Source organism: Microlunatus speluncae, from assembly GCF_009299835.1.
In the GTDB taxonomy this organism is placed as follows: domain Bacteria; phylum Actinomycetota; class Actinomycetes; order Propionibacteriales; family Propionibacteriaceae; genus Microlunatus; species Microlunatus speluncae.
Genome location: NZ_VKCZ01000008.1, coordinates 56,457 through 285,158 on the forward strand (window position 1 = coordinate 56,457; position 228,702 = coordinate 285,158).

A 228,702-nucleotide genomic window follows, 5' to 3' on the forward strand; every position below is an offset into this window, starting at 1 on the left:
CAGCGACATCATCCAGGGCCGCAAACCGGTGTCGGCCTGGACGCAGGGAGTCGCGAAGTGGAAGAGCGCCGGCGGCGACAAGATCGCCGACGAGCTGTACGCCGCCTACTCGGCCGCCCGCTGACCGCTCGGACCGAAGGGAGTCGCCGTCCTGTGAGCCGGCCGAACATCATCTACCTCCACACCCACGACACCGGGCGCCACATCGAGCCCTACGGGGCGCCGATCCGCACCCCGCGGCTGCAGCAGTTCGCCGAAGAGTCGGTGGTGTTCCGCAACGCCCACTCGGTCGCGCCGACCTGCTCCCCGAGCCGGGCCGGGTTGCTGACCGGGCAGTGGGCCCACACCGCCGGCATGCTCGGCCTGGCCCACCGCGGCCACCGGCTGAGGGACTACGGCCGGCATCTGGTCCACACCCTGCACCGGCACGGCTACACCTCGGCGCTGGCCGGGGTCCAGCACGAAGCGACCGGTGCCGACGCGGCGACGAAGATCATCGGCTATCACGAGCGGTTGCCGGTTGATCAAGCTCTGGCGCCGGCCCGCCGCGACGCGGCCGTGAACTATCTGCGACGCGATCACGACCGGCCGTTCTTCCTCTCGATCGGCCTGCAGGAGACCCACACGATGCCGTCCACCGGGTGGCTCTTCGGTCATCCCGGCACCGACGACCGGTGGAACGCGCCGGCTCCGACGATGCCGGACACGATGATCACCCGGCGGGACATGGCGTCGTTCCAGGCGGCCGCGCTGCAGGTCGACCAGACCCTTGGCGCGGTCCTGGACACGCTGCAGGAGCAGGGTCTGGCGGAGAACACGATCGTCCTGGTGACCACCGATCACGGCCTGGCGATGCCCGGGATGAAGTGCACGCTCGGCGCCGCCGGCACCGGGGTGATGATGATGCTGCGTGGCCCCGGTCTGCCGGCCGGACTCGCCGTCGACTCCCTGGTCAGCCAGGTCGATGTGTTCCCCACCCTGTGTGCGCTGCTCGACCTCGAATCACCGTCGTGGCTCCAGGGTCGGTCCCTGCTGCCGGCGCTCGCCGGCCGGCCGGTCCGGGACGAGACGTTCGCCGAGATCACGTACCACGTCGCCTATCAGCCGCAGCGTGCCATCCGCACCGACCGGTGGCTCTACGTCCGGTCGTTCGACGACTGGGACCGGCCCCGGCTGCCCAATGTGGACGCGTCACCGAGCAAGAAGCTGTGGATCGACGCGGGCTGGGCGGAGCAGCAGACCCCGACGGTACGGCTGCACGACCTCACCCTCGATCCGCACGAACTGCGCAATCTGGCCGACTGTCCGACCGCGGCGGCGACCCGAGCCGACCTGGATCGACGGCTCGAGAGTTGGATGACCGAAACCGACGATCCGCTGCTGCGCGGCCCGGTCCCGCCGCCCGCCGGGTTTCCTCCCGAACCGCCCGGTGCCCGGTCGCTACGCTGAGCCGGTGGCCTCCCGCACTGACCTCATGGTGCGCCAGCGCAACGCGACCGCCTCGGCGATCATGCGGACCCTCGTCCGGGAGGGACCGATCGGGCGCAAGGAGCTCGCCGCGGCGACCGGGGTCAGCTTCACCACGATCACCAAGACCGTGGCGGAGTTGATCGAGCTCGGCGCGCTGACGGAAGCGGCGCCGGCGGCCCCACGCGGGGCCGGCCGACCGGCCGTGCCGCTCGACCTGCCGGGCCGGCAGCGGCTCGTGGTCGGCGCCCACCTGCACCCGGGGAGCACCACCTGCGGCGCCTTCACGCTGCGCGGCGAACGGGTGGCTTGGCGAGCGGCACCCGCCCACGGCCGGACCCAGCGGGAACGGATCGAGGAGGCGGCCCAGCTGGTCGACGAGGTGGTGACCGAGGCGGGGGTCGAGGCCGTCCTGGGCATCGGGATGGTGACCCCCTGGGCCGAGGTGCACCACGGCGCACCGCCGCCGCTGCTGTCCGACGTCGATCACGACGAGCTCCGCGCCGGGCTGCGGCGACGACTCCCGCACCCGGTGCGGCTCGAGCCCAACGTCCGCGCGATGGCGGTCGAGCACTACTGGTGGAACGACGGCGGCGACGACGTCCTGACCGTGCTCGTCGGGCGATCCGTCCGGGTGGCGCAGATGCGCGGCGGCGAACTGGTCTGGGACGGCCCGGGGGCGGGCGGGCTCGTCTCCCACCTCGTCGTCCCCGGCTCCGGCTTCGGCTGCGAATGTGGCCAGGTCGGCTGTGTCAAGGCGACCTGCACCGACGACGCGCTGGTCCGGCGGGCCGTAGCGGGCGGGCTACTACCGCCGGGCTCGGCACAGCACGACCTGTATCCCCGCACCGACCCGGAGCCGCTGCGTCAACTGCGCCGCGACCGGGCCGAGGAGCTGGGTCGGGTGATCCCGCTGATCATGAGTCTGGTCGCCCCGGCCCAGACCGTCGTGCGGGGCCGATTGGGCACCCCGGAGGAGATCTCGGCCTGCATCGACGCGATCCGCCACCGCTACCGCGCCCTGGTCGGACGCGACCCCGACGTCAAGTACTACGACGGCGGCCGCCCCGACCTCTGGGCCCGCGGCTCCGCCGCCCTCGCCCTCGACCGCTACCTCGCCTCGCCCCTCGAACACGAAACCTCCCGACTTGTCAGAACTGAGTAGCCCTATGGCACAACTCAGTTCTGACAACTCGGCGGGAGGTTGTGGATAACCCTCAGAGGGCGGCGGCGATGGCGCTGAGCAGGTTGACCGGGCTGGTCAGCCGGTCGACGTCGATCGCCTGGCCGGTCTCCCAGACGTTGACGAACTTGGCCAGCAGCGGGGCGTTGTAGTCGCCGCCGAGGGTCAGTTCCTTGGCCTCGATGCCGCCGGTGCCGACCAGGTACGCGTGGAACGGGACCCGGAAGCCGTCGCCGGGGACGACGAAGACGAACTCGACCTCGACGTCGCCGATCAGGGTGCGGGCGGTCGTGGTGTCGCCGCGGCGGACGACGTCGACCTGCTGGTCCTCGGCGATCACCGGGTTGCCGAGGATTTCCAGCGCGGCCTCGACGTGGTGGATGCCGTAGAAGAAGAGCCCGGAGTATTCGCTGTCCGGGTCGGCGGGGCCGGCGACGGTCAGCCGACGCAGCTCCCTCAGGCTCTCCCGGGCCGCCGCGAACTCGGCGATCTCCGGCACGAAACGCAGCGCCGAGGAGGAGTCGAGCGGGGTGCTGCTCGCCTGGGCCGCGGCGATGACCGCCTGGGCGTCGGCCGGCGTGGTGGCGAACGGCTTGTCCATCAGGACCGGCAGACCGGCCTTGAGCAGCGGCTCGGCCTGCTCGCGGTGCCGGGCGCCGTCCCGGGTGCAGATCACCGCGGCGTCGACCAGGCCGATCAGGTCCTCCGGTGTCTCCACGATCGTACTGATGTCGCCGGCCTCGGCGAGCGTCTTGTTCCGCTCCGATTCGCCGCCGACGAGGGCGGTGGCCCGGTAGCCGGGGTGACGCTCCTCCTTGTTCAGCAGCCGGATGAAGTGGTCGGTGTGCGAGTTCTCGGTCCCGATGAAGCCGATGCGTTTCACGCGAACTGGTCCTATCGATGAGTCGTGGGTTGGGTACGAAATCAGAGGAAGCCGGTCTGGTTGCGGGCCTCGGTGATGATGCTGATCTGGCGGCGGACGCTGGCCGGGGTGACGAACAGATCGGCGCCCTCGCGCAGCGTGGCGTAGATCGTCCGGTAGTAGTTCTGGGTCCGCTCCGCCGGCGGCTCGATCGGCAGCGTCTCCTCGGACCACTCGATGGTCTCGGACCGCCCGTAGGCCCGGCCCACGGCCGCGTCCGGGCTGGCCTCGAGGTCGGGCAGCGCGGCCGGATCGAACCAACGGACCTTGAGCTCGCTCATCGAGCCGACGATGCCGCCGGCCGTGCCGGCGATGAACCAGTGGTCCTGCGGGAAAGCGACCGCGGCGCTGGACTCGACCTCGACCAGCGGACCCTTCTCGGGCTTCAAGATCAGCTTGACGTGATCTTCGGCGTCGCCGGCGGAGACGGTCCGGCGCAGATCGGCGAACACCGAGACCGGGCTGTCCCCGACCAGCAGCAGCAGTTGATCAAGGAAGTGGGACACCGTGTTGGGCAGCTCGCCACCGCCGTGCGAGCGCAGCGTCTGCCAGTCGGCCCGTCGGGCGAACCGGTGGATGGCGCGGCGAACCAGCACCACCTCGCCGATCCGGCCGGAGTCGATGATCTCCCTGATCTTCAGGAACGACGGCTCGAACCGGTTGTTCTGGAAGCAGGTGACGATCTTGCCCGCCGCGTCGGCCACGGCGGTCAGCTGATCGACCTCCTCGACCGACTGGGCCAGCGGCTTCTCCACGATCACGTGTTTGCCGGCCTGCAGCGCCGCCACCCCGAGCGGGACGTGGGTGAACGACGGCGTCGCGACCACCACCAGCTCGACCTGGTCGTCGGCGATCAACTGCTCCGGCTCGGAGTAGGTGGTGGCACCGAAGTCCTTCGCCGCCTCCTGCTGCCGCTCGGCCAGCGGATCGGCGACCGCGACCACCCGGAACTGATCACCCAGCGCCCGCAGGCCGGCGGCATGGATGTTCCAGCCGCTGCGTCCGAGCCCGATGATGCCGACTCTCACCTGATCCGATGACAAGGAAATCTCCCCTTAGGTTTGGTTCGCTCCAGTTGGTCCCGGTGCGGTGCGATCAGCCCTTGACCGCGCCGATGATCACGCCCTTGGCGAAGTGCTTCTGCAGGAACGGGTAGACCATGCAGATCGGCACCAGGCTGACCACCAGGATGGCCATCTGCAACGACTGCTGCGGCGGGATGTAGTCGCCGGGCAGGTCGACGCCGATCGAGGAGTTGTCCACCACGTAGGTCCGCAGCACCAGCTGCAGCGGCCACTTCTCGGTCGAGTTGATGTACAACACCGCGTTGAAGAACGCGTTCCAGTACGAGACCGCGTTGAACAGCGCGATCACCGCCAGCGCCGCCTTGGACAGCGGCACCATGATCGTGGTCAGGATCCGGAACTCCCCCGCACCGTCGATCCGGGCCGCCTCGATGATCTCTTTCGGGACTTCCAGGAAGAACCCGCGCATCAAGATCACCTGGAACCCTGACACCATCGTCGGCAGGATCAGCGACCAGTACGAGTCGATCAGGCCGAGCTGCTTGACCAACAGGTAGTTCGGGATCATGCCGGCGGAGAACAGCATGGTGAACAGCACCATCAGCAGGATCGGCCGATGGGCGAAGGTGCCGGGCCGGGACAGCGCGTACGCCAGCATGGTCACCACGGTGACCGACAGCGCCGAGCCGACCAGGGTGATCAGGATCGAGACGATCGTGGCCCGGGTGACCACGCCACCGCGGAAGATCGCCTCGTAGGCGGCCAGCGTCGGCTTCTCCGGGAACAGCACGTAGCCGCCGGCCGCGTTGATCTGCGACTGATCGGCCAGGCTGGTCGAGATCACCGCGACGAACGGCATGATCACCAGCAGCGAGGCGATCAGCAGCACGATCCCCTTGAGGATCCGGATCGGGATGCTCGGCGGGTTCGCGCCGTTGATCGCGCGCAGTCGCGCGCTCTGACTCATCCCCGGGATGGTGACCGGCTTGCGCTTCTTGCGGGGCGGCGAAGTCATTGTGCTCATCGTGATCAGTCCTTCGTCGAGTAGACGCCGCGTTCACCGAAGATGTGGGCCACCTTGTTGGCGCCGAGCACGAGCGCGGTGCCGATCAGGCCCTTGACCAGTCCCACGGCCGCTGAGGCACCCCAGTTGCCGCCGACGATGCCGCGGTTGTAGACGTAGGTGTCCAGCACCTCCGACGCCTCGAGCCCGACCGGGCCCTGCTGCAGGAAGATCTGCTCGAAGCCGACGGTCAGCGCGTCACCGAGCCGCAGGATCAGCAGCAGGATGATCACGCCGCGGATCGCCGGCAGGGTCACGTGCCACAGCTGGCGCAGCCGACCGCCACCGTCCACCGCGACCGCCTCGTACAGATCGAGGTCGACCCGGGAGATCGCGGCCAGGAAGATGATCGTGCCCCAGCCCGCGTCCTTCCAGATGATCTGGGACGTGATCAACGGGATGAACAGCGACGGTTCGCCGATGATGTTCATGGTGAGGAAGTCGTTCTGCCGGGCCCAGGTGTTGTAGAGGCCCGCATTGCCCAGCATGTGCTGGAAGATCGCGACCACGATCACCCAGGACATGAAGTGCGGCAGGTACAAGATCGACTGCACGACCCGCTTGATCTTCTCGCCCAGCAGCGAGTTCAGCAGCAGCGCCAGGGCGATCGGCACCGGGAAGACGAACACGATCTGCACCAGCGAGATGATCAACGTGTTCTTCAACGCGTTGAGGAAGTAGGGATCACCGTTGAAGATGATCTCGAAGTTCTCCAGCCCCACCCACGGCGCTTCCCAGATCCCCAGATACGGCTGGTAGTCCTTGAAGGCGATCACGTTGCCGAGCAGCGGGACGTAGTGGAACACCAGCACCAGCAGGACGCCCGGTAGGGCCAGCAGCAGCAGCGGCTTGTCCCGCCAGAACCGCCCGAAGGCCGACAGCTTGCGATCCCCCGGCACCCTCGGTGACCCGCCGGCGCGAAGCTCGTCGTTCGTCGGCTCGACGTCCCCGGCGCCGATCGCGGTGTCGGTTCTCTGCGAACTCATGCCACCTCCCTCTTCCCTGAGCGACTTCCCCCGGTCGAGAACCGAAATGTCAACACAGCGATTTCACTGAATGAAACCGCCTCACGGTGCCTCGGCAAGCCTTTCCCGCACGCTATTGCAACCGATTGCAAATAGCAAGGGTGACCGGCGTAAATGATCTGTTACGGGGTGGTGCCGCTGGGCTCCTTGCCCTCGATCAGGTCCATGAACACGTCTTCCAGCCGACCGCCATGACGTTCGGTGAGCTCCGCCACCGGACCGGTCGTCAGCACCCGGCCCTGATGCATCATCACGACGTGGCTGCAGGTCAGCTCGACCTCGGCCAGCAGGTGGCTGGACAACAGGACCGTGCGACCCGATGCCGCGTACTCGGCGAGGACCGCCCGCATCGCCCTGATCTGTGGCGGATCGAGCCCGTTGACCGGTTCGTCCAAGATCAGCAACTGCGGCAGGCCGAGCATGGCCTGGGCGATGCCGAGCCGCTGCCGCATCCCCTGGCTGTAGCCACCCACCCTGCGCTTGACCGCCGACCCGAGATCGGCGATCCGCAGCGCCTCGTCGAGGTACGCCTCCTCGATCGGTCGCCCGGTCGCGGCCCAGTGCGCGCGGAGGTTGTCGAGGCCGGACAGGTGCGGCAGGAAGCCCGGTCCCTCGACCAGCGCGCCGACCGATCGCAGCACCGGAGCCCCCGGCCGGACCGGCCGGCCGAGCACGTACGCGGTGCCGGAGTCGGGCCGGATCAGCCCCATCATCATCCGGATCGTCGTCGTCTTGCCCGCGCCGTTGGGCCCGAGCAGCCCGACCACCTGGCCCGGCTCGGCCCGGAACGAGACCTGGTTGACGGCGCGGACCCGGGCGGCGCCGAAGCGGTCCCGGTAGCTCTTGGTCAGGCCGTCCACGGCCAGCGGGGTGTCCCGCAACTCCGGCCGCTCCTCGCCGTCGACGGCCAGCGCCGCGGCCCGCCGACGGCCGATCACGATCGCGCCGATCGCGGCCAGCAGCAACACCCCGACCACGATCGGCAGCCAGACCGTGATCGAGAAGCGGTTCACCGGCGCCACCTCGACGGGGATCGGGTCGAGACTGGGCAGGTCGAGCGATTCGTCGACCAACTCGAGTTGATAGGCCGCCGCCTGGTCGGGCAGGGCATAGGCCTGGTCGGTGCTGGAGATCACCAGTTGGACCCGGTGTCCGGGGCCGAACCGGTGGGCGATCGGCGCCAGGTTGAGCGTGACGTCCTTCGCCTTCCCCGGCTCCAGCCCCTCGATCCGGATCGGCGCCACCGCCAGCGCGGGCAGCACGGCACTGGTCGGATCGGATCCGCCGCCGGCCGAGTCCGGGCCGAGGTCCCACAGGGCGGCGAACAGGGTGGCTGAGCCGGTGGACGAGGTGAGCCGGACCCGCGCCCGCGGGCTGCCGACCAGGGTCAGCGGCTCCGCGACCGGCTCGCTGGTGAAGGCGACCGACTGCCCGGGCAGCACCCCGATCCGGTACGCCTCGGTGCCGGTCAGGGAGGCGAGTTGCCGGCCCAGCCCGGGCAGGTTGGTCAGCGCCGCCGGCACCCCGCCGGGTGGCGCGATCATCCGTTGCCGGTCGCCGCCCAGAGGCAGCGAACCCCGCCGCATCGGCGGCGCGTTGCGGCCCGGGTAGCTGGCGCTGGTCAGCTGGTCGACCGGGCGTTGGGCGCCGTCGGCCGACGGCCGATTCTCGGGGATGGCGACTTCGAACATCGGCCGCGGCTCGGCCGTCTCGGCCCGGAGATAGTGCCCGAACCAGGCCTCGAGCTCGCCGAACAGCGGATCGATCGCGATGTCGCCGTCGTGCCCGCCGGTCACCCAGGCCATCCGGGCCGGCGTCGTCGCCGGCAGCCCGCGGAAGTTGGCGTCGGCATGGTCCAGCGGAAAGAGCGAGTCGTTCTCGCCGGCAATGATCAAGGTCGGCGCCGAGATCCGGTCCAGGACATGGCTTGGGCTCGACCGGTCCAACAGGTCGACCAGCGCCGGATTGGGCCGGCCGGTCCGCGCGGTCTCCAGGTAGGCCCGGCACAGGTCGAGGGCGAACCGGCCGCAGAGGGACTGGTCCGGCTGCTGATCCGGGCTCTCGGGATTGCGGGTGTCGAGGAAGAACAGCGCGGCCCAGCGGGCCTTGAACACCCCGGCCGCCTCGACCGGATCGACCTCCCCCGGTGACTCCTGGGTCCCGCCGGTCGCGTACTGCGGGAACAGGGCCTGCGGCAGGCTGTTCCAGGTGAAGGCCGGCGCGATCGCGTCCACCCGCGGATCGGTGCCGCCGAACAGGGTGGACGCGCCGCCGTAGGAGACACCGGCCAGACCGATCACCGGGTCCGTGCCGTTCTTGATCACCTCGGGCAGGGTCGTCGCGAAGTCGATGATCTTGGTCAGATCGGCCACCTCGAAGTCCGGGTGATCGAGATGGATCAGCCCGCCGGAATCGCCGAAGCCGCGGGCGGTGTAGGTGATCACCGTGTAGCCGCCACCGGCCAGCCGGCGCGCGGACTCGGCGCTGTCGGCCTTGCTGCCGTTGAAGCCGTGGCTGAGCACGATCGCCGGCTGCGGCTCCCCCGGCTTGGCCGTGAACACCGATCCGTCCAGCTCGACCGGGCCCGAGCCCGGTTCCGGTGTGCCGGCGATCCGGACCGGCGTCTCGACCACCTCGTCGGCGCGGGCCGGCGTCGTGGGTACGGCCAGCAGTCCGACCAGGAGCAGCAGGGCCAACAGGATCCGGACCGGTGCGACGAACCGGTGGCGGCGCGGAGACTTCGACACAGATCAGCCGCCGACGAAGCGGTGAGTGCCGCCGGCGACGACGTGCCGCGGCCCGGTCAGCACGGACGGGTCGGTCCGCGGGTCGGCGGGATAGATCACCAGGTCGGCCCGGGCGCCCGGCTCCGGCCGGTCCGACCGGCCGAGCCAGCGCCGGGCCCGCCAGGAGCCGGCCGCCAGCGCACCCTCGGCGCCACAGAAGTCGGCCATCCGGGCGATCTCGGTGCCGATCAGCCCGTGTGGCTGGTAACCCCCGGCGTCGGTCCCGGCATAGATCGGCACGCCCGCGTCCCAGGCGGCGGCCATGGTGGAGCGGTGGCCGGCCTGGAGGGCCCGCATGTGCTTGGCGTACGCCGGGAACTTCTCCTCACCCTGGGCCGCGAACCGTTCGAACAGGCTGACCTGGATCATCGTCGGCACCAGCGAGATCTGCCGCTCGGCCATGATCGCGATCAACTCGTCGGTCAGGCCGGTCCCGTGCTCGATCCCGTCCACGCCGGCATTGATCAACTCCTCGGTGGCCTGCTCGCCGAAGACGTGGGCGGTGACCCGGACGCCGAGCTGGTGGGCGCGGTCGATCGCCGCGCGGGCCAGCTCGACCGGCCACAACGGGGCCAGGTCGCCGAGGCTGCGGTCGATCCAGTCGCCGACCAGCTTCACCCAGCCGTCACCGGCCGCGGCCTGGCGTTCGACCGCCGCGATCAACTCGGCCGGTTCGATCTCGTCGGCGAAGTTGCGCAGATAGCGCTTCGGCCGGGCGATGTGCCGACCGGCCCGGACGATCCGCGGCAGGTCGGGCCGGTCGTCGACCCAGCGGGTGTCCGAGGGCGAGCCGGCGTCCCGGATCAGCAGCACCCCGGCATCGCGGTCGGCCAGCGCCTGAGCCTCGGCCGTGGCCCGGTCCACCGCACCGCCGGCGTCCAGCCCGACGTGGCAGTGGGCGTCGACCAGTCCGGTCAGGATCCAACCGTCGCTGCCGATCGAGGTCGCGTCCGCCACCGGCCCTTCGCGGAGGAGTCCGTCGACGACCCAGAGGTCGACGGACTCCTCCGCGGGTAGCAGCGTGCCGGAAATGTGGAGCCGGTCGGGGTTCGGTCCGGGCGCCGGCGCCATGACCTACTTGCCCTGATTATTGATCATTTTGCCAAGGCCGGGCGGCAACTGGAAGTCCTTGATGGCCTGCTCCAGCTGTTCTGGTTCCATTCCGCCGCCGAACGCGGCCGCCGGATCGACGGTCTCCTCCGGCTGGCCCGACTTGGCCGCGGCCCGTTTGGCCGGGTTTCCGGACACCTTCTTGCCGCGCTTGTTCTTCTTGCCCTGCTTGGCCGCGGGCCGCTTCGCCGCTCCCGGCAGGCCCGGCATGCCGGGCATCCCCGGCATGCCCTTGCCCGTCGCGAGCTGGCTCATCATCTTGCGAGCCTCGAAGAACTTGTTCACCAGATTGTTGACCGCCGACACCTCGACCCCGGAGCCGCGGGCGATCCGGGCCCGCCGGGAGCCGTCGATGATCTTGGGATTGTCCCGTTCCGACGGCGTCATCGAGTGGATGATCGCCTCGATCCGGTCCACTTCCTTCTCGTCGATTCCGGCGATCTGGTCCTTCATGTCGCCCATCCCCGGCAGCATGCCGAAGATCTTGGACAGCGGACCCATCTTGCGCACCATCTGCATCTGCTGCAGGAAGTCGGAGAGGCCGAACTCGCCGCCGCCCTTGGTGGTCAGCTTGGCCGCGGCCTTGGCCGACTGCTCGGCGTCGAACGTCTTCTCCGCCTGCTCGATCAGCGTGAGCATGTCGCCCATGCCGAGGATCCGGCTCGCCATCCGGTCGGGATGGAACAGGTCGAAGTCGTCGACCTTCTCACCGTTGGAGGCGAACATGATCGGCCGGCCGGTGGCCTTGGCGATGGACAACGCGGCACCGCCGCGGGCGTCGCCGTCGAGCTGGGTGAGGACCACCCCGTCGAACCCGACGCCGTCGGCGAACGCGTTCGCGGTGTTGACCGCGTCCTGGCCGATCATCGCGTTGACCACGAACAGGACCTCGTCCGGGTTCACCGCATCCCGGATGTCGATCGCCTGCTGCATCATCTCGGCGTCCACGCCGAGCCGGCCGGCGGTGTCGACGATCACGATGTCGTACAGCTTGCGTTCGGCCTCCGCCATGGAAGCGCGGGCCACCGCCACCGGATCACCCGTACCGTTGCCCGGCTCCGGCGCGAAGACCTGGACCCCGGCCCGCTGACCGACCACCTGGAGCTGGTCGACCGCGTTCGGCCGCTGCAGGTCGGCCGCGACCAGCAGCGGCGAGTGACCCTGGCCCTTCAGCCAGTACGCCAGCTTGCCGGCCAGCGTCGTCTTGCCGGCACCCTGCAGGCCGGCCAGCAGGATCACCGTCGGCGGGTTCTTCGCGAACCGGATCACCCGGGTCTCGCCGCCGAGGATGTTGATCAGTTCCTCGTTGACGATCTTGATGATCTGCTGGCCGGGATTCAGCGCGCCGCTCAGCTCGGCCGACTGGGCCCGCTCCCGGATCGCGGCGATGAAGTCCTTGACCACGGCCAGTGCGACGTCGGCCTCGAGTAGCGCTCGGCGGATCTCCCGCGCGGTCGCGTCGATGTCGGCCTCGGTGATCCGGCCCTTGCCGCGCAGGCTCTTGAACGTCGCGGCCAGGCGGTCCTGCAGTGTGTCGAACACGAGCTTCCTCGAAGGTGCTTGATGGCAAGACCCGCGGCACGGGTCAGACGGCTGTCCTGGCCAGCCTAACGGGGCCGCCAATCCGGCGCGGCGCTCAGTCGACCAGCCGGGCCGGATTGACCACGACCTGGTACGGCCTCGTCAGCACCAGCTCCGTGTCGCCCTCGGCGCGGCCGGCCTCGACGTAGCGCCCGTCCACCAGCTCCCAGGCCGCGATGGAGGGGACGTCGGGATCCACTACCCAGTAGCTCGGGCAGCCCGCGTCCTCGTACCGGGAGTGCTTGAGTATCTGGTCGAACTGCCGGGTGTTCGCCGATACGACCTCGATGATCAGTTCCGGCATTCCGGCCAACTGCTCCTCGCCGAGCCGATCTCGCCGAACCACCAGGGCGTCGGGACGAAGCAGGCTGTCCTCGGCGAGGTCGACGTTCAGCGGTCCGATGAACACTTCCAGTTCCTCAGGGCAGTTCCGCTGGAGCAGAATCACCAGCTCGCGCAAGGCGCCCTGATGCTGCCACGTCGGCGTCGGGGTCACGATCAACACACCATCGATGAGTTCGTAACGACGCCCATCGTCGGGCAACTCCTCAAGATCCGCCTTCGTGAACGGCGCGCCGGGCACCGGCCAGGTAGCGACGACCTTTGCGCTCATCGCCGCTTTGCGATCAGCCGCGCTGGATTCACGACGACCGGATACGGCCGTTCCAATGACAATTCAGTCGACCCTTCGGCGCGGCCGGCCTCGACATACCGCCCGGCAACCAGATCCCAAGCGACAATCGACGGCAATTCGGGATCGACGACCCAGTAGCTCGCGCAACGGGCTTGCTCGAACCGGGAACGCTTGAGGACGAGGTCGAACCTCCTGGTGCTGGGCGACAACACCTCGACCGCCAGTTCCGGCACACCGGACAAATCCCCACCGTCGGCAAGCCGATCCTCACGGACCACCAGGATGTCCGGCTGCAACACCGTGTCTTCGGCGACATCGACATCGAGCGGCGCAAAGAACACCTCCAGCCAGCCCGGGCAGCTGGCATCAAGCAAGTCGAAGACTCCGGCTGCGGCACGCTGATGCAACCACGATGGCGACGGGCTCACGACCAGCACTCCGTCGATGAGTTCGTAGCGGCGCCCGTCCTTGGGCAACTCATCGAGGTCTGCCCGGGTCATCGGTCGCCCGGGCAGCGGCCAGGTAGCCGCCGCATGCGCCGTCATAGCTGTCATCGTAGTTCCTCCCCCGCGTCATCGGCAGAACGTAACGGGCGCCGCTGACAGCGACTGCGGACCGCATGCCGGGCCTCCGCGAATGGATCAGAAACCGTTTGTCCTAGATTCGTTCCAGCATGTCCTTCCTCCTCGATCTGACGCCGTTACGGACGTCGCCGTCGTTCCGGCGGCTGTGGTGGGGCCTCGGCATCTCCAACTTCGGCACCCAGCTGACCGTGGCCGCGGTCGGCCTGCAGGTGTACGCGATCACCGGCTCGACCTTGGCGGTCGGCGTGCTCGGCGTCTGCGCCCTGGTGCCCCTGATCGTGCTCGGTCTCTACGGCGGTGCGCTGGTCGACACCTACGACCGGCGGAAGGTGGCCCTGGCCTCGTCGTTCGGGCTCTGGCTGGTGGTGATCCTGCTCGCGGTCCAGGCCTGGCTGCACCTCAACTCCGTGCCGCTGCTGTACGGCCTGGTGGCGCTGCAGTCGGCCGGGTTCGCGATCAACAATCCGGCCCGCTCGGCGATCATCCCGCGGCTGGTCGACCCGTTGCTGCTGCCGGCGGCGAACGTGCTGCAGACCGTGCTCTGGAACGTCGCGCTCACCGTCGGCCCGCTGCTCGGCGCGTTCCTGGTGGCCACCTGGGACTTCGCCGAGGTGTACACGATCGACGCCGTGCTGTTCACCGCGGCGCTCTGGGCGCTCTGGCGGCTGCCCGACCTGCCGCCGGTCGACGGAGCCGCCGACCGGGCCGACGACCGGACCGCCAACGGGGCCGGGCCGAACGGGAGGCGGCGCGGGCGCGGCTTCTGGATGGTGCTGGACGGACTGCGTTATCTGGCCACCCGGCCGAACGTCCGGATGACGTTCCTGGTCGACCTGATCGCGATGATCTTGGCGATGCCGCGAGTGCTGTATCCGGCGGTCGGTGTGTTGATCATCGGCGGCGGCGCGATGACCACCGGGATCCTCGGCGCCGCCTTCGCGGTCGGCGCGGTGCTGGCCGGGCTGTTTTCCGGCACCCTGGTCCGGATCCGCCGCCAGGGCCGGGTGATCGCCGCCGCGATCCTGGCATTCGGTCTCGCCGTCACCGGCTTCGGCGTGGTGCTGGTGATCACCGGGCCGACCTCGCCGGGCAACGTGCTGATCGGCTCACTGCTGGCCGCGATGATCTTCCTCGCCCTGGCCGGCGCGGCCGACGCCGTCAGCTCGGTGTTCCGGCAGACCATCCTGCAGTCGGCCACCCCGGACTCGATGCGCGGCCGGTTACAGGGCGTGTTCATCGTCGTCGTCGCCGGCGGCCCACGCCTCGGCGAGCTGGTGATCGGCGCCGAGGCGAACTGGTTCGGCGAACACTGGGCCGCGGTGATCGGCGGCCTCAGCTGCGTCATCGTGCTGACCGTCGTGCTCGCCGTCCAACGCCGCTTCCTGGCTTACGACGCCCGCGACCCACAACCCTGACCTCACGGCGGGCGATTTGATCTTGGGATTTCACTTGTTCTGCTGCGATTGTGGGCTGCGATTGTGGGTGGTGACAGCTATAATAGAACACATGTTCGAGTCGTTGGAGTTGCGGGTTGCCGGATACGGCACCGACGACATCCTGAAGGGCGCCGGGGCCGCGGTGCGGGCGCGGTTGGCGGCCGAGAACGAGCTGTTGGCCTGGGTCGCGGCGTGGGCGGATGCGAATTCGGCGGAGTCGATCCATCCCGACGAGTTGCGGCTGCACGGCGGGCCGCGGGGAGTCCGGCCGGGTGGGGACGGGACTCCTGAGGTCAATGATCTGGCACTGGTTGAGCTCGCGGTGGCGATCAAGAAGGGTGAGTTCGCCGGGACTCGGTTCGTTGCTGAGGTGCTGGATGTCCGGCATCGGCTGCCGCTGCTGTGGGAGAAGGTCATGGCGTGCGAGGTGGAGGGGTGGCAGGCCCGCTCGATCGCCCGGATGACCCACCACCTGACCGTTGAGCAGGCCGGGCAGGTCGATGCCGACTTGGCCGGGTTCGCCGGGCTGGTCGGCTATTCCAAGCTGCAGAACCGGGCCGAAGCCGCGATCGCCCGCGTTGACGGCGAACGAGTCGAACGGGTCGCGGCGGAGCGGAAGACCGAGCTCGGGGTGTGGCTGGCGCAGACCTCTGATGAAGGACTGAAGTCACTCTTCGCCCGACTCGAGCCGGCCGCCGCGATCCGGCTGTACGCGAGAATTCAGGAGATCGCCGACGCCCTCCCGGCTGATGAGCGATCGGCCGACGAGCGGCGCGCTGAAGCCCTGGGCATGTTGGGCAACGAGTTGGAGGCGACCCGGATCCTTGCCGAGGCTCGCCAGCCTGATCTGTTCGCCGAGGAGTTCGCCACCGCTGTCCAGCCCGTTGCGGGAGAGGACCCCGACGAGGTGGTGGAGGAGGCGGAGGTGCATCCGTCGCTGCGTGATCAACCGGCCATGATCACCGATGCGGAGCTGGTCGTGTTCAGGGCGGCGATCGAGCGGATCGTGGCCGGACTTGATCCGGCCCGGCTGGTGCCGACCTCGACCCTGATCGTCCACGTCGCGGCCGAATCACTCGAGACCGGCAATGGGATCTGTCGGGTGCCGGGGATCGGGCCGACCACGCTGGGGGTGGTGAAGGACTGGCTCGGGCACGACCGGGTGGACGTGATCTCGGTGATCGATCTGAACGAGACGCCCGCTCCGGTTGATGCCTACGAGATCCCGGACCGGCACAAGCGCTATCTGCGGTTCGCCCGGCCGAGCAGCAGCTTTCCCTGGTCCACCGCGACCGAGCGGCTGGAACTTGATCACTCCGAGCCGTACCGATCCATGGACGAAGGCGGACCACCAGGCCAGACCGGCGTCGACGGACTAGCTCCGTTGGCGAAGCGCGAGCATCGCGCCGTGACTCATGGCGGGTGGCGGCGACGACAACCTGAGCCGGGCACGATGATCTTTCGATCACCGCACGGCGACACCCAGCTCACCAATTACTCGGGCACCTTCGACCTCGGCCGCGGGCCACTCGCGCACGCCATCTGGAACGCCGGCTCGCCGGCGCTCTGACCGCTCCGGCTCAGTCCTCTTCCGTCGGTCCGCCGCGCAGCTCGGGGTCGGTCGCGAACCACAGCGCCTGGGGCAGGTTGAAGGCGGTGAAGCAGTAGTTGCCCATCGGCAGCCAGTAGTCGAACTCCTCGGCCGTCGAGCCCTGGAACACGACCAGATACTGCCAGCGTTCGGCATACATCGCCCAGGCCCGGCGCTTCCGGGTCTGTCCGTCCTCGGTGAAGGTGAACGTCCGCTCCACCTTGACGATGTTGTTGTAGGTGTCGTCCCGGGCGGCCAGGACCTCGGCGTCGGCCAACTGACCGAGGCCGTCGTCGAAGCCCGACCGCAGGGTCGGCAGGTCGTCGGCCACGACCTCGACCTCCAACGGGGTCACGCTGACCGCGAAGTAGGTCGACTGATCATCGGCCTCGGGCCGGGCGATCACGCCGTCGAGCTCGTCCAGCTCATCCCGGATCCAACCGAACGGATGGCGGAACTCGAACCGTCCCTTTGGGTCGGTGTAGGTCGTGATGCCGGTGAACCTGGGCCGTCCGGTCCTGATCTTGGCCCCGCTGTCCGCTGCACCGGTCGTCATCCCACCTCGTCCTTTCCAGCCGCGTCCGTGGCTGCGGCCGACGGTACCAGGGCACCCTTGAGATCCAGTTCCTCGGCGAAGTGACAGGCCGCCTCGCGCGTCCCGCCGTCCGCGTCGGTGACATCGCGCAGCGGCGGCGTCTCGGTCGAACAGATCGGCTGCGCGTACGGGCAGCGGGTGTGGAAGTAGCAACCCGAGGGCGGGTTGGCCGGGCTCGGCACGTCGCCGGTGAGCGGGACGACCTCCATCCGGTTCCGCGGGTCCGGCTGCGGCAGCGCCGACAGCAGCGCCTCGGTGTAGGGATGCTTGGGCCGGTAGAACAGATCGCGCGTGGTCCCGGTCTCGACCACCCGGCCGACGTACATCACGGCCACCCGGTCGGAGATGTGCTCGACCACCGACAGGTCATGCGAGATGAACAGGTAGGTCAGCTTCATCCGCTCCTGCAGGTCCTCCAGCAGGTTGATCACCTGGGCCTGCACCGACACGTCCAGCGCCGAGACCGGTTCGTCACAGATGATCAGATCGGGCTCCAGGGCGATCGCCCGGGCGATCCCGATCCGCTGCCGCTGACCACCGGAGAAGGCGTGCGGGTAGCGGCTGGCATGCTCCGGCCGCAACCCGACCACCTTGAGCAGGTCGGCCACCCGGTCCCGCAGTGCCTGGCCCTTCAGCACCTTGTTGATCAACAGCGGCTCGGCGATCACCCGGCCGACGGTCATCCGGGAATCCAACGAGGCAAAGGGATCCTGGAAGATGATCTGCATCTTCGGCCGGATCTTCTCCATCGTGCGCCGGTCCGCGCTCTCCACGTTGACCGGCCCGAGCTCGGAGTCGTGGAAGATCACCTGGCCGTCGGTCGGCTGCTCCAGCCGCAGGATGCTGCGGCCGGTGGTGCTCTTGCCACAACCGGACTCGCCGACCACGGCCAGCGTCTCGCCCCGGTTGACGGTCAGGTTCACCCCGTCCACCGACTTGACCTCGCCGATCGTCCGGCGCAACAGGCCGCCCTTGATCGGGAAGTGCTTCTTCAGGTCGATGACCTCGAGCAGCTTCTCGTCGGTCGTCGATTCGGTCATCGCGCCCCTCCAGTGCTCGCCGGCTCGGCCGTGCTGGCCACCTCGTCGGAATAGAGGTGACAGCGCACGCCGTGCTGGGTCGGCCCGGCGAGCAGCGACTCCGCCGGGATCACGTCCTCACAGACCTTGCCGATGAAGCTCGGGCAGCGCGGGTGGAACGGGCAACCCGACACGGTCGAGTACGGGTCCGGGATCGAACCCTTGATCACCTCGAGCGGCGTGTGCTCGGCCGACCCGATCCGTGGGATCGACCGCAGCAGCGCCTTCGTGTAGGGATGCTTGGGGTTGTAGAAGATCTCGTCCACCGAGGCACGCTCGACGACCCGGCCGAGATACATCACCATCACCTCGTCGCACAGCTGGGCGACCACGCCCATGCTGTGGGTGATGAACATGATCGACATACCGATCTCGGACTTCAGCTTGCGCATCAGCTGCAGGATCTGCGCCTCGGTGGTCACATCGAGCGCGGTCGTCGGCTCATCCGCGATCAACAGGGACGGGTGACAGGACAGCGCCATCGCGATCATGGCCCGTTGCCGCATGCCGCCGGACAGTTCGTGCGGATACGACGTCGCGATCCGCTCCGGGTTCGGCATCCCGACCTGGCGCAGCATGTCGATCGCCTGCTCCTTGGCGACCTTCTTGTCCGGCGTCTGGTGCAGCAGGATCGCTTCCTCGATCTGCGAGCCGATCGTGTAGACCGGGTTGAGCGAGGTCATCGGCTCCTGGAAGATCATCGCGATCTCCGCACCCCGCAGCGCCCGCATCGCCGGGCTGCGCGGCTTCAGCTTGGTGATCTCGACTCCGCCGGAGGAGGTCTCCGCGTCGCCGAGATCCACCTCCTCACCGATCAGCAACTGCGAAACGCTTTCGCCGCCGGCACTGCTCCGGAAATGAATCGAGCCTTCGGTGATCCGGCCCGGCGGCTCGAGGATCTGCATGATCGCTCGCGCGGTCACGCTCTTGCCGCTGCCGCTCTCGCCGACGATGCCGATCACCTTGCCCCGCGGCACGTCGAAGCTGACCCCGTTGAGGGCGTTGACCACTCCGAGGGTGGTCGGGAACTGCACCTGAAGATCACGGACGGAGAGAATCGCGTCCCCGTCACCGTTCGTGGCTGTCACGTTGGCTCCTCCGTTCTGCTCTCGGTCAGCTGTACGGGTCGACGGCATCACGGACGCCGTCGCCGAGAAGTTGGAAACAGGTGATCACGATGATCACGGCCAGACCCGGCATCAACAGCCACGGGAACTGTTGCAGGACGTCGATCCGGGAGGCGTCCTTGAGCAGCACGCCCCAGCTGATCGCCGGCTCGAGCATCCCGATGCCGAGGAACGACAGCGACGTCTCGGCCAGGATCGTGGCCGGGATCTGCAGCATCGCCACTGCGACGATGTGGCTGGTCGCGTTGGGCATCAGGTGGGTGCCGACGATGCGCAGGCCCGACGATCCGGCCGACCGCGCCGCCGCGACGTAGTCGGCGTGGGAATACCCCATCACCTTGCCGCGCACCTGTCTGGCGAGACTGGTCCAGGTCACCAGCGACAGGATGATCGTCATCATGAAGAAGCGGTCCGTCACCGCTAGGTCGGGCGACAGCACCGCGGCCATCGTGGCCCACAACGGCAGCGTCGGGATCGACATGATGATCTCGATGATCCGCTGGATGATGTTGTCCGTCACTCCGCCGGCATAGCCGGAGATCGTGCCGATCACCGACCCCAGCACGGTGGCGATCGCGACCCCGAGCAGGCCGATCGTCATCGAGATCTGGGCGCCGTGGATGGTGCGACTGAAGACATCGCGGCCGTTGCCGTCGGCACCGAAGATCAACACGCGACCCTCGTCCGCCGTGAACAGATGCCGATCGGCCGGGATGAACCCGAACAACTTGTATTCGAAGCCCTGGCTGAAGAAGTTGAGCTTGATCGGGTCGTCACAGTTCGTGACGTAGGTGGTGGAGATGTTGACCGGATCGATCTCCTGGGTGATCCGGCACATCGCCGGGCCGCCGTCGAAGGTCCACGGACTCGGGGCCGCGTACTTGTAGTCCGGGCTGACCTCCTGCGGATCGTTCGGCGACAAGAAGGGCGCGAACGCCGCCACCAGATACATGAAGAGCAGGATGATCACACTGACGACGGCCAGCTTGCTGCGCCGGAACCGGCGCAGCATCAGCCGCCACTGCGGGATCTCACCGACCTTGCTGTCGGGCGTCTGAGAAGGACCGCCGGAGCCCTCGGTGCTGGATTCGGCCAGCTGAAGTGTCCCTGTCATGGCTTCCTCCTAGTCCGTGGCCTTGACCCGTGGGTCGATCAGCGTGAGCGCGATGTCCGAGATCACGTTTCCGATCACCAGCAGTGCCGACAGCAGCACCAGCAGAGTCGCCGCGACGTAGGTGTCCTTGACGATCAGTGACTGCAGCAAGGCCTGACCCGTGGTCGGCAGACCGAAGACGATCGAGACGATCGCCTCGCCGGAGATCAACGCCGAGAGCGTCGTTCCGAAGGTCATCACCAGCGGGTGCAGCGCGTTGCGCACCGCGTGCTTCCAGATCACCAACCGCTCGGAAACCCCTTTGGCACGGGCGGTCTGCACGTATTGCTGTCCCAGCACGTCAAACAGGTTGGCGCGCATCACGCGGGACAGCCAGGCGGTGCTGGCGACCGCGATCACGACCAGTGGCATCCAGATATGAGCCAACAGGTCCAGGAACTTCGCCCCGCTGAACGGGGCGTTCCGGAACTCGTTGGAGTTCAGACCCCCGACGTCCATGCCCGACGCGCTGGCCAGGGTCATCACCCCCAGGGCCAGCAGGAACTCCGGCACCGCGACGCCGACGAACTGGATCACGGTGATCACGTTGTCCGGCAGGTTGTACCGGTGGGTGGCCGAGTAGACGCCGACCGGGATGGCGATCGCCCAGGCGATGACGATGGCGCCCAGGGCGAGCGCCACCGACAACCCCAGCCGGCTCCAGATCAGTTCGCTCACCGGTTGCCGGTAGGCGAAGGACTGACCGAAGTCGCCGGTGAAGAACCCCTGGGCCCACTTCGCGTACTTGACGAAGAACGGGTCGTTCAACCCGTACTGCTCTTCCATCGCCGCGACCATCTGGTCGGAGACGTTGTTGCCCTGAGCGCGCAGCCGGGAGATCTCGTCGGTGATCGCCGACCCCGGTGCGAGCTCGATGATGAAGAAGGCGACTACCGACACCACGGCAAGCGTGAGTATCCCGTAAAGCAGCCGCCGGAGTACGAAGATGAACACTCCGATGCCCCCTCAGTCAGACTTGTCCGGTCATCATTTGGACCGCTTCGGTCAAGCGTGCTGAGTCGGATCCTCCCAATACCAGGTTTCTGTCTCGTAGACGGCCGGCGTCGGGTGGATCCACGGGTTGACCGCGCCGCCCTGGGCGAGATTCTCCCGCTTGGGCACGTTCCGGAGATCCTTCTTGACGATCATGACCTGCGGGTAGTTGGCCACCGACCCGATCATGAACGGGCCGTCGGAGATGTGGATCTTGATCATGTCCCAGACCAACTGGTGACGCTTCATCTCGTCCGGCTCGACCTTGCTCTGGTCGTACAGATCCCAGAGCTTCTTGATCGGCCCGTCGGCCTCCGGCTCCATCCGCGGCGGCGTCCGCTCCCACGGATCCTTATCCAGCTCGGTGCCGGCGGTCTTGGTGCCCAACTGCTGATACCACTGACCTTCCAGCGGGGCCCAGCGGGTGTATTCGAGCGGCACCAGCCACTGCGGGTAGACCAGGTGGTTCGGCCCGTCGCCGACCTCCCAGTTGCTGTGCCCCATCAGTTTGCCGGTCTTCCACTGGTCGTCGTACGTCTGCGGCGCGATCGGGTTGATCTTCATCTCGATCCCGATCGCCTTCAGGTCCGACACCAGCTGGTTGTCCTTGGTCCGGTGCTCCTGCGAGGAGTCGGCCGTGGTGTCCAGTCGGAGCGAGAGCTTCTTGCCGTTCGGCAGGTTGCGCAGACCGTCGCCGTCGGAGTCCTTGACGCCGATCTCCTCCAGCAACGACTTGGCCTTCTCCGGGTCGTACGCCACGTAGGCGTCCCGCCAATCGGTGTAGGCCTTCTTGCCGGTCTCGTTGACCGAATACTCAATCGCCTTCGGGCTGAGCGTGCCGGTGGTCGGCTCGCCGGTGTTGAAGTAGACCGACTTGCGGACGGCCTCGCGGTTGAACGCGTGCGAGATCGCCTGCCGGAACTTCGGCATCCGGATCACCTCGCGGAGATCCTTGTCGAAGTAGTCGTAGTTGAGGAAGAAGATCGAGCCGGTGCCCGAGCCGCTGTCCCACAAAATGATCTCGGTGTTGGACCGTTCGGCGGTGTCCCGGATGCCCTGGACATCGTTCAGCGCGATCTGGTTGTAGTTGCCGTTGCAGAAGTCCACGCTGCCCTGCTGGACCTGGAGCTTGCCGGCCTCGGGATCGGTCACGACGTTGATCTGGATCTCGTCGAGGTAGGGAAGTTGATCACCGTTGGGCATCACGGCCCAGTAGTACGGGTTGCGCTCCAGCACGACGCCCTTGGCGTTGTCGAACGACTTGCACTTGAAGCCGAGCATCGTCGGGCAGTCCGGGTTGTTGTGCCAGTCGCCCTTGGTCTCCATCAGACCGCCGACGGTGTCCCAGTTGTCCGGGATGTTCTTGCCGTACTTGGGGTGGAACTGCTTCAGGTAATGGCTCGGCATGATCCAGATCGGACCGTTCTTGCCGATGTTGCCGTTCACCCACATCGCCATCCGGTCGGCCGTCAGCGGCGCCGGTGCGTCGAAGGTCATGGTCAGCGTGGAGTCGTCGACCTTCGTGAACTTCGCGAGGGTGCCCTTGCCGGAGCGGGCCTCGTCGGGCGGGGTCTGGGCCATCTTCTGCTCGATGATGAACTCGTCCCACCAGAACAGGATGTCGTCGATGGTGAACGGCTCGCCGTCGGACCACTTCAGGCCCTTGCGGAAGTGGAAGGTCCACTCCGAGGCGTCGGCGTTCGACTCCCACTCCTCCACCAGGCCGGGGCCGACGTCCTTGCCGTCGTTGAGCCAGCGCAGCGGGGAGTGGCCATAGAAGAAGTTCCGGTCCGAGTTCGCCTTGAGCGCCCCGGTGGTGGTGAAGACCTGCATGTTGAGCGTGCCGCCGTACTTGCCCGGCTGGATCCACTTGTGCGGAACCACGTACGGCTCCTCGGGGAGCCGTTCGGCGACCGGTGGAAGGCTGCCGCCCTCCAGCTTCGGCGACTGCTGGAAAGCCGCCGGCTTCGGCAGCTTCTCGGTGAACGAGCCCACGGCATCAGAGCCGGGACCGCCCGTCGGATCGTTCCCGCCGGGCCCTTGTCCGCCCCCTCCGGGCGAGCAAGCGCTCAGCACCGCCGCACCGGCAACCAGAGCGGAGCCGTAGAGAAAGCCACGGCGGGAGAGCTGAGAAGAGTCCATCGTTGGTCCTCCATCGGGTTAGCCGACTACGTCGTAGGTACGCCGAAGGGCAGTCCCGCATAGGACTACCCCATGAGGCCCATTGTTACCCCCTTCAATCGATCCTGCATAAAATCGATTGACGAAGTGGGCAATTGTTACCAAGCCCGCCTCTCGGCCCGGACCGCCGTGTAGGGTCCGCGCATCGGGGGAGTTTCGCGGAGCCGCGCGAGACTCGGTGATCACGCGCCCTCGGCCAGTCTGGACTCACCGAGTTCGAGGTGCAGTTCGAAGGCCCGCGGAGTGCCCCAGCGCAGGCTCGAATAGAGCATGGTGAGCGTGTGATGGGCCCAGTAGCGACGTAGCAGCGGAGCCGGGATCTCCTTGCTGACCAGGCGATCCAGATGATCGAGAGCCGCGCCGGTCGGCGCGGCGTCGGCTCCGTCGGACCGGGCCGCGAAGGACAAGGTGTGCAACAACTTGACCAGCCCGTAGCGGCGATCACCGCGGGCGACGCCGTAGTTCCAGTCGACGACTCCGGTGATCATCCCGGCGTCGTCGAACAGCAGATTCGGCACCGTGAAATCCACGTGAACAAGATCACCTCGGGTGCTCATCGATCCGCCGGACCGACCGGCGTGTCGGATCAGGGCGACCATCCTGCGGGCCCGTTCGCTGTGCTCCTCGACCGCCTCGGCCGGCACCGGGTCGTCCGGGCGACCGAGGCTCAGGATCGGCCCGGGCACCTCGGGCCGATCGGCCAGCAGGCCGGCGAACCGCTCGTTGACGGCGACGGCGGCGTCCACCGTGGCGACGTCGGTCCGGGAGCGCGGCCGGCCAGGCAGCCGCTCCTGCACCACCGCGACCGTGCCGGGTGACACCTCGAGCAGGAACTCGTGCCGCGGCACCGGCAGCCCCTGAGCCCGTACGTCCTCGAGCACCTCGGCGGTCTGCTCCATCCGCGCGATCGTGGCGAACGCCGTCGTCACCACCGACTCCCGGCCGTCCGGCCAGCGGACGAACACCGCGCCCGACTGGCCCCGGTGGATCTCCTCCACCACCTCCAGGCCGCAGCCGGCCAGCGCATTGAGCTCGCGGACGAGCTCGATACTCATCTCTCCCGACTCCCCGATCCCCCGGCTCAGGCGGCAGCTGCGGGGGTCTCCAGCAGGGCGTCCACGAACGCCTCCGGCTCGAACGGAGCCAGGTCGTCGGCGCCCTCGCCGAGCCCGACCAGCTTGACCGGCACGCCGAGCTCGCGCTGCACCTGGATCACGATGCCGCCCTTGGCCGAGCCGTCCAGCTTGGTCAGCACGATGCCGGTCACGTCGACCACCTCGGCGAAGATCCGGGCCTGGGTCAGCCCGTTCTGGCCGGTCGTGGCGTCCAGCACCAGCAGCACCTCGGTCACCGGCGCCTGGCGCTCGATCACCCGCTTCACCTTGCCCAGCTCGTCCATCAGGCCGGCCTTGGTGTGCAGCCGGCCGGCGGTGTCGATCACCACGGTGTCGACCTCCTGCTCGATCCCGGCCTTCACCGCCTCGAACGCGACGCTGGCCGGGTCGGCCCCCTCGTCGCCGCGGACCGTCGGCACGCCGACCCGGTCGCCCCAGGTCTGCAGCTGGTCGGCCGCCGCGGCGCGGAACGTGTCCACGGCGCCGAGCAGCACATCGTTGTCCTCCGCCACCAGCACCCGGGCCAGCTTGCCGACGGTCGTGGTCTTGCCGGTGCCGTTGACACCGACCACCATCACCACGGCCGGGGTCTCGCCCCGCTGGGTGGCCAGCCCTCGATCCAGCGACGGGTCGACGAGCTTGATCAGCTCCTCGCGCAGGATGCCGCGGGCCTGGTGCGGATCGGCGATCCCGTCGACCCGGAACCGGGTCCGCAGGTTCTCGACCAGCTCGGTGGTCGGGCCGACCCCGAGGTCGGAGGTGAGCAGGGTGTCCTCGAAGTCCTCCCAGGTCTCCTCGTCGATCCGGTCCCGGGACAGCAGCGTCAGCAGGCCGCGGCTGAGCGCGTTGCCGGAGCCGGCGAGCCGCCGCCGCAGCCGGGCCAGCCGGCTCTGCCGCGGTTCCGGCCGCTCCACCTCGGGCTCGACGACCTCGGGCTCGACCGTCGCCGGCTCGGCCGTGTCGGTCGGCGGTGCTGCCGTACCCGGGCCGGGACGCTCGGCGACGTCGACGCTGGACTCGGTTGTCGCGGACCCGCTCGTGCTCTCGGACTCGAGCTCCGCCCGCCCCCGCCCCCGCAACGCCGACCGCCGGCCGACCGCCACGAACCCGACGACGATCACGGCCGCAAGCAGGATGCCGCCCACGATGTACCAGATGACTGTTGGATCCACCCGGTCAGCTTAGGGGGACGGTGCGGTGACCGAAATCCAGCATTCGTTGCCGATCAGGGACCCTGTCGAGCCGATTCCGCGAACGGTTGCCGGATTCCGGTCACAGCTGTTCGCCGACCTTGAAGCCGCGTTCCGCCTCGCCCTGCCGGGTGTAGGAGAAACCGTCGGCGCCGACGGTGACGGCCTCCTCGGCCGGGTCCGAGCGCTGCCGGACGGGGACCGGGTTGCCGTCCAGGTCGAGGACGACGGACGCCTCGGCATACCAGCTGGGGACGACCGGGTTGCCCCACCAGTCGCGGCGCTGGTTGTCGTGCACGTCCCAGGTGACGACCGGGTTGTCCGGGTCGCCGGTGTAGTAGTCCTGGGTGTAGAGCTCGACCCGGTGGCCGTCCGGATCACGCAGGTAGAGATAGAAGGCGTTCGAAACGCCGTGCCGGCCCGGGCCGCGCTCGATGCAGTCCGAGCGGCGGAGGGCGCCGAGCCGGTCGCAGATCGCCAGCACGTGGTGCTGCTCGGGGGCGGCGAAGGCGAGGTGGTGCAGCCGGGGGCCGTCGCCGCCGGTCAGGGCGACGTCGTGCACGGTCGGCTTGCGCCGCAGCCAGGCGGCGTAGGCGACTCCTTGATCATCCCGGATGTCCTCGGTGACCCGGAAGCCGATCCCTTCCAGATAAGCGATTCCCGGGCCCAGGTCCGGGGTGACCTGGTTGACGTGGTCCAGTCGCGCCAGGGCGCCGGTTCGGTGCAGGTCGTAGCGCCGGGTCAGCCGCTCCACGTGCTCGACCTCGTGGAAGAACTCGTACGGGAAGCCGAGCGGATCGAGCACCCGGACCGCGTCACCGATGCCGTCGACGAAGCCGTCCGGTGATCGCCGGGTCGGGCAGGCGAGCTCGCGGTAGTACGCCTCGGCGGCGTCGACGTCCTCCGGCCGGCGGACCCGGAACGCGATCGCGGCCGCGGCCGGCACCGGGCCCTGGCGCAGCACCAGGTTGTGGTGGATGAACTCCTCCAGGGTGCGCAGATACAGCGCGTCCGGCGTCTCCTTGGTGATCACCAGGCCGAGCAGGTCGACGTAGAACTCGCGGGCGGCGGCAAGATCGGAAACGACCAGCTCGACGTAGCCGCAGCGCAGGATGTCAGGTGGAAGCGAGGACCGGGCTTGCCCTTCGACAGGCTCAGGGAACGATGCGGTCATGATCTTGCTCCGAATCGAGGGGTGTGGACGGGTCCGAGACTGACGTGGACCGCCTGCTGGTGACTGTAGAAGTCGAGCGAACGGTAGCCGCCCTCCTGGCCGAGACCGGAGGCCTTGATCCCGCCGAACGGCGTCCGGAGATCGCGGACGTTGTGCGAATTGAGCCAGACCATGCCGGCCTCGACCCGGTGCGCGAAGGTGTGGCCCCGTTCAAGATCACGGGTCCACAGGTAGGCCGCGAGCCCGTACCGCACCGCGTTGGCCAGAGTCAGCGCCTCCTCCTCGGTGTCGAACGGGGTCAGCGTCACCACCGGGCCGAAGATCTCCTCGGTGAAGATCTTGGCCTCCGGTCCGACATCGGCGAAGACGGTCGGCGCGACGAAGTTGCCCTGCTCCAGGCCGGGTGGCCGGCCGCCGCCGGCGAGCAGGCGCCCCTCGGAGCGGCCCTGCTCGATGAAGCCGAGCACCTTGGCGCAGTGCTCGGGATGGACCAGGGTGCCGACCTCGGTGGCCGGGTCGGTCGGGTCGCCGACGATGATCTTGCCGGCCCGCTCGGCGTACCGGGTGCAGAACTCGTCGTAGACGGTGCGCTCGATCAGGATCCGGCTGCCGGCGGTGCAGCGCTCGCCGTTGAGCGAGAAGACGCCGAACAGCGTGGAGTCGATCGCCGCGTCGAGATCGGCGTCGGCGAAGACGACGGCGGGCGACTTCCCGCCGAGCTCCATCGACAGTCCCTTCAGTCGCGGCGCGGCCCGGGAGAAGATCGTCTGCCCGGTCGCCGACTCGCCGGTGAACGAGATCAGCGGCACGTCCGGGTGCGTGACCAGCGCGTCGCCGGCCTCCTCCCCCAGACCGTTGACCAGATTGAAGACGCCGTGCGGTACGCCCGCCTCGGTGAAGATCTCGGCCCACAGACCGGCCGACAGCGGGGTGAACTCGGCCGGTTTCAAGATCACCGTGCAGCCCGCCGCCAGCGCCGGCGCGAGCTTCCAGCTCTCCAGCATGAACGGCGTGTTCCAGGGCGTGATCAGGCCGGCGACGCCGACCGGCTTGCGGTGGACGTAGTTGAGCTGCCGGCCGGGCACCTGGAACGTGTCGTCGGACTGGGCGACGATCAGGTCGGCGAAGAAGCGGAAGTTCTCGGCGGCCCGTTGGGCCTGACCGAGGGCCTGGGTGATCGGCAGCCCGGTGTCGTACGTCTCCAGCTCGGCCAGCCGTTGATCCTGGGCCGCGACCAGGTCGGCGATCTTGGTCAGGATCGCGGCCCGCTGTCGCGGCACCATTCCCGGCCAGGGCCCGTCGGTGAAGGCGGCCCGGGCGGCGGCGACGGCGCGGTCGACGTCTTCGGCCCGGCCGGCCGCGGCGGTCAGATAGGGCTGGTTGGTGATCGGGTCCAGCACCTCGAAGGTGGCGCCGGACAGACTGTCGACCAGTTCACCTCCGATGTAGTGGCGCAGCCGGTCGGGCAGGCCGTCGGGGCGGCGACTTTCCATGATCAACTCCCGTTCGTCGGGCTGAGGAACTCGGCACCGGCGGCCAGCAGTTCGGCGATCTTGACCCGGCCCGGTTCGGTCGGCTCGATCAGCGGCGGTCGGACGTGGCCGGACCTGATCAGTCCGCGCTGCGACAGGACGTGCTTGGCCGCGGCCGGGTTGGTCTCGGTGAACAACAGGTCGACCAGCGGGTGCAGGCCGTAGTGGATCCGGCGGGCGGCGGCCAGATCGCCGTCGACCCAGTGTTGATACATCGCGGCGCAGGCGGCCGGCGCGAGGTTGGCCGTGGCGCTGATGTAGCCGGCGCCGCCGAGCGCCAGCAGCGGCAGGCAGAGCAGCTCGATGCCGGACCACACCAGCAGCTCCGGTCCGCAGCGGTGCAGCACCCGGGAGAAGTGCTCGAAGTCCTTGGTGGTCTCCTTGATCCCGACGAAGTTGTCCAGGTCGGTGAACAGCCGGGCCACCGTGTCGGGAGCCAGGTCGACCGCGGTCCGGCTCGGCACGTTGTACGCGATCACCGGCAGGTCCGGGAACTCCCCCGCCACCGTCGCATACCAGCGATACAAGGCCTCCTGGGTCGGCCGGGCGTAGTACGGGGTGATGATCAACACCGCGTCCGCACCGGCCTCCCGGGCGGCCGCGGTCAGCTCCAGGGTCTCGTCCAGCTTCGCGCTGCCGGTGCCGGGAACGAACGGCACCCGGTCGTCGACCGTGTCGGCGACAAGCCGGATCGCGTCCGCCCGTTCGGTGATCGTCTGGGCGCTCGGCTCACCGGTCGAGCCGCCGATCGAGATGCCGTGTGAGCCCTGCGTGAGCTGCCAGCGGACCAGCCCGGCGAGACTCTCCTGGTCGACCGCGCCGTCGTCGGTGAACGGCGTGATCACCGGGGCGATCGACCCCCGGATCTGCGCCGGATCGCTGCGGAACCTCATCGGCTGTTCCTTCCGTTGCGGTGGTCCAGGAAGGCCTGGAGGGTTGCTTCGCGATGCTTGCGGACCGCGGATTCGATCTTGCCGGCACTCGCGCCGGTCGTGATCAGGTTGATCAACTTCTCGTGTTCGGCGACCGACATCCGGGCTCGGCCGGGGACGAAGCTGAAGGTCGAGTCACGCAGCCCGGCCAGCCTGGTCCGGGTCCGCCGGACCAGGTCGAGCAGGTGCCGGTTGGGACACCGGCCGAACAACGTCTCGTGGAACTCGAGGTTGAGCCGGGTGAACTCCGTCGGGTCGAAGTCGTCCAGGGTCCGGGCCAGCGCCGCGTTCAGCTCCCGGGCGCGATCGAGATCAGCCTCGGTGATCAGCGGGACGGCCAGCCCGGTGGCCACTCCTTCGAGGGCGCCGAGCGTCTGCATCACCTCGACGTAGCTGGCCGGATCGGTCATCGCCACCTGCGCGCCGACGTTGCGTTCGTAGCTGACCAGCCCCTCGGCCTCGAGCAGCCGCAGCGCCTCGCGCACCGGGGCGACGCTGATCTCCAGCTCGGCGGCGATCGTGCCGAGCACCAGCCGGTAGCCCGGCGGATAGCCGCCGTCGGTGATCTTCGCGGCCAGCCAGGCGTAGGCCCGTTGCGCCTTCGAGCTCTCCGGGACCAACGAGTCGATCATGGTCGGGGCTGCCACAGCCGGTAGCGTTCCTTCCAGGCGTCGTTCATCGGATAGAGGCCGTCGACCGGCTCGCCGGCGGCGACCTGCTCGGCGATGAAGGTCTCCTGGCGCTCCTGCTCGATCGCGTCGGCGACCACCTCGGCGACCAGGCTCGGCGGGATCACCAGCACCCCGTCGGCGTCGCCGACGATGACGTCTCCCGGCTGCACCGTGGTCCCACCGCAGGCGATCGTCTGGTCGACGTCCCAGGGCACGTGCCGGCGGCCGAGCACCGCCGGGTGCGCGCCGGCGTGGTACACCGGCAGGCCGAGCTCCGCCACCGCGTCATGATCACGGATCCCGCCGTCGGTGATCACTCCGGCGGCCCCCCGCACCTGGGCCCGCAGGGCGAGGATGTCGCCGATCGTGCCGGTGCCCCGCTCGCCGCGGGCGTCGATCACCAGCACCTCCCCAGGCCCGAGGGTGTCGACGGCCCGCTTCTGCGCGTTGAACCCGCCGCCGTGGCTGTCGAACAGGTCTTCGCGCAACGGCACCAGCCGCAGCGTCCGCGCCGTGCCGATCAGCCGCTCGCCGGGGTGCAACGGAATCACTCCGTCGATCGAGACGTTGTTCAGCCCGCGGCGCCGCAGCTGAGAACTGAGCGTCGCCGTCCCGACCCGCCGCAGCGATTCGATCAACGCCGGCGACAGCGCCCCCTCCGTTCCCCGAGCCGCCCGCTCCGTTCCCCGATCGGCCTCCTCCGTTCCCTGAGCCGCCTCCTCCGTTCCCTGAGCCTGTCGAAGCGCCGTCCTGAGCCCGTCGAAGGGGGCGGGCCCGGCCGCGGCACTCCCCCACGCATCGGCCCGGGTCGCGTCGTCGACCTTCGGCCCGGCTCCGAACCCGGCCAGCGCGACCGTGCCCTCGGTGACCGTGGTGATCAGCCGGCCGCTGCTCGGGGCTCCGGCCGACTCGGGGGCGTCGACCTCGACCTCGACCCGGTCCCCGGGCTTGATCACCGACGCCCCGGCCGGGGTCCCGGTGAGGATCAGGTCGCCCACCTCCAACGTGATCAACTGGGACAGGTCGGCGACCAGCCGGGCGAAGTCGAAGATCAACTCCGCCGTGTTGTCCTGCTGCACCACGGTGCCGTTGACCCAGGTCCGCAGCCGCAGACCCGCCGGATCGATCCGCACCGCCGGGACCAGGACCGGACCGATCGGCGTGAACCCGTCGCCACCCTTGGACCGCAGATTCGACCCCTTGTCGGCGTACCGCAGGTCGTAGACGCCGAGATCGTTGGCCGCCGTCACGCCCGCGACCCGGCCCCACGCCTGCTCCGGCGCGATCCGGCGCGCTCGCTCACCGATCACCAGCGCGATCTCGCCCTCGAAGCCGAGCAACTCCGTCCCCGCCGGTCGCTCCACGCTGCCGGCGGACGACGCCAGCGAACTGACCGGCTTGAGGAAGTACGACGGCTGGTCCGGCGTCCGGCCCCGCTCGGCCGCGCGGGAGGTGAAGTTGAGATGCACCGCGATGATCTTGCTCGGGTACGGCAGCCCGAGCCCGCCGTCGTCGTACGGCAGCGCTCGATACGGCAGAGGCGTCATCGCGTCCGAGATCATAGCTCGGATCGTATACGATCTCTGCGATTCTTCCCAGGCCATTCGACTCGCCAAGCAGTTTTGATACCGTGTCTCATATGAGGCGGTCACACCGGGTCATCATCATCGCGGCGATCGGCCTGGTCGGGCTGTCCCTGGTCCTCGCCGGCGGCTATCAGCTGATGAACGCGCGCACCCTGCAGGTCGCCGGCCGGCTCGTCCATCGCGTCGAAACCCCGGACAAGCTCATCGCACTCACCTTCGACGACGGGCCGACCAGCTCCGACGAAGCCGCGGCCATCCTCGACACCCTGGCCGCGCGGTCGGTCCGGGCGACCTTCTTCGTCACCGGCCGGGAGGTCGACCGAGATCCGGAGGCGGCCTCGCGGATCGTCGCGGCGGGCCATGAGCTCGGCAACCACACCTGGAGCCATCCGCGGATGATCTTCCGCCCGCCGGCCGAGATCGCCGAGGAGATCGAGTCCACCGACCGGGTGATCAGGGCCGCCGGCTATCGCGGCGAGATCACCTTCCGCCCCCCGTACGGCAAGAAGTTGCTGGCCCTGCCGCTCTATCTCGCCGCCCACGACCGGACGACGATCATGTGGGACGTCGAGGCCGACAGCGACGGCGGCCCGGACCAGTCCGCGGCCGAGATCGCCGGCCGGACCCTCGCCCACAGCCGGCCCGGTTCGATCATCCTGCTGCACCCGTGGCACGGCCGCAGCGCGACCCAGCAGGCGATCGGCCCGATCATCGATTCCCTGCACCGGCAGGGTTATCGGTTCGTCACCGTCTCCGAGTTGATCAATGGCTAGGCCGGCCGCGATCACCCGGGACGCGCTGGACCACGTTGCCCTCGACCTCTTCCTCGCCCGCAGCTATCCGGCCGTCAGCGTGGCCGACCTGGTCGAGGCCGCCGGAATCTCCCGGCCCACCTTCTTCCGCTATGCCTCGCGGCGGGAGGACCTGGTCCTCGACCACATCGCCGCCTTCGGCACCGCGGTGGCCGATGCGGTGCACCGGCACCCGGCCCGGGGGTGGGCGGCACTCGCCGGCGCCATCTGCGACTCGCTCGAGTCGATCACGCCCGATTCGCTGACCGGCAAGGCTTTCCAGGTGCTCCGGCGCGACGAACGCCTCCGGTCTGCCGCCCTCGGACTGACCCGGCCCTGGCGGCGCAAGGTGACCGCGTCCCTACTCGACCGCGGCGACTACGGGGGTGACCCCGTCCGTTGCGAGTCGGCCGCCGCGATGGCGATCGGACTGGCCCAGATGATGTGGGCCCAAGACGATCCCCGCCCCGACCCGCGAGCCGTCTACGCCGACGCCCCCAACGCGGTTCGGCTCTGAGCCGTCAGGCTCAGAGGTCGCCGCGGGAGAAGTCGGCCAGCAGCTGAGGGGCCGCGCTGTCGACGCCGACGAGGTCGAGCATGCCGGAGTCACGCGGGTCGGCAATGCTGAAGCCGGTGGAGGTCATGCCCCAGACCACCAGTTTGGCCGGGATCCCGGTCTTGCGCCGATACTCGGCCAGGGCCTGATGTGGGTGGACCGAGCCGGCCCAGGTTTCGCTGTCGGTGATCACCAGGAAGGTGTCGACCTCGAGCCCGAGCTCCAGCGCCTTGATCATCGGCAGCGCGCAGTCGGTGCCGCCGAAGGGGAGCCCGGAGACGGTGTCGATCACGCCCTCCAGCCGTTGCCGCGGACCGATCGGCAGCTCCGTCAGCACCCGGTCCTGCCAACCGGCGGCCGCCGAGGTGAAGCCGTAGACGGCGGTCATCGGCTCGGTGGCCACGGTGATCATCGACATCGCCGCCGAGGCCTCCCGGGCGGTGAGCGGGCCGCCGGCGATGCGGGCCATCATCGAGCCGGACACATCCAAGCCGATCATGGTCCGCCGGTTCGCCGGCACGACGTTGCCGAACGACGCGTAGTACGCCGCGTCCAGGGCATCGAGCACCGGCCGGGCCGGGGTCCAGGTCGAGGATCCGCGAAAGGACCGGCCGGCGGCGTAGGTGCGCAGCGCGACGAGCACGTTGAACGGGTGGATCCGGGCCCGGCTCAGCCGCTCCGGGTCGGTCAGTTGCGCCACCACATCGTCGGTCCGATCACCGGCGCGCAGCGCGTTGCCGATCACCTCGAGCCGGGTCAGCCGGGGCAGCTGCCGGATCAGCGCGGTCATCGGCAGGCCGACCTCGATCAGCGCCTCCCAGACCTCTCGTTCGGTCAGGGCCGCGTCGGGCAACATCTCCCAGGAGAGCCGGTAGTCCTTGATCAACCGGACCCAGTCGGTGGCCGACTCGGCCGCCTGGGCGGCGACGAACCCGTGCACGAGCCGCGGCAGTTGATACGACAGATCGTCCTGGGTGATCCAGCGATAGAGGGCGTTGCGCAGTTGATCATCGGTCTTCGGGTGGATCAGCCGGAGCAGGTCACGCTGGCTGAAGCCTTCCCGGCTGCGATACTTCACCAGCTGGTACGCCAGCGCGTCGACCTCCTTGCCGTCGTACCAGCGCCGGGCCGCCCGCATCAGCCCCGAGCCCCAACCACGGAACTGCGTCACATACTTCGCGAACAGCATCAGGTGGGTCCCGGTGCGCAGCACGTCGGGCAGCGCGGCGAATGCCGCGGCCCGGCCCTCGGGCCGCTCCGAGGCGGCGGCGACGGCCAGCGCGAAGATCGTCGGTTGTTGCTTGGGGGCGCGGCCGGCGAGCGACACCTCGCGGATGATCTCGACCAGGCGAGCCGGATCGGTCGCGGCGAAGTCGATCACCGCGGACGCGTTCTCCCGGGTCAGCTCCGCCTCGCCCTGGTAGTAGGTCCCGCCGCTGGTGCCGATGATCAGAAATCGGCGCAGCCGCTGCTCGGGAGTGATCTCGAAGACGTGCCCGCCGGCGTGATTGGGCACCTGATCCGGGGTCGCCGGCACCGACTGCGGCGTGCGCCGGGTCGAGATCCGGGTCAACGGATCCGAGCTGTTCATGATCATCCCCTCCCGGAACGGCGACTCGAACGTGGTGCGGTGATCCTCAGACAAGTGATCGGCAACCCGATATTCCAATGCTCTAGCCACTGAGCTACGGCGGGACAGAAGTCACGCCGGCGGGAATCGAACCCGCGACCGTTGGATCAGAGTTAACGGACTGCCTTCGGTCTGAGGACCACCGATCGTCAAGGGTACGGCCCGCCGGGTCGGACCGCCAAGGAATTCCTGCGCATCGCCTACAGTGTTGCGAAATCAACGGTGATGCGGAGGATCCATGGACTCCCCTGACTCGACTGCGACGGACCGTGCGACGACCGCCAGAGAGCGACGCCGCGTCGCCCTGGCGACAACGATCGGCACGACGATCGAGTGGTACGACTTCTTCATCTACGCCAGCGCCGCGGGCCTGGTGTTCGCGCAGCTGTACTTCCGGCCGGCGGGCGACCAGATCGCGCTGCTGCTGTCGTTCGGTTCGGTCGGCGTCAGCTTCCTGTTCCGGCCGCTGGGCGCCTTCCTGGCCGGCCATCTCGGCGACCTGATCGGCCGCAAGGCCATGCTGGTGCTGACGCTGATCTTGATGGGCGCGGCGACCACCCTGATCGGCGTTCTGCCCACCTACGACTCGGCCGGGGTGCTGGCGCCGGTCTGCCTGCTGATCTTGCGGATCCTGCAGGGCCTGTCCGCCGGCGGCGAGTGGGGCGGGGCGATCCTGATGGCGGTGGAGCACGCACCTGAGGGCCGGCGCGGCCGGTTCGGCGCCTTCCCCCAGTTGGGGCCGCCGCTCGGCCTGCTGGCCGCCTCCGGCATGTTCGCCCTGATGGCCGTGATCGCCCCCGGCGAGGCGTTCGCGGCGTGGGGCTGGCGGGTGCCGTTCCTGTTCAGCGTGGTGCTGATCGCGGTCGGGCTGATCGTCCGGACCAGGGTCGCCGAGAGCCCGGTCTTCACCGAACTCGCGCAGCGCCGGCAACGAACCACGGTGCCGATCGCCCGCCTGTTCCGGTTCCACACCCCGATCGTGATCTTGGCCGCGCTCACCTTCGCCGGCAACAACGCGGCCGGCTACATGACCACCGGCGGCTACATCCAGAACTACGCGACGAATCCGGCCGGGCCGCTGGGGCTGGAGCGAGCACCGGTGCTGCTCGCGGTCACCGCCTCGGCCGTCGTCTGGGGCCTGAGCACCTGGATCGGCGGCACCCTGTCGGACCGGATCGGCCGGCGCACCACGTACCTGATCGGCTGGGGTTGCCAGCTGCTCACCGTGTTCCCGATGTTCTGGCTGGTCAACACCGGCGACCTGTGGTTGCTGGGGCTCGGGCTGGCCCTGTTCACGATCGGCAACGGCCTCACCTACGGTCCGCAGGCGGCGTTCTTCGCCGAGCTGTTCCCGGCCTCGATCCGCTACTCCGGCGTCGCGATCTCGTACGCCATCGGAGCGATCCTCGGCGGCGCCTTCGCGCCGACCATCGCGACCGCCCTGGTCCAGCAGTTCGGCAGCACCAACGCGGTCGCGGTCTATCTGGCCGTGCTGACGGTGATCGCGGCGGCGGCGACATTCCTGCTCCGCGACCGCACCGGCATCCCGCTCGGCCCGGAGCACGAGCAGGCCCAGTCCCGCGGCACGACCATCCTGTCGAGCTGATCTTGACTCCGGTGGGCCGTGTCCGTACCGTTACCGAAAACGATTTCATGGAACCCGAGGAAGTGAGCCATGCACCCGCAACCCATCTCTCGTCGTCGCATGCTCGGCACCGCCGCGGCAGCCGGTCTGGCCGGGGCCGGCCTGGCTGCCGCCCCGCAGTTCGCCCACGCCGCGCCGCGCGGGGTCCCCGATGACTCGGTCATCGTCGACGGCGTCAAGATCACCAAGGTCAAGAACCTCACCGGGCCGGACATCACCGGGAAGTTCGGGCTGCACTGGGTGGACCTGGGCGCCGTCGCCCGCTGCCCCGACGGCCGCGATCTCTACGTGTTCGGCGACAGCTTCGGCCCCTCCTGGGGCGAGAACTGGCGCTCCCCCACCGCACTCTGGTCGCGCACCCGCAACCTGTCCAAGGGCGTCGTGTTCAGCGGCACCCCGGGCGGCAACGGCAAGCAACTCATCCCGTACGAGCACGGCGAGGAGATCTCCACGATCATCCCGTCCGACGTGATCACCATCGGCCGCAAGATGTATCTGCACGCGGTGGTGAACCAGGGCTTCGGCAACGTGATCTGGAGCGGCATCTGGGTCTCGAAGGACAACGGCGAGAACTGGGAGGATTCGGGCGCCCGCTTCCCCGCCGCCGCGTACGGCAAGCGCTGGCAGCTGGCCAGCTGGGACATCGGCAACGACGGCTGGCTCTACGTCTACACCTCGGAGTTCCTCCGGGAGAGCTCGATGATCTTGCACCGGGTCCGGCCCTGGCACATCACCGAGCCGGAGAAGTACCAGCCGTGGGGCAAGAAGAACGGCCGCTGGGCCTGGGGTGTCGAGCCGACCCCGCTGTCGGACCGGATCATCGGTGAGAACTCGCTGCGCCGGTTCGGCAACAAGTGGCTGCACACCTGGTTCAACGGCCCGAACTACCGGATCGACGCGCAGGTGCTGAATCACCCGACCCAGGACCCGGCGACGGCCAAGACGTTCACGCTGCTGCACGGCACCAGCTGGGACAACCAGGACGTCAACCACCTGGCGCAGCTGTACGGCAGCTACGTCATCCCGGGCTCGCGACTCGGTGACGTGCACCTGACCGTCAGCCAGTGGAACACCGGCGACAACAGCGTCTACCACGTGATGCAGTACCGGTTCCAGGGGCTGGACAAGTACGACTGGCGGCCCTGAGCTTGATCACCTGGCGGCCTTGATCAACTGGCGGCCTTGACCGACGGTCGGAGCCCCGCCTGCGCCTGCACCTCTCGCATGTGCGGGGCCACCACCGTGGTCGAGATCCGGCAGTCGGCGACATAGAGCCCACTGCCGGAGCCGGCCAGCCAGGCCGTCAGGTCATCAAGATCATCGAGGGTACGGACGACGCGACCGGCGGCGCCGACGGCCCGGCCCAGGCCGGCGAAGTCGACGCCGCCGATCTGCATCGGCCCCGGGTCGAGACCGCGAACGCCGTACTGGTGCACCTCGGCGCCGTACACGCCGTCGTTGAAGATGATCATCACGGCCCGCCGGGCGGCGCGGGCCAGGCTCTCCAGGTCGGCCAGCGCCATCAGGGCACCGCCGTCGCCCGAGGCCAGCACGAGGGTCGACTCCGGCCGGGCCCGGGCCGCCCCGACCGCGCTGGACAGGCCGAGCCCGATCGTCTGATAGGCGGTGCCGACCATGATCAACCGATCCGGCGCGGCCACCCGCCAGTAGCGCGGACCCCATTCGAGGAAGTGGCCGCCGTCGGTGACCACCGTCCGGTCGGCCGGCAGGATCGGGTCCAGCCGCCGGGCCAACTGCCGCGGGTCGAGCCGCCCGTCCGGCATCAGCCCATCGGCACTGGGGCCGGGCTCGGACTCGCGGACGGTGGACAGGCCGGGATGATCGGCCGTCCACACCCGGCTCGTCCGCGCGGGCAACTGCCGGATCAGCTCGGCCGCGGCCAGCGCGACGTCGCCCCGCACCGCCAGGTCGACCCGCGGCTCGGTCGGCGCGGCAAGATCGATCTGGATCACCGTGGTCTGATCACCGAACAGCCGGCCGAACCGGGTGGTGAACTGATTCAGCCCGGCCCCGAACACGAGCACCAGGTCGGCGGCGGCGAAGGCGGCCGCACAGCGCTCCGTGCCGAAGCCGCCGGCCATCCCGAGATGATCATCGACCGGTCCGAACAGTGAGCGCGCGCACGCCGTGGTCGCCACCGGCGCCTTGATCGCGTTGGCCAACCGGGTCAGCACCGGACCGGCCTGGGCCAACCAGGCGCCGCGCCCGGCCAAGATCACCGGCCGGCGCGCGGACCGGATCAGGCCGGCCACCCGGGTCAAATCGCTCAGCGTCGGCACCACCGGAGGCGGCACCGGGATCGCCGCCAGGGCAGGGATCTCGCCGGCCTCGACGGTGGCGAGGTCGTACGGGATCGCGATCACGACCGGGGTTCGTTCGGCGAGCGCGTACTCGATCGCCCGCCGGGTCTCGGTCGCCGCCGAGCTCACGCCCACCTCGATGGTCGGGGCCCCGACCGCCGCCGCCAGCGCGGTCTGATCGACGTCCCACGGTCGCGGTCCGGAGGTCGGCGCGGCGCCGGTGATCAACACCAGCGGGATCCTGGCCCGGACCGCCTCGGCCAGCGGGGTGATCGCGTTGCTGAAGCCCGGCCCGTAGGTGGCGGTCGCTGCGGCCAGCCGGCCGGAGGCGCGATGGTAGGCGTCGGCGGCCGCGACCCCGCCGGCCTCGTGCCGGACGGCGGTGAACCGGGTGCCGGTGCCGGCGAGGGCGTCGAGGAAGTAGGCGTTGCCGTTGCCCATCACCCCGAAGATCTCGGTGACGTGATCGGCGACGACGGCGGCAACCTGCGCAGAAACGTTCGACATGAACGGGCCCTTTGCTCTGGAGCGAGTGTCAGATCCGTATATGTCTCACCGGTACTACGGCCGGGCTATTGCCCCTTTTTCGAGCAACGGCGCATGTCTTGCCGGACACCCCCACCATAACCCCGAGTTGTCAGAACCAGGGCACGTTCTGGCGTTCCCTAGTTCTGACAAGTCGGGGTTCAGGGGAGGTGGGTGGTGGCGGCGGTGAGGCGGGTGGCGATCGCCTGCGGGGTGCGTGGGTCGGTGGTGAGGTGGACGACGGCGAGGGCCGCGGGCGGGTGACCGGGACGCCGCAGCGGTACGGCGACCGAGGCCAGGCCCGGGACCACCTCGTTCCGGCTGGTCGCGTAGCCGCGTTCGGCCGCCTCGGCGGCCTCCGGCCGGCGGGGCGTGGCGCCGGCGCAGGCCGCCCACTCGGCGTCGGTCAGCGAGCCCTGGATCGCGATCCCGGGGGCGCCGATCATGATCGAATGCCGGGTGCCCGGGCGTTGCGCGATCGAGGCGGTGCCCGGCGGCGGTTCGACGCTGGCCAGGGTCACGCACTCGGCCTGATCGAGCACCACCAGGAACGTGGTCATCCCGAGCTCGCGAGCCACGGCGGTCAGTTCCGGCAGCGCCGCGGCCTGCAGATCGCGCTGCACGCCGCGGGCCAGGGCGGCCAGCCGCGGCCCGAGCAGCAGCAGTCCGCGGTCATCGCGGAGCACCAGCCGATGATCTTCGAGGGTGCGCAGGATCCGGTACGCGATCGATCGGTGCAGCCCCAATTCCGCGGCCAACTGCGCGATGGTCAGCGGCTCGGTGGCCTCGGCCAGGATCTCCAAGGCGCGGATGCCGCGGGACAGCGTCTGGGAATGCGGGGTCGCCACCTCTTGCCTCCGTACAGGGTCGACGCGTATCGTCCGATACTAGAACATGCTGTTCCATATGAGAACAGCAGTCTGCCAGTCGAGAAAGTCGCGCGGGATCGAGGAGAACAGTCATGGGAATCCGGACGGGGCAACAGTTCCTGGACAAGATCAACTCGATGCGGCCGCATCTGACGATCGACGGCAAGCTGGTCCGGGAGAACGCCGCCGAGCACCCCGCGTTCGCCGGAGTGGCGCGGACGTACGCGAAGCTCTACGACCTGCAGCACGACCCGGCGCACGCCGCGGCCCTCACCTATGCCTCGCCGAGCAGCGGCGACCCGGTCAGCGCGTCGTTCCTGATCCCCCGGACCCACGAGGACCTGGTGCATCGCCGGGAGGCGGCCCGCACCTGGGCGGAGTTCTCCAACGGCTTCCTCGGCCGCACCGCCGACTATCTGAACGCCGCGCTCACCGGCCTGGCCGCGGCCTCGGACTGGTTCGACAAGGCCGATCCGGAGTACGGCGACCGGGTGCGCGCCTACTACGAGTACGTCCGCGAAAATGATCTGCTGACCACGCACACCCTGATCCCGCCGCAGTCCAATCGGTCCGTCTCCGGCTCGGAGCAGATGAGCGGCAAGGTCGCCGCCCAGGTCGTCGAGGAGCGGTCGGACGGGATCGTGGTCCGTGGGGCCCGAATGCTGGCCACGGTCGCGCCGATCGCCGACGAGATCCTGGTCTTCCCGTCCACCCTGCTGCGCGGGACCGCCCGCGATGTGCCGTACAGCTTCGCCTTCGCGATCCCGAACGACATCCCCGGGCTGCGCTACCTCTGCCGGTCCTCGCTCTACAACGGCGGGTCGACCTTCGACGAGCCGCTGGCCTCGCGGTTCGAGGAGATGGATTCGTTCGTGATCTTCGACGACGTGTTCGTGCCCAAGGAACGGGTCTTCATGCTCGGCAATCCCGAGCTGTGCAACGCCTTCTACACCGAGACCGGCGCGACCGCGTTGATGACCCAGCAGGTGCTGACCCGGACGATCGCCAAGAGTGAGTTCTTCCTCGGCCTGGCCTCGGAGATCGCATCCTCGATCGCGATCGACGGCTATCAGCACATCCAGGAGGACCTGGCCGAGTTGATCATCGACGTGGAGATCGGCAAGGCGCTACTGCGGACGGCGGAGGCCGACGCGGCGCTGAACCAGTGGGGCATGATGACGCCGAAGTGGAGCGCGCTGAACGCCGCCCGGAACTGGTATCCGCGGGTCTCGCAGCGCTTCCCGCAGATCATCCGCAAGTTCTGTGCCTCCGGCCTGCTGGCGGCGCCGAGCGAGGCCGACCTCTACTCCGAGGCCCGCGACGACATCGATCGCTACCTGCAGGCGAAGACCCTCCCGGCCGAGGAACGCGCTCGCCTCTACCGGTTGGCGTTCGACGCCTCGATGTCGGGCTTCTCGTCCCGCCAGGCGCAGTACGAGTACTACTTCTTCGGCGATCCGGTGCGGATGGCCGGCGCCATGGTCAACAGCTACGATCGGGAGCCGGCCCGGGCCCGGGTCCGGGAACTATTGGCCCGAGCCGACTGATCACCGGGGCCGACTGATCACGAGGGGTGGCAGCGATGAGCCAGGACCAGTGGTTCCACCGGCGCGGAACGCTCGCCCGGGACGGCTGGCAGAGCAAGATCGACGCCACCCTGCCCGGCTGGGAACACACCGGCCTCGGAGTCGCCGAACTGGCCGCCGGCGACGAGCTCGCGCTCCCGGAATCGGACGAGGAGCGGATCGTCGTCCCGCTCGCCGGCTCGTTCACGGTGACCCACCTGACCAACGGCGGCACGACCGAGACCGTGCTGGCCGGACGGCCCTCGGTCTTCGCCGGGCCGACCGACGTGCTCTATCTGCCGTGCGGCACCGGCGGCGCGATCTCCGGCACCGGCCGGGTCGCCGTCGCGACGTCACCGACCACTGAGTCCAGGCCCGCCCGGCACGTGGCCGCGGCCGAGATCCCGATCGAGCTGCGCGGTGCCGGCGCCGCCAGCCGGCAGGTGCACAACTTCGGCACCCCGGACGCTCTGGACGCCGCCCGGTTGATCGTCTGCGAGGTGATCACGCCGGCCGGCAACTGGTCCTCCTATCCCGCGCACAAGCATGATCAACACGTCCCCGGCCATGAGTCCCGGCTGGAGGAGATCTACTACTTCGAAGCGGCGCCCGCAGTCGATCATGCTGAAGTTGATCACGAGGCGGCCTTCGGCCTGTTCAGCACCTACTCCTCGCCGGCCGGCGAGATCGACATCAACGCGATGGTGCGCACCGGCGACGTCGCGCTGGTTCCGTACGGATATCACGGTCCGGCCGTCGCGGCCCCGGGCTACGACCTCTACTACCTGAACGTGATGGCCGGGCCCGATCCGGAACGGGCCTGGTTGATCACCGACGACCCGGCCCACACCTGGGTCCGGGACACCTGGCCGGCCCAGCCGGTCGACGCCCGGTTGCCGTACCGCAACGACTGAGGCTGGGTTCGTTTGTGTTCGTTCCCTGAGCCCGTCGAAGGGCATGCCAGACCCGTGCGCATCTCCCGGGGGTTTCGGCCTGTCGGCCGGAAAGACGCGCCGAGGACGGGTGGGTTGGAGCGGTCGGCCGGAATCGCGGCCGGCCACCGGTCCGGCGCTGGGATTTAGGGGCGCTCATCGAGTGGTCACTTTGGGCGCGGATTCTCGTCTGGGAGCTGCCCAAACCGTCCACTCGACGCACACCGGCGGCGATCTCGGTTGCGGATCGGGGCCGGCTGCGCCGAGTGTGACCTTATCCACGCGGATTCGACGAACTCAGGTGGAAAAGTGCACTCTCGACGCAAGCTCGTCCATGCACATTGCCGACTCGACGTCCGCAGCGGAACGCGAGCGGGCGGACCGGAGCCGACCAGCGGTCGAACCCGCCCCCTCTTGGCGCCAAGAAAGTCTCCGAAGGCTCAACCGGCAGCGATGATCGTTCCCTGAGCCCGTCGAAGGGCAAACCCGGTGCCGATGCGCCTCACCTGGGGTTTCGGCCCGGCGGCCGGAAAGGACCCGCCATGGGAGGGCGGGTTAGGGCGTTCCTGGGAACCTCCGGCCGGGCGCCGGTTGTGCTGCGGCTGGAATCATCGACCGGCGACTTCTGACGCCCAACACCGACGCCCGGCCGCCTAACGCCACGAACCGCCGTGACCCGCCCGTCCTTGGCGCGTCTTTCCGGCCCTCAGGCCGAATATCGAAGGGAGCACCAGCTGGCCCGCCCTTCGACAGGCTCAGGGAACGAACACCCTCGCACCGACCGGCCCAGCCCGGCCGCCCAGCCGCCCAGCCCGCACAGGAGTCACAGCATCACGGATCCAAGATCATCGGCGGATCCAGGCTGCCGCAGGGAACGAGCCAAGCAGCACTCAGCCGGCCGGCGACCTGGTGATCGCGGCGAAGGAGGCGCGGAGTTCGGCGGCGTAGAGGTCGGGGACTTCGAGGGCGGCGAAGTGACCGCCGGTCGGCGGTTCGCCCCAGTAGCGGAGGTCGGCGAAGCGGCGCTCGGCCCAACGGCGCGACGGTGCCGGCACCTCGGCCGGGAAGATCGACGCGCCCGCCGGCACGGTGATCAGGTCGGTCGTCTGCTCGGTGAACCAGCCACTGACCTCGGCGATGCTTTCCCAATAGAGGCGGGCGCTCGAGGCTGCGGTGCCGGTCAGCCAATACAGGGTGACGGTGTCCAGCAGCCGGTCGATCGGTACGCCGGGGCCGGCCGGATCGGCCCAGGCGCGATATTTCTCGGCGATCCAGGCACAGAGCCCGACCGGCGAATCGGTCAGCGCGTAACCCAGGGTCTGCGGTTTGGTCGCGTGCAGCTCGCCGTACGCGGAGCCGGTGCGGCCACGCTCGGCCAGCCGGTCGACCGAGCGCTGCTCGGCCTCGGTGAACGGCCGGGACCGGTCCGGCGCGACCAGCGGCGGGATCAGGTGGATCCCGATCACTCGATCCGGCGCCCGGGCGCCGATCAGGGTGGACACGCTGGTCCCCCAGTCACTGCCGGCCGCGCCGAAGCGGCGATAGCCGAGGCGGTCCATCAGCTCGATCCAGGCCGCGGCGATCCGGTGGATGTCCCAGCCCGCGACCGACGGCCGGTCACTGAAGCCGTAGCCGGGCAGGGACGGGCAGACGACATGGAAGGCCTGATCGGCCGTGCCGCCGTACCGGGTCGGATCGGTCAGCGGGTCGAGCACGTCGAGGAACTCCAGGAACGACCCCGGCCAGCCGTGGCTGAGCACCAGCGGGGTGGCGTCGGGGTGCGGTGACCGGGCGTGCAGGAAGTGGAGGCCGAGGCCGTCGATCGTGGTCCGGAACTGCCGCCGCTCGGCCAGCTCCGCCTCGAGCCCGCGCCAGTCGTAACCGTCGGCCCAGTAGTCGGTCAGCCGGCGCAGCTCGGACCGCGGGATCCCCTGCTCCCAGCCCGGCGCGGTCGCCGGCTCGGGCCAGCGCGCCTGCCGGATCCGGTGCCGAAGATCATCGAGCTCCGCGGGCTCGACGTCGACGGTGAACGGCTCGACCATCGCCCCATCCTGCCCGAGCCCGCAGACAGGCCCACAGCTCGGTGCTAGAGTACGCCGACGGTATAACGTGAAACCTTGATCGTAGAGAGGTGTCTCCATGACCAATTCGACCGCCCGGGCCGTGATCGATCTCGATGTCACCGGGCCGGTGATCGACCGGCACCTGTACGGCCACTTCGCCGAGCACCTCGGGCGCTGCATCTACGGCGGCTTCTACGTCGGCGAGGACTCCCCGATCCCCAACGAGGGTGGGATCCGGCTCGACGTGGTGGCGGCGCTGCGGGCGCTGAACATCCCCAACCTGCGCTGGCCCGGCGGCTGCTTCGCCGACGAGTACCACTGGCGCGACGGGATCGGGCCGAAAGCCGACCGGCCGGTGATGGTCAACACCCACTGGGGCAATGTCGAGGAGAACAACCACTTCGGCACCCACGAGTTCATGGCGCTGTGCGAGCTGCTCGGCGCGGAGCCGTACGTCAACGGCAACGTCGGCTCCGGCACCGTGCAGGAGATGAGCGAGTGGGTGGAGTACCTGACCCGCGACGGCGATTCGCCGGCGGTACGCCAGCGCAAGGCCAATGGCCGGGACGAGGCGTGGCGGGTGCCCTTCTGGGGGATCGGCAACGAGGCCTGGGGCTGTGGCGGCAACATGCGGGCCGAGGCCTACGCCGACGAGGCGCGCCGGTTCGCGACGTTCTGTCGTGATCATGGTGACAACAAGCTGTACAAGATCGCCGCCGGCGCCTCCGACGACGACCTGGCCTGGACCGAGACCCTGATGAAGGCCGTCGCCTGCCTCGGCTGCAAGAAGGACCCGAAGAAGTTCTTCCAGGGCATCTCCTTCCACTACTACACCGTCCCCGGCACCTGGCAGCACAAGGGCAGCGCCACCGAGTTCGGCGCCGACGACTACTACCGGACCATGATCAAGGCGGCCGACATCGACCGCGTGATCAAGGGCCACAGCGCCGTCATGGACGCCTACGATCCCGGCCGGACGATCGGCCTGGTCTGCGACGAGTGGGGCACCTGGTGGGACGTCGAGCCCGGCACCAATCCCGGCTTCCTGTTCCAGCAGAACACCCAGCGCGACGCCCTGGTCGCCGGCCTGCACTTCGACATCTTCCACCGCCACGCCGCCCGGTTGAAGATGGCCAACATCGCCCAGACCGTCAACGTGCTGCAGGCGATGATCTTGACCGACGACGACGGGTCGCTGGTGTTGACCCCGACCTACCACGTGTTCGAGATGAACAAGGGCCACCAGGACGCCGCTTCACTGGCCGTCCATCTGATCGACACCCCGGCCGCCATCTCGGTCGACGACGCGGCCCTGACCCCGGTGTCGGCCTCGGCCAGCACCAAGGACGGCACCGTGCTGATCTCCGTGACCAATCTGTCGCTGGACTCGGCGACCAAGATCGACTTCGACCTACGCGGACTTGCTGTCCGGTCACCGCGAGGTCGTCTGCTGACCTCCGATCAGCCGCAAACGCACAACAGCCCGGCTTCTCCAGGCGCCGTGTCTCCGGTTGAGTTCGAGGTGCGCTTGACCGACGGGACCTTGACCGCCGAGCTTCCGCCGCATTCCTTCGCCACCATTGAAGTCGATCTTGATTCTGAGCCGCGGGGAAAGTGACTCCCGCCGCGGTCTGATCTTGCCCAACCGGGTGCCTTGGTCCGGTCACGAGAGGCAGGAACCCTTCGTTTCCTGAGGCTGTCGGTTGTTCGTTCCCTGAGCCTGTCGAAGGGCAAGCCAGCTGGCTGCCGGCTTCGGTTTCGGCCTCACGGCCGGAAAAGACGCGGCAGGTGACGGGCGGGTCACGGCGTTCCCCGGGAACGTCCGGCCGGCGCCGGTTTGCGCTGCGGCGGGATCATCGACTGTGACTTTTCCCGGCTCGATCGGCGTCGGAAGGCCGGGAAGTCACAGTCGATGCCCAGCCCGCGACCTCCGCCGCCCAACACCGGCGCCCCGGCCGCCTGACGCGACAACCGCCATGACCCGCCCGTCCTTGGCGCGTCTTTCCGGCCGTCAGGCCGAAACCGGAGGGCGCCAGCTGGCCTGCCCTTCGACAGGCTCAGGGAACGAACAACCGACAGGCTCAGGCAACGAACAGGCGCCGACAGGCTCAGGGAACGAACGGCCACAACCCCCTGATCACCAGGGGACGGGGCCGAGGCGGTCGCTGAAGGTGCCGGTGGGGCCGTCGGGGGCGATGGTGGCCAGCCGGATGATCACGTCGCTGCCCTCGGTCACGGTCAGCTGGCCGGTGTGGTGGTTCATGTCGGTGGCGGTGTACTTGTGGTTGGCGACCTCGCCGGGGGTGATCGCGTTGAACTTGATCTCCGGGAGGGCCTGGGCGTAGCGGACGGTGATCATGTTCAGGGCGGCCTTGGACGAGCTGTAGGCGAGCTCGTGGAGCTTCGAGACGGCCTGCTCCGGATCGGTCACCACCGAGAACGATCCGCCGCCGCTGGACACCATCACCACCCGTGGATGATCAGCGGCCCGGAGCAGCGGCAGGAACGCCTGGGTGACCCGGACCGGGCCGTACACGTTGGTGTCGTAGACGGCCTGGAGTTCCGCCGCCGTCGCCACCGCCGGGGCCAGCACCTGTCCCGGGGCGCCGGCGTTGTTGATCAACACGTCGAGCCGGTCGGTGTGCTGCCGGACGGTGTCGACGGCCGCCGCGACCGAGGCGTCCGAGGTCACGTCGAGCGTGATCAGCACGGCCCGGACGCCGTGCTCGGCCAACTGTTCGACCGCCGCGCGACCGCGACCCTCGTCGCGGGAGCCGAGGAAGACCGTCCAGCCCTGTTCGCCGAGCCGCCGCGCGGACTCGAGGCCGAGTCCCTTGTTGCCTCCGGTGATCAACACCGAGGTCTGATCAGAGTTCGTCATGCCGGTGAAGACCTGGTCCCACACCGGTTCGTGACGGAATGTGAGCGACCTCTCACCGTCCGGGGGCGGCCCGGCGTCCGCTCGGCAACGCGGTCTCGACGGCGGTCATCATGGCCTGCCGGACCGCGGCCGGGTCGTCGCCGCCGCGCAGGCTGGTCAGTGCGGCGAAGCTGACGGCGCCGACGGCGGAGCCGACCAGGGCGGCGGCGCGCACCTGGTCCAGCTCGTCGGGATAGGCCGCCCGCAAGGCGTCGATCAGCTCCTCGTACGCCGGCAACAGGCGTTGCAGCAGCCCGGCCTGCACCGCCGGCGAGGAAGTGGCCAACTCCGCCCGGAGCCCGGCCAGACCGACCGGAAGATCATGATCGGCGGAGTCGGCGATCATCGCCTCGATGGCCCGGGCCAGCAGCCGGGCCGGCCGGTCCCGGGACCCACGCTCGGCGATCACCCCGAGTCCGACCTCGATCCGGGACCGGCCACCGGCGAACAGAACGTCTTCCTTGGTGGGAAAGTGCAGGAAGAAGGTGCGGGTCGAGACGTCGGCCGCATCGGCGATCTCGGCGACGGTGGTCTGCTCGAAGCCGCGCTCCCGGAACAGCCGCACCGCGGCCCCGATCAGCGCCTCACGGGTCTGCTGCTTCTTGCGTTCCCGGCGCCCCGGCTGCTCCTCCTCCATGGTGCCGAGAATGCTACACCAAAGGCATTACTACATTGAGTGTATTGATACACTCAATGCATGAATAATGACCCCAGCAAGGACCTGACCGGCCGGGTGGCACTGATCACCGGCGCCGGCCGAGGGATCGGGCGCCGGGAGGCGCACTATCTCGCCGCCCGCGGAGCGCGCGTGGTGATCAACGATCCGGGCGGTGACAGCACCGGTACGGGAGCGGACGGCGAGGTCGCCGCGGCGGTGGTGCGGGAGATCATCGCCGTCGGCCGCGAGGCTGTCGGCAACACCGACAGCGTGACCGACTGGCAAGGTGCGCGGCGGCTGGTGGCGACGGCGGTCGAGGCCTTCGGCGACCTGCACATCGTGATCAACAACGCCGGCACCAACGCGCCGCAATCCCTGATGGAGCTGACCGAGGACGCGTTCGACGGTGTGCTGGCGGTCAAGCTGAAGGGTACCGTCGCGGTCAGCCACTGGGCCGCGCAGCACTGGCGGGATCGGCATGCCGCCGGATCCCGCGAGGACCGGGTGATCATCAACACCAGCTCCGGCTCGGGACTGCTGAACCCGCTGCCATTGGCCAGCGCCTACGCGGCGGCCAACGCCGGGGTCGGCGCGCTGACGATCGTGCACGCCCTGGAGCTCGCCCGGTACGGCATCCGGGTCAACGCGATCGCCCCGTCGATGGTGCGGACCCGGCTCACCGCCGACGTGCCCGGGATGGACGGGCCGGCGGCCGACGCGTACGACCCGCTCGACCCGGTGCACCAGGCAGTGGTCGCGGCCTACCTCGCCCGGGCCGATTGTCCGCTGACCGGCCAGGTGCTGACGGTCCGCGGCAGCACGGTGATCCCGAACCGGAACTGGTCAGCCGGCGAACCGGTGACGAAGCCGGGCGCCGGCTGGGAGCCGGCCGAGCTGGGCCGGGCGCTGGCGGCGGCGCCGCTGGATGATCAGTTCGCCAAGCTGCTGGCCGCGCTGGGCCCGGTCTACGGCGTCACCGACCGTGATCAACTCCAGGAACTGCTGAACACCGTGCTGGACAACGGCCGGCTGCCCGACGCAACCCCGGCTCGTTGATCAAGCGGGCTCAGTGCACGGGTTCGCGGCGCGCGTCGCCGACCCGGTGCGCCACCCAGGCCTGGTGCAGCCGGGCGTAGATGCCGTCGGGAAGATCGACCAGGTCCGCGTGCCGGCCGTGCTCAGCCACGTGCCCGTCGTCCAGCACCAGCACCAGATCGGCGCGCTCGGCGGTCGACAGCCGGTGCGCGATGGTGACCGTCGTCCGGCCCCGGACCAGACCCTCGAGGGCGGCCTGCAGCCGGACGTCCGAGGCCGGGTCGACGGCACTGGTCGCCTCGTCCAGCACGATCAGATCCGGGTCGGCGACGTAGGCCCGGGCCAGGGCGACGAGTTGCCGCTCCCCCGCGCTGAGCGCCTCGCCGCGCTGGTGCACCGGGGTGTCGAGGCCGAGCGGCATGGACTCGATCCAGTCCAGCAGCCCGAGGTCCTCCATCGCCGCGAGCATCTGCAGCTCGCTCGCGTCCGGCCGGCCGTAGCGCAGGTTGTCGGCGATGGTGCCGTCGAACAGGAAGCCCTCCTGCGGCACCATCACCACCCGGCCGCGCAGCGAGTCGAACGGGATCCGGTCGACCTCGACCCCGCCGATCCGGACGGTGCCGGAGGTCGGGTCCATCATCCGCGTCAGCAGCTTCGCCAGCGTCGTCTTGCCGCTGCCGGTCTCGCCGACGATCGCGACGTGCGTCCGCGCCGGGATCGCCACGTTCAGGCCGTGCAGCACCTCGGGTCCGCCCGGGTAGGCGTACCGGAGGTCGGCGATCTCGATCCCGAGCGGACCGGCGGGCAGCCGCTCGGCGTCGGGCCGCGCCGGGCCGCGCTGCCCGGTCGTCGGGTCGATGGCGCCACCGGGATCGGCGATGTCGGCCGGCGTGTCGATGACCCCGAGCACCCGCCGCCAGCCGGCCACCGCGTTCTGGGCCTCGTTCAGCATCTCGATGCCCATCCGGACCGGTTGGCTGAACAGGGACACCAGGAACACGAAGGCGATCAACTGCCCGACCGAGAGCAGATCCGTTGACGTGCCCAGCCAGATGCCGACCACGATCACCATGCCGGTGGTGAAGCCGTCGCTCATCTCCGACAGGGAGAACGACACCGCCTGCGGTCGCAGCACCCGCAGTTGCGCGCCGCGGACCTCGGTGACCGTGCCGTCCATCTCGTCGTTGGTGCGGCCGGTGACCCCGTACGCACGGATCGTCGCGGACCCGACCAGGGACTCCGAGACCGAGCCGAGCATCGAGCCGACCCGCGCCCGGACGATCTGATAGCGGGACCGGATCCGTTTCTGGATCTGGGTCATCGCCAGCAACACCGGCACGAAGCAGAGCCAGGTCAAGATCGCCAGCGGCCACGAGTAGATCGCCATCACCACCGTCGCGATGACCACCTGCAGGCTCATCACGATCAGCATGATGCCGCCGAAGGACATGAACTGGCTGACGGTGTCGACATCGCTGGTCACCCGGGAGACCAGGGCGCCGCGCTTCTCGGTGGACTGGGTGAGCAGCGACAGGTCGTGGATGTGCCGGAACGCCCGGGTCCGCAGCACCCGCAACGCGGTCTCCGAGGCCCGGAACAGCCGGCGGTTCATGAACACGTTGGAGGTCACCGTCACCGCGAGGACGAGCGCGGCCAGCCCCAGGCTGCTCGCGACGAAGCCCAGATCGATCCCGTCGGCGCCGACGATCGCTCCGTCGATGATTCGCTGCACCGTCACCGGGACGACGATCTTCCCGGCCGTCGTGATCACGGCCAGGACGAGCGTCAGCCACAGGCCCTTGGCGACCTGCGGAGTCAGCGCCAGCCCACGACGGATCGTCGTGATGGTGCCCTCTTCCGGGTGCTGATCGGTGGCCAGGCTGCTGCTCTCGGGCGCCGGCGAGCTCATCTCTCCTCCTTCAGGCGTTCCTCGTCCTCGCAGTCGGTCCGGTGCCGTTCCTCGGCCAGCTCGACCCACACCTCCGGGTCGTCCGGCGACGGCTCCCGGTCGTCATGCGCCCGATCGCTCTTCTTCTCCGGGATCCGCCGGTCGATGCGCTCGGCCTCGGCGGCGGACCGATCCAGCTCGAGCAGCTCGTGGGCGATGGCGGCCTCGTCGTAGGCGTCGACCAGGGCGCGGTACGAGGGAACCTCGTCGAGGAGCTCGGCGTGACGGCCGGTGGCGGTGATCCGGCCGTGCTCGAGGAACACCACCCGGCTGGCGATCGAGATCGTCGACTTGCGATAGGCGACGACCAGCAGCGTCGTTTCGGTGATCTCCCGGTGAATGCCTTCCAGGATCGCGGCCTCGATCGCCGGGTCGCAGGCACTGGTGGCGTCGTCCAGCACCAGCAGGCGGGGCCGGCGGACCAGGGCCCGGGCCAGCGCGATCCGCTGCCGCTGCCCGCCGGACAGCGAACCGCCGCGCTCACCGAGCACGGTGTCGAGGCCCTCGGGCAGGGCGTCGACGAAGGCCTCGGCCTGGGCGATGCGCAGCGCCCAGCGGACGTCGGCGTCCGAGAACGGCTCACCGAGGGTGACGTTGTCGCGGACGCTGGAGTCGAAGACGAAGGCCTGCTGCAGCACCAGGGCTACGGACGCGGCGAGCGAGTCGGCGGTGAGATCGCGCAGCTCCACTCCGTCGAGCAGGATCCGGCCGGCGGTGGGGTCCAGCAGCCGGGAGGCCAGCAGGGTCAGGGTCGACTTGCCGGAGCCGGTGGCGCCGACGATCGCGACCACCCGGCCGTCGGTCTCGGCATCGGCGGTGAGATCGACCTGGTGCAGTGCGACGGCATCCGGCCGGGTGCGACCGGTCGCGGAGTGCGAGTCGCGGTATTCGAGGGTGACACCCCGGAACTCCACCCGGGCCGGCCGGCCGGTGGCGGGGGCGGTCGCCGTACCGTAGCCGAGCTGGTCGCGGGCGGTGAGGATCCGCTTGGTCCGCCGCCAGCCGACGACCACCCGGGACAGATCGCCGAGCACCCAACCGAACGAGCGCAGCGGCAGCGCCATCAGCGTGAACAGGTACGCCACCTGGATCAGCTCGCCGGTGGTCAGCGCCCCCTGCCCGATCCGCCAGGTGCCGACCAGGGCGACCAACAAGATGGCCAGGTTGGGCAGGGCGTCGATCACCGGGTCGAACCAGCCGCGGACGTAGCCGAGGCGGATCCCGTTGCGGCGCAACCGGTCCGCCGCGTCGACGAACCGCTCCTCCTCGATGTCCTCCCGGCCCAGCGACTTCACCACGTTGGCCCCGTCGAACGACTCGTGGGCGATCTCGGACACCTGGGCCCGCAGCCGCTGCGACTCCAGCGCGATCGGCGCCGCCTTGGACTGGAAGACCATGTTCAGCACCAGCAGCATCGCCACCGTCACGACCATGATCAGCAGCAGCACCGGGTCGATGCCGGCGACCACGATGACCGCGTACGCCAGCATCGCGAGCGTCGCCAGGGCGAACGGGAACGGCGCGATGGCGAAGAACGTGGCCTCGATGTCGGAGTACATCGTCGACAGCAGCGCGCCGGTCGACTGCCGCCGGTGCCACAGCAGCGGCAGCTCGGACAGGCGCCGGGTCAACCGCAACCGGTAGTCGGCGATCAGGTGGAACTGGGTCACCGACGCCAGGGTGCGCCGGCCGACCACCGCCACCGCCCGCAGCACCGCGATGCCGAACACCAGCAGACCGGCCGTGGCGACGGCGCCCGGGACCGGGCTGCCGGACTCGAACGACGGCACGATGACGTTCTGCGTCACCTGCCCGATCAGCGAGGCGGTCAGCACCTGCAGCAGGGCGAACGCCACCCCGGCAAGGACCGACGGGATGAAGATCTTCCGGCGCTCCCAGCAGGCCGTGAACAGGCGTCCGAGACCCTCGCGGAAGACGGCAGTCGCCGACGGAGCCTTGCCGATGCCGTCGGCGACCGATTGGTCGGAGGATTTCGACGACGAGGACGGCGAGGCTGACGGTCGAGGCGGAGTTCCGGTCGAACCGGACGTGCGTAGGGTCATGAACTTCCAAGAAGGAGAGCGTGCCGATGGGAATGCCGGAATTTGGCGAATCCCACCGATCCTAACTTGCCGCCGATCCGACGAATCGGGTGGACTCGCGTTCGATGATCTTGGCCGCCGGCATGACCACCCGGGCCGGCACCGGGGTCGAGCTCTGGGCGATCCGCTCGACCAGCAGGGAGCAGATGGCGTCGGCCATGGCGTCGTTGTCGGGCTCCACCGAGGTCAGAGCCGGAGTGGTGAACCGGCTGCCGCTCAGGTTGTCGAAGCCGATGACCTGGACGTCGTCCGGGACCCGGCGGCCGGCCTCGGCCAGGGCCCGCAGGGCGCCGTAGGCCGTGGTGTCGGTGAGGGCGAAGACGGCGTCGAAGTCGATCTTGTCGGCGACCAGGGTCCGGACCGCCTCGTACGCGCCCTCGATCCGGTGCACCGAGGAGATGATCAACGCCGGATCGATCGGCACGCCGGCGTCCTCGTGGGCCTTGCGGTAGCCGCGGGTGCGCAACGCCGGCATGGTCTGCTGCCGCGACGTCTTCCCACCCAGCAAGGCGATCCGGCGGGCCCCGGCCCGCAGCAGCAGCGCGGTGGCGGCGTGGGCCCCACCGACGTTGTCCATCAGCACATGATCGAACCGGGCCGGCACCGCGCGCTCGCCGATCAGCACCACCGGGGTGTCGATCCGCAGCTGTTCAAGATCATCGCGGTCGCCGGCGACGACGCTGAGCACGAAGCCGTCGTAGCTGCTCAGCCGCGGGGCGGAGAGGGTGTCCAGCTCGGCCGAGCGGCTGGCGCCGGTGCGTTCCATCACCAGCCGCAGGTCGTGCTCGGCGAGCCGGTCGGCCAGCCGGTCGGCCAGCTCGGAGAAGTAGCCGAAGTCGAAGTCCGGCACGGCCAGGCCGACCAGGCCGGTGCGGCCCATCCGCAGCTGCCGGGCGGCGAGGTTGACCTGATAACCCAGCTCGGCGATGGTCGCCAGCACCCGTTGCTTGGTGGCCTCGCTGACCCGCTGCGACCGGCCGTTGATCACGTTGGACACGGTCATCGTCGACACGCCCGCGGCCTGAGCCACGTCGATCATCGTGACCCCGCGTCTCACCATGGCATCAGGCGACGGACTCCGCGTCCGTACGGAGGCGTTGGGAGATCACCGCGGACACACCGTCGCCCCGCATCGTGACGCCGTACAGGGCGTCGGCGACCTCCATCGTCCGCTTCTGGTGCGTGATCACCAGCAGCTGGCTGTTCTCCCGCAGCTCCTCGTAGATCTCCAGCAGCCGGCCCAGGTTGGTGTCGTCGAGCGCCGCCTCGACCTCGTCCAGGATGTAGAACGGGCTGGGCCGGGCGATGAACAGCGAGACCAGGAAGGCGACCGCGACGAGGGACCGCTCGCCGCCGGAGAGCAGCGACAGCCGCTTCACCTTCTTGCCCGGCGGCCGGGCCTCGACGTCGACGCCGGTGGTCAGCCAGTTGCCCGGCTCGGTCAGCACCAGCCGGCCCTCGCCGCCCGGGAACAGCCGGGTGAAGACCCGGTTGAACGCGTTCTCCACGTCGGCGTAGGCGTCGGCGAACACCTGCTCCACCCGGGCGTCGACCTCGGTGATGATGTCGATCAGGTCGGTCCGGGTCTTGCGCAGGTCCTCCAGCTGCTCGGAGAGGAACTGGTGCCGTTCCTCCATCGCGTCGAACTCCTCCAACGCGAGCGGGTTGATCCGGCCCAGCTGGCCCAGCGAACGCTCGGCCCGACGGAGCCGTTTCTGCTGCTCCTCGCGGACGTACGGCACCGGTTCCGGCCGCTCGTCCTCGTCGGTGATCAAGGAGCCGTCCTCGTGGGCGAGCACCGGCACCGGCAGCTCCGGTCCGTACTCGTCGGCCAGCACCTGCGGCTCCAGGCCCAGCTCGGTCATCGCCTTCTCGGACAGGGCCTCGATCCGCATCCGGTGCTCGGCCCGGGCCATCTCCTCCCGGTGCGCCGAGTCGACCAGCGACTCGAAGTCCGAGCCGAGGGCGCGGACCCGCTTCCGGACCTCGGTCAGCACCGCCTCGGCCTCGGCCCGGGTGGTCTCCGCCTCGGCCCGTTCGGTGGCGGCCAGAGCGACCGACCGTTCGACCTGGTCGGCCAGATAGCTGCCGGCCGCGTGCACCGCGGTGGCGATCTTCGCCTCGCGCAGCATCCGCTCCCGCCGGGCCACCGCCCGGGCGTGCGCCTGCCGTTCGTTCTCCGCGGCCTGCCGCAGCGCGTCGGCGCGGCCGGCCAGGGCCCGTACCCGCTCCTCCAGCGTGCGCAGCGCGAGCCGGGCATCCATCTCGGCCGCCCGGGCCAGCCGGGCCTCCTCGCCGAGCCGGTCCCGTTCCTCCGGGTCGGGCTCGTCGATCTCGGCCTCGTCGCTGGCCAACTCGAGCCGGTGCTCCAGGTCGGCCAGCCCGGACAGGTCGGCGTCCCGGGCCTGCTCGGCCCCCTGGATCGCGGCGGCGAGCCGGTCGGCCTCGCCGCGCGCGCCCTTGGCGGTCGACGACAGCTGGCCCAACTCCTCGGCGACGGCCGCCATCGCGGCGTCGGACTCGTGCAGCCGGGCCAGCGTCACCTCGACGTCCCGCTTGGTCTGAGCGTGCCGCTCGGTCAGCTCGGTCTGGGCGAACTTCAGCCGGTCGCAGGCGTGGTTGGCCGCGGCCAGCTTCTGCTCCGCCTCGTCGACCGCGGCCTGCACCTCGATCAGGCTCGGCTGCGCGGTCGAACCACCGGCGGCGAAGTGGGCGCTGAGCACGTCGCCGTCTCGGGTGACCGCGGTCAGGTCCGCGTACTGCCGGATCAGGTCCCGCGCCGCCGGCAGATCCTCGACGACCGCGACCTTGCGCAGCATCCGGTCGACCGCCGGCCGCAACTCCGGCGAGCACTCGACGGCGTCGACCGCGTACCGGACGCCGGCCGGCGGAGTCGGCCAGGCGGCCCGGTCCGACGCCGGTGCCCCGGCCAGCAGCAGCCCGGCCCGGCCAAGATCCTCGGTCTTGAGATGGGCGAACGCGTCGACGGCGGCGTCCAGGTCGGCCACCGCCACCGCGTCGGCGGCGTAGCCGAAGGCCGCGGCGACCGCGGTCTCGAAGCCGGCTTCGACGCCGACCAGGGCGGCAACCGAGCCGAGCAGCCCGGTCATCTGATCCGTCGCGGCCAGCAGGGCCGCTCCGGCGTCCTTGCGCCGCAGCCCGACCTGGAGCGCTTCGACCCGGGCGACCAGCGCGGCCCGCTCCTGCTGGGCCTGGGTCTCGGCCCGGCGCAGTTCGGCGAGCTCGGCGTCGACCCCGTCCAGGGCCTGTTGGGCGGATTCGTGCTCGGCGTCCAGACCTTCCTCGCCGTCGTCCAACCCGGCCACCCGCGACTCGAGCGAGGTGAACGCGCGCTCGGCGACGGCGGCCCGCTCGGCGGCCTCGGCCTGGGCGGCACTGAGCCGGCCGATCTCGGCGTCCGCCGCTTCGGCCCGGCTGCGCAACGAATTGACCTGCCCGGTCAGTCGGGCCAGACCCTCGCGCCGGTCGGCCGCGGCCCGGATCAGGCCTGCCAGCCGGGTCTCCTCGAGCCGGTGCGCCTCCTCCAGCTCGCCGCGGCGTTCGCTGGCCAGCTCCAGCGCCTCCGATTTCTCCTCCAGCTGCGCGGTCAGCTCGGCCTCCTGCTCGCCGACCGCCTCGGCCTCCCGCTCCAACTCCTCGGGATCCCGGCCGGGCCGCACCTCCCCCGGATCGGACTCGGCGTTGCGCATCCGCTCCCGAGCGATCGACAGGGTGCTGGCGACCCGCTCCTTCAGGGCGGCCAGGGAATACCAGGTCTCCTGGGCCGCTGTCAGCCGCGGCAGGCCCTCGCGAACCGACTCCTCGGCGGCGGTCTCGGTCTCCCGCGCCACCTCCAACGCCTCTTCCAACTCCCGCCGGCGATCCCGCATCGCCTTCTCGTCGGCCAGGTCGGACTGCATCGCCAGCGTCGCCTGGACCAGGTCGTCGGCGATCAACCGGGCCTTCGCGTCGCGCACCTCGGCCTGGATCACCGCGGCCTTGCGGGCCACCTCGGCCTGCCGGCCGAGCGGCTTCAGCTGGCGCCGGATCTCCGAGATCAGGTCGTTCAGCCGGTTGAGGTTGCCCTCGGTCGACTCCAGCTTCTTCAGCGCCTTTTCCTTGCGCTTCCGGTGCTTGAGCACACCGGCGGCCTCTTCGATGAAGCCGCGCCGGCCCTCCGGCGTCGCCTGCAGGATCGAGTCGAGCTGGCCCTGGCCGACGATGACGTGCATCTCCCGGCCGATGCCCGAGTCCGACAGCAGTTCCTGGATGTCGAGCAGCCGGGCGGTCTGGCCGTTGATCGCGTACTCCGAACCGCCGTTGCGGAACATGGTCCGGGACAGCGTGACCTCGGTGTACTCGATCGGCAGCGCGCCGTCGGTGTTGTCGATGGTGAGCGTGACCTCGGCCCGGCCGAGCGGCGCGCGGCCGGACGTACCGGCGAAGATGACGTCCTGCATCTTGCCGCCGCGCAGGGACTTGACCCCCTGCTCGCCCATCACCCAGCTCAGGGCGTCGACGACGTTGGACTTGCCCGACCCGTTCGGCCCGACCACGCAGGTGATCCCTGGTTCGAAATTCAGCGTCGTCGCCGAAGCGAAGGACTTGAATCCCTTCAGGGTCAGGCTCTTCAGGTACACGTGCGTTCCCTCAAATTGTCTCGTGCAGCAGCGATCCGGATCGTACGGAAGTCCGGTCGGTCAGGGCCGGGGAAGCAAATTACACCCTAACCGAGCAGCCCGGGCTAACCGTGGAGGTCAGCCCCGGCGCCGATTCCGCGTCAGCGGCGGGCCTCTTCCCGCGGCAGGGCCGGCTCCGGTTCCTCGTCGGGCCGTCGTTGCTCCTGGGCGATCTCGGCCTGGAGTTCGGACTCGAAACTGACGTGGCGGCCGCGGCGGACGGCCGAGAACGTCCACAGCTTGTTGAGCACGAACGAGATCGGCACGGTGAAGCCGATGGTGATCAACTGGGCCCAGTAGTACTTGGTCCGGAAGCCGTTGGAGTTGTCCAGCAGATCCGACGGCAGCGAGAAGATCGACCCTGGGTGCATCAGCAGGGTCAGGATGCCGAGGCCGATCAACTGCGCCACCAGGCCGACCGCGAGGAACGGCCCGAACTCCCGCCACCAGCCGCTGTGCTCGGCGCTGCGGAAGGTCCACTTGCGGTTCAGCTGGAAGTTCCACAGGTTGGCGACCAGGAACGCGATCATCGAGAAGACGTGATACCAGCGGACGTTGAAATCGGTCAGCGGCAGATCGATGGCGATGTCGTCGAAATGCGGCCCGGTCCGCTTCAACAGCACGACGGTGATCAGGTTGACCAGCACGCCGGACGCGCCGACCAGCCCGAACCGGATCAGCAGGAGCCAGTTGTGACGGTGGCGCACGAAGAGATAGTGCCGGAGTCGTTCCACGATTCTTCGAGCCTACCGCCCAACCCTGTGGAGTACGGAAATCGGCAGTTCACCCCGGGCGCTGGACGATGTCGCCGGACGACCGCGTGTGCCGCGGTCTCGGCAACGCAGTGATCAGCCGTAACCACTACTTGGTGTCGTTCGGGTGAGATGTGTGCACCCGCTCCAGATGAACCACTTGGCCCTCGACCCTGGTGTCCTTGGCCATAGGTCAGGGACGCGCTACGACTTCGCCGTCTTCGATCCACTCTGTGGGAGTTCGCCCGAGCCCAGCAGCGATGGCGGTAGCGGTTTCCCTCCACGCGGTGAGTTCGGCGATCGCCAGGTGGGATTGCCCGGTTGCGAACGACGCCCGGGCAGCAGTCAGGACCTTCACCGCGCACTCCTCGCGATCCTCGGGACGGAAGGCAAGCATCCAAGGAAAGCGATCACTCATACGGTCAACAAGGGTCCCTTCGGTGCTGGTCGAGACGGCGATCAACTGCGCTGCCAGTTCAAGAAGAGCGGTCCGTGCACGGTTCTCGCGCTCAGACATCAGGACCAGCGACTCACCATCACGCCGAGTGACCTCAACCGGGTGGTCGGTGGCAGCGGCGAAAACCTCAGCAGACGATCGGCTGAGGTCGGAAGACTGGAAGACGGTGCGGGATTCCGCGGCGATGACCATACCGTCACGATAGTTCAGAACACGTTCTGAATTCAAGATAGCCAGTGCGCCCGCTCAAGGAGCATCCCCAGGTGCGCGGAACACGGGTCGGCGGGGAAGCACCTCCCGGACCCGGTCGATGCCGCCGGCCGGAAAGCGGCTGACGAGAGCGCGTACCTCCGGGTCCCGGATCCGGGCCTGCAACGCTCCCGGGAAGTCGCCCCAGAGCACCCGGAACGGGCGGTCCCACAGCCGCACGATCTCGGTCGGTACGGGGTCGCTCACCCCGAGCGCGTTCTGCCGCGCCGCCAGTTGGCGATAGGTGGCGATCAACGCCTCCTCCCGGTCCGGCCACGACTCGGCCCGGAGCACAGCGCGAAACAGAGGCGCCAGCGTGTCGGCACCAGGCAACCGGGCGAAGGCGGTCCCGAACCATTTCGAGTACGGGGCGTAGCGGCGTTCCTGCAGGAAGCAGAGCCGGATCATGTCGCGGACCAGCTCGGCACCGATCAGGGCGGAGCCGAGCTCGTCGCCGACCTGACCGGCGCGGCCGACCAGATTCTGCTCCGGGTGCAGTCGCCACCACATCGCGGACAGGAAATAGAGCCACAGCTCGTGCGGATAGTAGGAGAACCGGTCGCGCTCGTGCCGCAGCCCGACCTGATCATGGAAGACCTCGCCTGCGGTGAACATCAGCAACCGCGGCTCCGAGAGGCCGAGCCAGTCCGACACGGTGGGCGGCCGGTGATCAGGAGTGACGCCGAGCTGATCTTGCAGATAGTTGTGCAGGGTGTTCACGGTGACGCCCGTCGGCGCGCCGCCGAAGCGATCCGGCAGCACCCGCCGAATCGTCGCCTCAACCGCTTCGCTCTCTGCGGCGGCACCGAGGAAGATCAACAGCCGTGCCTGTCGATCATGGTCGGCCGACTGCGGATCGTCGTAGCCAAGCACTTCCGAGCCGCGACCGAGCAGCGCCGCACTGTAGGCCAGATCCGGATGCTCCGCCGCCAGCACGGGTCCGACGAGCTCCTCGTACAACCGGCGACTGAGCTCGAGGCCCGGAACGTAACGCTCCATGATCAGACGAGGTTGGAGAGCGCGGCGGCGACGGCGAAGCCGATCACGGTGAGCAGGCCGGCCCGGTTGCCAGCCTTCTCCTTCGCCTCCGGGATCATCGAGTCGACCAGCATCACCAACAGCGCGCCCGCCGCGAAGCCGTCGATCGCGCCCTTCACCTCGGGGCCGGCGACGCTGGCGAGGGCGTAACCGCCGAGGGTCGCGAGGGCGCAGGCGACGGAGACGACGATCCACAGGCTGGTCACCGAGCGGACGGACTTGCCGGCCGCCCGCATGTCGCTGGCCGAGCCGATCCCCTCGGGCAGGTTGGAGATGAAGATCGCCACCAGCAGGGCGACACTGACCCCCTCGCCCGCGGCCAGGCCGATGCCGAGCACCGCTTGCTCCGGGATTCCGTCCAACAGCGAGCCGAGCGCGAGCGGCAGTCCCCCGGACCCACCGCCGGCCCGGCCGCCGATCCGGTCCACCGCGGCGTTCGCACCGAAGAAGGCCAACGCCCCGACGGCCAGCCCGATCGCCACCGGGACCGGGCCGCCGATGGCCAGGCCCTCCTGAGCCAGCTCGAAAGCGACGCTGGAGATCAGCGCGCCGGCGCCGAACGCCAGCACACCGCCGACCACCCCGGCGTGCCACTTCCTGATCATGCCCAGCACGGCCCCGATCACCAGCGAACTCGCCGCTACCGCGCCCCATCCCAACGCTGCCAGCACGGTGGTCACGCTACTGGGTCCGCCGTCGCCGATCGACTCCTGCGCCATCCGGGCCGGCGAGCGCGTACGCGGTGGCCCTCCTCGTCCACGACCAGCGGAGTTACGATGTTGCGTCCCTGGAGAGGCGCTGCAGCGGGCCCGCGACGTACGGGTGCCGCAACGCTCCGGCGGGACCTTGTTGATCAAGGGCGCCTGATGATCGAAAGGCGTGCGCGTGGACAACGCAGCGGACGGTGTGGCGGCGCGGCTCGCCCGGATCTGGCGCTATCCGGTGAAATCGATGGCCGGTGAATCACTCGAGTCGGCCGCCGTCTCCTGGCACGGCCTGGCCGGCGACCGGCGATGGGCGTTCGTTCGACCCGATCATGAATCCAACGGATTTCCCTGGCACACGATCCGCGAGGAACCTCGGATGTGGCTGTATTCGGCGCGACTCAGGGATCCGGGCCGGCCGGACGCCTCGACGGCCGAGGTGCTGACCCCGGCCGGCGAAACCCTCGAGGTCACCGATCCGGCGCTGGCCGAGCAACTCGGTGCCCGGTTGCGCCTGATGCGGTTGCATCGCGGCGCCTTCGACACGATGCCCGTCTCGTTGATCGGCAGCGCGACCGCGGCGGAGTTGTGCCGGACCGCCGGTCTCCCGGTCGACCCGCGCCGGTTCCGACCGAACCTGCTGGTCGAGACCGATGAGCCGTTCGTCGAGGACTCCTGGGTCGGCCGCACCCTGCGGATCGGCGACGCCGTGCTCCGGGTCGACCGATCCGACAAACGGTGCGTGGCGATCAACGTCGATCCGGAGACCGGCCAGGTGAGCCCGGAGCTACTCCGCCTGGTCGCCAAGACCCGCGGCTCAGCCGCCGGCGTCTATGCCACCGTCGTCGTTCCCGCCGAGGTTCGCGTCGCCGCCGACATCCTGTTCGTCTGATGCATGACTCGGCGAATCATCGCAGTCGTCGCAGCATCGCGTCGCCAGGTGATCGTTCCGGCTGGCGTGAGGACGCTCGGGTGTTCGTTCCCTGAGCGTGTCGAAGGGCAAAGGCCAGTTGTCTTGCAGCGTGATCACTGGTTCTGGACGTAGTCCGGGACGGTGATCTCGGCGCCGTCGGCCAGGGCGGAGGCGTGGGCGCAGATGCCGGGGGCGGTGAAGGTTGCGGCCTGCCGGGCGTTGATCTTGGCCGGCCGAGCTTCGACGATGCTGGAGACGAATTCGTGCACCAGATGGGGATGCGAGCCGCCATGGCCGCCGTCGGCGAAGGGGCGCAGGGGTTCCGGCAACAGCTCCGGTGCGCCGGCGGGATGGACGTCGGCGACCGACACCGGGCGGCCCCGCTGGCCGGATCGCGCCGGTTCCATCGCGAACTCCTTCATCGGCCCGCCCTCCAACTGCGGCCACTCCAGGGCACCCTCGTCGCCGTACACCGAGAATCCTTCGAGATAGGACCGGCCGAGCTGGAAGAACGACATGGTGATGTTGGCGACAAGATCATCGGCGGCCGGGTCGCCGGCCGGCGGTGCCAGCCGGAACAGACCCGCCTCGGTGCCGAAGCCCGGCCCGCCGACGCCGATCCGATCGGGCGCCAGCCGGGACGAGCCGAGGCAACGGACGGAGGCAACGCGGGTCCCGGCCAGCGCCAGGGCCGGCGACAGCGCGTGCGTCACGTAGTGCATCGGCGGAAACCCGAGCCAGTACGGCGGATAGCCGTCCAGGTTCTGCAGGTGCTCGCCGCGGAAGTAGCTGAGCCGGCCCAGGGCGCCCTGGTCGAGCAGCCGGCGGGCATGGAAGATCTCGCGGGAATACACCGCGGTCTCCATCATCATGTAATTCCGGCCGCTGCGCCGCTCCGCGGCGATCAGCCGATCACAGTCCTCCAGCGTCGTCGCCATCGGTACGGCGCTGGCGCAGTGCCGGCCCGAATCCAAGATCAACTCCACCTGATCGGCGTGCAGAGCCACCGGAGTGAGCAGATGCACCGCATCCCAGCCGTCGGCCGCCAGCGCCTGCTCCAGACTGTCGAAGCGGTCGGGCAGGCCGAGCTCGTCGCCGACCGCAGCCAACCGGTCCGGGTCGCTGTCGACGAGCGCGACCCGGCCGACCTCGGGGTGCGCGACGTAGATCGGCGCGAAGGCGGCGCCGAAGCCGAGGCCAACGACGATCACGTCGATCATGCGACCGGCACATCTTCCTCCGGGCCGAACAGCCGGACCGCACCGCCGGAGGCGAAGTTGGCCACGTCCGCCCAGGCCGCCTCACCCTCCTCGGAGGTGAGGATCGCTTCCAGGTCGGCACGGGTCTCGGCGTAGAGCTCGGCCGCGTAGTAGAACTCCGGCGGTGTGCCGTCCGGGGCCGGCTCGAACTTGGTCACGGTCCACCGGGTCAGGCCTCGCATCCCTTTGGCGATCGGGATGTGGGTCTCGTTGTAGTACCGGTCGAAGTCCGGCGGCGAATCGGGCGTCCGGTAGAGCACGACGAGCTTGTACATGATCGGCCTCTCTGTTCTGCGGTTGATCAACGATCTCAGGTCGCCCCCGAGGCCGGCTACGGAACCCCGATCAGGCGCAGCCCGGCCGCCACCGCGGCGGCGGCGGTCACGGTGATCACGAACGGTGCCCGGCGCCAGGCCAGCACCCCCGCGACGACGACCCCGATCGGCCGGGCGAAGCCGGCGAAGTGCTGCCCCTCCGCTACGGACGTGGTCGCCACCACGGCCAGCAACAGGACCACGGTCGAGGTGTCGATCAACTCCCGGATCCGTTCCGGTACGTCGATCCGATGGGCCAGCAACGGGCCGGCCAGCCGGAACGCGTAGGTGCCGACGGCGAGCGCCAAGGCGGCGATGATCAAGGTCAGCGAATTCACCTGCGCGCCTTCCGAACGGCGGGAATGATCATGGTGAGCAGACCGGTCAGGGCGACCAGGACCGGCAGGCCGGGCGGCAGGAACGGCGTGCCGACGAGTGCGATCAGACAGCCGACGCCCGCCGCTCGCCGTACCCCCGGCCGCTTCAGCGCCGGTACGGCCACGGCCAGCAGCACCGCTGGAAACATCGCGTCCAGGCCCAGTTGCTCCGGCGCGGCGACCAGGCCGCCGAGCAGCCCGCCGAGCACGGCACCGCCGGGCCAGCAGATCAGTACGCCCAACCCACAGAGCCAGAACACCGCGCGACGCCGCTCCGGGTCGGTCTGACCAAGAGCCAGCGCGACCGACTCGTCGTTCATCAGATGGCTGCCCAACAACCGGCGCCAGCCGATGCCGACGGTGTCGGCGACGGACAGGCCGAACGGCAGGTGTCGGGCATTGACCAGCAGGCCGGCCGCCACGGCCGCCACCGGACCACCACCGGCGGCGAGGATGCCGACGAACAGGAACTCGGCCGACCCCGCCAGCACGGTGACCGAGAGCAGGGCCGGCACCCAGAGGTCGAAGCCGGAGCCGACCGCGATCGCCCCGTACGACACCGCCACCAGCGCCACCGCGGCACAGACCACGGCGACATCGCGGACCATCCCTCGATCAGCCGTTCGCCATATCGAACGCATGTAGTCTACGGTGAACGCACCATGGTCGTTCGTCAAATCGAACGATCGTACGATGAGACGATCGGAGCTGCATGACCGAGGACCGGCCGGCCCGCACCCGGGCACCGCTGGACGTGATCGCCGCATCACTGCGGGCCGAGCGCCGGCGGACCGGCCTGTCGCTGGGCGAGGTCGCCCGCAAGGCCGGGATCGCCAAGTCCACGCTGTCGCAGCTCGAGTCCGGCTCCGGAAACCCGAGCGTGGAAACCCTGTGGGCCCTGAGCACCGCGCTCGATGTGCCGATCGCGCACCTGGTCCAACCACAGCGGGCGCCGATCCGGCTGATCCGGGCCGGCGAGGGGCCGGCGGTCGCCTCGGACCGGGCCGATTACGTCGCCACCCTGCTCGCCGCCAGCCCGCCGTCGGCCCGCCGCGACATCTTCCTGGTCACCGCTCAGCCCGGCTCCGCCCGCGACTCCGACCCGCACCTGCCGGGCGTGGTCGAGCACGTGATCATGAGCTCCGGGCGGGCCGAGGTCGGCCCGGCCGACGAACCGGTCGAGCTCGCGCCAGGCGACTATCTGTCCTATCCGGGCGATGTCGCCCACGTCTTCCGGGCGCTCGAACCGAACACCGCCGCCGTGCTGGTCTCGGAACACACCCGCGCCTGACCGTCAATTATGACCAGTTGTTCATGGACTTCTGGTTGACCGAATACCCGTCTCCGGGTTTGGATTCGCTATGCGAACCCAACCGGATCGACGACGATTCCTCGGCCTGGCCGGAGGCGGCGCCCTCGCGGTAGCCGTCAGCAGCCACCTCAGCGACCCCGGGCGCGCCTGGGCCGGCACGACCTTCCCCGACGACCCGTTCCGGCTCGGCGTCGCGTCGGGCGAACCGTTCTCCGACAGCGTCCTGATCTGGACCCGGCTCGCGCTGGACCCGGTCAGCCCGGACGGGACCGGCGGGATGCCCGACTCGGTCGTGCCGGTCGACTGGGAGGTCGCCGAGGACGAGCGGTTCGCCAAGATCGTGTCCCGCGGCACCGCCTCGGCCTCGCCGGCCCTCGGCCACTCGGTCCACGTCGAGGTGGCCGGCCTGCGCCCGGATCGCCGTTACTGGTACCGGTTCCGGGCCGGCGGTCAGCTCAGCCCGGTCGGCCGGACCCGGACCACGCCCGAGGCCTCGGCCGCGGTACGGGAGCTCAAGTTCGCCTTCGCCAGCTGCCAGAACTACCCCGAAGGTTTCTTCACCGCCTTCACCCACCTGGCCGCCGAGGATCTGGACTTCATGGTCCACCTCGGCGACTACATCTATGAGGGCGGCGGGACGAGCACCATCGGTCGCGGCCACCTGCCGACGACGGAGGTCTTCTCGCTCGCCGACTACCGGGTCCGGTTCGGTCAGTACAAGTCCGATCCCGAGCTGCAGTCGGCGCACGCGGCCTTTCCCTGGCTGGTCACCGTCGATGATCATGATGTGGAGAACAACTGGGCCAGCAGCCACTCCCAGCCGGACAGCGAGCCGGACCAGGATCCGGCGGTGTTCCTGAAGCGCCGGGCCGACGCCTTCCAGGCGTTCTACGAGAACCAGCCGTTGCGACTGACGGCCAAGCCGGACGGGCCGGACATGCAGTTGTTCCGGCGGCTCCCGTACGGCCGGCTGGCCACCCTGCACATGGTCGACACGCGGCAGTTCCGCGACGTCCAGCCGACCCTGCAGGAAGATCGCCACGACCCGGCCCGCACGATGCTCGGCACCGAGCAGGAGCGCTGGCTGCTGGACGGCTTCGGGCGATCCCGGAGTCGCTGGGACATCCTCGGCAATCAGGTGTTCATGTTTCAGGCCGACCACACCGAAGGGCCGGACACGCGCTACGGCCTCGACCCGTGGGACGGCTACACCGCGGCCCGGCAACGGCTGTTCAACGCCGTCCATGATCGCCAGGTGGACAACTTCGTCGTGCTCACCGGTGACGCGCACCGCAGCACCGCCGCCGATCTCAAGATCAACTTCGACGACCCGGGCTCGGCCACGGTCGGGGCGGAGTTCCTCGGCACCTCGATCAGCTCCGGCCGCGACGGCACCGCGATGGACAACCTGGGCCGGATCTGGCTGGCCGAGAACCCGCACCTGCGGTTCCACAACGCGCAGCGCGGCTACGCGACCTGCACCGTCACCCACCGGGAATGGCGGACCGATTACAAGATCGTGCCGTACGTGACCCGGCCGGACGCGCCGATCCAACTCGCCGCGAGCGTCTACGTCGAGGGCGGCGTGCCCGGCATCCGCAACGTCGAGCCGGGGCCGATCGATCAGGCCTGAGCAGCCGGAATGATCACCGGCACCCGGCTGAGCTCGGCCAGCAGGGTCCGGGCCACCGCGGCGTGCTCGACCGAACGATCACCGGCCCACCAACGGTCCCAGGCGAGGTGCCAGACCCCGAACGCGATCAACGCGGTCAGCGCCACCTCGGGCTCGGCCGGGTCCCGGCCCATCCGGTCGGCCAGCGCCGCGGCGAAGTCGTCGCGGCTGTGCGCCAGCAGGTCCCACAGCTTCGCCCGCGGTCCCGGTGTCCGGTCGACCAGTTCGCGCAGCCGGGCGAACCGGTCGAGATCGCCGAAGTCGGCGCCCGGGACCCCGATCACGACGGCGCCGAGCGACTCGGCCAGCGGCTCCTCCGCCGGCCGGCCACGCAGTGCCTCGCCCAGGGCCAGCCCGGCACGGAACGGTTCCAGCGCGATCAGATCCTTGCTCGGGAAGTAGCGATACAACGTGGTGGAGCCGACCTCGGCCCGCTCGGCGATCTGCTCCATCGTGGTCTCATCGAACCCCTGGGTCAGGAACAGGTCGAGCGCCACCTCGGCGATGCGGTGGCGGTTCCGCTCCGCCTTCAGCTCCCGAAGTCCCATGGCGAAATCCTAACGTCGGGCCCGATCGGGCTTGAAGCCTGACCGGGTACGACTTCATAATGGGCATCATTCCCGAAATTTCGGATCGCCGTCGATCACCGCGAGGGAGCACCCATGTCGACCCTGTCCGTGTCCAGCTACAGCCTCCGCGAGCACCTGGGACCGCTGTCCTTCGACTTCACCGACGGCGACGGCAACGAGGTGCACCTCGACCTGCCGAACGCCAAGGAGCTGGACCTGTCGGACTTCCCGGCGCGGGCTCGGAGCGAGTTCGGGGTGCAGGCGATCGAGACGGTCGCGTTCCAGTTCACCGGGCCCGACGACCCCGAACTGGACCGTTTTGCCGCCGCCCTGACCACCTCCGGCGTACGGCTGATCAACGCCGCGATCGACCAGGGCGATCTCGCCGTCGAGCCGTCGCGGCGGGCCGATCAGCTGGCCCTGATCACCCCATGGATCGACCGGTTCGCCGCGATGGGTTCGGCGTTCGTCCGGGTCAATCCCGGCTCCCCGTTCGGCCCGCATGCTGCCGGTGGGCCGTCCGCGCACCTGGTCGAGGCGTTGATCGAGCTCGGCGGCTACGCCCGGGATCGGGGCACCCGGCTGCTGGTGGAGAACCACGGCGGCCCGAGCAGCGACCCGGCCTGGCTGATCGCGCTGCTCGACGCCGTCGGCCGCGAGCAGCTCGGGCTGTTGCTCGACCTGGGCAACTTCGAGGTGCTCACCCAGCCGGTCATGGCGGCCCTGTTCGGCGGCGGCGAGGTCGACCTGCCGACGCTGCTGGACGGTCTCGACCTGACCTCGCTGTACGACGACCTCGAGGCCCTGGCCGGCCGGGCCGAGCTGGCCCACGTCAAGGTGCACGACGTCGCCGCGGACGGGACGCTCCGCGCTGTTGATCTTGACCGATCCCTCGGCATCCTCGCCGCCCACGACTACCGCGGCCCGCTGACGATCGAGTACGAGGGCAACGGCGGCGACCCGTGGTGGAAGACCGGCCAGGTGGTCGACGCCGTCCGGGCCTTCGCCGCGCGGCCGGCGCCGGCGGCGGAAGGAGCATGATCATGTCCGACTCGTACGACGTCGTGATCATCGGCTCCGGTCCGGCCGGGGCGACCTACGCCCGCACCATCGGTGATGCCGTGCCCGGCGCCCGGATCCTGATGGTGGAGGTCGGTCCGGCGATCCCCGGCGGCCGCGGCGAGCACACCCAGAACCTGACCGAGCCGGAACGGATCGCGGCCCAGTTGCTGACCCAGGGGCCCGAGGCCGGGATCGAGCGGGCGAAGGCGCTGGCCGGCATCGCCGACGGCTTCGACCCGAGCCTGGAGTTCCGGCAGACCATCCTGCCCGGCCTGTTCTTCCTCGATCCGCGGCCGCAGTTGGGGCCGGGTGAGGCCGGGCTGTCCGCCGCCAGCATGTCCAGCGGGGTCGGCGGCATGGGCATCCACTGGGGCACCTCCACGCCGCGCCCGCAGCAGTCGGAACGGATCCCGTTCCTGCCGGCCGCCGAGCTGGACACCGCCCTCACGCACGCCGAGCGGCTGCTCCGGGTCAGCACCTGGGCGACGCCGGGCGCCGGGCTGGGCGAGGCGATCCGGCGCGAACTGGTGGCCGAGTTCGACGGGCCCGGGCTGGCGCCGATCGGCTTCATGCCGCTCGCCATCCAGTGGCAGGACGGGCGGCCGCACTTCTCCGGCACCGGCACGATCCTCGGCGACCTGGAGCGGACCGCGCCCGGCTTCGAGTTGCGCGCGGAGACCTTGGCCCAGCGGGTGATCGTCGACGGCGGCCGGGCCACCGGGGTGGTGCTGCAGGACCGGCGCACCGAAGAGGTCACCGAGGTGCGGGCCGCGCACGTCGTGGTCTGCGCCGACGGGCTGCGGACTCCGCAGGTCCTGTTCGCCTCGGGCGTCCGGCCGACCGCGCTCGGCCACTATCTCAACGAACACTTCCAGGTCGGCGCGTTCGGATTCCTCAACGACGCCTTCGATCCGGCCCGGTTCGAGCCGACCCCGGGCCGGATCGGCTACGTGCACGTGCCGTTCTCCGACGAGCGGCCGATGCAGGGCGGCGTGATCCCGCTGGCCGGTTCGCCGTACCGGCTCGGCCTCGAGCTGGACGACGCGGCGGCGTCCCGGCTGGTGGCGATCCCCTGGTACGGCGCCAAGGAGATCCAGTTCTCCGACCGGGTGGAGTTCAGCGAGAGCGAGACCGACTCGTACGGCATGCCGAAGATGATCATCCGCTACTCGCACACCGAGCGGGACCGGGAGACGATCGAGCAGTTGAAGCAGAACGCCGCCCGCAGCGCGGCCCGGATCGGCGTGCTCGGCGAGCCGCCGGAGCTCGCCGCCGGCGGGTCGTCGCTGCACTACCAGGGCACGGTCCGGATGGGCGCGGTCAACGACGGCACCTCGGTCTGTGATCAGTATCTGCGGGTCTGGGACGTGCCCAACCTCTACGTCGGCGGCAACGGGGTGATCCCGACCGCGACGGCCGCCAATCCGACCCTCACCACCGTGGCCCTGGCCTGGCGCGCCGCCCGAACCCTCGCAGCGGAACTACGTCACGTGACGTAGCCGAGATCCGTCGTCGCGCGGATGTGCCGGGCCCGGGCGCCCGGCAAGGATGTCGGTGTTCGAAGATCACGAAAGGACACCGACCCATGACCGCCTCCCGCACCATGATCATCTCCCGCCGCGGCATGCTCGCCTCGGCCGCCGGGATCGCCGCGGCGGCCACCGCCGGGACCACCCTCGCCCGGGCCGACGAACGCACCGTCGAGCAGTGGATCGCCACGAAGTCCGACGCCCTGAAGACCGTACGACCGACCGCGCCGCTGGACGACCTGCGGGTGCTGCAGCGATCCCTGGCCGGCGCGACCCTGGTCGGGCTCGGCGAGCCGGGCCACAACCTCGCCGAGGTCACCACCCTCAAGCACCGGGTGCTGCGCCTGCTGGTCGAGCGGCTCGGCTTCCGCACCCTGATCTGGGAGGAGGACTGGTCGATCGGCCTGCTGGTCGACGAGTACGTCCGGACCGGCGTCGGTGATCTTGCCGCGCTGATCGCCGAGTTCAGCCCGGCCTGGCGCAACCAGGAGGTGATCGACACGATCACCTGGGTCCGCCACTACAACGCCCGGCACCGCCATGATCAGGTGCACTTCGTCGGCGCCGAACACTACGCCACCCGCGCCTTCGTCTACGAGCGGCTGTCGCGTTACGTCGCCGAGGTCGCCCCCGACCAGCACCCCGAGGTCGAGACCTTGATCACCGCCCTGCTGCCGAATCCGACCATGACCATCGGTGACTACGCCAAGTGGTATTTCCGTCCGGAGACCAACAAGGAGCCGTACCTCCGGAACTCCGCGCGGCTGCGCGCGATCGTCGACGGGATCCGCCGCCCGCCTGGTGATCGTCGGCATTCCGTCGCCCGGCAGATGGCCCGGCAGATCGAGGCGTTCTACCTCCACTACAGCAAGCCGTGGCCGGAGATCCCCTCCTATCGCGACCTCGGCTCGGCCCGCACGATCCGGTGGTGGCAGGAACACTCCCGGTCGCGGTCGGTCTACTGGGCGGCCACGGCGCACACCTCTCGGGCCGCCGAAGTCCGCTACTCCGCCCCGGAGGGCCCGATGGCCTTCACGCCGGCCGGCTCGCACCTGGCCGAATGGTTCGGCGACCGCTACCGCGTGGTCGCCCTCGCCTTCGACCACGGCACCTACCGGACCGAGCAGGGAGCGCTGATCGAGCTGCCCAGGCCGTTGCCGCAGTGGTACGAATCCACGTTCGCCGGTCTTGATCATGACCAATCGGCACTCGATCTCCGGCAGCGCGCGCCGGGCGCGGTCCGGGACTGGCTCGCTGCCCCGTTCCAGGCCCGCGGCTTCCCGGACCTGGGCGCAGATTCGACCGCCACCGGCGGCACCCTGGCCGACTGGTTCGACGTAATCATCCGTCGCCGCGAGGTGACGCCGGCCGATCCCTATCCGTGACGCAGTTGATCACCGCGGCCCGGGGTTGAGGCCCCGGGCCGGTTGGCAGTGCGGGCAGCGGAAGGAGGAGCGGTTCATGAACGGCTCGCGGCGGATCGGCCGGCCGCAGCGCAGGCAGGGCAGGCCTTCCCGGCCGTAGACGGCGAGGGCACGCTCGAAGTAGCCGCTGCTGCCGTTCACGTTGACGTACAGGGAATCGAAGGAGGTGCCGCCCTCCCCCAGCGCCGCCTGCATCACCGCGGTCGCCTCGGTGATCAATCCGGCGGCGGCCTTGCGGGTCAGCCGATCGGACGGCTTGGCGTAGTGCAGCTTGGCCCGCCAGAGCGCCTCGTCGGCGTAGATGTTTCCGATGCCGGAGATCAGTTGTTGATCAAGGAGCGCACGCTTGACCCCGGTCCGTTTCCGCCGCAGCCGGGCCACGGTCTGATCATGATCGAATTCGGGATCGAACGGATCCCGGGCGATGTGGGCGATCTCGGCAGGCAGTTCGGCGCCGCCGGGTGACAGGCTGAGGCCGCCGAACATCCGCTGGTCGACGAACCGCAACTCCGGTTCGCCGTCGGTGAAGACGAACCGGATCCGCGTGTTCGGCGGATCGACCAGAGTGCTCTCGTCAGAGCGGAACTGTCCGCTCATCCCGAGGTGGGCGAGCAGGGCGTCGCCGTCGTCGAACGGCAGCCACAGGTACTTGCCGCGACGCCGCGGCTCGATGAAGGTCCGCCCGGTCAGCTGGGCGGCGAAGTCGGCCGGGCCGGGGAGGTGCCGGCGCACCGGGCGATCATGCAGCACCTCGACCCGGGCGATGGTTCGGCCGGCGACCGCACCGGTCAGGCCACGGCGGACGACCTCGACCTCGGGGAGTTCGGGCATGCAAGGGGTTTCAGGTCAGTCGGCGGCGACGACTTCGTCGGCATCCACGCCGGCCGCCGGCGCCGTCGCGGTGGTGCCGTTCTCCGGCGGATCGACAGTGCCCGCCTGGGTCAGCTTCAGCCGCGCGGTGACCGCCTCGAAGGCGATGGAGGCCGCGTTCTGCTCGGCCTCCTTCTTGTTGCGACCGGCGCCCGGGCCGAACCGCTCCTCGCCCAGCACCACCCGAGCCTCGAACGACTTGGCATGGTCGGGCCCGGATTCGGTGATCTCGTAGCCGGGAACGCCGAGGCTGGACAGCGACGCGATCTCCTGCAGGCTGGTCTTCCAGTCCAGGCCGGCCCCGCGGGTCGCCGCCTCGGCCATCAGGTCGTCGAAGAGATGGTGCACGAAAACCCGCGCGGCCTCGACGCCGTGCGCCAGATAGACCGCGCCGATCACGGCCTCCATCGTGTCGGCCAGGATGGAGGACTTGTCCCGCCCGCCGGTCGACTCCTCGCCGCGGCCGAGATAGACGACCGCCCCGAGATCGAGCTCCCGGGCGACCTCGGCCAGCGTGGTCGCGCGGACGACCGCTGACCGCAGCTTGGCCAACTGCCCCTCGGACAGGTCGGGATGGGTCAGATAGAGGTGCTCGGTGACCACCAGGCTGAGCACGGAGTCGCCGAGGAACTCCATCCGCTCGTTCGTCGGCAACCCACCCTTCTCGTACGCATACGAGCGGTGGGTCAGGGCAAGATCCAGCAGCTCGGGAGGCACAGGCATCTCGAGCTGCTCAAGGATCTCCCGAACTGGGCGTTGGTCGGGAGCCACGTCCGACACGATCAGGACGCGAGCACCTGACGGCGGGCGGCGCGCGGACCGTACTGCCCACAGGACGGGCAGGCCACGTGCGGCAGGTGCTTCTCGCGGCAGGCCGGGTTCGCGCAGGTCACCAGGGTCGGCAGCTTGGCCTTCCACTGGGACCGGCGGTGCCGGGTGTTGCTGCGTGACATTCTCCGCTTGGGAACGGCCACGAATCTTCTCCTCGCGTCTCGGCCCGGATCGAGATCCTCGACCAGGGTCAGCTGTCGGTACTACGGTCCTGCTGGTCCCCGTCGCCGGCGAGATCTGCGAGGGCCGCCCACCGCGGGTCCACCGGCGCGTCGTGCCCGTGGTCCGGGTTGTCGTTCAGGTTCGCGCCACAGGTGGCGCACAACCCCTCACAGTCGTCTCGGCACAGCGGCCGGAACGGCAGGTCCAGCACCACCTGATCCCGAAGGATCGGCTCCAGATCGACCAGGTCGTTCTGCAACCGGCTGGCCTCGTCCTCTTCCGCCTCACTGCCCGGATAGACGTACAGTTCCTGCAGGTCGACGGTCAGTTCACGACTGACGTCACCGAGGCACAGCACACATTCTCCGCGCAGCTGGACGACCGCGGTTCCGGTGACCAGCACCCCTTCGACGACCGATTCCAGACGTACGTCCAGCTCGATCTCGGATTCGGGTGGCACTCCGATCACATCCAGGCCAAGACCCGTCGGAGCGGAGGCGGTGGTCTGCACGTGCCGACTGATTCCCGGCCGGCGCCCCAACTCGTGGGTGTCCAGCACAAGATCGGAACGCGGATCCAGCCCGTGATGCGCCGAACCCATGCAGCTCTTCCTTCCAACTCAGACGGCCCCAGGCGGAGCTGTGACCGACGAGCCACCTTACCTGCTCGGCCCGCGAATCGGGTAATCAACCAGAGTCGTGAATAGACGTAACAATGAACTATGCTCACTACATGGTGTCCGATTCCCCGACCGAGCTGCTCAACCGGCTGCTGGCCCTGTCCATGATGCTGTCGAAAGACATGGCGGTCCAACTCGGCCAGGCCGGGTTGACGCCGGCCCGCACCCACCTGTTGATGGAGTTGCACCAGCGCGGCCCGGTGACCCAGCAGACGCTGGCCGCCGCGCTGCAGGTCAGTCCGCGCAACGTCACGTCGCTGGTCGACGGGCTGGTGGAGAGCGGTCACGCCACCCGGGAGCGCCATCCGGACGACCGCCGGGCCTTCCTGGTCACCCTCACCGAACTCGGCGCCACCGCGGCGGCGGCCATGGACCGCGACCACGCCCAGCTGGCCCGCGACCTGTTCGGCTCGCTGCCGGCCGACGATCGCGCCGCGGCCGCCCGCACCCTGGCCCACGCCGAGGAGCGGCTGAACGAACTGTTCCAAGCCCACTACGGAAAGAGAGAACCGTCATGACCACGACGACCGACCACCCCGTCACCCTGCTGCGCGAATCCTTCGCCGACCTGAACGCGCGCAACATCGACCGGCTGCTGTCCAAGATGGCCGACGACTTCGTGATCAATCTCGCCGGGGCGCCCGGCCCGCGCTACGGCAAGGAAGCGTGGCGGGAGAACATCGACATCGTGTTCGGCGCCTTTCCTGATCTCCGCGCCGAGATCATGGACTGCTTCGGTGACGGCGACCGGGTCGCCGTCCGGTTGATCTTCCACGGCACCCACACCGGCGAGTTCCTCGGCATCCCGGCCACCGGCCGTACGGTCAGCTACGACAGCACCGAGCTGTATCGGGTCGTCGACGGCGTGATCATGGAGGAATGGATCTGCACCGACCTCGCCGGCCTGATGCGTCAGCTCACGTCGGAGTGACGGGCCGGGGCTCGCTCTGGCCGGTCGCCAACAGCTCGATCTGTCCGCGTTCGTACGTCACCGGGATGGCGAAATCCTTCCCCGGTGGTGAGACCTCCGCCGGCCGGCCGGCCAGGCTCCACACGTAGCCGACCGTCACGGCGATCACATCGCCTCGACTGCTGGTGACCTGAACGCCGTCCTGGGTGCGGAAGATCTCATCGGCTGCGGCGAACAGGTCGTCGCGGGAGAAGCGGCGCGGGATGATCTTGATCTCAATGCCCGTCTCCGCGGTGATCGCGGCGAACGCCGCCTCGGTGCCCGGATCGAGAACGCCGCCGACCCAGGCGACCTCGACGACCATCTCGATGACGTCGATCGCGATCTCCACCAGCCGGGCTTTCGCGTGCTCGCTGGACTCGACGTAGGCGTCGATCGCGTCAGCGGTCGGATGGAGAAGCAGCTGGGCAGCCTCATGCTGGCTCAGGTGACTGCCCGGCTCAGTCATCCCGTCAGGGAAGTCAGCCCGCGGACTGGATCCGCGGCATCTGGGTGGTGGCCTGGTGCTGCTCGGCATCCAGGTCACTGCGCTCGGCCAGCCGCAGGCGCGCGGTCTTCACCTGGCTGGTGGTCTTGTGCAGGACGGACTCGAAGGTGGCCATCCGGGAATCGATGAACTGGTCGGTCTCCCGGCGCAGCGCGTCGGCCTCGTTCTCGGCATCGGACCGGATCCGGTCGGCGGTCTCTTCGGCGACCCGCACGATCTCGCTGTGCTGAGCCAGCTCGAGCGCCTTCTCCCGTGCCTCGCGGATCATCCGGGCGGCTTCGGCCTCGCCCTGGGCGACCTTCGCGTTGGAGGCGTCGATGACGTGCTGGGCCTCTTCGATCTCGTCCGGCAGGTGGTCGATCACGTCGTCGATGGCGCCGAGCACCTCGCCCCGGTTGATCACGCAGGAAGCCGACATCGGCATCGCGCGCGCCTGCGCGACCATCTCCCGGAGGAGTGTGAGTTTCTCCTCCACCGTCTCGCGGTCCGCCATGATCCCCCTTGCTCGATCCCGATAAATGCTGCTCAGACGTGCAACGGGCTCAAGTCCCCCGACTCGCGCCCACAGTGATGGTACGCCGGAATCGGCCCGGTTGTGATATCAGGCCAAGCGCTCGGCCACCGGCTGAGGCACGAACGGGGTGACGTCACCGCCGTGCCCGGCGATCTCCCGGACCAGGCTGGAGGAGACGAAGGACCACTCCGGAGCCGACGGCACCAGGATCGTGTCGATGCCCTTCAGCCGCCGGTTCATCTGGGCCATCGGGAACTCGTAGGTGGAGTCGGCGGCGGTCCGGACCCCCTTGACGATCGTCCCGATCTCCCTGTCCACACACAGATCCACCAGCAGACCGGTGAACTCGATCGCCGCGACGTTGGGCAGTTCGCGACAGGATTCGGTGATCAACTGCACCCGCTCGGCGCCGGTGAACCGGCCCCGCTTGTCCGGGTTGATGCCGACCGCGACCAGCACCTCGTCGAACAGCCCGGCGGCCCGGGTGATCACGTCCAGATGGCCGAGCGTGATCGGATCGTAGGAACCCGGGCAGACCGCGCGCCGGACGGCTGGCTTCTGGACTTGATCCACGGGCTCACGCTACCGGCCGGCGCAGGTAGGCCAGCACCGTCTCCCCGTAGCGGCGCACGTCCACCTCGGTGAACGGCTCGGCACCGGCCGGGTCGGCCGACCGGCGAGACCGCTCGAGCACGATCAGCCCGTCGGCGGCGACCCAGCCGTGCCGGACCAGGTCGGCGACGACGGCGTCGAGGGCGGCCCCGTCGAGGTCGTACGGCGGGTCGGCGAAGACGAGGTCGTACGGCTGCGGGGCCGGCTGCCGTACCAACTGCTCGACCTTGGCTGCGCGGATGGTCGCGGTCGCACCGAGGGTGTCGATGTTGGCCCGGACGACCGTGCGCGCGGTCCGCTGGTCGGCCTCGACCAGCAGCACCGGCTCGGCCCCGCGGGACGCCGCCTCGAGGCCGACGGCGCCGGAGCCGGCGTAGAGATCGAGGAAGCTCAGCCCGGCCAGCGATACGTCGGCGCTGCCGCTGCCCCCGGCCCACGAGGCGAGAGACGCGAACAGGGCCTCCCGGACCCGGTCCGTGGTCGGCCGGGTCTGGTCGCCCGCCGGCAGCTTGAGCCTCCGGCCGCCGTACCGCCCCGCGACGATCCGGCTCACGTGCGCTCCAGCCAGTCGCCGGCGGCCCGGTGCTCGACCTGGGCGACGATGTCGGACAGGCCGGGGTTCGTCAGCTCGGGATCCTTGGCCAGCTCGCGTTCGGCCAGCTGCCGCGCCCGCTCGATCAGGCTCCCGTCGTCCAGCACCCGGAGCAGCCGCAGGCTCGACTTGGACCCGGACTGACTGGCGCCGAGCACGTCTCCCTCGCGGCGCTGCTCGAGGTCGGCCTGGGCCAGCTCGAAACCGTCCCGGGTCTCCGACACCACCTCCAGCCGGTCCCGGGCCAGCGAGTCCTCCGGAGTACGGGTCAGCAGCAGGCACACCCCGGGGTGTTCGCCCCGGCCGATCCGGCCGCGCAGCTGGTGCAGTTGGGAGATGCCGAACCGGTCGGCGTCGCAGATCACCATGACCGAGGCGTTCGGCACGTCCACGCCGACCTCGATCACCGTGGTCGACACCAGCACATCCAGATCACCGGCCGCGAAGTCGCGCATCGTGCCGTCCTTGACGTCGGCCGGCTGCTGGCCGTGCAGCAGCCCGACCCGCAGGTCGCGCAATGGGCCGGCGGTCAGCTCGGCGTACAGGTCCTCGGCGGCGATCGCCGGTTCGGCGTCCTCCGGGGTCGGCAGGTCCTCACCGGAGCGGACCGCGTCCTTCTTGGCCTTGCCCGAGCCGGGGGTCTCACCGTAGATCCGGGCGCAGACGATGAAGGCCTGCCGACCGACCTTGGCCTCCTCGACCACCCGTTGCCAGGCCCGGTCGACCCAGGCCGGGCGGGCCCGGGCGTCGACGACCACGGTGGATACGTCGGCCCGGCCGGCCGGCACCTCGGTCAGGGTGGAGACCTCGAGATCGCCGAAGACGGTCATCGCCACCGTGCGCGGGATCGGGGTGGCGGTGAGCACCAGGACGTGCGGTCGCAGCTCGGCCTTGGCGGTCAGCGCCGCCCGCTGCTCGACGCCGAACCGGTGCTGCTCGTCGATCACCACCAGCCCGAGGTCGGCGAACTGGATCCGTTCGCCGAGCAGGGCATGGGTGCCGATCACGATGCCGGCCTCCCCCGAGGCGGCGCGCAGCATCGCGTCCCGCTTCTGGGCCGCGGTCATCGAGCCGGTGATCAACGCGACGTCGGTGCCGCCGGACGCGCCGGCCAGCAGGCCGCCGCCGTGACCGAGGTCGCCGAGCAGCTTGGTGATCGTCTGATAGTGCTGCCCCGCCAGCACCTCGGTCGGAGCCAGCAGTGCCGCCTGGCCGCCGGCGTCGATCACCGCCAGCATCGCCCGCAGCGCGACCACCGTCTTGCCCGAGCCGACCTCGCCCTGCAGCAGCCGCTGCATCGGGTACGGCTGCGCCAGTTCGCCCATGATCACGTCCGAGACGTCGGTCTGGCCATGCGTCAGCTGGTACGGCAGCCGCTCGTCGAACGCGTCCAGGATGCCGCCGTCACGCCGCGGCCGTGGCGTGGCGCCGTGCGACCGGGCGTCGGCCCGCCGCCGGGCCATGGTCAGTTGCAGCGAGAACGCCTCGTCGAACCGGAGCCGGCGGAAGCCGATCGCGGCGTCGGCCTTGGTCTCCGGTCGGTGCACCGCGTGGAACGCCTCCAACAGGCCGATCACTCCGGCCTCCAGCCGCAGCTTCTTCGGCAGCGGATCCTCCAGGCCGGCGAGGAAGTCGAGCACGGTGCCGATCGTCGCGGCGATGGTCCAGGTGCGTAGCTTGCCGGCCTGCGGATAGAGGCCGACCAGCCGGGTCCCGGTCACCTTGGCCAGGTCCTCGTTGCGCCGGGCGCCGGCGATCACGGCGCCGGACTCGTCGATGATCACGAAGTCGGGATGGGCCAGCTGCAGCGACCGGTTGAATTCGCGCACCTTGCCGGCGAAGATCCCCCGCGCCCCCGGCTGCAGCACCTGCTGCCAGTGTTTGATCAAGTGCGGCTTGCCGAAGAAGGCGAGCTTGAGCCGGCCCTTGCGATCGGTGATCGTCGCCTCCAGCCGCGGCTTGCGCGCCGATCCGTAGCCGCCGCCGTCGTCGAGGTTGTACGCCTTGGTATCCAGGACCTCGGCGACCACCGCCACCTCCTCGCCCTCGGTCAGGGCACCGAGATCGCTCAGCTCGGTCCCGTCCATGTAGCGGCGCGGCAGGTGCATCATCAGATCGCCGACGGTGCTGATCTTGAGCGGCTCGAACGGCGTCGTCTTGCCGATCACCGTGGACAGTTTGGTTTCCAGCTGGGCGAAGGTCGTGGTCCGCCATTCAGTGATCATGATTCGACCCCGATCAGGAGAGTGCTTCCGGCGGCGCCGGAGGAGAGCAGTTCGAGCTCGGCCCGGGGGTGCGCGGCGGCGACCCGGCGACCGAGCTCGGCGGCGTCGTCGACGGCCGCCGGGCCGGTGATGATGGTGATCAACTCCGGCTCGGCACCGGCCAGCCGGTCGACCAGCCGCCACCCGTCGTCGACTCCTGCGGCGACCCCGGTCCGGACCCGGCCGGCGGCGGCCCGCATCGCGGTCGCCGCGACCGCGAGCTCGGCGGTCGGCTCGTGGACGGCGAGCGCGCACAGGGCCTGCACCGGGTCGTCGGCCGGCACCGGCTCCACCCGGCGGCCCGAGCCGGCGCAGGCCGCCGTCGCCGTCTCGGCGGCCGCCGCGGCCGAGGGCGGCAGGACCATGATCACGTCCGGACCGGACCGGGCCAGGGCGACCGCCAGCCGGGTCGTCAAGGAGCTGTCATCCGGGGGCGGCAGCGGCCGGCCGCCGTGGCCGCGGACCAGCTCCTCGTACCCGGGGTCGTCGATGATCACCAGCGGTTGCCGGGCGCCGGGGTCGGGTCCGGGGTCCGCGCCGAGCGGGGTGACCCGGAGCCCGCTCACCGTGCCGACGGCCAGCCCGGGGGCGAGCGCCAGCGTCGGCCGGGACAGGTGCGCATGAACCTGTGCCGTCGCCGTGCTGCTCGGCGTCCGGGCGGTCACCACGACAACGCTATCGGCCACGGCGGACAGTCGCTCCCGGAGCCGGTCCAGCGTGGTCAGGTCCGCGCCCTCGAGCAGGTACATCACCTCGTACTGAGGCTCCCCCGCCGGTTCCGGGGCGGCCGACGGAGTCGCCGGGCCGGTCACCCGGGAGGCCTGCACGGGCCGCGCCGAGGCGCCGCCGAGCACCTGGACCAGGGCCCGGAGCAGCAGCAGGTAGGCCAGGCCGCCCGCGTCGACCACCCCGGCGTCGCGCAACGGCCGCAGCTGTTCGGTGGTCCGTTCGAGGGCCTCGGCGGCGGCTCGCTCGGCCGCCACGGCGACCGCCAGCCCGTCGTCCGGGGTCAGCTCGGCGGCCGGGCCGGCGGCCTCGGCGGCCGCGTCGGCGACGGACAGCACCGTGCCCCGGACCGGATCGGCGACGGCCGCCGTGGCCGCCGCCGCCGCGGCCCGCAAGGTCGCGGCGAGCCAAGTGCCGCACGATTCGGTCGCGGTGACCGGCAGCCGGTCGATCGCGATCGCCACCATCTGGCCGATCACGGCACCGGAGTTTCCGTGCGCCGAGACCACCGCCGCCCGGCTCAGCCCGGGCCGGCCGCCGGCCGCGGCGTCGACGATCCCGGTCAGCGTCTGGGTGACGTTGGTGCCCGTATCGGCGTCCGGTGCCGGGAACACGTTGATCGCGTCGATGGCCGCCGCGGAGGCGGCCACCACGTCCCGGGCGCAGCGGAGCCAGCCGGTCAGCGCGGTGAGCGCCGGGTCCGGCAGACTGGGCCGCGACGGAAGGGACACGGCCAACACTGTATTGAGCCGATGCCCGCCGGACCGTGCCTCCACGCAGGCAGTTGGCCGATTCGCCCTCCCGCGAAGCCATCGGGTACGATTCACCGGTTGCCCCGAGCGGGCGCACCGTGACTTGTAACCCGTAAACCGTGTGTGGGAGAACTCCAGTGGCTGCCGTATGTGACATCTGCGCCAAGCGCCCCGGCTTCGGTAACAACGTGCCCTGGTCGAAGAAGAAGACCAAGCGGCGTTGGAACCCGAACATCCAGCGCGTGCGGGCGACCGGCCCCAGCGGCCCCAAGCGCGTCAACGTCTGCACCTCCTGCCTCAAGGCGGGCAAGGTCGGCCGCTGACGCCGTCGCTTCAGCGCACCAGCTCGAGGCCCGTCCCTCCGGACGGGCCTTTTGCATGCCCCGGCCCCCTGGGTCACAGCCGGAGCAGCAGCCAGCCGGCGGTGATCATCGCGGCGATCGCGATCACCGGGATCAGCCGGCCGGGCGGCAGCCGGTCCTGCCAGCGCGCGCCCAGCGGGACGCCGATCAGCTGAGCACCGGTGATCACGATCAGCACCACCGGGTCGAGCCGGACCGATCCCACCAGGGCCAGGGCGCCCAGGGCGACGCCGAAGACCGAGTTCAGCAGCGCAGCGCCGACCACCGGAGTCACCTCCAGCCCGATCGCGATCAGCGCCGGCACCGTGATCAGCGGCCCACCCACCCCGGCCAGCACGGTCGCCAGTCCGCCGAACAGGCCGGCCGAGGCGGCCGTCGGAATGATCACCGCGGGCCGGATCACCGGAGCCTGACCGGTCGGCCGTGGATCGGGCGGCCGGTGCCGGGTCCGCCACTGCTGGGCCAGCAGCGCGATCCCGGACCCCAGCACGAGCAATGCCAGGATCGCCTGCAGCACCGTCGGTGAGGCGGTCCGGCTGATCAGCCGGCCCAGCAACAGCCCGGGCACCGTGCCCAGACACAGCAGCCCGGCCACCTGCCAGGACGGCCGATCGTCCTTGCGCCAATACAGCCAGGTGCCGATCACGCCCGGGACCACGAAGCTGATCAAGCCGTGCGCGACGGCCGTGGTCGAATCCATTCCGAGCACCGCGACCAACAGCGCCGGCACCAGGAAGCCGCCGAGCCCGCTGATCCCGAGGCTGATCCCGATGCCGAGCACCAACACGGCGACCAAGATCAGCGGTGCGATCTCGGCCATCCGGTCGTTGTCGATCAAGCCGGAATGATCACCGGGACGATCATCGGCCGGCGGCGGTGGGTGTCGCTGACCCACTTGCCCATCTGCCGCCGCATCACCTGCTGCAACCGGTGCACGTCGTCGACGCCGTCCCGCAGGGCGTCCTCCAGCGAGTTCACGATCAGCGGCTTGACCTCCTCGAAGACGCTGTCGTCCTCGACGAATCCACGGGCATGGATGTCGGGGCCGGAGACGATCTTCTGGGCGTGCACGTTGACCACGGCGATCACCGAGATGAAGCCTTCCTCGCCGAGGATCCGCCGGTCGGTCAGCGCGTCCTCGCTGATGTCACCGACGGTCGAGCCGTCGACGAAGATGTAGCCCGCGTCGACCTTGCCGACCACCCGTGCGACGCCGCTCCGAAGATCGATCACCGCGCCGTCCTCGGCGATGATCGTCCGCTCGGCCGGCACGCCGGTCGCGATGGCCAGGTCGCTGTTGGCGATCAGGTGCCGGATCTCGCCGTGCACCGGCATCACGTTCTTGGGCGTGAGGATGTTGTAGCAGTAGAGCAGCTCGCCGGCCGAGGCGTGACCGGACACGTGCACCATCGCGTTGCCGCGGTGCACCACCTGGGCACCGAGCCGGCTGAGCCCGTTGATCACCCGATAGACCGCGTTCTCGTTGCCCGGCACCACCGAGCTGGCCAGCACCACCGTGTCGCCGGCCTTCAGGCTGATCACCGGATGCTCCTTGTTGGCAATCCGGGCCAGCGCGGACAGCGGCTCGCCCTGCGAGCCGGTGGAGATCATCACCACCTGGTCCGGCTGGTAGTTGTCGATGTCACGCAGCTCGATCAGGGTGTTGTCGGGCACCTTGAGATAGCCGAGGTCGCGGGCGACGCCCATGTTGCGCAGCATCGACCGGCCGACGTAGACGACCTTGCGGCCGTGCAGCACGGCCGCGTCCATCACCTGCTGCACCCGGTGCACGTGCGAGGCGAAGCAGGCGACGATGATCCGCTGCCGGCTGGTGCTGAACACCCGCTGCAGGGCGGGATTGATGTCCTTCTCCGGCGTGGTGAAGCCGGGCACCTCGGCGTTGGTGGAGTCGATCATGAGGAGGTCGACCCCCTCCTCACCGAGCCGGGCGAACGCCCGCAGGTCGGTCAGCCGGTTGTCCAGCGGCAACTGGTCCATCTTGAAGTCACCGGTGTGCAGCACCAGCCCGGCCGGAGTCCGTACGGCGACCGCGAGCGCGTCCGGGATGGAGTGGTTGACCGCGATGAACTCGAGCTCGAACGAGCCGAACTGCACCCGGTTGTGCTCGCTCACCTCGCGCGGCTGAGCGCCGCGGATCCGGTGCTCCCTGATCTTCTCCTGGACCAGCGCCAGGGTCAGCTTGGAACCGATCAACGGGATGTCGGCGCGCTGCTTCAGCAGGTACGGCACCGCGCCGATGTGATCTTCGTGGCCGTGGGTGAGCACCAGACCGACGATGTCGTCCAACCGGTTGGCGATCGCGTCCAGGCCGGGCAAGATCAGATCGACGCCGGGATGATCGTCTTCGGGGAACAGGACGCCGCAGTCGATCAGTAACAGCTCGCCCTGATATTCGAGCACGGCCATGTTTCGGCCGACGTCGCCCAGCCCGCCGAGCGGGACCACCCGCAACGTCCCGGGCTTCAGCTTGGGCGGTGTTTGCAAACTTGAGGCTGCCACAAGGACGAACGTTACAAGAGCTTGCTTTCCATTGCTCGTTGGGTCTCCGGCCCTAGCTCCGCAACCCGAGCCGCCTCGACCCCCGCAACCCACCCGCCATCCGCAACCACCAATCGCGGGGCCTGCGGGGCCTCGGGCCCCGCAACAGATACACGAGTCCCCGGGAAGCCGCGAAGCGGCGAACAGGGGGGATGAACGAGTCCGCGGTTACCTGCTCGGGGGTTCAGGTAACCGCGGACTCGAGAAGGATCCTGCCAGGTTTGATCACAGCGCGTCAAGTGGCGGATCCGGGCAATTCTCAGGTGCCGATCATCAGACTTTTCCGGTGCCCGATCGGGGTCATTCCGGGCCGATCTCGGTGTGCAACCGCACCTGCTTGATCCGGATCGAATCGTCCTCGGTGCCGATCTCCCGGTGTCCGCCGTCGGGCGCCCACCCAGCCTCGGTGAGGAACCGGCGGAAGTCGTCCTGGGTGGACATGATCCACAGCGTGGCCCGGGCGAAGCCGTCGGCTCGCAGGGTGTCGACGCAGGCGTTGAGCATCCGGGACCCGTGGCCCCGGCTGCGGCCGGCGGGGTCGATGCCGAACTCGTCGATCATGCCGTCGCGGGCCTCGTCGGCGTCGGGGTCGTCGCTCGGCCGGGTGGCGGCGAAGCCGGTCAGCCGATCCGACTCGACCGCGACCAGGACCCGGAAGCGAGCCTGCGGCGGTCGGATGATCGCCGTTTGCCAGGCCTCGGTGGCCTGGTCCTGAGTGATCGAACCCAGCATCGCCTCGGCCTGCTCGGGCCCGAGTTGATCAAGCCAGATCCGGCGCTGGATCTCGGCGATGGCCGGGGCTTCACCGGGCAGCGCCAGCCGTACCGAATCGGCGATCGGCTGGGTCGCGCCCGCCTCAGAATCGTTGCTCACGGAGGCCGATGCTACCCACGCCGGTGCGCCGCTACAGTGACGCGGTGACCGGAACCGCCGCGGACGAACTCGGCCGGAGCCCCTGGGAGATCCCGCTCGCCTACCAGGAGGCCGCGGCCGACGAGCCCGGCTCCGATCGGTGGCTGCCCGAGCTCCGACGGACCGCGGCGTGGTGCGCCGAACGCTGGGGGGTGGTGCCGGACGGGCCGGCCCGGCACGGCTGGACCTCGATGGCCTGGCCGGTGATCGACCGGGGCGGCGCACGGTTCGTGCTCAAGGTCTCCCCGCCGGTCCGCTATCTCGATGCCGAGGCGGCGGCGCTGCAGGCCTGGTCCGGCGACCGGCAGCCGGGCTCGAGCCGGCCGACCATGATCATCCCGGCCGCGGCCGAGCCGGAACGGCAGGCCATCCTGCTCCCCCGGCTCGATCCGGAACGATCACTGGAGGACCATCCCGACGCCGAGGAGGCGGTCGGGATCATCGCCGAGATCCTGGCGGCGATCACCCGGACGCCGCCGCTGCCCGGGGCGGTCACCCTGCTCGACGAGCTGGACCAGATCGAGACCCGGATCTCCGCCGACGGGCCGGTGCCGGCCGACCAGCTGGACCGCGCCCGGTCGCGGCTGACCGAGTTGCGCGCCCATCTCACCGACGCGGACCAGGGCCTGCTGCACAATGATCTTCACTTCTCCAACGTGCTGCACGCCCGGCCGGACGCCGATCCGGCCTGGTTCGGCATCGACCCGTTGCCGATCACCGGCATCGGCGAGTGGGAGCCGATCCCACTACTGCGGAACCGCTGGGCCGACGCCGCCGCGACCGGTGACCCGGACCGGGCGCTGCGCCGCCGGGTGGACCAGGTCTGCGCGGTGACCGGCTACGACCCGGAGCTGGTCCGAAGCTGTGCCCAGCTGGTCGCCGTGTTCAACCTGTACGGGCTGCTGCCACACCGCCGTGATCATCTGCACGCGCCGCCTTATCTGATGATCGCCGACTGGTGATCATCGGCTGGTGATCATCGGCTGGGCTCGGCGGTGAGCCGCGGCAGCAGGGCCAGGGCGTTGGTCCGCAGCAGGGCGGTGCGCAGGGCCGGATCGAGCTCGGTGCGGGCGAACTCGCCGTGCATCAGCGTCACCGCGGCCGGCGGCGCGAACGGGTAGTCGCTGCCGTAAACGATCTTGTCCGGATCGGCGACCTGGAGCAGGGCGGCCAGGGCCAGCACGAAGCGGATCCCGTCGCACTGCTTGAGCGTGCCACTGAGGATGAGGCTGAGCACGGTCCGGGTGGTGTCGAGCAGGAAGTCGGCGGCGAAGGTCGGGATGCCGGGCACCGGGTCGGCCGGCAGTTCGCCGGGGTGGACGAAGACCGTGGTCCGGCGGTCGTGCAACCAGCGCAGCAGCGGCCGGAACTCGGGATCGCCGAGGTAGCGGCCGTCGTGGTTGGCCAGCAGCACGACGCCGTCGGCGCCGAGCACGTCCAGCGCGTACGCCGCCTCCTCGATCGCTCCGGCCAGGTCGGGCAGGGTCAGCGTGGCGAAGAAGCCGAACCGCGCCGGCCGGTCGCGGACCACGTCGGCGGCGTACTCGTTGATCTCCCGGGCCCAGCGTCGGGCTTCGCCGGCGTCCCCGGCGTACACGCCGGGTGCCGACAGGGACAGGATGCCGGTCTCGATGTCGTGCCGGTCCATGAACCGGATCGCCCGGTCGGCCGACCACGAGGGCAGGTCGATGCCGCCCGGCCGGACGCCGCGACCTCGCAGCCAGCCGGCATAGCGGGGCGGGATCAGATGCTGGTGCAGATCGATGCGGCCGGTCACCGGTCGGCGCCCGCTTCGGCCCAGGACACGCCGCCGGGACCCCCAGCCGGATCGGGGCAATACCGCGGTTGATCAGGCCCGCTGAGCCGGCCGCGCTGATCGAACAGCGCGTCGGCCCGGCGCCGGACGGCGTGGGCGTCGCCGGGATCGACCGGGCCGGCGAGCAGTTGCTCCAGCGCCCGGCCGTAGTCGGTGTGATCATGACCCGGAGCGATGATCAACTCCGGCAGCGCCCGGAGCAGCGCGCGGATCCGAGCGATCGCGTCGAGCTGACGGTCCCGGCCGCGCCGGCCGAGCATGATCGGCCGGATCTGATCACTGGCCAGGTGCCGGACCGTGTAGAGGGTGTCGCCGGCACAGAGCAGCTGCCAGCCGGTGCCGCCGTCGACGAACACGCTGGTGTGGCCGACGGAGTGGCCCGGGGTGGGCAGCAGGACCACGCTGCCGTCGCCGAAGACGTCGCGGCTGGCGGCGAAGGAATGGAACGGGCCGGAGTCGAAGTCGATCAGCTCCGGGTCGGTCAGCACGTTCTTCAGCGACGGCGTGCGGCGGAACGGGAAGAGGCCGAGGTTCTTCGACGTCCAGTCGGCCCGGGAGACCAGGAACCGGGCGCCGAGCAGGTCCCGAACCCCACCGAGATGATCTTCGTGCAGATGGGTCAGGATCACCGTGCCGATGTCCCGCGGCCGCACCCCGATCCGCTCCAGTTGGGCGTCGAGCCGCTGCTCCGGCCGCAACAGGTATTCGCCCTCCTCGAAGGCGGCGCGCAGCAGCGGGCCCGAGTAGTAGTCACGGTGGGCGTGGGCCTGCTGCCAGTTCAGGCCGGTGTCGATCATGATCGGGCCGTGCCGGGGATGGTCGACCAGGAACGCGTAGACCGGGACCAGAATCGGGTGGCTGCGATCCCGCAGCACCTTGATCATGTCCCGGGCCGAATCACCGCCGCCGTAGAACTGACCGAACGGCACCCGGGTGTCACCCAGGTGCAGCGCGTACGCCTTCACCGGGCACTCCCGGTCTCGGTCGCACCGGCAACCCTGGCCGCGCGCGTCCAGCGGCGCAGGTCGGCCGTGGCGACGAACGCCAGCGTCCCCGGAGCCGCGCCGAGGGTCCGGTGCAGCGAGTCGACGTAGGCGGCGGTCTGGGCCTCGACCTGGCGGGCCGTGCCGCGACCGTCGGCAATGTCGATCAACATCCGCCCGATCCGGTCCGTGCACTCCTGCAGCAGTGACAACACCACCCGAGCGCTCGCCGCCGGGTCGGTCACGGTGAACGTCCCGTCGGCCCGGCCGGCGTCGATGATCATGATCAATCGGGGCAGCAGCCGGTCGGCCATCCCCTGGCGAGCGGCGGCGTAGACGATGGCGTTCTCCTCGGCGTAGACGCTGCGCAGCACCTCGATCAGGAACCCCCGATCGTCGGCCTTGGCCCCGGCCAGGGTGCGCAGGAAGTCACGCAGCCGTCGGTCGGCCGGACCTGTCGCCTCGGCGATCGGAGCGAGCCGGGCCTCCCAGCGGTCCAGCCGCCGGTCGAGCAGCGCGGCCAGAACGGCGCGCTTGGCCGAGAAGTAGTGATACAGCGCACCCTTGGAGATCCCCGCCTCCGCCATCAGGTCAGTGATCGCCAGACTCTCGTACCCCTTGGTCTGGACGAGCCGCTCGGCGATGTCGAGGATCGCGTCCCGCTTCCGCGCGTACGCCTCGTCGTTCCTGGTCCGTGGCATCTGGCCTCCATTAATAAACCGACCGTCGGTGTATTAATAGCAGAACGAGAGGCCCGGGGCAACCAGCATGATCACCCGCGAGACTCGCGCTGACGCAAGTCGCGCTCACCCTCGGCCAGCAGCACATTGCCGCGCGTCAGGAAGTCATGAATCGTCCGTAGCTCGCGAGCGCTATAGCTCGCCAGCTGAGCCCGCCCGGCCTCGGCGACGGAGGTGTAGACCCGAATGATCAACTCCTCCGCGCGCGGTGTCAGGGTGACCACGGTCTGCCGGCGATCCTCAGCACCCTGCTCCCGGCGGGCGTGGCCGGCGCGGACGATTCGCTCGATCGCGGTCGTGGTCGCGGCCGGGCTCAGCGACGAACCGGCGGCCAGCGCGCCGGCGGTCAGCGGGCCGCGCAGCGACAGCAGCCCGATCAGCCGCAGGTCGGTGCGATTGACGCCGAACAACTGCGCCGCCGCATCGTCGTAGGTGTCGCTCAGGTGCTGGAACTCGGCGACGGCGTACTGGATGGCCTCGATCAGCTCGGCCGTTGACCCGGTTTGTTTCGACACTCGAACTATCCTACGCTGGACAGATGCTTCGATCGTCGAAATAAATTGGAGTGATCATGACGTCGTCGAGTTATCAGGTGCCGCGCTACGTTCGCTGGGCCAATCCGTTGATCAAGGTGCTGAACCGACTGGGCCTGACGATCGGCACGATGCGGGTGATCGCCGTGCCCGGCCGCAAGTCCGGCCGACTGCGCTCCACCCCGGTCTCACCGGTGACCGTGCAGGGCCGGCGGTACGCGATCGCCGGGATCAGCGGCAGCGACTGGGCCAAGAACGCCCGGGCCGCGGGTTGGGGCACCCTGTCGACCGGTCGGCGCACCGAGCAGATTGCCCTGACCGAGGTGATCGACCCCGACGAGCAGCGGGCCGTGCTCCGCACCTTTCCCGTTCAGGTGCCGCACGGCGTGGACTTCTTCATCCAGGCCGGGGTCGTGACCGGACCGACGCCGGAGGAGTTCGAGCGCGGCGTGGGACGGTGTGTGATCTTCCGGATCACACCCCGCTCGGCGCCTCGAGCCCGGCCGGGAGATGGTGCTCACGCATCGTGAAGGCCTGCGGAGTAGGGCCGTTCTCGCGCAACAACCGCAACCGAGCCAGGGCCTCGTCGAGACTCGGCCGGTGGCCGGCCGGGATCCACCACATCACCATCATCGGGTCGCGCGGACGCTCGAACCAGTCGGTGCGCCGGCGCAGGAATTCCAGGTGGCCACTGCGATAGACGTAGTCGCGCAACGCCTCCCGATCGGCCCAGACCGACAGATTGATGATCACGTTGTCACCGAAGGGGCGCAGCGACGTGGCATCCAGACCGACCTCGTCGACCAGGCGCCAGACGTAGCCGGCCGAGCGCTCGGCGAGGGCGTTGATCGGCTTCAGGTTGTCCGTGAAGTCGATCATGCGCGGATCGTCGAGCGGGAATTTCAGGGTCGCCACGTTCAGCTCGGCGAGGTGATGACCGGTCATGACCTCACCCCACCACGCCGCATCCTTCTATGTCAATGATCATTATTTTTAGAGATGGCCACGCAACACAGCCCGGGCCGTGCGTCCATCCGCGCGGTGAGGCCGGAGTCGCCGAGCAGGCCCTCGACCAGGGCCAGGTTCATGCCACAGACCAACGGCGGAAAGGCCTCGGCCAGCGCGTGGAAGGGACAGTTCCGCAGCCGGAGCACGCCCTCGTCCTCGAACGGCTCGTACCCCCGGGTCGCCAGCAACTCGGCCGCGCCGACCGGATCACCCTTCCCGCGCAGCGCCTCGCCCCGCCGCCGGGCGGCCGCCTGCAGGTCGGCATCGAGCCGCGCCTCCTCGGCCACCTCGGCCAGCAGATCGGCGGCCGTCCGGTAGTCGCGCGACGGCAGCGAGACCTGATGCTCGGCGGACGCGCGGCGATAAAGCTTGGCCGGCCGACCGGCGCCCGGCCCGGACCGCCCGGTCAACCGCCGGCTCTCGGTGATCAACAGCCCGGCGTCGACCAGCTTGTCCAGATGATGCGCGGCCAGCGTCCGCTGGATGCCGACCGCTTCGGCCGCCGCGTTGCGACTCGCCGGCTCGCCCTGACCGGCGACGAATTCGTACAGCCGGCGCCGGACCGGGTCCTGCAGCACGCCGATGGCGTCGATGTCCTCCACCCGGCCAGTCTAAGAACAACCGCCGTCGACGATAGAAGTCAGCCGAACTCCGGTTCGTCGGCGACGAACTCACCGGTCTGGGCGAAGTGGTCGAGGCGCCCGGCGGGCTCGGTCAGGTCGAGACCCTGCGCCGCGACCCAACCGTCGTCGTAGTAGGTGCCCACGTACCGCTCGCCGCCGTCGCAGAGCAGGCTGACCACGCTCCCCGACCGGCCCTGCGCGCGCATCCGAGCGATCACGCCCAACGCGGCCCAGACGTTGGTGCCGGTTGAGCCGCCGACCTTGCGGCCCAGTTGATCAGAGGTCCAGCGCATGGCCGCGACCGACGCTGCGTCGGGCACCCGCACCATGGCGTCGATCACGCCGCCGACGAACGACGGCTCGACCCGCGGCCGGCCGATCCCTTCGATCCGGGACGGCATCCCGGTGGTGTAGTCGGAGGTGTCCAGCCGCCAGCCCTCGAAGAAGGCCGAGTTCTCCGGATCGGCGACCATGATCATCGTCGGGTGCCGGCGATAGCGTACGTACCGGCCGATGGTGGCCGACGTGCCGCCGGTGCCGGCACTGACCACCACCCAGGCCGGGATCGGATGCGGCTCCGCGGCGAGCTGGTCGAAGATCGACTCGGCGATGTTGTTGTTGCCGCGCCAGTCGGTCGCCCGTTCGGCGAACGTGAATTGATCAAGGTAGTGACCGCCGCATTCGGCGGCCAGCCGCGCGGCCTCGGCGTACATGTCGGGGGCACGGTCGACGAAGTGGCAGCGGCCGCCGTACCACTCGATCAGGGCGATCTTCTCCGCGCTGGTCCGGCGCGGCATCACCGCGACGAACGGCAGCCCGAGCAGCCGGGCGAAGTAGGCCTCGCTGACCGCGGTCGAACCGCTGGAGGCCTCGATCACCGTCGTGTCGCGGCCGATCCAGCCGTTGCAGAGCGCGTACAGGAAGAGGGAGCGGGCCAGTCGGTGCTTCAGGCTGCCGGTCGGATGGACCGATTCGTCCTTCAGGTAGAGCTGGATGTCGCCGACCTGCTCCGGCAGCGGAAACACGTGCAGATGGGTGTCGGCACTGCGATTCGCGTCCGCCTCGACCCGGCGCACGGCCTCGTCGATCCAGGCCCGATCGGTTCGGTCACAGCTCGCCACGGGCTCAGCGTATGCGCTATCGTCGTCGACGTGAGTCGTCGTTGGCAGGCGTATTTTGGGTTGGCTCTGGAGGAGCCCGCCGCTTAGTACGCACGCCGCGCAACCTCCGGAGCCAACAAGGCAGAGACATTCCGTCTCTGCCTTTCGTCATTCCTCGACGGGTTGGCAGCGGAGACTCACCGGCCCGTCGGAAACGAAGGGACTGTCATGATCAAGACCCACGATCTGCGGATCCGTGGATTCGAACCCCTCCCCACCCCGGCCGAGTTGCGCGGCCGGCTGCCGCTCGGCACCGAGGTCGAAGGACTGGTGACGACCAGTCGGCGCGAGGTCGAGGCCGTGCTGCGCGGGGACGACGATCGGCTGCTGGTCGTCGTCGGGCCGTGCTCGGTGCACGATCCGGAAGCCGCGCTGGAGTACGCCCGCCGGCTGGTCATCGAGGCCGAACGGCACGCCGACCGGCTGTTGATCGTGATGCGGGTCTACTTCGAGAAGCCGCGTACGGTCGCCGGCTGGAAGGGCTTGATCAACGACCCGCAGCTGGACGGCACCCATCGGGTCGCCGAAGGGTTGGAACTGGCTCGCGGGGTGTTGCGCGACATCACCACCCTCGGCCTCCCGGTCGGTTGCGAGTTCCTCGAGCCGATCAGCCCGCATTACATCGCCGACGCGATCAGCTGGGGCGCGATCGGCGCCCGGACCACGGAGAGCCAGGTGCACCGGCAGCTCGCCTCGGGGCTGTCGATGCCGATCGGGTTCAAGAACGGCACCGACGGCGAGGTGAGCGTGGCGGTCGACGGGGTCCGGTCCGCGGCGCAGCACCAGACCTTCTTCGGCATCGACGACGCCGGCCAGACCTGTGTCGTGTCCACCACCGGCAACGAGTACGGGCACGTGATCCTGCGCGGCGGCCGGTCCGGACCGAACTACGACTCCGCCTCGCTGGCCGCCGCCGCGGCCCGGCTGGCCGACGCCGGATTGCCGGCCCGGGTCGTCGTCGACGCGAGCCACGCCAACAGCGGCAAGGACCACGTCCGACAGGCCGAGGTGATCACCGAACTGGCCGGGCAGATCGCCGCCGGTGATCCGATCTCCGGGGTCATGATCGAGAGCTTCCTGGAGCCGGGCCGGCAGACCCTGACCGACGCCGGCCGGGCCGGCCTGGTCTTCGGCCAGAGCATCACCGACGCCTGCCTGGGCTGGGAGCAGACCGAGACGGCCCTCGACCTGCTCGCCTTCGCCTCCGCCCGGCGGAGCGCGCCCGCGACGGGAGCTGCGGTGGCGACCTGAGCGGGAACGCCCGCTCGGCTCAGACCCCTTCCGTTTCTTGCCGAGCCGTCACTTGTGCACCGACACGCCGCGAAAACCGGTGCACTAGTGACGGGTCGGCGGGGTTTTTAGGGCGGTGAGGGTGAAAGCTGCGGCGGCGGCTAGGAGGGTTAGTCGGGTGGTGGGGACGAAGGCGGGGGTGGTGGCGGGGCCGGCCAGGGTGCCGAAGCCGGCAACGCCGAGGGCGCCGCCGAGTTGGCGGGCGGTGTTGGACAGGCCGGCGGCGGTTCCGGGGCGGTCGGGCAGGGCGGCGACCGTGGCGGCGACGACGGCCGGGGTGAGCAGGCCGAGGCCGACGCCCCAGAGGACGAGGCCGAGGACTCCGGTCGGCGTCGCGACGGACGGGCTGGCCGCAATCGTCCCGAAGCCCAGGGCGCCGAGGGCGAGGCCGGCGGTCGCGGGCCGCCCGGGCCCGTACCGCTGGGTCAACCGGCCGGCGAACCGGCCGAGCAGCGGCAGCGGCAGGAAGGCGGGCAACAGCCACAGGCCGGTTGCCCAGGGCGATCGGTGATCGACGGTCTGCAGCCACTGGGTCAGCAGGAACAGGGAGCCGAGGGAGCAGAGGTTCATCACGCCGGCGGTGATCAGCGAGCTCGCGACGCCCGGCCGGCGCAGCAGCGGCAGCGGCAACAGCGGCGGGTCGAAGGTCCGTTCCCGGCGAACGAAGATCAACGCCAACGGCACCGCGACCATGATCGCGATCAGGGACGCCAACGGCCGCTCCCGCAGCTCGATCACGGCGAACGTGATCATGGCCAGCATCGCCACCGCCAGCACGGCACCGGCCAGATCGAGCCGTCCGGTCGGGGCGGGCGGCCGCCGCCCGGCCGGACCGTACCGGGCGATGATGATCATCGCGACGGCACCGATCGGGAGGTTGATCAGGAAGATCAACGGCCAGCCGGCCAGACTCACCAGCACGCCGCCGATCAACGGGCCGGCGGGCAGCGCGATCGCTCCGACGGCGGCCCAGGTCCCGATCGCGCGAGCCCGGCCCGGCTCCGGAGCGGCGTCGGTGATCATGGCCAGGGTGCCGGGCAGGGCGAGCGCCGCGGCGGCCCCCTGCACCGCGCGGGCCAGGGACAACAGCGGCAGCGAGGGACACAGCGCGCAGGCGAGCGAGGCCAGCCCGAAGCCGGCCAGGCCGAGCAGGACCAGCCGGCGGTGGCCGATCCGGTCGCCGACCCCTCCGGCGACCAGCAACAGCGAGGCCAGCGGCAGGGCGTACGCATCGACGACCCAGGCCAGCCCCGACGCTCCCGGCGCCAGGGCCGTGCCGATCGACGGCAGCGCGACATTGACCGCGGTCACGTCGAGCAGGATCAGGAAGTAGCCGGCGCAAAGCGCCGCGGTCAGCAGCATCGCCTGGAATCGTCGCAGGGACATCGATCCAGCCTGTCCCCGGAACGCTTCGATCCCGGTCGAAACGATTCGGGCCTAGCCTGGGCCGCATGGCTACGGAAGAGCTCGGCGAGCCCGATCTGGCCGGGGTGGCGGCGGCACTCGGCGACCCGCGCCGGATCAAGATCCTGTACGCCCTCGCCGACGGCGCCGCGTTGCCGGCGAGCCGGCTGGCGACCGAGGCCGGTGTCTCCGCGTCCACCGTGAGCACCCACCTGGCCGGCCTGCTGGCCAACGGTCTGGTCCGGGTCGAGCCGCAGGGCCGGTTCCGGTTCTACCGGCTGGCCGGCGACGACGTGGAGGGGATCCTCGAGGCGCTGGCCCGGGTGGCGCCGCGGAAGCCGGTCACTTCGCTGCGAGAGCACACCCGCAGCGCCGCGCTGCGCACCGGCCGGACCTGCTATCGGCATCTGGCCGGCCGGCTCGGCGTCGACCTCTTCGCCGGCCTGCTGCGGCTCGGCTGGATCGGCGGCGGCGACGGCCGGCACGATCCCACGATCGCCGGCGACCGGCTGTCGGCGCCCGGCCACGGTGACCAGTATCGGCTGACCGTCACCGGCACCGCAGGCTTGGCCGAGCTCGGTGTGGATCCCGATCCGGTCACCGACGCGGCACCGCTGCGCTATTGCGTGGACTGGACCGAGCAACGCCACCATCTCGCCGGCAGGCTCGGCGCCGCGATCGCCGACCGATTGCTGGAGCGGGACTGGGTCCGGCGCGGCACGGTCCCGCGCAGTGTCCGGCTGACCCAGGCGGGCGAGACCGGGCTCGATCGGGTCGGTCTGGTGTCGTCCGGTCAGCTCGCCGGCCGGAGCTCGTGATCGAGCCGTCACATCCGCTGCGACACGCCGCCAGCGCGGCCGCGGATGTGACGGGTCAGCGGGAGACGGCGATGTCCCGGCCGGCCAGGCCGAAGGTCATGCCGTCGTCGGAGGCGGTGATCGAGGTCAGCGTGAGGTCGAACGGCAGCGGCGGCAGCGCGAACGTCCGCAGCAGCGAGGGCAGCAGATTCTCGACCAGGGTCTGCGGCAGATCGACCCCGCCGACCCGGAGTTGCGGCTCGACCAGGCTCAGTTGCCCGTCGACCAGGACGGGCCGGCCGGTCAACGTACCGGACACCGTCTGGCCGCCGACCGGGGCGGTGAAGTCGATCGTGATCTTGCCGTCGGACACGTAACTGACGTCGGCCCCACCCAAGGTGCTCAGCGATGCGTAGTCGACGAAGGCGGTCCCGTCGACCGTGCCGGCGTTCAGTTGTTGATCACTGACCGTGACCTGGTGCAGCGCGATGTCCAGCCGATCCAGGTCGGCGGTGGCCGTCTTGGCCTTGACCGGGACCTGATCGGCCGCGATCCGTACCTCGCCGAACCGCTGGGCGAGGATCTGGGTCAGGAACGGGATCTGCGCGATCTCGACCGTCGGCTGCTCCGGCGTCCCCAGCTTCGCCTGCAGCCGCGAGCCGACCTGGTCCTCCGCGACCCGCTCGCCGATCCGGTCGGTCGCGACCAGCAGGCAGATCAGGACGATCACGATCGCGATCAGGACCGTCAGCGGTTTGACCCGCCGCCGCGGCCGGGGCGGCGGCGGCTGGATCGTCATCGGCGGGATGGTCACGATCCGATCCCGAGAATCGACTCGATCCCGACCGTCAGGCCGGGCCGGTCCGGCACCGCCCGGACGGCGGCCACGACCCCCGGCATGAAGGAGGCCCGGTCGAGCGAATCATGCCGAATGGTCAGCGTCTCGCCCTCGGCGCCGAACAGCACCTCCTGGTGGGCGACCAGGCCACGCAGCCGCACCCCGTGCACCCGGATCCCGTCGACCTCGGCACCGCGGGCCCCGGGCAGTTCCTGCACGGTCGCGTCCGGCGGCGCCGCCAGTCCGGCGTCGGCGCGGGCCGCCGCGATCACCCGCGCCGTGGCCGCGGCCGTACCGGACGGTGCGTCGGCCTTGCCCGGATGGTGCAACTCGATCACCTCGACGCTCTCGTAGAACGCCGCGGCCTGGCGGGAGAAGTGCATCATCAGGATCGCGCCGACCGAGAAGTTGGCGGCGACCACGATGCCCAGCCCGGGACGATCGGCGAGCCCGGCCCGCAGCGTCTCCAGCCGGTCGTCGGTGAACCCGGTCGTCCCGACCACCGCATGCACCTGGTGCTCCAGGCACCAGGCCAGGTTGTCCATCACGGCTTCCGGGTGGGTGAAGTCCACCACGACGTCGGCGTCCGCGGCGCCGGCCCGGTCGTCGCCCAGGTCCAGCGCGGCGATCAGCTCAAGATCATCGGCGGTCCGGACGGCACGGCACACCTCGGCGCCCATCCGCCCCTGGGCTCCGAACACCGCTACCTTGATCACCGTCGTACCCGTTCTGTCGCACCTGAAGTCCGGTTCAGCACGATATAGCGTTCGACCAAGCCGGCGCCGCCGGGCGCGCGGTCCCCGCTCCCCCTTGACGGCCTTACTCCACGAGTGGAATCCTCGAACCATTCAACTTGTGGACTACTCTCCGGACTCGGGGAAATCGGCGATGAAGCTCGAATACATCCTGCTCGGCACGTTGCTGGGGCGTCCCCGGACCGGTTATGACCTGAAGAAGTTCATGGACACCCACGGCCGGTTCCTCCGGTCCAACACCCAGATGAGCCAGGTCTACCGCTCCCTCACCGCGATGGCCGAGCGCGGCTGGGTCAGCTTCACGGTGCAGGGCCGGCCGGGCGCGCAGGACGCCAAGATCTACCGGGTCACGGCCGAGGGTGCCAGCGTGTTCCTGGACTGGCTGACCGGTCCGTACCATCCGCCGACGCGGTTCCAGGACCCCGACTTCGGCGTCCGGCTGCACTTCGCCGGCTTCCTCACCGTTGATCAACTTCTGGCCCTGCTGGACACCGAGCTCGAGGCCCGGCAGCGGCAGGTCGCGAAATACCGGTTCCGGGACCGCACCGAGCAGTACGAGGCGTCGGTGCCGTTCGACGTCGAGCTCGCGATCGCGATCAACGACCGGACCCACGTCCACGGCGCCGCGGCCATCGATGCGCACCTCCGGAACCTGATCGAACTCCGCTCCGACCTGCTCGACGGCCGGTTGCCGGAGCAGCCATCCCCCGAACCGACCCGGAAGGTCACCCGATGAGAGCGATCATGATCATGTTCGACAGCCTGAACCGGCACCTGTTGCCGCCGTACGGATCGGACGCGATCATCGCCCCCAACTTCCAACGCCTGGCCGGGCGGACGGTCACGTACGACCGCTGCTACGCCGGATCGCTGCCCTGCATGCCGGCCCGCCGGGAACTGCACACCGGCCGCTACAACTTCCTGCACCGCAGTTGGGGGCCGCTGGAGCCGTTCGACGACTCGATGCCGGAGCAGTTGCGCCGGGCCGGGATCCACACCCACCTGACCTCGGATCACCAGCACTACTGGGAGGACGGCGGCTCGACCTACCACACCCGCTACTCCACCTGGGAGTTCCACCGCGGCCAGGAGGGCGACCCGTGGAAGGCGGTCGTCTCGGAGCCGGCCGGCGACGGCCGCGGTGCCGCGATGTATCGGCAGGACCGGATCAACCGGCGGTATATGGCGACCGAAGCCGATCACCCCCAGACCCGGACCTTCGACGGCGGGCTGGAGTTCCTGGAGACCAACGCCGACGCCGACGACTGGTTCCTGCAGATCGAGACCTTCGACCCGCACGAGCCGTTCTTCACCCACAAGAACTACAAGGATCTCTATCCGCACGACTACGACGGGCCGGAGTTCGACTGGCCGCAGTATCGGCGGGTGACCGAGTCCGCGGACCAGGTCAACCACGCCCGGTTGGAGTATGCCGCGCTGGTGTCGATGTGTGACGCCTCGCTCGGCCGGGTGTTGGACTTCATGGACGAACACGCGATGTGGGACGACACGATGCTGATCGTCAACACCGATCACGGCTTCCTCCTCGGCGAGCACGGCTGGTGGGCCAAGGTGGTGCAGCCGTGGTTCGAGGAACTCGTCCATCTCCCCTTGTTCTGCTGGGATCCGCGGCGACGTGAGTCCGGCGTCCGCAGTGCGGACCTGGTGCAGACGATCGACATCCCGCCGACCTTGATCAACTACTTCGGACTCGAGGTGCCGGCCGACGTGCAGGGGCATGATCTGGCCGGTGATCAACGCCGGGACGCCGCGCTGTTCGGCATCCACGGCGGGCACGTCAACGTCACCGACGGCCGATTCGTCTATCTCCGCGGGCCGCGGAGCGCCGACAACGCGCCGCTGGAGCAGTACACCCTGATGCCGACCCACATGCGCGGCCGGTGGAGCGTCGAGGAGTTGGCGGACGCCGAGCTCGCCCCGCCGTTCGGTTTCACCAAGGGTTTGCGGACCCTGCGCACGATGAGATCGACGCTGCTCAACCCGTACGCCTTCGGCACCCTGATGTTCGACCTGGAGACCGACCCCGGGCAGCTGGATCCCATCGTCGACGACGAGCTCGAGCTGCGGCTGGCCGGGCTGCTGGTCGAGGCCATGCGCGCCGCAGAGGCGCCGGCCAGCCAGTTCGAACGGCTCGGGCTGCCGGCCGAGGGTCCCGTCGGCCCCGAACACCTGCTGGCCGCCGAGCAGGCCGGCCGGGCCGCCGACGCTGTCGTACCGCTGCCGCCGTTGAGCGACTTCGCGACCGGTCCGCTGGGTCTGCACACGCCGATCGCCGAACTGCTCGCCGTGCCGGCCGCGGCCGACGTGGTCGCCACCCATCTGCCCCAACTGCGGCAAACGGAGTTGATCACCGCTGTCGCCGGGACCTCGATCCACGGCCTCGCGGCGACCGTACCGATTCCGTTCGCGACCCTGGCCGCCGTCGCCGATGATCTTGCCTCACTGACGAGTGGGGCCTGACCTACAGTGAGCGCATGGATCTCGAGATCGTGCTGCCGGACGAATCCCCCGACCTCACCGGTGAGCTGCTGGTCGCCCTGGCGCGGCTGGCCGACGAGGCGGGGATCGGCACCCTCTGGCTACCCGATCATGTGCTGCCGCCCGGTGAGTACGGGACCGAGTCCGGCTTCGGCGGGGTCTACGAGGCGCTGATCACTCTCGGCCACCTGGCCGCGGTGACGTCGCGGATCCGGCTCGGCACCTCGGTGCTGGTGCTGCCGCTGCGCAACCCGTTCGTGGTCGCCAAGCAGGTCGCGACGATCGACCGTCTGTCCGGCGGCCGGGTCGTTCTCGGCGTCGGCGCCGGCTGGCAGGAGACCGAGTACGCCAACGTCGGCGTCCCGTTCGCCGAGCGCGGCGCCCGGCTGGACGAGGCCATCGACCTGCTGCGCACCCTGTGGCGGGGCGAGACGAGCTTCAGCGGTGATCGATTCGGATTCGATCATGGTGTCTTCGAGCCCAAGCCGGGCCGGGCCATCCCGATCATGGTCGGCGGCACCAGCAAGCGCGCCTTCCGGCGGGTGGCCGAACGGGCCGACGAGTGGCAAGGCATCGGCCACACCCCCGACACCTTCGCCCGCGACACCACCATGATCAGGGAGCTCACCGATCGCCCGCTCCGGCTGACCACCCGGATCCAGTGGGAGGAGCAGTCTTTGGACGAGATCACCGAACTCGCCCACGGCTTCGCCGCCGCCGGAGCCGACGCCCTGGCCATCTGGCTCGGGGATCAGGATCAGGCCCAGGATCGCCTGGCGGACCTCACGAGATCCACCGAACTACACCCCTACCTGGCCTCCTGACCTGACTCACCATCCCCCTCCACCGAGGCGGCCGCCACCCACCGAGTTGTCAGAACTCAGTTGTGCCATAGGGCCACTCATTTCTGACAACTCGGGGGTTGTGGTGGGTCAGCCGGCTTCCTCCGCCCGTTGTGCCGCTTCGACCTCGGCCTCGTCCGGCGTGTAGTCGGAAAGGTGTCGCTCGTCGGGCCCGTTGTAGGCCGACAGCGGCCTGATCAAGGTGTTGGCGGCCAACTGCTCCAGAACGTGGGCACTCCAGCCCGTGACGCGAGAGGCGATGAACAGAGGGGTGAAGATCTCGGTGTCGAAGCCCATCAGGTGGTAGGCCGGGCCCGACGGGTAGTCGAGGTTGGGATAGATGCCCTTGCGGACGAAGAACTCGGATTCCAGGGTCGAATAGAGCTCCAGGACGTCCGGTCGGTCGTAGTGGGCGGCCAGGGAGTCCAGGGCCTTCTTCATGGTCGGGACGCGTGAGTCGCCGCGCTTGTAGACCCGGTGGCCGAAGCCCATGATCTTGCGCTTCTCGGCCAGGGCGGCATCCAGCCAGGGCGCCACCCGGTCGGGCGTGGAGATCTCGTCCAGGACGTGCATCACGGCCTCGTTGGCGCCGCCGTGCAGCGGTCCCTTGAGTGCGCCGATCGCGGCGGTGACCGCGGAACCAAGATCAGAAAGGGTGGAGGCGACGACGCGGGCGGTGAAGGTCGAGGCGTTGAAGGAGTGCTCGGCGTACAAGATCATCGACACGTCGAAGGCCGCCACCACCGGCTCGGCAGGCACCTCACCGAATGTCATCTGCAGGAAGTTGGCCGAGTAGCCGAGATCGTCCCGCGGCGGGATCAGTTCCTGACCCCGGCGGCGGCGCTGCGCGTAGGCCACGATCGCCGGCAGCTGCGCGTAGAGGGTGACCGCCCGGCGCAGGTTCAGTTCCGGATCGATCCAGGTCTCCGCGGTGCCGAGGGTGGTGTCGCCGGCGGTGGCGAAGCTGACCGCGGTCCGCACCACATCCATCGGGTGGGTTCCGTCCGGCAGCGCGTCGATCACCGTGCGGACCCGATCGTCCAGGGCCCGTTGATCACGTTCCTGTCGCTGGAACTCCCGCAACTCATCGGCGGTCGGCAGTTCGCCGTGCCACAACAGCCAGGCAACCTCCTCGAAGGATCTGGTCGCGGCGAGTTCCTGGACCGGGTAGCCGCGGTAGAGCAACGAGTTGCTCTCCGGGTTCACCTTGGAGATCGCCGTGACGTCGGCGATCACTCCGGCCAGGCCCTTCTTGATCTCGGCACCTTCGCTCATGACTGGCTCCCTCGCTGCTCCAGGCTGAAGTTGTAGACGGACGTGTCGAACGCGTTGTAGGCCTCGTAATCGACGAGCTCGTACAGCCGGGCCCTGGTCTGCATCCCGGCCACCTCCGACCGCAGCGACCCGGTCCCACGCAGGGTCTCCAGGGCCCGCTCGGTGGCCCCCATCGCCACCCGCAACAAGGACACCGGGAAGATCACCAGGTTGATCCCGGCCGAGGCGAGCTGGTCGGTGGTGAACAGCTCGGACTTGCCGAACTCGGTCATGTTGGCCAGCACCGGCACCTCACCGAGGGCGGTCTTGACCGCCTCGAACTCGGCCAGATCGGCCATCGCCTCGGGGAAGATCGCGTCCGCGCCGGCATCGACCAGCCGCTTGGCCCGCTCGATCGTGGCGGCCAGTCCGGCGTTGCCGCGGATGTCGGTCCGGGCCATGATCACCAGGTTCGGATCGCGCCGGGCTCGCACGGCGGCGGAGATCCGTTGCACGGCCGTGCCGACGTCGACGACCTCCTTGCCGTCGAGATGGCCGCAGCGCTTCGGGTTCACCTGATCCTCGATGTGCAGTCCGGCGACGCCGGCATCCTCGAGGGCCTGGACGGTGCGGGCGACGTTCATCGCCTCGCCGAAGCCGGTGTCGGCATCGATCAGGGTCGGCAGGTCAGTCACCCGGGCGATCTGCGCTCCCCGGCCGGCGACCTCGGTCAGGGTGGTCAGGCCGACGTCGGGCAGGGCCAGGTCGGCGGCGATCACGGCACCGGAGATGTAGGCCCCGTCGAAGCCGCGGTCCTCGATCAGGCGGGCCGCCAGCGGGTTGAAGGCGCCCGGGAACTGCAGCAGCTCACCGCTGCGCAGCCGCTCCCGGAACCGGGCCCGCTTCTCGGCCGGCGTCGTCGTCGCGTACAGCATCAGAAGATCCCGGGCCGTGCGCTGCCACCGGCGGCCGGATCGGTCAGCGGGGTGACGGTGAGCCCGGACAGCTCGTCGGCGGTCAGCTCCGGCAGCCGCTCGGCCACGCCGAGGAACCGGTCGATCTCGGTGTCGGCCAGGACGCCGTCGGCGAGCTGCCGGAACTTGCGGACGTAGTCGGCCCGGGCGAACGGGCGGGCGCCGAGCGGATGGGCGTCGGCGACGGCGATCTCGTCGACCACCCGTCGGCCGTCGGTCAGCTCGATCTCGACCCGGCCGCCGAACGCCTTCTCCGCCGGGTCGGGTGAGTGATAGCGCCGGGTCCACTCGGGATCCTCGCGGGTGGTCACCTTCCGCCACAGCTCGACCGTGTCGGGCCGCCCGGCCCGGTCAGGCGTGTAGCTGCTCACGTGGTGCCAGGCGCCGTCCTGCAGTGCGACGGTGAAGATGTACGGCATCGAGTGGTCCAGCGTCTCCCGGCTGGCCGCGGGATCGTACTTCTGCGGATCGCCGCTGCCGGAGCCGATCACGAAATGCGTGTGGTGGCTGGTGTGCAGGACGATCGAGGCGACCTGCGAGGGGTCGCGCAGCTCGGGCTGCTCGGTGCCGAGCCGGCGGGCCAGGTCGATCCAGGCCTGCGCCTGATACTCGGCCGAGTGCTCCTTGGTGTAGGTGTCCAGGATCCCGCGCCGCGACTCGCCCGGCCCCGGCAGCCCGACCAGATAGCTCGCGTCCGGACCGTCCAGCAGCCAGGCGATCACGCCGTCCTCGCCCTCGTAGATCGGGCTCGGGCTGGTCTGGCCGCGCATCGCCCGGTCGACCGCCTCGACGGCGAGCTTGCCGGCGAACCCGGGAGCGTACGCCTTCCAGGTCGAGATCTCGCCCTTGCGGGACTGCCGGGTCGCGGTCGTCGTGTGCAGCGCCTGGCCGATCGCCTGATAGATCGTCTCGGTCGGCAGGCCGAGCAGCGTGCCGAGGCCGGCGGCGGCGCTCGGGCCGAGGTGGGCGACGTGGTCGATCTTGTGCTGGTGCAACGAGATCGCCTTGACCAGCGCGACCTGGATCTCGTAGCCGGTGACCAGGGCCCGGAGCAGGTCGGCGCCGCCCCGGCCGGTGTGCTGGGCGACGGCGAGGATCGGCGGGATGTTGTCGCCGGGGTGCGAATAGTCGGCGGCCAGGAAGGTGTCGTGGTAGTCGAGTTCGCGGACCGCGACGCCGTTGGCCCAGGCCGCCCACTCCGGGCTGCTGCGGTGGGCGCTGCCGAACACCGTGGCGCCGGCGCCGCCGGTCGAGACCGGGTGGGCCTCGGCCTGGGCCCGGGCGGCCAGGATCGGCGCCCGGCCGAGGGAGGCCGTCGCCACCGCCGCGTTGTCGATCACCCGGTTGATCACCATGTCGGTCACGTCGGCCGACGGATCCGGGGCGTCACTCGCGACCTCGGCGATCTTCCAGGCGAGCTGCTCGACCCGCGGCAGCGACTCTTCGCTGCGATAGACCCGGACCTTGTGTTCGATCATCGACACCCTTTCCTCGGCTGCGGTCAGGCTAACGCGCGAGGTCGGGACGGTTCAGCGGTGGTGCGTCGGCCGGTCGATTGACAGCCCGATCGCCGCCCTAAACAATTCTGTTTAGAGATTGCCGCAGGAGGAGGTACGGATGCCGGACGAGGTCGAGGAGCTCGAGGTCCAGCTGATCCAGGAGATGGGCCGTGCCATCCTCGGTCCGGTCGGCCGGGTGCTGGGCGCGGAGCACGCCGACGGGCTGGCCCGCGCGGTCAGGAGCCGCGCCGCCGAGCTCGCCCGTCAGCTCACCGATCCGGACCGGAGCCTGGCCACAGCGGCGGCCGAGGCGATCCAGGACCTGGTCCCCGATCGCCCGCGGGCCTGGTGGCAGACGCCGCTCGGCCAGGCCGTCGCCGCCCAGGTCGACCCGACCCGGACGGTCAGTCAGGCCGAGGCCGGCCGCATCCTGGGCCTCACCCGCGGCCGGATCACCCAACTCGTGCAAAGCGGTCAGCTCGCCACCGGTCCCGACGGCAAGCCGCTGCTCGCCTCCGTCCTCGCCCGCCTGGTCTGGACCCGGCAACGCTTCCAGAGCCTCCGTCCCTGGCCGGACCTGAAGCCCTGGCAGCGACACTGATCGTGGCCGATGCCCAACCGGGTCGACGGTGCACCGGTTGGCCGACGGCCGCCTTCGACGTCCTGCTGGAGCTGGACGGTGACCCACCGGCCGCGGTCCGCAAGCGGTGTCGCCGTGATCGCGAACAATTGGTCCGGCGACCGATGATCGCGCTGCTCCAAGATCTGGCCGAGGCCGACGCGGCGCACGAGGACTTCACCGTCGAAGGGTTCGTCTCCCCGCACTACGGCCGCTGGCAGCATCAGTTCGCCGCGATCCGGATCGCGCGCAATGTGACCATCGGCCTGGCCTTCGACCTGGACGGGCTTCGTCTGAGCGGCAACTGGTGGCCTGTCGACCCGGATCAGTTGCGGCGATACCGATCCGCGGTCGCCGCGGAATCCAGCGGCGTCGAGCTGGTCGACCTGCTCCGACGGCTGCCGGAGCCGAGCCGCTCGCTCATTGGCGGACCGATGAAACGACTCCCCCGCGACCATCCGGCCGATCATCCCCGCGCCGAACTGCTTCGGCACCGGTCCCTGACCTCCGAGGTCCCGCTCGGCTGCGAGGACTGGCTGCACACCGGCCAGGTCGTGGATCACGTCCTGGCCGGTGTGGCTGAGCTACGCCCCTTCACCACCTGGTTCACGACCCACGTCGTCGCCAAGGTGTGAAATCCGGCCGGTCGGTCGCGGCGGGAGCTCAGCGGAATCGCGATCACCGAGATCGCCCGCCGCCGGGCGTCGAGTGGACAGTTTGGTCAGCTCCCAGGCGAAGATCCGCGCCCAAAGTGACCACTCGACGAGCGCATCCGATCCCAGCGCCGAACCGGCGGCCGGCCCCGATTCCCGCCGACCACTCCAACCCGCCGCCCTTGGCACGTCCTTTCCGGCCGACGGGCCGACCCCCCCCAGGAGAGGAGAGACGCACCGGCCCGGCTTCCCCTTCGACAAGCTCAGGGAACGATCATCGCTGCCGGACGAGTCCTCGAGGACCTTCTCGGCGCCAAAGTGGGGGCAGGTTCGGGTGCCGGTCGGCTCCGGGTCCGCCCGCTCGCGTTCTGCTACGGGCGTCGAGTCGGCAAGGTCCGTGGCCGACCTTTGCGTCGAGAGTGACCTTCTCCACCTGAAAACGTCGAATCCGCGTGGATAAGGACACACTCGGCGGCTGCCGGACCAGCAGCCGCCAATAGGCAACCGAGATCGCCCTTCGCGGGGCGTCGAGTGGGCAGTTTGGTAGCTCCCAGCCGAAGATCCGCGCCCAAGTGACCACTCGACGAGCGCATCCAAACCCAGCACCAGACCCGGCGGCCGGCCGCGACTCCCGCCGACCGCACCAACCCCTCCGCCCTTTGGCGTGTCCTTTCCGGCCGACAGGCCGAAACCCCGGAAGAGCCGCACCGGCCCGGCTAGCCCTTTGACAAGCTCAGGGAACGATCATCGCTGCCGGTCGAGTCCCCGGGGACCTTCTCGGCACCAAGAAGGGTGCACCGTCACAAATCGGGGGTGCAACCCTGGCCCACCGGACGATTTCCGGCCCCGCGGGCCGTTGTGCCCCCGATTTGTGCCGGTGCGCCAGCTCGCCTCGCTGACCACAGCCGACCACGCCCGTCAGCAGGGTCAACGAACGATCAGCTGAACCCCGGCGGGCGTGACATCGCGGAATCCCGGCGCCGAGACCGACCTCGGCTGGATGCGCAACCCAACCGCAGCCCCGGGACACCGAACCCGAACCAAGATCACGAAAGATCGAGGCCAGTGCCCCAGGGCTAGGCGGTCAGGGCGCGGCGGAGTGGGCGGAGGGCGGTGGACGGGCCGACGACGGCGAGGACCTGGCGCTGGGCGAGCAGGTCGGCGGCGACGCGGCGGACGTCCTCGGCGGTGACCGCGTCATAGCCGGTCAGCAGATCGGCGACGGAACGCGGATCGCCGTGCAGTTCGGCGGTGCCGAGCCGGCTCATCCTGCTCTGCGGGCCCTCGAAGGAGAGCACGGTCTGGCCGGCCAGCTGGCCCTTGGCTCGCCGCAGCTCCTCGGCGGTGACGCCGTGCTCGGCCAGATCGGCCAGACACTGCCGGACCAGGGTCAGGATCTCCGCCACCCGGTCCGGGGCGCACTGCCAGTCGACACTCCACAGCCCGGCATCCGAATAGCTGGTCTCGCCGGCTTCGATGCCGTACGCGAGCCCGCGCCGCTCCCGCACCTCGACGAAGAGCCGGGACGCCATCCCGCCGCCGACGATGATCGACAACAGCCCGATCGGGAACCGGTCGTCGTCGAACAGGCCGGGGCCCGGGCCGGCCAGCACGGCGGTCGACTGCTCGAACCGGCGCGACCGGGTGAGCACCACGGGCTCGCCCGTCACCGGGCTCGGCGGTCGGCCGGCGGGCCGGGCCGAGCCGTTCGCGGCACCGTTCGACGCGCCCGTCGGTCGGACAGCGGCCAGCGCCTCGTAGTCGGACAGCTGGGCCACCAGTCGATCATGATCGACCTTGCCGGTGGCGCTGATCACCAGCCGCTCGGGACGGTAGCGACGCTTCCAGTAGCCGAGGATCTGGGTCCGGGTCAGTTCGCGAATGCTGCGCGGCGATCCGATCACCGGCTTGTCCAGGCCGCCGCCGAGCAGTTCGCCGGTGATCAACTCGTGCGCGGTCTCGCCCGGATCGTCGGAATGCATGGCGATCTCGTCCAAGATCACCGCCCGCTCCGACTCGATCTCCTTCGCCGGCATGGTCGAGGAGGTGATCATGTCGGCCAGCACGTCGACCGCGAGGTCGGCGTCGCGGGCCAGCACCCGAGTGTAGAAGCAGGTGTGCTCCTTGGCCGTGTAGGCGTTCAGCTCCCCGCCGACCGACTCGATCGCCGCCGAGATCTGCTCCGGCGTGCGCCGCCGGGTGCCCTTGAACAGCACGTGTTCCAGGAAGTGTGAGGCGCCGTGCAGGCGTGGCGTCTCCCAGCGCGACCCGACGGCCGCGAAGAACCCGAGGTTGAAGGTGTGGCTGCCGCGCATCCGCTCGGTGACGACGCGCAAACCGCTCGGCAGCACCGTGCGGCGGATCTCTCCACCGAGGTGCTGCCGAGCGGTCGCAGCAGTTTTGGCGCTGGTCAGGAGACCGTGACCTCTTCTGCCACCGAGCTGTCTTCCTCGGCCACCGGGCTGAGGGACAGCTTGCCGCGATCGTCGATCTCGGTGATCTCGACCTGGATCTTCTGGCCGACGCTGACCACGTCCTCGACCTTCTCCACCCGCTTGCCACCGGCGAGGGTGCGCAGCTTGGAGATGTGCAGCAGCCCGTCCTTGCCCGGCAGCAGGGACACGAACGCGCCGAACGCCGCGATCTTGACCACGGTGCCCAGGTAGCGCTCCCCCTTCTCCGGCATGGTCGGGTTGGCGATCGCGTTGATCATGGTCCGGGCAGCCTCGGCGGCCTCGCCACTCTCGGCGCCGACGTAGATCGTGCCGTCGTCCTCGATCGTGATCTGAGCGCCGGTGTCGTCCTGGATCTGGTTGATCACCTTCCCCTTGGGGCCGATCACCTCGCCGATCTTGTCCACCGGGATCCGGATCGTGATGATCCGCGGCGCGTACAGGCTCATCTCGTCCGGAGCGTCGATCGCCTCACCCATCACCTCGAGCAGGGTGTGCCGAGCGTCCTTGGCCTGGTTCAGCGCGGCGGCCAGCACCGAGGCCGGAATCCCGTCCAGCTTGGTGTCCAACTGCAGCGCGGTGATGAAGTCCTTCGTGCCGGCGACCTTGAAGTCCATGTCGCCGTACGCGTCCTCGGCACCCAGGATGTCGGTCAGCGCCACGTACTCGGTCTTGCCGTCGATCTCGTCGGAGACCAGGCCCATCGCGATGCCCGCGACCGGCGCGCGCAGCGGCACGCCGGCGTTGAGCAGCGCCAGGGTGGAGGCGCAGACCGAGCCCATCGAGGTCGAGCCGTTGGAGCCGAGCGCCTCGGACACCTGACGGATCGCGTACGGGAACTCCTCGCGGGTCGGCAGCACCGGCACCAGGGCCCGCTCGGCGAGCACGCCGTGACCGATCTCGCGCCGCTTCGGCGACCCGACCCGGCCGGTCTCACCGGTCGAGAAGGGCGGGAAGTTGTAATGGTGCATGTAGCGCTTGGTGGTGTCTTCGGCCAGGGTGAGGCCGATCCGCTGCTCCAGCCCGAGCATGTTCAGCGTGGTGATGCCCAGGATCTGGGTCTCGCCGCGCTGGAACAGCGCCGAGCCGTGCACCCGCGGCACCACGCCGACCTCGGCCGACAGGGTGCGGATGTCGGACAGCCCGCGGCCGTCGATCCGGACCTTCTCGGTGATGATCTTCTTCCGGACGAGCTTCTTGGTCAGCGACCGGTAGGCGCCCTTGATCTCCGCCTCGCGCTCCGGGAACCGCGGCGCCAGCTCGGCGACCAGCTTGTCCTTGAGCACCTCGGTCGAGGATTCGCGCTCCTGCTTGTCGGCGATCGTCATCACCTGGGCGAGCTCGGCCGTGACCGACTCCTCGACCGCCGCGTACACGTCGTCCTGGTAATCCAGGAAGATCGGGAACTCGGCCGTGTCCTTCGGGAACTGCGCGGCCAGCTCGACCTGCGCGTCGCACAGCGCCTTGATGAACGGCTTCGCGGCGTCGAGCCCGCCGGCCACGATCTCCTCGGTCGGCGCGGTCTTGCCGGACTGCACCAGATCCCAGGTCTGCTCGGTGGACTCGGCCTCGACCATCATGATCGCGACGTCGCCGTCGGGCAGCACCCGGCCGGCCACGACCATGTCGAAGCTGGCCTCCTCGAGCTGGCTGACGTCGGGGAAGCCGATCCACTGGTCACCGATCAGGGCGACGCGGACGCCGCCGACCGGGCCGCTGAACGGCAGGCCGGCCAGCTGGGTGGACATTGACGCAGCGTTGATCGCCACCACGTCGTAGGCCTTGTCCGGGTTCAGCGCCATCACGGTGATGACGACCTGGACCTCGTTGCGCAGACCCTTGACGAAGCAGGGCCGCAGCGGCCGGTCGATCAGCCGGCAGGTGAGAATCGCACTCTGCGACGGGCGACCCTCGCGGCGGAAGACCGCGCCGGGGATCTTGCCCGCGGCGTACGCCCGCTCCTCGACGTCGACCGTCAGCGGGAAGAAGTCGATCGAGTCGCGCGGCTTGCTCTGCGCGGTGGTCGCCGACAGCAGCATGGTGTCGTCGTCGATGTAGACAGTGGCCGAGCCGGCCGCCTGCTGCGCCAGCAGTCCGGTCTCGAACCGGACCACGTGCTTACCGAGGGCGCCGTTGTCGATCACGGCCTCGGTGAATTTAACGTCAGGTCCCTCCACGGGGATACTCCTGTTCTGCCGCCGGGCACCATCGGCCCGTGCGGCGATCAAGATTGCATCCGTGAGGCACCGCCCGGGCTGAGTATTCACCCGGTCTTCGATCGAGATCCGCGGGCCGCTCCCATGATGCGGGAGACTCCGAAGATCACTACCGAGGACCGAGCCTGCGTGCCAGGGGCGTGTGTCGGATGCAATCGGTGTTGATGATTGTTTCGCTATTCAGTTTTCGGCCGAGATGGCAGTGAAGCGGCCCTCCGAGTGGAGAACCGCTTCGCCAGCATCAGCGCCGCAGGCCGAGACGCTCGATCAGCGACCGGTACCGCTCGATGTCGGTCTTGGCCGTGTAGTTGAGCAGTCGGCGGCGTTGACCGACCAGCAGCATCAGGCCACGACGACTGTGGTGGTCGTGCTTGTGCTCCTTCAGGTGCTCGGTCAGATGCGAGATCCGCTTGCTGAGCAACGCGATCTGGACCTCGGGAGATCCCGTGTCACCTTCACTCGTCGCGTATTCCGCGATGATCGCCTTCTTGTCGATAGCAGCGTCAGACGACACGTGCTCTCCTCTCGGTTTCCCGGTGCGCGGCGCCCCCCGAAACCTCGGAATCGAGGTCTTGCACTCGGTGTGCGTGGGAGCTCTTAGGCATCCGCGGCCGAACGTACGGCGGCATCAGGCTACCAGCGGCGTCCGGCGGGAACGAAATCACCGCCGCTCCGACAGCAGGCGCGCCGCCGCGATCAGTCGATCGGGGTGCGGCACCTCGTCGAGCAGACCGGGTAGCCAGCCCTCAGCGTAGTCGTGGTCGTCGTCGCTCGTCGTCGGGTCGACAAGTCGTCTCACCTGTTCGGCGAGGAAATTGAGCCCGCCGGCGACTGCCGTGGCGAAGACCGCCGGACCGGTCACGCGCGCTGAACCGCCGGCGGTCAGGTAGGTCTCGTACGCCAAGCGCAGGTCGGCCGGCGAGTGAAGCCAATGGATCAGCTGCGATCCGAGCTCGCGCCAGTCGCTGAGACCGCCGGCGTTGTCCCAGTCCACCAATCGACGGCGACCGTCCGCGGCGTCGACCATCACGTTGGCCGGTTGGAGGTCGCGGTGGGTCCAGATCGGCGTTCCCGCGGGAACGTCGGCGATCAGGGCCGCGAGCCCGGCCACCCGTTCCTCGACCAGCCGCTCGAACCGCGCCGCCCAGGGCAGCCCGGCGGCGCGGACGTCGGAGACGAGGGCGTCCCAGTCGGCGTGCACCCGGAGATACCAGTCGTGTTCCGTCGGTGCCGGCTCGGTCCGCGCCAGCTGGTGGATGGCCGCGAGCTGCCGGAGCAGCCAGAGGCGGGTCTCCCGGTCGTCGGCGGCCTGCTGACCGTCGACCCAGTCGTAGCAGCGCCAGCCGCGCCCGGTCCGGGGATCCATCGCAACGTTGCCGGTCCGGAAGGCGATGGGTTCCGGGCTCGGCACTCCGACAGCGGCCGCGGCGTTTCTCAGGGCGATCTCGTTCGCCACGTCCCGCTCCTCCGGCGGGTACGTGATGAACTCCTTGGCCGCCAGAGTCCCGGACCGGTGGCCGGTCAGGCTGAGACGCCAGATCGCACCGATTGCGCCGCGCCGGATCCGCTCGGCGGTGCCGGCCTCGGCACCGAGGGCGGCGGCGAGGAACGGACCCGGATCGACGTTGCCCATGTGGCCCGACCCTAGCCGCAGTGATGAACCCGAGCGGCGGTCGGAAAATCCGTTGCGCGGTCGCGAGAAACCGGTAAATTGTCGAGTTCGCCCAAAATTCGTCCCGATTCCGCAGGGAGAGCTCCGCCCATGCCCGAAAGCGAACCGGATCAACCCGACGACCTGGCCCTGGAACAAGATCATCTCGAGCGTTCCCGGGCCGCCCTCCAGGACCGACACGAGCACGCCGGCGGGCTCAAGGCGGTCGGCGCCGCCGCCGTCAGCGAAGGCCCCAACGTCTCCACCGAGTATCTGAAGCAGGTGCTCTACCGCCGCACCAAGTCGCTCATCGACGACCCGACCGTGCCCCTCTTCTTCGGCCGGATCGACTACGACCGGGCCGACCTGCCGGGCCGGATCCACATCGGCCGCCGCCACGTCGGCGGCGAGGCCGGCGGCGAGCCGCTGGTGATCGATTGGCGCGCGCCGGTCGCCCTCCCCTTCTATCGGGCCACCAAGGACGATCCGATGAGCGTCCGGCTGCGGCGCCGGTTCGGCTTCTCGCACGGCCGGCTGACCGCGTACGAGGACGAGGATCTCGTGGCCGGGCAACAACTGGAGACCTCCGAGCTGCTCGAGGCGGAGATCGCGAAGCCGCGCACGGGCCCGATGCGCGACATCGTGGCCACCATCCAGCCGGAACAGGACGTGCTGGTCCGCTCCGAGATCGAGCGCTCGGTCTGCATCCAGGGCGCGCCGGGCACCGGCAAGACGGCGGTCGGCCTGCACCGGGCCGCCTGGCTGCTCTACACCCATCGCGATCCGCTCAGCCGGTCCGGGCTGATGGTGATCGGTCCGAACGACAGCTTCCTGTCCTACATCGGCGACGTGCTGCCGGCCCTGGGTGAGATCGCCGCCACCCAGGAGACCGTCGATTCCGTTGTGGCCAAGGCGAACGAGCTGGAGGCCACCGGGACAGAGCCAGCCGCCGTCGCCGTGATCAAGGGTGACGGCCGGATGGCGGAGGTGATCAGGAAGGCGATCTGGAGCCACCTCCGGCCGGCCACCGAGACCCTGCTGGTGCAGCGCGGTTCGCGGCAGTTCCGGGTGCCGGCCTATCTCGCCGACGAGATCGTGCAGTCGATCACCGATCGGGGCGTCCGCTATGCCGCCGGCCGTGAGATGGTGCCGCAGCGGCTGGCCCACCAGGTGCTGTTGCGGATGGAGGCGGCCGGCGACTCCCCGGACGACCGGGTGCAGAACGCGGTGGCCCGCAGCCGCGGCGTGAAGGTGTACGCGGAGGCGATCTGGCCCGCGGTCGATCCGGAGAAGTTGATCTTGCGCCTGCTCACCGACGCCGACTTCCTGGCCGAGCACGCCGATGGCCTGCTCACCGAGCCCGAGCAGGCGGCGATCCGGCCGGCCAAGCTCCCCCGCTCGGTGAAGTCGGCCCACTGGACCCCGGCCGACCTGGTCCTGATCGACGAGGCCGCCGACGTGCTGACCCGGACGCCGAGCCTCGGCCACCTGATCATCGACGAGGCCCAGGACCTGTCGGCGATGCAGCTGCGCGCGGTGGGCCGCCGGGCCAGCACCGGGTCGGTCACCGTGCTCGGCGATCTGGCCCAGGCCACGACCCCGTGGGCGACGACCTCCTGGGCCGAGACGCTGGGCCACCTGGGCAAGCCGGAGGCGGCGATCGAGGAGCTGGTCGCGGGGTTCCGGGTCCCCGCGGCGGTGATCGAATTCGCCGGCCGGCTGCTGCCCTGGATCGCGCCGACGCTCACCCCGCCGCACTCGATCCGGCGGGCCAAGGGCGACCTGCGGATCACCGCGACCACGGCGGTCGCGGCCGAACTCATCGCGGCGGTCGAGACCGCGCTGGCCGATCAGGGCAGCATCGGGCTGATCGGGTCCGATGCCGCGATCGTCACCGTACAAACGATTCTCGATGATCATGGCGTGCGCTACGGCGTCCTCGGCCAGCCGCCGGGCGCGGACGAGGACACGTTCAGCAACCGGCTGGATCTCGTGCCGGCCTCCATCGCCAAGGGCCTGGAGTTCGACCACGTGGTGCTGCTCGAGCCGGCCGCGATCGTCGCCGCCGAGCCGGACCCGGCCACCGGCCTGCGCCGGCTCTACGTCTGCCTCACCCGGGCCGTCACCTCGCTGCAGATCGTGCACACCGAGCCGATGCCCGCGGAACTCAGCGCCTGAGCTCTGAGCCCTCTGTCACGGGCTCGGCGGAGGCGGTCCGCGGGGGCCGGAGCGCTCCGGTCGCCCAGGCGATCGGGATCGCGACCAGGGCAATCCCGAGTCCGGTGAGCACCGGACCGGTCGCGCCGTACTGGTGGATCGCCGCGCCACCGGCCAGCGAGCCGACGGCGATCCCGATGTTGATCGCCGACGCCGGGAGCGACTGGGCGAGCTGGCCACCGGGCCCGGCCAGCGTGACGACGCGATACTGCAGCGACGGCGCCATGGACCAGGCGAACGCTCCCCAGATCAGCAGCGCCAGCACGGTCAGGGCCGCGATCGTCCCGAGCAGGTAGAGCGCGAGCAGCGCCACCGCGGCGCCTGCCGCGGCGACGGGCAGGGTCCGGGTCGCGCTCCGGTCGGCGAGCCGTCCGCCGAGGATCGATCCGAGAGCCGTGGCCACGCCGTACGCCAGCAGGAAGGCACTGACCGGCGCCCCGGAGATGCCGGTCACGGCGCCCAGGAACGGGACGATGTAGGTCAGAGCGGCGAAGTGGGACGCGAAAGCCAGGGCGCAGAGCAGCAGCACGGCCAGCACCCGCGGCGCGAACGCGTGCCGCGCCTGGTTGGTCGCGCCGCCGCCGGCGCTGGCGGTCGCGGGCACGAGGGCGAGGGTGCCGATCAGCGCCAGGACCGCGGCGACGACCACCGCCACGAAGGCACCGCGCCAACCGACCGCCTGACCGAGCAGCGTCCCCAGCGGCACGCCGACCGCCGCCGACACGGCGACGCCGGACACGACGATCGAGATGGCCCGGCCGACCCGATCCGGTGAAACGGCGGCGACCGCGGTGGCGAACGCCGCCGCGATGAACAGTCCGTGCAGCGCACCGGTGACGGCCCGGACGGCCACGACCAGCCAGAACTGGTCGGTCAGCACGGCCACCACGGTGCAGGCCAGGAACAGCGCCAACGCGGCGGCCAACACGGTGCGCCGGTCGATCCGGATGGTCAGCGCGGTCAGCAGCGGACCGCCGATGGCGACGCCGACGGCGAAGGCGGTGACCAGGCCGCCGGCGGTGGCGATCGACACCCGCAGGTCGGTGGCCATCAGGTCGAGCACGCCGACCACGAGGAGCTCGGCACTGCCGAGGACGAACATGCTGAGAAACAGGGTGGCCAGGACCAGGTTGGTCCGGGCTGAGGTGCGAGCAGGGTACGGCGAGGTCATGGTGGTTCTTTCTGATCATGGGTGTTCTTGATCAACAGTCACTGCCACGTAGACCCCGGGATCACCGAGAAGGAATCGGTCGTCCAGCTGTAGCCTCCGGGCTCGACCCCGGCTAGGGTCCGAACAGAGCGACAGCTCGAGGACGAGGAGGTCCCGATGACTACGTTGACGCGCCGCATCCTGTTGTCCGGCACGCTGGCCGCCACCCTGGGTTCCATGATCATCCCGGGCGCTGAGGACGAGGCGGCCGCGGAGGAACGGCTCGGGCTGCGCTTCCACCGCTGGGCCGCCGACACCTGGCGATCACTGGCGGCGATGACCGACGAGCACACCGGGCTGACCGCCGACAACATCGACGGCGACCTGGATCCGGCCAGCCGCAGCGGCTACACCTCGCCGACCAACATCGGCGGCTACCTGTGGAGCACCGTGGTCGCGGACCGGCTCGGGCTGATCGGCGGCCGGGAGCGGGCGACCAGGATCGACCGGACGCTGCGCACACTGAGCCGGCTGGTGCACCACCGGCCGAGCGGCATGTTCTACAACTGGTACGACGAGCGGACCGGTGAGGTGCTGACCAGTTGGCCGGGCAGCGGCGACCGGGTCCATCCGTTCCTGTCCAGCGTCGACAACGGCTGGCTGGCGGCGGCCCTGATGGTGGTCGCCGGTGCCGAACGTGATCACCGGGCCGACGCCGAACGGCTGCTGCGGCGGATGAACTTCGCCGCCTACTACAACCCGACGCCGCGTCCCGACCTGGCGACCGGACTGCTCCGCGGCGGCTTCTGGGACGGCGAACCGCCGCCGGACCAGCCGTTCGTGGTGGGCGACTACCTGGGCACCGGCACCCCGGTCAACTACACGGCGAACCACTACGACACCACGGTGTCGGAGACCCGGATCGCCTCCTACATCGGCATCGCCCGGCGCCAGTTCCCGGCCAGCCACTACTTCGGCACCTGGCGGACGTTCCCGGCCGGCTGCGACTGGGACTGGCAGGAACAGGAGCCGGTCGGCCGCACCCGGCGCTATCTCGGCATCGATGTCTTCGAGGGCGCCTACCGATATCGCGGCTCCCGGGTGGTGCCCGGCTGGGGCGGGTCGATGTTCGAGGCGCTGATGCCGGACCTGTTCGTCCCGGAGGCCCGGTGGGCGCCGCGGTCGTGGGGCGTCAACCACCCGCTGACCGTACGGGCGCACCGGCTGCACGGGCTGACCGAGGCCGGCTACGGCTACTGGGGCTTCTCGCCGGCCAGCGAGCCGGGCGGCGGCTACCGGGAGTACGGGGTCGAGGCGGTCGGGCTGAACCCGGACGGCTACTACTCCGACGCGGAGAAGACCCCGGTCGACCTCGGTTACGGTGCCTGCCGGCTGCCCGGACCGGCCCCGGAGTTCGGCGACGGCGTGATCACCCCGCACGCCGCGTTCCTGGCCCTGCGCTACGAGCCGGCCGAGGCGTACCGGAATCTGATCAAGGTCGCCGACGAGCTCGGCTGCTACGGCGCCGGCGGATTCTACGACGCCGTCGCCGTCCGGTCCGGCACGCTGGCCCGGCGCTACCTGTCGCTGGACCAGGCGATGATCATGGGCTCGCTCGGCAACCGGCTCGCCGACGACGTGATCCGCCGCTCGTTCTGCGGCCGGGACGTCACGGCCATGATCAAACCGCTGATCGGGATGGAGACCTTCGGCGCCGGGCTCGACTGATCACCCGGTCCGGAAGTCCTCCTCGGTCAACCCGGCGGGATGCCCGTCCGGCCACTGCACCAGCTCGATCAGATAACCGTCGGGGTCGCGCAGCAGGGTGACCAGCGGGTCGCCCGGCTCGGCTGTCGGCCGTTCCGGGTCGGCGCTGATCCCCTGCCCAGCCAGCTGTTCGATGGTGCCGAGCAGGTCGTCGGTCTGGATCGCGAGATGGTTCAGGCCGCCGGTGTCGGTGACCGGCCGATCGGGGTCGTACACCAGCTCGATGCTGACGAACGGGTCGTCCGGCAGCTTGATCATGGTCAACGACCCGAACGGCGTCTCCGCAACGTTGCCGATGACGGTGTAGCCGAGCGCCTGATAGAACGCGCGGGATCGATCAAGATCGGTGACGCGCAGCCCGACCAGCAGGGTGCGCATGATCAGCCCTCCGCGGTCGTGGTAGCCGGACTGCAGGAGGTCTTTCGGCGCCGCGCCGGCGTACAGCCCATGATTGCCTGGCCCATGCTGCTCCTCTTCTCGTCGTTGTCGAGCAGGCTACGGGCCGTACGGCGGCGCCGGCAGCTGTCAGCTGACAGCTGACAGCTGACTGATGCTCAGGCGTTGCCGCCGCCGTCGACGGTCAGGGTGGTGCCGGTGATCTGGCGGCCGGTGGAGCCGGCGAGGAAGATCACCGCGGCGGCGATGTCGTCCACCGACCCGTACTCCCCCAGCGCCATGAACCCGCGCTGCAGGTCGGCGCTCTCTCCCCTGGCCGGGTTCATGTCGGTGTCCGTGGGTCCGGGCTGCACCGTGTTCACGGTGATGCCGCGCGGTCCGAGCTCACGGGCCAGGGCCCGGGTCAGCCCGTTGTTGGCCGCCTTGGTCATCGTGTAGAGGGCGATGTCGCCGAAGACCGCCCGTTCGACCAGATTGCTGCCGATGGTGATGATCCGACCGCCGCGACCGAGGTGCGGGACCGCGGCCCGCGCGGCCAGCAGCGGCGCCCGGACGTGGATCGCGATGGTGCGGTCGATCTCCGCCAGGTCGGTCTCCTCGACCGGGCCGTACGGGAAGACGCCGGCGTTGTTGATCACGATGTCCAGCCGGCCCAGCTCGGCGACGGTCCGGTCCACCGCATCGCCGATCGCCGCCGGGTCGGCACTGTCGGCGGCGATCACCAGGCCGCGCCGGCCGAGGCCGGCGAGATCGGCGGCCACGGCCTCGGCACCCTCCTTGTTCTGGTGGTACGTCAGCGCGACGTCGGCCCCGGCCGCGGCGAGCCCGCGGGCGATCGCCGCGCCCATGCCGCGGCTGCCGCCGGTGACCAGGGCGACCTTCCCGCTCAGGTCGGAGTTGATCGGTTCGGTTTCTGTAGTGTTCGACACATAAATACCCTGACAGACCGTCGCCGTCGGATCAACGATATTCTTAGTATTCGATACAGAAAGGATGGCGACCATGGCCCAGCGCGGACGACCCCGGGCGTTCGACCGCCAGGTCGCGCTGCGCCGGGCGATGGAGGTGTTCTGGGAGCACGGCTACGAGGGCACCGCGATGACCGACCTGACCGGCGCCATGGGGATCAACTCCCCCAGCCTCTACGCGGCATTCGGCGGCAAGGAGGAACTGTTCCGCGCGGCCGTCGGGTTGTACGGCGAGACCGAGGGCGGACTGACCGACCGGGCGCTGCGGGGGGAGCCGACCGCCTGCTCCGCGATCGAGGCCATGCTGCGGGACAACGCCGTCGCCTATTCCACCGGCGACGGTCCGCGCGGCTGCATGATCGTGCTGGCCGGCTCGACGTACACCACCCGGAGCGAGAGCGTCCGCGACTTCCTGATCGAGCAACGCGCCGAGACCGTCGGCCAAGTCACGGCCCGGCTCGTCCGCGGTGTCGTCGAGGGTGATCTGACCGGCGGCATCGACACCGCGATGATCGCCGACTTCTACACCACCGTCCTGTACGGCCTGTCCATCCGGGCCCGGGACCGAGCCAGCACGGCCGAGCTGAACAAGATCATCGACGGTGCCATGGCCGCCTGGCCCGCCCTCACCCAGCCCCGCTGAGGGCGCCCCCGTAGAGTGCGGGGAGTGATCACCGTCGCCGGTCTCAGCCCGTCGCTTGATCTGACTTATCTCGTGGACTCGTTGACCGCCGGGTCCATCCATCGGCCGACCGAGGTGGTTCGGTGTGCCGGTGGCAAGCCGTTGAATCTGGCGCGGGCGGCTGCGGCGCTCGGGGCCGAGGTGGAGATCATCGCGGTGCTCGGCGGCACGACCGGGGAAGACCTGGCGCAGCAACTGCGGGCCGCGGGCGTTGCCGTGACCACCGTGCCGACGCCGGCCGAGACCCGCACCTGCGTCTCGATCGCCGATGCCGAGACCGGGCGGTTGACCGAGCTCTATCCACGGGCCGAGCCGATTCCGGGGGACGTCTGGCGGCTGTTCCATGATCAACTCGAGGCGGCGCTGGTTCGCCGGCCGGGCTGGCTGGCGATCACCGGCAGCATCCCGCTCGGGCTGCCGCCGGAGGCACTGGCGGAGCTGGTCCGGACCGCCCGCGGGGCCGGAGTGCGGGTCGCGGTCGACACTCACGGCCCGGCCCTCGCCGCCGTGATCGAGGAGCGGCCGGAACTGGTCAAGATCAACCGGTACGAAGTCGCGGAGCTGCTGGGCACGACGCCGGAGGGCGAGCTGATCACCCGGGCCGAGACCGTACGGCAGCGGACCGGTGGCACGGTGTTGATCACCGACGGCGAGCACGGCTCGGTCGCGATCGACGATCACGGCCGGTGGCGGGTGCCGGCACCGGCCGAGCGGGGCCGTTTCCCGGTCGGCAGCGGGGACTCCTTCCTCGGCGGCCTGCTGAGCGTGCTGGACACCTCGGATGATCTGGTCGCGGCGATCCGGACCGCGACCGGCGCCGGCACCGCCAACGCCCTGATCCCCGGGCCGGCACGCTTCCGGGCCGACGACGTCAGCCGGATCGCCGAGCAACTCACCCTGGAGGAATGTTGATCAACCAGTCGCGCCGGCCCAACATCGTCCTGATCGTCTCCGATGATCATGGTTACGCCGATCGGGGCTACCGCGGCCGTGATCACCGGGTGACCACGCCGACGCTGGATGCTCTGGCGGCGACCGGGGTCGACTGCACCGACGCCTACGTCACGGCGCCGATCTGCAGCCCGTCCCGGGCCGGCATGATCAGCGGCCACTACCAGCAACGGTGGGGTGCCCGCTGGTTCAACGACTCGCGATTTCCCGATCACCTGCCGAGCCTGGCCGAGCGGCTCGGATCGCTCGGCTACCACAGCGGCTACTTCGGCAAGGTGCACTACGGCCCCGAGGACGTCGGCGACCGCGCCTGTCCGCCGCATCACGGCTTCGACGAGACCTTCTATGGCCTGGCCGGGAAACAGCAGGGCCGGTTGAACTACCTGCGCCACTCCGACGCGGCGGTCGAGGAGTACGGGCCGGAGGCCTCCTGGCGGATGGCGGTGCAGCCGATGCTCGAGGGCGACACCGAGGTCGAGCTGGACGGGTTCCTGACCCGGGCGATCGGCGACCGGGCCGGCGACTTCGTCGAGCGCAACGCCGAGCGACCGTTCTTCGCCATGATCGCGTTCAACGCGGTGCACAACTTCTGCTGGCAGCTGCCGCCGGAGGAGCTCGCGGCCCGTGGCCTGCCGGTGCACGAGGACTGGCACGACGCCGACGCGACCGGCTACGCGGAGTGGTACGACGGTGCGATCTCGCCGCACCTCGAGCACGGCCGGGAATACTATCTGGCCCAGCTGGAGCTGATGGACGCCGAGATCGGCCGGCTGCTGGGCCGGCTCGACCGGCTCGGCGTCGCCGACGACACGATCGTGATCTACCTGACCGACAACGGCGGTTCCCCCTGCAACTACGGCGACAACACGCCGTTGCGCGGCTCGAAGTACACGTTGTGGGAGGGCGGCATCCGGGTGCCGTTCCTGGCCCGCTGGACGAACGGCGGCTGGGCCGGCGGCCGCGCCGTCGATCAGCCGGTCAGCTCGCTGGACCTGATGCCGACGCTGGTCGCCGCGGCCGGCGCCGCCGACGAGTTGGTCGACGCCTCCGACGGTGTCGATCTTGGCCCGGTGCTGGCCGGCGGTCCCGGTGATCAGGACCGGGTGCTGCACTGGGACTGCGACTTCCAGTGGGCGGTCCGGGCCGGCAATTTGAAGCTGCGCTGGTGCGACGGCGCCTCGCCCCGGGCGGCCGGCATCCGTACCGTCGAACACGCCGAGCCCGGCAACGGGATCAGCCTGTACGATCTCCGCGCCGACCCCGGCGAGCGTGATGATCTTGCCGTCACCCGGCCCGAGGACGTCAAGCGACTGACCGACCTGCACCGCAACTGGCAGCTCGCGATCGGGAATTGAACCCGATCAGAGATCGGCCAGCAGCTCGCGGATCTGGTCCACGTCGGCGTGCATCTGCTTGATCAACGACTCCATGCCCTCGAACTTCACCTGGCCGCGGATCCGGGTGTGGAAGTCGATCGCGATCTCGACGCCGTAGAGCTCGAGATCGGTCCGGTCCAGCACGTACGCCTCGACCCGGCGCTCCAGGCCGTCGAAGGTGGGATTGGTGCCGACCGAGATGGCGGCCGGCCAGCGCGGCGACGGGATGTCGCGGCGGGTCACCCAGCCGGCGTAGACCCCGTCGGCCGGCACCGCCATCGTCGGATCCACCGCCAGGTTGGCGGTCGGGAAGCCCATCTCGCGGCCGCGATGATCACCTTCGACGACGATGCCGGTGAACTGGAACACCTGATCACTGAGCTCGCGGACCCGGTCCAGGTCTCCGTCCGCGATGGCCTTCCTGATCAAGGTCGCCGAGTTCGGCTCCGCCCCGTCGCCGACGAGCCGCTGGACCTGCACCTTGAAATCGCCGCCGGCCAGATCGGCCAGGGTCCGCACGTCACCGGAGTTGTTCAGGCCGAACCGGAAGTTGTCACCGACCACGATCCGGGCCGGATTCAACGGCCGCAGCGTCCCGTCGACGAACTCGGCCGGCGTCTGCCGCGACAGCTCGACGGTGTAGTCGACCACGACCACCTCGTCCACCCCGGCGGCGCGCAGCAGCTCGATCCGTCGGTCCAGGCTGGTCAGCAGGGCCGGCACCTGGTCGGGCCGATGGATCACCTTCGGGTGCGGCCAGAACGTGACGGCGATCAGCTTGGCACCCGGCTCGGCGTCCCGGGCCGCCTTGATCAGCGCGACGTGACCCTTGTGGACGCCGTCGAAGTTGCCGATGACGATGACACTGCCGTCACTCACCCGAACGATTCCTCTCCTGTGGCCCTTTCGATCGGCCGGCGTCGCTGCCGCCGCATCAGTTAACCATCCCGCTGCCGCGGTTCTTCCCGGGCTCGGTCGGCGTGATCGGGCCGCGCCGGTTCGGGGTGCAGCGGATGATCGGTCAGCAGGTGCCGCACCTCGTCGGGGCCGACCGTGGTCTCCGCCACCAGGTCGGTCTGCTTCAGCTTGGTCTCGAGCTCGTCCAGCGCCTTGCGCAGGTCATGGATCGTCTCGGTCAGCTGCTTGGTCTCGGCCCGCTCGTCGACCCGGTTCCGGTACGCCTCGTCGAGGCTGTTGATCACCACGCCGACGACCAGGTTGATCACGACGTAGGTGCCGACCAGGACGAACGAGATCGTGAACGGCACACCCCACGGCGACACCGCACGGAGATCGGCCAGCACCGAGTTCCAGCCCTCCAGGGTGAGCAGCGTGAACAGGGTCAGCACGCCCTCGCCCAGGTTGCCGAAATACTGCGGCGCGACCTCGCCGAAGATCAGATTTCCGAGGATCGCGTAGACGAAGCAGAGCAGGCCGGTCAGGGCCAACAGGCTGGCGGCCGGGCCGGCGGCACGGCGCAGCCCGTCCATCAGCACGTGCACGTCCGGCATCAGCCGCAGCAGCCGGACCACCCGGAGCAGCCGGATCAGCCGCAGCGCGGTGGTGTTGTTGGACAGCCCGGGCACGAAGGCCGCGGCGACGACGAGGGTGTCGAACACGTTCCACGGATCGCGGAAGAAGCGGATGGGATTGCAGCCGTGGGCGACGAAACGCAACACCAGCTCGATCACGAAGATGCCGAGGAAGCCGTAGTCGATCAGCTCGATCGCGTGATAGACGCCCGCCGGCAGGTCGCGGTAGGTGTGGATGCCGATGGTGACGGCGTTGGCCAGGATCACCGCGACGATCAGGTTCTGGAACCAGCCGGCGTTGACCAGTTGGTCGGCCGCGCGCTGCCAGCGCGGTGCGTCGGCCGGCGGTCGGTAGGGCGTTCGGGGCGTGGAGCTCACACGTACCTCAGTCGACGAAGACGGCATCCGCGACAGCGTGCTGCCCCGAGGACCGGTAGAGGGCCAGGAATCGTCCGTCCTCGGCGAACACCGCCGTCGGATCGGCCGGCAGCTCGAGGTCGTTCAGCCGCCGCCCGTGCCGCACCGCGTCCGCCTGCTCGGGGTCGAGGGTGATTGTCCGGAACTGCTCGGCGGCGACCCGGTCGAGATCGATCACCCGCAGGTCACCGGCCTCGGCCGACTCCAGGGTCTGGGCCCGGTCGATCGTGAACGAGCCGACCGCCGTCCGGCGCAGCGCGGTCAGGTGACCACCGCAGCCGAGATCGGCGCCGAGATCCCGGGCCAGGGCCCTGATGTAGGTGCCGGCCGTGCACTCCACTTCGACGTCGAGATCGATCAGGTCGAGGCCGCCGGCGTCCCGCAGCTCGCGCCGGCCCAGCAGGGTGAACTCCGAGACCCGCACCGGCCGGGCCGGCAGCTCGACCTGCTCGCCGTCGCGGACCCGGGTGTAGGACCGGACGCCGTTGATCTTGATCGCGGAGACCGCGCTGGGCACCTGCTCGATGTCGCCGGTGAGCTTGGCGATACCGGTCGCGATCCGCTCCGCCGGCAGGTCGGCGGCGGCGCCGATCCGGCCGATCACCTCGCCGTCGGCGTCGTCGGTCACGGTGCTCACGCCGAGCCGGATCGTCGCGGTGTAGCGCTTGATCGTCGCGGTCAGGTGGCCGAGCAGTCGGGTGGCGCGGTTGATGCCGATCACCAGCACGCCGGTCGCCATCGGATCGAGGGTGCCGGCGTGGCCGACCCGGCGGGTGCCGGCGAGCCGCCGGACCCGGCCGACCACCTGGTGTGAGGTGAGACCGCCGGGCTTGTCGATGATCACCAGCCCCGAGCCGGCCGAGCCCGCTCCGGCCGTCCCCGAACCGGCCGACTCAGCTCGTCGGCTCGTCGTCATCGTCGTGTTTGTACGGATCCGCCTCGCCCGCGTAGCTGGCCCCGACGGCCCGCTCGGCCACCTCGGCGTCACCGGCCTTGGCCTTGGCCAGCAGCTCGTCGATCTGCTTGGCCGTCTCCGGCACCGCGTCGAGGATGAATGCCAGCGTCGGCGTGAACCGCAGGCCGAGCTGCTTGCCGACCTGGGACCGGATCAGTCCGGTCGCCGAGCGCAGCGCGGCCTCCGTGCCGGCCCGGTCCTCGTCGCTGCCGAGCACCGTGTAGAACACGGTCGCTTCACGGCTGTCGCCGGTCAGCCGGACATCGGTCACCGTGACGAAGCCGAGCCGCGGATCCTTGACCCGACGCTCCAGCATTTCGGCGACGATCACCTTGATCTGATCGGCCAGCTTCAACACCCGCGGCGAACTCATCGCCGGCTCCTTCCGTTCTTGTCGTGCAGCGCACCCGCGCCGGGGCGACCGGCCGAACGGCCGGCCACCCCAGGCGAGATCAGGTACGCGCCTTCTCCCGCATCTCGAAGGTCTCCACCACGTCACCGACCCGGATGTCGGTGTAGTTGGCGATGGTCAGGCCGCATTCGAAGCCTTCCCGCACCTCGGTGACGTCGTCCTTCTCCCGCCGGAGCGAGGAGATCGTGGTCTCGGACACCACGACGCCGTCCCGGATCAACCGGGCCGACGCGTTGCGCCGGATCAGACCGTTGGTGACCATGCAGCCCGCGATCACACCGGCGCGAGACGACCGGAAGATGTTCCGGATCTCGGCCGAGCCGAGCTGGGCCTCCTCGAAGATCGGCTTCAGCATGCCCTTCAGCGCGGCCTCGATCTCGTCGATCGCGGCGTAGATCACCGAGTAGTACCGGAGATCGACCCCGAGCCGGTCGGCCAGTTCGGACGCCTTGCCCTGAGCCCGGACGTTGAAGCCGATGATCACTGCGTCGAACGCCGCGGCCAGGTTGACGTTGGTCTCGGTGATGCCACCGACACCGCGGTCGATCACCTGCAGCGCCACTTCCTCGCCGACGTCGATCTTGGACAGCGCCTCTTCCAGTGCCTCGACCGAGCCGGAGCCGTCGCCCTTCAGGATCAGCTTCAGCTCCTGCTTCTCGCCCTTCTCCAGCTGCTCGAACAGCTGGTCGAGGGTCCGGCGGCGAGCACCGGCGGCCTGGTTGGCCGCGCGCAACCGAGCCGCGCGGCGATCGGCGATCTGCCGGGCCGTCCGGTCGTCGGAGACCACCAGGAAGGAGTCGCCGGCGCCGGGCACCGCGGTCAGACCGAGCACCTGGACCGGCGTCGACGGCGGAGCCTCGTCGACGGATTCGCCGATGTCGTTGATCATGGCGCGGACGCGACCGTACGCGGGACCGGCGACGATCGAGTCGCCGACCTTCAGCGTGCCGCGCTGGACCAGGACGGTGGCGATCGGGCCGCGGCCCGTCTCCAGATGTCCTTCGATCGCGATGCCCTGGGAGTCCATGCTGTCGTTGGCACGGAGGTCGAGGGCCGCGTCGGCGGTCAGCACGATCGCCTCGAGCAGATCGTCGATGCCGTCCCGGGTGATCGCGGAGACGTTGACGAACATGGTGTCGCCGCCGTACTCCTCCGGCACCAGGCCGTATTCGGTCAGCTGACCGCGCACCTTGGACGGATCCGCCCCCGGCTTGTCGATCTTGTTGACCGCGACCACGACCGGCACCTCGGCCGCGTTGGCGATGTTGAGGGCCTCGATCGTCTGCGGCATCACACCGTCGTCGGCGGCCACCACCAGCACGGCGATGTCGGTCGACTTGGCGCCACGGGCCCGCATCGCGGTGAAGGCCTCGTGACCCGGGGTGTCGATGAAGGTGATCTTGCGTTCCTGCTCATCGACCTCGGTCGACACCTGGTAGGCGCCGATCTTCTGGGTGATGCCACCGGCCTCGCCGGCGACCACGTTGGTCCGGCGCAACGCGTCCAGCAGCTTCGTCTTACCGTGATCGACGTGGCCCATGACGGTGACCACCGGCGGCCGGGCCACCAGGTGTTCCTCGCCGCCGGTGTCCTCGCCGAACTCGATGTCGAAGCTCTCCAGCAGCTCGCGGTCCTCGTCCTCCGGCGAGACCACCTCGATGTCGTAGTTCAGCTCCGTGCCGAGCACCTGAAGGGTGTCGTCACTCACCGACTGCGTCGCGGTGACCATCTCGCCGAGATGGAACAGGGCCTGCACCAGGGCTGCCGGATCCGCGCCGATCTTCTCGGCCAGGTCGGTCAGCGAGGCGCCACGGGCGAGCCGGATCTTCTGGCCGTCGCCCTGCCGGACGCGGATGCCGCCCAGCGACGGCGCCTCCATCTCGTTGAACTCTTGCTTGCGCTGCTTACGCGACTTACGGCCTCGCCGGGCCGGACCGCCCGGACGCCCGAAGGCACCCTGGGTCCCGCCCCGACCACCGCGACCGCCACGCCCGCTGGGCGGACCGCCCGGAGCGCCGCCGCCACCCGGACCGCCGCGACCCGGAGCGCCACCGCCGCCACCCGGACCGCCGCGACCACGACCGCCACCGGCACCGGGCGGGCCGCCGCGACCACGGGTCGAGGGGCCACCGCCGAGCTGGCCGGAGGACTGCTTCGGCATCATCGCGGGATTGGGCCGCGGGATGCCCGGGACACCGCCCGGACGACCGCCGCCGCCACCACTGCCAGGGGCTCCCTGGCCACGCCCGGCCGGCGGACGCGGCCCGCCGGGGCGCGCCTCCTGGCCGGGCCGCGGCGAACGCGGCTGACCCATGCCCTGGGACGACGAGAACGGATTGTTGCCGGGTCGCGGAGCGCCGCCCGGACGGGGTCGGCCACCACCGGGCAGACCACCGGTCGAGCCCGGCCGCGGCGGCCGGGGCTGGCCCGGTCGCGCCTGGTCGGGGCGCGGCCCGTCACTGCGGCTGTCCGGCCGGCCGGGTCCACGACCCGGTGCCGGCCGCGGCGCCGGCCGGGGCCGGTTCTCCCGGGCCACGTCCTCACGGACGGGCTCTTCGCTCGGGGCCTCTTCCCGGGGCGCCTCGACCGGAGGCGCTTCGGCCGGAGGGGCCTCGGCCGCGGGAGCTTCCACGCGGGCCGGGGGCTCGGGCCGGCGGGCCGGGCCGGGACCCGGCCGCGCGTTCGGCCGGGCTTCGGCCGGGGCGCTCGCCGGTGCCTCCGCGACGGGTTCCGCCGGGGCTTCGGGGGCTGGAGTTGGGGCTTGCTTCGCCTCGACCTTCGGCGGGGCGGCTGGCGTGGGCGGCGCCTCGGTGGGTGCCGCCGTCTCGGCAGTCTTGGCCGTCACGGCCTCTTCCTTGGCAGGGCTCTCAGGCGCCTTCTTGGCGGGAGCCTTCTTGGACGATTTCTTGGCCGGCGGTGCGCTCGCCAGCTTTTCCGTCAGCCGCCGGACCACCGGGGCTTCGACGGTCGACGATGCCGACCGGACGAACTCCCCCATGTCCTTCAGGGTGCTGAGGACTGTCTTGCTTTCTACTCCGAGCTCCTTCGCGAGCTCGTAGACCCGGACCTTAGCCACTACTCTCCTTGTTCGGTCCGGACCAAGGGCGATGGCGCGGACCAGTTAGTTGTCGTGCATGCTCATTGAGATGTACTCATCGAGTGGTCATGAGCGTTAGCCCACCTTCTGGTTCGACGCGGGTGATCTCCGGTGCTCGACCTGAGTCGGGCCCGCGCTTTCGGCTGGTTGCCCGCCCGGAGTCGGGCAGGCGGGTGATAGCTGGCCGTTCGGCCAAGCACTAACTCTATGCCCAAGCCTACTCATCCGCCTAAGCGGGGCGTGTCCGCCGGAGCCGGACCCCGCCCGGTCAGCGGATCTGGCTCAACGCGAAGGTGGCCGGGTCGCCGCCGGTGCGCTGCCCGGCCTCCAGGCCGGTGATCGCCGCGACCTCGGCATCGGACAGCTCGAAGCCCCACAGGTCGGCGTTGCTGGCGATCCGCTCCGGCGTGTTCGACTTCGGGATCGCGATGAAGCCCGACTGCAGCTGCCAGCGCAGGATCACCCGGGCCGGGTCGACCCCGTGCGCCGCGGCGATGGCGGTCACCGCCGGGGCGGTCAGATCCGCGCCCCGACCGAGCGGTGAGTACGACTCGATCGCGATCCCCCGCTGCCGGCAGACGGTCACCAGCTCGGCCTGCTGAAAGGTCGGGTGCAGCTCGATCTGGTTCACCGCCGGGGTCAGGTCGCTCGCCGCGGCGAGCGCATCCAGGTGCTCGACCAGGAAGTTGGACACGCCCACGGCCCGCACCTCGCCCCCGCGCTGCAGCTCGGCCAGCGCTCGCCACGCGTCGACGTACCGGCCGGCCGAGGGATACGGCCAGTGCACCAGGTAGAGGTCGATCCGGTCGAGGCCGAGCCGGTCCAGGCTGTCGGCGTAGGCGCGCCGGGCGCTGTCGTAGCCCTGGTCACCGTTGCGCAGCTTGGTGGTGACGAACAGCTCGCCCCGCGGCAGCCCGGAGGCCTTGATCGCGGCGCCGACGGCGGCCTCGTTGTAGTACGCGGCCGCCGTGTCGATATGCCGATACCCCGCCGCCAGGGCCTGTTCGACCGCGGCCTGGGTCTCGTCCGGCGGCACCTGGAAGACGCCGTAGCCCAGCTGCGGGATGGCGACGCCCTGATTGAGCTCGATCGACGGAATCATCGGTCCTCCCGGTCCGGGGTCATGATCAGCAACGAGACCGCCGGCAGCGGCAACGTCAGGTCGAGGGCGAGGGTGCGGTCGGCCGGCGTGACCAGTCGGTCGGGGGCGAACCGCTCCAGGCCCTGCCGCTGCTTGATCGCCGCCAGCTCGGCGTCGGTCGGGTCCTGCGGTGAGCCGAGCGCCTGCCAGGTCGTGTGCGCGTTGCTGTGATCTTGGTCGATCCGGTAGTGCTCGATCCGGTACGACGCGGCGTCCAGCCCGGCCACCGAGAGATCGACCCGGGCCGGCTGATCATCGACCCGGTATTGATCATCGGTGTGCCGCCAGACCAGCACAGCGACCGTGCCGTCGGCGGCGACCGAGGCGAGCGTGTCGATCTCCTCCGGCATGCTGCGACCGCCCACCGCATCAAGATCACCGACCGGCCAGCCCGCGGTCGAGGTCGCCTCGATCCGCCGTTCACCGAGCCGGCCCATCATCCGGTACGCGTTCAGCAGCGGCTTCTCGATCTCGCCGGCGGTGAGGAAGGCACGGGTGCCCTCGAAGAACCGCTCGCCCTCGAAGTAGAAGCTCCACGAGGTGGCCTGCTGCACGTTCGCGGCTTCTTGATCATTGAGGTCGAGCAGCTTGCTGAACAGCTTCACCTGGAACACCGGGTAGTACTCGGTGTTCTGGAAGCTGAAGTTGGCGTTGTCGTAGACGCTGTGGTGCGCCGGCACGCCGGCGTCGCACTCGTCGATGATCGCCGGCAGCTCGCGGTACTCGTCGAACTCCGCCATCACCCGGAGCAACCGGCGGATCTCGTACAGCATCTTGGTCGCCGACGGGTTCTGCCGCTCGGGCGCGGGGCCTCCGGTCGGGCCGTACGTGCGCCACGGGGTGAACGCCGATCCCTTGGTGTGGAAGGAGACGAAGTCCAGCGGCAGCCGATGCTCGGCGCAGTAGGCCAGGAAGTCGCGGAGGAAGGCGACGCCGCCGCCGGTGACCGCCGGCCCGCCGACCTTCGCCGCCGGGAAGACGCTCTTGATCGCCTCCGCGGTGACCGCGTACAGCTCGAAGAACTGCTCCGGAGTCCCGCGCCAGTAGAAGATGTCGGGCTCGTTCCACAGCTCCCACAGCCATTCCGACACCTCGGCGTCGCCGTAACGATCAAGGCTGTGCTGGACGTGGGCGGCGACCAGCCCGCGCCACTTCTCGTAGTCGCGCGGCGGGTAACCCCAGGTGCCGGCCTCGTAGCTGCTGTAGGCGGTCGGGCTGCTGACCACCGTCAGCTCGGCCGCCTCGTCGGGCACCAGATCACGCGGGGTGAAGCCGAGCTCGACCAGGACGTGGTGGCCGGCTTCGACGATCGCGTCGTAGGTCTGATCGACGATGGTGAAGTCGTAGTAGGGCCGACCTTGATCATCTTCGTGGTAGACGTTGCCGTTGCCCCAGTGCGGGATGGCGAAGCCGGAGCCGGAGCAGTACAAGTAGTGCGGCCGGATGTGGTAGGCCGCGTCCTCCAGACCGGCGAACGTTCGCAGCAGCCGGCGGCCGGTCGGGGTGTAGGTCCAGTTGATCTCGTCGTAGCCGATGCTGCGCCAGATCCGACGCAGGTCACCGCGATCGACCGAGGCGTCGACCTGGACGGTAGCACTGCGCACCAGCGGCGCGTCGGGATCACTGGGCGCGGCCCGCGGGAACGGCGACACGTCGTTCTTGGCGATTCCCGGATCCGGCGCTTCCTGACCTGTGGACACTAGAACGCCCCTTCGCATCGGTGACCGTTTCGACGCCCCGAGTCTGGTTCCCGGCGTCAAATATTGTCAATGATACATTGCAAACAATCTTTGAGCGGGGGTACCAGTGAGCGGAGTTGGGACTTCGTTCCCAGCCCGGATCCACCGCTGAGCTCGGGGTTTGCCGTTCGACGGGCTCAGGACGATCATCGCTGCCGATTGAGCCTTCGGGGACTTTCTTGGCGCCAAGAGGGGCGGGTCCGGGTGCTGGTCGGCTCCGGTTCGCCCGCTCGCGTTCCGCTGCGGACGTTGAGTCGGCAGGGTGCGTGGCCGAGCTTGCGTCGAGAGTGCACTTTCCCACCTGAAATCGTCGAATCCGCGTCGATAAGGTCACACTCGGCGCACTCGGCGCCGATCCACAACCGAGATCGCTGCCGGGCTTGCGTCGAGTGGACGGTTTGGGCAGGTTCAGCCGAGGATCCACGCCCAAAGTGACCACTCGCGGAGTGCATCCGAGACCAACCGCCGGACCGGTGGCCGGCCGCGATTCCCGCCGACCGCACCAACCCGACCGTCCTTGGCGCGTCTTTCCGGCCGACAGGCCGAAACCCCCAGTAGAGGCGCACGGTCCTGGCTTGCCCCCGACGCCAGGGAACGTTCGGCAGCTACTCGGTCAGCCGAGCAGCGCTTCGAAGGCCGTACGCAGGGCAGCCTGCTGGTCCGGGCCGATCCCGTCGGCGCGCAGCGCTCGACCCAGGGCGCGTTTCTTGATCGCCTGATCCAGGCAGCCCAGCTCGCGATGCAGGTAGGCGCCGCGGCCGGGCGACCGCTGCCGAAGATCGAGTTCCAGATCGGCTCCGGTCCGGACGATCCTGATCAAGGTCGACTTGTCCGCCCGGCGGCGGCAGCCGACACAGGTCCGGACGGGCTCGGTCATCGGGTCACCGTAGCGTGTGCCCATGCCCTCGAACCTCGCCTACCACGGCTCCCTCGGCGACTACTTCGTCAGCCGCGCCGAGACCAGCGCGTACAACGCCTACATCGACCGGCCGGCGGTGCTGGAGCTGGCCGGGGAGGTCGCCGGGCTGCGGATCCTCGACACCGGCTGCGGCCCCGGCTTCTACGCGGCGGCCCTGGCCGAGCGGGGCGCGTCCGTGCTCGGGCTCGAGGCCAGCACCGTCCTGGTCGAGCACGCCCGAGCCCGGCTCGGCGACCGGGCCGAGATCCGTCAGCACGACCTGAACCAGCCGCTGGACGAGATCGCCGACGGCGCTTTCGACGGCGTGGTCTGCGCGCTGGTCATCCACCACCTGCGGGACCGGGAACGGTTCCTCGGCGAGCTGTTCCGGGTGCTCCGCCCGGTGGCTGGCTGGTCCTCTCCACCACCCATCCGACGGCGGACTGGCGGCACTTCAAGGACTCGTACTACTCCGAGGAGTGGGTCGACCTGGTGATGGCCGACGGCGAGCACTCCGTCCGACTGCAGCGGATGTCGATGCAGGCCGTCGTCGGCGAGCCGCTGGCGGCCGGCTTCGTCCTGGACCGCCTGGTCGAGCCGCGCGTGACCGAGGCCTACCGCGCGATCGACCCGGACCGCTACGACCGCCTGCTCGACGTGCCGACCCTGCTCGCCCTCCGACTCCGGCGCCCCTGAGCCCTGATCAAGGTGTGATGAACCGGCATCGCGCGCTGGACAGTGACGCGAGCCGCCGATCCGCGGTGACCAGCGGGGCCTCCAATCGCTCGGCCAGGGCCACGTAAGCCGCGTCGTACGCGGACAGGTTCGGGGCGAGCTCGACGATCCGGGAGAGCAGCAGCCGCACCGGACAGCCCGTGATCCGGGCCGTGGTCAGCCGGACCACAGCGGCAGAGAAAGCCGCATCGTCCAGGACACCACCACGCCAGAGGCCTCGAAAGGCGCTGGCGACTTCGACGGTCAGGTGCTCGGGCGCATGCCAGTCCCCGTCAGCCGCAACCTGCGCGACCATCGCCTCGGTCGCCGTCCCCAGGGTCAGGTCGACGAAGGCGGACGCGTCGATGACCAACACGTCGATCAGTGCGAACGTGACGACGCGATGGTGCGGTCACGGGTTGCCCGCTCCGCGGCCACGGAGTCCGCCGCGGTCAACTCGACGTCGATCAGGCGTGATCGGGACCAGTCGACAACGATTCGCCGATTGACGTCGATCTCGGCCTCCCGGGTCAGCACACTGAGCAGATAGGTCTGCAGAGATTCGCCCCGTCGCTCGGCCTCGGCCGCCAGGGCACGCCGAACCGGCTCCGGAACGTCACGAATCTGCACGGCCACCATGCATGCATTATTGCCTGCAGTGCGACCGGAGGCAAGCGCCGATCAGGCGATCAGGACTCTTCCTTGGGCTGCGCCGGCTCCGTGTCGGAGCGGATGTCGATCCGCCAGCCGGTGAGGCGGGCGGCGAGGCGGGCGTTCTGGCCCTCGCGGCCGATGGCGAGGGAGAGCTGATAGTCCGGTACGACCACCCGGGCCGCGCGCAGGCTCTCGTCCACGACGGTGACCGAGGTGACCTTGGCCGGCGACAGGGCGTGTCCGACGAAGGTCGCCGGATCCGGGGAGTAGTCGATGATGTCGATCTTCTCCTCGTTCAGCTCGTGCATCACCGCCCGGACCCGCTGCCCCATCGGGCCGATGCAGGCCCCCTTGGCGCTGACGTCGGAGTTGTTGCTGATCACGGCGATCTTGCTCCGGTGCCCGGCCTCGCGGGCGACGGCTTTGATCTCGACCGTGCCGTCGGCGATCTCCGGCACCTCCATCCGGAACAGCTTCTCGACCAGCCCCGGATGGGTCCGCGAGACCACGACCTGCGGACCGCGGACCTCCTTGCGGACCGAGACGACATAGACCCGGAGCCGGGTGCCGTGCCGGTACGACTCCCCCGGCACCTGCTCGGCCAGCGGCATGATCGCCTCGATCTTGCCGAGATCGACCAGCACGGTCCGCGTGTCGCTGCCCTGCTGCACCACGCCGGAGACGATGTCGCCCTCGACGCCGGAGAAATGGCCGTACTTCTGCTCGTCCTCGGCATCCCGCAGCCGCTGCATGATCACCTGCCGCGCGGTGGACGCGGCGACCCGGCCGAAGCCCTCCGGCGTGCTGTCGTACTCGCCGATCTTGGTGCCCTCATCGTCCAGCTCGGGCACCATCACGTTGACGTGCCCGGACTTGCGGTTGAGCTCGACCCGGGCCCCCGGCACGGCACCGTCGGTCTTGTCGTAGGCGGAGAGCAGTGCTTCCTCGATCGCGGAAACCAGGATGTCGAACGGGATGTCTTTCTCCCGCTCCATCAACCGCAGCACGGAAATATCGATGTCCACGTCAGTTCTCCTCCGCGCGATTCAGTTCGACCTGGATCAGCGCCTTGCCGATGTCGGCAAAAGGTACCGAAATCTCCGCCGCCTCGGTCGCCAGCACGACCTGATCATCGGTGACCGCACCGATCCGGCCGGTGACTTCCTCGCCGTTGGCCAGGTTGGCCCGGACCAGCCGGCCGGCGTTGCGCCGCCAGTGCCGAGGCAGGGTCAGCGGCCGGGAGACGCCCCGCGACGTCACCTCCAGCGTGTACGGCGCCGCACCGGCGGCGTTGTCCTCGTCCAGCACGGCCGACACCGCCTTGGTCGCCTCGGCGATGTCGTCGAGCAACGGACCCCTGCCTTCCGGTCCGTCGCCGTCGACCACCAGCCGGAGCAACCGGCGCTTGCCGGCCGGCACGATCTCCACGGCCTCGAGTTCGAGGTCGTAATCCGCGAGCACGGGGGTCAGTAGCTGCTCGATCTGGATGTCCTTCATCCCCCAGCTCCATTCGGTTGATATCTTGAAGGGCCGAATTTGCGGGCACTGCGCAATTTCGTTGACCAGGCATTGTTCCACGACGCAGGGGATTATCCCGATGAACCCACCGGCATCGCGCACTCGGGCCATGCCCTACGGCACGATGTCACACCGTTCGGCGGCGTTGTCCCGGCGGGCCGCCTTGCTGGCCGGCCTCGGGATGCTCGGCGCCGCGACCGTCGGCTGCGACCCGGGCGGGCCCGACGATCCCGAGCCCGCGCCACCGGTCCCGACCCCGTCCGAGGCGCCGTTGCCGCCGTTGGCCGGAGCCGGGAACGCCGCCGAGGTCGAGGGCCGGTTGGCCGGGCTGGCCGGATCGTTGCTGAAGGCCGACGACGATCTCGGCCCGGCACTGACGGCGATCCTGACCGCCGCCGCGGCCGGGCACCGCGCCCATCAGCTCGCCCTGGCCGGACCTCAACCCACCGGCCGGCCGACGACAGGCTCGAGCTCGCGGGCGACCCCGCCGCCGAGCACCAAGAGCGTCCCGGCCGGGCTGAAGAAGTTGATCACCGACGAGGACGCGGCCGCCCGCAAGCTCGCCGAGAACGCCAACCGGGCCGAGTCGGTGACCGCCCTGTTCTGGGCCTCGCTCGCCGCCGCTGCCGGCGGCTACGCCCAGGCGATCCGGCAGCAGGGCACCTCGGCCAAGGGGACCGCGCCGGCGAAGGCGCCCAAGCCGAGCGCTCACCGGCCGGTCGAGCCGATCGAACCGACGGCCGCCACCCGGGCGATGGTGGAACAGTTGTACGCCGTCGGCTACGGCTACCAGGTGGCGATCGGCCACCTCGAGAAGGACCAGTTCGAGCGTGCCGCGGCGGCCCTGCGGAACCATCGCAGCCTGCGCGACCGGCTGATCGGCGCCCTGGTCACGGAATCGGGCGAGGCCCCCGCGGCGGCACCGGCCTACGATGTGCCGGTCCGGCCCAAGAACGCCGCCTCGGCGGCGAAGTTGATCATGACCCTGGAGACCGCGCTGCTGCCGTTCTGCGGCCAGTGGGTGGCCGCCGCGACCGACGACGAAGATCGCGAACTCGCCATCGGCACCCTCCGCTCGGTCAGCGTGACCTCGGTGACCTGGGGCGGCCCGCTGCTGCTCTGGCCCGGCTACGTCGACCAGTGACACTTGGCGTCAGGGGCGCAGGAACTGGGTGACGGTGTCGTAGCCGAGCTTGAGGATCAGGATCAGGACGACGACCAGGAAGACCCGGCGGACGAACTCGTTGCCGCCGCGGATCGCCATCCGGGCCCCGAGCAGGCCGCCGAGCAGGTTGGCCGCGCCCATCGCCAGGCCGAGTTGCCAGATCAGCTGGCCGTGCACGCCGAAGACGATGATCGCGCCGAGGTTGGTGGTCAGGTTGGCGATCCGGGCCTTGGCGCTCGCCTCCAGGAAGCCGTAGCCGAGCACGCTGACCAGCAAGATCACGAAGAACGCGCCGGTGCCCGGCCCGATCAGTCCGTCGTAGCAGCCGATGCCGAGCCCGATCGCTGCCGCCCGGCCGTAGTGGTGACCGCCCAGGTGCTTGCGCTCGCTGGTCATCCCCAGCTTGGGCCGGCGCCAGGTGAAGATGCCGACGCCGATCAGCGCGACCAGCACGATCGGGGTGAAGATCGACTTCGGCAGATACTGGGCGACCATCGCACCGGCGGCCGAGCCGAGGCCGGAGGTGATCACCAGCGGGATGATCGTGCGCCAGTCCGGTCTGATCTTGATCGCGTACGTGATCGAGGCGACCGCCGTCCCCCAGACGCTGGACAGCTTGTTGGTGCCGAGGATCGCCGCCGGCTGGCTGTCCGGCAAGCCGATCAGCAGCGCCGGCAGCTGCAGCAGGCCGCCACCGCCGACCACGGAATCCACCCAGCCGGCGGCGAACGCGACCAAGATCAGCAGCGCGACGCCGACCAGCGACAATTGCAGCCCGTCGTGAAGAGCCAACTCAGACCAGGAGCTCCGCGGCGTTGCCGTTGCGGATCAGGGCGAGCAGGTGACCCAGCGCGTCGGCCGTGGCGATGTCGGTCCGTTCGCCGGACCGCCGATCCCGGACCTCGATCATCCCGTCGGCCAGGCCGCGGCCGACCACGACGATCGTCGGCATGCCGAGGATCTCGGAGTCGGCGAACTTCACGCCGGGGCTGACCGACCGGTCGTCCAGCAACACCTCGACGCCGGCCTCGTCCAGTCGGAAGGCCAGCTCATGGGCGTATTCGGCGATCTCGCTGCCCTTGCCGGCGGCCACGATGTGCACCCGGTACGGTGCGATCTCCGGCGGCCAGCAGAGGCCCTTCTCGTCACAGGTGTCCTCGGCCACGGCCGCGACGGCCCGCGAGACGCCGACCCCGTAGGAGCCCATGGTGACCGTGACCAGCTTGCCGTTCTGATCAAGGACCTGCAGGCCGAGCGCCTCGGCATATTTCTTGCCCAGTTGGAAGATATGGCCGAGCTCCATCCCCCGGGCCAGGTGCAGCGGGCCCGAGCCGTCCGGCGACGGATCGCCCTCCCTGATCTCGGCCACGTCGATCAGGCCGTCCGGGGTGAAGTCCCGGCCGCAGACCAGGTCGAACACGTGCCGACCCGGCTCGTCGGCGCCGGTCAGCCACCGGGTGCCGGTGCCGACCCGCGGGTCGACCAGGTATTCGATCTTGGTCGCCGACTCCTTGCCCAGGGCGGCCGGACCGATATAGCCCTTGACCAGGCCCGGGTGCGCGGCGAAGTCATCGGCACCGAACGGCTCCGCGGTCGCCGGCTCCAGCTGAGCTTCCAGCCGCTTGGCGTCGACCTCGCGATCACCGGGCAGGCCGATCACCAGCGGCCGGCGGGTGCCGTCCGGCTCGGTGATCATCAACACCACGTTCTTCAGCGTGTCCCCGGCCTGCCACGGCCGGTCCGCGCGCGGAAAGCGATCATTGGCCAGAGCGACCAGGGTGTCGATGGTCGGCGTGTCCGGGGTGTCCTCGGCGTGGGCGGCCGGGGCGTCGTCGTACGGGATCGGTTCGGCCGGCGGGATCCGTACCGCCTCGACGTTGGCCGCGTAGCCACCGGGCGAGCGGACGAAGGTGTCCTCGCCGTTCTCGGCGATGCCGAGGAACTCCTCGCTGGCCGAGCCGCCCATCGCGCCGGACATGGCGGCGACGATCTCGTACTGCAGGCCGAGCCGGTTGAAGATCTTGATGTAGGCGTCGCGATGGGCGTCGTACGACTTCTGCAGCCCGCTCTCGTCGATGTCGAAGGAGTAGGAGTCCTTCATCACGAACTCGCGGCCGCGCAGGATCCCGGCCCGCGGCCGGGCCTCGTCGCGATACTTGGTCTGGATCTGGAACAGCGACAGCGGCAGATCCTTGTAGGAGTTGTAGAGGTCCTTCACCATCAGGGCGAAGATCTCCTCGTGCGTCGGCCCGAGCAGCATGTCGTTGCCGCGGCGGTCCTTCAGCCGGAACAGGTTCGGGCCGTATTCGGTCCACCGGTTCGTCGCCTCGTACGGCTCCCGCGGCAGCAGCGCCGGCAGGTGCACCTCCTGGGCACCCATCAGTTCCATCTCCTCGCGGACGATGGCCTCGACCTTGCGCAGCACCCGATAGCCCAGTGGCAGCCAGGAATAGATCCCCGGCGCGGCCCGCCGCACATAGCCGGCGCGGACCAGCCAGCGGTGGCTGGGCACCTCGGCATCGGCCGGATCCTCCCGCAAGGTCCGGACGAACAACTCGGTCATACGCGTGATCACCCGTGCACCTTATGGCATCCGGCAGGCAGCCCGTCGAACCATTCCGACGCACATGCCTTGTCGTTCATATGAATGAGCAGTAATGTCGCGGTATGGACGGCTTCACGGTGCTGGCGGACCCGACCCGGCGGCGGGTGGTCGATGCGCTGGCCGACGGGGAGTCCGACGTCAGCACGCTGGTCGACCGGCTGTCGCTGTCCCAATCACTGACCTCGAAGCACCTCAAGGTGCTCCGGGACGCCGGCGTGGTCGCGGTGCGGATCGACGGCCCGCGCCGGGTCTATCGACTCAGTGATCAACCGCTACCCGACGTGATCGCCTGGATCACGCCGTACTACCGCCGCTGGTCGCGCGGCCTGGACCGACTGACCGAGCTGCTGTCGGCCGAGGACGCCGATCTGCCGCCGGCCAACCGCAAGGAGGACTCCGATGCCGAATGAACTGATCCTGAAGGCGATCGACGCCGCCGGCTTCGACGCCGCGACGCTGACCGACGACAACGGGAGCTGGGTGCTGACCATGACCCGGTCACTGCCCCGGTCCGTCGATCAGGTCTGGCCCTGGCTGACCGAGCCCGAGCGGCTGGCCCAGTGGTCACCGATCGTGCCGAACCGGTCCTTGATCAGCCGGGGCGCCGCCCAGACCCGGGAGAATCCCGGCGACGACTGGGTGGATGCCGAGGTGCTCGAGGTCGATCCGCCGCACGAACTGATCCACCGCTGGGGTGATCATTCGATGCGCTGGACCCTGACCCCGGCCGAGGAGGGTTGCGTGCTCACCCTGGAGCAGCGCTTCGCCGAAGCCGAGGCGGGCCCGCTGATGGCCGGCGGCTGGCACGTCTGCCTGGCCGTGCTGACCGTCAACGTCGAGGACCATGCCGTCGATCGGGTGGTCGGTGAAGCCGCCGACGAGTACGACTGGCAACGACTGCACGATCGGTACGCCGAGCAGTGGGCCCCGACGACCGCCGACTCGAGCAAGGGTGCCTCGTGAAGCCGACCACCATGATCGTCGCCGTGCCGGTCGCCGACCTCGACCGCTCGCTGCGCTTCTATCGCGAGGGTCTCGAGGTCGACGCCTCCGACATCGACGGCGGGATGTTCGTGGTCGAGCTGCCCAATCTGTCGCTGTTCCTGATGAGCCGGCAGGAGTACGCCGGCTACGCCGATCGCCTCGGCACCGGCAACGCCCCGGTCCCCGGCGGCTGCATCTTCTCGGCCGCGATCGGCACCCGGGCCGAGGTGGACGAGGCTCTGGCCGGGGCCGTCCGAGCCGGTGGCTCGATCCCGGGCCCGGCGGGGGAAGTCGACGGCGGGTATATGGGCTATCTCACCGATCCCGACGGGCATGCCTGGGAGCTGGTCTGCAACGAGCACACCGCGGCGGCGGCCCGGCTGAAGGCCGCCGCCGAGGGTGCCGGGCCATAAATCGGTTGCCCTGCCGGCCAGGATCGGACACCATCGTTCGGCAGTGAAGTTCGTGCCGGGAGCGGCCCGGTGCCTGAGGAAGGAGGCGTGACATGTCAATCGCCTCCTTTGGTCATGCCCTCGTGACCACCACCCTCAGCACAGGAGCACGCACCGATGATCGAACCGCAGTCCACCTCGGACTCCGATTTCAGCTTCACCTTCGAAGAAAAGCCTGACCTCCCCGACAATCAGCGCTGGTCCCGTTACGACGAGATGGGCGTGCTGACCGGGCCGGAACCCCTGCCCGACTGGGTGATCACCGACATGGCGATCGACACCGAGCTCGGCATCCTCAAGACCGGCAAGGAAGCCGACGTCCACCTGATCGAGCGCGCCACCGACGACCGCGCCCTGCTGCACGCCGCGAAGCGCTATCGGGGTCATGATCACCGGCTGTTCCACCGCGACACCGGCTACGTCGAGGGGCGCAAGATCAGAAACACCCGCGACCGCCGGGCGATGGCCAAGGGCAGCCGGTGGGGCCGCACGGTCGAGGCCGGGCAATGGGCCATGGCCGAGTGGGGCATGCTCTGCGAGCTGTGGTCGCTCGGGCTCCCGGTGCCGTACCCGATCCAACTGGACGGCACCGAGATCCTGATGGAGCTGATCACCACCGAAGACGGCGAGGTCGCGCCCCGACTGGCCCAGGCCCGCCCCGACCGCGACCTGCTGACCCGCTACTGGGCACAGCTCACCGACGCCATGCGCACCCTGGCCTCCCGCCAGTGGGCCCATGGTGACCTGTCGCCGTACAACATCCTGGCCACCGAGGACCGCCTGGTGATCATCGACCTGCCCCAGGTCATCGACATCGTCGGCAATCCCCAGGGCATGGAGTTCCTCGCCCGCGACTGCCGCAACGTGGCCACCTGGTTCACCGGCAAGGGTCTCGAGGTCGACGCCGACGAACTCCTCTCGGAGTTGATCAGCTACGCCTGGTGATCAGGTCGCCGGTGCCGGCCAGATCTCGATCAACCGGCCGTCGGGGTCGGTGGCCGCGAGGCGCTGCGGATCGTCCTCCAGGGACGGCTCGTAACCGGCCGCGCGGAGACGGTCGGCGATGTCGGGCAGCGGCTCGTCCGATTCGAAGCTCAGCCCGACGGCGCCCTCCGGCTGATCACCGGACGAGCGGTGCAGGTTGATCACGCCGCGATCGCCGTTCCGCAGCGCGTGGCAGTCCTCCGAGCCGTCGGCGTCCGGCTGGAAGCCGAACCGGGCGAAGAACCGGGCCGCCACGTCAAGATCATCGGTGAAGTAGACGACGACCACGTCGATCGGGCCCGGCCGCGGGTCGTGCTGCTCGTAGCCGTACAGATCGTTCTGCTCCTCGTTGATCGAGATCTCCGGGCCCAGCGGAGTCTGCACCATCGCCTGCACGCCGAACGACTCGTCCCAGGAGCGGGTCTTGAGCCCTTGAGCTTCGAGCCCCTCGGCCGCGACCCGTGCGTCCGGCGTGACCAGCACCAGACCGGTCCGGCCGCCGGGCGCGTCGGTCGCGCTCCGGTCGCCGGAGGCATGCAACGACACCTCCCCGCTGCGGCCCTTCAGGGTGAACCAGCCGTCGCCCTTGCTGATCTCGACGCTCAGACCGAGCGCCTCCAGGAATGCCCGCATCGCCGGCGGATCCTCGGAGAACCGAAGCACCGAGGCGACGAAGGTCGGGGCGGCAACGTTGCTCTGTTCGGTCATGGTGGTCATCACTGTCCCTTCTTCGCTGCGGCCAGATAGGCCTCGAGGGCGGCCTCGACCACGGCCGAGAGGCTCCGGCCCTCGTCGATCGCGCGGTGCTTGATCTGCCGGACCAACGGTGGCAGCAGATAGACGTTGAACTGCACCTTCTTCTCGGCTTCCATAACTAGAATGCTAGCAATCTAGCTACGGTGGTTGTCAAGTCTTCGACCAGGAACGGGCTGAGGTAAGGTTCACCTAACTCTGCCGTCGGAAGGACCCGCATGGGCGTCTCGCGCCTCCTCGTCGTGATCATGGTCGGAGTCGCGACCCTGCTCGCCGGTTGCTCGGCCGGTGCCGCCGCTCCCCCGGCCTCCGTGCCCGCGCCGCAACGCCTGGGACCGACGGCCGAGCCGGGCGACGAGGTGTGCGGCGAGACCCGACCCGCGACCGGGCCGACGACGATCGAGCACGCGATGGGGTCGACCGTCGTGCCGGAGGATCCGCAGCGGATCATCGTGTTGGACAGCGACAAGTTGGACACGGTCTGCGCGCTCGGACTGCAGGACCGGTTGGTCGGCACGATCTCCCTGGACAGCGGTCAGCCGGGCTATCTCGGCCCGACGATCAAGAACGTGCCCAGCGTCGGCAAGATCGCCGAGCCGGACCTGGAGAAGATCGCCAGCCTGCAACCGGACCTGATCCTCGGCTCGAAGTTCCGCCAGCCCGACCTCTACGACCGGCTGTCCCAGATCGCGCCGACGGTGTACACCGAGCTGGTCGGGCTGACCTGGCAGGAGAACTTCCTGCTCGACGCGAGCGCACTCCGGCGTGCCGATCAGGGCCAGGAACTGCTGCAACAGTTGAAGGACGACGCGGCCGCGGCCGGCAGCGAGTTCGATGGCGCCAATGCGGATGCCTCGATCGTCCGGTTCCGGCCGGGCGGCATCCGGCTCTACGGTCCGACGAGTTTCTCCGGGTCGGTGCTGGAACTCGCCGGGGTGTCCCGGCCGGAGTTCCAGCAGCTCAACGGCGCCAAGGACCGGCGGTTCGTCGAGATCAGCGCGGAGGAGCTGCCGAAGGCGGACGGCAAGATCATCTACGTCACCGCGTACGGTCCGGAGGCGGTCGTGCAACAAGATCGAATGCTGGCCGATCCGATCTGGCAGACGCTGGGCGGGGTCAAGAGCGGCCGGGTCTTCCTGGTGTCGGACGAGGTCTGGATGACCGGGATCGGCGTGATCGCCGCGGACGGCATCCTGCGCGATCTGAGGGCCTCCCTCGGCTGACTTGTCACGGCTCCTTGCCGGCGGCCTCGATCAGGCCACGCATGTAGCCGATGGCGAAGAGCCGGCCGAGGGTGCCGTAGCCGACCTCGTTCAGCGGCTCGCCGTACATCGTCGGCACGTGATCACAACGCATCAGGCCGTCGAAGCCGACGTCACGATAGGCCTTGACGCAGCCGTACATGTCGGTCGGGCCGGCGTCGTGCCAGGTCTCGGTGAACCGCTCGACGGTGCCCTCGACGTCACGGAAGTGGACGAAGAAGATCTTGCCGTCGGCACCGAGCTCGCCGATCGCCGCCGGAAGATCATCGGTCATCAGCCGGAAGTTGCCCTGGCAGAAGGTGATCCCGTTCATCGGCGAGGCGACGGTCTGCAGCAGGCGGCGATAGCCGTCCAGGCTGGACATGATCCGGCCGACGCCGCCGAGCGGTGACAGCGGCGGGTCGTCCGGATGCATCGCCAACCGGACGCCGGCGTCCTCGGCGACCGGGATCACCCGGCGCAGGAAGTACTCCAGGTTGTCCCACAGTTGATCTTCGGCGATCTCACCCAGCTCCGGCGGCGGCCCGGCCTCGAAGGCGGCGCGGTCGAAGGCGGTCACCACCGAGCCGGCCCGGGACGGGGTGCTGGTCGAAGTCCGGACCCAGTTGCGGTCGGTCATCCACTCGTAGCACCAGATCGGGATGCCGAGCTTGCCCATGCTGGTGATCAAGGTGCAGACCGCGTCGATCTCCTCGTCCCGGCCGGGCAGCCCGCGCTTGGCCAGGTTGAGCGGCGGCCGCCATTCGATCACCCCGAGGTCGAACCCGGCCTGGTTGTAGCGGTCCTTCAGCCGCAGCATCGGCAGGTAGTCCCAGGGGGCGTCGCCGCCGCCGGCATCCAACCGGGCGACCGGCGGCAGGGTGCCGACCGCGTCCTCGACACCGGCCTGGGCGACCAGTTTGGACAGGGTGCCACCGACCTCGGCACCAGGCACCACTTCGGCGATCTTCACGTGCTCAACTCCTCGATCGGGTCAGCTCCAGAGTCGATCATGGGCGGACTCGGTGTCCCACTCCGTGGTGTCGGAGAACAGGATCGGCGCCCGCGGGTCGAGGTGCTCGGCGAACAGTTCCTCGTTGATGTCGGCGAAACCCAGCCCGGGCGCCTCCGGCACGGTGATGTGGCCGTCGACGATGATCGGGTTCGGTAGCCCGGTGACCAGGTCGTTCCAGAACTCGACGTCGGCCGCGTGGTGTTCCAGGGCGAGGAAGTTGTGCGTCGCGGCGGCCAGGTGCACGCTGGCCATCGTCGCCACCGGGCTCGCGGCGAGGTGCAGCGCCATCGCGATCCCCCGCTCCTCGGCATAGTCGCCGAGCCGCTTGGTCTCGGCGATCCCGCCCGAGGTCGCCGGGTCGGGGTGCACCACCCGGATCGCCTCGGCGTCCAACAGCGGCTTGAAGTTCTCGGTCAGATAGATGTCCTCGCCGGTGCAGGTCGGCACGGCGACGGCCTCGGTCAGTTGCCGCCACTGGTCGGTGAACTGCCACGGGATCAGGTCCTCGATCCAGGCCAGCGTGTACGGCTCCAGGGCGCGACCGATCCGGATGCACGAGTCGAGCGCGATGTGGCCGAAATGATCAGTGGCCAGCGCGATGTCATAGCCGACGAGCTCCCGGACCCGAGCGACGTAGTCGGCCAGCGCCTCGACCCCGCGTTGGGTCACCTGGATCCCGGTGAACGGATGCATCGTCGCGGAGTCCGTCAACGCACCCTCGGGCGCGATCAGTGCACCCGGCAGGTCCTTGATCAGATTGATCCCCACGTCCATCTTGAGCATGCTGAAGCCGCGGGCTTTCCGATCAAGGAGCCGCTCGGCCATCCGCTCCGGGTCGGTCTCGCTCGGGGTGTCGGCGTAGCACCGCACCCGATCGCGGAACCGGCCGCCGACCAGGGCGTACGCGGGGACGCCGTAGGCCTTGCCGGCGAGATCCATCAGCGCCATCTCGATCCCGCAGACGCCGCCGCCCTGCCGGCCGTGGGCGCCGAACTGTTTGATCTTGCGGAAGATCTTGTCCAGGTTGCACGGGTTCTCGCCGATGATCCGGCTCTTCAACATCAGCGCATAGGTCGCGCTGGCGCCGTCGCGGACCTCGCCGTAGCCGACGATCCCCTGGTTGGTCTCCAGCCGGATGATCGAGGACGGGAACGGGACGCCGATCAGGTTGGCGATCTTGAGATCGGTGATCCGCAACTCGCTGGGCCGGGAGGCGGTGTTGACGTTGTCTTCGCTGAGCACGGGCGCTGCTTGGCCGGTGGCCATGATCAATCTCCTCGGGGTCTGATCGGAAGCAGGAGGTCAGATCGGGTTGTCCTTGGTCCAGGCGGTGTAGTCGGCCTCGATGTGCTCGGCCCAGGTGCCGGTGTCGATCTCCGTCGTGGTGTAGATCCGCTCGGAGATCCGGAGCTTGCCGAACCGGTCCCGGTGCGCGGTCTTCTTGCTCTCCTGCACCACGGCGGCGACCAGGTGCGGCGGGATGAACGTGACGCCGAGCTCGGTGCCGAGCACCACATCGCCGGGCAGCACGGTGGCCCCGCCGATCGTGACCGCCGCGTTGACCGTGTTGAGCACCACCTCGCGGATCGGCGACGGATCGGTGTCGCGGAAGTAGAAGTTGGCCTCGAGCTCACGCAGCCCGGTCAGGTCCCGCACCCCGCCGTCGATCACCGCGCCGACGCCGGTCCGGGTCGCCACCGCCGTGCCGAGGTTGTCACCGACCACGGTGCCGTTGAACACCTTGCCGAAGATGTCGGCCACGAAGCAGTCGCCGGCGCCGAGCGATTCGATCACCCAGGTGTTCTGCCGGCCGCCCTCGGTGAACCCGTGCGCCCGGCCGTCGCGAACGACCGCCTCGTTGAGGTCAGGCCGGTACGGCACGAAGCCGCAGGTCAGTGCCCGCCCGGCGAAGGCCCGGCCCGGGCTCGACTGGACCCAGCCGCCGACGTACTGCCGGGGATAGCCGGCATGATCAAGAATGGACCAGGCGTGCTCGGCGGTCGCCCCGGCGAGCGCGGCAAGATCATCATCGGGGACCCGGGGCCGGCCGTCGTCGGACCGCTCCCCCTCCCACAGTGGCGTGAGGGCGACGATCACTTCGTAGGACGGCAGCATCGAGGAATCCTCGGTTGACGGGAGTTGCGCAGAATGCAACGCTGTTGACCAATCCTGTGCAGCGGGTTTGCCGACTGTCAAGGGAGTGTTCGTTCCCTGAGCCTTCGAAGGGCAAGGAGGCAAGCGATGGAACGACCGCCCGGTCTCGGTGACGGACGGTCGTCCTCCCTGCGCCGCGGCCTGGTCGCCCTGGAGCTGGTGGCCCAGTCCGGCAAGGACGGCGTCACCGTGACCGAGGTCGCCGCCCAGCTGGCCCTGGACAAGTCGAGCAGCTCGCGGATCCTGGCCACGCTGCGCGAGGCCGGCTACGTCCGGCAGGACGTCAACCGGCGCTACTTCTCCACTCCGCGGTTGGGCAAGCTGGCCCACCGCCGGCCCGGCGTGCTCGACCTGGCCGGCCTGGCCCGGGCCCGGCTGGAGCAGCTTCATGATCAACACGACGAGGCGATCCACCTCGCGGTGGTCAACGGCGGCGAGATGCTCTTCCTGGACTACCTGCAGACCAGCAAGGCGGTGCGCACCGAGATCCCGATGACACCGCGCCCGATCCACGAGGTCGCGGTCGGCATCGCCGTCCTGGCCGCGGTCGAGCACGTCGAACGGGCCCAGCTGCTGCGCGAATCGCTGGCGGCCGGCCAGGACCGGCTGACTCCGGCGCAGCGCAAGGAGCTGTCCCGGCAGATCGAGCTGGCCCAGCAGCGCGGCTGGGCCAGCATCGAGCACGGTGACGACGTCACCCGGGTCGCGGTCGCTCTCACCGACGGTGATCACAACCCGGTCGGCGGCATCTGCCTGTCCGGGCCGTCGTACCGGATCGATCCGGTGGTCGAGGAGCTCGCCGGCTCCACGGTGGCCGCTGCTGCCGAGATCAGCGCAACACTGCGATAACATGAGCCCCGACCTCAGGAGGTGACTCGCATGACCCACACCGTCGGTGTACGTCCCGAGTCGCCTGCCGCGCCGAACCGCCTGAGCTAGCCCGTTCCGTGGCAGTCGATCCGCTGCCTGGAAGGACCAGCAACACGTGAAGTGGTTCGATTCGCCCCAACAGACCCTGCCCACCCGACCCGCGTTCCGCTCCCGATCGGCCTACGTCGAGAGCCTGCACGACGTCGAGGTGTGGCGCCCCTACGTTTCCGCGATCCTGGCCCGGCATCGGCTGCCCGAGGTCGCGGTGGAGGCCGGCTTCGTCGGCAAGTACGCGACGTTCCTGGTCGGCGACGTGGTCGTGAAGTTGTTCGGCCGGTTTCCCAGCTGGAGCAACGATCATGCCGTCGAGCTGTTCATGCAGCTTCGGGTCCAGGACCAGGACGACATCCCGGCGCCCCGGCTGCTCGGCTACGGGAGCCTCTATCCGGACGAGCCCGAACCGTGGCCGTACCTGATCACCGACCGGCTGCGCGGCAGGGCCTGGCGAGACGTGCCCGGTCACGCGGCCGGAACAAGATCACGGATCGCCGGCCGGCTGGGCGAGATCACCCATTCCCTGCACGGGCTGCCGGCCCCGGCGGCGGCTCCGTTCGAGAACGACTGGCTGACCCGGCACGGAGCCGACTGCGCGACCCGGCTCACGGCCGATGGCACGCTCCCACCGCGACTGCTCGAGCAGGTCGGGGACTATCTCGCCCCGGTCGGCGCGGAGCAATGCCTCACTCATGGTGACCTCACCGAAGATCATCTTTTCCTCGACCGCGGCGCCCTGACCGGCATCATCGACTGGGGCGATGCCCAGGCCACGGATCCGTTCTACGATCTCCCGCCGCTGTTCCTCGGGGCCTTCGGTGGCGACCGCAGCCTGTTGCGCGCATTCCTCACCGGTTACGGCTGGCCCGTCGATGATCCTTTCTGCCACCGCGCCCTGAGCATCACGCTGATGCACCGCAAAGCCGAGTTCCTCGTGCGCCGGATCGGCGCCGCGGTCGATCTCTCCCGCTTCGCCACGCTGAGCGATCTCGCCGAGGCGGTCTGGGTCCCGGAGTGATCACGTCCGGTCAGGGCGTGAGGGCGAGCAGCCGGTCGTCCTCCGGGCCGGGATCGCCGCGGCCGTCGGTGTTGTTGGTGATCAGCCACAGATCGCCGTTCGGCGCCCGGGCGACGTCGCGGAGCCGGCCGTACTCGCCGTCGAAGTGGGTCGTGGCCGTTGCCGGCTCGTCGACCGGGACGGCGCGCAGGACCTCGCCGCGGAGGTTGGCGATGAAGATCGTCTCGTCGATGATCGCGATGCCGCTCGGGCTCGCCTCGCCGGTGCCCCACTGCTGCACCGGGTCGATGAACCGGTCGTCGCCGCCGATGCCCTCGACCTCGGGCCAGCCGTAGTTGCCGCCGGGCCGGATGATGTTGAGCTCGTCCCAGGTGTTCTGGCCGAATTCGCTCGCGATCATGGTCCCGTCCTCGGCCCAGGCAATGCCCTGCGGATTGCGGTGCCCGTAGCTGTACACGAGCGACCCCGGATTCGGGTTGTCGGCCGGGACGTCGCCCTCCGGCGTCATCCGGAGGATCTTCCCGGCCAGGCTGTCCAGGCTCTGCGCCTGATCTTGCTGGCCGGCGTCGCCGACGGTCGCGTACAGCTGATCATCGGGACCGAAGGCGATCCGGCCGCCGTTGTGGAAGCTCGCCGACGGGAGTCCTTCGAGGATCGGCTGGGCCGGCCCGAGGGCGAGGGCACCCGGTCGGCCGGTGATCGGGAACCGCTCGATCCGGTTGCCGCCGGCCGCGGTGAAGTACGTGTAGAGGTGGCCGTCGTGCACCGCGATGCCGAGCAGTCCGCCCTCGCCCATCGGTGTGACGCCGGCGATCACGGCGACCTCGCGGGCCACCCCGGACCCGTCCAGCTCGAGGATGCGGGCCGAATCCCGTTCGCTGATCAGCGGCGTCTCGTCGTGGAAGGCGATCGACCACGGCGCCTGTAGACCGGTGGAGATCGTCTCGGGCGGGCCGAAGGAGGGCGCCGGCGCGGTCCCCACCGAAGAGCGCCGGTCGGGCTCGGTGGCGGCACCGTTGGAGCACGCGGTCAGGGCGGCGATGGTGGCCAGGGTGCCCATCAGGCGCCCGAGTCGTCGAGTGATCACGCTCGACAGTCTGCCGTCCGGGCCCAAGGATTCACGTCAGCCGATGCCGCGGACGCGGAAGGCGTCGGTGACGAGCTGCAGCCCTTCCAGGCCGGGGAGGCGGGCGATGTGCTCGTCGATCTTGCGGATCTCGGCCATCCCCTCGGACGAGCCGAAGATGTGGTTCATCACGTGCTTGACCTCGGTCTCGGGCATCACGCCGGAGCCGACCGGGCCCCAGGCCTTGGCCAGGGCGAACCGGGTCAGCTTCCGGGCCGCCGCACTCTGCTCCAGCCGAGCGCGAGCCTGGGTGGTGTAGAACGCGACGTGCCGGGTCTCCTGTTGGCCGATCCGGCGCAACAGCGGCGACAACGCCGGATGATCTTCGAGCTTGGCCAGCCGCCGGTACGCCGCCGTCGCGCACCACTCGTTCACCGCGCCCCAGCTCATGTGCACCGCGACGAAGTCGCCGCCGACCAGGTTGCCGAGCAGGGCCTGCTTGATCGGCGCGATCTTGTCCCGCCAGCCGAGCTTCAGCCGGCGGGCCTTCAGCGCGTCGAAGTCGACCGTGATCCCGTGTCGTTCCAGCACGGCGGCCAGCGCCTCGCCGTGCCAGTATTCCTCCCGGTTCCACATGGTCATGAACGTCGACACCGCGCCCTCCCGGTGCGACGGCGTGGTCAGCATGTCCCGCATGTAGCAGACCGTGTGATATTCGATGTCGCACATGTAGTGCAGGCTGCGCAGCGTCTCCGCCGCCAGCGGATGATCATCGAAGGCGGAGAAGTCGAGGTCCTCCCAGTGCACCCGCTCCGAGGTCTCGGCGTACTTGTCGATGTCGAAGGCCATGATCAACTCCCGCTGTCCTGGACGGTACGCACTCGGATCCGCGATCGGGTCACTCCGGTCCGGAGCCCGGCCAGGCCGGGCAAGGCGCCGATCTCGGCATCGGCCTCGCGCCGGTCGGCCGGCTCGGCGAAGACCGTCCGGACGAACCAGCCGACCTCCGCCGCCGGCAGTTCCGGACCGGGCGGCGGCCAGACCTGTCGCCGGAGCCGACGCCGGACCAGTCGCCGCGCGGTGGCCGAGCCGGCGAGGTCGACGACGGCCCGGGTGCGCAGGTAGTGGCCATGGTTGATCTTGGTCGCCAGCACCGGCTCGGCCAGCGCGCTCAGCGTCGGCTCGAGACCGGTCAGCCGGCGATAGGCGGCCCGGGTCAGCGCCTCGTCCAGCACGCCTTCGACCAGATGGACAGCGACCACCGGGTCGCCGACGAAGTTCGTCCACAGCGCCTCGGTGATCGGCAACAGCCGGTGCCGCACCTCACCGGCGAACCGGCGCAGCGGCGGCTCGGCGTCCGCCGGGAAGTCGACCGGCCAGCCATGCCGGTCGAGCACCTCGCGCAGGGCCGCGGCGATCCAGTGCCGCTCGTAGGCCCAGGTGCAGAGGAACGCGGTGACCTGGGCGTCGCTGTGGGTCGGGGTCACCAACAGCGCCCGCATCCGTTCGATCGTCGACCGCTCGATCCCGTACAGCACGCGGATCAGTCGCAGGGTCGGGGCAGCGCACCGGATCGCGGCGAGGTCGACCAGGCCGGCATAGCTCCCGCTCGCGGCCCGGGCATGGTCGCGAAGATCGACCTCGAGCCGTCCGGCATCGCCGTACCAACCCACCCCTGCACCCCCAACCCGTCACGGTCCCCGATGAAGCTTAGCCTCACCTTACTCGTGGCCGCGCGAGCTGGCCTACCGCTACCGTGGTCCCCGCTTCGAACCGAATGAGAGGAACGCATGTCCGCACCGGCGCCCAGTGGGTGGTCGAGTCTCCCGTCCCGGTTGTCGCCGATCAGCGGCGGCATCGTGCTGGCCTTGACCGCGACGACGTGGCTGCAGAAGACCTACGAGGCGTCGCCGGTCGACGTCGTCCGGACCTACACGCTCTGGGGCCTGCTGAGCACGGTCAGCCACCGGCTGCTGTTCTTGTTGATCATCGCGATCGTCCTCCTGCTGGCGTCCGCGGTGGCCGGCATCGTGCTGCCGCCGGATCGGATGCTGGCTCGCTCGGTCCTCGGCTGGCTGGCCGTCGCGGCCGTGGTGGGCATCGTCGTGAACTCCGACAACGGCCACGCTCCCGGCGCCGGCGCCATCGTCACTCTCGTGGTGTGCTCCGTCACAGCCCTGGTGACGACATTCGTGCCCCTGTTGCGATCCAGGTCACAACAGCCCGTTGCAGCTCCGAGCTGATCTTGACCGTTTGTCGTCAATCTTCGGGTTCTCTTGAGCCTGTGTTGATCAATCGTGATGCCTGGTCGGATTAACTATTCATCAGTAGGCCGGTCCTCCCAAGTACCCGCAGGCTTGGTTGAGGGCCGGCCGAATTATTTTTCCCCCACTGCCGCGAGATGCCGCAGCTTCGCGGGGTTCAGCACGCCATAGATCCCGGTCACCCGACCGTCGGCGATATCCAACCCGACCGCCGTGTACGGCACCCCGTCGGCGTAACCGATCGCCCGGCGCGCGGCCGGATCCCAGACCAGGTCGAACGGCGGCAGGTCCGGGCCGATCGCGGCCAGCATCCGGGCCACCTTGTCGGCTCCCGGGATCGGCCGGAGCGCGGTCCGGATCGCGCCGCCGCCGTCCAGGTGCAGCACCACGTCCGGCGCCAGCAGCTCCATCAGATCGGCGAGGTCGCCGCCGACCGCGGCCCGCATCAGCCGCTCCGCCGCGACCCGAGCCGTGTCCGGCGCGGCCTCGAACCGCGGCCGGCGCTCCTTGACGTGGCCGCGGGCCCGATGCACCAACTGCCGGATCGCGCTCGGTGAGCGGTCCAGGGTCTCGGCGATCTCGTCGTGGCCGAAGCCGAACACGTCATGCAGCACGAACGCCGCCCGTTCCAGCGGTGACAGCGTCTCCAGCACGACCAGCAGGCCCAGCGCCAGATCCTCGGTGTCGGTCACCCGGTCGGCCACGTCGCCGGTGGTCCACAGCGGCTCCGGCAGCCACGGGCCGACGTAGTCCTCGCGGGATCGGCGCAACTGGCGCAGCCGCTCCAGCGACCGGTTGACCACGATCCGCACCAGGTAGCCGCGCGGATTGGCCACCGCGGCATGATCAACTCCGGCCCAGCGCAGCCACGCGTCCTGCACCACGTCCTCGGCCTCGCCGACCGCACCGAGCAGGTCGTACGCCATCGTGAACAGCAGCGGCCGGTATTCGGTGAAGGTCTGCGTCGCGGCGTCGCTCGTCACCCGTCCATCCTCGCACCCGCTCGTCTCGCACCCAGGCGGCGGCGTGAAAGGCTGGGTCTCGTCCCCGCCTCCGATCGACAGGCTTGCCGATGACCAAGATCACCAACGTCGAGTGCCGGCAGGTCGACCTGGAGCCGGAGACCGTGCGGACCGACGCCAGCCAGCAGTTCCTCAAGCAGGAGACGGTCCTGGTCACCGTGCAGGCCGCCGACGGCTGCTCGGGCACCGGGTATACGTACACGATCGGCACCGGTGGCAGCTCGGTGCTGGCCCTGCTCCGCGATCATCTGGCCGACGTGCTGATCGGCGCCGACTCGCGCAACCTCGAGCAGCTCTGGCAGCTGTTGATCAACAACACCCGGGCGACCACGGTCGGCGCGATCACGTCGCTCGCGATGGCCGCGGTCGACATCGCGCTCTGGGATCTGGCCGGGAAGCGGTACGGGCAGCCGGTGTGGCGACTGGCCGGCGGCGCCCAGGAACGACTGCCGGTCTACGACACCGAGGGCGGCTGGATCCACCTCCCGGCCGACGACCTGGTGCGCAACGCGATCGCCGCCCAGACCGCCGGGCACGCCGGCGTCAAGATCAAGGTCGGCAAGTCCCTGGCCGAGGACGTCGAGCGGCTGGCCGCGGTCCGGGCGGCGGTGGGGCCGGCGTTCGAGATCATGGTCGACGCCAACCAGTCGTTCACCGCGGCCGAGGCGACCCGGCGGGCGGCGTCGTACGAGAGCCTCGGCATCGCCTGGTTCGAGGAGCCGCTGCCGGCCGATGACCTGTCCGGCCACGCACGACTGGCGCGTTGCACCTCGGTGCCGATCGCCGTCGGCGAATCGCTCTATTCCGGTCGCCAGTTCGCCGAATATCTCGCCGCCGGCGCCGCGTCGATCATCCAGGTCGACGCGGCCCGGGTCGGCGGCATCACGCCGTGGCTGAAGGTGGCGCACACGGCCGAGTCGTTCAACGTCGACGTGGCGCCGCACTTCCTGATGGAGTTGCACGTGAGCCTGGCCTGCGCCGTGCCGAACGGCCGTTACGTCGAGCACATCCCGCAGCTCGGTGCCGTCACCCGGACCGGGCCGGTGATCGAGAATGGCTGGCTCCGGCCGCCGGACGCGCCCGGCATCGGCATCGACTGGGATCCCGATGCGCTGGACAACCTTCGGGTGGCGTAACCGACGCTGCCGATGTCACAAACGGCGCCGCCAGGACATCGTTGGGTCATGATCGAACCTTGGTGGCCGCTCGCGGTCCTGGCCCTGATCCAACTCGGCGACGGCCTGCTGTGCCTCAAGCCGGTGCAGTTCATCCGGAAATGCTTCGAGGACGTCGGCTTCCCGAAGCGCTGGTGGTGGGTCGCGGCGCCGATCAAGTTCGCGGCGGCGGCCGGCCTGGTGATCGGGATCTGGTGGCGCCCGCTGGCGATCCTCACCACCGCCGCCCTGGTGCTCTACTTCCTGCTCGCCGGCACCGCCCACCTCCGCGCCCGCGACTTCGGCCGCAACTTCTTCCTCACCTGCCTCGGCATGCTCGCCCTCTGCACCGCCGCCCTGATCTTCACCCTCCTCGCCTGAACCACCCCCAAGAACGCCGACTTGTCAGAACTGAGTAGCCCGATAGCGCACCTCAGTTCTGACAACTCGGCTGGGGTGGGAGGGAACAATCCAGATCTGATCCTGAACTTCGGCGGAAACCCTGGGTTTCTGATGGGAAAGCGCTGACCGTTCCTGAGGCCGGATCGGTTTCACTTGATATCAGTTCGGCCGGTTCTCCCGAGTACCTCACAGACTCGGTTGAGTGCCGGCCGTCTCACTGTCCGATAGAGGTCAGTTCGGCCGCGACTACCCGGCACTATTGACCGCTATCCCGTGAGGGGTCAGTAGAGGATGGTGGCGAACTCGCCGACCTGGGTGAAACCGACCCGGCGGTAGGTGGCGCGGGCGGGCAGGTTGAAGTCGTTGACGTAGAGGGAAACGACCGGTGCTACGGCGCGAGCGTGTTGCACGACGGCGGCCATGGCGGCGGCGGCCAGGCCGCGGCCGCGGACCTCCGGGTCGAGCCAGACGCCCTGGACCTGGCTCGCGGCGGCGGAGACCGAGCCGAGGTCGGCCTTGAACAGCACCCGGTCACCCTCGAACCAGCCGAACGCGCGACCGGCCGAGATCAGCTGCCGGACGTAGAACCGGTAGCCGGCCGAGTTGCCCTGGACCGGCGAGACGCCGACCTCCTCGGTGTACATCTTGATCGCCGCTTCGGCGTACGGCTCCCACTCGGCCAGGGTGACCGGCCGGACGTGCGGGTTGGGCTCGACGGCCGGGTCGCTGTCGATCGCCAGCACCGGCTGGGACTTCCGGACCTCACGGACCCGGGCCCAGGTGTCGCCCCAGCGGTCGGACAGGCCGTGCCACAGGGCGAGCGCGACTTCGGACGGGCCGATGATCGAGGAACACATCCGGTGCGGGCCGGCGAACTCGACGAAGGCCTCGACCGCGTCGAGGTCGGCGCCGACCGGCACCAGGTTGGAGCCGGCGTGGCAGAGCGAGCGGAGCACGCCGTCGCGTTCGTACCCCCACATCGGGCAACCGAGGCTGTTCGGGTCGAGCCCGGCGCCGCGCACCCGGGACGCGACGAACACGTTGTCGATCGGCCGGGCGGACAGGACCCGGATCGCCGCGGCGAGATCGTCCCGGTGCAGGACCCGAACCGCGCCGGCGCGGCCCGAGCGTCCGATCGTCGTCGATGCGGCAGTCATAGGGTCAGACCGTATCTGTTCTCGTGCCGCCGGCGACCAGAACCTCAGGTTCTCCTTCGGCGGAATCGCCCAGCTCGTCGGCGATCCGCATCGCCTCTTCGATCAAGGTCTCGACGATCTCGCTCTCCTTGACCGTCTTGATCACCTCACCGCGGACGAAGATCTGGCCCTTGCCGTTGCCGGAGGCCACGCCGAGATCGGCCTCGCGCGCCTCCCCCGGACCATTGACCACGCAGCCCATCACAGCGACCCGGAGCGGCACCGTCAAGCCCTCCAGCCCGGCAGTGACCTCCTCGGCCAGCTTGTAGACGTCGACCTGGGCCCGGCCGCAGGACGGGCAGGAGACGATCTCCAGCTTCCGCGGCCGCAGGTTGAGCGATTCGAGGATCTTGGAGCCGACCTTGACCTCCTCGACCGGATCGGCCGACAGCGAGACCCGGATCGTGTCGCCGATCCCCTGCGCCAGCAGCGCGCCGAAGGCGACCGAGGACTTGATCGTGCCCTGGAACGCCGGCCCGGCCTCGGTCACGCCGAGGTGCAGCGGATAGTCGCACTGCTCGCTCAGCAGCTGGTACGCGCGGACCATGATCACCGGGTCGTTGTGCTTGACCGAGATCTTGAAGTCGCGGAAGCCGTGCTCCTCGAACAGGCCGGCCTCCCACAGCGCCGACTCGACCAGCGCCTCGGGGGTGGCCTTGCCATGCTTGGCCAGCAGCCGCTTGTCCAGCGAGCCGGCGTTGACGCCGATCCGCAGCGAGACGCCGGCCTCCTTGGCGGCCTGAGCGATCTCGCCGACCCGGTCGTCGAACGCCTTGATGTTGCCCGGATTGACCCGGACCGCGGCACAACCGGCCTCGATCGCGGCGAACACGTACTTGGGCTGGAAATGGATGTCGGCGATCACCGGGATCTGCGACTTCTTGGCGATCGCCGGCAGCGCGTCGGCGTCGTCCTGGCTGGGCACCGCGACCCGGACGATGTCGCAGCCGCTGGCGGTCAGCGCGGCGATCTGCTGCAGCGTGGCGTTGATGTCGGAGGTCAGCGTCGTGGTCATCGACTGGACGCTGACCGGCGCCCCGCCGCCGACCAGCACCTTGCCCACCTTGATCTGCCGCGTCGGCCGCCGCTCGGCCAGGGTCGGCGGCGGCAGCGCGGGCATGCCCAGGGCCACGGACGTACGGGAATCAGTGCTCATCGTCTTCCTTCGCGGGCGGTCACCCGAACAGTCGGATCGGATCGAAGATGTCGGCGATGATCAACACGGCGCCGGAGAGCGCGACCACGATGCCGACCGCCCAGGCCACCGGCAGCATCCGCGCGGTGTCGACGTGACCGGGATCCGGTCGCCGGAACAGTCGGGCCAGCGCCCGCTTGACCGCCTCGTAGAGCGCACCGGCGATGTGGCCGCCGTCCATCGGCAACAGCGGGACGAGGTTGAACAGGGCCAGGAAGAGATTGACGTTGCCCAGGGTGAGGGCCAGCGCCGCGAGCTTGTCGGCGACCGGCACCTGATCGGTCGAGGCGATCTCGCCGGCCACCCGGCTGGCCCCGACGATGCTCATCGGCCCGTACAGGTCCCGCGGCTTGCCGGTGACCAGATCCCGCGCCACGTTGAAGACCTTGACCGGGAACTGCAGCAACAGATAGCCGGTGCGCTGGGTCAGCTCCCACATGTCATTGAGTACGGTGACCGGCCCGCCGCGTTCCCGATCGGCCTCCGGGGTGACGCCGAGGAAGCCCTGCTGGATGATCTTGGACGGATCCCACTCGTCGCGGACCCCGTTCAGCGCGGTGTTGACCGGCTTCAACTCGACCTGCTGACCGTCGCGGAGCACGATGATCTTGGCCTGATGATCGAGATTGGCCCGGATCGCCTGCTGCAGTTGGCCCCAGGACTCGATCGGAACGCCGTTGAAGGAGACGATCTGATCACCGGTGCGCAGCCCGGCCTGGAAGGCGGGCGTCTTCGGGTCGTTCGGCGAGCAGGCCGCGGCCGGCGCGTCCAGCGGCCGGATGCACTCGTCGACCCGGCTGACGGTCAGCGTCTCCCGATAGACCCCGAACGTCGCGGTCACGCCGAGCAAGATCGCGAACGCCAGCAGCACGTTCATCATCGGCCCGCCGGCCATGATGATCAACTTCTGCCACCACTTCTTCTGGAACAGCAGCCGGCCGTCGTCCTCGGGCCGGATCTCCTCCCACTCGGCGGCGCGGGCCTGGTCGGCCACCGACTGGAAGATGCCGGTCCGGGTCGCCCGGACCTGGTTGGGCCGCTCCTTGCTGGGCGGATACATGCCGATCATCCGGACGTAGCCGCCGAGCGGGATGGCCTTGATCCCGTACTCCGTCTCGCCCTTGCGGCGCGACCACAGGGTCCGGCCGAAGCCGACGAAATACTGCGTCGTCTTGACGTTGAACAGCTTGGCCGGCAGCAGGTGCCCGACCTCGTGCAGCGCGACCGAGGCCATCACCAGCCCGAAGAAGATGAGCGCGCCCGCGATGTAGATCACGGTCTCCAGCACTGACACTCGGTCCTCTCGATCAGTCCGCGTCGTCGCTACGACGGCGGTGACATGCCTCCGCGGCCCGCTGTCGGGCCCACCCGTCGGCCGCGAGCACGGTCTCCACCGTCAGTTGATCCGTGAAGCGGGCCCCCGCGGCCACCGACGATCCTACGTCGGCTCCGGCGTCGCCGGAATCCTCGCCGGATTCCAGGTGCCGGGCCAGGACGTCGGCCACGATGTCGACGATGTCGGTGAACCGGATCCGGCCCTCGTGGAAGGCGTCGACACACTCCTCGTTGGCCGCGTTGTAGACCGCGGTCGCGGTGCCGCCGGCCCGGCCGGCCCGCTTGCCCAGCTCGACCGCGGGAAAGGCCTCGTTGTCGAGCGGCTCGAAGGTCCAGTTGGTCGCCGCGGTCCAGTCACACGGCCGGGCCGCGCCGGGCAGCCGGTCGGGCCAGGTCAGCGACAGAGCGATCGGCAGCTTCATGTCCGGCGGCGAGCACTGGGCCAGGGTCGAGCCGTCGACGTACTGCACCATCGAATGGACCATCGACTGCGGGTGGACGACGACGTCGATCCGGTCCAGGTCGATCCCGTACAACAGATGGGCCTCGAGCACCTCGAGCGCCTTGTTGACCAGGGTGGCCGAGTTGGTGGTGATGACCCGGCCCATGTTCCAGGTCGGATGCGCGAGCGCCTGCTCGGGGGTGGCGTCGCGCATCTGCTCCCGGGTCAGGCCGCGGAACGGACCGCCGCTGGCGGTGACGATCAGCCGGTCCACCTCCTCGGCCCGGCCGGCGCGCAGGCACTGGGCCAGCGCCGAGTGCTCCGAGTCGACGGCCACCAGCTGCCCCGGTTTGGCCGCGCCGGTGACCAGCGAGCCGCCGATCACCAGCGACTCCTTGTTGGCCAGCGCCAGGGTCGTCCCGGCGGCCAGGGCGACCAGGGTGGGCCGCAGCCCGGCCGAACCCGTGATGCCGTTGAGGACGACGTCGCACGGGGTGCCCGCGACCTCGGTTGCCGCGTCCGGCCCGGCGACGATCTTGGGCAGTTTCAACTTGCCCTCGGACCAGCCGCGCCGAGACGCCTCGGCATACAGCGCCAGTTGCAGGTCCTGGGCCGCGGATGCCTGAGTCAGCCCGACCAGCCGCGGCTCAAAGGCCAGCACCTGCTCGGCCAGCAGCTTCGGACGGCTGCCACCGGCAGCCAGGGCGACGACCCGGAACTGCTCGGGTCGCTCGGCTATCACCTCGAGAGCCTGGGTCCCGATCGAACCGGTGCTCCCCAGCAGGACGACGTCGCGCACCCGCCCAGTCTCCCCCGCTCTCCCCGGCGGCGCGAACCGGCCCGCGAGAACCCGCGGTTATCCGTAGCGCGCCGTAGCGCTGCCTCGTCCCGGCCGGGCGGCGGTTGGTGGGTTGGCATTCGGAGCGCGGGCGTTCGTTCCCTGAGCCTGTCGAAGGGCGGGCCAGGTGATTCCCTCTCGGTTTCGGCCTGGCGACCGAAAGAGACGCGGCGAGGAGCGGGCAGGTGGCACGGTCTTCCGGCGGTGGCGATCCTGACGTCGGATCGTCGTGAGTTCGATCATGGCTTTCCCTTGTTTTGCTGCGTTTGTGGGCGGTGACGACTACAATAGAACACATGTTCGAGTCGTTGGAGTTGCGGGTTGCCGGGTACGGCACCGACGACATCCTCAAAGCTGCCAAGGCTGCGGTGCGGGCGCGGCTGGAAGCGGAGAACGAGCTTCTCGCGTGGACCGCGGCCTGGGCGGATGCGAACTCGGCGGACTCGATCCATCCCGACGAGTTGCGGTTGGTGGGCGGGCCGCGCGGGGTCCGGCCGGGCGGTGTCGGGACGCCGGAGGTCAACGATCTGGCCCTGGTCGAGTTGGCGGTCGCGATGAGGAAGGGTGAGTTCGCCGGGACCCGGTTCGTCGGTGAAGTGTTGGATGTCCGGCATCGGCTGCCTCTGTTGTGGGAGAAGGTGATGGGGTGTGAGGTGGAGGGTTGGCAGGCCCGCTCGATCGCCCGGATGACCCATCACCTCACCGTCGCCCAGGCCGGTCTGGTGGATGCGGACCTGGCTGGGTTCGTCGGGTTGGTCGGGTTCTCGAAGCTGCGGGATCGGGCGGAGGCGGCGATTGCCCGGGTCGATGCGGAGCGGGTGGAGCGGGTCGCGGCGGAGCGCAAGTCCGAGCTGGGGGTGTGGCTGTCCCAGACCTCCGATGAGGGCCTGAAGTCGCTGTTTGCCCGTCTCGAACCGGCCGCGGCGATCCGGTTGTATGCCCGGATCCAGGAACTCGCCGACGCACTCCCTGTCGATGACCGGTCGCCGGACGAACGCCGCGCCGAGGCGCTGGCGTTGTTGGGTAACGAGCTGGAGGCGACCCGGATTCTGGCCGGGGCGCGGCAGCCTGATCTGTTCGCCGGGGAGTTCGCGGCTGCGGTGCAACCGGTCGCGGGTGAGGACCCGGACGAGCCGGTCGAGGAGTCGGAGCTGCATCCGTCGTTGCGGGATCAGCCGGCCATGATCACCGATGCGGGACTGGCCGTGTTCAGGGCGGCGGTCGAGAAGCTGGTGGCCGGGCTGGATCCGTCCCTGCTGTTGCCGACCTCGACCCTGATCGTGCACATCGCGGCCGAATCGTTGGAGACCGGGTCCGGGATCTGCCGGGTGCCCGGGATCGGGCCGACGACCATGGGTGTGGTGAAGGACTGGCTGGGTCATGATCGGGTCAAGGTCGTTCCGGTGGTCGATCTGAACGATCCGCCGGCCCCGGTCGATGCCTACGAGATCCCGGACCGGCACAGACGCTATCTCCGGTTCGCCCGTCCGGGCAGTAGCTTTCCGTGGTCGACCGCGGCCGGGAACCTGGAGCTTGATCACACCGATCCGTACCGGTCGATGGGTGAGGGTGGGCCGCCGGGCCAGACCAGCGTCGACGGATTAGCACCGTTGGCGAAACGGGAGCATCGGGCGGTGACCCATGGCGGCTGGCGGCGGCGACAACCCGAGCCGGGCACGATGATCTTCCGATCACCGCACGGCGACACCCAGCTCACCAACTACTCCGGCACCTTTGATCTTGGTCGCGGGACATTCGCCCACGCCATCTGGGGGGCCTGCGCACCCACGCGCTGAATCGGCGCGGACCGCGGCCGGATCCTGATCGATTTCTCCATCGGTCGCACACCCCTCTTGTCAGAGCCGGGTCAGTGAGGTCCGCCATCATGTCCGGCATGGTGATGCCGTCGGATGGGCACGCGTACGTGGTCAGATACTCGGTCTCGCCCGGCAGTTTTGTCTGGATCGCGTTGGCCGGCACGGTCACCGTGTCGTCGGTGCGCATCGCGGTCACCACGAACGAGCCACGAGCGCTGATTCTTTCCGTCCTCGGCGGCGGTCTGCTGCTCTATCTGCTGATCACCCATCTGGCGAGGCTGGGCAAGGTCGCGCTGCGGGTGGACAGCCGGGGCATCACCTTCGGCGGGAGGGCGTTCCGCTATCGGGAGACGACCCACGTCGTGCCCTGGCGGGCGATCCGGACCGTGGTCGTCTACCGGACCTACGGATATCGGGTCCAGGGCTTGGGCGGAGCGACCGGCCGCTTCCTCGGGCTGCACGGCACCGAGGCGCCGATCGTCCTCCCGGAACGGCCCGATCCGATCACTGACCCGGACGGCTACGCCGCGATGATCAAGCGGCTGACCCGGCGGGTGCCGCACGTCCCGCCCGACGTGACGTACGCGAGCCGGCGGATCTGGGGCTGGCTGCTGCACCAGGACCGGCTCACCGAGGTGGTGCGCCGGTTTGCCCCCGAGGTCACGGTGGTCGACGCCGGCTGAGGCACGTCTTGCGCGAGGGTGGTGGGGTGGAATCGACCGATGCGACCGCGGTGGAGCGGTTCTGGACCCTCGGATCCCGCTCCGAACGAACTCGGCACGGGCTGGTACGAGTCAACCCGGCGGCTCCGGACCAGCCGCTGGGTAACTGTCTGGCCGAACCCGACTGGCCGCCCGGCGCGCTCGACCACGCTCTGACCGGCGTCGCCGCGGTCACTGGCCGGGCCTGCCGTCGGGTGCTGGTGGACCGCCGGACGCCGGCCGTCGTGGAGGCCGAACTGGCGCTGGCCGACTGGCGCCCGGACCAGTTGGTGCTGCTCCGGCTGGCCGAACCGCAGCCAGGCCCGGCGGCCGAGTTCGACGGCCGGCTACGGCGGATCACTGCCGAGCACGACTGGTCGGCCCTCACCGCGTTGTTCCGGATCGACCACCTCGAGGAGGATCGGCGAGCCGGCCGGCCGGGCCGTCCGGCCGAATCGACGGAGCAGTCGATCACCCTGCGGCGTTCGCTGACCGGCGCGAGCTGGTTCCTGGCCGAGCGAGCCGGCGACCCGGTCGGCGCGATCGCCAGCTGGCTGGACCCCGGTGCGACGGGAGTGATCGAGGACGTCTTCGTGCATCCGGCCCATCGCGGGCATGGCATCGCGACCGCCATGATCGCCACCCTCGTCGGCCGCCTCCGCACCCGGGGTGCGCGGACGGTCGTGATCGCCGCCGCGGCCGACGACACACCGAAACACCTCTACGCCGGGCTCGGCTTCCGGCCGTTCGCCGTGACCCGGAGCTACCTCCGCGACTGAGCGCGCGGCGGCCGTCCGGCCAACACGGACTCGGAGCAGTGGGTGCGGTGGGCCCGAGGACACTAAGGTGTGCCTCGTGAGCCAGCCTTTGGAGCGGGCGCCTGCGGCCGAGTACGGATTGCGCCCCAGCGCGGTCCTCGCGTTCCTTGATGATCTTGAGCAAGAACTGCACAGCCTGATGATCATCCGGCACGGCAAGGTGCTGGTCGAAGGCTGGTGGGCGCCCTACCGCCCGGACGGGGTGCAACTTCTCTACTCGCTGAGCAAGAGCTTCACCTCGACGGCCGTCGGTCTTGCGATCGCCGAGGGCCGGCTCAACCTGGACCTGCCGCTGCTGGCCTATCTGGATGATCTTGCCGGATCGGCGGCGGGGCCACGGATCCGGCAGTTGACCGTACGCGAGACGCTGCGGATGGCCACCGGTCACGCCGAGGACACGCTGTGGCGATCATTCGTGGCGGACCCGCAAGAGCCGCTGCGCGGGTTCCTCGGGATCGAACCCGATCATGAACCGGGAAGCGTGTTCGCGTACAACAACACCGCCTCCTATGCCGTCGCGGCGATCACCCAGCGGGTCACCGGGACCACCCTGCTGGACTACCTGACGCCGCGACTGCTGCGGCCGCTCGGCATCGAGCGGGGCCATTGGACCGCCTACCCGCAGGACCGGCAGCTCGGCTACAGCGGGCTGCACCTGACCACCGAGTCGATCGCGAAGTTCGGCGAACTGTATCTGCGCCGCGGCCGCTGGAACGGCCGGCAACTGGTGCCCGCCGACTACGTCGACCTGGCGACCTCGGTCCTGACGCCGAACCCGAACGAGACCGACCCGGACTGGCAGCAGGGCTACGGCTATCAGTTCTGGCGGTCCCGGTACGGCTACCGCGCCGACGGAGCGTTCGGGCAGTTCTGTCTCGTGTTGCCGGAGCAGGACGCGGTGATCGTGATGACCTCGGCGGCCGACGATCCGCAGGCCGTACTGGCCACTGTCTGGCAGCACCTGCTGCCCGGCTTCAGCCCGCGCTCGGTCGCCGGGCCCGACACCGCTCGCGACGCCGCCGTCCTGGCCGAACGCCTGGCCGGACTCACGCTGCCGCCGGCCCTGGCCGCCCACGCGGCCGAGGAGCGGGCGTACGCGCGGAACGCCTCGGTCGAGGTCGCGCCGCGGCCGGAGATCCGGATCACCGGGATCGCCCCGGCCGGCGACGACGGCTGGCGGGTCGGGCTGGCGCACGGGGATCCGGTGCTGCCGGCCGAAACCCCGACCTTCGAGATCGCCGCGGCGCCGGACCGATGGCTGGACAGCGTCGTCGATCTGCCCGGCGACCGCGAACTGCGGCTCGCGGCCAGCGGCGGCTGGCTGGACGACATCTTCCGGCTGGAGCTCGCCCTGGTGCAGTCACCGCACCGGATGACCCTCTGGTACGCGGCGGCCACCGGCGACACGATCACCGAATGGGTCACCGCCCCGGTCCCCGGCACCTCGCTGTTCGGCCTGGCCCTCCCCCGCGACCTCTCCCTGGGCTGACCGCCCGGGTCAGTCGACCGTGAGGTTCTTGCCGGTGTCGGCGAGGATGGTCAGCAGGTCCTGGTGGTCGATCGCGACCGCCCCGACGAAAAGGCCGTAGCTCCCCGGCCGGCCGGTGTCGACCACGATCACGTCCACCGTGTCGCCGACGACCTCGCGGTCGCGGACCCGGATGTCGGTCCGGATCCACCAGGCGTCGTGGCCGTCGATCGTGGCCCGCTCCGACTTGACGTCGTCGGCGGCGACGAACGAGCTGTACCACTGCGAACTGGCGACGCACTGCATCACGCTCTGCGCCGCCTGCTTGGTGCCGGTGAAACCGTCGGCCGCGCGGATCTCGCCGACGGCGAGCAGCGCGACCCAGCCGGGGTTGACGAACATGCCCTGCGAGGAGACGTCGTAGGCCCAACTGAAGCCGCTGGCCTGCAGATCGTCCCGCCAGCCGCCCACCTTCGGAAACGACAGCCCGCCGCCGTGCACGCGGCCGTCGGCCGGATAGCCGGCGCGGGCGCCCGGATCGCCGGTCGGGCACGAGGTCAGCGGCTTGGTCGACGCCGAACCCGACGGGTCCGGCGTCGGCTCCGGTGACGGGCTCGGCGTCGGTTCGGCGGTCGGGCTGCTGTCGTCCCAGCCGGAGACGGTCGACGTCGGTACGGGTTCGTCGGTGAACGGCCGCGATCCCGTGCCGACCTGTCGGATCACGAAGAAGATGATCAAGCCGAGGACCACGGCCAACGCCACGGCCCCGATGATCATCGGCAGCACCCGGCGCCGCTCGGACCGGCCGGCGGAGGCCGGTGCTCCGGGTTGGTCGGACGTCTGTTGCGACCAACCGCGGCCGTCCCAGTACCGGAAGCGGCCGGGAGCGCCGGACGGATCGGGATACCAGCCGGGCGTGGACACGGCGCCAGCCAATCACGCCCCGGTTCCAGCTCCGACCGCGGCCGACAGGTTCGGCCCGAATCCACCGATGATCTTGGAGCTGTGGCCGTGTCCAGGGGTTGGGGAAGGCGGCGCTGGTTTCGTTCCCTGAGCCGGTCGAAGGGCAGGCCGGGAGTTGCCCTCGCCTGGTGTTTCGGCCGTACGGCCGGACAAGGCGCGCCAAGGACGGGCGGGATGGAGCGGTCGGCCGGGTCTCGCGGCCGACGACGGATTATGCGTTGGTTTTCGATTGCACTCTTCGAGTGGACGCTTTGGCCGCGGATCTGCGCCTGGAAGGTGGCCGAACAGTCCACTCGACGCCCGTCGGCGGGTGAGGTCGGTGATCACGATCCTCCCTTGAACCCGGCCGAGCTCGGCGGTGGATCCTGACCCATCGAGTGTGACCTTTTCCACCCGGGTTCGCCGATTTCGGGTGGATAAGGTCACTCTCGACGCAAGGCCTGGCCACGCACACCAACACCCGAACCGGCCCCTGTCCAAAGCTGGTGCGCCCGATCGGTGGATCCAGGTTCAGGCGTCCCGGCGCGGCTCGCCGCGATAGCTGCCGATCGACCACAGGTTGCCCTCGGGATCGGCCAGCGTGAACTCGCGACCGCCGTGATCCCGGTCCACCGGCTCGGCGACGATCGTGGCCCCGGCGGCGACCGCTCGCTGGTGGGTCAGGTCCACCTCGTCGGTCACCAGATAGGTCCCGGCGGTGCCGGGTTCGCGGCTCCAGGTCGCGTTGGCCTGATGACTGCCGAGCATGATCCCGCCGCCGGCAGGCCAATCGAGCTGGGCGTGGGCGACCCGATCGCCGTCGGCGTAGACGGCAGTCTTCTCGAAGCCGACGACATCCACCAGGAAGTCGATCAAGGCCCGGGCGTCGTGGGCCTGCAGAGTCGGCCAGACGGTCGGAGCGGGTGCGTTCGTGGTATCGGTCATGCCGGCGAGTCTGCCGGCGGCCGATGCCCACCGGCTTGGATGTTTCGGAACTCCTCGGCGTCAGTCGAGGTTTGCTTCGGTATCACGCGACCGACACCCTGATCTTCGTCGTCTTCTTCCCCACGCGTTCCCCTTAGGAATCCCAAGCGTCAAGAAGCTGTACAAGAGCAAGTACAAAGTCAAGAAATGGACCGAGGCAAGACCAAAAGGAAATCCGTACGAGACGGTAGCTGATCTTAGAGCACTTGGATCACCGGAGATTGCAGGTATCTCGTGCTACGTCGGAAGTGGAAGTGCCACTGCAATCCCGCTGGCCAATATCGAAGTCTGCACAATCTACATTTCGGCAAAGTACTGCTTCAGCGGAAACAGCCCGAATGTCGCAACCAACGAGAATTGCGTTCGTCTCATCATGAAGTCGAAGAGCGTGTCTCTCGACTTCTCATGCTCGGTGCATGGGCAGTAGCGTAGGTGGCATGGCTGACAGCCGAGAGCGCACTACAGGCGCGACACCTGACTCGTGGTCGCCACCCACTGGCCCACCGACAGGCCGACCGACGCAGCATGAGGGTCCGCTCTTCGGCCTGGTGGCCGCACCACTCTTTCTAGTTTCGCTGCTCGCGCTGCCCTGTCTGCTCGTATCGGCGTGGCTTGGCTGCGTTGTTGCTCTTGTCTCCGTAGCCGCGTCCCTGGTGTTCCTGATTCGCCGGGTGCCGGGACGAGGGCTGCTCGTCGCAGCCATCTGTGTCGGCTCCGTCGTCGTCGTGCTCGCCGTACTCATCCTGGTCCTGATGCCCAGCGGAGTTGTGGGGACGGTCACCGTCAGCTAGCCGGGGGCCGATGCCCACCGGCTTGGATGTTTCGGAACTCCTCGGCGATCCAGGTCGACGGGTTGGTGCCGGTGAACTGGCGGAAGTCGCGGACCAGGTGGGACTGGTCGTAGAAGCCGCGGTCGGCAGCGACCTGGGCCAGGTCGCAGCGGCCGGTACGGCTGACCTCGGCCGAGATCTGCCGTCGCGCGAACTCGAAGCGGAACAGCCGGCCGAGCTGTTTCGGCGAGACGCCGAGCTCGTCGCTGAACAGCTGGCCGACCCGCCGGCCGCTGTAGCCGAGGTGCCGGGACAGGCCGTCCATCGACCCGGTGCCGCCGAACCGGGCCAGCCAGTGCCAGGCCTCGACCAGAGCCGGCGCCGGGCCGGCGACCCGGTCGGCCAGCTCGGCCCGCCGCCGCAGATAGCACCACAGCGCGTCGAACCGCTCCGGCCAGGTCGCCGCTTCGGCCATCCGCTGCCGGAGCCGCTCGGAGTCGTCGCCGAGCACGGCCGCTCCGTCGCCGACCAGCTCGGCCAGCTCGCGGGTCGGCGGGCCGAACAGCCGCCGGGCCGCGAGCGGGTGGACGGCGAGCTGGATCCCGACCTGTTGTCGCGGCTGCACCACGTAGGCCGGCCGCCGGTGCAGGCCGCCGAGCAGCACCGCGGCCCGGGGCGCGGTCGGCGCCAACGCCAGGTCGGGCGACTCGGCGCCGATGATCGGCGCCTCGTCCAGCGCGAAGATGAAGGTCAGGTACGGCGACGGCAGGCCGCGGTGCAGACCGGGCGGGTTGCCGGCGCTGGAATAGCCGACGGCCGACGCGACCAGGCCGGGAAGTCGGCTCGTCGAATTGACGAACTCGAACGTCCCGAGCTGCTCCGCGACCTCGGCCACCATCTCATCAGTATCCTCCCGGCCCCGCCGAGTGCGGCGGACCTGCTAGAACGCTGGCATGACGGATCGCAGCATCGTGGTGGTCGGCGCCGGCATCGTCGGGGCCTCGCTGGCGTACCACCTGGCGGGGAACGGCCGGCCGGTCACGGTGATCGACGCAGGCCTGCCCGGCTCCGGCGTCACCCAGGCCTCGTTCGCCTGGATCGGGCGAACGGTCGGCAGCGATCGGCCCTCGGCGCCGCTGCGCTGTCTGGCCCTGGACGACTACCGGCGGCTGGAGACCGAGCTACCCGGGCTCGCGATCCGCTGGACCGGCTCGCTGACCTGGGACGGCTTCGACGACGAGCCGGGGCCGACCACGACCGAAGTCGCGGCCGTGGAACCGCACCTGCTCGATCCGCCGCCGGCGGCGATCCACCGACCCGAGGACGCGGCGTTCGATCCGGTCGCGGCGACCGAGCTGCTGATCGCGGCGGCGCGGGACCGGGGCGCCCGGGTGCTGGCCGGGACGCCGGCCGTCGCCCTCGAGCAGCGGGCGGGCACGGTCGTCGGAGTGCGGACGACCGCCGGTGAGCTGCCGGCCGAGACCGTCGTCCTCGCCGCCGGCACCGGCAGCGTCGCGCTGGGCGCCGGGGTCGGCATCACCCTGCCCGTCGAGCCCTCGCCCGCGGTCCTGGTCCGGTTGCGGGCGACGCCCGGCCTGGTCCGGGGCATCGTCGCGTCGCCGGCGCTGGAGGTCAGACAGCTGGACGACGGCACGGTGCTGGCTCCGACGACGTACGGCGGCGAGATCGATCAGGCCGCCCTGCTCGCCACCGCCCGCCGGGTCCGGGACCGGTTCGCCGCCGCCTTCGCCGGAGCCGGCGACGCCGAGATCGTGTCGGCCGAGATCGGCTGGCGACCGATGCCCGTCGACGACGAACCGATCGTCGGGCCGCCACCCGGCGTCGGCGGCCTGTACGTCGCCCTGACCCATTCGGCGATCACCCTGGCCGCCGCCCTCGGCCGGCTCGCCGCCGCCGAGATCCTGACCGGCCGGCCGGCCCCGGAACTGGCCGGCTGCCGGCCGGACCGATTCGCGGTGACCTCATGACGACCGAGCCGCAGGCCGGATCGCCGGGTCACCCGCTGGTCGAGCTGGACAGCACCGCCTTCGCCACCCGGGCGACGCCGTACGCGGCCGAGGTCGGTACGGCGAGCGACGGCGACCTCTGGCCGACCACCTGGGCCGACGACGACGCCCTTTACACGGCCAACGGCGACGGCCGCGGCTTCTCCGCCGACGCTCCGTGGGCCGACATCGTCGTCAACCGGGTCGACGGCACCCCGGAGACCAGCCTGACCGGGGTGCGGCTGGCCGCGGGCGACGAACTGGGCCCGGTGCTGACCGACCCGAGCCGGTACAACCGCAAACCCACCGGGATCGTCGCCGTGGACGGCGACCGCGACGGGCGGGACGAGCTCTATCTGGCCGTCCAGGACCTGCGTAAACCGGCCGCCGAGGGGCAGCCGCCGCACCCGGCCTTCGACGACGCCCCGGCCGCGACGATCGTCCGGTCCCTGGATCGCGGCCGGACCTGGCAGTGGCCGACCGAGCCGATGTTTCGCGACTACGTCTTCACCACGATCTTCTTCCTCGACTTCGGCCGCAGCAACGAGCGGGCCTCGGTGCTCGGCCCGGACGGAGCGGACTACGTCTACGCCTACGGCCTGGATCACAACTGGCGCGACTCGTGCAGCGACGTCGTTCCCGATCCGGTCGACCTGTGGCTGGCCCGGGTGCCGATCGAGGCGATCCAGCAGCGGGACCGGTGGGAGTTCTTCGCCGGGACCGTGGGCGAGGACCCGGTCTGGAGCGGCGAGCTCGATCGGCGGGTGCCGGTGCTGCACGACGAACGGCGGGTCTATCCCGGCACGGTGACCGCGGACGGAATGTCGGTGCTGTCCCAGGGCGGGGTGGTCTACAACCAGGGTCTTGATCGTTATCTCTACTTCTCCTGGACCGAGTTCAGTTGGGAGTTCTACGAGGCGCCGCGGCCGTGGGGACCGTGGAAACTCTTTCTGCACAAGGAGTTCGGGCCGTATCCGTGGTGGGGCTCCGACCCCGGGACGCCGGGCCCGAAGAACGGCGGCTACGGCACCGTCGCGCCGTCCAAGTTCATCAGCAACGACGGCCGGACCCTGTGGCTGCAGGCGAACTGGTTCAACGGGGTCGACCATCCGCCGAACACGTACCACTTCTCCCTGCGCCGCTTGGAACTGACGCCGTACGCCGACTCGACTCCGGACAACCCGGCCGACCCCACGGCCAATCTGGCCCGTGCCGCCGGGACCGTGGTGATCGACCGGGTCAGCCGGCACGGCCGGCCCGAGGTGATCAACGACGGCTCGACCGAGGCCGAGGAGGACAGCCGGGACGACTCGCGGAAGGACACCGACCTGTGGGGCTACGAGTGGCCGCGGGCCCACCGGTTCGACCGGGTCGTCTACACCACCGGGACGATCTCGACCGACGGCGGCTGGTTCGCCGGGCCGCCGCGGCTCCAGGTCCGGCAGCGTGGAGCCTGGCGGGACATCACCCCGACCATGATCGAACCGGACTATCCCGCCGACCCCTCCGTCCGTCCGCGGACCGCCTACACCTTCCGCTTCGCCGCCGCCTGGGGAGACGGGTTGCGGCTGATCGGGCGGCCCGGAGGTCCGGCGGCGTTCACCTCGATCGCCGAGCTCGAGGTCTACTACGACGGCTGATCCGGGGGTCGCCGGATTCGCCGCCACCCCTGGCAGAATGCACACACCATGAGTCGCCGTACCGTCGAAATCCATTCGCTGGCCGAGTTCGATCAGCTGCTGGCCCACACCTCAGCCCTGAACGGCTGGTGTGTGCAGGCGGTCGACCTGTCCGAGCGCGGTGATGATCTTGACCGGGTGATCGTCCGCGGTGCGGTCTTCCTCGGCTGCCGGTTCGCCGCTGGGGTCGAGTCGGAGCTGCGCCGCCGGGGTGGGTTGATCTTCCCCGCCCTGCCGTCGCTGCCGTTCGATCCCTACCGACCGTTGCCGTACACGGCCGACGATCTCTACCTGCCGGCCGGGCAGGCCCGGCTCGGCACCTACGCCGAGAGCCCGGACGCCGCGATCTATGCCTGGTCGAAGGAGGGTCTGCCGGTCCCGCCGCTGGATCACTCGCTGGCGACCGCGCTGCATGATCACGCGATGGCCGACGCGCTGGGCGAGGCGCTGGAGGACCTCGACCCGCGCAGCGTGGTCGGCATCATGGGCGGCCACGCCCTGTCCCGCCGCGACGACGTCTACTGGCAGGCGGCCGAGCTGACCTCGCAGCTCACCGCCGCCGGCCGGGTGGTGCTGACCGGTGGCGGGCCCGGTGCGATGGAGGCGGCCAATCTCGGTGCCTACCTGAGCCCCTGGCCCGGTGCCCTGGACGAGGCGCGGGCGATCATGATCAAGGTCGCGGACTTCCGGACTATCGACGACTGGGTCGACACTGCGTTCCAGGTGCGGGACCGCTGGCCGTCGGACCGGGCCGGACGCAGCATCGGGATCCCGACCTGGTTCTACGGGCACGAGCCGTCCAACGTGTTCGCGACCGTGATCACCAAGTATTTCGCCAACGCGCTGCGCGAGGACACCCTGCTGCACCGGTGCCGCGGCGGCATCGTCTACCTGCCCGGCCGGGCCGGCACCGTGCAGGAGATCTTCCAGGCGGTGACCGAGAACTACTACGCGACCGACAGCACCCGGATCGCCCCGATGATCTTGGTCGGGCGCGACTACTGGACCGAGCAACTGCCGGCCTGGCCGCTGCTGTCCAAGCTCGCCGAAGGCCGGTCGATGGCGAAGGTGATCGACTGCGTGGACAGCGTCGCCGAGGCGTTCGACCGGCTGGAGTCGTTCGCGGTCGCCGATCCGGTGATCAGATCGAGTCGACGTAGTTGATCACGAACGCGAGGCAGGGCAGCAGGTAGGCGGCCGCCAGCACGGTCACCGCGCGGAACGTCGGCTGCCTCCTGATCACCAGCACCCGGTAGAGCACGAACAGCACCGGCATGATCACCAGGTGCAGTGGGATCAACGACGGCTGGACGACGATCCCGGCGATCGCCAGCCCCAGCGTCAGCAGCGCGCTGCCGGCCCACAGCGCGAAGCCGACCTCGGCGGCGGCCCGGCGGCCGAGGGCCACGGCCGTGGTTCGCACCCCGACGGCCCGGTCGGTCTCCAGGTCGACGATCGTCGTGACCAGATAGAGCGCCGCGACCGCCATCGTGGCCACGACCGTGATCGGCCACGGAAACCCGGCCGGGGAGCCGGTGATCGCGACCCAGCCGCCCAACGGCCCGAGCACCCCGACCGGGATCGCGTTGACGGCCACATCCGCGCCGGGCCGGGCCTTCAGCCGCAGCGGTGGCGCGCTGTAGGCCCAGCCGAGCAGCACGGTCAGCGCCGTGCCGAGGGCGAACAGGGACCCGAGCGGCACCGCCGCGAGCACCGCCACCACCCCGGCGACGACACCGATCCGCAGCGCGCCCCGCGGCGAGACGTGCCGCCGCACCAGCGGCGACCCGGCCTTGCGCGGGTTGGCCAGATCTCCCTGGAGGTCGTACGCGTCGTTGATCGCCAGTGCCGACAGCCAGAGCAACGGACCGGCCACCAGGAACGCGTAGCCCATGATCAACAACTCCGGCCCGCGCGGCAGGATCCGGTGCGTCGCGAGGACGAAACCCGGCTGCATCGCCGCCACGGAGAGCAACCAGAACTGCGGCCGGGCCATCAGCAGCACGTCGAGCGGCCGCAGCGACCGGCCCCTGCGGCCCGCGTCTCCGGACGGGCTCACCGGCCGAAGCTCAGGTCCTCCACTCCGCCCTCGCTGGTCCACGAGCCGCTCCTCCTCCGCCGGCGTCGCCGGTCGGCGACAGTCCCATCTTCTCGGTGGCGCCGCATCCCGGGAGTCCCCAGGGCGAGCGAACTCCCTCCCCCGGAGGTGGGAACGCCGGCTACCCGTGCCGGAGCTCTCGGATGCGGTCGACCAGCAGTTCGGATTCGGCGGCGGAGAGCCGCGCCCCGGCCTGCTGAGCCAGCTCGGGAAGCTCGGGAAGCTCGGCAGGATCGTAGTCCCGCCGCTGCGGCGCCTCCCCGGCGCGGCTCAGGGCGACGTAGTCGAGGGTGACGGTCAGCAGGTTGGGCGTTCCGTCCGCGTCCACGCCATTCCGGTTGATCGACAGCGACGACCGGAAGTGCGAGGACGGGGCGGTGCTGGTCCAGTGGTGGCCCATCTCCACGTCGACGCGGCGGACCGGCAGTTCGTCCGTGGTGTGCATGTACTCCCAGTCGTCGCCGCGGCGCCGCCACAGCTCCCAGGCGTGGCCGCCCGGCTGCTCGGCGTCGGTCCGCCGGACCTGATGCGGCCACAGCCCGCCCGACAACTCGGCACCGTCGGCGAGCTCGATCGGCTCGAGCGGCGCGATGCCGATGCCGGGATCGCTCAGGTGGCGACGACCGTCGAGCGTCACGATCATGACCAGATGCGAGCGCGGGGACGTCTGCGGATTGGCGACCCGGGCCAGTCGTGGCTCGACGTCGTAGCCGAGCCGGACCAGCACCGCGTGGAAGATCGTCGCGTGCTCGAAGCAGTAGCCACCGCGATGACGGTGCACGAACTTGTCCTGGACGGCTGACAGTCCGACCCCGGGATGCTGCTCCAGCAGCACGTCGATGTTCTCGAACGGGAACGTGCGCACATGGGCCGTCTGGAGCCGGGCCAGGGCGGCCGCCGACGGCGGTTCGGCGGCGGCGCCGGTCCGCTCCAGATAGGCGGCAAGATCGAGATCAGCGGTGTCCCAGGTCATGCGCACATCATGCCGGTCGGCCTCGAAGGCTGGGTGCCGGCCGAGCTGCTGGCGCCGGACCAGGTGGGGGGGCAGGCCGAATGGCTGGCCGAGTTTCGCGATCGCTTGGCGACCGCCTCCGCCCTCGTCCGCCGTCGGCACTAGTGCACCAACGGCGCGATCAGACACCGCTTTGCGCCCTTTACTCGTGCTTCGCGACCTCTGTAGGTGGGGCGAAGCCGCGCAAAATGGCGCGAAGCCGGCTCGGGGATGGTTGAAGGGCCGGCAGCGACACCTACCCACCGCAATCACCCGCCCGCCCCTTGGTGCGTCTTCCGGCCGACAGGCCGAACCGTGTCAGGGGATCAAGATCAGCTTGCCGGTGGTCTTGCGGGCGGCGAGGTCGGCCTGGGCCTGGGCGGCCTCGGCCAGCGGGTAGGTGCCGCCGATCCGGACCTTCAGCCGGCCGTCGCGGACCCAGCCGAAGAGTTCGGCCGAGCGCTCCAGCAGTTCGCTCCGGGTGACCGTGTGATCACCGAGCTTGGGCCGGGTCAGGAAGACCGAGCCGGCGTCGTTGAGCCGCTGCGGGTCGACCGCGGGCACGGCGCCGCTGGAGGCGCCGAACAGCACCAGGATGCCGCGCCGCCGGACGGCGGCCAGCGAGTCGTCGAAGGTGTCCTTGCCGACGCTGTCGTACACGACCGGGAGGCCGGCGCCGTCGGTCAGCTCGCGGGCCCGCTCGGCGAAGCCGGTGTAGCCGACGATCACCTCGTCCGCTCCCGCCTCCCGGGACAGCTCGGCCTTGTCGCCGGTGGAGACGGTGGTGATCACCCGGGCGCCTTTGATCTTGGCGATCTGGGTCAGCAGCAGCCCGACGCCGCCGGCGCCGGCGTGCACCAGCACTGTGTCCCCGGCCTGGATCGGGTACGTCGACGTCGCCAGGTAGTGCGCGGTCAGGCCCTGCAACGGCAGGGCCGCGGCCTGCTCGTCGGACAGTCCGCCGGGCACCGCGAGCAGCTTGTCGGCCGGACCGACCACCCGGCTGGCGTACGACCTCGGGATGCCGGGCCAGGCGACCCGGTCGCCGATCTTGAACGTGGTCACGTCCGGCCCGAGGGCGCTGATCACGCCGGCACCCTCGCCGCCCGGCGTGTACGGGAACGGCACCGGGTAGACACCGGTCCGCTGGTAGATCTCGATGAAGTTGACCCCGACGCCGGTGACATCGATGGCCACCTCGCCCGGACCGGGCTCGGCGTCGGGCAGCTCGACCAGCTCGAGCACCTCAGGCCCGCCGGCCGCACGGTACTGGATCGCGTTTCCCATGCTCACTCCCCTTCCGGGCCGGCCGAGCGGGCCCGGCGAGCGGCGATGAAGGAGCGGATGCCGAAGATCAGATAGAGCACCGTGACGACGAGCAGGATGATGCTCTCGATGATCGCGCCGGGCCGCTCGGCGGTGCCGTCGAACAGCTGGCCGATCTTGACCACGTTCATCAGCGAGCCGAGGGCTCCGATCAGCGCGAACACCAACGCCAGGTGGATCGCGTGCCGGCGCAGCTTCTCCCGCATCGCCAGCACGCCACAGATCCCGATCGCGATCCCGACGAAGGCGGGGATCAACGCGGTCACGCTCGAGGCGCCGGTCGCGATGAAGGTGATCACTCCGGTCAAGATCAACACGACGGCCACGGCCTGGGTCAGTCTGGTCACCGGCTCAGACTAGGGCATCCTCACGACGCCGCCGGATCAGAGGGACGGCTCCTCGGCGGTGGCCAGCGTGAGCACGGCCTCTTCGATCGCGTCGTGCTCCTCCAGCTCCCGTTCGACCCGGCGCAGCCGGACGGCGAGGTCGTGCTCGGCGTCGTCGCCGGTCATGTCGACCGCCGCCACCAGATAAACCCGGGACGGGCCGACGAACTCCAGGTGCAGATAGGTGACCCGCGCCACCTCGGGATGCGAGAGCAGCTTGCGCAGCGCCACCTGCCGCAGCTCGGGCTGCACCTGTTCGCCGACCAGGAAGCGCCGGTTCCGGTCGATCAGAAACACCGCCACGACGGCGAGCAGTACTCCGACCAGGATCGAGCCGATCGCGTCCGGCACCGGCGACCCGGTCAGCTGGTGCAGCGCCACGCTGCCACCGGCGATGATCAAGCCGAGCAGCGCGGCCGCGTCCTCGGCGAACACGGCCCGCAGCGTCGGGTTGGAGGTCTGCAGGATGAACCGCAGGGTGGAGATCCGCTGCGCCCGCGCGTAGCGCCGGGCCTGCCGGAACGCCTGGGTGAACGAGATCCCCTCGAGCACGAAGGCGATGGCCAAGATCACGTACGCGATCGGATAGTTGCCGGCCGGCTCGGGCTCGATCAGCTCGGTGATCCCGTGCATGATCGACACCACCGCACCGGCAGTGAACAGGCCGAACGCCGCGAACATCGACCAGACGTAGGCCTCCCGGCCGAACCCCATCGGATGCGCCCGGTCCCGCCGCCGTCCCGACCGCCGGTCGGCGATCAGCAGGAAGATCTCGTTGCCCGCATCGGCCCACGAGTGCGCCGCCTCGGCCAGCATCGCCGCCGAACCGGTGATCACCGCGGCCGCCGACTTCGCGATCGCGATCACCAGGTTGGCGACGAACGCGATGATCACCGTGAGCAGGCTCTCGCCGCCCTCCGTCTTCGCCTTACCGCCAGACTCCGCAGTCACCTCCCCAGCCTAGGACGACCGGCCCGCACCGTCGGCCATGACCTTCGCCAGGGTGGCGGCGCGGCGGCTGGTCAGCACTTCCTCCAGCACCATCGGCCGGCCGTCGGGGTGGCTCAGCGGCATCCGCCAGTTGGGGTGCTCGTCCATCGTGCCCGGCTGGTTCTGCACCCGCCGGTCGCCGACCAGGTCGGGCAGTGCCACCGCCCGCAGCACCGCCGGGGTCTGACCGAGGAACCGGTGCAGGGCGGCGATCACCGCCTCCTCACCCTCCTCGCCGACCCGTTCCTGGTCGGCGCGCAGCAGGCCGCGTCCGCGCAGCTCGGCCAGCCAGGATTCGCGCTCGGCCCGGGCGTCGCCCAGTTCCTCGGCCACGGACCGTTCCAGCAACCCGAGCCGGTCTCGCAGCCGGACATGGTCGCCGCGCAGGTAGGCCGCGGTCGGCGGCAGGTCGTGGGTGGTGACCGAGGCCAGACAGGCCTGCCGCCAGCGCTCGGCCGGCAGGGGAATGTCCGCCGCCCAATCCCGCTCGAACCACAGGATCGAGGTGCCGAGGATGCCGCGCTCGCGCAGCACGTCGCGGGCCAGCGGCTCGACCGTGCCGAGGTCCTCGCCGATCACCACCGCGCCGGCCCGTTCCGCTTCCAGCGCGAGGATGCCGACCAGCGCCTCGTGGTCGTACCGGACGTAGGTGCCTTCCTTCGGCCCGCCGCCGCTGGGGATCCACCAGAGTCGGTACAGGCCGATCACGTGGTCGACCCGGACCCCGCCGGCGTGCCGCAGCAGCGAGGCCACCATCTCCCGGAACGGCCGGAAGCCGGTCGCCGCCAGCCGGTCCGGCCGCCACGGCGGCTGGTTCCAGTCCTGCCCGAGCTGGTTGTACGCATCCGGCGGCGCCCCGACGCTGATCCCGGTGGCGTAGCTGTCGCGGAGCCGCCAGGCGTCCGCCCCGCCCGGGTGGACGCCGACCGCAAGATCGTGGATCACCCCGAACCGCAGGCCGAACCGGCGCGCGTCGTCCTGCACCCGGGCGAGCTGTTCGTCGCACTGCCACTGCAGCCAACAGGTGAACTCCAGATCGGCTGCATGATCATCGACGAACTGGCGGATCTCCGCCGAGCGCGGATCGCGGAACGGCTCGGGCCAGCGCCGGGCGTCCGGACCGTACTGTTCGGCCAGCACCGACCAGGTGGCGAAGTCGATCAGGTCCGCGCCTTCGCGATCAAGGTAGCCGCCGAACGCGAGCTGCCGCCCGGGTGTCCGACCGGCCTCGAAGATGAGCTTGAGGGCTGCTCGTTTCGCTGCCCAAGAAGCGTTCCGGTCGATCCGGTAGCCGATCCCCGGGGTGTGCAGCACCCGTTCCCGCAGCTTCCGGATGATCTTGCGGTCCTTGCGGCGCAGCGTCGCGTACTCGGCGATCGCCTCCGGCCGGAGGTAGATCGGGTTGGTGAACCGCCGGCTGGCCGGCAGATAGGGCGACGGCTCCAGCGGCGGCACCGGCTCGGCCGCGTGCACCGGGTTGATCAACACGAAGTCGGCGCCGTGATCAAGACCCGACCAGGCCGCGAGATCGGTCAGGTCGGTCAGGTCGCCGACGCCCCAGGACCCGGCCGAACGCACGCTGTAGAGCTGGGACGCGATCCCCCAACCCGGCCGGGTCTCCAGCCCGCCCGGCCAGCCGAGCCGGTCCGGCGTCACGATCAGCGGCGCCGCGGCCCGCCGCTCGCCGGCCTCGGCGTGCAGCGTGTGATAGCCGAGCGGCAGGTCGTCGGGCACGGTGAACTCGAGCCGGGTCAGCGACCGGTCGTCGATCAGGCGGGTCTGCGGCGCTTCGTCGCCCCGCGGCAGGTCGGCGGTCCGGCCGCCGTCCTCGCGCTCGATCCAGACCCGGACCTCCGCACCGGCGTCGGCGTGCACCGCGACCGTGGTGGACCGGCCCCGGACCAGAGTCAGCGACGCCGGCAGCATCGAGCGCCAGGGCCGCAGCGGCAGCTCGTCCAGCGCCTGCCGGATTTGCTCCGGGCCGGTGGCGTCGACGCCCATCGCGGCCAGCACGGCGACCAGGGTCGCCGCGGCGACCTGCACCTGAGCGCCCTTCCAGTCGTAGTAGTCGGTGGCGATCCGGTACGCCTCCGCCAGTCGGACCAGGTCTGGATCAGGGCTCGCCACGGCCACCATCCTGGCACGGCCGACAGGCCCGGGAGCACAGCCATTCACAGGTCGTTGCCAGCGCGGGCTGGGCCGATTGCCAGTGCGCTCTCCTCTGCTGGGAAGTCCATTCATCGAACGAAGCAGAGGAGCCATTCATGGCGAGAACGAAGACCACTGTCGCTGCCGCGGTCGTCGGCGGCGCGTTGGCCTTGGGCGCGATCACGGTCGGGGCGACCGTCGCGGCCGCCGACCCGACCCAGACCCCGAGCGCCACGCCGTCGGCGGGCACCCCGTCGGCCGGCACCCCGTCCGGCGCGCCGGACGCGCCCCGTCCCGAGGGCCGCGAGCATCGGCACGGCGGTCCGGGACTGCTGTCGGCGGCGAAACTCGCCGAGAAGCTGGGCCTGCCCGAGGATCGGGTGAGCGAGGCGCTGCAGGCGGTCAAGGACGAGTTGCGCGCGGACCGGGAGAAGAAGAATCAGGACGAGCGACCGTCCCGGACCGAGGCCCAGACCGAGCTGGCCCGCCTGCTGGCCGAGAAGCTGGGGATCGAGCAGTCCGCCGTCGAGAAGGCGTTCAGCGAGCTCCGGGCCGAGGGTCAGGCCGAGGCGCTGACGTCGTTGAAGGAACGGCTGGCCGAGGCCGTACAGGCCGGCACGCTGACCCAGGCCGAAGCCGACGCCGTGGTCAAGGCCGCCGAGGCCGGCGTCATCCCGACCGGCCCCCGCTGACCGACCCCTCCCCGGTCGGAAAGAGCCGCCCGGCACCCGTCCCGAGGTGCCGGGCGGTGGCCGTTCCCGGCCGCTCCGAGCGGTGTCCGAACCGGCTTCAAGCGCGCTGACCAGGCTTGTCCGAATGTCGGGCAGGTCGGTAGTTACAAACCTGTCATTTCCATATATGGTGGTTCTCGCGCCAATCAGCCACTACAGGTAGGGAGGGTCCCCAGCATGACCGTGACCAGCGAGATCCGAGTAGTCAAGCGGGACGGGGCCCTGCAGCAGTACGACGGGTACGAGATCGCCCGCTCGATCGAGGACGCCGCACGCGGCCTCGACGACGCTATCAAGCGGGCCACTCAGATCCAGTCCGAGCTGGAGATCACGCTCTTCGACAACATCACCACCGCGCAGCTGGACGAGGCCGTGATCGGCATCGCGCTGCAGAACGTCAAGGACGATCCGGCGTTCGACACCATCGCCGCGCGGCTGCTGATCAAGACCCTCTACAAGCGCGTGCTGGGCGAGACCCACGACCTGTTCGGTGACAGTGCGCCGGAGACGATCCAGGCGCTGCACCGGCTGAAGTTCGCCGACTACCTGACCAACGCGATCGAGCGCGGGCTGCTCGACCCGCGGCTGGGCGGCGAGATGTTCGACCTGGAGCGGCTGGCCGCGGCGCTGGACCCGACCCGGGACGACCTGCTGCGCTACATCGGCGTGCAGACGATGCGCACCCGCTACATGATCAGCGACCACGACCGGAACCCGCTCGAGGTGCCGCAGTACTTCTGGATGCGGGTCTCGATGGGCCTCTCGCTCAACGAGGAGGACCCGACCACGGCCGCTCTCGGCTTCTACGAGGGCATGTCCCGGCTGGAGTATCTGGCCGCCGGTTCCACGCTGGTCAACGCCGGCACCTCGTACGCCCAGCTCTCCAACTGCTTCGTGATGCAGATGGAGGACGACATCGAGCACATCGCCAAGTCGGTCCGCGACGTGATGTGGCTGACCAAGGGCACCGGCGGCATCGGCCTGTCGGTCTCCAAGCTGCGCAGCGAGGGCTCCCCGATCCGGTCCAACAACACCACCTCGACCGGCCCGATCCCGTTCATGCACACGATCGACTCCACCCTGCGGGCGGTTTCCCGCGGCGGCAAGAAGTTCGGCGCACTCTGCTTCTACATGGAGAACTGGCACCTCGACTTCCCGCAGTTCCTCGACCTGCGGCAGAACGCGGGCGACCCGTACCGCCGCACCCGGACCGCCAACACCGCGGTCTGGATCTCCGACGAGTTCATGAAGCGGGTCCGTAACGACGAGGACTGGTATCTGTTCGACCCGCTGGAGGTCGACGACCTGACCGAGCTCTACGGCGCCGAGTTCTCCAAGCGTTACGCCGAGTACGTCCGGATGGCCGAGACCGGTGAGATCAAGCGGTTCAAGAAGATCCGGGCCCGGGAGCAGTTCCAGGCGATCCTGATCTCGCTGCAGACCACTTCGCACCCGTGGCTGACCTGGAAGGACACGATCAACACCCGGGCGCTGAACAACAACACCGGGACGATCCACCTGTCCAACCTGTGCACCGAGGTCTGCCTGCCGCAGGACCGGGACAACGTCGCGGTCTGCAACCTGGCCTCGATCAACCTGTCCAAGCACCTGCGCGGCTCCGGCCCGCAGGCCCGGATCGACTGGGACCGGCTGCGCCAGTCCGCCCGCTCCGCCGTGCGGCAGCTGGACAACCTGATCGACATCACCATCTCCTCGGTGCCGGAGTCGGAGAAGTCCAACGCCGACAACCGGGCCATCGGCCTGGGCGTGATGGGCTTCACCGACGTGGTCGAGCGGATGGGCTTCTCGTACGAGAGCGAGCAGAGCTACGCGCTGGCCGACGAGATCATGGAGTTCGTCAGCTACCACGCGATCGACGAGAGCGCCGACCTGGCCCGCGAGCGCGGCGCGTACTCCAACTTCCCGGGGTCGCGCTGGTCCCAGGGCATGGTGCCGTTCGACACGATCGACGCGCTGGAGGCCGACCGCGGCGTGAAGGTCGACGTCGACCGGACCACCCGGCTCGACTGGGACGCGCTGCGCACCAAGGTCAAGGGCGGCATTCGCAACGCCACTCTGATGGCGATTGCCCCGACCGCCTCGATCGGCCTGGTCGCCGGCACCACCCCGGGCCTGGACCCGCAGTTCTCGCAGATCTTCAGCCGGGCCACCTCCTCGGGCAAGTTCCTCGAGGTGAACCGCAACCTGGTCAAGGATCTGAAGGAGTACGGCCTGTGGGAGGACGTCCGCGACGACCTGCTGCGGGCTCAGGGTGACGTGTCCAAGATCGACATCGTGCCGGAGGAACTGAAGAAGATCTACCGGACGTCGTTCCAGCTGTCGCCGTACGCGTTCATCAACGTGGCCGCGCGGGCGCAGAAGTGGATCGACCAGGCGATCAGCCGCAACATCTACCTGGCCAGCCGGGACGTCGGCGAGATGGTCGACCTCTACACGGCCGCGTGGGACAAGGGCGTGAAGACCACCTACTACCTGCACATGATGCCGCGGCACACCGCGGAGCAGAGCACGGTGAAGGTGAACAAGGCGGCCGAGTTGCGCGGCGAGTCGGCGAAGGAGTCCGGCGGTGCCTCGACGGGCCGGCGCGGCTTCGGCTTCGGCCGCTCCGGCAGCGCCCCGACCTCGCCGGCCACCGCCTCCGAGGTGGCCCCCGTGGCATCCGAGCCGGTCGAAGCGCCCGCACCGCTCACGGTCGAGGCCGAGTCGGTCGGGGTCGAGGGCACGGTCGAGCACCGGCCGACCGCGGCCAATCGGGCCCAGACGGCCCAGGCCCAGTCGGTCCAGGTCGCCGAGCCGGAGGCCGAGACCGCCGCCGAACCGGTCGCCGAAGTCACCCAGCCCGACCAGCAGGTGGTGCCGGAGGACAGCCAGGAACTGGAAATCGTCGACGGCGCGTACTGCCCGATCGATCCTCAGGAACGACTCCAGTGCGAGTCCTGCCAGTAGGACGAGTCCGGCCAGTAAGATCGCGTGCCGAGCTGTCAGGGTCTCTCCGCCTGACGCGTTGAGACCCTGACAGAGCGGGAAAGGAAGTCGATGACAAGCATTTTGGGCACCGGTATCACCGAGGGACTGCTGCTGAAGCCGGTCACCTACCCCTGGGCGTACGAGTTGTACAACCAGGCGGTCGCCAACACCTGGTTCCCGCACGAGGTCCAGCTGGGCGAGGACCTCAGCGACTTCGGCCGGATGACCGACGACGAGCGGCATGCGCTGACCCACCTGATGAGCTACTTCAACCCGAACGAGTTGCTGGTCAACAAGGCTCTCGCCTTCGGCGTGTATCCCTACGTCAACTCCGCCGAGTGCCATCTGTATCTGGCGAAGCAGATGTGGGAGGAGGCCAACCACTGCATGGCCTTCGAGTACGTGCTGGAGACCTTCCCGATCGACCGCGCGGCGGCCTACGAGTCGCACGTCAGCGTCCCGTCGATGGCGGCGAAGGAGCAGTTCGAGGTCAGCTTCATCAAGCGGATGTCGGAGCAGACCCTCGACATCTCCACCACCGAAGGGAAGCAGGACTTCGTCCGCAACCTGGTCGCGTACAACGTGATCTTGGAAGGGATCTGGTTCTACTCCGGCTTCATGGTCGCCCTGTCCTTCCGGCAGCGGAACCTCCTTCGCAACTTCGGCTCCTTGATCGACTGGATCGTCCGGGACGAGAGCCTGCACCTGAAGTTCGGCATCAACCTGATCCTGACCGTGCTGGACGAAAATCCCGATGTCGGCACCGAGGAGTTCGCCGAGGAGATCCGCGGGATGATCTTGAAGGCCGTCGAGATGGAAGAGGCCTACAACCGGGACCTGCTGCCCAACGGCATCCTGGGCATGAACGCCGAATACATCAACCAGTATGTGAAGTATCTGGCCGATCGCCGGTTGGAGGAGCTGGGCTTCGAGGCTGCCTACAACGTGACCAATCCGGCCAAGTGGATGGCAACGGCGAACGACACTCTGCAGCTCGTGAACTTCTTCGAATCCATCAATACCTCGTACGAAGTCGACGCTCGCGCCAAGTGATCATCGCTCCCTGAGCTTGTCGAAGGGCGGGCCAGGGGTCGGCTTGGGTTGGCGGGCGTGGGTCCGCGCGGGACTCTGGGGGATGGATGCGCGGGCAACCATCCGCCCGCGGTGATCTTGGATTAGCTGCCGCGACCTTTGCGTCGCGGGCTCCCGCCAGGCCCGTCCACGCCCGCGCACCCATCCCCCAGAGTCCCGCGCTGGTTGGCTGCCGGGTGTCTGTGGGATCACCCTGATGGCGGTCAGTTTGGCCGGGAGTACCCGGCCAAACTGACCGCCATCTGAACTATCCGCCTGGATCGGGCTTGAGCAAGATCATCGTTCCCTGAGCCTGTCGAAGGGCAGGCCGGATGATCACGCTGCTAACCGACCTCCGGGCCCGCGCATTTCTCCACCACGGTCGACTTCCGCACACCGAGGCGGCGGTTGATCAGGATAGGCCGGAGAAGACGGCCAGAGTCGCGGTGCAGGACGGCACGGGCCCCGATCCAGCCGAGGAACAGCCGGATCAGTCGCCTACCGGACAGGATTGCTCGGCCCGTCGCTCCGGATCGCCGGCGGATCGGCGCGCTGCCGCGCCGCCTCGAACAGCAGGACTCCGGCGGCCGTTGCGGCGTTGAGACTGTCCGGGCCGCCGACCATCGGGATCCTGGTCCGGATCTGCGCGTGACTCACCCACCGGTCCGACAGGCCGTGCTGCTCGCTGCCGATCACCAGCGCCGTCGGCCCGGTCAGGTCGGCGTCCCAGGAGGCGACCGAGCCGGCCGGGGTGCCGGCGACGATCCGGATCCGGTGCCGGTCCAGCCAGGCCAGGGCCGTGTCCGTGTCGGTGATCGCCAGCGGCACGGCGAACAGATGGCCGAGCGAGGCGCGGACGACGCCGGGCCCGAACGGATCGGTCGCCGGGTCGCAGATGATCATCCCGGTGACGCCCGCGGCGCAGGCCGTCCGCAGCATTGCGCCGAGATTGCCCGGCTTCTCGATCCGCTCCACCACCAGCAACAGCGGGTCGGACGGGTCGGACGGGCCGGTGATCGGCAGCCGATCCAACGCCGTGCCGAAGATCCGGCCGACGGCAAGCAGGCCGTCCGGCCGATCCCGGTAACTGATCCGGTGAAAAGGGGCGGCGGCGAGCTCGACCAGTTCGGCGCCGCGCCGCCGAGCCCGGGCAAGCAGCTCGGCCTCGTGCCGGTGCAGCCACAGTGACGGACAGTAGTAGACGGTTTGCAGGTCGACCTCCGGGAGCGCGCGGGCGAGCTCGCGGTAGCCCTCGATCAGGAAGGTGCCGGTGCGCTGCCGGTGCCGCGGCAGCCGGAGCCGGACGAGGTCGGCGACTCTCTTGTTGGTGCGCGACGTGATCACCGGATCCGCGCGCTGAAGGGACAGAGGTGCGGTCATGATCATCACCCGAATGGTGCGGACGTGGACGCCGCCGGACACCTCGAGGGCACCGGTGCGGCGGGAAGGGAGATCTCCGCACTGGTGATCGGACGTCGATCAGCAGCGGGAGTGGATCAGCGACCAGAGCGGTCGGCGATCAGGTCAACTCAACGATCGGGGACCCGACCGGTCTCCCAGATCGAGGTCGAGCCGGTCTGCGCTGCGAAGTCGATTCTCGCGCTGATCATCGGCAGTCCTTCCAGTCAGCAACGAGCCTAGGCAGCCGGCGCAGTCGATGCCAGTGAATTTCGGGGCCGGCGCACCTGTCGGACGCCGAGCAGGATCAGTCCGGCCAGCACCGGGTAGACGGCGATCCGCTCCAGCACGCCGCCGACCCGGCTCAGCACCCGGGGCGGGTCGGCAACGACCAGACCGAGGAAGACCAGGCCGCCGAGCAGGCCGATCAGGCCGAGAACGCGCAGGACCCGGCGGGGCGAGATCTCCGGCCGGCGGATGGCGATCAGCAGCGTGATCGCGAGGGCGCCGGCGGTCGTACCGCCGGCCAGAGCGACGGACTCCGGGCCGTACGCGTTCCACGGCGGGATGATCCCTTGCGCCGAGACCAGCAGGCCGCAGACCACCAGCAGGCCACGGGCGATCCGAACCGGCCACCGCGGCCCACCCTCGACGACGGACAGCAGCCCACCGGCGATGATCAGCAGGCCGACCATGATCAGGGTCAGGTCGAGCACCGGATGGAACGGCGAACAGTCCACATACCGCGAGTCCGGCACGGCGCAACCGGTGGCGCCCAGATCGCTGATCGTGATCCGCCAGGGCTCGAACCGGTCGTACGAGGCGAGCCCGGCCCAGCCGACCGCCGCGATCAGCTCGGCGACCATGAGCAACCCGGCCGCGATCCAGCAACAACCCCCGAGCAGCCGTCTGATCATCACGCCCCCTTGAGCCGAGCCTAGTGTCCTGAGGCTCATTCCAGGCTTCAGCTGCGCTCGGCGGGGCCGGCGACACCGGTGGCGCGGATCAGGTCGGCCGCCTGGTCCGGCGCGAGGTCGGCGACGGTGCAGCCGCCACGCCGGCAGGCCGCGCTGGTCGCGGTCAGGGTGAGCAGGCCGGCGCGTCGCTGCAACGGCGACTGCGAGATCCGCCAGCCGATGATGCCGTCATGAGCCAGCACCGTGGTCCGCCGGTCCAGCAGACCGGATCGCAGGATCAGGTGGCCACCACGCGAGCCATGCCCGAGGCTTCGGTATTCCGCAGTCCCCAGCAGGACGGCCAGCGGCACGACGATGATCATCGCGAGGCCCACGCCGAGCCACCACCACGGCTGGTCGGTCACCAGAGCGGTGATCAGCAACCCCGCCACGATGATCATGGAAACGACGAGGCCGCGAACGACCCGGCGTCGCCGCGCGGCCGGCGGATGCCGGACCAGTTCGGGGTCGGCCAACGACGGCGCCTCGGGCAGCACCCGTCCGGCCAGCTCGGCTGCCTCGTCCCGCGGGATGACCGGGGTCAGGTAACGCATCGAGCCGGACTTGTTCTCCTCGTCCTCCTCGGCGGCGGCCGACACCGACAGCGGCTCGACCCGGGCGCCGCCGGCCAGCCGGCCCAGCAGCGGCTCGGACAGGATCATCCCGCGGAGCCGGCGCAGGTCGAGCCCCAGCCGTCGGTGCGCCAGCAACCCGCGCTCCATCGACAGCCAGTCCCGGCCGGACCGGGACAGCCGGAGCCGCCACCACTCCTCGACGAAGACGATCATGCTCAGCGCGATGCCCAACCCGACCAGCAGCACCACCCCGGCCAGCACCAGCTGCCAGAGCGGCCACGACCCGAGCAACGGCGCGGCCCAGGCCCAGACCTGCTCCGGCTGGAGACCGAACACGCCCAGCCCGCGATAGCCGACCAGGGCCAACAGGGCCACGCCGCCGACGCCCCAGACGGTCAGCGGCGCATAGCGCAGCCAATCCCGGCTGAAGATCAGCAGCGTGTCCGGATCGGCCTCAGCGGCGTCGGCGCCGGTGGGGCGCAGTGCGGCACGGAGCCGATCCGCGTCAGCCACCCGGAGCCCCGACAGCGTGATCGTGTCCTGTTGCGCGGCCTGGCCGGCGGAGATCTTGATCCGCTGCAACCCGAGCAGTCGTTGCACCGGGCCGGCGGTCGTCTGGACGCTGCGGATCCGGGACCGGGCGACCGACTTCCGGGTGCGGAAGAGCAGTCCCTTGGTCAGCTCGAACCGGTCGGCGGTGACCCGATACCGGGTCGTCGACGCGGTGATCATCTCGGCCACCATCAGCAGCACGAAGATGCCACCGATCACCGCGGACCGGATCAGCGGCTCCGGCTGCAGGGTGAAACCGCCGATCAGCCAACTGAGCAGGGCGGAGCCGAAGGCCGGCAGCAGCCAGGTCAGGTTGGCGGCAAAGGTGCGCCGGCTCGGCCGCGTCCAGTCGATCACGACCGCGGGCTCGACCTGAGCGGTGATCATGTCCCGTCCTGATCGGTGAGGCCGGCGGCGGTGGCCAGGCGGTCGACCAAGGCCCGGCCGCGATCGGCGTCGAGCCCGGTGATGATCACCGGGCCGGCGGCCGACGCGGTCGTCACGGTCACGTCGACCAGCCCGAACGACCGCTGCAGCGGGCCTTGCTTGGTGTCCACCGTCTGCACCCGGCTGATCGGCGCGATCCGCCATTCCCGCCACAGCCAGCCGGTCGCGGCGTAGACCCGGTCGTCGTCCACTTCCCAGCGGTGCACCCGATAGCTGGCCGGCGGGACGATGATCAACAACGCCACCAGGATCAGCACGCTGCCGGCCAGGACCAGACCGGTCGGCACCGGCCAGCGGGACCAGGTCCAGAGACCGGCAGTGACGAGCTCGGCCGCCAGCACGATCACGGCCAGCAAGGCGAGCTGAGCCCGCCACCAGCCGATCGCCCGGCGATCGATCCGCTCCCCCGGCGAGATCGGGAACTCGCCGGTCGCTCGCGGTTCCATCACCGGCTCCGCCACGCTCGATTGCGATCTGCTGTTCACCGCACCACCTTTCCGATACAACTGACTCGATACATCTGCATCATAACAACGGATCTGCTACGGTTGCAATACAAGTGCATCGGAAAGGAGAACCCGGGTGTGCCGAAACTGATCGATCACGAGGCTCAGCGCGAGCAGCTCGCCGAGGCCGTCTGGCGGCTGGCGGCCGATCGGGGGCTGGAGTCGGTCAGCCTGCGCGAGGTCGCCCAGGAGGCCGGGGTCTCACTGGGCCGGGTGCAGCGCAGCTTCGCCAGCAAGGACGAGATGCTGCGGTACGCCCTGGCCCTGATCAACACCCAGGCCGGCCGGCGGGTGGAGCGACGGGTGCTGGCGCTGGGTGACCAGCCCTCGACCGCCGACCTCCTCCGGGAGAGCCTGACCGAGGTGCTCGGCCTGGAGGAGGACAGCCGGCTCGCGATCCGGGTGCAGCTGGTGTTCTTCACTCGCTCGATCCACGACGAGGAAGTGGCCAAGATCATCCGCGGCGACAACCTGTCCGACCTGTATCTCTTCACCGCCGACCTGATCACGAAGTTGATCAGGCGCCGCGGTGAGATCGACCCGATCAAGGAAGCCGAACTGCTCTGGTCGACCGCGATCGGCCTCGGCACGGACGTGGTGATCGGCCAGCGGGATGCCCGCGAGGCCTGCGAACTGCTGGACTACTACCTGGTCCGCCTGCTCGGCCCCTCCGGCTGGCCGGCCGCCGCCCACATCGCCGCCCGGCTGCCCTGAAGCCGGGTTACTCGGCTTCCCAGGTGCCCATGATCACCGCGCGGCCGATGCTGTGCGAGAACAGGTTGAAGCCGAGGTAGGCACAGCTCGCCTCGGCCGGGATGCCGAGCGACTCGACATCCACCGCGTGCACGCCGATGAAGTAGCGGTGCGGCCCGTGACCGGGCGGCGGCGCGGCGCCCACGTAGCCCGCGAAGCCGGCGTCGTTGCGCAGCTGGAACGCCCCGCCGGGAAGGCCGGACCCGCCCTCGGCGCCGGCGTCGGTGGCCAATGCGGTGGTCGACACCGGCACGTCCACGACGGCCCAGTGCCAGAATCCGCTGGTCGTCGGCGCGTCCGGATCGAAGACGGTGATCGCGAACGACTTCGTTCCAGCCGGGAAACCGGACCAGGACAGCTGTGGCGACCGGTCCGCGCCCCCGGCCCCCATCCGGCCACTGACCTGGGGCAACTCGAGCCGGCCACCGTCGCCAAGATCTTCACTGGTCAAACCGAAGGACGGCAACGAGCCGATCACGTCATAGGGAGTAGCCATGGCACGCACCCTAGTTCCCTCGGTCCTGCCAGGTGCAGATGCAGGCCTCGTTGCCCTCCGGATCGGCGAGGATCCAGAACGCCCGGGCCGCGCGATCGGACAGCAGCCGGCCGCCGGCGGCGAGGGTGGCGGCGATCCGCCGGTCCGCCACATCATGCGCGACGGTGACGTCGAAGTGGATCCGGTTGCGCTGCGGCCGCGGCTCGGACATTTGCTGGAACCACACCGCGGGGGACACTCCCAGCGGGTCGACCACGGCGCGGACGACGCCGTCGTTGTCGGCCGGCGCGTCGACGTAGTCGAGCACCGCGGCCCAGAACGGTCGCACAGCGGGGATGTCGAGGGCGTCGATCGCGATCTCCAGGGTGGTCGGCCGGGTCGGCTCGCTGGTGATCACGTGCCCCGCGGCAAGACCGGAGATGATCCGGCAGAGCTCGAGATCGGCCTCGGTCAGGTTTTCGATCACCCGGGTCGTGCACACGACGTGCAGCACATCGGGCGCGCGCAAGTTGATCATCGGATGGTGACCGAGCCGATCGGCGGCCTCGGCGATCCGGCCGGCCAGGGTGCCGGCGGCCGCGTACGACCCGCAATGGAACACCGCCTCCGCCCGGCCGAGCAGGAAGCGCCAGTCCGTCAGCCCGAGGGCGTCGAAGGCGGAGGCGGTGACCCGGCGCGAGCTGCTGATCATGCCGGTACTGTAACCGGGCTAGTGGCATGGTCAGGAGGGTGCTGAAGGATCCTCCTAGAAGAAGGTCGGGCGTCACCGGCGGCTGGTCATCGAGGAAGGCGGTCACCATCGGCACCAAGACCGCCGACTCGGCCAGAATCCCGATGTGCGACGTCGCCGGCAGGACCACCAGTCGCGCCTCTGGCACGGCCTGCAACCGGCCCGCCGCCGCCGCCTGCTCGTCGCCGCCACCGCGCAGCCGTGACAGGGCCAGCGCATGCTCCGGGCGTACGGCATCGGCGTCGCCGATGATGATCATCGTCCGCGCCCGGATCGCGCGCAGTTCGTCGTCGCCGATCTCCTGATCATCGATCCCGAAGATCTTCATCTTCTCGACGAAGGCCGCGAACGCCTCGGGGTCCGACGTGTGCGCCAGGAACGCCCGCTCGACCGACGTTTCGGCGAAGGACGCCGCGCTGAGTCCCTGGATCCCGTCGAACACCGACGAGTACCACCCGTCCTTGCGATAGGCGGCCGACAGCGAGACCAGCTTGCCGACCAGGGCCGCGGCGTCGTCGCCGAACTGTTCGTAGGACAGTGGACGCGCGATGTCCGGGGTACGGCCGTGGCCCTGTTGATCGAAGATGATCACCGGGCGATCGGCCGCGAACGCGGACACCCACGGCCCCATCGAGGCGGTGGCCATGAAAGCGCCGGGGATCAGCAGCAACGGGGGCCGTCCGGTCTCCCCCAGCTCGCCGTACACCTCGTGGTAGAGGCTCAGCCCGTTGATCGGCAACTGTCCGCTGCGCGCCGGCCGGGTGATCATGCACCCTCACCGCTCTCACGCGTGCTCGGCGCCGCGGCCGGCGTCATAGCTGCCCGGCGAGCTCCTCGGCTCCGGCCCGGGCGAGCTCGATGGCGCGGGTGGCGAGCGGCGAACGGGTGCGTCCGGCCGGCCAGTAGAGATACCAGGTGCTGGCGGGAGCCGGCCGTAGCGGGTGGATGGTGAGCCGGTCGTCGGACCAGGCGTCGGAGCCGTGCAGGGCCAGCCAGGGCAGGACTGCCGAGCCGATGCCGGCCCGCACCATGGCCACGATCGTGTCGTGGCCGGTGGTACGGAACACGATCCTGGGCCGGGCGCCGGCGGCGACGAGTTCGCGTTCCAGCCAGCGCTGATGCTGATTGGCCGGCCAGGCGACCAGCGGGGCGTCGTCCAGCCGCGGCACCGCCACCGGTCCCGCGGGAAACGTGCCGGCGCCGGCCACCAACAGATACGGCTCGTCGAACAGTTCGGCGTGCTCGACGTCGCCGTCGATCCGGGCGTAGTGGAACAACAGGTCGAGCTCGCCGAGCTGCGGATCCTCCGGCCCCACCTCGTGCAACCGGACGTCGCAGCCGGGATGCTCGGCGAGCAGCCCGCGGATCACGGCCGGCAGGATGACCGTGGTCGCGCCCTGAAAGGTGCCGATGTCGATCCGGCCCGCGCCGGCCCGGAACCGCTCGACCGCGTCGGTCAGCCGCTCCGCCCTGGTCAGCAGGTCGCGTCCGTGGGCGAGGACCACCTCGCCCAGCGGCGTGATCCGTACCGGACGAGGACCTCCGGGCCGGTCGAACACGGCACCACCGACGGCCTTCTCCAGCGCGGCGATCTGCTGGCTCACCGACGACTGGGTGTAGCCGAGCCGGTCAGCCGCCCGGCCGAAGGTGCCTTCCTCGGCGATGGCAGCCAGGGTCCGCAGGTGGCGCAGCTCGAGGTCAACCATGTTCGAGAGCATAGCCAAGGGCGATCGCATCCATCGGAATCAATCGCTTTTCAGGATGAGCTCACGCCTCTAGATTCGTGGACATGGTGAACCAAGATCAGGAAGCGCCGATGATCGATCGCCGGCTGCGACTCGTGCCGGTCAACGGGGTCGACCTGTGCGTCGAGACGTTCGGCGAGCCGGCCGACCCGGCGGTGTTGTTGATCATGGGCGGCGGAGCCTCGATGGACTGGTGGGAGGACGAGTTCTGTGAGCGGCTGGCGGCGGGGTCGCGGTTCGTGATCCGGTACGACCACCGCGACACCGGTCAGTCGGTCAGCTATCCGCCCGGCCGGCCGGGATACACCTCGCGGGAGTTGATCACCGACCCGATCGGGGTGCTCGACGCCCTCGGCCTGGCCCGGGCCCATGTCGTCGGCCTGTCGATGGGCGGCGGGATCGCCCTGTCCCTGGCCCACGACTTCGCCGATCGGTTGGCGTCGCTGACCGTGCTGGGGACCAGCCCGGGTGGCGACGGGCTGCCGCCGATGTCGGACGAACTGCGGGCCGCCTTCTCCGGCGGGATGGCCGAGCCGGACTGGTCCGACCGGGCGTCGGTGATCGACTATCTGCTGGCGGACGCCCGGCTGTACGCGGCCCCCTCGCGGACGTTCGAGGAGGAGGCGATGAGGGCGTTCCTCGGCCGGGTCTACGACCGCACCGTCAACATGGCCTCGGTCATGAACCACTTCATCGCCCCCGGCGTCGGCGAGTCCGACCGGGACCTCGGCACGCTGACCGTGCCGACCCTGGTGCTGCACGGCACCGAGGACCCGCTGTTTCCGTACCAGCACGGACAGGCGCTGGCCGCGGCGATCCCGGGCGCCCGGCTGGTGCCGCTGGAACGGACCGGCCACGAGATCCCCGAGGTGGCCTGGGACGTCGCGATCCCGGAGATCCTGCGACACACCGCCGGCCAACTCGGCCCGCCGACCGAGGTCGATCAGCCGACGAGGCCCAGCCTGGCCGCGTCGAGCAGATCGGAGAGCTGCCGGGAGGGCCCGTAGCCGAAGCCCAGGTGCATCGACCGGCTCAGCACGGCGGGATTCCTGGCGACGGCGGCCTCCGTCAGGGTGTAGTTGACGGGCGCCGGGAAACGGATCAAGCGGTGACTCATGTCCTTCACGGTGACGGACTGGATGTCTTCCCAGCCGACGTCGATGACGGCGGTCCAATTGCCGTGACGATACTGCTGTTCGGCGAACCGGTCGAGGGTGAGGACCAGCCGGCGCGGCCGAAGCAGGAGCCGGAGCGTCGAGACCAGCCCGGCCACGCCGACGATCACGCCGAGCACCCCGACCGGCAGGAAGGTGTCGAGCCGGCCGAACTCGATCCACTTGACCACAACGGGCCAGCCGAGCAAGACGCAGCCGACGAGGAGGCCGAGGGAGAGGAGCGCGTACAGCAGGAGCCGCCGTTTCCGGATCGGCACGACCGCCGCCTGCCCCTGAGCCAGCGCTTGGAACTGCTCGCCGTACCCTCCCGCACCGAACACCCGCCAGACACTAGCGAATTGCGCGGGTCACCGGAGAGTTGCCCGTCCATCGCCCAGGAGAGCTAGTCCGTCCCCGACAGACTGGCTGTGAAGGACACGCGTCGAGTCGGCTGGCTGCAGTCGAGGATGGCCAAGGTGGTGAGTTCAACACTGTCCCCCGAGCGGACCGAATGTCCGTCACTCGTTCGAGTGACATGCGGACGATACCGGTCTCCGTTGTACGCCGGTCTGTCTGACATCGCGCCGGCTCGAAGCGCACCCTCGAGCAGGCGAACGTGCAGTCGTTGGAGTACGGCTGACGCTTCGATGGTCGAGACCTCGACCGTGCCGTCCTGGCCGAACAAGGCATCGCCGGTGGAGGTCGCCGTGATCGGGCCGGTGACGGCCGCGATCTCAGTGATCATCGACTCCACTGCCGCCGATCGGTCGTCCGGCACCAGGAATTTCGGCAGCACAGTGAGGTGGAGGGGGACCGTGCCTTGCTCGAACTGGTCCCCCGCGCTGATCGGCACCAGCGGAGCGATCACCACCAAGCTGAGCATCCCCGAAGGCTAACGGACCCGCTCATCGGCGCGCCGCGTTCTAGGGTGCAGGGGTGGCTCTACCGCTGGAAGCAGTGGTCTTCGACGTGGCCGACGCGCACGATGTGGCCACAGGGGTTTCAGCGACGACGGGAGTCACCGATGAGCACCACCACCATCGAATCCGGAGGGCTTGCAGGAATCGAGCGCTGGCTGGACGAGCAGTTCGCCCGCATGGTCGCCGCAGCTGACATTCCCGGCGCTGCGGTTGCGGTGCTGGCGGGTGACGAGGCACTCGAGCGGGCTGCCGGGGTGCTGAACCTGCGCACCGGGGTGGCCGCGACCACTGATTCCGTGTTCCAGATCGGTTCGATCACCAAGGTGTGGACCGCGACCCTGGTGATGCAGCTCGTTGACGACGGCCTGCTCGACCTGGATGCGCCGGTTCGCACCTACCTGCCGAACTTCCGCGCCGCCAGCGACGAGGCGAGCGCGGTCATCACGCCGCGGCACCTGCTCACCCACACCAGCGGCTTGGAAGGCGACTTCTTCGTCGAGGTCGGCCGGGGCGACGACGTGATCCAGCGGTACTGCGACGAGATCCTGCCCGACGTCCCGCAGCTCTTCCCGCCGGGCACCCTGTTCTCGTACTGCAACACGGGCTTCATCATGCTCGGCCGGATCGTCGAAGTGCTCAGGAAGCAGCACTACAACGACGTCCTGCTCGAACGACTGGCCGAACCCCTCGGGCTGCGAGCGGTTTCACCGCGCGCCGACGACGCGATCCTGCACCGGGCGGCGGTCGGACATCTGCGCTCCGACGGGAAGTGGCTGCCGGCTCGTGCCTGGGCCGCCGGTTACGCCGGCATGCCGGCGGGCTCGATGCTGGCGATGACGGCGGCCGACCTGCTGAGATTCGCCCAGAGCCACGTCGATGGCAGCACCACGACCCTTTCTGGAGCAGCGAGCCGGGCCATGAGGACGGCCCAGGTCGAAGTGCCCTCGCCCGACGGGTTGGAGGCACGCTGGGGGCTGGGCTGGGCAGTCGAGCACTGGCCGGGCGGCCTGGTGATCGGCCACGACGGCGGAACGATCGGGCAGAGCGCGTACCTCAGGCTCGCCCCTGAGCACGGCGTCGCCGTCGCCCTGCTCACCAACGGCGGCCGGCCGGACCGGCTGTTCCGAGCCTTGGCCGGACCCGTGTTCCACGAACTGGCCGGGATCGACCTCCCGCCACGCCCCGACCCACCTGAGCATCCGGAGTCGGTCGATCCGCACCGCTACGTCGGTCGGTACGAGAGCCGCACGAGGCTGATCGACATCGAGGCCGATCGGAACGGCGAGCTGTTTCAGGTGTTCCGTCTTCAGAACGAGCTGGCGGACATGCTGCAACGATCGGCCGCCGAGCGGAACCAGATCGTCCGGCTGAGCGGAGACACGTTCATGATCATCGGCCGGAACTCGCACGACACGTTCAGCTTCGTCGGTGATGACGGAAGTGGCCGCGCGGCGTTCCTGCACAGCGGTGGCCGGGCCAGTCCGCGCGTGCAGGAACGCCATTCCCACGCCGACCGCGAAGTCAGGCCCAGCCGCACGAACAGCCGTCGATGGTGCTCAGCCGACGAGCAGCCAAGTTGATCACTCGTCGAACCTCGGACGCAGCAGGTGATAGACCTCCTGCATGCCGTAGCGATCTCTCAGGATCTCGAGAATGATCAACGGTGGCTCTGGCGGGTTCTTGCGACGGGTGGACATTTCCATGATCGCGGTGAATCCCTGATCAGGATGAAACGCTACGGTGTTTCCGGCAAACTCTGCCGGAGTGAGGATCTCCACCTCCGCCGCCTCGAGACTCCTCGACGCCGCGAACCCCGCCCGACGGTCGGTCGTGACGATGACCTCAGCGCCGCCGAAGATCGCGGCGTGCACCACATGACCGTCCCCGGGGTCCGACAGGTCGTAGCCGTAGTCAACTGATCTTGGCGCCTGAATCGTCGATCCAGGAAAACCTCGCTTCATCTGGCGCAATAGATGCGTTCGAGCCGGCGGATAGTCCGCCCTCCCACGGCGCTCGTTGAGACGTCGCAATACGTCACTGAGCTCGTCCAAGACACCCGAACTCCACAACGGGGTGTACGCCTCTTCCGCCGCGAGCTGAAGCAGGAAATCGCGCTGACGGCCCGGAACCAAGACGCAGGTGTCGAGGACAGCGCGAAGCATGAGCAGAGTCTGGCAGGAGCCACCCTCACTGGAGGCGGTTACCGCTCGCTGCGCACCTCGGCCAGGAGATCGTCGGCTTCGGCGGGGTCGACCTCGCCGTATTCCGCCGCAGTCTCGGCGATGAAGTTGCTCCGGCGATCGTGCAGGTGATCGCGATAGCGCAGCACGTCACGGAGCCTGAGCTTGCGTCGCGTCGCCCCCGGCACGGTCGCAGGCAGTTCGTGATCATTGATCAGGCGCACCACTGTAGGCCGACTGACACCGAGGATCTCGGCTGCCTGTTGAGTGGTGATCTCCTGCTCGAGGGCAAGGATGCTGACCGACTGCCCACGGGTGAGCGCCTCGACCGCTTGGGTGAGGATGTCGTACAACGCCTTGGTGAGCTGGATCCGCTCATCGGCGTTGGCACCCGAGAGGTAATAGGTCGCCTCCGGCCCTGCGGTGATTCTGGGCTCGTGGCTGCGAAGCAGGCTCAGCACCTGCGCCAAGCCTTGGGCTTCATCCTGGGAGGAGGTAACGACCTGCGCTGTGTTGCTCACGATCCCAGGCCTCCTCGAGGCGGGCACGCCATTCGGCGACCCATTGACTTAGTTCAGTCTAGGTCAACCTAGGCCAGTTACGAAAGTTACGAAAGTCGAGAGGTCCGGGCGAGCTAGTTCACCTGTGCCGCGAGCTGACCGCAGGCGCCGTCGATCTCCCGACCGCGGGTGTCGCGTACGGTCACCGGCACGCCGCGCTTCTCCAGCCGCCGGACGAACTCTTCCTCGTCCTCGCGCCGGGAGGTCGTCCATTTCGAACCAGGGGTGGGATTCAAGGGGCACAACCAGACTAAAGGTGCACCCTTGCCTGGAATTCGGTGCGGGCTCGAACGCGATCGACACGATCGACCCTCCTCGAGCCTCCAGGCAGCGATCCTCTGCCCGCCGTGGGCGCAGAGCTCTACACTTGAGCCATGACATCGAGGCTTGCGGAGTTCATCGAGGCGGGCTACACACTGACGCCGGACGAGCGACTTGAGGCCGCCCGGATGCTGCGACTGAGTGTCGATCACGACACCGACCGCGATCAGGCAGAGATCGATGCCGCCTGGGACGACGTGATCGACCGTCGCGTGGAGGAAATCGTCAGCGGAAGAACCGAGACCGTGGACGGCCGGGCGGGGCTTGCTCGGATCCGAGACGAACTCTCAGCGCGTCGCAGGTGACGTTTCGCTGGCGCGAGCACGAGCAAGCTCACGCAGAGTTGCGCGAGGCGGCGCTGTACCTCGACGGGGTGCGCGAGGGGTGGGGTCAAAAGTTCGCCGATGCCGTCGAGGCCGCCGTTGAAAGCATCTTGGAATCTCCACACAGTTGGGGCCTGCACGGCGGCAAGCGTCGAACCCCGCAGGTCCACTCGAGAGGCATCGCGGGCTTCCGGTACAGCATCAAGTACATCGTCCGAGGCGACGAGGTGGTCGTCATCGCGTACGCCCACGAGCGACGCCATCCCGACTATTGGGCTCAACGTCTGAGCGAGTGATCCCGAGACGCCGGCCTAGGCAGATTGTCAGAGGCCTTCGAGGACCACCCGAAATCAGGGAGCTGTCCTATCGTTCGGTCATGGATGATCCAGTAGCCATCGCAGCGACTGGACTTCCGGCACCCACGCTCCTGCCTGCTCATGATCAACTCCGGCGACGGGTTGGATGCCCGTCCGTATGCAGGCCTCGTTGGCGGCCTGCACCTTCGACCCGTGCACGTCGCGCACAACGGTTCGATGCGAAATATCTCGCTCGAACTGACTCCCCTCGGCGCGCGGAAACTGCTGGGCGTTCCAGCCGCCGAACTGGCCGGACAGACTATTGATCTTGACGCTGTCCTCGGAGATGTGGCCGCAGCCATCACCGAACGGCTGGCAATGGCGACTACCTGGGGAGCTTGTTGTGCAGTCCTGGACCAGGCGCTGGGTGCGCTGGCCACTCGCGCCTCCGATTGGCGTCTCGTGGACTACTGTGCCCAGCGCAACTGGCACCGCATCCTCGCGTCTGGCGGCAAAGTTCAGATCGGAGACCTTGCCGCAGAGTCGGGCTACAGCCATCGTAATCTGAGAGAGAAATTCGTCCGGGAGTACGGCATCTCGCCGAAGCAGGCCGCCAGAATCGTTCGGTTCGAGCGATCCAGTGAACTAGTCAAGAGCCTCGGACGAACGAATCGCCATACGACATCTCCGAGGCCCTCGCTGTCCGAGATCGCGGCCCGGAGTGGCTATTACGACCAAGCTCACATGACTCGTGACTGGCATGACCTGGCCGGTTGCGCACCGTCAGCATGGCTCCGCTCCGAAGACCTCCCTTTCGTACAAGACACCGATCGTGCCTTCGGCGCAAGCTGACTGCATGGAATCGACTACACAACCGAAACTGTGGCCCAGCCTCGGATACCGAGACGCCGTCTCAGCTGTCCTTTTCCTCAAGGAAGCGCTGGGGTTCGACGAGATCGCCAACCACCCTGGAGAGGCTCCCGGAGCGATCAATCAGGCAGTGCTGCGCTGGCACTCAGGCGCTATCGTTACGATCCACACCGCCGAACCGGACGTCGTCGGCTTCGATGACCTCGGGCCTCGGATTCCGATCGGAATCTACCTCCATACAGACGACCCGGACGGATTGTACGAACGGGCAGTGAAGGCCGGAGCCGAGCCGGTCGGCGGGCCGCAGGCGTCGCCGCACGGGACCCGAGACGCAACTGTCGCCGATCCCGAAGGCTGCCTCTGGAGCTTCGGAAACTACCGGGGCGATTGATCAAGCGGGGATGCCGTGCGGTCGACGGTGCAGCCGCGGCGCGGCATCAATTCACCTGCGCCGCGAGCTGGCCGCAGGCGCCGTCGATCTCCCGGCCGCGCGTATCCCGTACGGTCACCGGCACGCCGCGCTTCTCCAGCCGCCGGACGAACTCTTCCTCGTCCTCGCGCCGGGAGGCCGTCCATTTCGAACCAGGGGTGGGATTCAAGGGGATCAGGTTGACGTGGACCCAGCCCCAGTTGCCGCGGCGGAGCACCTTGGCCAGCAGGTCGGCGCGGTGGGCTTGATCATTGATGTCCTTGATCAAGATGTATTCGATCGACACCCGGCGCTTGGTGATCTTGGCGTACTCGTAGGCCGCGTCGACGACCTCGTCCACGTTCCAACGGGTGTTCACCGGGACCAGTTCGTCGCGCAACTCGTCGTCCGGTGCGTGCAGGGACAGGGCCAGCGTGACCGGCAGGCCTTCGGTGGCCAGCTGCTGGATCCGCGGCACCAGGCCGACGGTGGAGACGGTGATGCCGCGGGCACTCATGCCCAGCCCGTCCGGCGCGGGAGTGATCAACTGCCGGACGGCGCCGATCACCGCCTTGTAGTTGGCCATCGGCTCGCCCATGCCCATGAAGACCACGTTGGAGACCCGGCCCGGGCCGCCGGCGATCTCGCCGCGGTCCAGCCGGCGGGCGCCGTCGATGACCTGCTCGACGATCTCGGCCGTGCTCATGTTGCGCTGCAGCCCGCCCTGGCCGGTGGCGCAGAACGGGCAGGCCATGCCGCAGCCGGCCTGGCTGGACACACACATGGTGACCCGCTCCGGGTAACGCATCAGGACGCTCTCCACGGTCGCACCGTCGTGCAGCCGCCACAGGTTCTTGACCGTCGTGCCGTCGTCGCAGGTCAGCTCGTGCACGCTGGTCAGCAACCGGGGCATGAACGTCGCGGCCAGCTCGTCCCGGACGCCGCCGGGCAGATCGGTCCACTCCGCCGGATCGGTACGTAGCCCGGCGAAGTAGTGCGCCGACAGCTGGCGGGCCCGGAACGCACGGTGGCCGGCCGCCTCGACCGCCTCCCGCCGTTCGACCGCGGTGAGATCGGCCCAGTGCCGCGGCGGTTTGCCCCGGCGCGGTGCGGTGAAGACGAGCGGCAACGACCGGTCGCTCGGCGCGCTCTCCCCCGCTGATTCCATGCCGGTCAGGCTACCCGGCGGCCACCGCCGCGGCCGAATCCGCGAGCACCGCGCGGAGCCGGTCGTAGGTCGGGGCCAGGTCCCGCAGCCCGCGAACGACGGTGGCGTCGTCGCGCTGCACCACCGGATACTGCAGTGCACCGACCCGCCGGGCCTGATCGCGCACCACCCGGGACGCCTCGTCGAGCCCGATCCGGGCCAGGCAGGTCGCGGCGTCGTCCAGCCGGCGCGCGCCGACCCGGACCGCGAAGTAGCCCAGATGGCCACGCAGGCCCTCGTCCGGTCCGGCGGCCCAGAGCTCGGCCAGCGCCTCGGCGGCGGCGCCGTTGCCGATGGTCCCCGGCGGAACGTCGCGGGCCGGGTCGAGCTCCAACCAGGCGGTCGCGGCCGGCATCCCGGCCCGCAGCGCCTCCAGCTCGGTCACCGCCGCCACCCGCCGGAATTCCGACCGCAGCGTGAACGGCTCGCCGTACGCCACCGTCTCGGCCTGCCAGGCCTTCAGAAAGGTGTCCACCGGCAGGGTGGCGTACGGATGTCCGTGCGGATCGTGCATGATCACGAAGTCCGGTCCGACCTCGAGCACGACGACGAAGTGATCGGCTTCGATCGGCCCGGTCATCCCCGGCTGGTGCGCGAAGTAGCCCATCTCCAGCGGTCCGACCCAGACCGGCCCGTCAGCGAGCGCCGCCTGAAGCCGGGCCAGCGCCTGCTCGGCATCCCCGCCGCAGCTGACCCTCGAGGTCCAGCCGAGCGCCGACAGCAGGTTGTCGAAGCCGAGGCTCGGATCCCAGCCGTACGGGTCGAAGAACGGCAGCGTGCCACCGATCAGCTGCATCCCGAACGGTCCGCCGGACAGGGTTTCGATCACCGCGGTGGACGGGGCGTGCTCGCCCATGATCATGGCGAACGAGTTGGCATAGCAGTAGGGGCCGGAGCCGACATAGGGCGTGATCATCAGAACTCCTCGGTCTGATCAGGATGATGGATGGGAAAGACGACATCGAACCTGGCGTCGGTGCCGGGCTGGACCTCGAAACAGGTGTCGGCGATCCGCACGCCGGGCCGAGCGTTGATCCACGCCTCGACCGCGTCGTACAGATGCAGCACCAACGGAAAGTCCTCGAAGGTACGGGGCGCCGGCAGCACGGCCTCGGTCTGCGCCGGCGAGAGCCGGATCCGCAACCCGGCAACGGGCTCCAGCGAACCCTGATACCCGACGGCGACCTCGACCAGACCGCCACTGTCCGGCGTCACCAACTCGTGGAAGTAGGTCCGGGTCGGCCCGTCGCCGGGATGGCCGGCGGCCCGCAGCGCGGCCCGGATCTCGGCCTCAGCCTCGGCCTGGAAGTCCTCCAGCTCGGCCGTGTTGATCAGCCGTTGCCGGCAGAGCAGGTTGATCGGCTCTGCGCGGCGGACCCGTACCGCGTCGACCAGCTCGGGCAGCTCGCCGCCGCGGACGATCGTGTCCACCAGCTGCGCCTGCCGATCGAGTTGATCATGCTGCGCCTTCAGCCAGGCCCGGAGCTCGATCTCCAGCGCCCCGGGAGTCAGCTCGACCAGGACGGCGATCCGGGCCAACGGCACGTCCAGCTGACGCAGCCGTCCGATCAGCCGGGCCCGCGCGACCTGATCCCGGTGGTAATAGCGGTAGCCGGTCGCCACATCGACCTGGCTGGGCACCAGCAAACCCAGCTCGGCATACAGCCGTAGGGCCTTCGGCGACAGTCTGGTCTCGGCGCCGAAGCGTCCGGCCAGCAGGTAGGGCTCGTCCACACGCCGAGTCTGCGGCCCGCCCCTGGGGCGAGGTCAACCGACGCGCTGATCGAACCGATCCCCCGGCAGCCACGCGGCGATCTCGGTTCAGAGGAACTTCAACCGCGGTTGTAGGGCTGCACCGCCTCTTTGCTGCCGCCGATCCTCACGTTCCGGAAGTCGGAACGGAACGTCGCGCCCGGCTGATAGTCCTTGTACAGGCCGAACTTGATCCTGAAGGTGTTCTCGAAGGAGTCATTACGGCAGATGGAACGCGTCGCGTAGCCGAAGTACTCGTCCTGCTCGAAGAGCTTCTCCTCGACGGTCGCACCCACTTCCTTGTGATAGACCGCGATGCTCCCCTTCGATCCACCGGGGTGGTAGGGCTCCACGTTGTACTTGATGACGAAGGAGTGCCACTCGTTGGTGCCGACGCTCTGGGTCGCCATCGAGATGTCGTAGTTCGTGTCGGGGTCCTCGCCCCGGCGCACGAACTGGAGGTTGTGTCCGTTACCGGCACCTGACTGGATGCGCACGCCGCCGATCGGGTTCGCGATGCACTGCCACAGCTGCAGCACGTACGCCCCGCTGCCCGTCACGTCATCGACGCCCTCGGGGATGCGGACGTCGAAGCCGACCCACACGTTGGTGTGGAACGGCAGGTCCCACCCCGTCGCCAGCTCCGAGCGGTCCCGGAGCCTGTCTCCGGCAGCGTCCACCCAGGTGTTCCTGGCGGGGTCGTCAAGGATGGCACCCGGGTACTCGAAGTCCTTGTCCGTGCGGAACGTCAACGCCCGCCCATTTTCCGAGGTCCCGGTGATCTGAGGCGGCTCTGCCGCTCCCTGACACTTGCCCGGAAAGAAGCCGTCGCCCTCCCTGAGGTTGCCGCCGGCGCCCATCTCGAAATCGCAGTCCTCGGGTCTCTCGATCGTCCAGGTCTCACCCGCGATACCCGCCGAGTAGCTGGGCACCGCGGCCGCCGCGCTGGCGGGTTGTGGGTTCGTCACTGCGGCGATACCCGCCGAGGCGCTCAGGACTACCGCCGCGGTGAGAGCCGACGTTTTTCGAGCAAACCGACCAGGGGCCGAGATCTTCATCGATGTCTTCCCTTTCTTGTCTGGAACTGTTTTGAGTGGTTCCCCGAATCTGCGGGGTCTACTGAGGCGGCCTACCGGTCGAGCGACTGCAGATTCCAGCCGGCCAGCGGGGTCACCTTCGGCGGATCGGCCGGCTGCCCCGTCGGCAGAGGTTCCAACAACACCGACAGGCGGAAGTGACGCGCCGGGTCGCCGGTCACCACCAGCTTGCGGATGCCGGCGTTCGGGTTCTGGCCGGAGGGATTCGGCGAGGTCGGCAGGGGCTTCGCGTCCATGATCGAGAACTTCGCACCGGCCGGCCCGTCGAGCAGCCGGGCCTGCAGCTGCCGGCCGTTCAGGGTCAGCTTGGCGGTCCGGCCGTCCGCGGCGAGGGTGATCGCCGCGTTGGTGTGCATGAACCAGTGCGCCGTGATCGGTGTCCGGCCGGCCACCTCGTCCTGGACCACCACGCGGGACCGGTCGTTGATCATGGCGATGCCCCGCTTCCACCTGATCACCCCGCGATCAGCGTTCGCCTCGGACAGGTCGGCGACCGAGAACGCTGTCCCCGCATTCCCATCGGTGCGGTCGATCGTCCCGGTGGCTCCGAGGTCCTGGTCGGGCCCCGTTCCCGGATTCAGCACCAGCGTGTTCTGCCCCTCGGCACGTTTGCGGTAGTACGTCCAGCGCAGCCCGTCCGGACCCGTGTCGAAGTAGCCGGGCAGGCCGTAGTCGTCCCGGCCGGTCTCCATCGCCCACCGCACCCCGAGGGCATCGAGGACGAACGTGCCCATGTCAAGATCACCGTGGTTCGCCGCATTGTCGCCGGACCGGAACCCGACGAAGGTCGCGTTCGGATCCCAACTGCTGCGCATCGTCTGCACGTGGGCCCGCTCGAACACCTTGTCCAGTGGCAATCCGGAGGCCCCCGGATCCTCGGGATCGATCATGCCCAGCCACATCAGATGCAGCGGCGGCAGGGCGGTGGCCAGGACTCGGGAGGCTCCCTCATCGGCCCACCAGGCGTAGCCGGGTTGGTTGTAGCGATGGGCGAGCCAGTAGGTCGCCGCCGAGCCGCCCCGGGTCCTCACCTGGGTCAACGAGTCCGCGTAGTTGAACAGCTGCCCGCTCGAGCCGGTCAGCTGCAGGCTGAAGTCCACTGTCACATCGAGTCCGGGCACATCGGAGATGCCGTAGTCGTCACCGATCGCCGTCTCCAGCGAGGACAGCGCCGAGACCAGGAACCGGGTCGCATAACCCCAATAGGTGGTGCCTTCCGGGTAGCCGCCGTCCGGTCCGTATTCGGCCAGCGCGACCGGCAGTGAGTCGTACGCGCGGTGCAGCAACTCGTTGGCGAGCTCGGGGACCTCGTCGCCGATCGCCAACGCGGCCATGATCACGCCGCCGTTGCAGACGATGTTCCAGTTGGTCGTCGACCGGGTCCAGGAGTTCGACGTGTCGTAGGCGATCTTGGCCTCGTTCAGCCCGAATTCGATCATGGCATTGCGCAGTACGGCCCGTTGATCATCGCTCAGGAAGTCGTAGAGCCAGTCGTAGCCGACGGCGTAGGCGTACAGCAGCTCGGCGACCGAGAGCCAGCTCTCCGGGTTCCAGTCCGGGAACTGCGCGACGGCCTCGAGCTCCTGGTAGGCCCGGGCCGCGTAGCGCTCGTCACCGGTCAGCCGGTACGTCAGCGACAGGAACACCGATCGCCGCTGCACCTCGCGGGTCACCTGCAGCAGCGTCCGGCCGTCCGGGAACTCATAGACCGACATCGGCAGGGTGAGCATCCGGTCGGCCTCTGTGATCAACTGCTGATTCAGTCCGGACGCCAGCGCAGAGCTCGCCACCTGCTGGTGGATCCGGTCCAGCCCCGCCGCGTCGACCATCAGCCTCGGGTGTCCGGGCTTCAGGGCCGCGACGATGTCGTCCGGCGGATGCAGCTGCGGCGGCTCGGCGGCCGCCTTCGGCGCCCCACCGATGATCATGGGCACCAGGACGGCGAGCATCAGTCCGGTGATCGCGAACCGGTGAGGTCTCCGGGCAGGCAGGGGCATGGGAACTCCTCGTCGATGAAGATCAGATTCGAATCAGGTCACTTGGCCGCGAACGCGGTCTGGTAATCCTCGCGGATCTTGTCGCCGCCACCCTGGCGCCAGGTGGACACGGCCTCGGCCCAGCTGGCCAAAGGTTTCCGGCCGATCAGGATCTCCTGGCGGTGATCCTCGAGCGCCTTGCCGATCTGGGCGGTCTTGGTCGCCTCGGTCTCCGAGTAGAGGCCGAGGGTCGGATCCGGTTCGATCATCGCCAGCGCCTTCTCCTGGTACGCGAAGCGCGCCTCCGCGATCCGCCGCTGACCCGGGTCGTAGATCACCTGCGGACCGTCGGAGATGTAGCCGAACGGCACGAGCTTGAGGTTCTGCCCCCGCGAGTTGAAGATCGGGTCCGTCCCCTCCAGTGCGTACGTCTCGCCCTCGATGCCGAACTTCCGGGTCAGGTATTCCGACGAGCCGAAGGGTGCGGCCAGCCAGTCCAGCGCCTTCAGCAGGTTCTTGACCCGGTCCGGCTCCGACTTCTTGATCACCGTCATCGCCTGCATCACCGTGCCTCGGTTGTGCACCGGCTCGGTCGAGCTGTCGTAGCCGACGGGGAGCATGGTGGACAGCTCGAAGCCAGGTACCTCGGCACCCCACAGCTCGTACTTGCTGTAGCCGACGAAGCCGCCCTGCACCAGCGGGGTGCGACCGGCGGTGAACCAGTCGTTGCGCTGGTTGTTCGTCGCGTTCAGCCCGTCCGGATGGAAGACGCCTGCCTCGACCAGCCCGCGCGCGTCGGCCAGCGCCTTCACGTACTGCTCGGTCTCGATGTTGGCGGTGAACTTCCCACCCTCCTCGATCCACAGTGACGGGATGCCGAGCATCGAGGTGATCAGCCCGAGCACGCCGGCCGGATCGCCGCACGCCCAGCGCGAGTTGCGCTCGTCGGTCAGCGCGACCAGCAGTTCCTTGAACTCCGCGAAGTCCTTCGGTTGCCCGGAGAGCCCCTGCTTGTCCAGCAGATCCTTGCGGACGAACATCGCGCCGCCGATCGGCGGCCGGGCGATCGGGACGCCCCAGATCGATCCCTCGATCACGGTCTCCCGCCAGGACTCGGTCGCGAGCCCGGCCAGGTTGGGATAGTCGGCGATCGCGTCACCGGCGAGGTGCTCGCTCAGGTCCTGGAACTGCGCCTTCAGCAGCGCCGGCAACTGCTGCACCGAGCCGTAGATCGTCACCAGGTCGGGCAGGTCGCCACCCGCGATCGTGGTCGCGAACCGCTGCTTGTAGTCGGCGGACGGCGCATAGGTGATGTCCAGCTCGGCGCCGAGGCCCTGATTCACCTTCTGCCACAGGGGATTCTCGGCGAGGCCGGGGGCGACCGGGTCGAAGGTGTACGTCAGCGCCGAGATCTTTCCGCCGGACAACGGCGGCGCGGCGGCCGCCGGCGGATCGGCCGGATAGCTGAAGAACCCGTGCATGCCGCCCGGATGTTCGCTGGGCAGGTCGGGCTTCACGCTGCCGGCCTCGGCGAACGTCGGCAGTTCGCCGTTGCCGATCCGACGGGCATCGGTCTGCTCGCCGCCGGAGCTGCCACATCCCGTGACGGTTGCGGCGCCGCCGATCACGGCGGCCGCTGAGGCGCCCATGATCAGACTCCGCCGAGTCAGTGTCTCCATCGTGTTTCCTTTCGTCATTGAAGAGAGAGCGGGCCCGGCCTGGCTAGCCCTTGACGGCGCCGATCAGCAGACCCTTGCTGAAGTGCTTCTGGATGAACGGATAGACGATCAGGATCGGGACGATGGAGATCACCAGGATCGCCATCTGGATCGAGGTCTGCGGCGGCATCGTCTCGGCACCGACGGCCAGCTCGTCGGTGCCGAGCGGGGTCTGGTTGACGACGAACGTCCGCAGCACCAACTGCAGCGGCCACTTCTCCGGCGACGGCAGATACAGCAGGGCCGAGAAGAACGCATTCCAGTACGCCACCGCGTAGAACAGCCCGACCACGGCGATCACCGCCCGGGACAGCGGTACCACGATCGTGGTCAGGATGCGCAGCTCGCCGGCCCCGTCGATCTTGGCCGACTCGATCAGCTCGCCGGGCAGCTCCAGGAAGAACGAGCGCATCACGATCACGTTGAACGCGTTGATCAATACCGGCAGGATCAGCGCCGCCAGGTTGTCGATCAGGCCGAGCTGTCGGACGATCAGATACATCGGGATCATGCCCGGGCTGAACAGCAGCGTGAACAGGGTCAGCAGCAGGATCGGCTTGTGCAGCAGGGCTCCCGGCCGGGACAGTGCATAGGCGAGCATGATCGTGCAGACCACCGAGAGGACGGTCCCGATCACGGTCACGCCGATCGACACGAACAGGGCCCGGGTCACCACGCCGCCGGACAGCACCGCTCGGTAGGCGCCCAGGGTCGGGTCGGTGGTGAACAGGACGAACCCGCCGGCCGCGCTCACCTCCCGCTGCGAGGCGATGCTGGTCATGATCACCGCGACGAACGGCACGATCACCGCCAGACAGGCCAGGCCGAGCACGATCCCGCGGCCGGCCCGGGCCAGGATCGAGGGACGGCCCATCCAGATCGGCCGGGTGTCTTTCCAGTGGCTCATTTCGAATACACCCCTCGCTCGCCCAGGGCGTGGGCCACCTTGTTGGCGCCGAGCACCAAGATCACGCCGATGACGCCCTTGACCAGGCCGACCGCGGCCGAGACGCCCCAGTCGCCACCGATGATGCCGTTGTTGTAGACGTAGGTGTCCAACACCTCGCTGGCCTGCGTTCCCGCCGGTCCCTGCTGCAGGATGATCTGCTCGAACCCCACACTGAGCGCGTCACCGAGCCGCAGGATCAGCAGCAACACGATCACCGGCCGGATCGCCGGCAACGTCACGTGCCAGGTCTGCCGCCAGGAGCCGGCCCGATCGATCGCCGCCGCCTCGTACAGGTTGAGATCAACCCGGGACAGCGCCGCCAGGAAGATGATCGTCGACCAGCCGGTGTCCTTCCAGATCACCTGCGACGTGATCATCAGCTTGAACAGCTCCGGCACTCCGATGATCTGCAACGTCTCGAAGTCGGCGCTGCGCAGCCAGGTGTTGAGCATGCCGCCGTTGCCCAGCATCTGCTGGAACAGCGCGACCACGATCACCCAGGACAGGAAGTGCGGCAGGTAGAGCACCGACTGGGTGAGCCGCTTCAGCCGCTCGCTGAGCAGCGCGTTCAGGATCAGGGCGAACGCGATCGGCAGCGGGAAGACGAAGACGACCTGGATCAGCGTGATGATCAGCGTGTTCGCCAGCGCGTTCAGGAACTCCGGGTCGCCGTTGATGATCACCTCGAAGTTCTCCAGCCCGACGAACGGGCTGTTGCCGATGCCGAGGAACGGCTGGTAGTCCTGGAAGGCGATCACGTTGCCCAGCAGCGGCAGGTAGTGGAACAGCAGCAGCACCACGACGCCGGGCACGGCCAGCAGCAGCAACACCCGGTCCCGGCGCCAGCGGACGGCCAGCCGCTGCCGGAGACCGCCGTCGGCGGCCTTCGGTGGCGGAACCGCCCGCGGCGGCGCGGGTCGGGGCTGGGAATCGATCACGGTGCGTCAGCGCCCCGCTCCCCCGCACCCTGAGCCTGTCGAAGAGCGCCGGTCCGACCGAGCACGAACTCGACGTGACGGCGCAGCTCCTCGTGGGCCGCCGTCCGCGAGCGGACCATGACCTCCCGGGCGGCCGGCAGATCCGACGCCAGCTTGGCCGTCCGCTCGACCGCCTCGCCGGCGGCTCCGTCGGTCAGCTCGATGATCGACTCCGAGAGGCCGAGGTCGTGATACATGTGGCCCTTGATCGTGTCGGTCGGCTGACGCAGATAGAGAGCCGGAATCCCTTCCGCCAAAGCGATCAGCGGCGAGTGGCACTCCATGCTGATCACCGCGGCGGCGCGCCGGTAGACCGATGCCGCCTCGGTCAGATCCCAGAACCGCGGTAGCACGTGCACCTGGTCCGCCACGTCGGCCGGGAAGGTGCCGGCCAGCCGGGTCTCGGCGACCTCGACCGCGTACGACATCTCGGGCACGATCAGGGCCGGCCACCCGGTCGTCCGGACCCAGCTGATGATCGACTGCCGCAGCACGTCCAGATCGGACTCCGCATAGCCCGCGTTGTAGGCCTCCTTGCGCCAGTCCTCGGCCCGCGGCTGATAGCCGCGGATCCGGTAGTACGGCGTGTAGCGGAGCCGCGGCACCGCGCACAGAAACTGGCCCTCGGCCAGCCCGTACTCCGCGAGCACCGGTGCGCCGTCGGCATCGTCGACGACGTCGAAGATCACCGTGCCGTCCGCACCGAACTCCAGCTCGTCCACCCCGATCCCCTGCCCCCGCAGGAATCTCTGGGTCAGCGAGTCGCGACAGTAGACGAACGCCGCGTCGGTCAACAGCTCCCGGTCCAGCGGTGCCAGCAGGTCGCCGGCGATCGCGTCGATCATGACCGCGGACCGCTCCAGAGTCCCGTCATAAGGCCGCAGCGGATCGACGGTGACGCCGAAGAACCCGTACGGCTTATTGGTGTGCGCCCGCCAGGCGGCGGTCTCGATCTTGCCGACCAGCGACGGCCCGGATCCGTGCACCAGCAGGTCGGCATCGGCGAACAGCCGCTCCAGGGTCGGCGTGATCGAACCATCCTCGCCGACCCGCTCCTCGACCAGTGCCACCTCCGGGTAGTAGCAGGCCAGCAACTCCCGGACCGCGTCGTCGATGTTGCGCGCCCAGAGGGTGAGCCGGGTGCCCGGCGCGAACCGCCGGAACGCCTCCAACACCCCGGGGCTGTGCGCCACATCCCCGATATTCACGGTCTGCCATCCAGAGACCACCACGACATGAATCATCGGCAGAACAACCCCGTTCGGCCCCTGACGGGGCATCGATCAGCAACGTCCGGATCAGAATGCCTCTGATTAACCGGATAATCAAGCCCACGATCGGATGTTGATCAAGCCGGTGCGATTTTCAGGCGCGCGGCGGCGCGGTCGATCCGCGGTCGATCAGCTTCGGTCGCGGGCTCTTCACCAGCGCCGACCTGGCCCGCTTCCCGTCGATCAACTGGCGGAGAGCCCGGTAACCCCGGACACCGGCTTCGTAGACCGGCATCCGGATCGTCGTCGGTGCCGGCCGGAGGACATCGGCGATCGGCAGATCCTGATACACCACGACCGAGAGATCCTCCGGCACCCGCAGCCCCAGATCGACGATCGTGGCCAGGGCCCCGGGCGCAGCGATCACGTTGTCGATGATCATCGCCGTCGGCGGCTCGGGCCCGGTCAGCACCGCCATCGCCGACTGGGCGACGACGTGCGGGTCGAAGCCGGACCGATGGACCAACCGCGGATCCGGCCGCAGGCCGGCCGATCGTAGAGTGTCCAGATAGCCCTCGACGCGAGGGCCGCCGTAGGCCTGGTCCGGCCCGCCGATCAGCGCGATCCGGCGGTGTCCCAGCCGGAGCAGATGTTCCGTCGCGACGGCGATCCCGGCATGATCATCGACCCAGATGCTGGTCCGTCGCTCGTCGTCGTCGGGGGTCTGCAAGATCACGTACGGAATCGTGCGGCTGGTCAGTTCCTCGATCGTTTCGGAGCCGAGGTGCGGTGACCGGACCAGGAACCCATCCACCATCCGGGTGCCGACCATCCGCTGCATCAGGTGCGTGCCCGGCTCGATCCAGAGCGCGTCGGCCAGCATCAGCACGTCGCCGGCCTCCTCCGCGGCAGCCTGGATGCCGCGGATCGCGAACTCGAACACCGGGTTCGCGATCTTGGGGACGACGGCCGCGATGATCCCCGACCGCGACATGCTGAGCGACTTGGCGGCATGGTTGACCCGGTAGCCGGTCTCCGCGATCGCCCGCTCCACCCGGAGCCGGGTCGCCTCGCTCATCCGGATCGTCGTGGCACTGCCGGAGATCGCCGCCGAGACGACCGCCGTCGACACGCCCGCCCGCTTGGCGACGTCCTTCAGCGTCACGTGTCGCTCGACCATGGCCCGAGGATAGTGCCCAGGCACAGCTCCGGCGCCACCTCCCGGATCGGCTAGAGCCGTGCCGCGAACCACTCCACCGCGAGCCGATCACAGGCGGCGGCTTCCGGCTTCTGTGGCGCCGGCTCGTCGCCCGGCGGTTCGGCGAGCAGATGCGCCATCTCCGGCACGATCTTGAGGTCGGCCTCGCGCCCCCGGTTGGCCAGAGCATCCCGCACCGCCGCCGCCGGCACCCGGATCGCGTCGACGTCGTCGAGCGCACCGACCACCAGCCGCAGCGGCGCGCCGGCCCGGGCCAGCTCGTCGGCCCGGCGGACGAAGTCGATCTTGTCGGCGATCGCGTCGGAACCGGCATCCCAGCCGTAGTCGATGCCGAAGAGCCGGCCGTTGGCCGTGACGATCGGGCGCAGCTGGGTCAGCGGGCTGACCACCACCGCGGCGACGATCGGCAGCCGGGTCTCGGCCAGCACGCCGAGCGCGGCGCCCGCTCCGGCCGACCCGCCGAGCAAACCGATCCGGTCACTGGTCAGCCGGAACTGCTCCCGGACCGCGGCCAGAGCCGGCTCGAACTCGGCGACCACCTGGTCCTGCACCGGCTCGTACAGATTGCGCACCGCATCCTCGAAGCCGAGCCGCATCACCTCCTCGTCACCGCCAGCAGGTTTCCGCGCCCCGCAAAGCGGCAGGCCGAAGTAGATCCGCCACGCGTCCAGCCCGTCCAGCGGCATGGCCGCGGCGAAGGCGGACTCGGTCCGCGGCGGATCGAACAGGTGCCAACCGACGACCAGCGGCGCATCCGTCCGGCCCGAGGCCGGCGGCAAGATCAGGTACGGCACTCCGGCGGCGATGCCGACGCGCTGCTCACGGTCCGAGAAGTTCATCATAATGGACAGTGTACAACTTAAATGGACACTGTACAATAAGACCATGGAGCAGAGCGGACGCCGGACCCGAGGCATGCGGGCCGGGCTGACCCGGGACCAGATCGTCGCCGCCGCCCGGCTGACCTTGACCCAGCGGGGGCTGGACGGGCTCAGCCTTCGCGCGGTGGCCGCCGAACTCGGGGTTGCCCCGAACGCGATCTACAGCCACCTCGCGGACAAGGACGCCCTGATCGACGCGGTCCTCGACGACGTGCTGGCCGCGGTGCACAGCCCCACCGCCCGGGATCCGCGGCGCGCGATCACGGTGATCATGACCGACACGTACGACGTGCTGATCACCCAGGGCAGCCTGGTCGGCGCCTATCTGACCCGGCAGGGATCGCGCGGGCCGGAGGCGCAGCGACTGGGCGTGATCATGGATCAGTGCTTCGAGCGGCTCGGGATCGCGGCGGCGGCCGCCGCCGCGGGCCGCCGGTCCTTGATCGTCTACACCATCGGCTATGCCGCGTTCGCCACCGGCTGGACCGACGCCGACACCCAGCCGATCCCCTCGGCCCGGGTGCGACGCGACTTCCTGGCCGGCCTGGACTGGCTGCTCGCCGGCATCGCTCCGCGGTGATCGGCTCCCCGGAAATCGCGTTGCGATCTTGACCGGGCCCGGGAAGGGTGAGGTCATGGATGACCGCCTGATCGCGATCCTCGACCGATCCGGCGTGGTGGACGGGCCGGCGTCCGACGCCCGGATCGAGGTGCTGGACACCGGCGCGTTCAACTCCCGGACGGTGCGACTGCGGATCACCCCGCCCGGCTCGGCGACCGCCCGGGCCTTCATCCTGAAGCAACCGACCGACGTCGCCTGGAGTGTGGCGTCGGCCGCCGACGAGGCCCGGTTCTACCGCTTGATCGATTCCCTCGATGATCATCCCCCGGTCGTCCCGCGATGCTTCGCTATCGGCTCCGCGGACGAGCCGTACGTCCTGTTGGAGGATCTGTCCGCGACCCACGTCGCCCCGACGACCAGGGACCGGATCCTGGCCTCGGGCCTGCCGATCCCGACGGACCAGGACGCGGTGATCGACTGCCTGGCCCGGCTCCAGGCGTACTGGTGGGAGCATCCGTTGCAGGGCACGGGCGCACTCGACCTCGGCTACTGGTCCGAGGACGGCGAGGGCTTCGCACGGTTCGCCGAGCGGCGTCGCACGTCGTGGCGGACCCTGCGGTCGGCCAACGAGGACTGGCTGCCCGCCTCGGTGGTCGAGCGCTGCGAGCGGATCGTCGACGGGCTCTCGGCCTACTGGACCCGCCGGCTGCAGCCCCGCGTGGCCGAACGGCGACGGCTGACCCTGGTGCACGGTGACGCCTACTTCTCGAATTTCCTCTGTCCGATCCGGGCCGGCGGCACCGCGTCCCTGATCGACTGGCAGGACCCGTGCTTCGACCTCGGCGCCGTCGACCTGGCCAACCTGATCGCGACGTTCTGGACCCGGGAGCAGCGCCAGGAGGACGATCGTGAGCGTCGCCTGCTCGCCCGCTTCCACCGCACGCTGGTCGATCACGGCGTCGCCGGCTATTCCTACGAGATGCTCCTCGAGGACTACCGGCTCGGACTCGTCTACTGGTTGCTGGTGCCGTTCCAGGATGCCCACGACGGATCCTCCGCCGACTACTGGTGGCCGAAGCTGCAATGCCTCCTCGCCGCTTTCGAGGACTGGGACTGCGACGAACTCGTGGCCTGACCGGGCCGGATTGTCGGGCTCAGCCGCCGGGCACCAGAAGATACATGATCAACCAGGCCACCGGGGCGGCGACCAGCAGCGAGTCGAGCCGGTCCATCACCCCGCCGTGGCCGGGGATGAACGAGCTCATGTCCTTGATCCCGAGGTCGCGTTTGATCAAGGACTCGATCAGGTCGCCGCAGACCCCGACCGCCACCAAACCAACCCCGAGGATCAGGCCGATCCACCACGGAGCGCCGAGCCCGAAGACGGTCATCGCCAGCCCGGCGCCGGTGCCCAGCACCACCGAGCCGACCAGGCCTTCCCAGGACTTCTTCGGGCTGATCGTCGGCGCCATCGGATGCCGGCCGAACAACACGCCGGCGACATAACCGCCGACGTCCCCGGCGACCACGATCAGGATGAACGTGACCAACCGGATCGATCCGTTCTCGCCGGCCAGCATCAGGGCCGCGAACGAGCCCAGGAAGGGCACGTAGGCGATGATCATCAGGCTGGCCGCGGTGTCCTTGACATAGCCGGCGGAGCCCTTCGGCATCCGCCAGATCATCGCCGCCAGCACGGTCAGTGCCAGCGACGCGAGCAACACCGACGCGGTGGAGAAGATCACCGGCTGTTGCACGCCGGCCAGGAACGATCCGGTCGCGATCGCCACGGTGCCGATCATGATCGGCACCCGCGCCGCCGTCATCCCCTGCCGCTTCAGCGCCTCGAACATCTCGTTCGCACCGAGCGCCAGTGCGACCGCCAGCAGCGCGACGAAGCCGGGCTTGAACCAGATCAGCGTGACGACCAGATAGGCCCCGAGGCCCACGCCGACCCCGATCGCGGCCGGCAGGTTGCGACCGGCCCGACCATGATCGACTTGCTGCCCGTCGCCGGGCTCCGGCCCTTCGACCGGATCAGAGCCCGAAGAATCGACCACCGATCAGACCTCGATCAGTTCTGATTCCTTGTGCTTGAGCACCTCGTCGACCGCGTCGGTGTGTTGCTTCGTCACCGCGTCCAGTTGCTTCTCGGCGCGGACCACCTCGTCCTCGCCGACCTCTTTGTCCTTGACCAGCTTGTCCAGGGCTTCCTTGGCCGACCGGCGGTGGGTCCGGATCGAGATCTTGGCGTCCTCGGCCTTGGTCCGGGCCAACTTGATGTATTCCCGACGCCGTTCCTCGGTCAGCTCCGGCAGCGTGACCCGGATGACGTTGCCGTCGTCGGTCGGGTTGACCCCGAGATCGGAATCCCGGATCGCCTTCTCGATCCCGGCCATCGATCCCTTGTCGTACGGAGTGATCAACACCATCCGCGCTTCCGGCACCTGAAAGCTGGCCAGTTGCTGCAGCGGCGTCGGCGCACCGTAATAGTCGACGGTCAGCTTCGAGAACATCGCCGGATGCGCCCGGCCGGTGCGGATCGCCGCGAACTCCTCCTTCGCGTACTCGATCGCGGAGTCCATCTTCAGTTCCGCGTCCATGAGGATCTCGTCGATCACGGTAGCGCTCCTTCGTCTCGGGTGGGCGACCTCACGTGTGTACCGTAGTCCCGATCTTCTCACCAGCGATCGCGCGGACGATCGTGCCGTCGGTGTCCAGGCTGAAAAACACCATCCGCAGCGCGAAGTCGCGCGCCATGCTGATCGCGGTGGCGTCGGCCACCTTGAGGTCGCGGGCCAGATATTCGTCGTAGCTGAGGTCGTCGAACTTCTTGGCGTCGGGGTTGGTCTGCGGGTCGGCGTCGTACACGCCGTCGGTGCCCTGCTTGCCCATCAGCAAGACGTCGGCGCCGATCTCCAGCGCCCGCTGCGCCGCCACCGTGTCGGTGGAGAAGAAAGGCATCCCGGAGCCGGCGCCGAAGATCACGATCCGGCCCTTCGCGAGATGCCGCTCGGCCCGCTGCGGGATGTACGGCTCCGCGACCTGGCCCATCGTGATCGCGGTCTGCACCCTCGGCTCCAGCCCGGCCTTCTCGCAGAAGTCCTGCAGGGCAAGGCAATTCATCACCGTGCCGAGCATGCCCATGTAGTCGGCGCGGTCGCGCTGCATGCCCCGCAGTTGCAGCTCGGCGCCGCGGAAGAAGTTACCGCCACCGACGACGATGGCGATCTGGACGCCGGTCGCGGCCGCCTCGGCGAGCTGCCGGGCCAAGCCGGCGACCACGTCGGGATCGACGCCGATCTTGCCGCCACCGAACACCTCACCGGACAGTTTCAACAGGACTCGGCGGTACGGACTCGGCATCGGCATCTCTCCCTGACCTGGATGGCTCTGACCTGGACTGTTCTGGGTGCTGACACAAACGTGCGCTACGAACCCGGACGGATTCATAGCGCACGCATCGTGGCCTAGGAGCTCACGCCCCCGCGGCTTCGAACCGAACGAATCGCTCGATCGTAACCCCGGCGGACTCGAGCAGCTTGCTCACCGGCGTCTTGTTGTCGGTCACCGACGGCTGGTCGAGCAGAACGACGTCCTTGAAGAAGCTGTTCACCCGACCCTCGATGATCTTGGGCAGCGCCTGCTCAGGCTTGCCCTCGGCCTTCGCCGTGGCCTCGGCGATCCGACGCTCGTTCTCCACCAGATCGGCCGGCACCTCGTCCCGGTTCAGGTACTGCGGCCGCATCGCGGCCACCTGCATCGCCGCGGTCTTCGCGGCCGCCTCGTCGGCACCGGAGTACTGCACCAGCACGCCCACCTGCGGCGGCAGGTCGGAGGCCCGCTTGTGCAGGTAGACGGTGGTGGTGCCGTCGAAGTAGGCGGCCCCGCTGACCTCAAGCTTCTCGCCGATCTTGACCGCGAGCTCGCCGACCGCGTCGGCGACGGTCCGGCCGTCGCCGACCGGTGCCGCGTTGACCTCGTCGACCGTCCCGGCCTTGGCCGCCGCGGCAGCCTTCACCACGGTGTCGGCCAGTTCCTGGAAATCGGCGTTCTTGGCCACGAAGTCGGTCTCGGCGCCCAACTGGATCAGGGCACCGTCGGCGTAGGCGACCAGACCGTTGCTGGCCGCCCGTTCCGACCGCTTCGCGGCCTTGGCCGCGCCGGACACGCGGAGGAGCTCGATCGCCTTGTCGAAGTCACCTTCGGCCTCGGTGAGCGCCTTCTTCGCGTCCATCATGCCGGCCCCGGTGGAGTCCCGGAGCCGCTTCACATCGGTAGCGGCAATCGTCGCCATGCGTCCTCGTACTTCCTTCTGTTTCAGGGGTGACGTTGTGTCAGGGGTAGGGGCTCAGTTGCTGACTTCGTTCGGCGCGTCGGCGTCGGCGGCCGCGGAGACCGCAACCGGATCCTCGGTCGCCGCGACCGGCACCTCGACGGGCGCCTCGACAGCGGCCTCGGCCGGTGCCTCGGCGGTCTTGGCGGCCTCGGCCCGGGCGTTGGCCTCTTCCTTGGCCAGCAGCTCGCGCTCCCAGTCCGGCATCGGCTCGTTGGTCGCCTCTTCACCGGTCTGGCCGCCGGACCGCGACATCAGTCCCTCGGCGACGGCGTCGGCCAGCACGCGGGTCAGCAGCGAGACGGAGCGGATCGCGTCGTCGTTGCCGGGGATCGCGTAGTCGACCTCGTCCGGATCGCAGTTGGTGTCCAGGATGCCGATGATCGGGATCCGCAGCTTGCGGGCCTCGTCGACGGCCAGGTGCTCCTTCTTGGTGTCAACGATCCAGACCGCCTGCGGCACCTCGCTCATGTCCCGGATGCCACCGAGGGTCTTCTCCAACTTCTCCTTCTCCCGGCGCATGCCGAGGAGCTCCTTCTTGGTCCGGCCGGAGCCCGCGACGTCGTCGTAATCGACGCCCTCCAGCTCCTTGAGCCGCTGGATCCGCTTGATCACGGTGTGGAAGTTGGTCAGCATGCCACCGAGCCAACGCTGGTTGACGAACGGCATGCCCACCCGCATCGCCTGCTCGGCGATCGCTTCCTGGGCCTGCTTCTTGGTGCCGACGAAGAGCACCTTGCCGCCCCGGCCGACGATCTCCTTGACGAAGGCGTACGCGCGGTCGATGTAGGTCAGCGACTGGCGCAGGTCGATGATGTAGATGCCGTTGCGGTCGGTGAGAATGAACCGCTTCATCTTCGGGTTCCACCGACGGGTCTGGTGCCCGAAATGGACGCCGCTCTCGAGGAGCTGGCGGGTACTGACGACGGCCATGGCCGTATCCCTCTCTTCTCGGGCCGAAGCCCGACGTACGGTTGACCGGTGTCGATCTCTTCGACACCGCCTGATGCCCGCGCGACAACCGACTCAAACCACGTGGGAGTGAGACCGCGGATGCCGCCCGACCGAGGCGGCCGGAGAGCGAGCATGCGAAGTCAGCCCGATTCCTCAGGCTGCGGCCCAGAGTCTACGCTTTCCGCCCGCCCCGAGGCCAACCAGCGCGGACCTCTCCCTTATATAGGGAGCGGCCGCGCGTCCGGTCGGGCAGGATGCGCGGGTGCGTACCTTCGATGAGCTGATTGCTGAGGCCGCGGCGGCCGACGTGTCCGGCTGGGATTTCAGTTGGCTGGACGGCCGGGCGACCGAGGAGCGACCGCCCTGGGGCTATGCCCGGCTGCTGGCCGAGCGGCTCGGCACGGTCGGCTCCGCGGTCGACCTGGACACCGGCGGTGGCGAGGTCGTCGCCGAGGCGCCACGGCTTCCGGCCCGGATGGCGGTGACCGAGACCTGGCCGCCCAATGCCGAGCGCGCCCGCCGGCTGCTCGGACCGCGCGGGGCCGAGGTGTACGAGCCGCAGCCCGGCGGTCCACTGCCCTTTCCCGACGGCTCCTTCGAGCTGGTCACCTCCCGGCACCCGATCAAGCCGGACTGGCCCGAGATCAGCCGGATCCTCCAGCCGGGCGGGCACTATTTCGCCCAGCACGTCGGCGGCGAGTCGGCCCGGGCGCTGAGCGAGTTCTTTCTCGGCCCGCTGCCGGACGAGGTCTCCGGGCGGGATCCGGAGGTCGAACGCCGCGACGCGGAGCAGGCCGGGCTGACGGTCGTCGAGCTGCGGACGTTCCGCGCCCGGATGGAGTTCTTCGACGTCGGCGCGGTGGTCTGGATCCTGCGCCGCTGCGTCTGGTGGCTGCCCGACTTCACGGTTGAGAAGTACCACGAGGACCTGGTGCGGATGGACCGGATCATCCGGGACACCGGATCGTTCGAGGCGCACGCCACCCGGCACCTGATCGACGCGGTGCGCTGACCCGGTCCGGGCGTCGTCCACAGCCGCAGGTGAGGCAATCCGGTTTTCCACAGATTTTCTGGCGGGCGGCCGATCCGGTCGCAGCGGCGCAGGATCCAACGCATGAAGGTACGTCTGCGCGGCGGGTGGTTGTGGCCCGCGATGATCCTGTTCGGTCTGCTGCTCGCCGCCGGGTCGGCTCCGGTGCCGGCCCGGGCGGAGCCACCGCCGCCGGGGCCGACGGGCTGGCCGCTGCCCGGGGCGATCCAGGTGCTGCGGCCGTTCGACCCGCCCGCCGAACAGTGGGATGCCGGCCATCGAGGCGTCGACCTGGCCGCGGCCGCCGGATCGCCCGTGCTCGCGGCTGCCGGCGGGACGGTGACCTTTGCCCAGCGGCTCGCCGGTCGCGGAGTGGTCGTCGTCGATCATGGGACCACCCGGACCACCTACGAGCCGGTGACGCAGTTGCAACCGGTCGGCACCCGGGTCGAGGCGGGCACCAGGATCGGGACGCTCGAGCCGGGGCACTGCCGGCCGGCGGACTGCCTGCACTGGGGTTGGCGGCGCGGCGAGAGCTACCTCGATCCGATGTTGCTCGGCGGCGACGGCGGTGCGCCGCCGATTCCGGAATCGGGCCGGGTCCGGCTGGTCGGTGAGGCCCAACGCAAGCTCGCCGAACAACGGGCCGCGGATCGGGCGGCCGCGGGCCTGGCCGGCTTGGCCGGCGGCGCGGGCGGTCCGACCGGGCAGCACGGCTTCATCGCACCGGTGGCCGGCGCGATCACCTCGCCGTTCGGGATGCGATTCCATCCGGTGCTCAAGATCAACAAGCTGCACGACGGCACCGACTTCGGCGCCGCCTGCGGCACCCCGATCCGAGCGCCCTATCCGGGCCGGGTGACCCAGGCCTACTTCAACGCCGGCTACGGGAACCGGCTGATGATCGACCACGGCCTGATCGGCGGCCGGCGCGTGGTCAGCGGTTACAACCACGCCAGTTCGTACGCGGCCGGGCCGGGACAACAGGTCGCCCAGGGCCAGCTGATCGGATCGGTCGGCAGCACCGGCTACTCGACCGGCTGCCACCTGCACCTGATGCTTTGGCTGGACGGCCAACTCGTCGACCCGATGAGCTGGTGGTGATCGAAAATGCCTGCCGAACTCATTCCAGGACCTCCACCGCGACCCGTAGACTCGCCCGCATGACGTCGCCGGCCGATATCGAGCGCAAAGTCCGCCAGCTCGACAACGACGTGCACTCGATCTACGAGTTCCTCACGACCATCTCCGAGACGCAGGGCCGCCACGGAAACCGGCTCGACGAGATCGACCAGAAGATCGAGGGTGTCGACCAGAAGGTCACCGGCCTCGAGCAACGGTTCGACGGCCTCGAGCAACGGTTCGACGGCCTCGAGCACAGGTTCGACGGCCTCGAGCAGAAGGTCGCCGGTCACGACCGGAGGTTCGACGGCGTCGATCAGAGGTTCGACGGCGTCGACCGGAAGCTCGATCAGATCATCGGTCTGCTGGATGTCGGGAACAAAGCAGTGGACTGATCGGCTAGGACGCCGTCGCCTCCAGCCGCTGTTCCCGGCGTCGGCGCTGCACCACCGGATCGGGGACCGGGGCGGCCTCGAGCAGCCGCCGGGTGTAGGCGTCGCGGGGCGAGCGGAGGATCGACTCGCAGCTCCCCTGCTCCACGATCAGGCCGTCGTGCATCACCGCGATCCGGTCGCAGACCTGCTCGACGACGGCGAGGTCGTGGCTGATGAACAGGCAGGCGAAGGCGAACTGGCGCTGTAGGGCGACCAGCAACTCCAGCACCCGCGCCTGCACCGACACGTCAAGCGCCGAGGTCGGCTCGTCGGCGATCAGCAGCTCCGGCTCCAGCGCGATGGCCCGGGCGATCGAGACCCGTTGCCGCTGACCGCCGGACAACTCGTGCGGATAGCGGCCGTCCCAGCCGCCGGGCAGCTCGACGCTTTCCAGCAGCGCTCGCACCCGGCCGGCCAGTTCGGCCCCGCGGACCCCGCGATGCACCAGGAGTGGTTCGCCGATCGACTGACCGATCGTGTAGCGGGGGTTGAGCGAGCCGGCGGGATTCTGGTGCACGGCGCCGATCCGGGACCGGATCGCGCGGAGCTCGGCCCGGCCGGCGGTGGCCAGCGAGACGCCGCCGACCCGGACCTCGCCACCACTGATCGGGGCCATCCCGAGGACGCTGCGACCGATCGTCGACTTGCCGGAGCCCGATTCGCCCACCAGGCCGCAGATCTCGCCCGGCGCGAGCCGGAGATCGACGCCGGCGACGGCCCGGATCCGGCGGCCGCGGCCGCGGTACTCGACCACCAGTTCCTTGATCATCAGTGGATCGCGATCTTGGTCGGTCGCGGCGGCACGATCGTCCGGACCCGTCTGCGGCTTCGGCTCGCCGCCCGGGTCCCCGTGGTCCGAGTCGGGGCGGGTCCTGCCGGGCACCGCCGCGAGCAGGGTCCGGGTGTAGTCGTGCTCGGGGCGGGCGAACAGGTCCCGGGTCTCGGCCACCTCGACCACGGTCCCCTGCCGCATCACCACCACCCGTTCGGCGACGTCGGCCACCACGCCCATGTCGTGGGTGATGATCATGATCGACACCGGGGTGCGGCGACGGAGGGCCATCAGCACGTCCAGGACTTCCTGCTGCACGGTGACATCGAGGGCGGTCGTCGGTTCGTCGGCGATCAACACCTCCGGCTCGCAGGACAACGCCATCGCGATCATCGCCCGCTGGCACTGGCCGCCGGAGAGCTGGTGTGGGTAGTGCCGCAGCCGCTGCTCCGGATCGCCGATCTCGACCATCCGGAGCAACTCGACCGCCCGCTCCCGGGCCTGGCCGCGGCTGGTCCCGGGTTGGTGCCGGCGGATCATCTCGATCAGCTGGGAGCCGATCGTGAAGACCGGGTCGAGGGCGTTCACCGGGTCCTGGAAGATCATCGCGATCCGCTTGCCGCGGATCCCGGCGAGCCGGGTGCGGCCGGCGGTCAACAGTTCCTGATCATCGAGGAACACCCGGCCGGAGACCCGGGCGTTGGCCGGCAGCAGGCCGATCGTGGCCAGGCTGGTGACACTCTTGCCCGACCCGGACTCCCCGACGACGGCCAGCACCTCGCCCCGCCGCAACGCGAACGACACGCCGTCGACCGCGCGCTGCCAGTTGCCGCCGACCAGGAAGTCGACCGCAAGGTCCTCGAAGCGGAGCACGTCGCCCCCGGTCCGCGCCGGCGCGATCATGACGGCACCTCGGTCGACGGGTCGACGTCGCCGTCGCCGTGGGTCTCGTTGAAGATCTTCCAGTCGGCCAGCATCTTGCGGTGATAGGTGGCCAGCCACTCCATGTAGTTCCGGGCGTTGCGGACCTTGCGGCGCGGCCCGTCGAGACCGGCCGGGACGTCGGCGAGCAGCTCGGAGAACAGGGCTCGCTGCCGGTCCAGGTAGCGCCGCTCGCCGGCCAGGAAGGAGCCCCAGATGTCGTCGTCGACGGTGAAGTAGTGGCTCCGATCTCCCGGGATCGCATGACGGGCGATGAAGCCGGACTCGATCAACTGCCGCGTGGTCCCGGAGATCGAACCGGCACTGGCCTTGAGCGCCGCGGCCAGCTCGGCCGACGAGACGTACGGCTTGGTGCTGGTCATCAGGTAGCCGAGCACCCGGCCCTCCATCCGCGTCGACCCGGCCATCTCGCGCAGCACCCCGAAGGACTCGATGAACTGCTGCCGTCGCTCCCCGGTCTCCCAGGCGTCCGCCTTCCTGCCCGCCATGATCAGCCGGCCGCCTTGATCTGGGCCGACCGCCGGGCCAGGAAGTCCGGCACCGGCCAGCGGGTGCCGCCGCCGTAGCGGAGCGACTCGACCGAACCGTCGGCGGCCCAGGTGAACTGCACCGTCTCGCCGGCGAACCCGAAGCCGGCCTCGGGCCGGCCCCGCAGGGTGTTCTCGTCCACCACCAGCAGCTCGTCGTAGGACTCGGTCGGATCGGGCGCGGCGGCGAAGAAGCCGACCAACCGGCCGCCGAGCAGGGCGATCTGGACCACGCCCATCAGGTTGGCGAACTGCCCGGTGAACCGGGACAGATCATGATCGGCGGCGGCCGGATCCGGCTCATGATCACCGGCAGCCAGGTCGAGCAGTTTGATCACGCCGTTGGCCAGGGTGGTCGCGGGCCCGCCGATGCAGTTGGTCAGCACGCTCACCGCGATCCGGTCGACCGGATCGAGATAGGTGCGGGTGATGTGTCCCGGATAGCCGCCGCTGTGGCCGACCAGCCGCCGGTCCCCGATCGTGGTGACGTCCATCCCGAGGCCGTAGGTCCCCAGCTCGGAACCATGCGCGACCACGGTGCTCTCGTTCCGCTGGATCAGCCGCTTGCTGGCGTCGGTGATCAAGTCCTCGTTGCCGTGGAAGTGGGCCGCGGCATAGCGGACCAGATCCTCGGCGGTGGAATAGAAGCCGGTCGCCGCGGCCATTCCCCGGGTGTCGATGTGCCCGATCGCCTCCCGCGGCTCGGCTCCGTCGATCAGCCCGGTGTGTCCCGCGGCGAACTGGTCGGACACTTCCGGCGACCATTCCGGCCCGGTCGCCGCCAGGCCGAGCGGCTCGATGATCATGGACCGGACATAATCGTGATAGCCCGTGCCGGACGCGTGTTCGATGGCCAGGCCGAGCAGCGAATAGCCGACGTTGGTGTACTTGAAGTGCTCGTTGCGGTCGTACACCACCCCGTGATCCCGGCACAGCTCGATCAACTCGGCCCGGTCCGGGAACGGCCGGATCAGCTGCCAGAAGTCGGTGTCCACCCCGTCGCGGATCACGCCGCCCTGGTGCCCGAGCAGCTCGCGCAGCGTGACCGCGCCGACGCCGGTCTCCGCGAGCTCGGGCACATGATCACCGATCGGATCGTCCAGCCGCAGCTTGCCCTGCTCGGCCAGCTGCAGCACCGCGGTGGCGGTGAACGTCTTGGAGTGCGACGCGATCCGGAACAGATGGTCGGTGCTCAGCTCGGTCCCGGCCGGCTCGTCGGCGAACCCGTACGCCCGGGAGCTGATCACCTCGTCCTGCACCCGGATCGCCGCCTGGACGCCGGGGGTCCGCAGATACCGCCGCTGGTACGCCAGCCACGCCTCGATCGCCGGTGCCGCCTCGCGGGCCGTCGCCACGTCGTACAAGGTCATCGTGTCCTTCTCCTCTTCGTGATCATGAACGGGCCCTGGGATTGATCGCGTCCCGCAACACATCCCCGATGGTCATCAGGCTGAGCACGGTCGCGGCCAGAAAGATGCTCGGATAGATCAACATGTGCGGCGCCCGTTGGAACACCGACTGCGCGCTGGCCAGCTGCAGTCCCCAGGAGATCGACGGCGCGCGCAGCCCGAGGCCGAGGAAGGTCAGCGTCGATTCGGCGACGATCACGCCGCCGACGGTCAGCGTCGCGACCGCGAGCACCGGGCCGATCGCGTTCGGCAGCACGTACTGGGTCAGGATCCGGCCGGTCGGCAGGCCCATCGCGGTCGCCGCCTGGACGTATTCGGCCTGCCGGATGCCGCGCACGCTGGTCCGGACCAGCCGGGCCAGCGTCGGCCAGGCGAACAGCGCCAGCACGACCGCGACGGTGATCACCGACCGGCTGCCCAGCGTGTTCAGCACCACGATCGCGCCGAGCAGGAACGGGAAGCCGAGGAAGACGTCGGTCAGCCGGGCCAGGATCGAGTCGACCACGCCGCCGAGGTAGCCGGCCAGGGTGCCGACGACAAGGGCGATGCCGAGGGCGATCGCGGTGCAGATCAGGCCGACGGTGATCGAGGCGCGAGCGCCGTGGATCACGTTCGCGTACACGTCGCAGCCCTGCACGTCGAACCCGAACGGATGCCCGGCGGTCGGCGGTTTGACGCTGCGGCCGAGCTCGCAGACCCGCGGGTCGGGGTTGCCGAACAGGCCGGCGAACGGCTCCGGCGCCAGGGCGATCAGCACCATGATCGACAACACCGCCAGGGACAGCCAGAACAACACCCGGCGGCGCACCGTCGCCCAGACCCCACGCGGCCGCGGATCCTCGACGCTGAGCCCAGCGGTCAGCGCCTCAGTCATGGCGCACCCTCGGGTCGAGCACCGAGTGCAGCAGATCCACCAGCAGACTGGTGGCCAGGAAGATCAGGATCAGCGCGGTGGCGATGCCGACGACCGTCGGCCCCTCGTGGGTCCGGATCGCCTGGAACAGCAACTGCCCCACCCCGGGCAGGTTGAAGATGCCCTCGGTGACGATCGCCCCGCCGAGCAGCGCGCCGAGATCGACGGCGAGATAGGTGAGCACCGGGATCGCGGAGTTGCGCAGCACGTGCACGCCGACCACCTGGTGCGCCGGCAATCCCTTGGCCCACAGGGTGCGGACGAAGTCGGTGCGCATCGTGTCGGCGACACTGCCCCGCATCAGTCGGGCCACCGCGGCCAGGCCGTAGATCGCCAGCACGCAGGCGGGCAGGATGAAGGACACCGGCCAGCCGTCGGATACCCCGGCGATCGGCACCAGCTGCAGGCGCACACCGAAGATCAACTGCGCGGCGACGGCCATCACGATGATCGGGATCGAGGTCACCACGATCGTCATGATCAACACGCTCCGGTCGATCCAGGAGTTCTGGCGCAGCCCGGCGACCAGGCCGAGCCCGATCCCGAGCACGACCTGGATCACCCAGGCGGTCAGCGCCAGCTGGATCGTCACCGGCCAACGGCTGGCCAGCCGTTCGGCCACCGCCCGGCCGTTCAGATCGACCCCGAGATCACCGGTCAACAGGGAGCCGAGGTAGCGCAGATACTGCGACCACAGCGGGTCGTCGAGGTGATACTTGGCCCTGATCAACTCGACCGTCCGCGGCGGCAGCGGCTGCTCGCCACCCAGCGCCGCGACCGGGTCACCGGGCAGCGCGAAGACCGCCGCGTAGATCAGGAACGTCACCCCGAAGAACACCACGAGCAGTTCGCCGACCCGGCGGAGCAGGAACCTCACTCGGCGAGGGTGGTGAACTCGACGTCGATGCTGCCCACTCCCTCGGCCAGTTTCGCGACCCGGTCCGAGGTGGCGTAGGTGTACTTCTCGAAGAACATCGGCGGCGCAGGGAAGTCCTTCATGATCTCTTCCTGCACCGCGACGTAGCCGGCGATCGCCTTCTGTTGATCAAGCTCGGCGTCGGCCTTGGCCAGCAGCTGCTTCACTTCCTCGGTGTAGTAGGGAATGCAGTTCACGCAGCCGCCGGTCTCCAGATAGAACTCACGCAGCGTGTTCTGCTGGCTGGCGTACAAGGCACCCCAGCGGGAGAAGTACGGGCCGGTGAGCTTCCGCTCGTTGCGCAGCTTCTGGAACTCCGGGAAGTCGGTGGTCGGCGTGGCCGTCACGTCGGCGATGCCGAGGTTCTGCCGCAGCTGATTGGCGTAGGCCTGATAGAGCTCGTCCAGCCCGGAGCCGCCCGGATACCTGATCTCCATCGATCCGGTCCAACCGCCGGCCTCGGCCAGCAACTGCTTCGCCTTCTCCGGGTTGTACTTGCACAGGTCGCCACACAAGCCGACCGGCGTGCCCGGCTCGCCCGGCGGCGTCAGGGCACTGGCCGGCTCCCAGATGCCGCCGTAGATCGCGTCGCTGACCGCCTGCCGATCGATCGCCATCGAGATCGCCTGGCGCACCCGGATGTCGGAGTAGCGGTCGTCCCACAACGGCAACCCGAGGTAGTTCATCCCCAGTCCCTGGAAGACGTACGCCCGCTCGCCGAAGTCGGCCTTCACCTGGTTCATCCGGCTGGCCGGCACGAACAGGATGTCGGTGTTGCCCGCCTGGACGTCGGTGTAGGCCGTCGTCATGTCGGTGTAGGGCTTGAACACGATCTCGTCCACGGTCGGCTTCGGCCCGGCGTACTCGGGATAGGCCTGAACGGTGACCGGCTCGTTCTCGGTGTAGCTGCCGACGATCTTGAACGGCCCGTTGCCGATCGGCGTCTTGGCGAACCCTTCAAGATCGTCGTAGGCCGCCGCCGGCAACGGGAAGAAGCCGGTCTGCGCCTGCGACAACTGATATGGGAACTGCCCGTCCGGGCTCATCAGCTGCACCGTGAACGTGTGCTCGTCGACGATCTTCAGCCCGGACAATTCCTTCGCCGTCGGCTCGCCCTTGCCCGGGTTGAGTTCGTCGTAGCCGACGATGTTGCTCAGCTGGCCGCTGTTGGCCCAGGCGTTGGGCCCGTAGGCGGTCGTGTTCCACGCCTTGACGTAGCTCTCGGCCGTCACCGGTTCGCCGTTGTGGAAGGTCCAGCCGTCCCGCAGCTTGATCGTCCAGTTGATCGCGTCGTCGGACTCGACCGACTCGGCGTTGAGCGGAGTGATCGATCCGTCCGCCTTGGCGAACATCAGCCCGGAGAAGATCACCCGGGTCTGGGCGAACGCGATGGTCTGCTGGCCCGGGTTGAGCGTGACCGGGTCACTGGTCGCCATCGAGACCGTTCGACTCTGCGGTTCGGTGCTCGATCCACTGTTACCGCCCGCGCAGCCGGTGAGGATCAGGAGCGCGGCCACCAAGGCCGCCGCGATGCGGGAACTCATGTCAATTGATCTTGGGCCCGGCCGACGGCCGAGTCAAGAGCAAGACTCAGAAGTTTCAGTACGAAATGAAACTTTAACACCGCCGTGACCCGGGAGTTGATCACGCCACTACCGTGATGCCACACGATCGGGAAGGACCCAGGCATGAGCAACACGTCGCCCCGCACCGAGGACAGCGCCCCGGCCCACCGCTACACCGCGCGCCTGGCCGGGGAGCTCGAGCGCCGCTGGCAGCGGACCTGGGCCGAGCACGGCACGTTCCACGCCCCCAATCCGACCGGGCCGCTGCGCGGGCCGGTGCCGGCGGACAAGCTGTTCGTCCAGGACATGTTTCCGTACCCGTCCGGCGCCGGGCTCCACGTCGGGCATCCGCTCGGCTTCATCGGCACGGACGTGTTCGCCCGGTTCCATCGGATGACCGGGCGGAATGTCCTGCACACCATGGGATTCGACGCCTTCGGCCTGCCCGCCGAGCAGTACGCGGTGCAGACCGGCCAACATCCGCGGACGACGACCGAGCGGAACATCGAGCGCTACCTGGATCAGATCCGCCGGCTGGGGCTCGGCCACGACGAACGCCGGCGGATCACGACGACCGATCCGGGCTACTACCGGTGGACCCAGTGGATCTTCCTGCAGATCTTCAACGCCTGGTACGACGAGCGTGCCGGCCGGGCCCGGCCGATCGTCGAACTGGAGGCGGAGTACGCCGACGGCGTGCGACCGACGCCGGACGGCCGATCATGGCCGGAGCTGAGCGACCGGGAGCGCCGGATGATCATCGACGACCAGCGGCTGGCGTATCAGTCCGAGGCGCCGGTGAACTGGTGCCCGGGACTCGGCACGGTGGTGGCCAACGAGGAGGTCACCGCGGACGGCCGGAGCGAGCGGGGCAACTTTCCCGTGTTCCGCAAGAACCTCCGGCAGTGGAAGCTGCGGATCACCGCGTACGCCGACCGGCTGCTGGCCGACCTGGACGGGCTGGACTGGCCCGACAAGATCAAGACGATGCAGCGCAACTGGATCGGCCGCTCCACCGGGGCCAGCATCCGGTTCCCGATCACCGACCGGCCGGACGAGCACATCGAGGTGTTCACGACCCGGCCGGACACCGTCTTCGGCGCCACCTACCTGGTGCTGGCGCCGGAGCATCCACTGGTCGACCGGGTGCTGGCCGGGTCCTGGCCCGACGGTGTCCCGGCCGGCTGGACCGGCGGCGCGGAGACCCCGGGCGAGGCCGTGGCCGGCTACCGCCGGGCGGCGGCCCGGAAGTCGGACCTGGACCGGCAGGAGAGCCGGGAGAAGACCGGGGTGTTCCTCGGCGACTGGGCCACGAATCCCTTGACCGGCGGGCGGATCCCGGTGTTCATCGCCGACTACGTGCTGTCGGGGTACGGGACCGGCGCGATCATGGCCGTGCCCGGGCAGGATCAACGCGACTGGGACTTCGCCGAGGCATTCGGGTTGCCGATCGTCCGTACCGTCCGGCCGCCGGAGGACTTCGCCGGGCAGGCCTATGTCGGCGCCGGGCCGGCGATCAACTCGGCCTTCCTGGACGGCCGGCAGGTCGACGACGCCAAGAAGTTGATCATCGACTGGCTGGAGTCGCACGGCCACGGCACCGGCCGCACGCAGTACAAGATGCGGGACTGGCTGTTCGCCCGGCAGCGCTACTGGGGTGAGCCGTTCCCGATCGTCTACGACGAGCATGATCAACCCGTCGCCCTGCCCGAACACCTGCTCCCGGTCGTGCTGCCCGAGGTGGACGACTACACGCCGCGCACCTTCGATCCGGACGACGCCGCCTCCGAGCCGTCGCCGCCGCTGTCCCGGGCCGCGGATTGGATCGAGGTCGAACTCGATCTCGGCGACGGGCCGAAGGTCTATCGCCGCGACGCCAATGTGATGCCGCAATGGGCCGGCTCGTCGTGGTACCAGTTGCGCTACGTCGATCCGACCGACGCCGAGCAACTCTGCGCACCGGAGAACGAGCGGTACTGGTTGGGCCCGCAACCCGGTCGGCACGGCGCGGACGACCCCGGCGGCGTCGACCTCTACATCGGGGGCCAGGAGCATGCGGTGCTGCACCTGCTGTACGCCCGCTTCTGGCAGAAGGTGCTCTTCGATCTCGGCCACGTCAGCGGCTCCGAACCGTACCGCCGGCTGTTCAATCAGGGCTACATCCAGGCCTACGCCTACACCGACTCGCGCGGGGTCTACGTGCCGGCCGAGGAGGTGACCGAGGCCGACAGCCGACACTTCTGGCACGGGCAGGAGGTCCGCCAGGAGTACGGCAAGATGGGCAAGAGCCTGAAGAACGTGGTGACGCCGGACGAGATGTGCGAACGCTACGGTGCGGACACCTTCCGGCTGTACGAGATGTCGATGGGACCGATGGACGTGTCGCGGCCCTGGTCGACGAAGGATGTCGTCGGCGCGCAACGGTTCCTGCAGCGGGTCTGGCGGATCATGATCGACGAGGACACCGGCGAGCTGCGGGTCGGCGAAGATCAACCGGACGAGCCGACGCTCCGGATCCTGCACCGCACCATCGCCGGCGTCCGCGACGACTATGCCGCCCTGCGGTTCAACACCGCGGGGGCGAAGCTGATCGAGCTGACCAATCACCTCACCAAGGCCTACGCCGAACGATCCGGTCCTCGCGCCGTGGTGGAGCCGCTGGTGTTGATGCTGGCTCCCCTGTGTCCGCACTTCGCCGAGGAACTCTGGCTGCGACTGGGTCACCCCGAGTCGCTGGCGCACGGGCCGTTCCCGGCCGCCGACGAGCGCTATCTGGCGCAGGACGTCGTCGAGTACCGGATCCAGATCAATGGCAAGGTCCGCGGCCGGGT

217 protein-coding genes (2 of these 217 running past the window's edge) are annotated in these 228,702 nt (G+C 69.5%); 73 read left to right on the plus strand and 144 right to left on the minus strand.

From position 1 onward, the window contains the following. The 3 genes in view from FNH24_RS11600 to FNH24_RS11610 are tightly spaced (at most 29 nt apart) and all read left to right on the plus strand, a layout consistent with a single transcriptional unit that may run on beyond the window. Positions 1-124, plus strand: partial view of an extracellular solute-binding protein gene (locus FNH24_RS11600; protein WP_152362351.1) — the 3' end only. 1,505 nt of this gene lie to the left of the window's left edge; only the last 124 of its 1,629 coding nucleotides appear in the window; its start codon lies beyond the left edge, outside the window; the stop codon is at positions 122-124. Between the two features lie 29 nt (positions 125-153). Beyond that, positions 154-1,449: a sulfatase family protein gene (locus tag FNH24_RS11605; RefSeq protein ID WP_217428168.1), complete on the plus strand. Its 1,296-nt coding sequence runs from the start codon at positions 154-156 to the stop codon at positions 1,447-1,449. Positions 1,450-1,453: 4 nt separating this feature from the next. Beyond that, on the plus strand, positions 1,454-2,632 hold the full coding sequence (locus tag FNH24_RS11610) for an ROK family transcriptional regulator (RefSeq protein WP_152362352.1): 1,179 nt from the start codon (positions 1,454-1,456) through the stop codon (positions 2,630-2,632). Positions 2,633-2,684: 52 nt separating this feature from the next. Here the strand turns inward: FNH24_RS11610 and FNH24_RS11615 are convergent, their stop codons facing one another. From FNH24_RS11615 to FNH24_RS11655, 9 genes are all read right to left on the minus strand, one after another. Further along, complete coding sequence (locus FNH24_RS11615; RefSeq protein ID WP_152362353.1) at positions 2,685-3,533, minus strand: Gfo/Idh/MocA family oxidoreductase; 849 nt, start codon at positions 3,531-3,533, stop codon at positions 2,685-2,687. A 41-nt stretch (positions 3,534-3,574) separates the two neighbouring features. Continuing rightward, the gene (locus FNH24_RS11620; protein WP_152362354.1) at positions 3,575-4,600 is read right to left on the minus strand and encodes a Gfo/Idh/MocA family protein; all 1,026 of its coding nucleotides are present in this window, start codon (positions 4,598-4,600) and stop codon (positions 3,575-3,577) included. A 67-nt stretch (positions 4,601-4,667) separates the two neighbouring features. Next, positions 4,668-5,612 carry a carbohydrate ABC transporter permease gene (locus FNH24_RS11625; RefSeq protein ID WP_246186847.1) on the minus strand — a complete coding sequence of 315 codons (945 nt, stop codon included), beginning with the start codon at positions 5,610-5,612 and terminating at the stop codon, positions 4,668-4,670. Positions 5,613-5,626: 14 nt separating this feature from the next. Continuing rightward, the gene (locus FNH24_RS11630; protein ID WP_152362356.1) at positions 5,627-6,646 is read right to left on the minus strand and encodes an ABC transporter permease; all 1,020 of its coding nucleotides are present in this window, start codon (positions 6,644-6,646) and stop codon (positions 5,627-5,629) included. Between the two features lie 161 nt (positions 6,647-6,807). After that, on the minus strand, positions 6,808-9,432 hold the full coding sequence (locus tag FNH24_RS11635; RefSeq protein WP_152362357.1) for an alpha/beta fold hydrolase: 2,625 nt from the start codon (positions 9,430-9,432) through the stop codon (positions 6,808-6,810). Between the two features lie 3 nt (positions 9,433-9,435). Continuing rightward, a complete protein-coding gene (locus FNH24_RS11640; RefSeq protein ID WP_152362358.1) occupies positions 9,436-10,542 on the minus strand; it encodes an amidohydrolase family protein in 1,107 nt (368 codons plus the stop codon). Positions 10,543-10,545: 3 nt separating this feature from the next. Then, the gene (ffh, locus tag FNH24_RS11645) at positions 10,546-12,123 is read right to left on the minus strand and encodes a signal recognition particle protein (RefSeq protein WP_152362359.1); all 1,578 of its coding nucleotides are present in this window, start codon (positions 12,121-12,123) and stop codon (positions 10,546-10,548) included. Positions 12,124-12,217: 94 nt separating this feature from the next. Further along, positions 12,218-12,775 (minus strand): Uma2 family endonuclease, encoded by a 558-nt coding sequence (locus FNH24_RS11650; RefSeq protein WP_152362360.1) that lies wholly within the window; start codon positions 12,773-12,775, stop codon positions 12,218-12,220. After that, positions 12,772-13,341 (minus strand): Uma2 family endonuclease, encoded by a 570-nt coding sequence (locus tag FNH24_RS11655; RefSeq protein ID WP_246186848.1) that lies wholly within the window; start codon positions 13,339-13,341, stop codon positions 12,772-12,774. Before FNH24_RS11655 ends, FNH24_RS11650 begins: the two co-directional genes overlap by 4 nt. Positions 13,342-13,469: 128 nt before the next feature. Here FNH24_RS11655 and FNH24_RS11660 point away from each other — a divergent pair, with 128 nt between their 5' ends. Together FNH24_RS11660 and FNH24_RS11665 are read left to right on the plus strand one after the other, a co-directional pair. Further along, a complete protein-coding gene (locus tag FNH24_RS11660; protein WP_152362361.1) occupies positions 13,470-14,795 on the plus strand; it encodes an MFS transporter in 1,326 nt (441 codons plus the stop codon). Between the two features lie 91 nt (positions 14,796-14,886). Continuing rightward, a complete protein-coding gene (locus FNH24_RS11665) occupies positions 14,887-16,386 on the plus strand; it encodes a DUF222 domain-containing protein (RefSeq protein ID WP_152362362.1) in 1,500 nt (499 codons plus the stop codon). A gap of 10 nt (positions 16,387-16,396) precedes the next feature. Here the strand turns inward: FNH24_RS11665 and FNH24_RS11670 are convergent, their stop codons facing one another. The 13 genes from FNH24_RS11670 to FNH24_RS11730 all read right to left on the minus strand — a co-directional run bounded on the left by FNH24_RS11670 (position 16,397) and on the right by FNH24_RS11730 (position 31,711). Next, entirely contained in the window at positions 16,397-16,963 is a 567-nt protein-coding gene (locus FNH24_RS11670; RefSeq protein WP_152362363.1) for a hypothetical protein, read from the minus strand. Then, positions 16,960-18,042, minus strand: a complete 1,083-nt coding sequence (locus tag FNH24_RS11675; RefSeq protein ID WP_152362364.1) for an ABC transporter ATP-binding protein — start codon at positions 18,040-18,042, stop codon at positions 16,960-16,962. Before FNH24_RS11675 ends, FNH24_RS11670 begins: the two co-directional genes overlap by 4 nt. After that, on the minus strand, positions 18,039-19,169 hold the full coding sequence (locus tag FNH24_RS11680) for an ABC transporter ATP-binding protein (protein WP_246186849.1): 1,131 nt from the start codon (positions 19,167-19,169) through the stop codon (positions 18,039-18,041). Before FNH24_RS11680 ends, FNH24_RS11675 begins: the two co-directional genes overlap by 4 nt. Before the next feature lie 25 nt (positions 19,170-19,194). Continuing rightward, on the minus strand, positions 19,195-20,322 hold the full coding sequence (locus FNH24_RS11685) for an ABC transporter permease (protein WP_152362366.1): 1,128 nt from the start codon (positions 20,320-20,322) through the stop codon (positions 19,195-19,197). Between the two features lie 9 nt (positions 20,323-20,331). Continuing rightward, positions 20,332-21,315, minus strand: a complete 984-nt coding sequence (locus FNH24_RS11690) for an ABC transporter permease (protein ID WP_152362367.1) — start codon at positions 21,313-21,315, stop codon at positions 20,332-20,334. Positions 21,316-21,366: 51 nt separating this feature from the next. Beyond that, positions 21,367-23,496, minus strand: coding sequence for an ABC transporter substrate-binding protein (locus tag FNH24_RS11695; RefSeq protein ID WP_152362368.1), 2,130 nt, complete (start codon positions 23,494-23,496; stop codon positions 21,367-21,369). A gap of 221 nt (positions 23,497-23,717) precedes the next feature. Next, positions 23,718-24,590: an aminoglycoside phosphotransferase family protein gene (locus FNH24_RS11700; RefSeq protein WP_152362369.1), complete on the minus strand. Its 873-nt coding sequence runs from the start codon at positions 24,588-24,590 to the stop codon at positions 23,718-23,720. 26 nt (positions 24,591-24,616) lie between these two features. Continuing rightward, on the minus strand, positions 24,617-25,822 hold the full coding sequence (ftsY, locus tag FNH24_RS11705; protein WP_152362370.1) for a signal recognition particle-docking protein FtsY: 1,206 nt from the start codon (positions 25,820-25,822) through the stop codon (positions 24,617-24,619). Between the two features lie 100 nt (positions 25,823-25,922). Continuing rightward, positions 25,923-27,014, minus strand: coding sequence for a 3,4-dihydroxyphenylacetate 2,3-dioxygenase (gene hpaD, locus FNH24_RS11710; protein ID WP_152362371.1), 1,092 nt, complete (start codon positions 27,012-27,014; stop codon positions 25,923-25,925). Then, positions 27,011-28,507, minus strand: a complete 1,497-nt coding sequence (locus FNH24_RS11715; RefSeq protein WP_152362578.1) for an aldehyde dehydrogenase — start codon at positions 28,505-28,507, stop codon at positions 27,011-27,013. Before FNH24_RS11715 ends, hpaD begins: the two co-directional genes overlap by 4 nt. Before the next feature lie 2 nt (positions 28,508-28,509). Continuing rightward, the gene (gene dapA / locus FNH24_RS11720; protein WP_152362372.1) at positions 28,510-29,439 is read right to left on the minus strand and encodes a 4-hydroxy-tetrahydrodipicolinate synthase; all 930 of its coding nucleotides are present in this window, start codon (positions 29,437-29,439) and stop codon (positions 28,510-28,512) included. Continuing rightward, entirely contained in the window at positions 29,436-30,125 is a 690-nt protein-coding gene (locus FNH24_RS11725) for a GntR family transcriptional regulator (RefSeq protein WP_246186851.1), read from the minus strand. Before FNH24_RS11725 ends, dapA begins: the two co-directional genes overlap by 4 nt. Further along, positions 30,107-31,711 carry a fumarylacetoacetate hydrolase family protein gene (locus FNH24_RS11730; protein ID WP_246186852.1) on the minus strand — a complete coding sequence of 535 codons (1,605 nt, stop codon included), beginning with the start codon at positions 31,709-31,711 and terminating at the stop codon, positions 30,107-30,109. The genes FNH24_RS11725 and FNH24_RS11730 overlap by 19 nt, the downstream gene beginning before the upstream one ends. Positions 31,712-31,788: 77 nt before the next feature. Here FNH24_RS11730 and FNH24_RS11735 point away from each other — a divergent pair, with 77 nt between their 5' ends. Both FNH24_RS11735 and FNH24_RS11740 read left to right on the plus strand, forming a co-directional pair. Continuing rightward, the gene (locus tag FNH24_RS11735; RefSeq protein ID WP_152362373.1) at positions 31,789-32,508 is read left to right on the plus strand and encodes a polysaccharide deacetylase family protein; all 720 of its coding nucleotides are present in this window, start codon (positions 31,789-31,791) and stop codon (positions 32,506-32,508) included. Beyond that, on the plus strand, positions 32,501-33,043 hold the full coding sequence (locus tag FNH24_RS11740) for a TetR/AcrR family transcriptional regulator (RefSeq protein WP_152362374.1): 543 nt from the start codon (positions 32,501-32,503) through the stop codon (positions 33,041-33,043). Before FNH24_RS11735 ends, FNH24_RS11740 begins: the two co-directional genes overlap by 8 nt. A gap of 10 nt (positions 33,044-33,053) precedes the next feature. On the opposite strand, the gene FNH24_RS11745 is transcribed toward FNH24_RS11740, so the two are convergent. Continuing rightward, complete coding sequence (locus FNH24_RS11745; protein ID WP_152362375.1) at positions 33,054-34,673, minus strand: TROVE domain-containing protein; 1,620 nt, start codon at positions 34,671-34,673, stop codon at positions 33,054-33,056. Between the two features lie 277 nt (positions 34,674-34,950). Here FNH24_RS11745 and FNH24_RS11750 point away from each other — a divergent pair, with 277 nt between their 5' ends. Next, a complete protein-coding gene (locus FNH24_RS11750; RefSeq protein ID WP_152362376.1) occupies positions 34,951-36,318 on the plus strand; it encodes an MFS transporter in 1,368 nt (455 codons plus the stop codon). Positions 36,319-36,387: 69 nt separating this feature from the next. Next, on the plus strand, positions 36,388-37,503 hold the full coding sequence (locus FNH24_RS11755) for a glycoside hydrolase family 183 protein (RefSeq protein WP_170304497.1): 1,116 nt from the start codon (positions 36,388-36,390) through the stop codon (positions 37,501-37,503). A gap of 23 nt (positions 37,504-37,526) precedes the next feature. On the opposite strand, the gene FNH24_RS11760 is transcribed toward FNH24_RS11755, so the two are convergent. Both FNH24_RS11760 and FNH24_RS11765 read right to left on the minus strand, forming a co-directional pair. Next, positions 37,527-39,185, minus strand: a complete 1,659-nt coding sequence (locus FNH24_RS11760; protein WP_152362377.1) for a thiamine pyrophosphate-binding protein — start codon at positions 39,183-39,185, stop codon at positions 37,527-37,529. A gap of 179 nt (positions 39,186-39,364) precedes the next feature. Next, positions 39,365-40,051, minus strand: a complete 687-nt coding sequence (locus FNH24_RS11765) for an IclR family transcriptional regulator (RefSeq protein WP_217428170.1) — start codon at positions 40,049-40,051, stop codon at positions 39,365-39,367. Between the two features lie 113 nt (positions 40,052-40,164). Between FNH24_RS11765 and hpaB the strand changes: the two genes are divergently transcribed. Together hpaB and iolB are read left to right on the plus strand one after the other, a co-directional pair. Then, entirely contained in the window at positions 40,165-41,619 is a 1,455-nt protein-coding gene (gene hpaB, locus FNH24_RS11770; protein WP_152362379.1) for a 4-hydroxyphenylacetate 3-monooxygenase, oxygenase component, read from the plus strand. Positions 41,620-41,654: 35 nt separating this feature from the next. Continuing rightward, entirely contained in the window at positions 41,655-42,551 is an 897-nt protein-coding gene (iolB, locus tag FNH24_RS11775; protein WP_152362380.1) for a 5-deoxy-glucuronate isomerase, read from the plus strand. Between the two features lie 908 nt (positions 42,552-43,459). Here iolB and FNH24_RS11780 read toward each other — a convergent pair. Further along, on the minus strand, positions 43,460-44,611 hold the full coding sequence (locus FNH24_RS11780) for an epoxide hydrolase family protein (protein WP_152362381.1): 1,152 nt from the start codon (positions 44,609-44,611) through the stop codon (positions 43,460-43,462). 97 nt (positions 44,612-44,708) lie between these two features. On the opposite strand from FNH24_RS11780, the gene FNH24_RS11785 reads away from it, so the two are divergent. Then, positions 44,709-46,250: an alpha-N-arabinofuranosidase gene (locus FNH24_RS11785; RefSeq protein WP_152362382.1), complete on the plus strand. Its 1,542-nt coding sequence runs from the start codon at positions 44,709-44,711 to the stop codon at positions 46,248-46,250. A 519-nt stretch (positions 46,251-46,769) separates the two neighbouring features. Here FNH24_RS11785 and FNH24_RS11790 read toward each other — a convergent pair. Both FNH24_RS11790 and FNH24_RS11795 read right to left on the minus strand, forming a co-directional pair. Then, a complete protein-coding gene (locus FNH24_RS11790) occupies positions 46,770-47,513 on the minus strand; it encodes an SDR family oxidoreductase (protein ID WP_152362383.1) in 744 nt (247 codons plus the stop codon). Between the two features lie 52 nt (positions 47,514-47,565). Continuing rightward, positions 47,566-48,189, minus strand: coding sequence for a TetR/AcrR family transcriptional regulator (locus FNH24_RS11795; protein ID WP_152362384.1), 624 nt, complete (start codon positions 48,187-48,189; stop codon positions 47,566-47,568). A gap of 60 nt (positions 48,190-48,249) precedes the next feature. Here FNH24_RS11795 and FNH24_RS11800 point away from each other — a divergent pair, with 60 nt between their 5' ends. Further along, a complete protein-coding gene (locus FNH24_RS11800; protein WP_152362385.1) occupies positions 48,250-49,266 on the plus strand; it encodes an SDR family NAD(P)-dependent oxidoreductase in 1,017 nt (338 codons plus the stop codon). Positions 49,267-49,276: 10 nt separating this feature from the next. On the opposite strand, the gene FNH24_RS11805 is transcribed toward FNH24_RS11800, so the two are convergent. From FNH24_RS11805 to FNH24_RS11840, 8 genes are all read right to left on the minus strand, one after another. Beyond that, positions 49,277-51,154, minus strand: a complete 1,878-nt coding sequence (locus FNH24_RS11805) for an ABC transporter ATP-binding protein (RefSeq protein WP_152362386.1) — start codon at positions 51,152-51,154, stop codon at positions 49,277-49,279. Further along, positions 51,151-53,256, minus strand: coding sequence for an ABC transporter ATP-binding protein (locus tag FNH24_RS11810; RefSeq protein ID WP_152362387.1), 2,106 nt, complete (start codon positions 53,254-53,256; stop codon positions 51,151-51,153). The genes FNH24_RS11805 and FNH24_RS11810 overlap by 4 nt, the downstream gene beginning before the upstream one ends. Before the next feature lie 61 nt (positions 53,257-53,317). Further along, entirely contained in the window at positions 53,318-54,355 is a 1,038-nt protein-coding gene (locus FNH24_RS11815) for a LacI family DNA-binding transcriptional regulator (protein ID WP_152362388.1), read from the minus strand. Between the two features lie 4 nt (positions 54,356-54,359). Next, complete coding sequence (gene smc / locus FNH24_RS11820; protein WP_152362389.1) at positions 54,360-57,935, minus strand: chromosome segregation protein SMC; 3,576 nt, start codon at positions 57,933-57,935, stop codon at positions 54,360-54,362. Positions 57,936-58,075: 140 nt separating this feature from the next. Then, positions 58,076-58,681 carry a GtrA family protein gene (locus FNH24_RS11825; RefSeq protein WP_246186853.1) on the minus strand — a complete coding sequence of 202 codons (606 nt, stop codon included), beginning with the start codon at positions 58,679-58,681 and terminating at the stop codon, positions 58,076-58,078. A gap of 238 nt (positions 58,682-58,919) precedes the next feature. Continuing rightward, on the minus strand, positions 58,920-59,375 hold the full coding sequence (locus tag FNH24_RS11830; protein ID WP_152362391.1) for a prevent-host-death protein: 456 nt from the start codon (positions 59,373-59,375) through the stop codon (positions 58,920-58,922). 54 nt (positions 59,376-59,429) lie between these two features. Continuing rightward, positions 59,430-60,431, minus strand: a complete 1,002-nt coding sequence (locus FNH24_RS11835; RefSeq protein WP_152362392.1) for a DUF4037 domain-containing protein — start codon at positions 60,429-60,431, stop codon at positions 59,430-59,432. A gap of 2 nt (positions 60,432-60,433) precedes the next feature. After that, positions 60,434-61,141: a ZIP family metal transporter gene (locus tag FNH24_RS11840; RefSeq protein WP_152362393.1), complete on the minus strand. Its 708-nt coding sequence runs from the start codon at positions 61,139-61,141 to the stop codon at positions 60,434-60,436. Positions 61,142-61,355: 214 nt separating this feature from the next. Here FNH24_RS11840 and FNH24_RS11845 point away from each other — a divergent pair, with 214 nt between their 5' ends. Then, entirely contained in the window at positions 61,356-62,066 is a 711-nt protein-coding gene (locus tag FNH24_RS11845) for an MOSC domain-containing protein (protein ID WP_217428171.1), read from the plus strand. 134 nt (positions 62,067-62,200) lie between these two features. On the opposite strand, the gene FNH24_RS11850 is transcribed toward FNH24_RS11845, so the two are convergent. From FNH24_RS11850 to FNH24_RS11865, 4 genes are read right to left on the minus strand one after another with little or no spacing between them, the layout of a single operon-like run. After that, positions 62,201-63,307, minus strand: a complete 1,107-nt coding sequence (locus FNH24_RS11850; RefSeq protein WP_152362394.1) for a Gfo/Idh/MocA family protein — start codon at positions 63,305-63,307, stop codon at positions 62,201-62,203. Further along, positions 63,304-63,621 carry an EthD family reductase gene (locus tag FNH24_RS11855; protein ID WP_152362395.1) on the minus strand — a complete coding sequence of 106 codons (318 nt, stop codon included), beginning with the start codon at positions 63,619-63,621 and terminating at the stop codon, positions 63,304-63,306. The genes FNH24_RS11850 and FNH24_RS11855 overlap by 4 nt, the downstream gene beginning before the upstream one ends. Positions 63,622-63,677: 56 nt before the next feature. After that, positions 63,678-63,998, minus strand: a complete 321-nt coding sequence (locus FNH24_RS11860) for an AzlD domain-containing protein (protein ID WP_217428172.1) — start codon at positions 63,996-63,998, stop codon at positions 63,678-63,680. Continuing rightward, positions 63,995-64,645, minus strand: coding sequence for an AzlC family ABC transporter permease (locus tag FNH24_RS11865; protein ID WP_246186854.1), 651 nt, complete (start codon positions 64,643-64,645; stop codon positions 63,995-63,997). Before FNH24_RS11865 ends, FNH24_RS11860 begins: the two co-directional genes overlap by 4 nt. 104 nt (positions 64,646-64,749) lie before the next feature. Here FNH24_RS11865 and FNH24_RS11870 point away from each other — a divergent pair, with 104 nt between their 5' ends. Both FNH24_RS11870 and FNH24_RS11875 read left to right on the plus strand, forming a co-directional pair. Then, the gene (locus FNH24_RS11870) at positions 64,750-65,328 is read left to right on the plus strand and encodes a helix-turn-helix domain-containing protein (RefSeq protein ID WP_152362397.1); all 579 of its coding nucleotides are present in this window, start codon (positions 64,750-64,752) and stop codon (positions 65,326-65,328) included. Between the two features lie 70 nt (positions 65,329-65,398). After that, positions 65,399-66,982: an alkaline phosphatase D family protein gene (locus FNH24_RS11875; protein WP_152362398.1), complete on the plus strand. Its 1,584-nt coding sequence runs from the start codon at positions 65,399-65,401 to the stop codon at positions 66,980-66,982. Here FNH24_RS11875 and FNH24_RS11880 read toward each other — a convergent pair. Next, on the minus strand, positions 66,973-67,569 hold the full coding sequence (locus FNH24_RS11880) for a TetR/AcrR family transcriptional regulator (RefSeq protein WP_152362399.1): 597 nt from the start codon (positions 67,567-67,569) through the stop codon (positions 66,973-66,975). The genes FNH24_RS11875 and FNH24_RS11880 overlap by 10 nt on opposite strands. 114 nt (positions 67,570-67,683) lie before the next feature. Between FNH24_RS11880 and FNH24_RS11885 the strand changes: the two genes are divergently transcribed. From FNH24_RS11885 to FNH24_RS11895, 3 genes are all read left to right on the plus strand, one after another. Continuing rightward, complete coding sequence (locus FNH24_RS11885; protein WP_152362400.1) at positions 67,684-68,631, plus strand: sugar phosphate isomerase/epimerase family protein; 948 nt, start codon at positions 67,684-67,686, stop codon at positions 68,629-68,631. 2 nt (positions 68,632-68,633) lie between these two features. Continuing rightward, positions 68,634-70,151: a GMC oxidoreductase gene (locus FNH24_RS11890; RefSeq protein WP_217428173.1), complete on the plus strand. Its 1,518-nt coding sequence runs from the start codon at positions 68,634-68,636 to the stop codon at positions 70,149-70,151. 86 nt (positions 70,152-70,237) lie between these two features. After that, complete coding sequence (locus FNH24_RS11895; protein ID WP_152362402.1) at positions 70,238-71,566, plus strand: erythromycin esterase family protein; 1,329 nt, start codon at positions 70,238-70,240, stop codon at positions 71,564-71,566. Between the two features lie 9 nt (positions 71,567-71,575). Here the strand turns inward: FNH24_RS11895 and mutM are convergent, their stop codons facing one another. Genes mutM through FNH24_RS11915 form a run of 4 tightly spaced genes read right to left on the minus strand, consistent with a single transcriptional unit; the run spans position 71,576 to position 74,069 of the window. Beyond that, the gene (mutM, locus tag FNH24_RS11900) at positions 71,576-72,436 is read right to left on the minus strand and encodes a bifunctional DNA-formamidopyrimidine glycosylase/DNA-(apurinic or apyrimidinic site) lyase (protein WP_152362403.1); all 861 of its coding nucleotides are present in this window, start codon (positions 72,434-72,436) and stop codon (positions 71,576-71,578) included. A 15-nt stretch (positions 72,437-72,451) separates the two neighbouring features. Further along, positions 72,452-73,198: a ribonuclease III gene (gene rnc, locus FNH24_RS11905; RefSeq protein WP_217428174.1), complete on the minus strand. Its 747-nt coding sequence runs from the start codon at positions 73,196-73,198 to the stop codon at positions 72,452-72,454. Positions 73,199-73,257: 59 nt separating this feature from the next. Further along, entirely contained in the window at positions 73,258-73,449 is a 192-nt protein-coding gene (gene rpmF / locus FNH24_RS11910) for a 50S ribosomal protein L32 (protein WP_152362404.1), read from the minus strand. 47 nt (positions 73,450-73,496) lie between these two features. Further along, entirely contained in the window at positions 73,497-74,069 is a 573-nt protein-coding gene (locus FNH24_RS11915; protein WP_152362405.1) for a YceD family protein, read from the minus strand. A gap of 131 nt (positions 74,070-74,200) precedes the next feature. Here FNH24_RS11915 and FNH24_RS11920 point away from each other — a divergent pair, with 131 nt between their 5' ends. Further along, on the plus strand, positions 74,201-74,665 hold the full coding sequence (locus tag FNH24_RS11920) for a MarR family winged helix-turn-helix transcriptional regulator (RefSeq protein ID WP_161606102.1): 465 nt from the start codon (positions 74,201-74,203) through the stop codon (positions 74,663-74,665). After that, on the plus strand, positions 74,662-75,078 hold the full coding sequence (locus FNH24_RS11925) for an ester cyclase (protein ID WP_152362407.1): 417 nt from the start codon (positions 74,662-74,664) through the stop codon (positions 75,076-75,078). Before FNH24_RS11920 ends, FNH24_RS11925 begins: the two co-directional genes overlap by 4 nt. Here the strand turns inward: FNH24_RS11925 and FNH24_RS11930 are convergent. The 6 genes from FNH24_RS11930 to FNH24_RS11955 all read right to left on the minus strand — a co-directional run bounded on the left by FNH24_RS11930 (position 75,065) and on the right by FNH24_RS11955 (position 81,043). Beyond that, positions 75,065-75,565, minus strand: a complete 501-nt coding sequence (locus FNH24_RS11930; protein WP_152362408.1) for a hypothetical protein — start codon at positions 75,563-75,565, stop codon at positions 75,065-75,067. The two genes, FNH24_RS11925 and FNH24_RS11930, sit on opposite strands and share 14 nt — an antisense overlap. Before the next feature lie 13 nt (positions 75,566-75,578). Beyond that, positions 75,579-76,097, minus strand: coding sequence for a hypothetical protein (locus FNH24_RS11935; protein WP_152362409.1), 519 nt, complete (start codon positions 76,095-76,097; stop codon positions 75,579-75,581). 108 nt (positions 76,098-76,205) lie between these two features. After that, positions 76,206-76,691, minus strand: coding sequence for a pantetheine-phosphate adenylyltransferase (coaD, locus tag FNH24_RS11940; RefSeq protein WP_152362410.1), 486 nt, complete (start codon positions 76,689-76,691; stop codon positions 76,206-76,208). 4 nt (positions 76,692-76,695) lie between these two features. Further along, the gene (gene rsmD, locus FNH24_RS11945; RefSeq protein WP_152362411.1) at positions 76,696-77,283 is read right to left on the minus strand and encodes a 16S rRNA (guanine(966)-N(2))-methyltransferase RsmD; all 588 of its coding nucleotides are present in this window, start codon (positions 77,281-77,283) and stop codon (positions 76,696-76,698) included. Beyond that, positions 77,280-79,547, minus strand: coding sequence for an ATP-dependent DNA helicase RecG (locus FNH24_RS11950; protein ID WP_152362412.1), 2,268 nt, complete (start codon positions 79,545-79,547; stop codon positions 77,280-77,282). Before FNH24_RS11950 ends, rsmD begins: the two co-directional genes overlap by 4 nt. Next, positions 79,544-81,043, minus strand: a complete 1,500-nt coding sequence (locus FNH24_RS11955) for a DAK2 domain-containing protein (RefSeq protein WP_152362413.1) — start codon at positions 81,041-81,043, stop codon at positions 79,544-79,546. The genes FNH24_RS11950 and FNH24_RS11955 overlap by 4 nt, the downstream gene beginning before the upstream one ends. A 158-nt stretch (positions 81,044-81,201) precedes the next feature. On the opposite strand from FNH24_RS11955, the gene rpmB reads away from it, so the two are divergent. After that, on the plus strand, positions 81,202-81,387 hold the full coding sequence (gene rpmB, locus FNH24_RS11960; protein ID WP_152362414.1) for a 50S ribosomal protein L28: 186 nt from the start codon (positions 81,202-81,204) through the stop codon (positions 81,385-81,387). 73 nt (positions 81,388-81,460) lie between these two features. On the opposite strand, the gene FNH24_RS11965 is transcribed toward rpmB, so the two are convergent. The 3 genes from FNH24_RS11965 to FNH24_RS11975 all read right to left on the minus strand — a co-directional run bounded on the left by FNH24_RS11965 (position 81,461) and on the right by FNH24_RS11975 (position 84,858). Further along, positions 81,461-82,264, minus strand: coding sequence for a sulfite exporter TauE/SafE family protein (locus FNH24_RS11965; RefSeq protein WP_161606103.1), 804 nt, complete (start codon positions 82,262-82,264; stop codon positions 81,461-81,463). Then, a complete protein-coding gene (locus FNH24_RS11970) occupies positions 82,261-83,946 on the minus strand; it encodes a ribonuclease J (protein WP_217428175.1) in 1,686 nt (561 codons plus the stop codon). Before FNH24_RS11970 ends, FNH24_RS11965 begins: the two co-directional genes overlap by 4 nt. Positions 83,947-84,285: 339 nt before the next feature. Continuing rightward, the gene (locus FNH24_RS11975; protein WP_152362416.1) at positions 84,286-84,858 is read right to left on the minus strand and encodes a GNAT family N-acetyltransferase; all 573 of its coding nucleotides are present in this window, start codon (positions 84,856-84,858) and stop codon (positions 84,286-84,288) included. 44 nt (positions 84,859-84,902) lie between these two features. Here FNH24_RS11975 and FNH24_RS11980 point away from each other — a divergent pair, with 44 nt between their 5' ends. Continuing rightward, the gene (locus FNH24_RS11980) at positions 84,903-85,859 is read left to right on the plus strand and encodes an aminoglycoside phosphotransferase family protein (protein WP_161606104.1); all 957 of its coding nucleotides are present in this window, start codon (positions 84,903-84,905) and stop codon (positions 85,857-85,859) included. 14 nt (positions 85,860-85,873) lie between these two features. Here the strand turns inward: FNH24_RS11980 and FNH24_RS11985 are convergent, their stop codons facing one another. The 4 genes from FNH24_RS11985 to FNH24_RS12000 all read right to left on the minus strand — a co-directional run bounded on the left by FNH24_RS11985 (position 85,874) and on the right by FNH24_RS12000 (position 88,951). Then, a complete protein-coding gene (locus FNH24_RS11985; RefSeq protein WP_152362418.1) occupies positions 85,874-86,674 on the minus strand; it encodes an amidohydrolase family protein in 801 nt (266 codons plus the stop codon). Next, entirely contained in the window at positions 86,671-87,678 is a 1,008-nt protein-coding gene (locus FNH24_RS11990; protein WP_152362419.1) for an N-acyl homoserine lactonase family protein, read from the minus strand. Before FNH24_RS11990 ends, FNH24_RS11985 begins: the two co-directional genes overlap by 4 nt. Further along, positions 87,675-88,397 (minus strand): TetR/AcrR family transcriptional regulator, encoded by a 723-nt coding sequence (locus FNH24_RS11995; RefSeq protein ID WP_152362420.1) that lies wholly within the window; start codon positions 88,395-88,397, stop codon positions 87,675-87,677. The genes FNH24_RS11990 and FNH24_RS11995 overlap by 4 nt, the downstream gene beginning before the upstream one ends. A 71-nt stretch (positions 88,398-88,468) precedes the next feature. After that, positions 88,469-88,951: a MarR family winged helix-turn-helix transcriptional regulator gene (locus FNH24_RS12000; protein WP_161606105.1), complete on the minus strand. Its 483-nt coding sequence runs from the start codon at positions 88,949-88,951 to the stop codon at positions 88,469-88,471. 56 nt (positions 88,952-89,007) lie between these two features. On the opposite strand from FNH24_RS12000, the gene FNH24_RS12005 reads away from it, so the two are divergent. After that, on the plus strand, positions 89,008-89,499 hold the full coding sequence (locus FNH24_RS12005) for a deazaflavin-dependent nitroreductase (protein ID WP_152362422.1): 492 nt from the start codon (positions 89,008-89,010) through the stop codon (positions 89,497-89,499). Here the strand turns inward: FNH24_RS12005 and FNH24_RS12010 are convergent. The 3 genes from FNH24_RS12010 to cds1 are packed head-to-tail and all read right to left on the minus strand — an operon-like array spanning position 89,444 to position 91,721. Next, positions 89,444-89,914, minus strand: a complete 471-nt coding sequence (locus FNH24_RS12010) for a DUF3291 domain-containing protein (RefSeq protein WP_152362423.1) — start codon at positions 89,912-89,914, stop codon at positions 89,444-89,446. The two genes, FNH24_RS12005 and FNH24_RS12010, sit on opposite strands and share 56 nt — an antisense overlap. 32 nt (positions 89,915-89,946) lie before the next feature. Then, complete coding sequence (locus FNH24_RS12015) at positions 89,947-90,579, minus strand: helix-turn-helix transcriptional regulator (RefSeq protein WP_152362424.1); 633 nt, start codon at positions 90,577-90,579, stop codon at positions 89,947-89,949. 38 nt (positions 90,580-90,617) lie between these two features. Continuing rightward, complete coding sequence (gene cds1, locus FNH24_RS12020; protein ID WP_152362425.1) at positions 90,618-91,721, minus strand: L-cysteine desulfhydrase Cds1; 1,104 nt, start codon at positions 91,719-91,721, stop codon at positions 90,618-90,620. A 207-nt stretch (positions 91,722-91,928) separates the two neighbouring features. On the opposite strand from cds1, the gene FNH24_RS12025 reads away from it, so the two are divergent. Further along, positions 91,929-93,011, plus strand: coding sequence for a 3-deoxy-7-phosphoheptulonate synthase (locus FNH24_RS12025; protein ID WP_152362426.1), 1,083 nt, complete (start codon positions 91,929-91,931; stop codon positions 93,009-93,011). 84 nt (positions 93,012-93,095) lie between these two features. Here the strand turns inward: FNH24_RS12025 and FNH24_RS12030 are convergent, their stop codons facing one another. Continuing rightward, positions 93,096-94,436, minus strand: coding sequence for an MFS transporter (locus FNH24_RS12030; protein WP_152362427.1), 1,341 nt, complete (start codon positions 94,434-94,436; stop codon positions 93,096-93,098). A gap of 65 nt (positions 94,437-94,501) precedes the next feature. On the opposite strand from FNH24_RS12030, the gene FNH24_RS12035 reads away from it, so the two are divergent. Next, positions 94,502-95,272, plus strand: coding sequence for an ArsR/SmtB family transcription factor (locus tag FNH24_RS12035; RefSeq protein WP_152362428.1), 771 nt, complete (start codon positions 94,502-94,504; stop codon positions 95,270-95,272). A gap of 55 nt (positions 95,273-95,327) precedes the next feature. On the opposite strand, the gene FNH24_RS12040 is transcribed toward FNH24_RS12035, so the two are convergent. Together FNH24_RS12040 and dapB are read right to left on the minus strand one after the other, a co-directional pair. Next, positions 95,328-96,065 (minus strand): LmeA family phospholipid-binding protein, encoded by a 738-nt coding sequence (locus FNH24_RS12040; protein ID WP_152362429.1) that lies wholly within the window; start codon positions 96,063-96,065, stop codon positions 95,328-95,330. Continuing rightward, positions 96,062-96,805: a 4-hydroxy-tetrahydrodipicolinate reductase gene (gene dapB, locus FNH24_RS12045; protein WP_152362430.1), complete on the minus strand. Its 744-nt coding sequence runs from the start codon at positions 96,803-96,805 to the stop codon at positions 96,062-96,064. Before dapB ends, FNH24_RS12040 begins: the two co-directional genes overlap by 4 nt. A 139-nt stretch (positions 96,806-96,944) precedes the next feature. Between dapB and FNH24_RS12050 the strand changes: the two genes are divergently transcribed. The 3 genes from FNH24_RS12050 to FNH24_RS12060 are packed head-to-tail and all read left to right on the plus strand — an operon-like array spanning position 96,945 to position 100,167. Next, positions 96,945-97,580: a PadR family transcriptional regulator gene (locus FNH24_RS12050; RefSeq protein WP_217428176.1), complete on the plus strand. Its 636-nt coding sequence runs from the start codon at positions 96,945-96,947 to the stop codon at positions 97,578-97,580. An 8-nt stretch (positions 97,581-97,588) separates the two neighbouring features. Next, a complete protein-coding gene (locus FNH24_RS12055; RefSeq protein ID WP_217428177.1) occupies positions 97,589-99,325 on the plus strand; it encodes a sulfatase in 1,737 nt (578 codons plus the stop codon). A gap of 14 nt (positions 99,326-99,339) precedes the next feature. Beyond that, entirely contained in the window at positions 99,340-100,167 is an 828-nt protein-coding gene (locus tag FNH24_RS12060) for a TIGR03619 family F420-dependent LLM class oxidoreductase (protein ID WP_152362432.1), read from the plus strand. Between the two features lie 108 nt (positions 100,168-100,275). On the opposite strand, the gene FNH24_RS12065 is transcribed toward FNH24_RS12060, so the two are convergent. Genes FNH24_RS12065 through FNH24_RS12075 form a run of 3 tightly spaced genes read right to left on the minus strand, consistent with a single transcriptional unit; the run spans position 100,276 to position 103,891 of the window. Next, positions 100,276-101,460 (minus strand): bifunctional 2-methylcitrate synthase/citrate synthase, encoded by a 1,185-nt coding sequence (locus FNH24_RS12065; RefSeq protein ID WP_152362433.1) that lies wholly within the window; start codon positions 101,458-101,460, stop codon positions 100,276-100,278. Further along, positions 101,457-102,374 (minus strand): methylisocitrate lyase, encoded by a 918-nt coding sequence (prpB, locus tag FNH24_RS12070; RefSeq protein WP_152362434.1) that lies wholly within the window; start codon positions 102,372-102,374, stop codon positions 101,457-101,459. Before prpB ends, FNH24_RS12065 begins: the two co-directional genes overlap by 4 nt. Further along, the gene (locus FNH24_RS12075) at positions 102,374-103,891 is read right to left on the minus strand and encodes an MmgE/PrpD family protein (RefSeq protein ID WP_152362435.1); all 1,518 of its coding nucleotides are present in this window, start codon (positions 103,889-103,891) and stop codon (positions 102,374-102,376) included. The genes prpB and FNH24_RS12075 overlap by 1 nt, the downstream gene beginning before the upstream one ends. 139 nt (positions 103,892-104,030) lie before the next feature. Here FNH24_RS12075 and FNH24_RS12080 point away from each other — a divergent pair, with 139 nt between their 5' ends. Next, positions 104,031-104,513 (plus strand): hypothetical protein, encoded by a 483-nt coding sequence (locus FNH24_RS12080; RefSeq protein ID WP_152362436.1) that lies wholly within the window; start codon positions 104,031-104,033, stop codon positions 104,511-104,513. Between the two features lie 2 nt (positions 104,514-104,515). After that, a complete protein-coding gene (locus FNH24_RS12085) occupies positions 104,516-105,166 on the plus strand; it encodes a DUF2461 family protein (protein WP_152362437.1) in 651 nt (216 codons plus the stop codon). 1,094 nt (positions 105,167-106,260) lie between these two features. On the opposite strand, the gene FNH24_RS12090 is transcribed toward FNH24_RS12085, so the two are convergent. The 4 genes from FNH24_RS12090 to FNH24_RS12105 all read right to left on the minus strand — a co-directional run bounded on the left by FNH24_RS12090 (position 106,261) and on the right by FNH24_RS12105 (position 111,486). After that, positions 106,261-107,535: a M16 family metallopeptidase gene (locus FNH24_RS12090; protein WP_152362438.1), complete on the minus strand. Its 1,275-nt coding sequence runs from the start codon at positions 107,533-107,535 to the stop codon at positions 106,261-106,263. Between the two features lie 59 nt (positions 107,536-107,594). After that, positions 107,595-109,814, minus strand: a complete 2,220-nt coding sequence (locus FNH24_RS12095; RefSeq protein WP_152362439.1) for a polyribonucleotide nucleotidyltransferase — start codon at positions 109,812-109,814, stop codon at positions 107,595-107,597. A 280-nt stretch (positions 109,815-110,094) separates the two neighbouring features. Beyond that, entirely contained in the window at positions 110,095-110,367 is a 273-nt protein-coding gene (rpsO, locus tag FNH24_RS12100) for a 30S ribosomal protein S15 (RefSeq protein ID WP_152362440.1), read from the minus strand. A gap of 147 nt (positions 110,368-110,514) precedes the next feature. Next, positions 110,515-111,486, minus strand: a complete 972-nt coding sequence (locus tag FNH24_RS12105) for a phosphotransferase enzyme family protein (RefSeq protein WP_161606106.1) — start codon at positions 111,484-111,486, stop codon at positions 110,515-110,517. A gap of 129 nt (positions 111,487-111,615) precedes the next feature. Between FNH24_RS12105 and FNH24_RS12110 the strand changes: the two genes are divergently transcribed. Continuing rightward, positions 111,616-113,682: a HelD family protein gene (locus FNH24_RS12110; protein WP_152362442.1), complete on the plus strand. Its 2,067-nt coding sequence runs from the start codon at positions 111,616-111,618 to the stop codon at positions 113,680-113,682. Here the strand turns inward: FNH24_RS12110 and FNH24_RS12115 are convergent. Beyond that, a complete protein-coding gene (locus tag FNH24_RS12115) occupies positions 113,672-114,892 on the minus strand; it encodes an MFS transporter (RefSeq protein ID WP_152362443.1) in 1,221 nt (406 codons plus the stop codon). The two genes, FNH24_RS12110 and FNH24_RS12115, sit on opposite strands and share 11 nt — an antisense overlap. Positions 114,893-115,048: 156 nt before the next feature. Between FNH24_RS12115 and FNH24_RS12120 the strand changes: the two genes are divergently transcribed. After that, positions 115,049-116,599: a glucoamylase family protein gene (locus tag FNH24_RS12120; protein WP_152362444.1), complete on the plus strand. Its 1,551-nt coding sequence runs from the start codon at positions 115,049-115,051 to the stop codon at positions 116,597-116,599. Here the strand turns inward: FNH24_RS12120 and FNH24_RS12125 are convergent, their stop codons facing one another. Beyond that, positions 116,600-117,016, minus strand: a complete 417-nt coding sequence (locus FNH24_RS12125) for a VOC family protein (RefSeq protein ID WP_152362445.1) — start codon at positions 117,014-117,016, stop codon at positions 116,600-116,602. Positions 117,017-117,192: 176 nt separating this feature from the next. Beyond that, positions 117,193-117,963, minus strand: a complete 771-nt coding sequence (locus tag FNH24_RS12130; RefSeq protein WP_246186855.1) for an SDR family NAD(P)-dependent oxidoreductase — start codon at positions 117,961-117,963, stop codon at positions 117,193-117,195. 73 nt (positions 117,964-118,036) lie between these two features. Here FNH24_RS12130 and FNH24_RS12135 point away from each other — a divergent pair, with 73 nt between their 5' ends. From FNH24_RS12135 to FNH24_RS12145, 3 genes are read left to right on the plus strand one after another with little or no spacing between them, the layout of a single operon-like run. After that, the gene (locus FNH24_RS12135) at positions 118,037-118,645 is read left to right on the plus strand and encodes a TetR/AcrR family transcriptional regulator (protein WP_152362447.1); all 609 of its coding nucleotides are present in this window, start codon (positions 118,037-118,039) and stop codon (positions 118,643-118,645) included. Between the two features lie 24 nt (positions 118,646-118,669). Next, positions 118,670-119,596, plus strand: coding sequence for a 1-phosphofructokinase family hexose kinase (locus tag FNH24_RS12140; protein ID WP_161606107.1), 927 nt, complete (start codon positions 118,670-118,672; stop codon positions 119,594-119,596). Beyond that, complete coding sequence (locus FNH24_RS12145; protein WP_152362449.1) at positions 119,590-120,990, plus strand: sulfatase family protein; 1,401 nt, start codon at positions 119,590-119,592, stop codon at positions 120,988-120,990. Before FNH24_RS12140 ends, FNH24_RS12145 begins: the two co-directional genes overlap by 7 nt. 6 nt (positions 120,991-120,996) lie before the next feature. Here FNH24_RS12145 and FNH24_RS12150 read toward each other — a convergent pair whose 3' ends face one another. From FNH24_RS12150 to FNH24_RS12185, 8 genes are all read right to left on the minus strand, one after another. After that, positions 120,997-121,890 (minus strand): bifunctional riboflavin kinase/FAD synthetase, encoded by an 894-nt coding sequence (locus FNH24_RS12150; RefSeq protein ID WP_152362450.1) that lies wholly within the window; start codon positions 121,888-121,890, stop codon positions 120,997-120,999. 59 nt (positions 121,891-121,949) lie between these two features. Beyond that, entirely contained in the window at positions 121,950-122,921 is a 972-nt protein-coding gene (locus tag FNH24_RS12155) for an ion transporter (RefSeq protein ID WP_161606108.1), read from the minus strand. A gap of 7 nt (positions 122,922-122,928) precedes the next feature. Beyond that, positions 122,929-123,876: a tRNA pseudouridine(55) synthase TruB gene (gene truB, locus FNH24_RS12160; RefSeq protein WP_152362452.1), complete on the minus strand. Its 948-nt coding sequence runs from the start codon at positions 123,874-123,876 to the stop codon at positions 122,929-122,931. Then, positions 123,854-124,288: a 30S ribosome-binding factor RbfA gene (gene rbfA / locus FNH24_RS12165; protein ID WP_152362453.1), complete on the minus strand. Its 435-nt coding sequence runs from the start codon at positions 124,286-124,288 to the stop codon at positions 123,854-123,856. The genes truB and rbfA overlap by 23 nt, the downstream gene beginning before the upstream one ends. A 79-nt stretch (positions 124,289-124,367) precedes the next feature. Further along, positions 124,368-127,403, minus strand: coding sequence for a translation initiation factor IF-2 (gene infB, locus FNH24_RS12170; protein ID WP_152362454.1), 3,036 nt, complete (start codon positions 127,401-127,403; stop codon positions 124,368-124,370). Between the two features lie 289 nt (positions 127,404-127,692). Beyond that, a complete protein-coding gene (locus FNH24_RS12175; protein ID WP_152362455.1) occupies positions 127,693-128,526 on the minus strand; it encodes an aldo/keto reductase in 834 nt (277 codons plus the stop codon). Continuing rightward, positions 128,523-130,265, minus strand: coding sequence for a GH39 family glycosyl hydrolase (locus FNH24_RS12180; RefSeq protein WP_246186856.1), 1,743 nt, complete (start codon positions 130,263-130,265; stop codon positions 128,523-128,525). The genes FNH24_RS12175 and FNH24_RS12180 overlap by 4 nt, the downstream gene beginning before the upstream one ends. 652 nt (positions 130,266-130,917) lie before the next feature. Further along, positions 130,918-131,181, minus strand: a complete 264-nt coding sequence (locus FNH24_RS12185) for a YlxR family protein (RefSeq protein ID WP_152362457.1) — start codon at positions 131,179-131,181, stop codon at positions 130,918-130,920. A 22-nt stretch (positions 131,182-131,203) separates the two neighbouring features. On the opposite strand from FNH24_RS12185, the gene FNH24_RS12190 reads away from it, so the two are divergent. Further along, entirely contained in the window at positions 131,204-131,698 is a 495-nt protein-coding gene (locus FNH24_RS12190) for a class I SAM-dependent methyltransferase (RefSeq protein ID WP_217428178.1), read from the plus strand. After that, positions 131,695-131,898: a hypothetical protein gene (locus FNH24_RS31955; RefSeq protein ID WP_217428179.1), complete on the plus strand. Its 204-nt coding sequence runs from the start codon at positions 131,695-131,697 to the stop codon at positions 131,896-131,898. Before FNH24_RS12190 ends, FNH24_RS31955 begins: the two co-directional genes overlap by 4 nt. A gap of 7 nt (positions 131,899-131,905) precedes the next feature. Here FNH24_RS31955 and FNH24_RS12195 read toward each other — a convergent pair whose 3' ends face one another. From FNH24_RS12195 to rimP, 4 genes are read right to left on the minus strand one after another with little or no spacing between them, the layout of a single operon-like run. Then, positions 131,906-132,292: a type II toxin-antitoxin system VapC family toxin gene (locus FNH24_RS12195; RefSeq protein ID WP_161606109.1), complete on the minus strand. Its 387-nt coding sequence runs from the start codon at positions 132,290-132,292 to the stop codon at positions 131,906-131,908. Between the two features lie 5 nt (positions 132,293-132,297). Further along, entirely contained in the window at positions 132,298-132,555 is a 258-nt protein-coding gene (locus FNH24_RS12200) for a FitA-like ribbon-helix-helix domain-containing protein (RefSeq protein WP_152362459.1), read from the minus strand. Between the two features lie 50 nt (positions 132,556-132,605). Then, complete coding sequence (nusA, locus tag FNH24_RS12205) at positions 132,606-133,595, minus strand: transcription termination factor NusA (RefSeq protein ID WP_152362460.1); 990 nt, start codon at positions 133,593-133,595, stop codon at positions 132,606-132,608. A 1-nt stretch (position 133,596) separates the two neighbouring features. Further along, positions 133,597-134,067 carry a ribosome maturation factor RimP gene (gene rimP, locus FNH24_RS12210; RefSeq protein WP_152362461.1) on the minus strand — a complete coding sequence of 157 codons (471 nt, stop codon included), beginning with the start codon at positions 134,065-134,067 and terminating at the stop codon, positions 133,597-133,599. A gap of 775 nt (positions 134,068-134,842) precedes the next feature. Here rimP and FNH24_RS32640 point away from each other — a divergent pair. Further along, on the plus strand, positions 134,843-135,232 hold the full coding sequence (locus FNH24_RS32640) for a ferritin-like domain-containing protein (protein ID WP_425486889.1): 390 nt from the start codon (positions 134,843-134,845) through the stop codon (positions 135,230-135,232). A gap of 9 nt (positions 135,233-135,241) precedes the next feature. On the opposite strand, the gene FNH24_RS12220 is transcribed toward FNH24_RS32640, so the two are convergent. Then, on the minus strand, positions 135,242-136,045 hold the full coding sequence (locus FNH24_RS12220) for a TSUP family transporter (RefSeq protein ID WP_246186857.1): 804 nt from the start codon (positions 136,043-136,045) through the stop codon (positions 135,242-135,244). Position 136,046: 1 nt separating this feature from the next. Further along, the gene (locus FNH24_RS12225) at positions 136,047-137,816 is read right to left on the minus strand and encodes a proline--tRNA ligase (RefSeq protein WP_152362588.1); all 1,770 of its coding nucleotides are present in this window, start codon (positions 137,814-137,816) and stop codon (positions 136,047-136,049) included. A 104-nt stretch (positions 137,817-137,920) separates the two neighbouring features. Here FNH24_RS12225 and FNH24_RS12230 point away from each other — a divergent pair, with 104 nt between their 5' ends. The 4 genes from FNH24_RS12230 to FNH24_RS12245 all read left to right on the plus strand — a co-directional run bounded on the left by FNH24_RS12230 (position 137,921) and on the right by FNH24_RS12245 (position 140,239). Continuing rightward, positions 137,921-138,268 (plus strand): ArsR/SmtB family transcription factor, encoded by a 348-nt coding sequence (locus FNH24_RS12230; RefSeq protein ID WP_152362463.1) that lies wholly within the window; start codon positions 137,921-137,923, stop codon positions 138,266-138,268. After that, the gene (locus FNH24_RS12235) at positions 138,258-138,821 is read left to right on the plus strand and encodes an SRPBCC domain-containing protein (RefSeq protein ID WP_217428180.1); all 564 of its coding nucleotides are present in this window, start codon (positions 138,258-138,260) and stop codon (positions 138,819-138,821) included. The genes FNH24_RS12230 and FNH24_RS12235 overlap by 11 nt, the downstream gene beginning before the upstream one ends. Beyond that, complete coding sequence (locus FNH24_RS12240; RefSeq protein WP_152362464.1) at positions 138,818-139,255, plus strand: VOC family protein; 438 nt, start codon at positions 138,818-138,820, stop codon at positions 139,253-139,255. Before FNH24_RS12235 ends, FNH24_RS12240 begins: the two co-directional genes overlap by 4 nt. A gap of 156 nt (positions 139,256-139,411) precedes the next feature. Further along, a complete protein-coding gene (locus FNH24_RS12245) occupies positions 139,412-140,239 on the plus strand; it encodes a serine protein kinase RIO (RefSeq protein WP_152362465.1) in 828 nt (275 codons plus the stop codon). On the opposite strand, the gene FNH24_RS12250 is transcribed toward FNH24_RS12245, so the two are convergent. After that, positions 140,240-140,995 (minus strand): VOC family protein, encoded by a 756-nt coding sequence (locus tag FNH24_RS12250; protein ID WP_152362466.1) that lies wholly within the window; start codon positions 140,993-140,995, stop codon positions 140,240-140,242. It lies immediately after the preceding gene. Further along, complete coding sequence (locus tag FNH24_RS12255) at positions 140,995-141,150, minus strand: ribbon-helix-helix protein, CopG family (protein WP_152362467.1); 156 nt, start codon at positions 141,148-141,150, stop codon at positions 140,995-140,997. Before FNH24_RS12255 ends, FNH24_RS12250 begins: the two co-directional genes overlap by 1 nt. A gap of 99 nt (positions 141,151-141,249) precedes the next feature. Here FNH24_RS12255 and FNH24_RS12260 point away from each other — a divergent pair, with 99 nt between their 5' ends. Further along, positions 141,250-142,254: an ABC transporter substrate-binding protein gene (locus FNH24_RS12260; RefSeq protein WP_152362468.1), complete on the plus strand. Its 1,005-nt coding sequence runs from the start codon at positions 141,250-141,252 to the stop codon at positions 142,252-142,254. A gap of 4 nt (positions 142,255-142,258) precedes the next feature. Here the strand turns inward: FNH24_RS12260 and FNH24_RS12265 are convergent, their stop codons facing one another. From FNH24_RS12265 to FNH24_RS12275, 3 genes are read right to left on the minus strand one after another with little or no spacing between them, the layout of a single operon-like run. Then, the gene (locus FNH24_RS12265; protein ID WP_152362469.1) at positions 142,259-143,245 is read right to left on the minus strand and encodes a mannonate dehydratase; all 987 of its coding nucleotides are present in this window, start codon (positions 143,243-143,245) and stop codon (positions 142,259-142,261) included. 21 nt (positions 143,246-143,266) lie between these two features. Further along, complete coding sequence (locus FNH24_RS12270; RefSeq protein WP_152362470.1) at positions 143,267-144,553, minus strand: mandelate racemase/muconate lactonizing enzyme family protein; 1,287 nt, start codon at positions 144,551-144,553, stop codon at positions 143,267-143,269. Positions 144,554-144,589: 36 nt separating this feature from the next. Beyond that, positions 144,590-145,402, minus strand: coding sequence for an RraA family protein (locus FNH24_RS12275; RefSeq protein ID WP_152362471.1), 813 nt, complete (start codon positions 145,400-145,402; stop codon positions 144,590-144,592). Positions 145,403-145,528: 126 nt separating this feature from the next. On the opposite strand from FNH24_RS12275, the gene FNH24_RS12280 reads away from it, so the two are divergent. Together FNH24_RS12280 and FNH24_RS12285 are read left to right on the plus strand one after the other, a co-directional pair. Beyond that, entirely contained in the window at positions 145,529-146,290 is a 762-nt protein-coding gene (locus FNH24_RS12280; RefSeq protein WP_152362472.1) for an IclR family transcriptional regulator, read from the plus strand. A gap of 136 nt (positions 146,291-146,426) precedes the next feature. Then, the gene (locus FNH24_RS12285; protein WP_152362473.1) at positions 146,427-147,383 is read left to right on the plus strand and encodes a phosphotransferase family protein; all 957 of its coding nucleotides are present in this window, start codon (positions 146,427-146,429) and stop codon (positions 147,381-147,383) included. A 10-nt stretch (positions 147,384-147,393) separates the two neighbouring features. Here FNH24_RS12285 and FNH24_RS12290 read toward each other — a convergent pair whose 3' ends face one another. From FNH24_RS12290 to FNH24_RS12300, 3 genes are read right to left on the minus strand one after another with little or no spacing between them, the layout of a single operon-like run. Beyond that, entirely contained in the window at positions 147,394-148,470 is a 1,077-nt protein-coding gene (locus FNH24_RS12290) for a PQQ-dependent sugar dehydrogenase (protein ID WP_217428181.1), read from the minus strand. Between the two features lie 36 nt (positions 148,471-148,506). Then, positions 148,507-149,298 carry a ferritin family protein gene (locus tag FNH24_RS12295; RefSeq protein ID WP_152362474.1) on the minus strand — a complete coding sequence of 264 codons (792 nt, stop codon included), beginning with the start codon at positions 149,296-149,298 and terminating at the stop codon, positions 148,507-148,509. Positions 149,299-149,300: 2 nt separating this feature from the next. Continuing rightward, positions 149,301-150,122 (minus strand): hypothetical protein, encoded by an 822-nt coding sequence (locus FNH24_RS12300; RefSeq protein ID WP_152362475.1) that lies wholly within the window; start codon positions 150,120-150,122, stop codon positions 149,301-149,303. A 117-nt stretch (positions 150,123-150,239) separates the two neighbouring features. On the opposite strand from FNH24_RS12300, the gene FNH24_RS12305 reads away from it, so the two are divergent. Next, positions 150,240-150,692 (plus strand): hypothetical protein, encoded by a 453-nt coding sequence (locus FNH24_RS12305; RefSeq protein WP_152362476.1) that lies wholly within the window; start codon positions 150,240-150,242, stop codon positions 150,690-150,692. A gap of 134 nt (positions 150,693-150,826) precedes the next feature. On the opposite strand, the gene sigJ is transcribed toward FNH24_RS12305, so the two are convergent. Continuing rightward, positions 150,827-151,696, minus strand: a complete 870-nt coding sequence (gene sigJ, locus FNH24_RS12310) for an RNA polymerase sigma factor SigJ (RefSeq protein WP_152362477.1) — start codon at positions 151,694-151,696, stop codon at positions 150,827-150,829. An 89-nt stretch (positions 151,697-151,785) separates the two neighbouring features. Here sigJ and FNH24_RS12315 point away from each other — a divergent pair, with 89 nt between their 5' ends. Both FNH24_RS12315 and FNH24_RS12320 read left to right on the plus strand, forming a co-directional pair. Continuing rightward, complete coding sequence (locus tag FNH24_RS12315; protein ID WP_152362478.1) at positions 151,786-152,871, plus strand: mandelate racemase/muconate lactonizing enzyme family protein; 1,086 nt, start codon at positions 151,786-151,788, stop codon at positions 152,869-152,871. A gap of 48 nt (positions 152,872-152,919) precedes the next feature. Next, positions 152,920-153,270, plus strand: a complete 351-nt coding sequence (locus tag FNH24_RS12320) for a DoxX family protein (protein WP_152362479.1) — start codon at positions 152,920-152,922, stop codon at positions 153,268-153,270. A gap of 302 nt (positions 153,271-153,572) precedes the next feature. On the opposite strand, the gene FNH24_RS12325 is transcribed toward FNH24_RS12320, so the two are convergent. From FNH24_RS12325 to dxr, 4 genes are read right to left on the minus strand one after another with little or no spacing between them, the layout of a single operon-like run. Then, positions 153,573-154,448 (minus strand): GNAT family N-acetyltransferase, encoded by an 876-nt coding sequence (locus tag FNH24_RS12325; RefSeq protein ID WP_152362480.1) that lies wholly within the window; start codon positions 154,446-154,448, stop codon positions 153,573-153,575. A 4-nt stretch (positions 154,449-154,452) separates the two neighbouring features. Further along, on the minus strand, positions 154,453-155,643 hold the full coding sequence (gene ispG / locus FNH24_RS12330; protein ID WP_152362481.1) for a flavodoxin-dependent (E)-4-hydroxy-3-methylbut-2-enyl-diphosphate synthase: 1,191 nt from the start codon (positions 155,641-155,643) through the stop codon (positions 154,453-154,455). Between the two features lie 19 nt (positions 155,644-155,662). Next, positions 155,663-156,976, minus strand: a complete 1,314-nt coding sequence (locus FNH24_RS12335; RefSeq protein ID WP_343031771.1) for a M50 family metallopeptidase — start codon at positions 156,974-156,976, stop codon at positions 155,663-155,665. Positions 156,977-156,989: 13 nt separating this feature from the next. Continuing rightward, on the minus strand, positions 156,990-158,258 hold the full coding sequence (gene dxr / locus FNH24_RS12340; RefSeq protein WP_152362482.1) for a 1-deoxy-D-xylulose-5-phosphate reductoisomerase: 1,269 nt from the start codon (positions 158,256-158,258) through the stop codon (positions 156,990-156,992). A gap of 335 nt (positions 158,259-158,593) precedes the next feature. On the opposite strand from dxr, the gene FNH24_RS12345 reads away from it, so the two are divergent. The 4 genes from FNH24_RS12345 to FNH24_RS12360 all read left to right on the plus strand — a co-directional run bounded on the left by FNH24_RS12345 (position 158,594) and on the right by FNH24_RS12360 (position 163,122). Continuing rightward, entirely contained in the window at positions 158,594-160,093 is a 1,500-nt protein-coding gene (locus FNH24_RS12345; protein ID WP_152362483.1) for a DUF222 domain-containing protein, read from the plus strand. A 98-nt stretch (positions 160,094-160,191) separates the two neighbouring features. After that, the gene (locus FNH24_RS12350) at positions 160,192-160,797 is read left to right on the plus strand and encodes a hypothetical protein (protein ID WP_152362484.1); all 606 of its coding nucleotides are present in this window, start codon (positions 160,192-160,194) and stop codon (positions 160,795-160,797) included. Positions 160,798-160,823: 26 nt separating this feature from the next. Further along, the gene (locus tag FNH24_RS12355; protein ID WP_152362485.1) at positions 160,824-161,594 is read left to right on the plus strand and encodes a GNAT family N-acetyltransferase; all 771 of its coding nucleotides are present in this window, start codon (positions 160,824-160,826) and stop codon (positions 161,592-161,594) included. 76 nt (positions 161,595-161,670) lie between these two features. Next, positions 161,671-163,122 carry a serine hydrolase domain-containing protein gene (locus FNH24_RS12360; protein ID WP_152362486.1) on the plus strand — a complete coding sequence of 484 codons (1,452 nt, stop codon included), beginning with the start codon at positions 161,671-161,673 and terminating at the stop codon, positions 163,120-163,122. A gap of 9 nt (positions 163,123-163,131) precedes the next feature. Here FNH24_RS12360 and FNH24_RS12365 read toward each other — a convergent pair whose 3' ends face one another. From FNH24_RS12365 to FNH24_RS12375, 3 genes are all read right to left on the minus strand, one after another. After that, positions 163,132-164,025 (minus strand): DUF2510 domain-containing protein, encoded by an 894-nt coding sequence (locus FNH24_RS12365; protein WP_161606111.1) that lies wholly within the window; start codon positions 164,023-164,025, stop codon positions 163,132-163,134. Between the two features lie 549 nt (positions 164,026-164,574). Next, entirely contained in the window at positions 164,575-164,988 is a 414-nt protein-coding gene (locus FNH24_RS12370; protein WP_152362488.1) for a VOC family protein, read from the minus strand. 822 nt (positions 164,989-165,810) lie between these two features. Continuing rightward, positions 165,811-166,695: an AraC family transcriptional regulator gene (locus FNH24_RS12375; RefSeq protein ID WP_152362489.1), complete on the minus strand. Its 885-nt coding sequence runs from the start codon at positions 166,693-166,695 to the stop codon at positions 165,811-165,813. Between the two features lie 55 nt (positions 166,696-166,750). Here FNH24_RS12375 and FNH24_RS12380 point away from each other — a divergent pair, with 55 nt between their 5' ends. Genes FNH24_RS12380 through FNH24_RS12390 form a run of 3 tightly spaced genes read left to right on the plus strand, consistent with a single transcriptional unit; the run spans position 166,751 to position 170,646 of the window. Beyond that, positions 166,751-167,785 (plus strand): NAD(P)/FAD-dependent oxidoreductase, encoded by a 1,035-nt coding sequence (locus tag FNH24_RS12380; RefSeq protein ID WP_152362490.1) that lies wholly within the window; start codon positions 166,751-166,753, stop codon positions 167,783-167,785. Continuing rightward, positions 167,782-169,443 (plus strand): glycoside hydrolase family 183 protein, encoded by a 1,662-nt coding sequence (locus FNH24_RS12385; RefSeq protein ID WP_152362491.1) that lies wholly within the window; start codon positions 167,782-167,784, stop codon positions 169,441-169,443. Before FNH24_RS12380 ends, FNH24_RS12385 begins: the two co-directional genes overlap by 4 nt. 48 nt (positions 169,444-169,491) lie before the next feature. Further along, positions 169,492-170,646 (plus strand): LOG family protein, encoded by a 1,155-nt coding sequence (locus FNH24_RS12390; RefSeq protein ID WP_152362492.1) that lies wholly within the window; start codon positions 169,492-169,494, stop codon positions 170,644-170,646. On the opposite strand, the gene FNH24_RS12395 is transcribed toward FNH24_RS12390, so the two are convergent. The 6 genes from FNH24_RS12395 to malQ all read right to left on the minus strand — a co-directional run bounded on the left by FNH24_RS12395 (position 170,624) and on the right by malQ (position 177,400). Continuing rightward, on the minus strand, positions 170,624-171,541 hold the full coding sequence (locus FNH24_RS12395; protein WP_152362493.1) for a prenyltransferase: 918 nt from the start codon (positions 171,539-171,541) through the stop codon (positions 170,624-170,626). The genes FNH24_RS12390 and FNH24_RS12395 overlap by 23 nt on opposite strands. A gap of 160 nt (positions 171,542-171,701) precedes the next feature. Then, positions 171,702-172,553 (minus strand): arylamine N-acetyltransferase family protein, encoded by an 852-nt coding sequence (locus tag FNH24_RS12400; RefSeq protein WP_152362494.1) that lies wholly within the window; start codon positions 172,551-172,553, stop codon positions 171,702-171,704. A 336-nt stretch (positions 172,554-172,889) separates the two neighbouring features. Further along, positions 172,890-173,858 carry a quinone oxidoreductase family protein gene (locus tag FNH24_RS12405; RefSeq protein ID WP_152362495.1) on the minus strand — a complete coding sequence of 323 codons (969 nt, stop codon included), beginning with the start codon at positions 173,856-173,858 and terminating at the stop codon, positions 172,890-172,892. A 2-nt stretch (positions 173,859-173,860) separates the two neighbouring features. Continuing rightward, positions 173,861-174,244: a hypothetical protein gene (locus FNH24_RS12410; protein ID WP_152362496.1), complete on the minus strand. Its 384-nt coding sequence runs from the start codon at positions 174,242-174,244 to the stop codon at positions 173,861-173,863. 36 nt (positions 174,245-174,280) lie between these two features. Next, a complete protein-coding gene (locus tag FNH24_RS12415; RefSeq protein WP_246186858.1) occupies positions 174,281-175,234 on the minus strand; it encodes a cation diffusion facilitator family transporter in 954 nt (317 codons plus the stop codon). Between the two features lie 9 nt (positions 175,235-175,243). Beyond that, on the minus strand, positions 175,244-177,400 hold the full coding sequence (gene malQ / locus FNH24_RS12420) for a 4-alpha-glucanotransferase (RefSeq protein ID WP_246186859.1): 2,157 nt from the start codon (positions 177,398-177,400) through the stop codon (positions 175,244-175,246). A gap of 137 nt (positions 177,401-177,537) precedes the next feature. On the opposite strand from malQ, the gene FNH24_RS12425 reads away from it, so the two are divergent. The 3 genes from FNH24_RS12425 to FNH24_RS12435 all read left to right on the plus strand — a co-directional run bounded on the left by FNH24_RS12425 (position 177,538) and on the right by FNH24_RS12435 (position 182,193). After that, the gene (locus tag FNH24_RS12425) at positions 177,538-178,113 is read left to right on the plus strand and encodes a hypothetical protein (RefSeq protein ID WP_152362498.1); all 576 of its coding nucleotides are present in this window, start codon (positions 177,538-177,540) and stop codon (positions 178,111-178,113) included. 216 nt (positions 178,114-178,329) lie between these two features. After that, a complete protein-coding gene (locus FNH24_RS12430) occupies positions 178,330-181,119 on the plus strand; it encodes a ribonucleoside-diphosphate reductase subunit alpha (RefSeq protein ID WP_152362499.1) in 2,790 nt (929 codons plus the stop codon). Positions 181,120-181,209: 90 nt separating this feature from the next. Next, positions 181,210-182,193: a ribonucleotide-diphosphate reductase subunit beta gene (locus FNH24_RS12435; protein ID WP_152362500.1), complete on the plus strand. Its 984-nt coding sequence runs from the start codon at positions 181,210-181,212 to the stop codon at positions 182,191-182,193. A 516-nt stretch (positions 182,194-182,709) separates the two neighbouring features. Here the strand turns inward: FNH24_RS12435 and FNH24_RS12440 are convergent. From FNH24_RS12440 to FNH24_RS12455, 4 genes are all read right to left on the minus strand, one after another. After that, entirely contained in the window at positions 182,710-183,597 is an 888-nt protein-coding gene (locus FNH24_RS12440; RefSeq protein WP_217428182.1) for a TrmH family RNA methyltransferase, read from the minus strand. Between the two features lie 251 nt (positions 183,598-183,848). Further along, entirely contained in the window at positions 183,849-184,526 is a 678-nt protein-coding gene (locus FNH24_RS12445; RefSeq protein ID WP_161606112.1) for a DUF998 domain-containing protein, read from the minus strand. Between the two features lie 47 nt (positions 184,527-184,573). Then, positions 184,574-186,079: a PH domain-containing protein gene (locus FNH24_RS12450; protein ID WP_152362502.1), complete on the minus strand. Its 1,506-nt coding sequence runs from the start codon at positions 186,077-186,079 to the stop codon at positions 184,574-184,576. Next, the gene (locus tag FNH24_RS12455; protein ID WP_152362503.1) at positions 186,076-186,585 is read right to left on the minus strand and encodes a PH domain-containing protein; all 510 of its coding nucleotides are present in this window, start codon (positions 186,583-186,585) and stop codon (positions 186,076-186,078) included. Before FNH24_RS12455 ends, FNH24_RS12450 begins: the two co-directional genes overlap by 4 nt. Before the next feature lie 138 nt (positions 186,586-186,723). On the opposite strand from FNH24_RS12455, the gene FNH24_RS31435 reads away from it, so the two are divergent. Then, entirely contained in the window at positions 186,724-187,359 is a 636-nt protein-coding gene (locus FNH24_RS31435; RefSeq protein ID WP_161606113.1) for a TetR/AcrR family transcriptional regulator, read from the plus strand. A 7-nt stretch (positions 187,360-187,366) separates the two neighbouring features. Here the strand turns inward: FNH24_RS31435 and FNH24_RS12465 are convergent, their stop codons facing one another. Then, positions 187,367-187,894 (minus strand): YbhB/YbcL family Raf kinase inhibitor-like protein, encoded by a 528-nt coding sequence (locus FNH24_RS12465; protein ID WP_152362505.1) that lies wholly within the window; start codon positions 187,892-187,894, stop codon positions 187,367-187,369. A 10-nt stretch (positions 187,895-187,904) separates the two neighbouring features. Continuing rightward, on the minus strand, positions 187,905-188,585 hold the full coding sequence (locus FNH24_RS12470; protein WP_152362506.1) for a VOC family protein: 681 nt from the start codon (positions 188,583-188,585) through the stop codon (positions 187,905-187,907). 38 nt (positions 188,586-188,623) lie between these two features. On the opposite strand from FNH24_RS12470, the gene FNH24_RS31810 reads away from it, so the two are divergent. Continuing rightward, positions 188,624-188,929: a hypothetical protein gene (locus FNH24_RS31810; RefSeq protein ID WP_161606114.1), complete on the plus strand. Its 306-nt coding sequence runs from the start codon at positions 188,624-188,626 to the stop codon at positions 188,927-188,929. A 507-nt stretch (positions 188,930-189,436) separates the two neighbouring features. On the opposite strand, the gene FNH24_RS12480 is transcribed toward FNH24_RS31810, so the two are convergent. Beyond that, positions 189,437-190,330: a LysR family transcriptional regulator gene (locus tag FNH24_RS12480; protein ID WP_152362507.1), complete on the minus strand. Its 894-nt coding sequence runs from the start codon at positions 190,328-190,330 to the stop codon at positions 189,437-189,439. Between the two features lie 83 nt (positions 190,331-190,413). Between FNH24_RS12480 and FNH24_RS12485 the strand changes: the two genes are divergently transcribed. Continuing rightward, a complete protein-coding gene (locus FNH24_RS12485) occupies positions 190,414-191,376 on the plus strand; it encodes an alpha/beta fold hydrolase (RefSeq protein ID WP_246186860.1) in 963 nt (320 codons plus the stop codon). Here the strand turns inward: FNH24_RS12485 and FNH24_RS12490 are convergent. Together FNH24_RS12490 and FNH24_RS12495 are read right to left on the minus strand one after the other, a co-directional pair. Further along, a complete protein-coding gene (locus FNH24_RS12490) occupies positions 191,313-191,864 on the minus strand; it encodes a hypothetical protein (protein WP_152362508.1) in 552 nt (183 codons plus the stop codon). The genes FNH24_RS12485 and FNH24_RS12490 overlap by 64 nt on opposite strands. Positions 191,865-191,926: 62 nt before the next feature. After that, positions 191,927-192,406 carry a 2'-5' RNA ligase family protein gene (locus FNH24_RS12495; RefSeq protein WP_152362509.1) on the minus strand — a complete coding sequence of 160 codons (480 nt, stop codon included), beginning with the start codon at positions 192,404-192,406 and terminating at the stop codon, positions 191,927-191,929. A gap of 141 nt (positions 192,407-192,547) precedes the next feature. Here FNH24_RS12495 and FNH24_RS12500 point away from each other — a divergent pair, with 141 nt between their 5' ends. Then, a complete protein-coding gene (locus FNH24_RS12500) occupies positions 192,548-194,023 on the plus strand; it encodes a serine hydrolase domain-containing protein (protein WP_152362510.1) in 1,476 nt (491 codons plus the stop codon). Here the strand turns inward: FNH24_RS12500 and FNH24_RS12505 are convergent, their stop codons facing one another. The 3 genes from FNH24_RS12505 to FNH24_RS12515 all read right to left on the minus strand — a co-directional run bounded on the left by FNH24_RS12505 (position 194,024) and on the right by FNH24_RS12515 (position 195,419). Beyond that, a complete protein-coding gene (locus FNH24_RS12505; protein WP_152362511.1) occupies positions 194,024-194,605 on the minus strand; it encodes a PIN domain-containing protein in 582 nt (193 codons plus the stop codon). A gap of 38 nt (positions 194,606-194,643) precedes the next feature. Continuing rightward, complete coding sequence (locus FNH24_RS12510; protein WP_217428183.1) at positions 194,644-195,144, minus strand: helix-turn-helix domain-containing protein; 501 nt, start codon at positions 195,142-195,144, stop codon at positions 194,644-194,646. Between the two features lie 113 nt (positions 195,145-195,257). Beyond that, positions 195,258-195,419, minus strand: a complete 162-nt coding sequence (locus FNH24_RS12515) for a hypothetical protein (RefSeq protein WP_484502519.1) — start codon at positions 195,417-195,419, stop codon at positions 195,258-195,260. Positions 195,420-195,557: 138 nt separating this feature from the next. Between FNH24_RS12515 and FNH24_RS12520 the strand changes: the two genes are divergently transcribed. From FNH24_RS12520 to FNH24_RS12535, 4 genes are all read left to right on the plus strand, one after another. Further along, a complete protein-coding gene (locus FNH24_RS12520) occupies positions 195,558-195,809 on the plus strand; it encodes an addiction module protein (RefSeq protein ID WP_152362512.1) in 252 nt (83 codons plus the stop codon). Continuing rightward, positions 195,806-196,123: a type II toxin-antitoxin system RelE/ParE family toxin gene (locus FNH24_RS12525; RefSeq protein ID WP_152362513.1), complete on the plus strand. Its 318-nt coding sequence runs from the start codon at positions 195,806-195,808 to the stop codon at positions 196,121-196,123. The genes FNH24_RS12520 and FNH24_RS12525 overlap by 4 nt, the downstream gene beginning before the upstream one ends. A gap of 141 nt (positions 196,124-196,264) precedes the next feature. Next, entirely contained in the window at positions 196,265-196,975 is a 711-nt protein-coding gene (locus FNH24_RS12530; protein WP_152362514.1) for a helix-turn-helix domain-containing protein, read from the plus strand. Between the two features lie 4 nt (positions 196,976-196,979). Beyond that, entirely contained in the window at positions 196,980-197,384 is a 405-nt protein-coding gene (locus FNH24_RS12535) for a VOC family protein (RefSeq protein WP_152362515.1), read from the plus strand. Positions 197,385-197,430: 46 nt separating this feature from the next. On the opposite strand, the gene rlmN is transcribed toward FNH24_RS12535, so the two are convergent. The 11 genes from rlmN to FNH24_RS12590 all read right to left on the minus strand — a co-directional run bounded on the left by rlmN (position 197,431) and on the right by FNH24_RS12590 (position 210,350). Then, on the minus strand, positions 197,431-198,570 hold the full coding sequence (rlmN, locus tag FNH24_RS12540) for a dual-specificity RNA methyltransferase RlmN (protein ID WP_152362516.1): 1,140 nt from the start codon (positions 198,568-198,570) through the stop codon (positions 197,431-197,433). Between the two features lie 10 nt (positions 198,571-198,580). Next, on the minus strand, positions 198,581-199,525 hold the full coding sequence (locus tag FNH24_RS12545; protein WP_217428185.1) for a hypothetical protein: 945 nt from the start codon (positions 199,523-199,525) through the stop codon (positions 198,581-198,583). Beyond that, entirely contained in the window at positions 199,525-200,343 is an 819-nt protein-coding gene (locus FNH24_RS12550) for a MerR family transcriptional regulator (RefSeq protein ID WP_152362518.1), read from the minus strand. The genes FNH24_RS12545 and FNH24_RS12550 overlap by 1 nt, the downstream gene beginning before the upstream one ends. 98 nt (positions 200,344-200,441) lie before the next feature. Then, entirely contained in the window at positions 200,442-201,419 is a 978-nt protein-coding gene (locus tag FNH24_RS12555) for a heparin lyase I family protein (protein ID WP_152362519.1), read from the minus strand. 71 nt (positions 201,420-201,490) lie between these two features. Beyond that, complete coding sequence (locus tag FNH24_RS12560; protein WP_152362520.1) at positions 201,491-203,455, minus strand: DUF4962 domain-containing protein; 1,965 nt, start codon at positions 203,453-203,455, stop codon at positions 201,491-201,493. Positions 203,456-203,493: 38 nt separating this feature from the next. Beyond that, on the minus strand, positions 203,494-205,113 hold the full coding sequence (locus tag FNH24_RS12565) for an extracellular solute-binding protein (protein WP_161606115.1): 1,620 nt from the start codon (positions 205,111-205,113) through the stop codon (positions 203,494-203,496). Between the two features lie 43 nt (positions 205,114-205,156). Beyond that, positions 205,157-206,059: a carbohydrate ABC transporter permease gene (locus FNH24_RS12570; RefSeq protein ID WP_152362522.1), complete on the minus strand. Its 903-nt coding sequence runs from the start codon at positions 206,057-206,059 to the stop codon at positions 205,157-205,159. Continuing rightward, on the minus strand, positions 206,056-207,039 hold the full coding sequence (locus FNH24_RS12575) for an ABC transporter permease (protein ID WP_246186861.1): 984 nt from the start codon (positions 207,037-207,039) through the stop codon (positions 206,056-206,058). Before FNH24_RS12575 ends, FNH24_RS12570 begins: the two co-directional genes overlap by 4 nt. Beyond that, complete coding sequence (locus FNH24_RS12580) at positions 207,036-208,286, minus strand: polysaccharide pyruvyl transferase family protein (protein WP_161606116.1); 1,251 nt, start codon at positions 208,284-208,286, stop codon at positions 207,036-207,038. The genes FNH24_RS12575 and FNH24_RS12580 overlap by 4 nt, the downstream gene beginning before the upstream one ends. Before the next feature lie 157 nt (positions 208,287-208,443). Beyond that, a complete protein-coding gene (locus FNH24_RS12585; RefSeq protein WP_152362524.1) occupies positions 208,444-209,469 on the minus strand; it encodes a LacI family DNA-binding transcriptional regulator in 1,026 nt (341 codons plus the stop codon). A gap of 50 nt (positions 209,470-209,519) precedes the next feature. Next, the gene (locus FNH24_RS12590; protein ID WP_217428186.1) at positions 209,520-210,350 is read right to left on the minus strand and encodes a prolyl oligopeptidase family serine peptidase; all 831 of its coding nucleotides are present in this window, start codon (positions 210,348-210,350) and stop codon (positions 209,520-209,522) included. 43 nt (positions 210,351-210,393) lie between these two features. On the opposite strand from FNH24_RS12590, the gene FNH24_RS12595 reads away from it, so the two are divergent. Further along, positions 210,394-210,969, plus strand: coding sequence for a TetR/AcrR family transcriptional regulator (locus FNH24_RS12595; RefSeq protein ID WP_161606117.1), 576 nt, complete (start codon positions 210,394-210,396; stop codon positions 210,967-210,969). 55 nt (positions 210,970-211,024) lie between these two features. Next, complete coding sequence (locus FNH24_RS12600; protein WP_161606118.1) at positions 211,025-212,086, plus strand: phosphotransferase; 1,062 nt, start codon at positions 211,025-211,027, stop codon at positions 212,084-212,086. Between the two features lie 19 nt (positions 212,087-212,105). Here FNH24_RS12600 and FNH24_RS12605 read toward each other — a convergent pair whose 3' ends face one another. From FNH24_RS12605 to rpsB, 5 genes are all read right to left on the minus strand, one after another. Next, positions 212,106-212,924 carry a phosphatidate cytidylyltransferase gene (locus tag FNH24_RS12605; protein WP_246186863.1) on the minus strand — a complete coding sequence of 273 codons (819 nt, stop codon included), beginning with the start codon at positions 212,922-212,924 and terminating at the stop codon, positions 212,106-212,108. Between the two features lie 90 nt (positions 212,925-213,014). Continuing rightward, positions 213,015-213,569: a ribosome recycling factor gene (gene frr / locus FNH24_RS12610; RefSeq protein WP_217428194.1), complete on the minus strand. Its 555-nt coding sequence runs from the start codon at positions 213,567-213,569 to the stop codon at positions 213,015-213,017. 34 nt (positions 213,570-213,603) lie between these two features. Beyond that, entirely contained in the window at positions 213,604-214,317 is a 714-nt protein-coding gene (gene pyrH, locus FNH24_RS12615) for a UMP kinase (protein WP_152362529.1), read from the minus strand. Between the two features lie 112 nt (positions 214,318-214,429). Then, positions 214,430-215,248, minus strand: coding sequence for a translation elongation factor Ts (gene tsf, locus FNH24_RS12620; protein WP_152362530.1), 819 nt, complete (start codon positions 215,246-215,248; stop codon positions 214,430-214,432). Positions 215,249-215,302: 54 nt separating this feature from the next. Continuing rightward, the gene (rpsB, locus tag FNH24_RS12625) at positions 215,303-216,220 is read right to left on the minus strand and encodes a 30S ribosomal protein S2 (RefSeq protein WP_152362531.1); all 918 of its coding nucleotides are present in this window, start codon (positions 216,218-216,220) and stop codon (positions 215,303-215,305) included. Positions 216,221-216,503: 283 nt separating this feature from the next. Between rpsB and FNH24_RS12630 the strand changes: the two genes are divergently transcribed. From FNH24_RS12630 to FNH24_RS12640, 3 genes are all read left to right on the plus strand, one after another. Beyond that, complete coding sequence (locus FNH24_RS12630) at positions 216,504-217,253, plus strand: methyltransferase domain-containing protein (RefSeq protein WP_152362532.1); 750 nt, start codon at positions 216,504-216,506, stop codon at positions 217,251-217,253. A gap of 102 nt (positions 217,254-217,355) precedes the next feature. Then, the gene (locus FNH24_RS31445; RefSeq protein ID WP_161606119.1) at positions 217,356-218,375 is read left to right on the plus strand and encodes a M23 family metallopeptidase; all 1,020 of its coding nucleotides are present in this window, start codon (positions 217,356-217,358) and stop codon (positions 218,373-218,375) included. Next, positions 218,372-218,788 carry a hypothetical protein gene (locus FNH24_RS12640; RefSeq protein WP_152362533.1) on the plus strand — a complete coding sequence of 139 codons (417 nt, stop codon included), beginning with the start codon at positions 218,372-218,374 and terminating at the stop codon, positions 218,786-218,788. Before FNH24_RS31445 ends, FNH24_RS12640 begins: the two co-directional genes overlap by 4 nt. A 4-nt stretch (positions 218,789-218,792) precedes the next feature. On the opposite strand, the gene FNH24_RS12645 is transcribed toward FNH24_RS12640, so the two are convergent. Genes FNH24_RS12645 through FNH24_RS12670 form a run of 6 tightly spaced genes read right to left on the minus strand, consistent with a single transcriptional unit; the run spans position 218,793 to position 225,850 of the window. After that, positions 218,793-220,502, minus strand: a complete 1,710-nt coding sequence (locus tag FNH24_RS12645; RefSeq protein WP_152362534.1) for a dipeptide ABC transporter ATP-binding protein — start codon at positions 220,500-220,502, stop codon at positions 218,793-218,795. Further along, on the minus strand, positions 220,499-221,029 hold the full coding sequence (locus FNH24_RS12650) for a GbsR/MarR family transcriptional regulator (protein ID WP_152362535.1): 531 nt from the start codon (positions 221,027-221,029) through the stop codon (positions 220,499-220,501). The genes FNH24_RS12645 and FNH24_RS12650 overlap by 4 nt, the downstream gene beginning before the upstream one ends. 2 nt (positions 221,030-221,031) lie before the next feature. Continuing rightward, complete coding sequence (locus FNH24_RS12655) at positions 221,032-222,438, minus strand: serine hydrolase domain-containing protein (protein ID WP_152362536.1); 1,407 nt, start codon at positions 222,436-222,438, stop codon at positions 221,032-221,034. Between the two features lie 22 nt (positions 222,439-222,460). Then, on the minus strand, positions 222,461-223,351 hold the full coding sequence (locus tag FNH24_RS12660) for an ABC transporter permease (RefSeq protein ID WP_152362537.1): 891 nt from the start codon (positions 223,349-223,351) through the stop codon (positions 222,461-222,463). Beyond that, a complete protein-coding gene (locus FNH24_RS12665) occupies positions 223,344-224,267 on the minus strand; it encodes an ABC transporter permease (protein ID WP_152362538.1) in 924 nt (307 codons plus the stop codon). Before FNH24_RS12665 ends, FNH24_RS12660 begins: the two co-directional genes overlap by 8 nt. Beyond that, positions 224,264-225,850 (minus strand): peptide ABC transporter substrate-binding protein, encoded by a 1,587-nt coding sequence (locus FNH24_RS12670; protein ID WP_152362539.1) that lies wholly within the window; start codon positions 225,848-225,850, stop codon positions 224,264-224,266. Before FNH24_RS12670 ends, FNH24_RS12665 begins: the two co-directional genes overlap by 4 nt. A 144-nt stretch (positions 225,851-225,994) precedes the next feature. Between FNH24_RS12670 and leuS the strand changes: the two genes are divergently transcribed. Continuing rightward, on the plus strand, positions 225,995-228,702 hold the 5' portion of the coding sequence (gene leuS / locus FNH24_RS12675; RefSeq protein ID WP_152362540.1) for a leucine--tRNA ligase. It continues 139 nt past the right edge of the window; only the first 2,708 of its 2,847 coding nucleotides appear in the window; it begins with the start codon at positions 225,995-225,997; the stop codon falls past the right edge of the window.

Bases quoted from the DNA above. Each gene is read 5' to 3' on its own strand.
- FNH24_RS11625 (WP_246186847.1), bottom strand. From the start codon at position 5,612: ATGACTTCGCCGCCCCGCAAGAAGCGCAAGCCGGTCACCATCCCGGGG.
- FNH24_RS11630 (WP_152362356.1), bottom strand. From the start codon at position 6,646: ATGAGTTCGCAGAGAACCGACACCGCGATCGGCGCCGGGGACGTCGAG.
- FNH24_RS11640 (WP_152362358.1), bottom strand. From the start codon at position 10,542: ATGGCGCCGGCGCCCGGACCGAACCCCGACCGGCTCCACATTTCCGGC.
- FNH24_RS11650 (WP_152362360.1), bottom strand. From the start codon at position 12,775: ATGAGCGCAAAGGTCGTCGCTACCTGGCCGGTGCCCGGCGCGCCGTTC.
- FNH24_RS11655 (WP_246186848.1), bottom strand. From the start codon at position 13,341: ATGACGGCGCATGCGGCGGCTACCTGGCCGCTGCCCGGGCGACCGATG.
- FNH24_RS11660 (WP_152362361.1), top strand. From the start codon at position 13,470: ATGTCCTTCCTCCTCGATCTGACGCCGTTACGGACGTCGCCGTCGTTC.
- FNH24_RS11665 (WP_152362362.1), top strand. From the start codon at position 14,887: ATGTTCGAGTCGTTGGAGTTGCGGGTTGCCGGATACGGCACCGACGAC.
- FNH24_RS11670 (WP_152362363.1), bottom strand. From the start codon at position 16,963: ATGACGACCGGTGCAGCGGACAGCGGGGCCAAGATCAGGACCGGACGG.
- FNH24_RS11675 (WP_152362364.1), bottom strand. From the start codon at position 18,042: ATGACCGAATCGACGACCGACGAGAAGCTGCTCGAGGTCATCGACCTG.
- FNH24_RS11685 (WP_152362366.1), bottom strand. From the start codon at position 20,322: ATGACAGGGACACTTCAGCTGGCCGAATCCAGCACCGAGGGCTCCGGC.
- FNH24_RS11695 (WP_152362368.1), bottom strand. From the start codon at position 23,496: ATGGACTCTTCTCAGCTCTCCCGCCGTGGCTTTCTCTACGGCTCCGCT.
- FNH24_RS11700 (WP_152362369.1), bottom strand. From the start codon at position 24,590: ATGAGTATCGAGCTCGTCCGCGAGCTCAATGCGCTGGCCGGCTGCGGC.
- hpaD (WP_152362371.1), bottom strand. From the start codon at position 27,014: ATGACCGCATCGTTCCCTGAGCCTGTCGAAGGGCAAGCCCGGTCCTCG.
- FNH24_RS11715 (WP_152362578.1), bottom strand. From the start codon at position 28,507: ATGGAAAGTCGCCGCCCCGACGGCCTGCCCGACCGGCTGCGCCACTAC.
- dapA (WP_152362372.1), bottom strand. From the start codon at position 29,439: ATGAGGTTCCGCAGCGATCCGGCGCAGATCCGGGGGTCGATCGCCCCG.
- FNH24_RS11730 (WP_246186852.1), bottom strand. From the start codon at position 31,711: ATGATCTCGGACGCGATGACGCCTCTGCCGTATCGAGCGCTGCCGTAC.
- FNH24_RS11735 (WP_152362373.1), top strand. From the start codon at position 31,789: ATGAGGCGGTCACACCGGGTCATCATCATCGCGGCGATCGGCCTGGTC.
- FNH24_RS11740 (WP_152362374.1), top strand. From the start codon at position 32,501: ATGGCTAGGCCGGCCGCGATCACCCGGGACGCGCTGGACCACGTTGCC.
- FNH24_RS11745 (WP_152362375.1), bottom strand. From the start codon at position 34,673: ATGAACAGCTCGGATCCGTTGACCCGGATCTCGACCCGGCGCACGCCG.
- FNH24_RS11750 (WP_152362376.1), top strand. From the start codon at position 34,951: ATGGACTCCCCTGACTCGACTGCGACGGACCGTGCGACGACCGCCAGA.
- FNH24_RS11755 (WP_170304497.1), top strand. From the start codon at position 36,388: ATGCACCCGCAACCCATCTCTCGTCGTCGCATGCTCGGCACCGCCGCG.
- FNH24_RS11760 (WP_152362377.1), bottom strand. From the start codon at position 39,185: ATGTCGAACGTTTCTGCGCAGGTTGCCGCCGTCGTCGCCGATCACGTC.
- hpaB (WP_152362379.1), top strand. From the start codon at position 40,165: ATGGGAATCCGGACGGGGCAACAGTTCCTGGACAAGATCAACTCGATG.
- iolB (WP_152362380.1), top strand. From the start codon at position 41,655: ATGAGCCAGGACCAGTGGTTCCACCGGCGCGGAACGCTCGCCCGGGAC.
- FNH24_RS11780 (WP_152362381.1), bottom strand. From the start codon at position 44,611: ATGGTCGAGCCGTTCACCGTCGACGTCGAGCCCGCGGAGCTCGATGAT.
- FNH24_RS11785 (WP_152362382.1), top strand. From the start codon at position 44,709: ATGACCAATTCGACCGCCCGGGCCGTGATCGATCTCGATGTCACCGGG.
- FNH24_RS11790 (WP_152362383.1), bottom strand. From the start codon at position 47,513: ATGACGAACTCTGATCAGACCTCGGTGTTGATCACCGGAGGCAACAAG.
- FNH24_RS11795 (WP_152362384.1), bottom strand. From the start codon at position 48,189: ATGGAGGAGGAGCAGCCGGGGCGCCGGGAACGCAAGAAGCAGCAGACC.
- FNH24_RS11800 (WP_152362385.1), top strand. From the start codon at position 48,250: ATGAATAATGACCCCAGCAAGGACCTGACCGGCCGGGTGGCACTGATC.
- FNH24_RS11805 (WP_152362386.1), bottom strand. From the start codon at position 51,154: ATGAGCTCGCCGGCGCCCGAGAGCAGCAGCCTGGCCACCGATCAGCAC.
- FNH24_RS11810 (WP_152362387.1), bottom strand. From the start codon at position 53,256: ATGACCCTACGCACGTCCGGTTCGACCGGAACTCCGCCTCGACCGTCA.
- FNH24_RS11815 (WP_152362388.1), bottom strand. From the start codon at position 54,355: ATGGTGAGACGCGGGGTCACGATGATCGACGTGGCTCAGGCCGCGGGC.
- FNH24_RS11830 (WP_152362391.1), bottom strand. From the start codon at position 59,375: ATGGTCATCGCCGCGGAATCCCGCACCGTCTTCCAGTCTTCCGACCTC.
- FNH24_RS11835 (WP_152362392.1), bottom strand. From the start codon at position 60,431: ATGGAGCGTTACGTTCCGGGCCTCGAGCTCAGTCGCCGGTTGTACGAG.
- FNH24_RS11850 (WP_152362394.1), bottom strand. From the start codon at position 63,307: ATGATCGACGTGATCGTCGTTGGCCTCGGCTTCGGCGCCGCCTTCGCG.
- FNH24_RS11855 (WP_152362395.1), bottom strand. From the start codon at position 63,621: ATGTACAAGCTCGTCGTGCTCTACCGGACGCCCGATTCGCCGCCGGAC.
- FNH24_RS11865 (WP_246186854.1), bottom strand. From the start codon at position 64,645: ATGGTCCGCGATGTCGCCGTGGTCTGTGCCGCGGTGGCGCTGGTGGCG.
- FNH24_RS11870 (WP_152362397.1), top strand. From the start codon at position 64,750: ATGACCGAGGACCGGCCGGCCCGCACCCGGGCACCGCTGGACGTGATC.
- FNH24_RS11875 (WP_152362398.1), top strand. From the start codon at position 65,399: ATGCGAACCCAACCGGATCGACGACGATTCCTCGGCCTGGCCGGAGGC.
- FNH24_RS11880 (WP_152362399.1), bottom strand. From the start codon at position 67,569: ATGGGACTTCGGGAGCTGAAGGCGGAGCGGAACCGCCACCGCATCGCC.
- FNH24_RS11885 (WP_152362400.1), top strand. From the start codon at position 67,684: ATGTCGACCCTGTCCGTGTCCAGCTACAGCCTCCGCGAGCACCTGGGA.
- FNH24_RS11890 (WP_217428173.1), top strand. From the start codon at position 68,634: ATGTCCGACTCGTACGACGTCGTGATCATCGGCTCCGGTCCGGCCGGG.
- FNH24_RS11895 (WP_152362402.1), top strand. From the start codon at position 70,238: ATGACCGCCTCCCGCACCATGATCATCTCCCGCCGCGGCATGCTCGCC.
- mutM (WP_152362403.1), bottom strand. From the start codon at position 72,436: ATGCCCGAACTCCCCGAGGTCGAGGTCGTCCGCCGTGGCCTGACCGGT.
- rnc (WP_217428174.1), bottom strand. From the start codon at position 73,198: ATGCCTGTGCCTCCCGAGCTGCTGGATCTTGCCCTGACCCACCGCTCG.
- FNH24_RS11915 (WP_152362405.1), bottom strand. From the start codon at position 74,069: ATGGGTTCGGCGCATCACGGGCTGGATCCGCGTTCCGATCTTGTGCTG.
- FNH24_RS11920 (WP_161606102.1), top strand. From the start codon at position 74,201: ATGGTGTCCGATTCCCCGACCGAGCTGCTCAACCGGCTGCTGGCCCTG.
- FNH24_RS11925 (WP_152362407.1), top strand. From the start codon at position 74,662: ATGACCACGACGACCGACCACCCCGTCACCCTGCTGCGCGAATCCTTC.
- FNH24_RS11930 (WP_152362408.1), bottom strand. From the start codon at position 75,565: ATGACTGAGCCGGGCAGTCACCTGAGCCAGCATGAGGCTGCCCAGCTG.
- FNH24_RS11935 (WP_152362409.1), bottom strand. From the start codon at position 76,097: ATGGCGGACCGCGAGACGGTGGAGGAGAAACTCACACTCCTCCGGGAG.
- FNH24_RS11950 (WP_152362412.1), bottom strand. From the start codon at position 79,547: ATGATCACTGAATGGCGGACCACGACCTTCGCCCAGCTGGAAACCAAA.
- FNH24_RS11995 (WP_152362420.1), bottom strand. From the start codon at position 88,397: ATGCCACGGACCAGGAACGACGAGGCGTACGCGCGGAAGCGGGACGCG.
- FNH24_RS12005 (WP_152362422.1), top strand. From the start codon at position 89,008: ATGACGTCGTCGAGTTATCAGGTGCCGCGCTACGTTCGCTGGGCCAAT.
- FNH24_RS12010 (WP_152362423.1), bottom strand. From the start codon at position 89,914: ATGACCGGTCATCACCTCGCCGAGCTGAACGTGGCGACCCTGAAATTC.
- FNH24_RS12025 (WP_152362426.1), top strand. From the start codon at position 91,929: ATGATCAAGACCCACGATCTGCGGATCCGTGGATTCGAACCCCTCCCC.
- FNH24_RS12030 (WP_152362427.1), bottom strand. From the start codon at position 94,436: ATGTCCCTGCGACGATTCCAGGCGATGCTGCTGACCGCGGCGCTTTGC.
- FNH24_RS12035 (WP_152362428.1), top strand. From the start codon at position 94,502: ATGGCTACGGAAGAGCTCGGCGAGCCCGATCTGGCCGGGGTGGCGGCG.
- FNH24_RS12055 (WP_217428177.1), top strand. From the start codon at position 97,589: ATGATCATGTTCGACAGCCTGAACCGGCACCTGTTGCCGCCGTACGGA.
- FNH24_RS12060 (WP_152362432.1), top strand. From the start codon at position 99,340: ATGGATCTCGAGATCGTGCTGCCGGACGAATCCCCCGACCTCACCGGT.
- FNH24_RS12065 (WP_152362433.1), bottom strand. From the start codon at position 101,460: ATGAGCGAAGGTGCCGAGATCAAGAAGGGCCTGGCCGGAGTGATCGCC.
- prpB (WP_152362434.1), bottom strand. From the start codon at position 102,374: ATGCTGTACGCGACGACGACGCCGGCCGAGAAGCGGGCCCGGTTCCGG.
- FNH24_RS12075 (WP_152362435.1), bottom strand. From the start codon at position 103,891: ATGATCGAACACAAGGTCCGGGTCTATCGCAGCGAAGAGTCGCTGCCG.
- FNH24_RS12080 (WP_152362436.1), top strand. From the start codon at position 104,031: ATGCCGGACGAGGTCGAGGAGCTCGAGGTCCAGCTGATCCAGGAGATG.
- FNH24_RS12105 (WP_161606106.1), bottom strand. From the start codon at position 111,486: ATGGGCAACGTCGATCCGGGTCCGTTCCTCGCCGCCGCCCTCGGTGCC.
- FNH24_RS12110 (WP_152362442.1), top strand. From the start codon at position 111,616: ATGCCCGAAAGCGAACCGGATCAACCCGACGACCTGGCCCTGGAACAA.
- FNH24_RS12115 (WP_152362443.1), bottom strand. From the start codon at position 114,892: ATGACCTCGCCGTACCCTGCTCGCACCTCAGCCCGGACCAACCTGGTC.
- FNH24_RS12120 (WP_152362444.1), top strand. From the start codon at position 115,049: ATGACTACGTTGACGCGCCGCATCCTGTTGTCCGGCACGCTGGCCGCC.
- FNH24_RS12125 (WP_152362445.1), bottom strand. From the start codon at position 117,016: ATGCGCACCCTGCTGGTCGGGCTGCGCGTCACCGATCTTGATCGATCC.
- FNH24_RS12135 (WP_152362447.1), top strand. From the start codon at position 118,037: ATGGCCCAGCGCGGACGACCCCGGGCGTTCGACCGCCAGGTCGCGCTG.
- FNH24_RS12145 (WP_152362449.1), top strand. From the start codon at position 119,590: ATGTTGATCAACCAGTCGCGCCGGCCCAACATCGTCCTGATCGTCTCC.
- truB (WP_152362452.1), bottom strand. From the start codon at position 123,876: ATGACGACGAGCCGACGAGCTGAGTCGGCCGGTTCGGGGACGGCCGGA.
- rbfA (WP_152362453.1), bottom strand. From the start codon at position 124,288: ATGAGTTCGCCGCGGGTGTTGAAGCTGGCCGATCAGATCAAGGTGATC.
- FNH24_RS12175 (WP_152362455.1), bottom strand. From the start codon at position 128,526: ATGATTCCGTCGATCGAGCTCAATCAGGGCGTCGCCATCCCGCAGCTG.
- FNH24_RS12185 (WP_152362457.1), bottom strand. From the start codon at position 131,181: ATGACCGAGCCCGTCCGGACCTGTGTCGGCTGCCGCCGCCGGGCGGAC.
- FNH24_RS12190 (WP_217428178.1), top strand. From the start codon at position 131,204: ATGCCCTCGAACCTCGCCTACCACGGCTCCCTCGGCGACTACTTCGTC.
- FNH24_RS12200 (WP_152362459.1), bottom strand. From the start codon at position 132,555: ATGGTGGCCGTGCAGATTCGTGACGTTCCGGAGCCGGTTCGGCGTGCC.
- rimP (WP_152362461.1), bottom strand. From the start codon at position 134,067: ATGAAGGACATCCAGATCGAGCAGCTACTGACCCCCGTGCTCGCGGAT.
- FNH24_RS32640 (WP_425486889.1), top strand. From the start codon at position 134,843: ATGGTGGAACAGTTGTACGCCGTCGGCTACGGCTACCAGGTGGCGATC.
- FNH24_RS12225 (WP_152362588.1), bottom strand. From the start codon at position 137,816: ATGACCGAGTTGTTCGTCCGGACCTTGCGGGAGGATCCGGCCGATGCC.
- FNH24_RS12230 (WP_152362463.1), top strand. From the start codon at position 137,921: ATGGACGGCTTCACGGTGCTGGCGGACCCGACCCGGCGGCGGGTGGTC.
- FNH24_RS12235 (WP_217428180.1), top strand. From the start codon at position 138,258: ATGCCGAATGAACTGATCCTGAAGGCGATCGACGCCGCCGGCTTCGAC.
- FNH24_RS12245 (WP_152362465.1), top strand. From the start codon at position 139,412: ATGATCGAACCGCAGTCCACCTCGGACTCCGATTTCAGCTTCACCTTC.
- FNH24_RS12250 (WP_152362466.1), bottom strand. From the start codon at position 140,995: ATGACCACCATGACCGAACAGAGCAACGTTGCCGCCCCGACCTTCGTC.
- FNH24_RS12255 (WP_152362467.1), bottom strand. From the start codon at position 141,150: ATGGAAGCCGAGAAGAAGGTGCAGTTCAACGTCTATCTGCTGCCACCG.
- FNH24_RS12260 (WP_152362468.1), top strand. From the start codon at position 141,250: ATGGGCGTCTCGCGCCTCCTCGTCGTGATCATGGTCGGAGTCGCGACC.
- FNH24_RS12270 (WP_152362470.1), bottom strand. From the start codon at position 144,553: ATGGCCACCGGCCAAGCAGCGCCCGTGCTCAGCGAAGACAACGTCAAC.
- FNH24_RS12275 (WP_152362471.1), bottom strand. From the start codon at position 145,402: ATGCTGCCGTCCTACGAAGTGATCGTCGCCCTCACGCCACTGTGGGAG.
- FNH24_RS12280 (WP_152362472.1), top strand. From the start codon at position 145,529: ATGGAACGACCGCCCGGTCTCGGTGACGGACGGTCGTCCTCCCTGCGC.
- FNH24_RS12295 (WP_152362474.1), bottom strand. From the start codon at position 149,298: ATGGCCTTCGACATCGACAAGTACGCCGAGACCTCGGAGCGGGTGCAC.
- FNH24_RS12305 (WP_152362476.1), top strand. From the start codon at position 150,240: ATGTCCGCACCGGCGCCCAGTGGGTGGTCGAGTCTCCCGTCCCGGTTG.
- FNH24_RS12315 (WP_152362478.1), top strand. From the start codon at position 151,786: ATGACCAAGATCACCAACGTCGAGTGCCGGCAGGTCGACCTGGAGCCG.
- FNH24_RS12320 (WP_152362479.1), top strand. From the start codon at position 152,920: ATGATCGAACCTTGGTGGCCGCTCGCGGTCCTGGCCCTGATCCAACTC.
- FNH24_RS12325 (WP_152362480.1), bottom strand. From the start codon at position 154,448: ATGACTGCCGCATCGACGACGATCGGACGCTCGGGCCGCGCCGGCGCG.
- ispG (WP_152362481.1), bottom strand. From the start codon at position 155,643: ATGAGCACTGATTCCCGTACGTCCGTGGCCCTGGGCATGCCCGCGCTG.
- FNH24_RS12345 (WP_152362483.1), top strand. From the start codon at position 158,594: ATGTTCGAGTCGTTGGAGTTGCGGGTTGCCGGGTACGGCACCGACGAC.
- FNH24_RS12350 (WP_152362484.1), top strand. From the start codon at position 160,192: ATGGTGATGCCGTCGGATGGGCACGCGTACGTGGTCAGATACTCGGTC.
- FNH24_RS12370 (WP_152362488.1), bottom strand. From the start codon at position 164,988: ATGACCGATACCACGAACGCACCCGCTCCGACCGTCTGGCCGACTCTG.
- FNH24_RS12375 (WP_152362489.1), bottom strand. From the start codon at position 166,695: ATGGTGGCCGAGGTCGCGGAGCAGCTCGGGACGTTCGAGTTCGTCAAT.
- FNH24_RS12380 (WP_152362490.1), top strand. From the start codon at position 166,751: ATGACGGATCGCAGCATCGTGGTGGTCGGCGCCGGCATCGTCGGGGCC.
- FNH24_RS12385 (WP_152362491.1), top strand. From the start codon at position 167,782: ATGACGACCGAGCCGCAGGCCGGATCGCCGGGTCACCCGCTGGTCGAG.
- FNH24_RS12390 (WP_152362492.1), top strand. From the start codon at position 169,492: ATGAGTCGCCGTACCGTCGAAATCCATTCGCTGGCCGAGTTCGATCAG.
- FNH24_RS12400 (WP_152362494.1), bottom strand. From the start codon at position 172,553: ATGACCTGGGACACCGCTGATCTCGATCTTGCCGCCTATCTGGAGCGG.
- FNH24_RS12405 (WP_152362495.1), bottom strand. From the start codon at position 173,858: ATGGGAAACGCGATCCAGTACCGTGCGGCCGGCGGGCCTGAGGTGCTC.
- FNH24_RS12425 (WP_152362498.1), top strand. From the start codon at position 177,538: ATGGCGAGAACGAAGACCACTGTCGCTGCCGCGGTCGTCGGCGGCGCG.
- FNH24_RS12430 (WP_152362499.1), top strand. From the start codon at position 178,330: ATGACCGTGACCAGCGAGATCCGAGTAGTCAAGCGGGACGGGGCCCTG.
- FNH24_RS12435 (WP_152362500.1), top strand. From the start codon at position 181,210: ATGACAAGCATTTTGGGCACCGGTATCACCGAGGGACTGCTGCTGAAG.
- FNH24_RS12440 (WP_217428182.1), bottom strand. From the start codon at position 183,597: ATGATCATGACCGCACCTCTGTCCCTTCAGCGCGCGGATCCGGTGATC.
- FNH24_RS12445 (WP_161606112.1), bottom strand. From the start codon at position 184,526: ATGATCAGACGGCTGCTCGGGGGTTGTTGCTGGATCGCGGCCGGGTTG.
- FNH24_RS12450 (WP_152362502.1), bottom strand. From the start codon at position 186,079: ATGATCACCGCTCAGGTCGAGCCCGCGGTCGTGATCGACTGGACGCGG.
- FNH24_RS12455 (WP_152362503.1), bottom strand. From the start codon at position 186,585: ATGGAACCGCGAGCGACCGGCGAGTTCCCGATCTCGCCGGGGGAGCGG.
- FNH24_RS12465 (WP_152362505.1), bottom strand. From the start codon at position 187,894: ATGGCTACTCCCTATGACGTGATCGGCTCGTTGCCGTCCTTCGGTTTG.
- FNH24_RS12470 (WP_152362506.1), bottom strand. From the start codon at position 188,585: ATGATCAGCAGCTCGCGCCGGGTCACCGCCTCCGCCTTCGACGCCCTC.
- FNH24_RS12480 (WP_152362507.1), bottom strand. From the start codon at position 190,330: ATGGTTGACCTCGAGCTGCGCCACCTGCGGACCCTGGCTGCCATCGCC.
- FNH24_RS12485 (WP_246186860.1), top strand. From the start codon at position 190,414: ATGGTGAACCAAGATCAGGAAGCGCCGATGATCGATCGCCGGCTGCGA.
- FNH24_RS12495 (WP_152362509.1), bottom strand. From the start codon at position 192,406: ATGCTCAGCTTGGTGGTGATCGCTCCGCTGGTGCCGATCAGCGCGGGG.
- FNH24_RS12500 (WP_152362510.1), top strand. From the start codon at position 192,548: ATGAGCACCACCACCATCGAATCCGGAGGGCTTGCAGGAATCGAGCGC.
- FNH24_RS12505 (WP_152362511.1), bottom strand. From the start codon at position 194,605: ATGCTTCGCGCTGTCCTCGACACCTGCGTCTTGGTTCCGGGCCGTCAG.
- FNH24_RS12520 (WP_152362512.1), top strand. From the start codon at position 195,558: ATGACATCGAGGCTTGCGGAGTTCATCGAGGCGGGCTACACACTGACG.
- FNH24_RS12530 (WP_152362514.1), top strand. From the start codon at position 196,265: ATGATCAACTCCGGCGACGGGTTGGATGCCCGTCCGTATGCAGGCCTC.
- FNH24_RS12535 (WP_152362515.1), top strand. From the start codon at position 196,980: ATGGAATCGACTACACAACCGAAACTGTGGCCCAGCCTCGGATACCGA.
- rlmN (WP_152362516.1), bottom strand. From the start codon at position 198,570: ATGGAATCAGCGGGGGAGAGCGCGCCGAGCGACCGGTCGTTGCCGCTC.
- FNH24_RS12545 (WP_217428185.1), bottom strand. From the start codon at position 199,525: ATGATCACGCCCTATGTCGGCTCCGGCCCCTACTGCTATGCCAACTCG.
- FNH24_RS12555 (WP_152362519.1), bottom strand. From the start codon at position 201,419: ATGAAGATCTCGGCCCCTGGTCGGTTTGCTCGAAAAACGTCGGCTCTC.
- FNH24_RS12560 (WP_152362520.1), bottom strand. From the start codon at position 203,455: ATGCCCCTGCCTGCCCGGAGACCTCACCGGTTCGCGATCACCGGACTG.
- FNH24_RS12565 (WP_161606115.1), bottom strand. From the start codon at position 205,113: ATGGAGACACTGACTCGGCGGAGTCTGATCATGGGCGCCTCAGCGGCC.
- FNH24_RS12570 (WP_152362522.1), bottom strand. From the start codon at position 206,059: ATGAGCCACTGGAAAGACACCCGGCCGATCTGGATGGGCCGTCCCTCG.
- FNH24_RS12585 (WP_152362524.1), bottom strand. From the start codon at position 209,469: ATGGTCGAGCGACACGTGACGCTGAAGGACGTCGCCAAGCGGGCGGGC.
- FNH24_RS12590 (WP_217428186.1), bottom strand. From the start codon at position 210,350: ATGATGAACTTCTCGGACCGTGAGCAGCGCGTCGGCATCGCCGCCGGA.
- FNH24_RS12595 (WP_161606117.1), top strand. From the start codon at position 210,394: ATGGAGCAGAGCGGACGCCGGACCCGAGGCATGCGGGCCGGGCTGACC.
- FNH24_RS12600 (WP_161606118.1), top strand. From the start codon at position 211,025: ATGGATGACCGCCTGATCGCGATCCTCGACCGATCCGGCGTGGTGGAC.
- pyrH (WP_152362529.1), bottom strand. From the start codon at position 214,317: ATGCCGAGTCCGTACCGCCGAGTCCTGTTGAAACTGTCCGGTGAGGTG.
- tsf (WP_152362530.1), bottom strand. From the start codon at position 215,248: ATGGCGACGATTGCCGCTACCGATGTGAAGCGGCTCCGGGACTCCACC.
- rpsB (WP_152362531.1), bottom strand. From the start codon at position 216,220: ATGGCCGTCGTCAGTACCCGCCAGCTCCTCGAGAGCGGCGTCCATTTC.
- FNH24_RS31445 (WP_161606119.1), top strand. From the start codon at position 217,356: ATGAAGGTACGTCTGCGCGGCGGGTGGTTGTGGCCCGCGATGATCCTG.
- FNH24_RS12645 (WP_152362534.1), bottom strand. From the start codon at position 220,502: ATGATCGCGCCGGCGCGGACCGGGGGCGACGTGCTCCGCTTCGAGGAC.
- FNH24_RS12650 (WP_152362535.1), bottom strand. From the start codon at position 221,029: ATGGCGGGCAGGAAGGCGGACGCCTGGGAGACCGGGGAGCGACGGCAG.
- FNH24_RS12655 (WP_152362536.1), bottom strand. From the start codon at position 222,438: ATGACCTTGTACGACGTGGCGACGGCCCGCGAGGCGGCACCGGCGATC.
- FNH24_RS12660 (WP_152362537.1), bottom strand. From the start codon at position 223,351: ATGACTGAGGCGCTGACCGCTGGGCTCAGCGTCGAGGATCCGCGGCCG.
- FNH24_RS12670 (WP_152362539.1), bottom strand. From the start codon at position 225,850: ATGAGTTCCCGCATCGCGGCGGCCTTGGTGGCCGCGCTCCTGATCCTC.